The 183526-nt window shown below is 42.3% G+C and carries 181 protein-coding genes and 6 pseudogenes; 21 read left to right on the top strand and 166 right to left on the bottom strand.

Translation table 11 applies throughout. From position 1 onward, the window contains the following. From RYK49_RS03155 to uvrC, 26 genes and pseudogenes are all read right to left on the bottom strand, one after another. The coding region (locus RYK49_RS03155; RefSeq protein ID WP_314864834.1) for a PoNe immunity protein domain-containing protein at positions 1-483 on the bottom strand (483 nt) is incomplete at its 3' end. 8 nt (positions 484-491) lie between these two features. Continuing rightward, entirely contained in the window at positions 492-1160 is a 669-nt protein-coding gene (locus RYK49_RS03150; protein ID WP_314831119.1) for a hypothetical protein, read from the bottom strand. Between the two features lie 78 nt (positions 1161-1238). Beyond that, complete coding sequence (locus RYK49_RS03145) at positions 1239-1943, bottom strand: hypothetical protein (RefSeq protein ID WP_314831120.1); 705 nt, start codon at positions 1941-1943, stop codon at positions 1239-1241. A gap of 4 nt (positions 1944-1947) precedes the next feature. Beyond that, positions 1948-2772, bottom strand: coding sequence for a hypothetical protein (locus tag RYK49_RS03140; protein WP_314831121.1), 825 nt, complete (start codon positions 2770-2772; stop codon positions 1948-1950). A gap of 293 nt (positions 2773-3065) precedes the next feature. Continuing rightward, positions 3066-3758 (bottom strand): PoNe immunity protein domain-containing protein, encoded by a 693-nt coding sequence (locus tag RYK49_RS03135; protein WP_314864832.1) that lies wholly within the window; start codon positions 3756-3758, stop codon positions 3066-3068. 5 nt (positions 3759-3763) lie between these two features. Continuing rightward, entirely contained in the window at positions 3764-5326 is a 1563-nt protein-coding gene (locus tag RYK49_RS03130; protein WP_314864831.1) for a hypothetical protein, read from the bottom strand. 185 nt (positions 5327-5511) lie between these two features. Beyond that, a pseudogene (locus tag RYK49_RS03125) lies at positions 5512-6055 on the bottom strand (T6SS immunity protein Tdi1 domain-containing protein). 12 nt (positions 6056-6067) lie between these two features. Continuing rightward, on the bottom strand, positions 6068-6544 hold the full coding sequence (locus RYK49_RS03120; protein ID WP_314864829.1) for a hypothetical protein: 477 nt from the start codon (positions 6542-6544) through the stop codon (positions 6068-6070). A 4-nt stretch (positions 6545-6548) separates the two neighbouring features. Next, on the bottom strand, positions 6549-7367 hold the full coding sequence (locus RYK49_RS03115) for a hypothetical protein (RefSeq protein WP_314864827.1): 819 nt from the start codon (positions 7365-7367) through the stop codon (positions 6549-6551). Between the two features lie 83 nt (positions 7368-7450). Beyond that, positions 7451-7903, bottom strand: a complete 453-nt coding sequence (locus tag RYK49_RS03110; RefSeq protein ID WP_125337971.1) for a YrhA family protein — start codon at positions 7901-7903, stop codon at positions 7451-7453. A gap of 12 nt (positions 7904-7915) precedes the next feature. After that, a complete protein-coding gene (locus tag RYK49_RS03105; RefSeq protein ID WP_314864825.1) occupies positions 7916-10090 on the bottom strand; it encodes a hypothetical protein in 2175 nt (724 codons plus the stop codon). After that, positions 10083-10802, bottom strand: coding sequence for a DUF4176 domain-containing protein (locus tag RYK49_RS03100; RefSeq protein ID WP_002915060.1), 720 nt, complete (start codon positions 10800-10802; stop codon positions 10083-10085). The genes RYK49_RS03105 and RYK49_RS03100 overlap by 8 nt, the downstream gene beginning before the upstream one ends. Continuing rightward, positions 10802-11101: a hypothetical protein gene (locus tag RYK49_RS03095; protein ID WP_235787735.1), complete on the bottom strand. Its 300-nt coding sequence runs from the start codon at positions 11099-11101 to the stop codon at positions 10802-10804. The genes RYK49_RS03100 and RYK49_RS03095 overlap by 1 nt, the downstream gene beginning before the upstream one ends. An 11-nt stretch (positions 11102-11112) precedes the next feature. Then, the gene (locus tag RYK49_RS03090; protein ID WP_125332683.1) at positions 11113-11541 is read right to left on the bottom strand and encodes a hypothetical protein; all 429 of its coding nucleotides are present in this window, start codon (positions 11539-11541) and stop codon (positions 11113-11115) included. A 73-nt stretch (positions 11542-11614) separates the two neighbouring features. Beyond that, positions 11615-11911, bottom strand: coding sequence for a WXG100 family type VII secretion target (locus tag RYK49_RS03085; protein ID WP_314831129.1), 297 nt, complete (start codon positions 11909-11911; stop codon positions 11615-11617). Between the two features lie 304 nt (positions 11912-12215). Then, positions 12216-14144, bottom strand: a complete 1929-nt coding sequence (locus tag RYK49_RS03080) for a CAP domain-containing protein (protein ID WP_314864823.1) — start codon at positions 14142-14144, stop codon at positions 12216-12218. Positions 14145-14849: 705 nt separating this feature from the next. Then, positions 14850-15140, bottom strand: coding sequence for a cupin domain-containing protein (locus tag RYK49_RS03075; RefSeq protein ID WP_002906439.1), 291 nt, complete (start codon positions 15138-15140; stop codon positions 14850-14852). A gap of 29 nt (positions 15141-15169) precedes the next feature. Further along, entirely contained in the window at positions 15170-15910 is a 741-nt protein-coding gene (ldcB, locus tag RYK49_RS03070; protein ID WP_314831131.1) for an LD-carboxypeptidase LdcB/DacB, read from the bottom strand. Between the two features lie 343 nt (positions 15911-16253). After that, positions 16254-16568 carry a rhodanese-like domain-containing protein gene (locus RYK49_RS03065; protein WP_314831132.1) on the bottom strand — a complete coding sequence of 105 codons (315 nt, stop codon included), beginning with the start codon at positions 16566-16568 and terminating at the stop codon, positions 16254-16256. Further along, positions 16561-17523, bottom strand: coding sequence for a zinc-binding alcohol dehydrogenase family protein (locus RYK49_RS03060; protein ID WP_314831133.1), 963 nt, complete (start codon positions 17521-17523; stop codon positions 16561-16563). The genes RYK49_RS03065 and RYK49_RS03060 overlap by 8 nt, the downstream gene beginning before the upstream one ends. A gap of 275 nt (positions 17524-17798) precedes the next feature. Beyond that, the gene (locus RYK49_RS03055) at positions 17799-18287 is read right to left on the bottom strand and encodes a prolyl-tRNA synthetase associated domain-containing protein (RefSeq protein ID WP_002930655.1); all 489 of its coding nucleotides are present in this window, start codon (positions 18285-18287) and stop codon (positions 17799-17801) included. 12 nt (positions 18288-18299) lie between these two features. Beyond that, a complete protein-coding gene (locus RYK49_RS03050) occupies positions 18300-18884 on the bottom strand; it encodes a uracil-DNA glycosylase family protein (protein ID WP_314831134.1) in 585 nt (194 codons plus the stop codon). A gap of 53 nt (positions 18885-18937) precedes the next feature. Continuing rightward, positions 18938-20344, bottom strand: a complete 1407-nt coding sequence (pepV, locus tag RYK49_RS03045) for a dipeptidase PepV (RefSeq protein WP_314831135.1) — start codon at positions 20342-20344, stop codon at positions 18938-18940. Between the two features lie 70 nt (positions 20345-20414). Further along, the gene (locus RYK49_RS03040; protein WP_314831136.1) at positions 20415-21020 is read right to left on the bottom strand and encodes a nitroreductase family protein; all 606 of its coding nucleotides are present in this window, start codon (positions 21018-21020) and stop codon (positions 20415-20417) included. Positions 21021-21279: 259 nt separating this feature from the next. Further along, complete coding sequence (locus RYK49_RS03035) at positions 21280-21825, bottom strand: hypothetical protein (RefSeq protein ID WP_314831137.1); 546 nt, start codon at positions 21823-21825, stop codon at positions 21280-21282. 56 nt (positions 21826-21881) lie between these two features. Beyond that, complete coding sequence (gene uvrC / locus RYK49_RS03030) at positions 21882-23717, bottom strand: excinuclease ABC subunit UvrC (protein WP_314864821.1); 1836 nt, start codon at positions 23715-23717, stop codon at positions 21882-21884. A 319-nt stretch (positions 23718-24036) separates the two neighbouring features. On the opposite strand from uvrC, the gene RYK49_RS03025 reads away from it, so the two are divergent. From RYK49_RS03025 to RYK49_RS03015, 3 genes are all read left to right on the top strand, one after another. Further along, entirely contained in the window at positions 24037-25293 is a 1257-nt protein-coding gene (locus tag RYK49_RS03025) for an extracellular solute-binding protein (RefSeq protein WP_314830918.1), read from the top strand. 81 nt (positions 25294-25374) lie between these two features. Further along, entirely contained in the window at positions 25375-26733 is a 1359-nt protein-coding gene (locus tag RYK49_RS03020; protein WP_314830919.1) for a sugar ABC transporter permease, read from the top strand. Then, positions 26733-27569 (top strand): sugar ABC transporter permease, encoded by an 837-nt coding sequence (locus RYK49_RS03015; RefSeq protein ID WP_314830920.1) that lies wholly within the window; start codon positions 26733-26735, stop codon positions 27567-27569. Before RYK49_RS03020 ends, RYK49_RS03015 begins: the two co-directional genes overlap by 1 nt. Positions 27570-27716: 147 nt before the next feature. Here the strand turns inward: RYK49_RS03015 and RYK49_RS03010 are convergent, their stop codons facing one another. From RYK49_RS03010 to rimM, 3 genes are all read right to left on the bottom strand, one after another. Beyond that, on the bottom strand, positions 27717-30278 hold the full coding sequence (locus RYK49_RS03010; protein WP_314830921.1) for a CAP domain-containing protein: 2562 nt from the start codon (positions 30276-30278) through the stop codon (positions 27717-27719). 190 nt (positions 30279-30468) lie between these two features. Beyond that, positions 30469-31191, bottom strand: a complete 723-nt coding sequence (gene trmD / locus RYK49_RS03005; protein WP_314830922.1) for a tRNA (guanosine(37)-N1)-methyltransferase TrmD — start codon at positions 31189-31191, stop codon at positions 30469-30471. Then, positions 31181-31699 (bottom strand): ribosome maturation factor RimM, encoded by a 519-nt coding sequence (gene rimM, locus RYK49_RS03000; RefSeq protein WP_314830923.1) that lies wholly within the window; start codon positions 31697-31699, stop codon positions 31181-31183. The genes trmD and rimM overlap by 11 nt, the downstream gene beginning before the upstream one ends. A gap of 153 nt (positions 31700-31852) precedes the next feature. Here rimM and RYK49_RS02995 point away from each other — a divergent pair, with 153 nt between their 5' ends. After that, positions 31853-32461 (top strand): hypothetical protein, encoded by a 609-nt coding sequence (locus tag RYK49_RS02995; protein WP_314830924.1) that lies wholly within the window; start codon positions 31853-31855, stop codon positions 32459-32461. A 5-nt stretch (positions 32462-32466) separates the two neighbouring features. Next, on the top strand, positions 32467-32928 hold the full coding sequence (locus RYK49_RS02990; protein WP_314830925.1) for a hypothetical protein: 462 nt from the start codon (positions 32467-32469) through the stop codon (positions 32926-32928). Positions 32929-33308: 380 nt separating this feature from the next. Here RYK49_RS02990 and RYK49_RS02985 read toward each other — a convergent pair whose 3' ends face one another. The 17 genes and pseudogenes from RYK49_RS02985 to lepA all read right to left on the bottom strand — a co-directional run bounded on the left by RYK49_RS02985 (position 33309) and on the right by lepA (position 47800). Continuing rightward, a complete protein-coding gene (locus RYK49_RS02985) occupies positions 33309-33830 on the bottom strand; it encodes a GNAT family N-acetyltransferase (RefSeq protein WP_002895319.1) in 522 nt (173 codons plus the stop codon). 158 nt (positions 33831-33988) lie between these two features. Then, positions 33989-34660, bottom strand: a complete 672-nt coding sequence (locus RYK49_RS02980) for a TrkA family potassium uptake protein (protein WP_032913402.1) — start codon at positions 34658-34660, stop codon at positions 33989-33991. Between the two features lie 10 nt (positions 34661-34670). Further along, positions 34671-36020: a potassium transporter TrkG gene (locus RYK49_RS02975; protein WP_314864819.1), complete on the bottom strand. Its 1350-nt coding sequence runs from the start codon at positions 36018-36020 to the stop codon at positions 34671-34673. Beyond that, positions 36017-36568: a putative immunity protein gene (locus RYK49_RS02970; RefSeq protein WP_314830929.1), complete on the bottom strand. Its 552-nt coding sequence runs from the start codon at positions 36566-36568 to the stop codon at positions 36017-36019. Before RYK49_RS02970 ends, RYK49_RS02975 begins: the two co-directional genes overlap by 4 nt. A 335-nt stretch (positions 36569-36903) precedes the next feature. Next, a complete protein-coding gene (gene kphA / locus RYK49_RS02965) occupies positions 36904-37143 on the bottom strand; it encodes an RNA-binding protein KphA (RefSeq protein WP_002895313.1) in 240 nt (79 codons plus the stop codon). A 19-nt stretch (positions 37144-37162) separates the two neighbouring features. Then, complete coding sequence (rpsP, locus tag RYK49_RS02960; RefSeq protein ID WP_002895310.1) at positions 37163-37435, bottom strand: 30S ribosomal protein S16; 273 nt, start codon at positions 37433-37435, stop codon at positions 37163-37165. Between the two features lie 128 nt (positions 37436-37563). After that, positions 37564-38202, bottom strand: a pseudogene (locus RYK49_RS02955) (hypothetical protein); the annotation flags it as partial. Positions 38203-38229: 27 nt separating this feature from the next. Next, entirely contained in the window at positions 38230-38478 is a 249-nt protein-coding gene (locus RYK49_RS11345; RefSeq protein WP_399555387.1) for a hypothetical protein, read from the bottom strand. 27 nt (positions 38479-38505) lie between these two features. Then, complete coding sequence (locus RYK49_RS11340) at positions 38506-38607, bottom strand: NUDIX domain-containing protein (protein ID WP_399562851.1); 102 nt, start codon at positions 38605-38607, stop codon at positions 38506-38508. 443 nt (positions 38608-39050) lie between these two features. Beyond that, a complete protein-coding gene (locus tag RYK49_RS02945; RefSeq protein WP_314830930.1) occupies positions 39051-40028 on the bottom strand; it encodes an Abi family protein in 978 nt (325 codons plus the stop codon). 730 nt (positions 40029-40758) lie between these two features. Continuing rightward, complete coding sequence (locus RYK49_RS02940; protein ID WP_314864817.1) at positions 40759-41685, bottom strand: DNA repair protein RadC; 927 nt, start codon at positions 41683-41685, stop codon at positions 40759-40761. A 53-nt stretch (positions 41686-41738) separates the two neighbouring features. After that, a complete protein-coding gene (locus RYK49_RS02935; RefSeq protein WP_314864815.1) occupies positions 41739-42572 on the bottom strand; it encodes an AraC family transcriptional regulator in 834 nt (277 codons plus the stop codon). A 197-nt stretch (positions 42573-42769) separates the two neighbouring features. Then, positions 42770-43264, bottom strand: a complete 495-nt coding sequence (locus RYK49_RS02930) for a YkgJ family cysteine cluster protein (protein WP_002904626.1) — start codon at positions 43262-43264, stop codon at positions 42770-42772. 167 nt (positions 43265-43431) lie between these two features. After that, the gene (locus RYK49_RS02925) at positions 43432-44076 is read right to left on the bottom strand and encodes a hypothetical protein (RefSeq protein ID WP_314830933.1); all 645 of its coding nucleotides are present in this window, start codon (positions 44074-44076) and stop codon (positions 43432-43434) included. 104 nt (positions 44077-44180) lie between these two features. After that, complete coding sequence (gene pnuC, locus RYK49_RS02920; RefSeq protein ID WP_002895303.1) at positions 44181-44972, bottom strand: nicotinamide riboside transporter PnuC; 792 nt, start codon at positions 44970-44972, stop codon at positions 44181-44183. Positions 44973-45301: 329 nt separating this feature from the next. Then, positions 45302-45933: pseudogene (locus RYK49_RS02915) on the bottom strand (hypothetical protein). Positions 45934-45976: 43 nt separating this feature from the next. Further along, positions 45977-47800, bottom strand: coding sequence for a translation elongation factor 4 (lepA, locus tag RYK49_RS02910; RefSeq protein ID WP_032909703.1), 1824 nt, complete (start codon positions 47798-47800; stop codon positions 45977-45979). A 122-nt stretch (positions 47801-47922) separates the two neighbouring features. Here lepA and RYK49_RS02905 point away from each other — a divergent pair, with 122 nt between their 5' ends. Then, positions 47923-48738, top strand: coding sequence for a Cof-type HAD-IIB family hydrolase (locus RYK49_RS02905; protein ID WP_314830934.1), 816 nt, complete (start codon positions 47923-47925; stop codon positions 48736-48738). Positions 48739-48816: 78 nt separating this feature from the next. Here the strand turns inward: RYK49_RS02905 and RYK49_RS02900 are convergent, their stop codons facing one another. From RYK49_RS02900 to RYK49_RS02875, 6 genes are all read right to left on the bottom strand, one after another. Further along, positions 48817-49182, bottom strand: a complete 366-nt coding sequence (locus RYK49_RS02900; RefSeq protein ID WP_314830935.1) for a TIGR02328 family protein — start codon at positions 49180-49182, stop codon at positions 48817-48819. 51 nt (positions 49183-49233) lie between these two features. After that, positions 49234-50328 (bottom strand): ferrochelatase, encoded by a 1095-nt coding sequence (hemH, locus tag RYK49_RS02895; protein WP_314864838.1) that lies wholly within the window; start codon positions 50326-50328, stop codon positions 49234-49236. 195 nt (positions 50329-50523) lie between these two features. Continuing rightward, positions 50524-51807, bottom strand: coding sequence for a glycosyltransferase (locus RYK49_RS02890; RefSeq protein ID WP_314864812.1), 1284 nt, complete (start codon positions 51805-51807; stop codon positions 50524-50526). Beyond that, positions 51776-52423 carry a hypothetical protein gene (locus RYK49_RS02885; protein ID WP_314864810.1) on the bottom strand — a complete coding sequence of 216 codons (648 nt, stop codon included), beginning with the start codon at positions 52421-52423 and terminating at the stop codon, positions 51776-51778. The genes RYK49_RS02890 and RYK49_RS02885 overlap by 32 nt, the downstream gene beginning before the upstream one ends. After that, positions 52416-53558: a glycosyltransferase gene (locus RYK49_RS02880; protein ID WP_314864808.1), complete on the bottom strand. Its 1143-nt coding sequence runs from the start codon at positions 53556-53558 to the stop codon at positions 52416-52418. The genes RYK49_RS02885 and RYK49_RS02880 overlap by 8 nt, the downstream gene beginning before the upstream one ends. A gap of 2 nt (positions 53559-53560) precedes the next feature. Continuing rightward, on the bottom strand, positions 53561-54331 hold the full coding sequence (locus tag RYK49_RS02875; RefSeq protein WP_314830939.1) for an SDR family NAD(P)-dependent oxidoreductase: 771 nt from the start codon (positions 54329-54331) through the stop codon (positions 53561-53563). A 138-nt stretch (positions 54332-54469) separates the two neighbouring features. Here RYK49_RS02875 and pepT point away from each other — a divergent pair, with 138 nt between their 5' ends. Further along, positions 54470-55693, top strand: coding sequence for a peptidase T (gene pepT / locus RYK49_RS02870; protein ID WP_314830940.1), 1224 nt, complete (start codon positions 54470-54472; stop codon positions 55691-55693). 335 nt (positions 55694-56028) lie between these two features. Here the strand turns inward: pepT and RYK49_RS02865 are convergent, their stop codons facing one another. The 10 genes from RYK49_RS02865 to RYK49_RS02820 form a co-directional block, all read right to left on the bottom strand. Then, positions 56029-59589 (bottom strand): pneumococcal-type histidine triad protein, encoded by a 3561-nt coding sequence (locus tag RYK49_RS02865; protein WP_314864806.1) that lies wholly within the window; start codon positions 59587-59589, stop codon positions 56029-56031. Positions 59590-59598: 9 nt separating this feature from the next. Further along, on the bottom strand, positions 59599-60537 hold the full coding sequence (locus RYK49_RS02860) for a metal ABC transporter solute-binding protein, Zn/Mn family (protein ID WP_314830942.1): 939 nt from the start codon (positions 60535-60537) through the stop codon (positions 59599-59601). A gap of 275 nt (positions 60538-60812) precedes the next feature. Further along, a complete protein-coding gene (carB, locus tag RYK49_RS02855) occupies positions 60813-63992 on the bottom strand; it encodes a carbamoyl-phosphate synthase large subunit (protein WP_314864804.1) in 3180 nt (1059 codons plus the stop codon). A gap of 23 nt (positions 63993-64015) precedes the next feature. Beyond that, positions 64016-65092 carry a carbamoyl phosphate synthase small subunit gene (locus RYK49_RS02850; RefSeq protein ID WP_314864802.1) on the bottom strand — a complete coding sequence of 359 codons (1077 nt, stop codon included), beginning with the start codon at positions 65090-65092 and terminating at the stop codon, positions 64016-64018. Positions 65093-65206: 114 nt separating this feature from the next. Next, on the bottom strand, positions 65207-66124 hold the full coding sequence (locus tag RYK49_RS02845; RefSeq protein WP_048772785.1) for an aspartate carbamoyltransferase catalytic subunit: 918 nt from the start codon (positions 66122-66124) through the stop codon (positions 65207-65209). A 110-nt stretch (positions 66125-66234) separates the two neighbouring features. Next, the gene (locus RYK49_RS02840; RefSeq protein ID WP_314864800.1) at positions 66235-67518 is read right to left on the bottom strand and encodes a solute carrier family 23 protein; all 1284 of its coding nucleotides are present in this window, start codon (positions 67516-67518) and stop codon (positions 66235-66237) included. A gap of 8 nt (positions 67519-67526) precedes the next feature. Next, positions 67527-68045, bottom strand: coding sequence for a bifunctional pyr operon transcriptional regulator/uracil phosphoribosyltransferase PyrR (gene pyrR / locus RYK49_RS02835; protein ID WP_048772781.1), 519 nt, complete (start codon positions 68043-68045; stop codon positions 67527-67529). A gap of 233 nt (positions 68046-68278) precedes the next feature. Continuing rightward, positions 68279-70813 carry a pneumococcal-type histidine triad protein gene (locus tag RYK49_RS02830; RefSeq protein ID WP_314830946.1) on the bottom strand — a complete coding sequence of 845 codons (2535 nt, stop codon included), beginning with the start codon at positions 70811-70813 and terminating at the stop codon, positions 68279-68281. Between the two features lie 132 nt (positions 70814-70945). Further along, positions 70946-71581, bottom strand: coding sequence for a Pr6Pr family membrane protein (locus RYK49_RS02825; protein WP_314830947.1), 636 nt, complete (start codon positions 71579-71581; stop codon positions 70946-70948). A 7-nt stretch (positions 71582-71588) separates the two neighbouring features. Beyond that, on the bottom strand, positions 71589-71927 hold the full coding sequence (locus RYK49_RS02820) for a zinc ribbon domain-containing protein YjdM (protein WP_002897401.1): 339 nt from the start codon (positions 71925-71927) through the stop codon (positions 71589-71591). 274 nt (positions 71928-72201) lie between these two features. Between RYK49_RS02820 and RYK49_RS02815 the strand changes: the two genes are divergently transcribed. Together RYK49_RS02815 and RYK49_RS02810 are read left to right on the top strand one after the other, a co-directional pair. Next, complete coding sequence (locus RYK49_RS02815) at positions 72202-72726, top strand: membrane protein (RefSeq protein ID WP_002906384.1); 525 nt, start codon at positions 72202-72204, stop codon at positions 72724-72726. Positions 72727-72746: 20 nt separating this feature from the next. After that, positions 72747-73280, top strand: a complete 534-nt coding sequence (locus RYK49_RS02810) for a transcription repressor NadR (RefSeq protein WP_314830948.1) — start codon at positions 72747-72749, stop codon at positions 73278-73280. A 43-nt stretch (positions 73281-73323) separates the two neighbouring features. On the opposite strand, the gene RYK49_RS02805 is transcribed toward RYK49_RS02810, so the two are convergent. From RYK49_RS02805 to RYK49_RS02765, 9 genes are all read right to left on the bottom strand, one after another. Beyond that, entirely contained in the window at positions 73324-73791 is a 468-nt protein-coding gene (locus tag RYK49_RS02805; RefSeq protein WP_314830949.1) for an 8-oxo-dGTP diphosphatase, read from the bottom strand. Between the two features lie 150 nt (positions 73792-73941). Further along, positions 73942-74238: a hypothetical protein gene (locus RYK49_RS02800; protein ID WP_399555389.1), complete on the bottom strand. Its 297-nt coding sequence runs from the start codon at positions 74236-74238 to the stop codon at positions 73942-73944. Between the two features lie 72 nt (positions 74239-74310). After that, on the bottom strand, positions 74311-74754 hold the full coding sequence (locus RYK49_RS02795; protein WP_314830950.1) for a hypothetical protein: 444 nt from the start codon (positions 74752-74754) through the stop codon (positions 74311-74313). Continuing rightward, on the bottom strand, positions 74732-75268 hold the full coding sequence (locus RYK49_RS02790) for a hypothetical protein (protein ID WP_314830951.1): 537 nt from the start codon (positions 75266-75268) through the stop codon (positions 74732-74734). Before RYK49_RS02790 ends, RYK49_RS02795 begins: the two co-directional genes overlap by 23 nt. Continuing rightward, positions 75258-75803: a DUF1697 domain-containing protein gene (locus RYK49_RS02785; RefSeq protein WP_314830952.1), complete on the bottom strand. Its 546-nt coding sequence runs from the start codon at positions 75801-75803 to the stop codon at positions 75258-75260. The genes RYK49_RS02790 and RYK49_RS02785 overlap by 11 nt, the downstream gene beginning before the upstream one ends. Before the next feature lie 41 nt (positions 75804-75844). Further along, positions 75845-77695: a DUF2971 domain-containing protein gene (locus RYK49_RS02780; protein WP_314830953.1), complete on the bottom strand. Its 1851-nt coding sequence runs from the start codon at positions 77693-77695 to the stop codon at positions 75845-75847. Positions 77696-77713: 18 nt separating this feature from the next. Continuing rightward, on the bottom strand, positions 77714-79702 hold the full coding sequence (uvrB, locus tag RYK49_RS02775) for an excinuclease ABC subunit UvrB (protein ID WP_314864798.1): 1989 nt from the start codon (positions 79700-79702) through the stop codon (positions 77714-77716). 161 nt (positions 79703-79863) lie between these two features. Then, on the bottom strand, positions 79864-80811 hold the full coding sequence (locus RYK49_RS02770) for a type II CAAX endopeptidase family protein (RefSeq protein WP_314864796.1): 948 nt from the start codon (positions 80809-80811) through the stop codon (positions 79864-79866). Positions 80812-80887: 76 nt separating this feature from the next. Then, entirely contained in the window at positions 80888-81823 is a 936-nt protein-coding gene (locus RYK49_RS02765) for a type II CAAX endopeptidase family protein (RefSeq protein WP_314864794.1), read from the bottom strand. A 194-nt stretch (positions 81824-82017) separates the two neighbouring features. Between RYK49_RS02765 and RYK49_RS02760 the strand changes: the two genes are divergently transcribed. Next, positions 82018-84186, top strand: coding sequence for an ABC transporter substrate-binding protein/permease (locus RYK49_RS02760; RefSeq protein ID WP_314864792.1), 2169 nt, complete (start codon positions 82018-82020; stop codon positions 84184-84186). Next, positions 84186-84926: an amino acid ABC transporter ATP-binding protein gene (locus RYK49_RS02755; protein ID WP_002895249.1), complete on the top strand. Its 741-nt coding sequence runs from the start codon at positions 84186-84188 to the stop codon at positions 84924-84926. The genes RYK49_RS02760 and RYK49_RS02755 overlap by 1 nt, the downstream gene beginning before the upstream one ends. Before the next feature lie 57 nt (positions 84927-84983). Here the strand turns inward: RYK49_RS02755 and RYK49_RS02750 are convergent, their stop codons facing one another. From RYK49_RS02750 to RYK49_RS02725, 6 genes and pseudogenes are all read right to left on the bottom strand, one after another. Continuing rightward, positions 84984-86762: a serine hydrolase domain-containing protein gene (locus RYK49_RS02750; protein ID WP_314864790.1), complete on the bottom strand. Its 1779-nt coding sequence runs from the start codon at positions 86760-86762 to the stop codon at positions 84984-84986. Positions 86763-86826: 64 nt separating this feature from the next. Then, positions 86827-88608, bottom strand: coding sequence for a serine hydrolase domain-containing protein (locus RYK49_RS02745; protein ID WP_314864788.1), 1782 nt, complete (start codon positions 88606-88608; stop codon positions 86827-86829). Between the two features lie 102 nt (positions 88609-88710). Continuing rightward, positions 88711-89523 (bottom strand): annotated as a pseudogene (locus tag RYK49_RS02740) (lysostaphin resistance A-like protein). Positions 89524-89625: 102 nt separating this feature from the next. Beyond that, positions 89626-91416, bottom strand: a complete 1791-nt coding sequence (locus tag RYK49_RS02735) for a serine hydrolase domain-containing protein (protein WP_314831253.1) — start codon at positions 91414-91416, stop codon at positions 89626-89628. Between the two features lie 33 nt (positions 91417-91449). Beyond that, the gene (locus RYK49_RS02730; protein WP_314831254.1) at positions 91450-93234 is read right to left on the bottom strand and encodes a serine hydrolase domain-containing protein; all 1785 of its coding nucleotides are present in this window, start codon (positions 93232-93234) and stop codon (positions 91450-91452) included. A gap of 113 nt (positions 93235-93347) precedes the next feature. After that, complete coding sequence (locus RYK49_RS02725) at positions 93348-93539, bottom strand: hypothetical protein (RefSeq protein ID WP_314831255.1); 192 nt, start codon at positions 93537-93539, stop codon at positions 93348-93350. A 617-nt stretch (positions 93540-94156) separates the two neighbouring features. Here RYK49_RS02725 and RYK49_RS02720 point away from each other — a divergent pair. After that, entirely contained in the window at positions 94157-95683 is a 1527-nt protein-coding gene (locus tag RYK49_RS02720) for an ATP-binding cassette domain-containing protein (protein ID WP_314831256.1), read from the top strand. 75 nt (positions 95684-95758) lie between these two features. On the opposite strand, the gene RYK49_RS02715 is transcribed toward RYK49_RS02720, so the two are convergent. The 11 genes from RYK49_RS02715 to RYK49_RS02665 form a co-directional block, all read right to left on the bottom strand. Then, the gene (locus tag RYK49_RS02715) at positions 95759-97495 is read right to left on the bottom strand and encodes an ABC transporter ATP-binding protein (RefSeq protein WP_314831257.1); all 1737 of its coding nucleotides are present in this window, start codon (positions 97493-97495) and stop codon (positions 95759-95761) included. Then, complete coding sequence (locus RYK49_RS02710) at positions 97485-99227, bottom strand: ABC transporter ATP-binding protein (RefSeq protein ID WP_314831258.1); 1743 nt, start codon at positions 99225-99227, stop codon at positions 97485-97487. The genes RYK49_RS02715 and RYK49_RS02710 overlap by 11 nt, the downstream gene beginning before the upstream one ends. 95 nt (positions 99228-99322) lie before the next feature. Then, positions 99323-100510: an MFS transporter gene (locus RYK49_RS02705; protein WP_314831259.1), complete on the bottom strand. Its 1188-nt coding sequence runs from the start codon at positions 100508-100510 to the stop codon at positions 99323-99325. Between the two features lie 309 nt (positions 100511-100819). Next, complete coding sequence (gene asnS / locus RYK49_RS02700) at positions 100820-102166, bottom strand: asparagine--tRNA ligase (RefSeq protein ID WP_314831260.1); 1347 nt, start codon at positions 102164-102166, stop codon at positions 100820-100822. Positions 102167-102187: 21 nt separating this feature from the next. Continuing rightward, on the bottom strand, positions 102188-102553 hold the full coding sequence (locus RYK49_RS02695; RefSeq protein WP_314831261.1) for a VOC family protein: 366 nt from the start codon (positions 102551-102553) through the stop codon (positions 102188-102190). Between the two features lie 179 nt (positions 102554-102732). Further along, positions 102733-103083, bottom strand: a complete 351-nt coding sequence (locus RYK49_RS02690) for a hypothetical protein (protein ID WP_004186537.1) — start codon at positions 103081-103083, stop codon at positions 102733-102735. A gap of 9 nt (positions 103084-103092) precedes the next feature. Beyond that, the gene (locus tag RYK49_RS02685) at positions 103093-103686 is read right to left on the bottom strand and encodes a hypothetical protein (RefSeq protein ID WP_314831262.1); all 594 of its coding nucleotides are present in this window, start codon (positions 103684-103686) and stop codon (positions 103093-103095) included. A 14-nt stretch (positions 103687-103700) separates the two neighbouring features. Beyond that, the gene (locus tag RYK49_RS02680) at positions 103701-104120 is read right to left on the bottom strand and encodes a hypothetical protein (RefSeq protein ID WP_125347317.1); all 420 of its coding nucleotides are present in this window, start codon (positions 104118-104120) and stop codon (positions 103701-103703) included. Positions 104121-104352: 232 nt separating this feature from the next. Then, complete coding sequence (locus RYK49_RS02675) at positions 104353-104826, bottom strand: hypothetical protein (RefSeq protein ID WP_314831263.1); 474 nt, start codon at positions 104824-104826, stop codon at positions 104353-104355. A gap of 263 nt (positions 104827-105089) precedes the next feature. Beyond that, entirely contained in the window at positions 105090-106271 is a 1182-nt protein-coding gene (locus RYK49_RS02670) for a pyridoxal phosphate-dependent aminotransferase (protein ID WP_314831264.1), read from the bottom strand. After that, positions 106268-106756 (bottom strand): DUF5590 domain-containing protein, encoded by a 489-nt coding sequence (locus RYK49_RS02665; RefSeq protein WP_314831265.1) that lies wholly within the window; start codon positions 106754-106756, stop codon positions 106268-106270. Before RYK49_RS02665 ends, RYK49_RS02670 begins: the two co-directional genes overlap by 4 nt. A 114-nt stretch (positions 106757-106870) precedes the next feature. Here RYK49_RS02665 and RYK49_RS02660 point away from each other — a divergent pair, with 114 nt between their 5' ends. Together RYK49_RS02660 and RYK49_RS02655 are read left to right on the top strand one after the other, a co-directional pair. Continuing rightward, the gene (locus RYK49_RS02660) at positions 106871-107317 is read left to right on the top strand and encodes a MarR family winged helix-turn-helix transcriptional regulator (protein WP_002930817.1); all 447 of its coding nucleotides are present in this window, start codon (positions 106871-106873) and stop codon (positions 107315-107317) included. A gap of 85 nt (positions 107318-107402) precedes the next feature. Continuing rightward, on the top strand, positions 107403-107951 hold the full coding sequence (locus RYK49_RS02655; RefSeq protein ID WP_002895223.1) for an NADPH-dependent FMN reductase: 549 nt from the start codon (positions 107403-107405) through the stop codon (positions 107949-107951). Between the two features lie 99 nt (positions 107952-108050). Here RYK49_RS02655 and RYK49_RS02650 read toward each other — a convergent pair whose 3' ends face one another. The 12 genes from RYK49_RS02650 to RYK49_RS02595 all read right to left on the bottom strand — a co-directional run bounded on the left by RYK49_RS02650 (position 108051) and on the right by RYK49_RS02595 (position 114839). Continuing rightward, positions 108051-108350: a DUF4176 domain-containing protein gene (locus tag RYK49_RS02650; RefSeq protein WP_314831266.1), complete on the bottom strand. Its 300-nt coding sequence runs from the start codon at positions 108348-108350 to the stop codon at positions 108051-108053. A gap of 31 nt (positions 108351-108381) precedes the next feature. Next, positions 108382-108927 (bottom strand): hypothetical protein, encoded by a 546-nt coding sequence (locus RYK49_RS02645; RefSeq protein WP_314831267.1) that lies wholly within the window; start codon positions 108925-108927, stop codon positions 108382-108384. Then, a complete protein-coding gene (locus RYK49_RS02640) occupies positions 108924-109466 on the bottom strand; it encodes a hypothetical protein (RefSeq protein ID WP_314831268.1) in 543 nt (180 codons plus the stop codon). The genes RYK49_RS02645 and RYK49_RS02640 overlap by 4 nt, the downstream gene beginning before the upstream one ends. Before the next feature lie 97 nt (positions 109467-109563). Further along, a complete protein-coding gene (locus RYK49_RS02635; RefSeq protein WP_314864785.1) occupies positions 109564-110118 on the bottom strand; it encodes an ABC transporter permease in 555 nt (184 codons plus the stop codon). Between the two features lie 65 nt (positions 110119-110183). Continuing rightward, a complete protein-coding gene (locus tag RYK49_RS02630; RefSeq protein WP_002917083.1) occupies positions 110184-110309 on the bottom strand; it encodes a hypothetical protein in 126 nt (41 codons plus the stop codon). An 11-nt stretch (positions 110310-110320) separates the two neighbouring features. Next, the gene (locus RYK49_RS02625) at positions 110321-110491 is read right to left on the bottom strand and encodes a hypothetical protein (RefSeq protein ID WP_002917082.1); all 171 of its coding nucleotides are present in this window, start codon (positions 110489-110491) and stop codon (positions 110321-110323) included. A 39-nt stretch (positions 110492-110530) separates the two neighbouring features. Continuing rightward, entirely contained in the window at positions 110531-111163 is a 633-nt protein-coding gene (locus RYK49_RS02620; RefSeq protein ID WP_002917081.1) for a hypothetical protein, read from the bottom strand. A 1-nt stretch (position 111164) separates the two neighbouring features. After that, positions 111165-112796, bottom strand: coding sequence for an ATP-binding protein (locus RYK49_RS02615; protein ID WP_314864780.1), 1632 nt, complete (start codon positions 112794-112796; stop codon positions 111165-111167). Then, the gene (locus RYK49_RS02610; protein ID WP_125337125.1) at positions 112787-113146 is read right to left on the bottom strand and encodes a hypothetical protein; all 360 of its coding nucleotides are present in this window, start codon (positions 113144-113146) and stop codon (positions 112787-112789) included. The genes RYK49_RS02615 and RYK49_RS02610 overlap by 10 nt, the downstream gene beginning before the upstream one ends. After that, positions 113146-113445 (bottom strand): TIGR04197 family type VII secretion effector, encoded by a 300-nt coding sequence (locus RYK49_RS02605; protein ID WP_314864777.1) that lies wholly within the window; start codon positions 113443-113445, stop codon positions 113146-113148. Before RYK49_RS02605 ends, RYK49_RS02610 begins: the two co-directional genes overlap by 1 nt. 64 nt (positions 113446-113509) lie before the next feature. Next, positions 113510-114238 (bottom strand): peroxide stress protein YaaA, encoded by a 729-nt coding sequence (yaaA, locus tag RYK49_RS02600; RefSeq protein WP_314864775.1) that lies wholly within the window; start codon positions 114236-114238, stop codon positions 113510-113512. A gap of 16 nt (positions 114239-114254) precedes the next feature. Then, complete coding sequence (locus RYK49_RS02595; RefSeq protein ID WP_314864773.1) at positions 114255-114839, bottom strand: VanZ family protein; 585 nt, start codon at positions 114837-114839, stop codon at positions 114255-114257. Positions 114840-114968: 129 nt separating this feature from the next. Here RYK49_RS02595 and RYK49_RS02590 point away from each other — a divergent pair, with 129 nt between their 5' ends. Both RYK49_RS02590 and RYK49_RS02585 read left to right on the top strand, forming a co-directional pair. Then, positions 114969-115430: a DUF1836 domain-containing protein gene (locus RYK49_RS02590; RefSeq protein ID WP_314864771.1), complete on the top strand. Its 462-nt coding sequence runs from the start codon at positions 114969-114971 to the stop codon at positions 115428-115430. Further along, a complete protein-coding gene (locus tag RYK49_RS02585) occupies positions 115414-116061 on the top strand; it encodes a hemolysin III family protein (RefSeq protein WP_314864768.1) in 648 nt (215 codons plus the stop codon). The genes RYK49_RS02590 and RYK49_RS02585 overlap by 17 nt, the downstream gene beginning before the upstream one ends. A gap of 63 nt (positions 116062-116124) precedes the next feature. On the opposite strand, the gene RYK49_RS02580 is transcribed toward RYK49_RS02585, so the two are convergent. Next, entirely contained in the window at positions 116125-116691 is a 567-nt protein-coding gene (locus RYK49_RS02580) for an ECF transporter S component (protein ID WP_314864766.1), read from the bottom strand. After that, positions 116648-117538, bottom strand: a complete 891-nt coding sequence (locus RYK49_RS02575) for a pyridoxamine kinase (RefSeq protein WP_314831293.1) — start codon at positions 117536-117538, stop codon at positions 116648-116650. The genes RYK49_RS02580 and RYK49_RS02575 overlap by 44 nt, the downstream gene beginning before the upstream one ends. 39 nt (positions 117539-117577) lie before the next feature. Here RYK49_RS02575 and RYK49_RS02570 point away from each other — a divergent pair, with 39 nt between their 5' ends. Next, a complete protein-coding gene (locus RYK49_RS02570; protein WP_314831292.1) occupies positions 117578-118897 on the top strand; it encodes a PLP-dependent aminotransferase family protein in 1320 nt (439 codons plus the stop codon). A gap of 49 nt (positions 118898-118946) precedes the next feature. On the opposite strand, the gene RYK49_RS02565 is transcribed toward RYK49_RS02570, so the two are convergent. From RYK49_RS02565 to miaA, 28 genes and pseudogenes are all read right to left on the bottom strand, one after another. Then, the gene (locus RYK49_RS02565; RefSeq protein ID WP_314831291.1) at positions 118947-120686 is read right to left on the bottom strand and encodes an ABC transporter ATP-binding protein; all 1740 of its coding nucleotides are present in this window, start codon (positions 120684-120686) and stop codon (positions 118947-118949) included. 1 nt (position 120687) lies between these two features. Then, the gene (locus RYK49_RS02560; RefSeq protein ID WP_314864764.1) at positions 120688-122430 is read right to left on the bottom strand and encodes an ABC transporter transmembrane domain-containing protein; all 1743 of its coding nucleotides are present in this window, start codon (positions 122428-122430) and stop codon (positions 120688-120690) included. A gap of 87 nt (positions 122431-122517) precedes the next feature. Beyond that, on the bottom strand, positions 122518-123189 hold the full coding sequence (locus RYK49_RS02555; protein ID WP_111675663.1) for an MmcQ/YjbR family DNA-binding protein: 672 nt from the start codon (positions 123187-123189) through the stop codon (positions 122518-122520). Positions 123190-123221: 32 nt separating this feature from the next. Then, entirely contained in the window at positions 123222-123854 is a 633-nt protein-coding gene (locus tag RYK49_RS02550; RefSeq protein ID WP_172454721.1) for a copper homeostasis protein CutC, read from the bottom strand. Between the two features lie 64 nt (positions 123855-123918). Beyond that, a pseudogene (locus tag RYK49_RS02545) lies at positions 123919-124779 on the bottom strand (GNAT family N-acetyltransferase). Between the two features lie 90 nt (positions 124780-124869). Beyond that, positions 124870-125469: a hypothetical protein gene (locus RYK49_RS02540; RefSeq protein ID WP_314831286.1), complete on the bottom strand. Its 600-nt coding sequence runs from the start codon at positions 125467-125469 to the stop codon at positions 124870-124872. A gap of 203 nt (positions 125470-125672) precedes the next feature. Then, the gene (gene rfbB, locus RYK49_RS02535) at positions 125673-126719 is read right to left on the bottom strand and encodes a dTDP-glucose 4,6-dehydratase (protein WP_002913449.1); all 1047 of its coding nucleotides are present in this window, start codon (positions 126717-126719) and stop codon (positions 125673-125675) included. A gap of 240 nt (positions 126720-126959) precedes the next feature. Then, positions 126960-127553, bottom strand: coding sequence for a dTDP-4-dehydrorhamnose 3,5-epimerase family protein (locus RYK49_RS02530; protein ID WP_125382411.1), 594 nt, complete (start codon positions 127551-127553; stop codon positions 126960-126962). A 4-nt stretch (positions 127554-127557) separates the two neighbouring features. Beyond that, positions 127558-128427 carry a glucose-1-phosphate thymidylyltransferase RfbA gene (rfbA, locus tag RYK49_RS02525; protein ID WP_125401978.1) on the bottom strand — a complete coding sequence of 290 codons (870 nt, stop codon included), beginning with the start codon at positions 128425-128427 and terminating at the stop codon, positions 127558-127560. A gap of 134 nt (positions 128428-128561) precedes the next feature. Beyond that, positions 128562-129356, bottom strand: coding sequence for a ZIP family manganese transporter TmpA (gene tmpA / locus RYK49_RS02520; RefSeq protein WP_314831299.1), 795 nt, complete (start codon positions 129354-129356; stop codon positions 128562-128564). Between the two features lie 52 nt (positions 129357-129408). Beyond that, positions 129409-129762, bottom strand: a pseudogene (locus RYK49_RS02515) (NUDIX domain-containing protein); the annotation flags it as partial. Positions 129763-129940: 178 nt separating this feature from the next. After that, on the bottom strand, positions 129941-131035 hold the full coding sequence (locus tag RYK49_RS02510) for an FAD-dependent oxidoreductase (RefSeq protein ID WP_314864761.1): 1095 nt from the start codon (positions 131033-131035) through the stop codon (positions 129941-129943). 11 nt (positions 131036-131046) lie between these two features. Then, on the bottom strand, positions 131047-131844 hold the full coding sequence (locus RYK49_RS02505) for a Nif3-like dinuclear metal center hexameric protein (protein WP_314864759.1): 798 nt from the start codon (positions 131842-131844) through the stop codon (positions 131047-131049). Continuing rightward, positions 131831-132520: a tRNA (adenine(22)-N(1))-methyltransferase TrmK gene (locus RYK49_RS02500; RefSeq protein ID WP_314831284.1), complete on the bottom strand. Its 690-nt coding sequence runs from the start codon at positions 132518-132520 to the stop codon at positions 131831-131833. Before RYK49_RS02500 ends, RYK49_RS02505 begins: the two co-directional genes overlap by 14 nt. A 141-nt stretch (positions 132521-132661) precedes the next feature. Continuing rightward, complete coding sequence (gene yghU, locus RYK49_RS02495) at positions 132662-133450, bottom strand: glutathione-dependent disulfide-bond oxidoreductase (RefSeq protein ID WP_314831283.1); 789 nt, start codon at positions 133448-133450, stop codon at positions 132662-132664. Positions 133451-133517: 67 nt separating this feature from the next. After that, a complete protein-coding gene (locus RYK49_RS02490; RefSeq protein WP_314578084.1) occupies positions 133518-134198 on the bottom strand; it encodes a DnaD domain-containing protein in 681 nt (226 codons plus the stop codon). An 8-nt stretch (positions 134199-134206) separates the two neighbouring features. Next, positions 134207-135148 (bottom strand): homoserine O-succinyltransferase, encoded by a 942-nt coding sequence (gene metA, locus RYK49_RS02485; protein WP_314831282.1) that lies wholly within the window; start codon positions 135146-135148, stop codon positions 134207-134209. Positions 135149-135295: 147 nt separating this feature from the next. Continuing rightward, positions 135296-135808, bottom strand: coding sequence for an adenine phosphoribosyltransferase (locus RYK49_RS02480; RefSeq protein WP_002917059.1), 513 nt, complete (start codon positions 135806-135808; stop codon positions 135296-135298). A 275-nt stretch (positions 135809-136083) separates the two neighbouring features. Next, on the bottom strand, positions 136084-138306 hold the full coding sequence (gene recJ, locus RYK49_RS02475; RefSeq protein WP_314864756.1) for a single-stranded-DNA-specific exonuclease RecJ: 2223 nt from the start codon (positions 138304-138306) through the stop codon (positions 136084-136086). 105 nt (positions 138307-138411) lie between these two features. Next, on the bottom strand, positions 138412-139002 hold the full coding sequence (locus RYK49_RS02470; protein WP_314831078.1) for an HD domain-containing protein: 591 nt from the start codon (positions 139000-139002) through the stop codon (positions 138412-138414). 96 nt (positions 139003-139098) lie between these two features. After that, positions 139099-140139, bottom strand: a complete 1041-nt coding sequence (locus RYK49_RS02465) for an acyltransferase family protein (RefSeq protein ID WP_314831079.1) — start codon at positions 140137-140139, stop codon at positions 139099-139101. Positions 140140-140597: 458 nt separating this feature from the next. Beyond that, positions 140598-140834 (bottom strand): hypothetical protein, encoded by a 237-nt coding sequence (locus RYK49_RS02460; protein WP_314831080.1) that lies wholly within the window; start codon positions 140832-140834, stop codon positions 140598-140600. 15 nt (positions 140835-140849) lie between these two features. After that, a complete protein-coding gene (locus tag RYK49_RS02455; RefSeq protein ID WP_314831081.1) occupies positions 140850-141569 on the bottom strand; it encodes a methyltransferase domain-containing protein in 720 nt (239 codons plus the stop codon). A 6-nt stretch (positions 141570-141575) separates the two neighbouring features. Beyond that, a complete protein-coding gene (locus RYK49_RS02450; RefSeq protein WP_314831082.1) occupies positions 141576-142331 on the bottom strand; it encodes an SDR family oxidoreductase in 756 nt (251 codons plus the stop codon). Then, positions 142328-143257 (bottom strand): ribonuclease Z, encoded by a 930-nt coding sequence (gene rnz, locus RYK49_RS02445; protein WP_314831083.1) that lies wholly within the window; start codon positions 143255-143257, stop codon positions 142328-142330. The genes RYK49_RS02450 and rnz overlap by 4 nt, the downstream gene beginning before the upstream one ends. A gap of 10 nt (positions 143258-143267) precedes the next feature. Then, positions 143268-143891 carry a cystathionine beta-lyase gene (locus RYK49_RS02440; RefSeq protein WP_314864754.1) on the bottom strand — a complete coding sequence of 208 codons (624 nt, stop codon included), beginning with the start codon at positions 143889-143891 and terminating at the stop codon, positions 143268-143270. After that, positions 143884-145122: a GTPase HflX gene (gene hflX, locus RYK49_RS02435; protein ID WP_314864752.1), complete on the bottom strand. Its 1239-nt coding sequence runs from the start codon at positions 145120-145122 to the stop codon at positions 143884-143886. The genes RYK49_RS02440 and hflX overlap by 8 nt, the downstream gene beginning before the upstream one ends. Positions 145123-145153: 31 nt before the next feature. Continuing rightward, positions 145154-146038, bottom strand: a complete 885-nt coding sequence (miaA, locus tag RYK49_RS02430; RefSeq protein ID WP_314864750.1) for a tRNA (adenosine(37)-N6)-dimethylallyltransferase MiaA — start codon at positions 146036-146038, stop codon at positions 145154-145156. Positions 146039-146120: 82 nt separating this feature from the next. On the opposite strand from miaA, the gene RYK49_RS02425 reads away from it, so the two are divergent. Then, on the top strand, positions 146121-146291 hold the full coding sequence (locus tag RYK49_RS02425; RefSeq protein ID WP_002895160.1) for a DUF3042 family protein: 171 nt from the start codon (positions 146121-146123) through the stop codon (positions 146289-146291). 92 nt (positions 146292-146383) lie between these two features. On the opposite strand, the gene RYK49_RS02420 is transcribed toward RYK49_RS02425, so the two are convergent. From RYK49_RS02420 to RYK49_RS02380, 9 genes are all read right to left on the bottom strand, one after another. Beyond that, entirely contained in the window at positions 146384-146782 is a 399-nt protein-coding gene (locus RYK49_RS02420; protein WP_314864748.1) for a hypothetical protein, read from the bottom strand. 1008 nt (positions 146783-147790) lie between these two features. Next, positions 147791-147916 carry a Blp family class II bacteriocin gene (locus tag RYK49_RS02415; protein ID WP_125337027.1) on the bottom strand — a complete coding sequence of 42 codons (126 nt, stop codon included), beginning with the start codon at positions 147914-147916 and terminating at the stop codon, positions 147791-147793. A gap of 467 nt (positions 147917-148383) precedes the next feature. Continuing rightward, the gene (locus tag RYK49_RS02410) at positions 148384-149031 is read right to left on the bottom strand and encodes a CPBP family intramembrane glutamic endopeptidase (RefSeq protein ID WP_125337024.1); all 648 of its coding nucleotides are present in this window, start codon (positions 149029-149031) and stop codon (positions 148384-148386) included. 24 nt (positions 149032-149055) lie between these two features. Then, complete coding sequence (locus tag RYK49_RS02405; protein ID WP_125337021.1) at positions 149056-149202, bottom strand: ComC/BlpC family leader-containing pheromone/bacteriocin; 147 nt, start codon at positions 149200-149202, stop codon at positions 149056-149058. A 14-nt stretch (positions 149203-149216) separates the two neighbouring features. Then, positions 149217-149384 (bottom strand): bacteriocin class II family protein, encoded by a 168-nt coding sequence (locus RYK49_RS02400; protein WP_185757789.1) that lies wholly within the window; start codon positions 149382-149384, stop codon positions 149217-149219. Positions 149385-149755: 371 nt separating this feature from the next. After that, complete coding sequence (locus RYK49_RS02395; RefSeq protein WP_125337017.1) at positions 149756-150715, bottom strand: LPXTG cell wall anchor domain-containing protein; 960 nt, start codon at positions 150713-150715, stop codon at positions 149756-149758. 168 nt (positions 150716-150883) lie between these two features. Then, positions 150884-152044, bottom strand: coding sequence for an ABC transporter permease subunit (locus RYK49_RS02390; protein ID WP_125337012.1), 1161 nt, complete (start codon positions 152042-152044; stop codon positions 150884-150886). Next, the gene (locus RYK49_RS02385) at positions 152044-152904 is read right to left on the bottom strand and encodes an ABC transporter ATP-binding protein (protein WP_125337008.1); all 861 of its coding nucleotides are present in this window, start codon (positions 152902-152904) and stop codon (positions 152044-152046) included. The genes RYK49_RS02390 and RYK49_RS02385 overlap by 1 nt, the downstream gene beginning before the upstream one ends. A 233-nt stretch (positions 152905-153137) precedes the next feature. Next, a complete protein-coding gene (locus RYK49_RS02380) occupies positions 153138-153338 on the bottom strand; it encodes a bacteriocin class II family protein (protein WP_125337005.1) in 201 nt (66 codons plus the stop codon). Between the two features lie 247 nt (positions 153339-153585). On the opposite strand from RYK49_RS02380, the gene RYK49_RS02375 reads away from it, so the two are divergent. The 3 genes from RYK49_RS02375 (at position 153586) to RYK49_RS02365 (ending at position 157368) form a co-directional block, all read left to right on the top strand. Beyond that, positions 153586-155739, top strand: a complete 2154-nt coding sequence (locus RYK49_RS02375) for a peptide cleavage/export ABC transporter (protein WP_125337002.1) — start codon at positions 153586-153588, stop codon at positions 155737-155739. A 14-nt stretch (positions 155740-155753) separates the two neighbouring features. Further along, complete coding sequence (locus tag RYK49_RS02370) at positions 155754-157115, top strand: bacteriocin secretion accessory protein (protein WP_125336998.1); 1362 nt, start codon at positions 155754-155756, stop codon at positions 157113-157115. Positions 157116-157239: 124 nt separating this feature from the next. Further along, on the top strand, positions 157240-157368 hold the full coding sequence (locus tag RYK49_RS02365) for a ComC/BlpC family leader-containing pheromone/bacteriocin (protein ID WP_125336993.1): 129 nt from the start codon (positions 157240-157242) through the stop codon (positions 157366-157368). An 85-nt stretch (positions 157369-157453) separates the two neighbouring features. On the opposite strand, the gene RYK49_RS02360 is transcribed toward RYK49_RS02365, so the two are convergent. The 27 genes from RYK49_RS02360 to RYK49_RS02230 all read right to left on the bottom strand — a co-directional run. Further along, the gene (locus RYK49_RS02360; protein WP_142999165.1) at positions 157454-158818 is read right to left on the bottom strand and encodes a sensor histidine kinase; all 1365 of its coding nucleotides are present in this window, start codon (positions 158816-158818) and stop codon (positions 157454-157456) included. 25 nt (positions 158819-158843) lie between these two features. Beyond that, the gene (locus RYK49_RS02355; RefSeq protein ID WP_125336990.1) at positions 158844-159584 is read right to left on the bottom strand and encodes a LytTR family DNA-binding domain-containing protein; all 741 of its coding nucleotides are present in this window, start codon (positions 159582-159584) and stop codon (positions 158844-158846) included. A 1-nt stretch (position 159585) separates the two neighbouring features. Next, the gene (locus RYK49_RS02350; protein ID WP_125336986.1) at positions 159586-159927 is read right to left on the bottom strand and encodes a LytTR family DNA-binding domain-containing protein; all 342 of its coding nucleotides are present in this window, start codon (positions 159925-159927) and stop codon (positions 159586-159588) included. Between the two features lie 235 nt (positions 159928-160162). Beyond that, entirely contained in the window at positions 160163-160633 is a 471-nt protein-coding gene (locus RYK49_RS02345) for a GNAT family N-acetyltransferase (RefSeq protein ID WP_125336983.1), read from the bottom strand. Between the two features lie 11 nt (positions 160634-160644). Further along, on the bottom strand, positions 160645-161394 hold the full coding sequence (locus RYK49_RS02340; protein ID WP_268682263.1) for a PHP domain-containing protein: 750 nt from the start codon (positions 161392-161394) through the stop codon (positions 160645-160647). Between the two features lie 33 nt (positions 161395-161427). Next, entirely contained in the window at positions 161428-161742 is a 315-nt protein-coding gene (gene hisE, locus RYK49_RS02335; protein ID WP_314864738.1) for a phosphoribosyl-ATP diphosphatase, read from the bottom strand. 131 nt (positions 161743-161873) lie between these two features. Further along, positions 161874-162218: a phosphoribosyl-AMP cyclohydrolase gene (gene hisI / locus RYK49_RS02330; protein ID WP_314864736.1), complete on the bottom strand. Its 345-nt coding sequence runs from the start codon at positions 162216-162218 to the stop codon at positions 161874-161876. Next, positions 162218-162976, bottom strand: a complete 759-nt coding sequence (hisF, locus tag RYK49_RS02325; RefSeq protein ID WP_314864734.1) for an imidazole glycerol phosphate synthase subunit HisF — start codon at positions 162974-162976, stop codon at positions 162218-162220. Before hisF ends, hisI begins: the two co-directional genes overlap by 1 nt. Positions 162977-162978: 2 nt before the next feature. Continuing rightward, positions 162979-163701 (bottom strand): 1-(5-phosphoribosyl)-5-[(5-phosphoribosylamino)methylideneamino]imidazole-4-carboxamide isomerase, encoded by a 723-nt coding sequence (hisA, locus tag RYK49_RS02320; protein WP_314864732.1) that lies wholly within the window; start codon positions 163699-163701, stop codon positions 162979-162981. Further along, positions 163679-164302, bottom strand: coding sequence for an imidazole glycerol phosphate synthase subunit HisH (gene hisH / locus RYK49_RS02315; RefSeq protein ID WP_314864730.1), 624 nt, complete (start codon positions 164300-164302; stop codon positions 163679-163681). The genes hisA and hisH overlap by 23 nt, the downstream gene beginning before the upstream one ends. Before the next feature lie 33 nt (positions 164303-164335). After that, the gene (hisB, locus tag RYK49_RS02310) at positions 164336-164920 is read right to left on the bottom strand and encodes an imidazoleglycerol-phosphate dehydratase HisB (protein ID WP_002912765.1); all 585 of its coding nucleotides are present in this window, start codon (positions 164918-164920) and stop codon (positions 164336-164338) included. An 11-nt stretch (positions 164921-164931) separates the two neighbouring features. After that, positions 164932-166224, bottom strand: coding sequence for a histidinol dehydrogenase (hisD, locus tag RYK49_RS02305; RefSeq protein ID WP_314831093.1), 1293 nt, complete (start codon positions 166222-166224; stop codon positions 164932-164934). Beyond that, positions 166221-166865: an ATP phosphoribosyltransferase gene (hisG, locus tag RYK49_RS02300; RefSeq protein WP_314831094.1), complete on the bottom strand. Its 645-nt coding sequence runs from the start codon at positions 166863-166865 to the stop codon at positions 166221-166223. The genes hisD and hisG overlap by 4 nt, the downstream gene beginning before the upstream one ends. Continuing rightward, complete coding sequence (locus RYK49_RS02295) at positions 166862-167851, bottom strand: ATP phosphoribosyltransferase regulatory subunit (protein WP_314831095.1); 990 nt, start codon at positions 167849-167851, stop codon at positions 166862-166864. Before RYK49_RS02295 ends, hisG begins: the two co-directional genes overlap by 4 nt. A gap of 55 nt (positions 167852-167906) precedes the next feature. Next, entirely contained in the window at positions 167907-168965 is a 1059-nt protein-coding gene (gene hisC, locus RYK49_RS02290; RefSeq protein ID WP_314831096.1) for a histidinol-phosphate transaminase, read from the bottom strand. Between the two features lie 473 nt (positions 168966-169438). After that, positions 169439-169744: a DUF4298 domain-containing protein gene (locus RYK49_RS02285; protein ID WP_061595127.1), complete on the bottom strand. Its 306-nt coding sequence runs from the start codon at positions 169742-169744 to the stop codon at positions 169439-169441. A 33-nt stretch (positions 169745-169777) separates the two neighbouring features. Further along, positions 169778-173452 (bottom strand): helicase-exonuclease AddAB subunit AddA, encoded by a 3675-nt coding sequence (gene addA / locus RYK49_RS02280; RefSeq protein ID WP_314831097.1) that lies wholly within the window; start codon positions 173450-173452, stop codon positions 169778-169780. Then, a complete protein-coding gene (gene rexB, locus RYK49_RS02275; protein WP_314831098.1) occupies positions 173449-176730 on the bottom strand; it encodes an ATP-dependent nuclease subunit B in 3282 nt (1093 codons plus the stop codon). The genes addA and rexB overlap by 4 nt, the downstream gene beginning before the upstream one ends. Before the next feature lie 201 nt (positions 176731-176931). Continuing rightward, on the bottom strand, positions 176932-177243 hold the full coding sequence (locus tag RYK49_RS02270; RefSeq protein ID WP_314831099.1) for a hypothetical protein: 312 nt from the start codon (positions 177241-177243) through the stop codon (positions 176932-176934). A gap of 46 nt (positions 177244-177289) precedes the next feature. Continuing rightward, on the bottom strand, positions 177290-178135 hold the full coding sequence (locus tag RYK49_RS02265) for a DUF4300 family protein (RefSeq protein WP_314831100.1): 846 nt from the start codon (positions 178133-178135) through the stop codon (positions 177290-177292). A gap of 2 nt (positions 178136-178137) precedes the next feature. Beyond that, positions 178138-178710, bottom strand: a complete 573-nt coding sequence (locus RYK49_RS02260) for a ClbS/DfsB family four-helix bundle protein (protein ID WP_314831101.1) — start codon at positions 178708-178710, stop codon at positions 178138-178140. Positions 178711-178739: 29 nt separating this feature from the next. Continuing rightward, complete coding sequence (locus RYK49_RS02255; RefSeq protein WP_314831102.1) at positions 178740-179150, bottom strand: type II toxin-antitoxin system death-on-curing family toxin; 411 nt, start codon at positions 179148-179150, stop codon at positions 178740-178742. After that, entirely contained in the window at positions 179147-179383 is a 237-nt protein-coding gene (locus tag RYK49_RS02250) for an AbrB family transcriptional regulator (protein WP_314831103.1), read from the bottom strand. The genes RYK49_RS02255 and RYK49_RS02250 overlap by 4 nt, the downstream gene beginning before the upstream one ends. Before the next feature lie 123 nt (positions 179384-179506). After that, the gene (locus tag RYK49_RS02245; RefSeq protein WP_314864729.1) at positions 179507-181264 is read right to left on the bottom strand and encodes a glycoside hydrolase family 13 protein; all 1758 of its coding nucleotides are present in this window, start codon (positions 181262-181264) and stop codon (positions 179507-179509) included. A gap of 307 nt (positions 181265-181571) precedes the next feature. After that, the gene (locus RYK49_RS02240; protein ID WP_314864836.1) at positions 181572-181898 is read right to left on the bottom strand and encodes an isochorismatase family protein; all 327 of its coding nucleotides are present in this window, start codon (positions 181896-181898) and stop codon (positions 181572-181574) included. A gap of 32 nt (positions 181899-181930) precedes the next feature. Further along, entirely contained in the window at positions 181931-182413 is a 483-nt protein-coding gene (locus tag RYK49_RS02235) for a hypothetical protein (RefSeq protein WP_314831105.1), read from the bottom strand. 148 nt (positions 182414-182561) lie between these two features. Then, positions 182562-183526: AAA family ATPase (locus RYK49_RS02230; RefSeq protein ID WP_314864727.1), on the bottom strand; the 965-nt coding region annotated here is incomplete at its 5' end.

The following is a 183526-nucleotide window of genomic DNA, read 5'->3' as shown; positions in this document are numbered from 1 at the left end:
ATCATTTCCAATCATATTGAGATACTCTAGACGGGAACGGAAGTTCTCTACTCGGTCTTCTAATAAATAAAGAGCTAATGTCTCGATATAGCCATCTTGAACACTTTCGTCTTGCTCAGAATATTGTACATATTTATCAAATAAAACTTTTACATCATCTATAAACTCTTCCTTACGGTTTTCAAATAGAACAGCTAATGAGAGGTGGTCAATAATAGTGAAAATACCATCATTTTCGGTATAAGATAAGCTATAATAATGCAAGCCTTCCTTGAAATATTCGAATATACTATTTATGCTATCTCCTAATGAATAACAAGCTTTAAATAATTCAGTATTTGTAACATCCAGATCAATATAATAAACATTCAATTTATTTGGAGTTACTATTGACCTCATCTCTCTTAAATTTTCCAACCAATCTATTCCATCATTCTTGATGCCAATAAAATAATTCTTTGTTTTAATTTTATCTCGTAACATAAAATTCCTCATTTCATCTTTTTAGCTGCATCATCCAGCTGATTAATAATAATATCCCCATTCTTTTTAATATTGAATAAATGATTCTGGATATCACCCATATATTGCGCTTTACGAATAGCAATGTAATGGTCTGAATCAACCGCTTTATTAAGTCGATTCCTAATCCATCGTTCACTCATCTGCTTACCATCAGAAAGTGTATTTCCAAGCTTAGCTTTATTATACTTAGCCTCCGAAATGATATAAGGTGGGTGACCATTTGGATTGTAGTAAACACCATCAATTCCCTGACGACCAGCATCATCTAAGCCCGTTACCATGTCTTTGCTGATGCGCTCATAACCAAACTGACGATAGTACTCATCCTGAACCATTTCACCAAAGTTACCTTTCTTCAAACTTGAAGAAAGCGCCTCTTCGCCATAGCGGACTTTTAAGATCTCAGCTTGTTGTTTAGCTATCTCCTCTACTGTATGTACTTCAGCAGTGACTGGAACATTATCCGCCAACATTTTTTTATGGAGTTCCTCCAAATGGCTTTCCCACTTGTGACCTTCCCAATGGACTTCAGGATGAGCTTGTTCAATAGTCTCTTTGAAAACTTTAGCCACATCATTACTATGCTTAGCTAGTTGTTCGCTGGCATTCCTCAGACCAGCTCCGGTCTTGGTCAAACCTTCATAGTTTTCAAAAACAACCTAACAAGGATAGTCAGGTTGCTTCGTTTGGTCATTCAATTTTAATTCAAAAACTTAAAAATCCAAACCAATGATAATCCATTCATCAATGATATCCCAAAAATTTAAGTTTCCTTTAGGAAGCTCTTTGGTGGACCAAAGATAGGCTCCTGTCTCCATATCTTGGTTTAAATCAAGTACCACATAGGTTCCCATACCATTACTGAAAAAATTATAACAAAATGTCAAATCCATATCCAGCTGGTCTTCATACTCCCACTCAAAATCAGAAACTGGATCAATGACATTCAAAGAATCCAATCCCATACTCTTACTAGTAAAATCATAAAAACCATTATGAATTTTCGTATAGAAGTCAATAATACTATTATCAATTTTTTCTATCGGACACTTTATCTTTTCTTTAAATGCTTGTTCAGTTACTGGATTTTTCCCTTCATAGAAAAATTCCCTTTTAGTTTTGAAACCAAGAATAGTATACAAAACAGAGTATTCATCTCCGATTTTCATTAACTCAATATTGGTTAAATAAGTTTGCAAATAAAGAATGGTATTCCTTAATTCTTGAGCCTCATATTTTTTCCATTCTGAGAGGATAATTGATTTTCTTTCTTTTATATCACTCACTACAAATGCTTTTTTCCAATATTCTGGAATAGGAGCATTCAAAATAGTTGATTCATCGGTTATAAACTCTACTTTCTTTTCAGACGATAGAGTATATTTATTTAAAAATGCAATTTTTTCTGACAGTTCCATGTAATTAGCCTCCTTTTTGATTTACATAAAAATCTATCAATCCCTGAAGTGTTCTACTCAATTTTTGCTCTTTGGCAATCATCCTAGCTCTGAAATCTGGGGCAATTGGAATACCTTCTTTTTTATACATTGTCCATTCTTCATATGTTTTTGAACCTTTAGAGGTGTTGGCTGATTTACTCAAACCCTCAAAATTATCTCTATAATTTAAGAGTTCAAGTTGCTGTTCTCTTGTCAGTTTATCAAAACCTTCCATTTTTGAAATCCTATCCATAGAAACAATATGGTCAGCTTCAAAGCTATCAGCTACTATTTTCCCTGGAATTGCGGGATCATCTATCGGGAACGAAACATCTTCATTTACACTTCTTCTGATTTCTGGTGTTGGAGTTTCCTTACGCAAACTATCATATATATCTTGAGAAACTCTCCTTTCGCCTATTCTAGGCTCAACTTCAGGTATATCAGGCTTTTTAGAACCCTTGCTAGTCTCTTTTAGACTTCTCGCCACATCATCACTATGTTTAGCTAGTTGTTCAGTCGCTTCCTTTCTGAACTCTCGACTGACCTCACGACCACTCTGCTCAGCTGCCTCGCTATAGAGCTTCTGGCTCAAGCGTTGATACTCTGCTCCTTCACTCGTGCTCTGGTATAGTCGAGCTGTGTGCTTACCGATATCATCCCCATAACGGAATTTATCCAAGCCCACAAAAGCGAACTTCTTGTGGCTAAAGTCATCCCATAGATTTCCAAATCGACTAGTAAAGAAGTTCTTAGTCGCCCCATAACTTTCCCGAGCCAACATACCCAGATGACTGTTAGCTAGCATAGTGCGAGCTTTTTTATAATAAGATATTCCCTTCTGAATCTTGGGCATCTGAGCCAAACGGCTGACCAGCTTGCTCCCACCGGCCATCTTAAATAATTTAGCAGGTCCAATCCATGAAACAATTTCACTAACAATTTCACCCGCCGCATAACCACTTTTGTAGCCTGAAAATTGACCAGCTAATTTGATTTTTTCATGAAGATGTTTGATTGGAAACCATGAACAAATTCAATTTATTATATCATACAAACGCAGAATGTAAAAACCACCCAAAAAGGTGGTAAAATTAGGTATTATCTACCTTCCTGAACCAAGAGGTCATACGGGAAGAAATCCAAATCCTTGAAGCGTTCATCGTAGATACCCCTCATCTTGCAAAGGGCAGCGGTATCAAAACTCCAATAGCCGTAATAGGCATCATCTGTCTTATGAGTGTCATACCATGAGGCTTCTGAGTGGGCATAGTACCAGAACTTCTGCGCTTCAATGACACTATCCGCATCATTTCCAATCATATTGAGATACTCTAGACGGGAACGGAAGTTCTCTACTCGGCCTTCTAATAAATAAAGAGCTAATGTCTCGATATAGCCGTCCTCATACTGTTCACCTGCATCTACGAAGGCCTGATACTTACTGAAAATCTTTTCTATATCTTCAATAAATTCTTCTTTACGATCTTCAAATAGAACAGCAAGAGATAAGTAATCCATCAAGTCATAGATACTTTCAAAAGCTCCATAAGAAAGTTGGTAGTATCTCAAACTAATCTTGAACCATTTGAATACTTCATCTAATGAATTTCCAAGAGCATAATTAATTCGTAATAATTTTTCAGAGTACCCAGACTGAACTACATAAAAAGATTTTAGTTTATCTTTTTTTACACTAGATTTCATATCTTCAAATTCATTAAAAGTTTCAATATTAAACACTAATTCTTCATCAAAATATCTTTTATCCTTATATTTATCTCTAAACATCATATTCCTCACTTCATTTTCTTTGCCATATCATCTAACTGATTAACAATAATGTCACCATTCTTCTTGATGTTAAATAAATGACTCTGAACATTTCCGTCAGCGCTAAATAATGATTTACGAATACTTCGAGCATGATTCTTATCAATTGCGCGTTCCAATCGCCTATCAATCCATTTTTCACTCATCTGCCTGCCATCGGCGGTTTTCTTAAGCCTAGACGTATCATACTTCGCCTCCGAAATGATATAAGGTGGGTGCCCATTTGGATTGTAGTAAACTCCATCGATTCCCTGACGACCGGCATCATCTAAGCCTGTCACCATGTCTTTGCTGATGCGCTCATAACCAAACTGACGATAGTACTCATCCTGAACCATTTCACCAAAGTTACCTTTCTTCAAACTTGAAGAAAGCGCCTCTTCGCCATAGCGGACTTTTAAGATCTCAGCTTGTTGTTTAGCTATCTCCTCTACTGTATGTACTTCAGCAGTGACTGGAACATTATCCGCCAACATTTTTTTATGGAGTTCATCCAAATGGCTTTCCCACTTGTGACCTTCCCAATGGACTTCAGGATGAGGTTGTTCAATAGTCTCTTTGAAAACTTTAGCCACATCATCTCCATGCTCAGCTGCCTCGCTATAGAGCTTCTGGCGTATGCGTTGATACTCTGCTCCTTCACTCGTACTCTGGTACAGTCGAGCTGTGTGCTTGCCAATGTCATCCGCATAACGGAAATCGTCTAAGCCTGCAAAGGCGAACTTCGTGCGGCTAAAGTCATCCCATAAATTGCCAAATCGACTAGTAAAGAAGTTCTTGGTCGCCCCATAACTTTCTCGAGCCAACATACCCAAATGACTGTTAGCCAGCGCTGTGCGAGCTTTTCTAAAATAAGATATTCCCTTCTGAATCTTGGGCATCTGAGCCAAGCGGCTGACCAGCTTGCCCCCACCAGCCATCTTAGCTAATTTAGCAGGACCAATCCATGAAACAATTTCACTTACGATTTCACCTGCCGCATAACCACTTTTGTAGCCCGAAAATTGACTAACTAGATTGATTTTATCACGAATCGGTTGCTGCTTCAAATCTTTTGCATGACGCACATCGTGGAGAATCGCTCCCATAATGCTACCATCTCGAGTACTGTCGTCTAGGTCATTAATCAGATTATTCACTTCTGGAATCATTGTGACCAACCCAAACACATTTCCAAGCGTATTTAGAAACACGTCCCCAAAAGTCTCTATCCCACCTTGTAAATCATCCTTCATCCACTGTGGAGTCTCATTTCCCATGAGAGAATTATAGCCTAATATCACACCTTCAGTTGAATATTGAAGAAGATCAACGCCAAACTCCGCAACTCCAAAAACTGCATCCCCTACAGCCCCAAAGGCTGCATCCCCAAAACCTTTTAACCATTTCCAGTGAGGATCATCCTTCATCCAGTTAGTCATACTATCTAAGCCATCGGAAAGCCCCTTACGCCAATCTCGTAGTGTTGCTTGAATCGGGTGATGAAGACGCCAATCTTTTTCTATTCGATCCCTTTCCTTTTCTTCCAATTCCTTGGCTTTTTGTGCCTCTAACTTGGCTTTCTGGAAGCTCTAACGAAAGCCGTTGGAGCTCGGTGATATCTCTGCCAGATTATCACCAAATTTGCTGGCTCTACAATCCTAGTATACCACAAGCTACCATATCACCAATCACCTTCAGCTAAAAAATCACCCCAAAAGGTGATTTTTTACTATCAATCGTCCATTACTCCGCCTGTAAATTGGTACATAAGGTAAATATGCTCCAAGATTTTTACCTTATCCATATGTTCCACATCTTTCACGCCTCCCAAGGCTAGTAAAGGAACAAAACCGAAATATTCATCGTAAGCTAATTGATCATGTTTGGCAACAGCTTTTTTGTAGAGTGGAATATCGAAATAATCGTCTTTGAAATCTTCATCATCAACATACTCTATGAAACGATCCACACGCTTAATCATAATATCTAAATCCTGAATCTTATTATTGGACAATTCCCACATAGGTATTCTTTTCCCAAGTAATAATATCTCCAAATGCTGTCACGAACATAGGAAAAGCGATATCTCCTCTGAAATAGCTATCTCGTAGAAGCTCAAGATAATCCTCTGGATTAATCACCTTCAAATAACCATCTAAAAAGGTTCCCAGACCATCTTCCTGCCAAATTTGTAGCAACTCAGCAGGAACTTGTTCCTTATACTTTTCAATGACTTCTTGTGGCATATCCGCCAATTTAGTAAAATCTTTTAACATCTTCTCAAAAAACTAACCCTCTGTGGCAATCTTCAGAAAAGCCTGTTTGAAGTCTTCGTACATCTCAAAAGCAATTTTCATGACATTTTCAAAATCATCATAATTGGAAATCACTGGATCCATGATTCTATAGTCCGGAGAGATGAGCCTCCTAGAAAACTCTATCAGTGGGGTCCCCAGTATAACTTTGTTTTGAGAGTCCCTAACAATCCATATCAATTCTACTAATCCTTTAAAGATACTAATATGGAATCCAAAAGTATAGCCATTTTCTTCAAAAGGCTCAATATAAAAGAATTTTTCACGTCCATCAAATTTAGCTCTATACCCTAAATCTTCAAAAACGTCAAATACCAACTCGCCTGTAATAATATTTAAGCGTTTGTCTTTAGGCGTTCTATCTAAGCTAAATTTATCTGAAAGCTCCTTATACCGCTCCACAAAATTTATAGCTTGCAAAGCCTGTTCAACTCTGTTATCTAATTTCATCTGTCTACTCCTTTGTAAATCTTAGTTCAACACCGTACTCTTTCGCAATTTCCTTAAACTTTTCAATATCTGGTAAATGTTTATTACTGTCTGGTATTTCCAATATATGTTTACCATCTAGTTTTAAACCATCAATTTCCGGATATTTATTTGAACGAATTGTTTCACCAACCGAGTATTTATCCTGAAGTTCCTGTAAATACCCTCTAAAGGTTTCTTCTTGAATCTTATCCAAAACAGTCGCCTTGCGAGATATAATTTCTCCTGCAGTTGGGTCATATGAATCTAAGCGTTTTCCGTTTTCCAAATTCACTTCGTGATGTGGATATGTCTTTCGCTCTTGAACGGTTTCATCAAAACGGTTACCTCGTGCTATTGGAGAGTTTTGAGTAAAGAAATCACTATCTTGTTTCCAAGTGAGACGATCGCTTACTCGCCTACCACGTTTGGTGTTCCGAACAACATATTCCTGATATCGTTCTTCCAGTTCCGCATTCTTAAAGACACCGTCTCCATCAAGCAATTCTTCCACAGCTTTTTTGCCTTTGCCAGTTTCTTCCAGACCTTTGGCTACGTCGTCGCTATACTTAGCCAATTGCTCGCTGGCTTCTTGGCGGAATTCTTTACTCGCTTTCTTGCCAACTTGTTCTGCCGTTTCCTTCATGCCTCGAGCGACATCATCAGATGCATTGTAGACACGGACACCACTCTTAGTAAAGTCGTCACTAAAGTTTGCTGGCTCTACAATCCCAGCATACCATAAATCATATGGACCAATGTTTGGAAAACCACAAAAGACCACCATTGAGGGGTCTTTTATCAAACATTCTACTTGCCATTATGTTCCTGCTGGAAGGCTTCCATATCTGCTGTTGGGAAATTATTTATCATATTTTACCTATCTTTTTAAGAGGTATATTCAATAGCATCTGAAAGAAAACTTTCAAGTAAATCATCCAAAGAATTAAATTTCTCTACTACCTCCGCAGATGGCATATCTAATTCTAAATATTCATAGTTACTAGGATTATATACAAACCAACTAATATTGTTCTCTCCGATAAAAACAAACCGTTTATTTTCTTCAACTTCATGCCAAATTTTATTATACTCAAAGAAATCATAAACCTCAGCAGAACAACTATCATCTGTTTTTAAACCATAAAGTACACTCCCATTAAAATCAAGACCATTTACTTTTGTTAAAAATCGTGAATATTCTTGTTCCATAAATATTTTAACTTCGTTTATTTCATTTTTGCTAAGAGATTTAATTTTATCTAAATCAATTGGAGAATTTAACTTTTCCCCATAACCAGATTCAATTCTTTCTATTTTTTCTAAAAGTTCAAGCCACATTTATTTACCTCACTAATTATATATGTTTTTTCCAATGATTGGCCACAAAACTTCCTTACTTTCCCCGATTTTCATTGTTCTAGCAATACTGTTTTGATAATTGGTAATAACTTTATGGTAAGGGTCATTCTTTATCAAGACCAAATTGCTAAAGTCGTTGGTTCCACTATCATCGAGTGGCAATTCATGGTGCACTTGATAACCTTTCGGCACCAATCCATCTTTCAACTTTTGAATATCTGTTTCACTAAGCCCATGAGATTTCAAATTTTTAATATCTGATGAAATTGATTTCAAAAAATCTTTTCGAACAGACTTATTAAAATCATTTCTTAATTCTTTTAGAACACTTCTATCACGTTTCACATAATTTATTTTCTTCATTTCTATGTCATATAAAGTAACATCCTCACCTCTAAGATTTCCAACAAAATGGCTTCGAGGCTCACTTATGTCTCTTGAAACGTTTTCAACTGCTTCTTCGCTGAACTCTCGACTGACTTTACGACCACTCTGCTCAGCTGCCTCGCTATAAAGACCTCGACGTATTCGTTGATACTCTGCTCCTTCACTCGTACTCTGGTACAGGCGAGCTGTGTGCTTACCGATATCATCCCCATAACGGAATTTATCCAAGCCCACAAAAGCGAACTTCTTGCGGCTAAAGTCATCCCATAGACTTCCAAATCGACTAGTAAAGAAGTTCTTGGTCGCGCCATAACTTTCTCGAGCCAACATACCCAGATGACTGTTAGCCAGCATAGTGCGAGCTTTTTTATAATAAGATATCCCCTTCTGAATCTTGGGCATCTGAGCCAAGCGGCTGACCAGCTTGCCCCCACCAGCCATCTTAGCTAATTTAGCAGGACCAATCCATGAAACAATTTCACTTACGATTTCACCTGCCGCATAACCACTTTTGTAGCCCGAAAATTGACTAACTAGATTGATTTTATCACGAATCGGTTGCTGCTTCAAATCTTTTGCATGACGCACATCGTGGAGAATCGCTCCCATAATGCTACCATCTCGAGTACTGTCGTCTAGGTCATTAATCAGATTATTCACTTCTGGAATCATTGTGACCAACCCAAACACATTTCCAAGCGTATTTAGAAACACGTCCCCAAAAGTCTCTATCCCACCTTGTAAATCATCCTTCATCCACTGTGGAGTCTCATTTCCCATGAGAGAATTATAGCCTAATATCACACCTTCAGTTGAATATTGAAGAAGATCAACGCCAAACTCCGCAACTCCAAAAACTGCATCCCCTACAGCCCCAAAGGCTGCATCCCCAAAACCTTTTAACCATTTCCAGTGAGGATCATCCTTCATCCAGTTAGTCATACTATCTAAGCCATCGGAAAGCCCCTTACGCCAATCTCGTAGTGTTGCTTGAATCGGGTGATGAAGACGCCAATCTTTTTCTATTCGATCCCTTTCCTTTTCTTCCAATTCCTTGGCTTTTTGTGCCTCTAACTTGGCTTTCTGGACACTCTCATCTATCTGATCATCAATCTCCTTGACCTTATCTGCTATAGGAGAAAGATTATTGACCACTTGGCTAATGATGGGATCGCTATAGTCAAGCCCATCTGTCTGGTGCAGTTGGCCTAGCAATTCTTGCAGATTCTGGAGACTGGTTTCAGTTGTTAGAGCAGTACCCTGGCTATCCCAAGCAGAAACTTTTTCTATTGTATTGGTTACTACATCCTTAGCATTAGAGAGATTGCCACCAAAATATTCATAGTTCTTAGCATCGCTGGTCACAGAGACTAGGTCACTGACGCTATCCGTTGCGCTGTTAATTGTTTTTCTAATTTGATCAATCTCACCTTTTAGGGTATCAAAATATTCGCTTGTAGACTTCAAATAACTATGGCTAATTATCGCTGTACTTGACTTCTCGCCAGTCGCTGATTGAAAACTCTCAACTTCCTTAGAAAAGTCACTTTGCAGACTATAAAGAAGATCCTTTAGTTGCATTAGCAGCATATTATGCGAACTATTAATCTCACCAGCAATAGCCTGTCCTACATCTCCGTACATAGAATTAGAAGTAATCACAGAATTATAAGAACTTTTAGCAGTCTCTAAGCTGGCAATTATTTTTTCTGACTGCGATTGAAGCCCCTCAAAAACATTATATAGTTCTTCTACATCGACGTAAAATCCATCACTCATCTAACCCCTCCTTCTCTACTACTTTCTCATTCAGAAAAGCTAAATAAGCCAACTGATCTACCATAGTCATAAAGGCTGTAGACAACTGGTGATTTTTGATATAAGTTTGGCGAATGACTTCTTCAGATATCCGCTCTTCCCATTCATTTTCATAACCCAAATGAACGACATTCTTAATCATCATGTTGCTAACAAATACAGGCGGAAAAGCAGCAACCTCACCAAATGGCCACACCCGACCAAAATAATCTATCACATATGGATCAAAACCTTCTGCCAAAGGAGCCTTACGTCCAGTCAGCATGACAAGCGCCCCTGGCTCCTCAGAAAACATCTCCTTAAGCTCACTGTTCAGCAAATCTAAATCAATCTCAACAACTGAACCAAGCGGATAAATTTTCCCAAAATAGACATCTAAAATCGCTAAAAATAGAAAAAAAGAATCCTCAGACCACACTTGGTCTTCACCATTAAAAGTAAAGGTTACCTCACCTTTCTGAGTGCGGGTAAAAAGAATAGTTGTACCCAGCAATGAATTGTATTCATACTGAGATTTTTTCAACTTGATTAACTTATATAATTCTCTCATTAAAGGAGGTCGATCTCCCAGAAATTCTCCAAATTTAACAACCGTATCTGTTATTTCAAAATCGGTGTCCGGCCACGTAGACAAGACAGAACGAAAACTCTCTAATTCTTTAGTACCTGCCATTAGTTAAACCTCACATAATTCTTATTCTTATCAATTTGACTAGCATAAACAGCATCATCCTCAACGATTTTCTCACCCATTTTAGTCATCATATCCGTCCTCGCTTCTCCATACGACTTATAAGAAGTTAAAGCTGAGTTCCAACTATCTTGAATAGTATTAAATTTTTTAAAGCGCGAAAGAGTTGTCTTACTAATTTCTTTTTTTGACAAAGTTATAATCCCATGAACGCCTTTCTTAGCATTACTAACAACGCTAGACCATTCTTCTGGTTGTACACCTACTTGATCTTGAGACATATTTTCTCCTTTTACTGAATAGAATTCCACCAAGATTGTGCTTGGTCCCAAAAACTTTGGGCTGCTCCCAATAAATCTATCTGAGACGCCTTCAATTTCACTAATTCACCATTAATGTTTTTCAAGGTATCTTGATAATTGTTTTCCATCTCAGACAGATTTTTAATTCCACGCTCGAAATGAAATTTACATTCGTTTTTTAAATCCCCTTTCCAATTACCCGCAGGAGACATATCTCCTGCAGGTCCATTAAAAAGATTTTCTGCACCATCAATTTTTCCATTTAGAAGAACTAACTGTTCTTCTAAAATTTTCTTCGCAGCGTTTAATCGTTCTATTTTCGCACCTGCATTGTCCGCTTCCTGCTTTTTTTGATCTCCATTTATTTGGCAATTTCTTGCATTTTGAGCATATATTTCATTGTCAACGATTTTTCCCATTAAGTTCCCTTTCTCCTTTAGGTTTTCAAAAAAGGACTAGGACAAGGTCCTAGTCCTTTTATCAAAATGTGCATTAACCTTTGAAACCGAAGCTATTAGCATCTGCTGTATCACGCTCAGATACAGTGTTTGCATAACTTACTAATTGTTGGTTAATAGATGACAAGAGCTCTTGAAATTTCACTACATCGCCATGGAGTTGGGTATATTGATCCAAGTATGACTTAAAAGCGCTACCCTTCCAATGGGCTTCCATCTCACCATTAGCTGCATTTACTGTCTGAATCGCTGTTTCGATTTGATCACGTGCATTTGAATAAACTGCCGCTTGAGCAGTTAGTTCTTCTGGAGATAATGAAATTGTTGACATAGTTGACTCCTTAATTGTTTTAATAATAATATTATATAGTTTAGAAAAATAGATGTCAATAAAAAATAACATAAGTTTAACAACTAAATTTAAAATTTCTTCTATTTACTCTATCTAGTTGGTAAAAATAGAACAGTAAACAATACTTTCTTTGAATGCTTTTTTCTATTCCAAATAATGAAATCCCGATTAAAAAGAGAAGACCTACTTGGTCCTCTCAATTCATAAAGATTGTTCAACTATGAAATAGTTAGTAAAAAACTACAACAAATTGATTAAATTTAAAAAAGTTGAAAATTCCTTATTATTTATAGCTGTAAGCCCAGTAGTAAACACCATTTCCGTCTACAACTGTCGCTACTGCCCCTTCAGTTACGTTAGAATCAAGAAGCAGTTCTCTCAGACCGCTGTTAGCCCATTTCTTAACGACAACAGATGGATCTTCATCACGACGTCCAACAAAGCCTGAGCTATCGTATTGACGTGAGATTTGATTAGCTTTTGGAAGAGCTTGGTTTTGATAAAGTTCATCAGACCAAGTCAGTTCTTTCAAGCCTTGAGCTTTACGCTCTTCATTGATTTTAGCGAAAGCTTCTTTGGCCTTTGAAACATAGTCATAGTTTGTATCGTTTGTTGCTTCAACACGGTAAACAAACTTAACATAACCAAATTCTACATCACTGTATTTCTTATCCTCAACACCACTCTTAAGGTTTGCAATCAAGACATAATCCTTAGCATATGGGTTTTCTTTAGTATTCTCAAAGATTTCTGGATCTTCGATTTCCCATTCAACCTTGGCATCCCATCCTGCGTTATCAAGGAACTTAGGATTCATTTTTTCGATAACGTAGTTCTTGAACTCTTCAACGTTCTTGAATGGCAATGGTTGACCTGCTTTAGCAGTTGTCACTAGATTAGTTGAGTACAATTTCACGCTAGAGTCTTTATCACTGTACATGTATTCATCATCAGCAGTGTTTTCGTGAAGTTTTGGATCAAGAGCTGGATCGTTTGGATCAGTCATACCTTGCAGTTTCCATTTGTCACCAAACCATTTCCAATACGGAGAGTATCCATTAGCTTCTGAGTCAGATGGTATGCGGTAATAATGAGTAGATCCATCAAAGTAATAGTTAGGATCTGACTCAAGAGCCTTGTCACCTGGTTTTCCAGTTGGGTAGATAATTTTTGGAGCTCTTCCATTCGGTGCCCAAGTCAAGTGTTCAAGACCTTCTGCTGGTTTTTCAACATATGGCGGGATTTGATCTTCACTAGGTTTATCAGTTGTTACCAAACCAGGAGTCTCTGGCACAGCAGGTCTTGTCGGAGTTTCTGGTTTTGGTTCCGCTGGTTGCTCTGGTTTCGGAGCAAATGGATCAAGCTCACCTTCTGCACCGTTAATTGGAGGATTTTCTGGCAAATCAACACTTGGCACCTCAGGTTTTGGTTCTGCTGGTGTAGTAGGCTCATCTGGTTTATCAGTAGGAGCTGGCGTTGGTTGTTCTGGTTCCGCTGGAGTCGGAGTTGGAACTTCTGGTTTTGGTTCTTCCGGCTGGCTTGGAGTTGTTGGATTAGTTGAGTTATCAGCAGAATCCTTAACAAAGACCCACTTACCATTTTTATAATAGTAATAATCACCATTATCTAATACATAGTAATGATAACCATTTTCATAACGATAATGCGGATCGTTTTCCAAGTTGTTATTGGATGTGCTGTTATTGTTAGTATTTGTCAATGGTTTCCACTCACCATCACGATAGATACGGTAAGAACCATCTGTCATACGGTAGTAATGGTTACCATTCCAGTAAATGTAGTTTTCATCGTTTGCAAGATTGTTGTAGTTATTCCAACCATTATAGCCGTAGTTGTTGCTATAGTTGTAATTCCAGTTGTTATAGCCTGGATAATAGTTATTATAACCATAGTTGTAATTATAGCCATTGTAACCATAGTTATATCCGTAGTTATAGTTGTTATAGCCATAATTATAGTTATTGTAACCATAGTTGTAATTGTTGTAACGGTAGTTGCGGTTGTTACGGTAATTATAGTTGTTATAACCATAGTTATAATTGCTGTAACCACCATTCCAGTAATTATAACCTGGTTGATAGTAGTTATAACCATAATCTTGAGCCTGAGCATTATTCGCAAGAGCAAATGCTGGAATAATAGCCGCAGCCGCTACAACAGATCTTGATAAGAGTCTGAAACGATTGTTCATATTAATTAAACCTCCAAAGTGACCAACATCACTTTATTTTTTTTGTGGGGGGAATTTATTTTTTGTGCACAACTTCATAAAAAAGAATTTCACGAAAATACTGCCAGCTGACAGTTGACTGCTCCATCATTATCAAACGCAAAAAAAACGAATCACTAGTTAGTGAATCCACCTGACTAAAGGTTGCACATAAATGTTTTTATAACATTTGATTTAGAAACAAAGAAGTCAATATGCTTGAAAATACTTTTTTATGCATATCTCACCCTCAAGACGAATTATAGCACAAGAAATTTTTGAATGCAAGCATTTTAGTTAACAAGGTGTAAATTGTTTTTACAGGTAATTTTTTATAGTTCGTCTTTTTGTTTATTTTTCTGTTTTATGTCTTTGAAAATCTATAAAATCTTCTTTTTAACGAACCAAAATAATAGAAAAATGTTTATAATTTGGTTTACACTGTGTAAATTATTTTTATTACTTATTTATAAAAACTCCTCACCCTATCATTACGATTTTTTATTTAAGTTTATTTTAAGCTTATATTAAGCCTTTTTTAAGCTAAACTTAAGTTTGTTTTAAGAATCAAAGAATCTGATTATAAATTTCTTGATTGTGGGTTTTTATTTACAGAAATGAATAAGTGTTAAAGAGTAGTAAAAAATACTAGAAGCATTTATTGCAGCTTCTAGTATTTTGAGTTTATTAATATTTGAGTTGTTTGATAACCAAGAGGTGACTATCTTCTTCTCCAACCAAGCTGTGTGGCTCATTGGGCTCCATGGTTAAAAAGGAACCTGCCACTAGCCGTACGGTTTGTTCTCCAGCAGAAAAGCTTACATTTCCCGACAAACAAACAACTGTTACCAGTGCATCAGCACTGTGCTCTGGTACTTCTTTTCCTTTGGCAAGATGCAGATGATGGATGATTCTGCCTTCTTCTTGCACAGGTGTTTCTGCAAAATCATTATTGGGATTGGTAACAAAAAATTTCATTTTCTTCCTCCTTCTAATGGATGATGTGACTACTGATCTTCATAGCCTCCACCGGTAATGCCGAAATATTCTTCTAAAGATTTGCCTGATTGAGCAATTTCCTTGGCTTCTTGACCAATATAGCGCAGATGCCAGCTTTCAGGCATATAGCCAGTTGAACCTTCCTTACCCTCTAGATAGCGAACGATAAAACCGTATTTATAGGCGTTATCTAGAAGCCACTGACTTGCTCCAGCTTCTTGTACGAGATTGCCATTTTTATCAATCAAGTCAAAGGCTAAGCCAGTCTGGTGCTCGCTGTAGCCTGGCCGAGCCGAATAGCGGTCTGCAGCAGCTTTACCGTCCTGATTGACATAGTTTTGATAGAGCTCGGTCTGAGTATCATAGCTGCGAAAACCACTGTATTGGTCGCTAATGGCATAGCCTTGTGCCTGCATGTCTGCAATCAGTTTGAGCAATTCTGCTTTAGCAGTCGTATTCTCACCTGGGTTATAGGAAGCTGACAAAGGGTAGTGTTTGTTGACTACGAGAATCTCATCATATTTCCCTTTGACACTGTAGTAGCTGCCGTTATAAGAAACATTTTCGTCAATATTTTTGACTTCTTCTGCCTTGTTTTTTGCTACTTGACTAGAAACCGATTTTTCCTGAGACACAGAAGAATTAGGTTGATTACCGCCAGTACTGCTGTTATTACTCTTGCTGTTCGTAGAACAAGCTGAAAGACTGAAAACAGCTACGCTTAGAAGTAATAATTTCTTGTATTTCATATTGATTATAATCACCTTCCAATTGAAAAAAATTAAGACTGTTCTGAACTCGCGTTACCCAGTCAACGACTTTTAGCCAACATGAATTACCAAGTGTTTTGGCCTGAAAAGTCAGAAATTTGAGACTAGTTTGCTTACTTAATCCAAAATTGTTCTAACCAACTGAGTTTAAACAAACTCTTCTTACTTTAGTTGGGAAGAACTTTGTTTTTTTAGAAATATCTAAGCCAACCTTCTTTTGACATAGATATTCTCCTATCCTTAAATTATTATACTACTATAGTATACAAAAAAAGGGCCGGAAATTCAATCTATTCCGGCATTTGCTCTTCTTAATCGCTTGTCATAACGTCAATTTAGCAGGAAAAGCTTCCACTCCTCCTTCGACATTGATTACTTGGTAACCCTTGGCTTCCAAAAATTCGCAGGCACGCGCTGAGCGGCCGCCTTTTTGGCAGATGATATGGTAGGGGATTTGTTTATCTAATTGCCCATAATTCTCCGGCAAGCTACTGAGAGGCAGATTCAGAGCTCCAGAGACATGTCCAGCTGTAAATTCGTCACCCTCGCGGACATCAATCAACTGCAGTTCTTCTGCCTGCAATTTGTCATATAAATCTTTCGCACTAATTTTTTGCATCATTTTTCTCCTATTCATTCATAATCACAATTTTTCCAAAACCTGCCGTCCCCTCTATAAAAGCATGAGCTTTGGGCACTTGCTCTAGGGAAAAGACACGCCTTGGTGTAACATTGACCTGATAGCGGTCAATGTAATTAAATAATTCATCCATCAAGTCTTGGCTCACATGAGCTGAGTGGAAACTTGTCAGAAAACTGTTGTTTTTGATTTCTTCGATTGGGTTGAAATCATCCAGCTCCCACTGACCACCCAAGAGACCGGTGACACAGATAATCCCCCCCTCTGCGATATGGTCAAAAGAATCCTTGATAGTTGCCGGACCTACCAACTCAAGGATTTTATCAAACTTATCCTTTGTTTCCAGTCGGCCATCCTGGTCTATAATGATATCGTCGTAGGCTTGGTGCTTGAGTAGAAACTGTTTGGAACCACTATTGACCGAGCCGACGATATGTGTGTCTGGAAACTGTGCCTTGACCAGACGAGCAAAGGCCAAACCGACACCGCTAGTGGCAGCCCGAACCAAAATCTTGTCATTGGGTTCAATGTGAAGATTTTTCATAGAGCCTAGAGCAGTATAATAGGTCTCTGGCACTGCTGCCAGCTCTGTCCAGGTCAGGTTGGTCTCGACTGTATAAATTTGCTCGTTCGGCAGGAGGACATACTCAGCATAAGAACCATCAAAAGCTCGCCCCATTTCACCCATGATGGAAACCACTTTCTGGCTGACCTCTAAATCTGCTCGAGTCGTCTCGGCAACATGGCCAACACACTCAATACCTAAAATCCGAGGAAAGGTGACACTAGGCGATAAGCCCTCGCGAGTAAAAATCTCCGAGTGGTTAATCCCAAATCCTCTGACCTTGACCAGAGTCCAGCCTTCTTGAAGTTCTGGAATTGGTCTTTCTTCCAGCAGAAGCTTTTCTGGGCCACCCGCTTCGTAAATAACTATTGCTTTCATCGTTTCCATAGAATCACCTCGCTTTCTACAAAGTTAAGCATTCTAAGCTTAGACTTTTCAAAACATCAGTCAGATACTCCAGCAAGATCTAATAGTTCTTTGACAAAATCATTGGCTGGCTGTTGGAGAATCTCCTGAGAGGAAACAAGTTGCTGGATACGTCCTTCATCCAAGATCAAGATAGAGGTACAGAGGTGCTAGCAAACGAGTGATACCAATCTGCTAGGTTTAATCACTCGAAAGAGAAGCTGGATAGCGTTCCTCTAACTCAGCAAAACGGTTAGTTAAAGCTCAAGAACTTGGTAAGAATAACCTAAATCTTGCAAGAATTTAAATAAATCTCTTGTAGAGACAAAAATAGTTTTTTCATTAGTATTGGGATGGAAAGTCATGATATCCTCTGATACAATGTCCCTATCAAAATAAACTTGAATGTCCTTCTCCTCATTGTTGAGAAGACCAAAGGGAGATACAGTTCCTGCTGGTAGGTTCATTTTCTCTGCCAAGGAGTCCAATGAGGCCATACGAATCCGATCGGCTCCCACTTGAACTTTAAAGTCATCCATATCCAATCGTTTCTTGTCATCCATAATGAGTAGGTAATACTGGGTTTTCTTCTTATTGGTTAAAAACATAGTCTTAGTCCGAACACCCTCCATGCCTTCAATATAGCTATCTGCCTGCTCTGTCGTAAATGCAGGTGGGTGCTCCACCACATCAAAGGTGATCCCCAACTCTTGCAACTTGTTAGCTACTTGTTGATAAGCATCCATAGTTTTTCTCCTTTATTGATGAATAATCTTTTGCACCAACGCTTGCAAGTCTGGCACAACCTGCTCTGCAAACCAAGGATTTTTAGCCATCCAGATTTGGTTGCGAGGCGATGGGTGAACCAAAGGAAAAAAGTCTGGCAGATAGTCTTGATAATGCTGAACCGTCTCGGTCAGCTTGATATTTCCTTTTTGATGCAGATAATATTTCTGTGCATACTGACCAATCAAAATTGTCAGCTCAATATCTGGCAAAAGCTCTAAAATCGGCTGATGCCATTTGTCCGCAAAGCCCTTACGAGGTGGTAAATCTCCAGACTTCCCATGCCCCGGAAAATAAAAATCCATGGGCAAAACCGCAAAGTATCCAGAATTATAAAAAGTCTCTTCATCGACACCCAGCCATTTTCTCAGCCGCTCACCACTCTTGTCCTTCCAGTAAAGCCCTGCCTCTTGAGTTTTCAGCCCCGGCGCTTGTCCAACAATGTTAATCTGTGCATTCCGAGGCGCCGCAAAAAGCGGCTTGATTCCCTGCTTCGTAAATTCTTGATTTTCTGAATCAGCCATGATGGCCTTAGTAATATCATCTAATGTATGCATAGCAGCTCCTTGCAAAGAAACTCATTTGGCAAGACCAAACGAGTTCTTCTTTTTTATTTGATTAATTCGTAGATAGCTTCTGCGTAAATGGCCGCAGCACGGAAAAGGTCTTCTACATCTGTAAATTCATTGGCTTGGTGCATAGTATTGACATAGTCTGGGAACATGGCGCCAAAAGCCACACCACGCTTCAAAAGACGGCCAAAGGTTCCACCACCAATGACTTGCTCGTGTCCTTTGAGACCTGTTTGTTTTTCGTAAACACTCAAAAGAGTTGCTACCAATTCATCATCTACTGGGACATAGTGCGGAGTGTGTCCGTGCTCAGATAGGCTTACTGACACAACACCAGCAACTTTTTCAAGACCGGTCTGAATCGTTTTCGGATCAGTACCTTGAGGGTAACGGATGTTCAGAGCAATGGTATTGTCAGCCTTGGCACTGTCAAAATGGAAAACACCAGCATTCATGCTAAGAGAACCCATTTTAGCATCTGTATAAGCGATTCCTAACTTCTCACCTGTAAAGTCCTCGTGCAGAACTTGAGCTGCCACTTCCAGATAAGCCTTGGCGTCACCAGCAAAGTCAAATTGGTTGAGGAAGAGAGCTAAATAAGTTGCTCCGTTGATACCGTCCTCTGGTGTAGAACCATGAGCAGATTTCCCAATGACTGTCACTTCAAGAGCGTCGCCATTTTCTTTCAGACTAGCTGAAAGCTTGTGGGCAGCAGCAAAGTCTTGTAATTTCTTATCCAATTCCGCTGCATCAACTGCTGCTGTAAAAATAGCTGTCGCTGATTCTGGCACCATATTCTCACGAAGTCCGCCAGTGAAGCTCTTGAGTTTAAAGCTGCCATCATTACTGTTACCAAAGTGGAGATATTCTGTGATATTCCCTTTTTCACCGTTAATGATTGGAAATTCTGCATCTGGTGAGAAACCAAAGTCTGGCTCAGGTAGGCCAACATGCTTGAAATAATAGTCCATGTCTTGCCAACCGGATTCCTCGTCTGTCCCCACCACAAAGCGCACACGCTTAGATACTGGCAAGCCCAAGTCTTTGATGATTTTCAAACCGTAGTAACAAGCCATGGTTGGCCCTTTATCATCAGACGAACCACGCGCATAAAGCTTACCATCAATAATTTCAGGTTTGTAAGGATCTGTATTCCAGCCACTCCCGGCAGGGACTACATCCATGTGGGCAAAAATCCCAAGTTCTTCCGTACCCTCACCAAAAGTAAAGTGGCCAGCATAATTGTCCACATTCTTGGTTTCATAGCCATCACGTTCAGCGATTTCTAAAAACTTATGCAGAGCTTGAACAGGTCCAGGTCCAAAAGGATTCTCCTTGTCTGCCTTAGAATCGTCTCGCTCTGAGTTGATTTCTAAAAGACTGAACAAGTCAGCTAAGAGAGCTTCTCTGCGTTTTTCAACTTCCGCTTTAAAATCAATTGTCATTATTTTACCTCAATCTATAATTCGATTTAAATCATTACATCTTACGAATTAAATCGCAAACGCTATTATATCAACGTTTCTCAATGATTTCATCAACTGGCAAACGATAACTAGGTTCTAGTTTTTCATCAGTATAACCAACAGTAATCAAGAGTTCCGGACGAAAACGCTCATCAATTTCCAAAACCTCATTAACCTTAGATTTATCGAAACCTAAGATGATGTTAGAGCCGATACCTTGGTCAGTCAGAGCCAAAACAAGATTCATGGTTACCAGACCAGCATTGAGAGATAAATAATCGCTCTTTTGCTGTTCACTATAGCGAGCAAACTCAGCTGGCAGATTTTGCATGTAAAATTGGAGCTGCTCATCAGAGAAATTCTTAACTCCAGCTACCCGCGCAATCTTACGAGTCCGCTTGGTCAAATCTGTATCCGTAAAGAGGGCAATGGTCACTGGAGCTTCCTTAATCTGGTCCACATTTCCACCGAAAGCTGTCTCTGCTAGAGCCTGATTATGCTCCCGCACCACAACGAACTTCCATGGCTGGCTATTGTGAGCACTGGGTGCCAAAGTTGCAATTTCAATGGCTGTGCGAACATCCTTTGGATCCACAGGTTTGTCATTGAAATGCTTGGTCGCATGACGCTTTTTATTGAGTTCTAGAAATTTCATAAGTCGCATCCTTTTCTAAATATATTAGCTTCATTTTATCATATTTTGTAAGAGTTTGCAGTTTTTTTTCTTTCATAAATTTCACTAAATCATTATTAGAAATGCTTAAATTCTGCCTATTTTTATTTATAATTGTGTATAAACAATATTTTATTTAAAAATTTTTTGATTCAATCTTATCTTTTAAATCACTTAAATTTCCATCTATTTTACATTTTGCTACAAAAAAAGCAGGTGGTTCTTACCTGCTTTGTTAATATTATTGTCCAGATTTAAGCTGACCAAGAGCTTTATAAGCCCCTTCAATAGCCTTCTTCATAGCATCACGTCCTGTTTTCAATTGCTGAGCAAATAGAGCACGATTTTGTTCTGGAACTTCTGTATCATCTGAACCAGCACTTGAGAGCGTGTCATTAAAAGTTTCTCTTGAAGTTTCCATAGACTGAATTGCCGGTTCTACTTGTTGATTGTATGCTTCTTTCCCAGCCTCAGGTACTTTAGCCCCGATTTCATTTATGTACTTTTTATAATTATCAATCAACTTACTAAAGAGAGCTTTCATGTCACCAATTGTTTTAGCATTGTCGATTTCTTCATCTGTCAAAAGAACAATTTCTGGGATTTCTGCATCTGAACTAGCTGTTTTTGATGAAGTTTCAGAGCTGCTAGATTTATTTTTCGAAGAAGAAGATTTTTCTACAGAACTTGAAGTTTTGGTAGAAGATTCTGATGATGTTTTACCCGAGCATGCTGCTAAAGTTATAACCGATAAAAGCGCTACACTAGTTGTAATAATTTTTTTCATTATTGACTCCTATTAATAAAGAAATTCTGCATACACAGTCCTCATATGAGATTTGTCTATTCTAAATCTGCTTGCGGTTCCGCCACCTCTCGCAACTGTGCTTGTTCTTGCTCCTGAGTTTTCGGATTTAACTTCTCCCGCACCGCTTCTGCCACTGCTCGTGGTACGCCGACTTCGACGATTTGGTCAACACTGGCTTCTTTAATCTTGGTTAGAGATTTGAAGTGTTTCATAAGATTTTGCTTGCGTTTTGGTCCCAAGCCTTCAATGCCATCTAGTTGTGATGAGAAAGAATTCTTAGACCGGAGCTGGCGGTGGAAGGTAATAGCAAAGCGGTGGACTTCATCTTGGATACGCTGGAGTAGGAAAAATTCCTGCGAATTGCGGGATAATTCTACAACCTGCAGAGGGTCACCAAAAAGCAATTCATGAGTCTGGTGCTTGTCATTTTTTTGCAGTCCAGCGATGGGAATATCCAATCCCAACTGGTCCTGAATAACTTCTTTAGCGACATTGACCTGCCCCTGTCCACCGTCAATGACAATCAGATCGGGCGGAGTCAGTCCATCCCGAATCACCCGACTATAGCGCCGCTTGATGACCTCACGCATACTTGCGTAGTCATCCGGGCCTACCACAGTCTTGATCTTATACTTGCGATAGTCCTTCTTACTTGGTTTACCATTGACAAAGACCACCATAGCTGATACAGGACTGGTCCCCATGATGTTGGAGTTATCAAAAGACTCGATGCGAACAGGCGTTGGAATGTTAAGGAGCTGCCCCAAATTTTCAATTGCACCTTGAGTCTTTTCAATAGATTTTTCCAAGAGGTCAAATTTCTGCTGAAGACTGACTCGAGCGTTTTTGATAGCCAGATTGACCAGCTGCTTCTTCTCGCCTCGCTGAGGCTTAAGCACCTTGGTATCCACCATGGCTCGGACAGCTTCTTCGTCAATATCTGCTGGAATCAAAATTTCATTGGGCTTGAGGTGGGATTTTTCCTGGTAGAACTGGCCGATATAGGTCAAGAAATCCTCGTCAGGATCATTGTAATAAGGAAAAAGATTGACATCACGCTCAATTAGCTTGCCCTGGCGGACAAAGAAGACCTGTACGCACATCCAGCCCTTATCCACATAGTAGCCAAAGACATCGCGATTCTGCAAATCCTTGGCCATAACCCGCTGCTTGGTGCGCAGCGTGCCAATGGACTGAATCAAGTCGCGGTACTCAGCTGCCTTTTCAAACTCCATAGCTTGCGCTGCGCCAGCCATTTTCCCCCGTAAATCCTCAATAATCTGGTCATCCTGCCCCTTGAGAAAGGCCGCTACCTCCTGGGCCAGCTCCTTGAAATACTGGCTGTCTACCTGGCAAACAGTGTGGGCCTTGCACTGCCCCAGATGGTAGTAAAAGCAGACCTTTTCAGGCGGATTTGTACACTTGCGGAAAGGAAAGAGTCGATCCAAAAGACGCTTGATTTCATTGGCCGCACCAACATCGGGGTAAGGACCAAAATAAAGTCCGCCGTCTTTTTTGACTTGGCGCGTGATGATTAGGCGCGGATAGGTTTCATTGGTAATCTTAATAAAAGGATAGGACTTATCGTCCTTGAGCATGATATTGTACTTAGGCTTGTTTTCCTTAATTAGATTAATCTCAAGAAGCAAAGCCTCAATGTTGGACTCGGTGACAATAAACTCAAAATCCTCAATCTCAGAAACCAAGGCCTCCGTCTTGGTATCATGACTGCCACGGAAATAAGACCGGACCCGATTGCGAAGATTCTTGGCTTTTCCGACATAGATAATAGTGCCGTTTTTGTCTTTGTGAATGTAACAGCCAGGACTGGTCGGCAACAGTTCCAGCTTTGATTGGATTAGCTTGTTCATAGGTCTATTATAGCAGAAAAGGGAAGTATTCAACAGGTAGACACTAGATTATTAGAAAATCATAAGTTTGATTCTTTTCATAGGTAATGATGAACTATAACTTCTCTTCATCTCTTCATAATAAAGCGTTTTCTAAGTGAAAATCAAGCAAGCGATTGCACAGCCATTTTAATAGGCTTTGATTAAATAAACAGAAATAAAATAGAAAAATTTTAGAAAAATTAATATATTTTTAAAAAAATTTCAAAAAAAGACTTGACAAAAATTGCAAACGGTTGCATAATAGAATTGTAAATAAAAATTCCGGGAGGAAATAGGAATGAAAACATGGAAAAAAGTAGTATTGGGCAGTGTCAGCTTGCTGGCTGCAGGAACGCTCTTAGCAGCTTGTAGCTCGAATAGCAGCAAGGAGAGCTCTTCTTCTAAAGCCGATAGCAAGACCTTGAAACTTTGGGTACCAACTGGTGCTAAAGATTCTTACTCTGATACAGTTAGCAAGTTCGAGAAAGAATCAGGCTACAAGGTTGACGTAGTCGAAATGGAAGATCCAAACGCTCAGGAAAATCTGACAAAAGATGCTAGTACTGCTGCCGATGTTTTCTCTCTGCCACACGACCAACTTGGTAAATTAGTTGAAGCTGGAGCTATCCAAGAAGTTCCTTCTAATATGGCAGAAGAAATCAAGAAGAACGATACAGAACAAGCAGCGATTGGTGCTCAGTATAAAGGTAAAACTTATGCTTTCCCATTCGGTATCGAGTCACAAGTAACCTACTATAACAAGTCAAAACTTTCTGCTGACGATGTTAAATCATACGAAACAATTACATCTAAAGCTAAATTCGGCGGAAACTTGAAAGAAGTTAATGCCTACGCTACTGCTCCACTCTTCCTTTCTGTTGGCGACACTCTCTTTGGTAAAGACGGTGAGCAAGTGGACGGAACAAACTGGGGTAACGAAGCTGGTGTCAACGTTCTGAAGTTCATCGCAGCTCAAAAGAATAACAGCGGTTTTGTAAACGTAGATGCTGCTAACCTTCTTGCTAAATTTGAAGATGGTTCAGTTGACGCTTTCCAATCTGGTCCATGGGACTATGCTGCTGCTGAAAAAGCTGTCGGCAAAGACAACCTTGGAATCTCAGTTTACCCAACTGTGAACATCGGTGGACAAGACGTTCAACAAAAAGCTTTCCTCGGTGTAAAACTTTACGCAGTTAACCAAACACCTTCAAACGGTGACGCTGACCGTATCGCAGCAAGCTACAAACTGGCTCAAGCACTTACTAGCAAAGAAAGCCAAGAAAACCAATTCAAGTTTGAAGGACGTCACATCATCCCAGCTAACAAAGAAGTACAAGAGTCTGAAGATGTGAAGAAAGATGCCTTGGCACAAGCTGTTATCACAATGGGATCTTCTGATACCTACACAACAGTTATGCCTAAACTTAGCCAAATGTCTGTCTTCTGGACTGAAAGTGCCGCAATCCTCAGCGATGCTTACAACGGTAAATTTGGTGAAGATCAATACCTCGCAAAATTACAACAGTTTGATAAAGATTTAGCAGCAGCTAAATAATACTCAAACGAATAAAAATAAGCATTGAAGTGAGGAGGGCAGTCTCCTCACTTCTTTCTTTGTAAATATAAGGAGAATACTATGACTCAGTCATCTTATGACAATGCATCCATGGTTCAGGTCTTTAAAGAGGGAACCTGGGATGTCAAACTCTCTTTTCTGATAATGGGGCTGAGCAACCTCGTAAACAAACAATTTATCAAGGGGCTGCTCTTCCTCTTCTCAGAAATTGCTTTCCTGATTGCTTTTGCAGTCCAAATCGTTCCGGCTATCGGCGGTATGATTACTCTGGGTACTCAGGAGCAAGGAGAGACTATCAAAAAAGTTAATGGCTTGGAAATCACCGTTCAAGTAGCTGGTGACAACTCTATGCTAATGCTAATTTTTGGACTTGCTTCTCTCATCTTCTGTGCTATCTTCGCCTATATCTACTGGTGTAATCTGAAAAGTGCTCGTCACTTGATGGCTCTTAAGCAGTCAGACCAGAAGATCCCTAACTTCGTTGAGGACTTTAAGACACTTGCTGACGGTCGCTTCCACATGGGACTGATGAGCATTCCACTTATCGGAGTACTGCTCTTTACCATCTTGCCTCTGATCTATATGATCTGTTTGGCCTTTACTAACTTTGACCATAAGCATCCAGCTCCTAAGTCACTCTTTGACTGGGTTGGCTTCTCTAGCTTTGGTGATGTTTTCTCAGGTCGTATGGCTAGCACCTTCTTCCCACTTTTAGGCTGGACCTTGATTTGGGCGGTTGCTGCGACAGCTACTACTTTCTTCTTCGGAATCGTTTTAGCTCTCTTGCTCAATACAAAAGGTCTCAAGTACAAGAAAGTTTGGCGGACGCTCTTCGTTATTACTATCGCAGTTCCACAGTTCGTATCCCTGCTTTTGATGCGTAATTTCCTGAATGATAATGGACCTTTGAACGGATTATTGCAAAGCCTCCATCTCATTCAGCATCCAATTCCATTCTTGAGTGACCCTGTTTGGGCTAAGTTCTCAATCATCCTTGTCAATATGTGGATTGGTATTCCATTTACCATGCTGGTAGCGACCGGAATTATCATGAACCTACCTAGCGAGCAAATCGAAGCTGCTGAGATTGATGGAGCTAGCAAGCTTCAAATCTTCAAGAGCATTACTTTCCCTCAAATTCTCTTGATTATGGCGCCATCACTCATCCAACAGTTTATCGGGAACATCAACAACTTCAACGTGATCTACTTCCTAACAGGCGGTGGACCTACTAACTCTTCCTACTATCAGGCAGGTTCAACTGACCTTTTGGTTACCTGGCTCTATAAACTGACCGTTTCTGCCAAGGACTACAATCTGGCATCTGTTATCGGTATCCTGATCTTTGCAATCTCTGCAGCCTTCAGTCTCTTAGCCTATACTAGATCCGCATCATTCAAGGAAGGAACTGCTAAATAATGAAAAATAGAAAAAAACTCAGTTTATTAGGGATTTACGTCTTACTGACTGTTTTAGCACTCATCTGGCTAACGCCGATTATCTGGATTTTTCTGACCAGCTTCCGTGGTGAAGGTTCTAATGCGGTCCCTTACTTCTTCCCTAAGACCTATACTCTTGATAACTATATCAGACTGTTTAATAACAACACATATCCTTTTCTTCAGTGGTTTATGAATACCCTGATTGTTGCCACAGCGACCTGTATCCTGTCTACTTTGATTACTGTGGGTATGGCTTACTCACTCAGCCGTATCAAATTCAAGCATAAAAATCGTTTCCTCAAGCTGGCTCTGGTACTTAACATGTTCCCAGGCTTCATGTCTATGATTGCGGTTTACTACATCTTGAAAGCACTCAATTTGACACAAACCCTTACATCACTGATTCTGGTTTATTCAGCTGGAGCAGCCCTAGGCTTCTATATTGCTAAAGGTTTCTTTGATACTATCCCATATTCTTTGGACGAATCCGCTATGATCGACGGAGCGACCCGCTTCCAAATCTTCCGGACTATTACATTGCCGCTTTCAAAACCGATTATCGTTTATACAGCGCTTATGGCTTTCATGGGACCTTGGGTCGACTTCATCTTTGCCTCTGTCATCCTAGGCGATGTCAAGGAAAAATACACAGTTGCTTTAGGACTTTTCCAAATGCTTAATAAGGACGCCATCAATAAATGGTTCCTACCTTTTACATCTGGAGCGATTATCATCGCTATCCCAATCACTCTTCTCTTCATCTTCATGCAGAAATACTACGTAGAAGGTGTAACAGGCGGCGCAGTCAAATAGAATCCATTATGTATATTGAAAACTTCCGACAGTTAATATCGGAAGTTTTTATCTTTCTTTTTATATTAGATTGTTTAATTGCTGTAGACACAAAAGTAGACACAAAAAATGAGTCTGGAATAATTTCCAGACTCATTTTGTATTTCTTTAATTATAATCTTCGTCTCTGCGACGGCGCTTGTTGGTTCCCAAAAAGGCAGCTGCACCAAGTGCCATACCAAAAATTGCAAGGCGTTCTGCTTCTGAACCAGTATTTGGCAGAATAGCAGGAACTGTTGGAGCCTTATCAGCTGTCGTAGCCACGCTAGCAAGCTGAGCAGCAGGATTTACAACAAAATCAGTGAATACGCCACTACCAGCCGTTTGAACAGCACCTGTAGTTGCTCCTTTGACTTCACGAGTGTTAGCATGAACTTCTGCAGTCTTAGCATCTGAATCTTTCTTAGATTCATCCTCTGTACCTGGACCAGCTGCTCCACCCTTAACAGCAGTTAAAAGCTTCTTATCCTCACCTGAGCGGTAGTTGCTATTCAGAGCATTTCCATAAAGGAGAGATGCTTGGTTCAAGATATTCAAGAGATTTTCATAATTGGCTTGAAGACTGTTGTAAGCCTCTTCAAGGACAGCTAAAGTTGCAGTTTCTTGATTTAAGATTGCTTCTTTAGCTTCAAAATCAAGCTGCGCTTCTGCCAACTCCCGCTCAGCTTCTGCTAGTAATTGAGGAGCATTTTTTAGATCAATAACTTTCTTTTTAGCTGCTGCTAATGTCTTTTGAGCAGCCATGAAGTCCTCTTGAGCAGTTCCCAAATTAGCTTTTGCAGCTTCTTGGGCTGACTGAAGTTCTGCCAACTTATCCTTAGCTGCCGCTAGAACTGCCTGAGCATTGCTCAAGTTAGTCTGATAAGGTGCTAGGTTTGCTGCAATCTTAGCTGTCGCTCTGTCGAGAGCTTCCTGCTTAAGGGCAACATTTTGCTTGGTCAAAGCTAGATTATTTTCAGCAGTTGCTACTTTCTGACGAGCTGCTTCAACTGCTGCAATTTGATCTGCCGCTGCCTTTTGAGCATCAGCTAATTGAACATTGAGGATATTGATAGCTGATTCCTGACCAACTTTTTGAGCCTTGAGTTCAGCTAACTGATTCTTAAGCGCTGTAACATTTGCATTAGAACCTACAGAACGACCACCACCAGCACGTAACAACTGCTCCATAGCCGCAACAGTCAGCAAAGTACCATTATTAACACGTTGGTCAAAGTTGCTAATATGATGGAAACCAACTTCGGATGTACCATGAGGTGTGCCCCATTGGTTTGGATGCTTATCATAAGCTGCTGAGATAGCATTGGCTTTATTATCCATCATCTGAACATAGTGTCCAATCTGAGCAAATACGCCAGCACCAACCCGCATATAGATAGCATTAGCATCAAGCTGAGTTTCATCAGTAGGCAGTCCATATTGCGCTGCAATCTCTTGATACTTTTCTTTTTCTTTGTGCCAGAAATTCACAGCACCTTGCGGGTCAAAGCTAATGGCTACATTTTCATTGCCAATCAGTTTGCCCATGTGCCAGTTATTCCGCTCGAAGTAAATAGTCTGAATCTGGCTGGCTACATTAGCATACGGATCAACCAACAACTCTTGTAAGCCAGCATTACGACGGTAAGCATTAATCGCCTTCACCAACTCCAAAGCTTGAAGATTATTTTCTAGACTAGCTGGACTTGTTGGGTCAGAATTAACTGAAATACCAAATTCATTTTGTCCGCGTTGGTAAACTGCAAGAGCATTGTTAGCTGCATCACGAATCTCCTGATTAGCCGCATTGTTACGGACATTTTCTAAAAATTGAGAATAAGTCGTATTACGAAGGTCAACAGGAGCTGTTGCTGCTGCTTTCTCGGCAGCCAGAATCTGTCCTTCAAGAGAGCTGATAGCTTGATTGGTTTGACCCAAAGATTCCTTTGCCTGATTGATTTTATTCTGGATTTCAGCCTGCACTTGTGGAGCAGAAGACGCTGCTTGTTCTGCCTTTGTCAGTTCAGACTTTGCATTGTCTAAAGCAGTCTGTGCTTGACTTTGCTGACTCTTAGCAGTTGCTACAGCTTGCTCTTCTGAGTTAAGTGGTGTTTTAGCTTGTTTCAATTCAGTCTCTGCAACATCTACCAGAGATTGACTCGCTTTAATAGTATTTGCTTGATCTTTAACAGCTTGGTCAGCCTTGGCAGCTTTAGCCGCTGCTTCTCGAACAGCAACGTCTTTCGTGCTAACCTCTTGCTCTGCTGTTTTTGCTTCTGTCTCCGCTTTAGCAACATTTTCTTCTGTTGCTTCTGCCTGTATTTCTTTAGCATTCTCAACAGCGGCTTCAGCCACTTTCACGCTAGTTTTTGCATCTTCAGCTTCTGTTTTAGCAGTATCTACTATCGATCTTTGCTCATCGAGTTTAGCTTTAGCAGCTTCAGCATTTTCTTGGGCAACTGCTACATCTGCTGCTGTCACTGGTTTCCCAGTTACTTCAGTCGCTTGTGGAGCTGTTATAGTTGATTCAACCAACTCATCCGCGTGCACTTGATGGGTCAGTCCACCAGAAATAATAGTTGTAGCCGCGATACCAGTCGCTACAACAGACTTGCCTATTTTCTTTTCCATAATCAATCTCCTTTTTATAATCTCACATACTATAATTAATCTGGGTATAGCAGCCCGCATAGTAATATACTATCACAAAACGCTAGTATTAACTAGTAGTAAACGTATCCTTTTAATAGTTTTTTTATTACAATTTAGTTACAAAAATGTTGTATTAGAAAAATAAGGTGGTTTTTCCAACAAAAATGAGCATTTTTGTATTGAATAAAGCAAAAACTCCTAGATCCTTTCTAAGAGTTAACTTTGCTTGTCAGTCAGATTGAGCTTGTCGAATTTCTTCTAACATCGCTTCTTCTTCGGACGTCATCTTATAGCCTTCCAGTAAGTCAGGCCGTCTTAGATAGGTCTTTTTCAGACTTTCATAGAGACGCCACTTACGGATATTTTCATGATGGCCACTCATGAGGACTTCAGGAACGACCATGCCGCGATAATCATAGGGGCGAGTGTACTGAGGATATTCCAAGAGTCCAGATGAAAAACTATCATCAGTATGACTGGCTTCCTTGCCAATAACCTCTGGAATCAAGCGAACGGTAGCATCAATAATGGTCATAGCCGCCAATTCTCCTCCAGTAAGGACATAGTCCCCAAGCGAGATCTCATCTGTCACTAAAGTCTTAATCCGCTCATCATAGCCTTCGTAATGGCCACAAATGAAAATGAGTTCCTCTTCCTTAGACAGTTCCTCAGCATAGGCTTGGTCAAAAGTCCGACCAGCAGGATCCAGCAAAATCACGCGCGGTTGCTTCTTTTCAATGGCATCATAGGCATCAAAAATAGGTTGAGCCCGTAGCAGCATACCCTGACCTCCGCCGTATGGCTCGTCGTCTACATGCCGAGATTTTTCAGCATTTTCTCGGAAATTATGATAGTTGATTTCCAAAAGGCCTTTTTCCCGTGCTTTACCAACGATAGAGTGCTCCAAGGGCGCAAACATCTCCGGAAAGAGAGTCAAAATATCAATTTTCATCGTCAAGTCCTTCCGGTATCTCTACATCAACCCGACCTTGCTCAATGTCAATCCCCAGCACCACTGGCGGAATATAAGGCAGCAGCAAGTCGCGCTTGCCCTTACGTTTGACCACCCAGACATCATTGGCTCCTGGCTGCAGAATTTCCTTAATCGTACCAAGAAGAATGTCATTTTCATAGACTTCAAGGCCGATGATTTCATGGTAGTAAAATTCCCCGTCTTCCAAGTCCGTCAAATCTTCCTCTCGGACCTTCAGAGTGAAATCACGGAATTTCTCGATGTCATTGATGTGGTACATCCCCTTAAACTTGATAATATCAAAGTTCTTAACCTTGCGATGGCTGGCAATCTCCACATCCATAACAAACTGCTCCTTCTTGTCAAACAGGGCAAGGGTATTTCCTTTTTTAAAACGCTCTTCTGCAAAATCCGTCACTGACAAAACCCGCATCTCACCTTGCAGACCTTGCGTATTGACGATTTTTCCAACATTAAAATAATTCATCTCGACTCCAACATATTATACTCTGCCTAGTATTTTATCATGATAAAAAAGATGGTGCAAGATGAAAAATTATTTCTTTTACTCTTGACATTTATATATATATTATGTATAATTATACACAGGTAAGCGTTTTCTATTTATTAGGAGGACAAGATGAAAAATACAATTTTAAAAATAAGCATTATTATTTCTACACTTCTTATTACATTCACTTTTTCAAAGGTAAACGCTGATGAAAGTATGTTAAAAATGTATGAGAATCTCAATGAAAATCAATATATCTTGTATCTACCTTCAGGTGATTTTGTTTTAAATATGGATGGTAGTCCAAATTTTGAGCAGGAACAAATTGATGAAACTGGTGGGGAGGTCATCACAGTCAAAGAAGCAAAAGAACGTGTTACTTCATTAGTTCCGGAAAAAAACAGTATTCAAATGGAACAGGGCGTTACCCTATTCAGTTATCCAAGACTCAATCCACCTCGTGGCTACACTGTACGCAACGGACAACGTGCCTTTGAAAAGGTATCAGGTCCTGGTTGGCAACGCTCCAGATTTTTTTACCATCCACAAATAGGTACAGGGGGATATTTATTATGGGAAACTTTTGTTGATAGTGGTGTAGTTGGAGGAACTCCTATATATCCAGGTTCTCCAAGATATATATACAGTGATGTCAATAGAGGTAGCTATACTTATGGTTTGCAATATAGTACATATAATGCGCCTGCTGGTACCTACTTTACTGTAAGTAATTGGTGATGCCTATGGGAAAAAGATTGAAAAGACTATTAGTTTCCTCTGCTATTCTTTCTGCTGCTACTATTGGCAGTCTGATTTTTCTGACACAATCTAAGAAGACCTTAGCTCAGGAAAGTCAGACAAGTGAGACAAGAATCCATAGTCAAGTAGAAGAAAAAATAGCTCAAGTAGAGAATAGAACTGTTAAAGCATTTCTGGAATATTATTCAAAAGAGGGTATGACTTCCTCTTCTTCTCTACCGATGTTAGACGATTTAAAGGCTGATACTCGTATTATAGTTATTGATACTGATGATGTGGATAAAAGTTTGTCACCAGCCTTCGGAACATCTGTGGATGGATCCGAAGGTCCTGTCGGGGGAACTATTAACTCTGATGGTCAATACATCGAGTTCGATACCAGTGACCATAGCAAATCCGCAACCGTTCAGGAGATTCGAGATGCTATTGCTGAAATACTAGGATAATAAATACCTAAAACAACGCTTACTCATTGGCCGAGTTTCTATCTCGGTCATTTTCTATCCCCAAAAAATGTATTATATTACGGTAAATCTTGTTTTTCCTAAAAATCTATGCTAAGGTAAAGACAGAATTCGAAAAGGAGGGGCTACTATGATGAGAAGCGGCCATCTGATTTACAAGGTAAAAACTTACAGGAAGCGGTCAAGGAATGGGAAGCAAAGGGTTTTGTCGTCGAATACGGCAGAAGGGAAAAACCCAACAATGCCTTAATATACTTTAGTCAAGGCCCCTATATTGAGCTACTGGAAAATACGGGCATTCCTGTAATAGCCAAAATCATAGCTAAACTATTTGGCAGACCTAAAAATCTGGAGCGCTTTTTCTACTGGGATGAGTGCGAGGAAGGCTGGCAAGGACTTTGTATCGAAAAAGATTCTTCGTCAAAAGAATCCCCTCGATAAAGAATTTCAAAGCTAAGATCCTCATATTCCAGAAATGCATTCGACGAGCGGAAACCCTTGCTTTTATAAAATTCCCAGCGAGCCTGACGCTGTTCAAGATTATCACACGGCTCATCTAGGCGCTCGATTTCTAAAAGCATGGTTCGCTGATAGAAATTGACCAGCTTTTCGATGATTTCACCGCCATAGCCATGGCTGCGCAAGTGGGGCATAATAGCAAAGAAACTAACATAAAAGGCTTGCGCGTTGGAGATGGCAAAGGCAAAACCAACAAATTCCTTTTCATGATAAAAGGCGAAAAAATTAGCATCCTCCTGTTCCTCATATCGTAAAAATTCACTGAGCGGTATCCTTTCCTCTTCTGGGAAACCTTCATTATTCAAGGCTTCTACCTTATCCAAATCTGGAAAATCTGCTGTAATGATCTGGCTGGTTAAGCTCATAAAATCACTCCTTTTCTAGTGATAGTATAATAAATTTTGCAACTGGTTTCAAAAAAGAGCCCTGAAAGAGCTCCTATGTATCCATTTTTTCTTCATATAATAGAAAGGTGCCGAATGCCTAGATAGAATCGGTTGGCCCCCACCGAAGAGGAATTATCCTAGCTGCTACTCACTATTTCACGTAAATTATCCAAATGCTGGTTATCAGTCACAGCCATAATGCTGACGCCTTCTGGCCAAACAAAGTCTGGAGTAAACTTGCTTTCCAAAGGCTGATTTTTTGTCAGACGGTAGCCGATAATATTAAGATGATAAAGCCTGCGAGCATCTACTTCACGGACCGTTTTCCCGACCCAGCTAGCAGGCAGTTCAAACTCAGCCACTACTACATCGTCATCCAGCTGGAAGACCTCAATCGAATGGTTCAAGAGAATAGTCTTGGCCAATGAAATACCAGCCTCCACTTCAGGCAGAATAACCAGATCAGCTCCCACCTTTTCCAGCACCTGCTGAGTTACTTCATCTTTGACCTTGGCAATGACATTTTTAACGCCCAATGCCTTGCAGTGCATGACCGCTAGGACGCTGGATTCCAGACTTTCTCCCGTCGCTACGATGACCGTATCACAGGACCCAACGTCTGCCGCCTCTAAAAGCTCCATATCAGTAATGTCCCCGATCACACCAACGGCAATCATGTCTTCATACTGATTGATTGTCTCTTCGTGATTATCAATCGCAATGATTTCTACATCTTGAGAAATCAAGGCCTCAATGATACTCTGTCCAAAAATCCCCAAGCCGAGGATTCCAACTGTTTGATTTGCCATTTCTTTTCTCCTATCCAATCATAATGTCCGCCTTGCTGTAATGCAAGGTTGCAGCCTTCTTCGGTTGATAATGGTTGAGACTGACCATAAGAGTCAGCGGCCCCACCCGTCCAATAAACATTAGCAACATAATCACAATCATACCAGCTGTATTGAGGCTGGTAGTGATATTGGCCGTGACACCAACTGTAGCCAATGCCGACACAGTCTCAAATATCAGGTAAATAAAAAGATGACTGCTATCGGTCACTAGCCCAAGAGCCAAAAGACCAAGCAAAAATGTCAGCTGAAAAATCACTGTCACACCAAAAGCCTTCTGCACTAGCTGAGGAGACAGCGTTCTCCGTCCCATATTGGTATGAGGCAAGCCCAGGATTTCCTTTCGAGCAAAAAGAAAAAGAACTAGGAAGGTCGTAATTTTCAGACCGCCCGCTGTACCACCCGGAGCCCCTCCCAGAAACATCTGGAGCAGATAGATAAACAGGGTTACTGGACGAGCAGCTGTATAATCAATGGAAGCAAAGCCAGCTGTCCTCATACTGACTGTCTGAAAAAAGCTGACCAGTAGCTTATCGCCAAAGGAAAGATTGCCAATCGTTCCAGGATTATTATACTCCGTCCAGAGACTCGTGACCGTCCCAAAAACGAGGAGACCAGCAGTCAGCAGCAAGACTACCTTAGTATGAAAGTGCAGCCCCTTCTGTTTTCCTCCCAATTTAGTCGCCAAGTCAAACCAGACCATAAAGCCCAGTCCTCCGGTAATGATGAGGAGAGCCAAGGTGATATTGACCAAAACATCTGTCTGCAAGCCTAGTAGGCTATCATTGCCAAAATTATCAAAGCCCGCATTACAAAATGCAGAAACGGCTAAAAAGATAGAATTAAAAATCCCTTTTCTCAGACCAAACTTGGGAATGAAGCGAATCATGAGAAGGAGCGCACCCAGTCCTTCGATACTAAAAGTCGTGATAAAAATCGAACGGACAAATTGACCTAAGGTACGATTGTGACCATAACTAAAACTATCCCGCAGAATACGGCGATCCTTGAGGCTGAGCTTTTTCCGACTTTCCATGGTGAAAAATCCGATAAAAGTCAGGATTCCCAAGCCACCAATCTGAATCAGCAGCATACAAAGGAGCTGTCCCCAGACATTGTATGTATCCACAACCGATTGAGTAAAAAGCCCTGTCACACAGACCATCGAGACAGCTGTAAAAAGATGATCCAGATAGCTCGCTTGGGAACTTGCCGTCTGCACCCAAGGCAGACTGAGTAGCAAGGAGCCACAGAATATCACCAGAAGAAAAGACAAGATAATCTTTTGCGCTGGTGACAAGCGTGAAAATAAATGCTTCATAAAGTTTCCTTTCCTAATCTGATAAAAGCAGAGGCTAGCTCTATCTGCCCTTCTCTTTCCTTGGTAGCCAGCTGCAAATCATCCGGACTCTGCAAGTTTCTAACTTTGATGGCATAATCCGCTGCGACAATAGCATGGCCCCGCATGTGGCCTGTTGCGACTCCTTGGGCAAAAACACGCGCAGCATACTTACCGATTTGTGATTGGGCTTGCTGCGACAGTTTGTTAGCCAAGAAACCAACCTGCCTTAGTTCATAGGCAGATGCCCTCCCATCAAGTCGATCCTGAAAAACCTCTCTTACCTGAGTCAAAATCTTCTGCTTTTCAACCTCATCTTCCGTATCTATCAGAGCTATAAAGCTTGACGCCATTTTCATAGCCCATCGAGCCAGTTGCCCCTGAGGAAGCTGTTCCAAAACAAGCTCCAATTCCAATCTCTTCTCACCATCATCTAGAATTTTCAGCTTGTAAGGGCTCGGTAAACTCACTTGATCATTCTCATAACACATACGCTCATTAGCGTTCCAAGCATAATCTTCTGACTTCATATGTCCTCCAGTTTATAATTTCTCTAAACTCGCCCCTGCATTTCGTTCCCATCTTAAATGAAGTACCTAGTTCTCGCGAAGCTCGAACTGCATCAATGGTCCTAAACTCAACTGCACCTAATAACCTGTTTCGGCAAGAAAATTAAAGAACGTAGTTCTCGCGGAGCTCGAACTGCATCAACACCCCTAAATGCAACTGCGCCTAACGGCTTGTTTCATTAAGGGTCTTGTACCCACGCTTAGCTGGGCATCAATTTCTCTAAGCTCACTTGAGAGTTGCGCACTCAGTTCGCTAAGAGAAGTAGAAAAAACGGGACACACTGGTCCCGTTCTTCTTATTTCTCATCAATAACGATGCGAACTTTTTTGTATTCAGTTGGGACAGAGTAAACAATCGTCCTTATAGCGGAGATAGTACGACCTTTACGACCGATTACACGTCCAACATCACTCTGATCAAGATCCAGGTGATATTCTAAAAATTCAGGTGTATCCTCAATCTTGATAGTTAAGGCATCTGGCTGTGAAATCAAAGGTTTCACTATCGCAATAATTAGATTTTCAATCGTGTCCATATGTCAACCTACACTTCTATTATTTAGAGTATTTTGAATCGTGGAATTTCTTCAATACGCCTTCTTTTGAAAGGATGTTGCGTACAGTATCAGAAGGTTGTGCACCATTACCCAACCACTCAAGGATACGGTCTTCTTTCAAAGTCACTTGGTTTTCAGCTACAAGTGGGTTGTAAGTACCAACCGTTTCGATGAAACGACCATCACGAGGTGAACGTGAGTCAGCAACATTGATACGGTAGAAAGGTTTTTTCTTAGAACCCATACGAGTTAAACGGATTTTTACTGCCATTATTAAGATCTCTTTTCTTTATTTTTTCTTTTGGTGAAATAGCAGAGCTATTAAGCACATGTTCTATTATAGCAGATTAAAAAAAGCTGTCAAGTTTTTTTCTTGACAGAGTTAAAAATTTTTTTAGATTAGTCTTTTTGGTTTTTTAAAATCACCTGTCCAGAAACATTTTCATATTTTTTAAAATACAATTTGACTGAAGCGTCTTTAGGAAAAGCTCCTAAATCCATATACTTATTAATGGTCTCAGGTGCATAATACTCTGCGCCTCCACTACTATTATAGGGACTACTTTTTACCTCGTCTTCAGATATATTTTTCTCATCCACTACTTGGTCTGAATGAAATTCGAAAGACAATTTTAAAAGACCAGCTTTATCCATTTTTTGGACAATCTCTTTTAGCTTATCATGATTTTCTGGATTCTTCCTGAATTCCACTAAAAACTTACTATATAGCATAAGATATTTATTTAGGCTTTCTGAATCATCAACTTTTTTAGAGGACGAAACGCTTATAGTTTGAAATAGAGCTCTGTCAAATCCCGATTTTTGCTGGTATTCAGCAGTCATGTCATCTTCCATTTCGCCCTCAATCTCATCAATCAAGCTAGTTATTTCTTGGTCTACCAAACAATCCATTAGCTAATCTGCTGTTCTCTCTACGTAAAATATCTCATAAAATTCGATTTTACTGCCCTTTCGATCTAGGTGGTATTTTAGAATAGGGTACTTTTGGATATCTTCCTCAGTGAAATACAAAGGAATTGGATATTATTTTCTGATTCTGAAAAATTACCTTTCTACCGGAGTATCTTTTTCGTAAAAATCCTTAATCATATCTTCATGTTGTTGATTGACAATTATTAGATTTTGTATTTCATCATAATCAAAAAAAGCTAATTCTAGGGTTTCGTCATTGTTAAAGTTATGGTCAACAAAATCATTTACAGCATTAACTAAATACAAAATAGTAATAACTTGTGCTTCATCACCGTTCGGATATGAATCAGTATATTTTGTATAAACATTTTGAAGTTTCACAGGTATAACTTTAATTCCCGTCTCTTCCTAAAATTCTCTCATCAACGCTTCTGCAGCTGATTCTCCTAATTCAATAGCACCTCCAGGTAATCCCCATGTTCCTCTATCTGCTCTTCTTTGTAAAAGTATTTTCCCAGAATTATGCAGTATTCCACTAGTAAAGTTTAAAAAAATTTTATCCTTACCAACCTTTTTTCTTATTTTTTTATATAATCCATTATGCTCTCCTAAAATTATAATCTGTTATTGAAATCTGATCCATGATTCCAAAGTATTCTTTTGGAATTCCTTATTTATTATAGTAATATTCCCAATCAAGAGAATTCATATTTTTGATACTATTGATATTGTTTTTTAAACCAACTTTAATTTTAGCCTAACTTGACCGGTCTAATAGCTTTACTGGATAGAACGCTGTTTTCTCCAAAAAGGCTAACAACTTCGCAATAAAGCAGGGTATTGCCAAATAGATAAAAAATAGGACACCGTCATAACGTTGTCCCGTCAAAAATTGTTTCCAATTTTTAGTTGATACCATATCATAACATTCACTCGATATTTTGTCAACCATTTTATTTCGCATGTTTTATTACAGAATCTGTTACTTGTTTTATAAACTTATATGTATTAGTAATTAAATCATTTTGCTTAAAGAAGCCTATTTTTTCTACCATTCTATTATTGATGAGTAAATCTAGTTCTTCGAGTCTATATTTTTTTACTTTACCAGTTACAATCCTATCATAAACATAAATGAGTGCAATGTACTCTAAAACAGCACGGGATGACAATCTTTTGCGCCTTTTAGACTTTGTAATACCTTCCACACCTTTCACAAATTCTGTAATCTCTTGAGGTGCAACAGTTGTTCCAGGATTTAAATCAAATAAGATACAGTTGTTATGTGCAGCAGCATTTCTTAAACTACGTACCAAATTTAAGATTTTCTTTGGAATATGGGGTAGATTGTTACCACTGTAATAGTCTAAGTAGAAGTTTATAATTGAACCAAAACTAATTAGCTCCATCAATACCCAAACCGGACAATCATTAAAACTTACTATTTTGTGTTGACCATTTTTTTTAGTTTGGATTGTAAAATATTTCCTAAGTAAGTCCCCTGTGTGAGGAGAAGCTATAGTTCCTTGAATCTTTTTGACCTCAGTTTTATTTTGGGTTAGAAATTGTTGAACTAAGTCATATCCATCCGTCCTAGTATCATTTTCAATATCTTTTATCAGTTGAACACATATACTATGTTCTATATCAGAACACATTTTTTGAATTAGGAATCTATAATGCATATCTATGACACTCATCTCTGTTAAGTAGGAAAAGTCAAGATTGATATACTTACCTTGGTTAGTACCTCTTTGATATTTTTGATAATTTTTCCGATATGACGCAGTTCGTAAATAATTATTAACATCAGATAAATAGTCGATTGCTGAAGAATCATTAACATAATTAAATGTTATTCCTCTCACATTTTTCATCTCTAATACTAATTGAGAAACTGATTTCTTGGGTTTACTAACTCTATTTGCCATCAACAACTCCATATTACTGTATTAACAGTAATTATAGCAGAAAAAAGGGATATCTACAATGTTTTCATGTCCTTGGCTTTAGCGAACATCGTCTCAAACAGAAGTTTAGGTAGCTAATAATAGTATTCTGCATCTGATACTTATTAACCGTTACTCGTTGAATGATTCCTTCTGAAATCTTTAATGTTATATGACCTTTATGGTTAAAATCTAGCAAACGTACGATCTTGAAATCTGTCACCACCCAAGTGTCCCTAGTGATTACCATGAGGGAACAAACCACCATAACCCATAGATAGCAACACTAGGCACTCCCTTAATGCACCTTTGAAACCTAATTATACTATTTAACGATTTAACACTTTTTAACGATTACATTTTTACAAGCATGGCAGTACGTACCATCATCATATAAACGCTCCGTTCCACCCTCAAGAAAAGTAAAAAAGCCTTGAAAACAACTGATTTCAAGACTTTCATTATGTTAAATTGTATCAATTAACTTCTCCTTATTTCAAATAGTAGAAATTTGTATGGCAAAATCGAAGTCCTTTCTATAACTGTAGTAGCTTCATTATACCACAAGCCACAAAAACCAGCCGATCGAAAATGAACGGCTGGTTTCTAATCTATTTAACCACTGGTATCCAGAGAGCTTTTTGATAGTCAAGTGCCCCTTCTTTCGATCCTGCTACATTATCAAACAGCATCTTCGTTTTTCTCACTTCTTCTACTCTTCTTTATAGTGAATACACAAATCTCTAAATTTATTATCTAGTGCTGCAATATCATACAAGACTTCTGACAGTTTCTGATAATCTTCCTTGATACAAAATAGATGAGCTTGGCCGAACAACTTTGCTAAATTTTCTTTTAGTTCAGATCTGACCGTATCGTGGTCTTTTAAGAAGTTACTCATGTATAGATTTCTGATAGAAGCTAATTTGAAGCTAAAGTATTGATGAAGATGTTTTTGTTCTTCATTCAAGCCATTGTCCGCTACCGACTTAGCATATCTTGTTATCACATTCTCCTCGCCGTGCTCATATCGTTGCTTCATCAGCATAGATGTTTTCTGATAAATCTCTTTGGAAGTTGGAGATTTGATTTTTTTAAAGTTTCCCCACATGGAGAAAGAACCTCTTTTATAGTCGATATTTTTAGCTTCCCAGGCTTTCGAAAATTCTGAGAAACTCATTTTCATACAAGCAAAACCTGCTGGATCATGGAAATGGATAAACTCATCATCTAGATCATAAACTGAAACAAAATGATCCACCCCATACAAATGGATATGATTGGGATTATAAGTCAGATACCCCATGTCCAAAGGGCCAAGAACAACTGGTCCGCTGAGCAAGAACTTACTTAAGATCTCTCTGATAGAGATATGATTCACAGCATTTGAATCCTTTATATAGTATTCATCGTATGTAAAACCCAGAATGTTTAAAGAATGGCTGATAGAACTATCTGGCATCCCATTATCAAAGAAGACTAAGGGGTGTTTTTCATCTTCTTTTATAATACTAGCGCCATTTCCCATCACCATAATGGCTTCCAAAAACTCAGGGCGAACATCATAACCATACGAATGCAGCGCCATCGCAAGTGAATATGTATAACAAAGAGAAACGTCCCCAAAATACATCTGCATAGCATCATCCTCCTCTGTAATCAACGCCTAAAAAATGGCTTGCAATCGGCATTTTATTTCACCACTGGTATCCAGAGTTCCATTTGGTAGTCTGGGGAGTACATGTCGCCTTCGGTGTAGACTTCAAAATCTGGTGCTCCTGAATGGCGATAGCCTGTTTCTGGGAAAAAGGCTTCCAAGACATATTTCCAAGCATGGTGGATACTTGCGGGGATTGCCCCTTTGACTGGTACGATGGCATATTCAGCTTCCGGGATTTCCTTGATTGACAGACCTAGTTCTTCTGCTTTAGCTTTATCCGTCACATCATAAGCGGCCATATAGTTGATGATTTCGCCTTCTTTGACATCCGAGCAGACACCAAAGGATTGGCCACTGCCCAGACTTTCTAGGCTTTCAAAGCTGTGATTTGCATAGAGCTGCTCCCATGCAGACGGGCACTGACTATTGTCAATAGCTTCCAATAGGACGCCTGCCACGGTAAAAGCAGGTTTCTTTTGAATCTTGATATCCATGTTCTTTCCTCCTGTAATCTTTAAGGATAATTGAAGTCTAGGAAAGACCCGATAAGGTTTTCCATTTCGAACTTCTGAGGGAGTCGCACCATGGAATTTCTTAAAGGCTGCGCTGAAAGCATCCGCAGACTCATAGCCGTATTTCATCGCAATGTCAATGACTTTCTCAGATCTTTCCCGCAAGTCTGTCACTGCTTCTGACAGCCTGCGATTGCGTAGATATTCTGCTAAAGTCATATCTGCTAGGATGGAAAAGAGCCTGCTAAAGAGAGCATAAGAATAGCCTGATAGCTGCTGGAATTTCTGCAAATCCACTTCTGCGTCCAACTTGCTTTCCAGATATTCCATGGTTCGATTGAATTGATGCATCATATTCTTTTTCACCTCACAAAAGATACTAAGGCCGTTAAAAGCAAAGTGAAAATAGGAAAATTGACGGAGGGGCTCCTGCTCCGAGAAAATTTTATCTTTTTCACACAGCTTTTAGGCCGTGTTCAATTCTAACTATAGTCTAACAGATATAAGATACTTCCGCCCTAGAATTTTTGTACAAGATTTAGAGGGGGATTCTACAACCTATCCCGCAACTTCTCCACAAAGAGATAAGCCGCAGGACAGGTCAGGGTATTTTTGATTGTCAGATGATTAATCTGATGAATCTTCTTGCGGTCTGTGTGAGGGAACTCACGGCAGGCCTTGGGACGGACATCGTAGATTGAGCAGAGATTGTCTCCACCTAAAAAAGGACAAGGCATCGCCTTGAAAACCTTGTCACCGTCTTCGTCCACCTGCAGAAACTCCTCTTCAAAAGCCGGCAGCTTCATCTTGAAATACTTGGCAATGCGGACAATGTCGGCTTCCTTAAAGTCTGGTCCCAGCGTCTTACAGCAATTGGCACAGGCTGTACAGTCAATCTCTTCAAAGACCTCATCATGGATTTGCTGGGCAATCTTATCAAGGTTTTTTGGGGGCTTTTTCTTGAGACTGGCTAAAAATTTTCGGTGCTCTTTCTGCTTCTGCAGAGCTAACTGATGGTACTTTTCAAGGTCGATTTCTTGAGTCATATATTTTTCTTTCTGTATTCAAATTGTTTTTATTATATCATAAAATGAGCGCTCTTAAATTTTATCAAACCCCAAAAACATGACATATTCCACCTCACAAAAAAATCTGAGAACGAGTCCCAGATTTGCTTTTTATAAACTTAGAGAGTTATCATCAAATGCGGTCGCTAAATGCTTGTCCCGCCGTCCTTGCTGACGCTCCAAGTTTCTTCGATATAGGGGATAAATTCATACAGAGTATCTTCATCGCCTTCAAAGGACATCATATAGACCTTATCGCCTTGTTTGAAAACCCAAACTGTTAGGTTTTGAGTGGATTTTAAAACAACATTAATCTGAAAGGCTTCATTTCCAGCTACGGTACTCTTTGCTCCCCAAAAATCATCGACTTCCTTATTATCCTTCCAGTGGTAGGCAATCCGTTGGGCAATAGTTTCAGCGTTGAATTCTTCACCTTCTCCAATATTGGCTTTTTCTTTTGTATAAGCATTCATCGTGACAATGTTATAGCCACTTCCATCCGTATACTGGACGCTGTCGCCACCATCTACGTCTGTAAACTTAATCCAATTATCAGGAATGCTGATATAGCCATAATCATCAGAGCCGACACGCATCGTACCAGTGGTCTTTGACGAATCTTTGTCTCTACGACTGCTACTACTTGTATCGCTGTCATCTCTCAGGGAAACCCGACTGGAAGAATCAGATGGTTTCCGACTGCTATAGCTCTTAATAAGGCTACAAGAAGACAGAGAAAGACCAGCTAAGATTGTAAGGGAGAGCAGAAAGTACTTCTTTTTCATGGTCATTCCTTCCTAAATCTAATAAATTTTACTAATACTAGTTTACCATATTTTTAGTACGAAAGGAAAGAGATACATTGTCACGTCCGATTAATGTTCCGTTTATAGGACTATGCTTTTTTAGCAGCCTTATTCCACTGGTACCATCCGACCAAACTGTTGATTAAATAGATCAAATATTTCCCTTGAATTTGAAGACTTTCACCCCACCAGAGGTAGATAGAAAAAATATTGGTTGCTGCCCAGAAAATCCACTGTTCACGATAAACAGCCGTCATCAAGATTTGCCCTACTCCATTTGTCGCATCCGTGATTGAATCACGATAAGGACGATTGGCACCAACAGACTGATAAATCAAGCCAAAGACCAACCACCAAAGCACACTGAGCGATAGATACTTTGTCCATCCTTTAGCATCTAGCTTACGAGCAACAAACTCTTGCTTTTCTTTTTTGAACTGACCTTGGTAAATCCATACCAAGAGTCCAATTGGCTGCATGATTGTAAAGTAAAGAGTCGTCAGGACCTCGCCATAGAAGCCTTTCTGCAAAGCCAAAATCAAGTAAATCACAGAATTAATCAAACCAAAGAGGTAATTGCTAGCCCGTCCTTCAGAAACGAAGATCACACAGATAATCCCAGTCAGACTGCAAATCATCCCTGTCCAATCCACGATGCGATGTTCATATATCAGCTCCAGCCAGAGCGGAAAACTCCCTAGAATCAAGAGGTAAACCCATTGACCTAGACTGCGATGAGCAAACAAATCGTCCCAGATAAGCTTCAAGGTACCAGAAAAGCCGAGCTTCTTCATGCTAGTCACCATGCGTTTGTAGCCACCAGACATTTCAGAAAGCGTCAGCTTCATGTTTGCGATTTTCTTTTGGATATAAGTATTCATTCTTTCTCCTTTTGTTTTTTAAGAGCCGTGTCAAATTGACTTACGGATGCAACGCTCTATTATTTTCGAACACGCACAAGATTTGTCTTATGCAGTGTTCACATTTTATCATATTCCTATTTCAGAAAATGTCAAGTAAAATCAAAAAAAGATTTCCTAACGTTCGGATTTCAAGAAAAGACCTACAAATTTTTGTAAGTCTTTTTACTTGGATTTGATAGTATTCGAACGTTTTTTCTGATTTGTTACTATATTTTTGTGAAACATAATTAGCTTCTACACTGAAAAAATAAGAGACTTACTAAATAAGCCTCTTGTTTTTTAAACTATTATTCGCTGACTGCTCCCTTGCCATCAAGGCTCCAAGTATCTTTCATGTTTGTAATGAAATCATCAAGAGTTTCTTCGTCGCCTTCAAAGGATAGTAATAGACTTTGTCATCTTTTTGGAAAACCAATGTATTAGCAAGTTGCCCCGATTTCAGAATGATGTTTATTTGAAAGGCTTCTATTCCTGAGACAGTACTTTTAGAGCCCCACATCTTCTCAATATTATCTTTTTGACTCCAATTATAGGCTACATGCTGAGCAATTGTTTCTGCATTGAAAGTCTCACCATCTGCTACTTCAGCTTCTGCCTTGGAAACAGCATTCATGGTAACGATATTATAAGCAGAACCGTCGGTATATTGGATAAGTCCCTCAACCTCTGCATCAAAAAATTTAATCCATTTACTTGGGATATCGATATAACCAAACTCTGGAGAACCAACACGTTTTGTTTCTTGATTGGTTTTGTTCTTGCTTTTTTTAGAAGAAGAATTTGAAGACTTCTTTTTCACTTGTGCACTGGAACTGGTTGAAGAACTAGATTGACCAGTCTTTTGTCCAGAATTGGCACACGATGCAAGAGTAAGTGAAGTTAATGCCAGAACTGCTCCAAGCAGATACGATCGTTTCATGATTTTCCTCCTTTTAGGATATATTACCTAGGGCTATAAGACTTTATTCCTCATCCATACTCAGGACACTGAGGAAGGCTTCTTGTGGGACTTCGACAGAACCGATAGCTTTCATCCGTTTTTTACCGGCTTTTTGTTTTTCTAGGAGTTTGCGCTTCCGAGAAACATCACCACCGTAACACTTGGCTAAGACATTCTTACGCAAGGCCTTGATGTCTGTCCGAGCCACGATTTTCTGTCCGATAGCGGCTTGAATAGGTACTTCAAACTGCTGACGAGGAATGATTTTCTTGAGCTTGTCTACAATCAGCTTGCCACGCTCATAGGCAAATTCCTTGTGAACGATAAAGCTGAGAGCATCAACCTTGTCGCCATTGAGGAGAATATCCATCTTCACCAGCTTGGACGAGCGATACTCAGAGATTTCATAGTCAAAGCTCGCATAGCCACGAGTAGAGGACTTGAGCTTGTCAAAGAAGTCAAAGACAATTTCAGCAAGTGGGATTTGATAGATGACATTGACCCGATTATCATCGATATAGTCCATGGTCACAAAATCCCCACGCTTGCGCTGAGCCAACTCCATCACCGCTCCGACAAATTCCTGGGGAACCATAATCTGCGCCTTAACATAAGGCTCCTCGATGGAATCAATCTTGGTCGGGTCTGGAAACTCGCTCGGGTTGGACACATCAATAGACGCCCCATCTGTCATATTGACCTTATAGATAACGGACGGTGCCGTCATAATGAGATCGATATTAAACTCACGCTCCAAACGCTCCTGAATGACATCCATGTGCAGCAAACCCAGGAAACCACAACGGAAACCAAATCCTAATGCCTGTGATGTTTCTGGCTCAAACTGCAGACTGGCATCATTGAGCTGGAGTTTTTCCAAAGCTTCGCGTAGGTCATTGTATTTGTTAGATTCAATCGGATAGAGTCCGGCAAATACCATAGGATTCATCTGCTTGTAGCCAGCTAGTGGCTCTGCAGCTGGATGGTCCGCCAAGGTCACTGTATCTCCGACCCGAGTATCCTGTACCGTCTTGATAGAGGCTGCGATATAACCAACATCCCCTGTTGCTAGGAAATCGCGTCCAATGGCCTTGGGAGTAAAGATGCCGACCTCGGTTACATCAAAGGTCTTGCCATTGCTCATGAGCTGAATGGTATCTCCCGGCTTGACCACACCGTCCATCACCCGCACTTGCAGGATTACCCCACGATAGGCATCATAGACCGAGTCAAAGATTAAGGCCTTGAGTGGTGCTTCTACATTTCCAGTCGGAGCTGGAACTTTCTCCACAATCTGCTCTAAAATTTCTTCAATTCCGATACCAGCCTTGGCAGAAGCCAATACGGCTTCACTAGCATCCAGTCCAATCACATCTTCAATTTCTGCCCGCACCCGCTCTGGATCCGCAGCTGGCAGGTCAATCTTATTGATGACTGGCAGGATTTCCAAGTCATTATCCAGCGCTAGATAAACATTGGCCAAGGTCTGAGCCTCAATCCCCTGAGCCGCATCTACGACCAAAATAGCCCCTTCGCAGGCCGCTAACGACCGCGATACCTCATAGGTAAAGTCCACGTGTCCCGGCGTGTCAATCAAGTGGAAGATATAGGTTTCACCGTCCTTGGCGGTATAATTGAGCTCGATAGCATTGAGCTTAATAGTGATACCGCGCTCCCGCTCCAAGTCCATGCTGTCCAAGAGTTGGGCCTGCATTTCCCGACTGGAAACTGTCTCAGTCGCCTCCAAAATCCGGTCAGCTAAGGTTGATTTCCCGTGGTCGATGTGGGCAATGATGGAGAAATTGCGGATCTTCTCCTGACGTTTTTTCAAATCTTCTAAATTCATTTTTCTCATCCTTTTAGGGTATTCTATTTATTATAACACAAGACCAGTGATTTTTCCTATAGACTCGGACTTTCTCTATAAATTATGCTATACTAGTCAGAGAATAATTTTGGAGACACTTTATGATTAAAATTCTTGCACTTGATATGGACGGCACCTTGCTCAACAGCAAAAAAGAAATTCCCCAGGCTCACATCGAAGCTATTCACCGAGCTATTGAAAAAGGAGTCAAATTGGTTCTTTGCACAGGCCGTCCCTTGGTTGGCGTCAAGCCTTATTATGACAAACTGGGACTGGCACAAGAAAACGAATATGTCATCGTGGACAATGGCTGCGCCACTCATCAGACCAGCGACTGGAGTCTGGTGGACTGGCAAGAGCTGAGCGGTCAGGATATTCGCTATCTATATAGCCTGTCTGAAAATAGCCCTGTTCAGTTAACTCTCTTTGATGAAGAGCATTATTTCGTCGTCGGAGAAAAAGCCAGTTCCCATGTCGTGAATGACGCTAGCTTGGTCTTCACGACTCCAACCGAGATTAGCCTAGAAGAAGCTTGCAGCGGTCAACACAGAATGTTTCAAGCTATGTTTTTAGGCAGCCAAGAGCAAGTAGATGCTTTTGAAGCCGAGTTTGGCCAAGAAATCTGCCAGCGTTTCAGCGGCGTTCGCTCTCAGCCAGTCATTTACGAGGCCATGCCATCTGGTGTAACCAAAGCCTTTGCCCTAGAGCGATTAGCTAAACAATTAGACATCAATCCTCAGGAAATCATGGCAATCGGTGATGCTAACAACGATATCGAAATGCTGGAATATGCAGGCCTCGGTGTAGCCATGGGCAATGCTTCAGACCATGTCAAAAGCCTAGCCAATGCCGTCACAGACAGCTGTGAAGAAAATGGGGTTGCTACTGCTATTGAGAAGTTTATTTTGAATTCGTAAAAGTCAAAAAGGAAGAGCAACGTCTCTTCCTTTTTTGTTCTATAACCTTAATACTATTGCCGTCTTGGCACTTGGAAATCAAAAAATTTCTATTCCTTTCTCCTTAAGATTTTCCATGCATTCTTGCAGATAGGCTGCGTCATGCTCCGGATAAATGGGATGTTCGAGCTCCTTAGCTGGCAAGTCCTGATAAGGTGGGCAGGTCTTGCCACGATAGTCTTTATCCAGCCAAAGGCTGTCTGGCTGATAGCCCCGCTTCTGCATCTCCTCCATAATCAAGAGATGATAAACATACAGGTGATAAGGGCTGTGCTCAAAAACATAGTTGACCGTCGCATGCGGCTTGCCCCACCCTCGTCCACGTAAGGCTGCACACTCTCGGTGCTGGCCTAAAAGCTGCTGGCGCGGAAGTTTTTCAATCAAATCTTGGTGCCAAAGTCTCACGGTTTTCTCCTTCTAGAATAATCTTATAAAATCATCAACGAATATGAACAATCAACTCTTGGGCAGTTTTCCTGCTTTCTCCAGCATTTTCTTGACAAAATACGGCATCTTAACATTCTCGCGCCCTTTTTTCTCAATCAGTTTCTTGACGAAATCTGGCATTTTCAGCTCTTCATCCTCTGCAAGAATCTGGCTGCTCTCCTCCGACGGCTGCAATTCATCGAAGGTTTCTTCTTCTGGAAAACACTCTTTGAAGGGTTCATGCTCATGACGGCGGATAGTTTGAATCAGGGCGTCAATTAAACGGTCGTCTGCATTGGGCATAGGCGGTCTATGATAAGCAACACCCAGTTCATCGCAAAGTTCCTTACACTCCACGTCATTGTCAAAAAGAACCTCTATATGCTCACTGATAAAGCTAATCGGCACAAAAATATAATGCTGCGGATGTGTTTCTTGCTGACGCATGTAGTCCAGCACGTCAGGCTTGATCCAAGGGAGTCCGATGTCACTCTCACTTTGCCAAACATTGAGATAATCCTCCTCTGTCAAACCCAACCTTGCAGCAATCAAGCGGGCATTGTCATAGATCTGATCAATGTAAGGATCTCCGAAATCCAAGGCCAGAATAGGCACACTGTGGGCTGAGAAGAAAATCTTGAAGGTCTCTTCTCTAACCTCTTCTGTAAGAATCTTTCTCAGCTCCTCTGCCCAATAATCAAGAATAGCTTCTTCCTGATACCATTCCTTAATGATATTAAAGCGGATGGAATCACTCTGGATAAACTTCTCATAGCCCATGACAGAATAGTAAGAAAAATGCGGCTCTAGAATCAAACAGATACAATCCTCAATACCATCCTCTTCCATCTGCTCAATCACATCTGGTATAAAAGGACGTGAAAATTTATTGGCAAAATAAACCGCATACTCGCCAGCCAAACGCTGACGAACCTTTTCCACCTCTTCTAGACTGATACGCTGCAGTGGCGTTCCACCGATGAGGACATAGTTATCATAGAGGGTCTGAATTTCATGGTCTTGCGGCCTGACACCGCGGCGAATGTTGGTAAAAAATTCAGCCACTCCCTCAAAGCTAATCTCCTCTGGCGAGCCAAAAGTCATCATTAGAATTGCTTTCTTCATCATCTTTCCTCTTCAGTCACTTCGAGAAAGCCAAGTTGGCTTTCCAACGACTTTCTTGTAATCACTTTCATTTTAACATCTTAAAAAAGACTTGAATAGACCAAAAAACCTATTCCTTGAAAAGAATAGGGAAATTTAATAATTCAGATATTTTAATATTAGAGGTATGCTTTAATGGTTCGTTGAGTTTTCCAGTTATAAATCAACCTTAAGCAGGCGCCCCAGCTCCTGATAGAGAATCTCTGTAGGCTGATATTCTTTACTTTGCTGGGCAAGAGTTTTCAACTGAGACCAGTCTGTGCGATCTGTCAATTCCTTAAAAAGCCGCAGAACTTCTGCATCGGTCTTTCTGCGAGCAACTACCCCCACCTGAGCTAGCTCAGCACGAACAGCATTGTCAAACTGGTCATAATCCTGAGGCAAAATGAGACTGGGAATCTCCTGCTCAATACAAGCCATCATGATACCCGTCCCTGCATGGTGAATGGCAAAATCTATCTTGTCCAAAATATCTGTATAAGGCAAATAGTCAAAGAGCAGCAGGTTTTCAGCAAGTCTCTTCGGAGCATTGCCCAAGCCACTAGCTTCACCCAAGGTAACGTAAAATAGGTAATCTGGGTAGAGCTGACTTAGCTTTTTCGCTCGCTCCACCATGCGCTCCTTCTCCCATTTCAAATGAGTGCCGCAAGTCACTAAAACCCGCTTCTTTTCGGTCTCAAAATAAGACTCATGAGCTGCAGGCAGACGATCAAAGGACAGGCATTTGTAGCCAACCCAGCGAAGATGCTTAGGAAAATCATCTCGAAACTCTAGCTCTTTCATGCCCAAAGCCAAGATAGAGTAAGGCGAGTAAATAGCTTCTGTGCCGTCTTCCCGATAGAGTTTAAAATCTTGATAGTCTCCCAAACTCTTCCGGACTAAAGCAAAGGCCATTTTCTTTCCACAACGAATAGCTTGCCTGCCTAAGGCATCTCTGAATTTGTACAAGACGCCCTGATGAGGTTTCCAGCCTCCCAAATAGGTCGGAGTTGTCGTCTGGCACTCAATCGCAACCGGACTCGGAATCGTAGTTATCCAGGGGATGCCAAAGCGATCAGAAATCAGGCCTGCCGGCGAAGCAACAAAATCCGCTATGACCAAATCCGGTTTACCGCCCTCTCGCCAAATTCGATTTAATTCGTCTATAACTTCTGGAATGAGTCTAGAATTAGCCCGAAACTGCTGATAGGTAATTAGAGGATTGCTTTGCTGCGGAGTATTAGCGATATCCTCCATCACCGTCGGTCTTTCTGGAAAGAGAGCCAGACAGTCAAAACCGATTTCCTCTACTAACTCTTTCTTTTGACATCCAGTGATGACCCGAATCTGAAAACGCGGATCCGTTAGCAGAGGCTTGACTAAGGTCAAAGTAGGCAGCAAATGCCCACTAAATGGCACACTAATCACATCAATCTTTATCACTTTTTCTAATCCAGTCATAAACTAATCCTTTCACATCTTCCCTGTATTCATAATCAAAATGGTTGCTATCCACCATCACATCAGCTGGATGGCCATCTAGAAATCTGCTGTAAATATCCTTCCTGCCCTTGATGACCAGCAAGTCAATATCCTTGCGATTTAGGAGTCTCCGTGAAACAGGCCCCAGTGCAATCACTCTCAGTCTGATCGGCAGATTTTCCTCACCCAAATCCTCCAGCCACTGGGTTAGCATATTGAGTCCCGAGCTTTTGCAGATAATGACAGCCTCCTCAACATCCAGTAAAGGAGACAAGTGACGCTGCAAAGCCTCCTGAAAGCGAGAATTGTAGAGAGTATGCCAATAGTAACGAATATTGGAAATGGAAGCTGTCAACAAGGAAACTTGGGTTTGCCGCTCATGCTCAAATCTCTGGTTAAATGGAAAATTGCTAGCCACCACCGAGAAATCTGATGGACAAATCTGTTCAAGAAACTTAAGCTGTCCTGCAGTCAGACTAGCGCAGTCCATATGACTACTGCCACTGAGAAAAAGCAAGACTTTGCTAGATTCTATCAAGGTTTGGTCTGGCGACAGAGCATCCAACTTATCCAAATACTGCTTCATCTTACTCATAGCGGATTTTCCCATCCGTCACTCGAATCTTCCTTCCTCGCCAGTTAATCACCCGCGGACTGAGCAAGACATAGAGGAAAAGCCAAGGCAAGAGTAAATCATTCAGGACTTCGTAGAACACCTCATCAGGATGCGGCCGACCGGTTAGGATAAGGCGACGATAGGCCAGCATCCAAACCGCCTTGACCAAGAGCAAAAGCAAAGCCAGTAGCACAAAAGGCCAGCCAAGAAAGAAACTAATGAGCAAGGCAGGAAGGGGCAGGAAACTAGGCAGAGCAATTAAAATAATAACCTTCCAGTCCAAGTGTTCCTTCAGATAGATGGAGCTAAAAAGCAGCCAACGCTTCATCTGCAGCAAATATTGCTTGGCATCCTTGATAGTAGTCCGAACATTACATGTCACCCGCGTCTGGATAATCTCCACTCCCTTGCTGCGCAGAAAATCCGCTACAGCCAAATCATCACATAGATAGTCTTTAATAGCACTGAAGAGCTTCTGCCCCCTAGCCAGTTCAAGTGGCAGGATGTAGAACATGCCATTAATCGAGTGATTAGCTTTAACTTCTGCCATGGTAAAATAGGTAATAAAAGAATTCCCATTGACAAAAGCTGCAACTAGCTTGGACCAGAAATTGCTTCGCTCCTGATTATAGGGAATGCCGGTCAAAATAACATTCTCACCTAGATAATCTGTCAACTCCCCCATTTTTGAAAAATCAATGACGCTGTCGTCGTCCAGAACAATCAGATAAGGCCGGGTCAGCTCATCTATAATCTGCTCAATCTTATAACTCTTAGGATTGATCCCCTGAGGTACATCCTCCATGAGAAAAACGCGAATGCGCTGGGCATAAGAAGGATTCTGACAAATCTTATCAGCCACTCGCTGAGCCTCTGGGTCAGACTGATCAATCAGCCAGTAAAACTCAACCGCTTCTGTCTGTTGGAGATTGGCTAATAAGTCATTTTCCAAACGAGGGTCACCAGATAGGATAGGCTGAACCACTGTATAAAGCTCCTCTTGAAAATCTGATGAAGAGCTCTGCCCTTTTTTCAAATAAGTCAAAGACAAGAGCCAACGCAAGATAAAGAGAAGCAGGTAAGCAGATGTCAGCAGGAAAAAAATAAGTTTCATGTTCAAAGCCCCTTTCGTAGATATGCGCCAATCAAACGGATAATCCATCTTTGCGGAAGTAGTCTCATGAGCCAAGCCAATAGTCGATATCTCTTACCCACTATAGCATAGGAACGGTCTTGCTGAAGGAGTCTGATGATGCGTCGTGCTGCTATCTCCGGGCTCATCTGCAACTGACTTCCACCCAAAGCATCCTGCAGCTCTGGAGGAAAGATAGAAGTCCGAACCGGTCCCAGTATATAAAGATAAACTGTCATTTCAGAGCCTTTGAGGCGCAGCTCTTCTTGCAAGGCTAGACAGTAGGTCTGCAAAGCGACCTTACTGGCGCTGTAAGCTGCCAGATAAGGATGGGGACAAAGCGCTGCCAGAGAGGAAAGTTGGACAAGTCTTATCTTGCGATTGCGCTCTGCGACTTGCTTGATCAGCCGAATCGGTGCTTGGTAATTAACCTGCCATAGGGCATTTTCAGCAGCTTCTGAAAGAGATAGAGCTGGACCAAAAGTAGCCAGACCACAGCAATTAATCAGTAGATCCGCCTCTAGCTGCTGAGCAAAATCGTCCACCGCAGCCGCATCTAGCAAATCCAAAACTCTGAAGGAAAGCTTGGCCTCGACTCCAGATAGATCCTCTTGCAGTTGAGTGAGTTTAACTTCATCTCTGCCAACCAAGACCAGCTGGTCTGTCCTTTGAGCCAGTTCTCTAGCCAACTGACGACCTATACCTCCCGAAGCCCCCAAAATCACAGCTTTGCTGATTGTTTTTTCCATTTGCATAGATATAGTTTACCAGATTTTGACAAGATATAAAACTAATTGCTAGATTTTACCTTTGTCCTCAAGAAACGAAAAACATTTCTCACTCTCCCCTGAATATGCTAAAATAGATTTAAATGAAATGAAAAAGGAGCATTTATGAAATATCCTAATCTGTTAGAGCGTTTCCTGACGTATGTCAAGGTCAACACGCGCTCAGACGAGACATCTACTACTACACCCAGCACTCAGAGTCAGGTGGACTTTGCCAAAAATGTCCTCATCCCTGAGATGAAGAGGGTTGGCTTGGAAAATGTCTACTACCTGCCCAACGGCTTTGCGATTGGAACTCTGCCAGCCAACGACCCTAGCTTTACCCGCAAGATTGGCTTTATTTCCCACATGGATACGGCGGACTTCAACGCAGAAAACATCCAGCCACAGGTCATCGAGAATTATGACGGCGGTGTGATTCCGCTGGGGCAATCTGGCTTTAACTTAGATCCTGCGGACTTTGCCAGTCTCCATAAATACAAGGGCCAAACCTTAATTACGACTGACGGAACAACCCTTTTGGGAGCAGACGACAAGTCTGGTATTGCTGAAATCATGACTGCTATCGAATATCTGTCTGCCCATCCAGAAATCAAGCATGGAGAAATCCGAGTTGGCTTTGGACCGGATGAGGAAATCGGTATCGGGGCTGATAAGTTTGACGCTGAAGACTTCGATGTGGACTTTGCCTACACAGTGGATGGCGGACCTCTAGGTGAGCTCCAGTACGAAACCTTTAGCGCTGCTGGAGCAGAACTGACCTTCCAAGGCCGAAATGTCCATCCGGGAACTGCTAAAGACCAGATGGTCAATGCTCTCCAGCTGGCTATTGACTTTCACAACCAGCTGCCAGAAGCCGACCGACCAGAGAAAACTGAGGGCTACCAAGGCTTCTACCACCTGATGAACTTGACCGGTACTGTCGAAGAAGCTCAAGCCAGCTACATTGTTCGTGACTTTGAGACAGAGGCTTTTGAAAATCGCAAAGCTGCTATGCAGGCTATCGCTGATAAGATGAACCAAGAGCTAGGCAGCGAGCGTGTTATTTTGACCCTTAAAGACCAGTATTACAACATGAAGCAGGTCATAGAAAAAGACATGACACCTATCCATATCGCCAAAGCAGTCATGGAAAGTCTGGACATCCAGCCTGTCATCGAGCCTATCCGTGGCGGAACTGATGGCTCTAAAATTTCCTTTATGGGCATTCCGACACCTAACCTCTTTGCCGGCGGCGAAAACATGCACGGCCGCTTCGAATATGTCAGCCTAGAAACCATGGAACGCGCTGTCGATACCATCATCGGAATTGTTTCCTATCAAGATTAAAAACGAAACCACAGAAGTTCACGAGGAATTTCTGTGGTTTTTTGTGATTTGCATAGAACAATATATTCGGATAATTTAAACACTTTACTCCTAAACATTGACTTTCTTCAAATGTATAATTGAATAATCTCATTTTAATATTCCTCTCCAAGCAATGGTCAAATCATTCCAATAATAAGCATACCTTTCCAATCCTTATTATTTTCTCTGTTTATTTTAACACAATATCAATCAAATAAGTATAGGGTTGTAAAAATCAAAAACGAATGATGGTATTAGACTTGGCTTAGTCTTCATCATTCGTTGTATTGTTGTTTTTACATCAAAATGTAAGCTTAGCTAATCTGAACAGTTTTCAGTTGGCCGTCAGTTCCTGTAAAGCTGATGCTTCTGGTTGCTGGATTGTAGCTGAAAGTCTCTGGGCTGACACCGTAGAGCTGAGAAAGCTCCTGCAATTTCTGGTTGAACGCTTCCTCTGCCATGCCAAAACTCGCTGCTAAGCTTGATTGACCAGTTGGGTTTGCAGCTGTCGAAGCTTCTGCTGGTTTGTCAGATTGGTTTTGGGCTGTTTCTGCAGCATTAGAATCGGAAGGTAGATTGCCATTTTGCGCAGTTTCTGGAGCACTGCTGCTGGATGGCTGACCAGAAGCAGGTTGTTCAGCTGATGCTTTGAGGAAGCCTTTTTGCACCGCATAGGCATCTGCTGCTTGGCGCTCAGCTTCTGATAAGTCTTTCTTGTAAATATAATGCTCGTGGTCCAGATGGGCTACCCGATAGCCTTGCTCATCCGCTCCGACCATATCCTGCAGATTAAAGTGATAGCCGTCATCGTCCCTATGCTGAGAATCAGAGTCGCTTGCCCCCTCAGAATGGACGAGTGACTGCTGGAAGGCCAAGATCTCCTTGAGCAGCTCTTTCTTGTCTGTAGCTCTCTGTCCAAGCTTATCAAAAAGCTGGTCCAGCTGCTGGTATTGCTGCTCACTTCCTTGATTCTTTTCCAAATACTGATGGATAGACATGAGCAGATTATAAAGCTGTTGATAAACTTCCTGATTTTCCGTATTAGACGGCTCTTCCTTTTGTCCAGCAATGATTCGGCTCATCTGATCCAAAAGCTTCTGACTTGCTGTCAGTAAAGCTTGCTTATCTGAGCTGCTGCTCTTTAATTCCTTGCCTAGTTCTAAGATTCTAGCTGCATAGTCTGCTCGGCTGTTTTGGTCCTTTATTTCTCCAAGCAGTTCCTGCGCTTTTCCAAGGAAGACAAGTGCTTGAGCGCTCTTTTCGCTATCATCTGTCGTTCCAAAATCATCATAAATACCTTTCAAAAAGTCATAAATCATGGCTTTGTAGGTTGGCTGATCGGGCTCGCCCTGATCTAGTTCTGTCTTTTCAGAGGACGGAGAAGGCTGACCGCTAGCAAGGGCTGCTGCAATTTCTTTCTTAGTCTGATAGAGGGCAGGAAAAAGCTGCTGGAGATTAGTCGCTTCTATAAAGGCTTGAGACTTATAGAGAGTCAAGGTCAGCTCGGCTGCTTTTCTGCGCAGCTCAGGGCTCAAACGTCCATCCTCCAAAGCTTGGTAGAAATAACGAATATACTCAACCGCTGTGACGCCTGTCCGATCATGATAATCTTCTAAAGCAGATAGTAATTGTCCTAGCTCTACCATTTCAGCTTGATTCTGGCCAGCATAAGCATTTTGCAGACGCTGTAGCAAGTCAGCTTTCTTCATTCCATAACTATCCGTGTCAAGTCGGTTCATTCTCTCCAAAAGTCCTTGATAGGTCTTGTCCAGCTCGGTCTCTTGGATTGGCTTGACCGTTTGATCCACATGGATAAACTGCTTATCAAAGTTATCCAGACTGCTCAGGTAGCCAGCTGTTGAGTTGCTAGGCAGCTTCTTCATAGTTTCCACGAACTGTCCCAAAGCTAGCTCAATCCGCCGCTGCATAAGAGGATCATCGGCATAAAGACGCTGACTGTCCGCTTTTAGATTTTCTACTTTTCGCAAAACAGCAGCCTCATCATAATCGCCCTGCTCATACTTAGATTGAATCTGAGGCAGACGATTTTTCAAGGCTTCTGCTGCGCCCTTGGACTGGATTTTGATATAGTGGTTGTGGTCGCCATGAGGAATGACAAACTGACCATCTTCCACTTGCAGACTGTAAGGCGAAAGACCAGAGCGCAAGGCTGTTGTGTAGAGCTCATTCATGAAGTCCAGCTCTGCATTGCCCGTTACCAGAGGAATGCGAACATGCTCCTTGCGGACAGCATAGGGGTGGATATGAGTTGGATCATAAGCCTGGTCAGGGTTATTAAAGACAAAGAAACCATTTGAGATGCGAACTGCTTCCTTGGGAACCCCATAGGTCTGGCAGATATAAGCAATCTTTTCCTCATCGCTGGCATCGCGTGAATAGCGTTCAGCGTCATTGACCGCTGCTGACGGTTTTGCTGGTTGCTGCTTGGTCAAGGCCTGCTCCGCTGCTTGAATCTGTTCAGCAGTCAAGTCTTTCTTGTAAAAGTAATGAGCATGATCTCCATGCGATACCATGTAGCCTTGATCGTCCTTGCCAATGACAGCCTCCGCATGAAAACCATGGTCGTGATTAGGCTGTGACGGTAGCTGAGGCTTCGAAGCTTGCAGTGGATCTCCCAGTGGCTGGTAAGTATAACCAATAGGAATCAAGCGGGCAATCTTTGCCTCCAAGTCTGACAGCTTGTCATAAGGAATGAAATGATGGTGGTCTCCGTGGGGTATAACGACTCCATTTTCTGTCCGACGACTGATTTTCAGCGGGTCAAACACTACACCGTCCCCTTCATGATAGCGCTGAGACTGAGGCAGGGCATAGAGTTGCTGCAGCAGACTTGGCAAGGATGGCTGAGATGGTTGAGATGGTTGAGACGGCTGAAGCGGATTGGACGGACTCGGCTGAGTAACCGCTAAGCCAGGTCTTGGTTGCTCAATCTTTGAATGATTTGGCAGCTGTGGAGACGGATTTGAGACAGCTCCACCCTGATTGTCAGCACTATTCTGATTCCAAGTATTGGAAGAAGCAACCGTCCTGCCGTAGTTAGGCGGATTCACTCGTCCGCCAGCCCGTCTGCTATTCCAGTAGCTCTGAGCTGCTGCCAATTCTGCCGGCGACAAGTCGCTTTTAGGAATGTAGTGAAAATGCCCGCCATGCGGCACGATAAAAGCATCACCTGTATCTTCGATGATGTCTGACGGGCTAAAAGTATAGCCGTCATCCGTTTTATATCCCCCTTGCCCTTGGTGGGAAATTCCTGCAAGGTCTGCCGCCGTCTTTCCCGCAGCTAAGGACTTGCTAGGTTGGCTGAAATCGCGAGTCCTGCTTGATTTTGTAGTGGAAGATTTGCCACTATCGCCTTCTTCCTTGGTCTTATGCAGCTTCTTCTGCCGGGCAATCTCATCTACCGAGCGGACATTACGGGTATGCTTGGCATCCTTGAGGTAGAGATAATACTTCCCCTCCACCTTAATAATATAACCATCCTTGACCTCATTGACAATATCTGCTTCCTGCAAAGTGTAGTTAGGATCTCGGATAATCAGCTCTTCGCTGATAATGGCATCAAAAGGCACCTTTCCATCAAAGTAATGATAATGGTCTCCATGAGAAGTGACGTAGCCCTGATCCGTGATTTTCACGACGATTTGCTCTGCTTCAATACCTTCATCATCATTGATTTGCTCAGGCGTCAAATTTTTATTTTTATCCGTCTTGTCACCCGAAGTCTTGTCCTCAATATAGGCTACTTTGTTATCTTTGGTCTGGGTTCTGGGCTGAGCTTGCCATTGGATAAGCCCGTAAGTTCCGAGGCCGAGAGCTAATACAGCTGCTGAAGCTAGGAAATATTTCTTTTTCATGGTTTTCCTTTATCCTTTCAAATCTTTAGCTAAAACAGCTAGATTTTCTTCTAAATTTTCTAAATAAGATAGTTGGTTGGCTGGGTCTGCTTCCAGAGGATTCAGCTCCTTGATTTGTACACCGGTCGCCTTGACCAAGGTTTGAGCCACTTTGGAAGAAGCATTGCTTTCCACAAAAATGGTCTTGACCTTGTGCTCCTTGACAAAATCTTCTATCTCTGTCAGTTGGCGTGGACTAGGCTCCTGCTCCGGTGAAATACCAGCAATACCCAGCTGGATCAGCCCGAAGCGCTTGGCTAGATAAGAAAAAGATGTATGCTGGGTGACAAAGGTCTTGTTGGGTACTTTGTCGAAAATCTTCTGGTAACGCTCGTTCAGCTCCTTGGCCTCTTCTTGAAATTTTCGAGCATTGGCTTGATAAATATCCCGATGGTCGCTATCCAGATCCGACAGTCTGTCAGCGATAATCTGAGCTTCCTCCGCAGCCTTCTGAGGATCCAACCATGTATGGGGGTCATAGAGCGTCTTCTCATCCACTCCCTCTCCTGCTTGGACATCTTCCAAGCCTGCAACCCGATCCAGCTTCATACCCTGGGAAGCCTCAAGGACTTGAACCTTGGAATTCTTGAGACTAGGATTCAGCTCGCCAGCCCAAGACTCCAAGGTCCGTGAGTGATAGACAAAGACATCTGCATCATAGATGGCTGCCACATCATTGGCTGAAGGCTCAAAATCATGAATGCCGCTACTAGACTGAATCATGCGCACATCATTCAGATCGCCCGATATAGCCTTAACCATGGAGTAGATAGGATAAAAGCTGGTTACGATCTTCAAGCCTTGCGACGAACTGGATGGACTGGATTCCTTTTGAGACTGACAAGCCCAAAGACACAAGGCAAGAGCCAGCAGACTAAGGCAAGCTGAGATTTTTAAAGCTCGTTTCACAATATCTCCTTAACTAATTATTAACCAGTTTATTAACTGGTTAATATCATACACTTTGTCAACTTCTTTGTCAAGTTTTTTAAGAAAATAAAGCAAAAGGAAGTAGGATTCTTTCCCGCTTCCTCTTTGCTTTTAATTTAAATATATTTTGAAAGGTTATTTATTATGACTATTCAAGGACAGAATAAGATTGGAAAAATGCATTTCTCAAGCTTAACTGTATGAGATTACTTTTCAGACTGTCAAATGACAATCTGGAACTGAAAACTCCAGCTCTATATCGCCTCTGTAGTGAAACTACGGCTTTCCAGCACTTTCAGCATGGCATCGGCCGTGTCCAAGGCTGTGAAGAGTGGTACTCCGTGCTCAATAGCTGAGCTACGGATAATTTGACCATGCTTGTCAGCTGTCCGCTTGGTTCCGACTGTGTTGATAATAGCTTGAACCTTGCCCTTGCGGATATAGGCTGGGATATCTTTGTTATCATCACTGCCGATTTTTTCCACCAGACGGACGTGTAGGCCATGATTTTCAAAATAGGAGGCTGTTCCCTTGGTTGCCCAGATACCATAGCCAATATTGGCAAAACGCTGTGCCAGCTGCAGGGCTTCTTCCTTGCTGTCGTCTGCGATAGTAAAGACGACATTTCCAAAGTTTGGCAGATGGAGATAGGAAGCCTCAAAAGCCTTGTAGAGCGCTTTTTCCAAAGTGCGGTCGCTGCCCATAACTTCGCCGGTAGACTTCATTTCAGGTCCCAAGAGACTGTCAACCTTCGCCAGCTTGGTAAAGGAGAAGACCGGTGCCTTGATATGAACCATGGAACTTTCTGGATGAAGGCCGTCTTCATAGCCCAGCTCTGCCAAAGTTTCCCCAAGAATCAAACGAGTCGCTACTTGCGCCATCGGAATATCGGTCACCTTGGACAAGAAAGGAACAGTCCGGCTGGCCCGTGGATTGACCTCGATAACATAGACCTGCTCATCCTTGATGACGAACTGAATATTCATCATACCAATACAGTTGAGTCCCAGAGCCAAACGTTTGGTATAGTCTGCAATGGTATCCTTGACTTTCTGCGATAGGGTTTGCGGCGGATAGGCCGCCATGGAATCCCCTGAGTGAACTCCTGCCCGCTCGATATGCTCCATAATCCCAGGAATCAAGACCTGACGACCATCAGAAATAGCATCAACCTCACACTCATCACCGACAATGTAAGAATCAACCAAAACCGGATGGTCTGGACTGGCCTTAACCGCTGTCCGCATATAAGAGCGTAGATCCGCTTCGTTTTCTACGATTTCCATAGCACGACCACCCAAGACATAGGAAGGTCGCACCAGAACGGGGAAGCCAATCTTACGAGCAGCCTCTACTGCTTCCTCTTCATTAGTGGCTGTCTGACCCGGCGGCTGCGGAATATCCAGTTCCTTCAGCGCTTGCTCAAAGAGATCCCGGTCCTCAGCTCGATCCAAGTCCGCTACTTGGGTACCTAAAATCTTAACACCTGCCTTGGACAGTGGCTCTGCCAGATTAATGGCTGTCTGCCCACCAAACTGTACGATAACTCCTTTAGGCTGCTCCAGCTCAATGACATTCATGACATCTTCAAAGGTCAGCGGCTCAAAGTAGAGCTTGTCAGAGACAGAAAAGTCAGTCGATACAGTCTCTGGATTGCTATTCATGATAATCGCTTCATAGCCAGCTGCCTGAATAGCCTTTACAGAATGAACAGTCGCATAGTCAAACTCGACCCCCTGTCCGATTCGGATAGGACCAGAGCCCAGCACCAGAACTGATTCCTTGCTGGATTTGACAGATTCATTTTCAAAGCCATAGGTAGAATAGAAATAAGGCGTCGCAGACTCGAACTCAGCAGCACAGGTATCCACCATCTTGTAAACCGGCACAATCTTCTGCTCCTGCCGGATGCGACGCACCTGCTCGGCTGTCATGTCCCACAAGGCTGCAATCTTAGTATCCGCAAAGCCATTTTGCTTGGCTTTCTTGAGCACATAGCTATCTCCGATATGACTGGCCAGCTCCTGCTCAATTTCGTAAATATGGAGCAGCTTATCCAGAAAAAAAACATCAATCTTAGTCAACTCAGCAATTTCATCCGGACTGTATCCGCGGCGAATGGCCTCTGAGATATAGAAAAGTCGGTCGTCTTGCGCCTTGACAATCTTCCTCATCAGCTCGTCATCGCTTACTTGACTGAGAGCAGGCAACTCGTTGTGGTCCGCACCAACTTCAAGAGAACGGCAAGCCTTGAGCAGACTCTCCTCAATATTGCGGCCGATAGCCATGACTTCCCCTGTCGCCTTCATCTGGGTTCCCAAACGTCGCTCACCCTGCTCAAATTTATCAAATGGAAAGCGTGGAATCTTAGCGACTACATAGTCCAGAGCCGGCTCAAACATAGCATAGGTAGAGCCTGTCACTGGATTGATGATTTCATCCAATGTAAGTCCGACTGCGATTTTCGCCGCCAACTTGGCAATCGGATAGCCAGTCGCCTTAGAGGCTAGGGCTGATGAGCGGGAAACCCGCGGATTGACCTCAATGACATAGTACTTAAAGCTATGCGGGTCCAGAGCCAGCTGCACATTACAGCCCCCCTCAATCTTCAGCGCACGGATAATCTTGAGGCTGGCGTCCCGCAGCATCTGGTACTCATAGTCTGAGATGGTCTGACTAGGTGCAAAAACGATAGAATCACCTGTGTGGATGCCGACTGGATCAAAGTTTTCCATATTACATACGACCAGCGCATTGTCGGCACCATCCCGCATGACTTCGTATTCAATTTCCTTAAAACCTGCTATAGAGCGCTCAATCAGACATTGAGTAACTGGAGAGAGTTTGAGGCCATTCTCTGCGATTTCCTGCAGCTCTTCTTCATTGCTACAGATACCACCGCCAGTTCCTCCCAGTGTAAATGCCGGACGGACAATGACTGGATAGCCGATGCCAGCCGCAAATTCCAGCGCTTCATCCACTGTATTGACAATTTCTGACTCAGGGATGGGCTGGCCAAGTTCTTCCATCAGCTGCTTGAAGAGATCCCGGTCTTCCGCTTTGTCAATGGCCGATAACTTGGTCCCTAAGAGTTCCACTCCCAGCTCTTCTAAAAGCCCTGACTTGGATAATTCCATAGCCATATTGAGTCCAGTCTGACCGCCCAGAGTAGGCAGAAGAGCATCTGGCCGCTCCTTACGCAATATCCGCGCAACAAACTCCAGCGTGATAGGCTCGATATAAACTCGGTCTGCAATTTCCTTGTCCGTCATGATGGTCGCTGGATTAGAATTAACCAAGACAACACTGTAGCCCTCTTCTTTCAAGGACAGGCAAGCCTGAGTCCCAGCATAGTCAAACTCCGCAGCCTGACCAATAACAATCGGACCAGAACCGATGACCATAATTTTCTGAATATCTTTACGTTTTGGCATAGTGCACCTCTCAATCTTGCTTCCTAGTAAGCCTGATGGGCATCCATCATTTCCATAAACTCATCAAAGAGATAATCTGCATCATGCGGTCCCGGCGCAGCATCCGGGTGGAACTGCACAGAAAAAGCTGGATAGTCCCGATGGCGCACACCTTCGACAGACTTATCATTGATTTCTTCATGAGTCACAATCAGGCATTCTGGCAAATCCTCACGACTGACTGCATAGCCGTGATTTTGACTTGTAAAGTCAACTCGGCCTGTCGCAATCTCACGTACCGCATGGTTGAAGCCACGGTGGCCGAACTTCATCTTATGCGTCTTTGCACCATTAGCCATGGAGAAGAGCTGATGTCCCATGCAGATTCCGAAAATTGGAATCTTGCCCTGAACACCACGAATCATGTCCAGAGCCTCCGGCACATCTTCCGGATTTCCCGGTCCATTTGACAGCATGACGCCGTCAGGATTGAGCTGGAGAATTTCCTCAGCTCTGGTATCATAAGGTACTACTGTCACACTACAGTTGCGTTTGGCTAACTCCCGCAGGATAGAATGCTTGAGACCGAAGTCCACTAATACCACACTGCGACCCGTTCCCGGAGCTGGATAAGACTGCTTGGTAGACACCTGCTTGATGTTATCAGTCGGCAGAACTGTAGCCTGAAGCTGGTCTTGCAAATGCTCAATACTATCATCCGCATTGGCAATGGTCGCCCGCATAGTTCCATGCTGTCGGATAATCTTGGTTAGCGCCCTTGTATCAATTCCCGAAATGCCTGGTATCTTCTTGATTTTGAGGAACTCATCCAAAGACAATTGCTGGCGCCAATTGCTTGCACGACGTGCATACTCATAGACCACCACTCCCTTGCAGGTTGGCAGAATGGATTCATAATCGTCCCGGTTGACACCATAATTTCCCACCAAAGGATAGGTAAAGGTCAAAATCTGGCCGTTATAAGACTGATCTGTAATCGATTCCTGATAGCCAGTCATGCCTGTGTTAAAGACGATTTCGCCTGTCACGAAAAGATCCGCTCCAAAAGCTTCCCCATCGAAAATCATGCCATTTTCTAATATTAAAAGTCTCTTTGCCATTCTTCCCTCCTGTCCAAGATGCAGACCGCCCATGACCATCCACATAAGATATATAATAATAGGGAGTGGGATTGCTTTACATAGCCTCACCCACTCCCGGCCTACTGTCCGAGATTATTGACGGCCTTTCAGAACTGCTTCGATAATAGCCATTCTGACAAAGACGCCGTTGGTCATTTGTTCAACGATACGCGATTTTGGTGCTTCGACCAGATGATCCGCAATTTCTACATCACGGTTAACTGGAGCCGGATGCATGAGAATCGCCGTATCTTTCATGCGATCATAGCGCTCTTGAGTCAGCCCATGCAGTCTGTGGTAATTTTCTTTAGAAAAGATGGACTCGTAGTCATGGCGCTCATGCTGCACGCGCAGGAACATCATGACATCCACTTGATCAATCACCTCATCAATGGTGACAAACTTACCATAGTCCGCAAACTCTTGGCTCCGCCATTCTTCCGGACCAGCAAAGTAGAGCTCTGCACCCAAGCGCTTGAGAATCTGCATATTTGACTTAGCCACGCGCGAATGGTCCAAGTCACCAGCAATCGCAACCTTGAGTCCTTCAAAGCGACCAAACTCTTGATAAATAGTCATCAAATCCAGCAAGCTTTGGCTAGGATGCTGACCAGAACCGTCTCCACCGTTAACAATAGAAGTCGTAATGGTCGGGCTTTCCACTAGTTCTTTGTAATAGTCCACTTCTGGGTGGCGAATGACACAGACATCAACGCCTAGGGCAGACATTGTCAGGATAGTATCATACAAGGTTTCTCCTTTGTTGACTGAGCTGGTCTTGACATCAAAGTCCAGAAGATCGCAACCTAACTTCAACTCTGCTACTTCAAAGGCCTTGTGGGTCCGTGTAGATGACTCAAAGAAAAGGTTAGACACGATATGCTGCTCATCATAATGGACTTTAGCGCCATTTTTAAATTCGATTCCGCGTTTAATCAAGGCCATAACTTCTTCATTTGACAGAGTTTCCATAGAAACAAGGTTCTTAAGAGCGATTTGATTGGATGACATGATGTAATTCTCCTTTATATGAAAGAATGAGGGCTTCCCAGAGTGCTGCAAGTAAAGTCGCTCTGAGAGCAAGCTATTTTTGAACGAAAGTTAATGATTTAGCGCCTAGCTCAATCCTTGGGCTCAGGCAGGACAAGATAGAGGACAATTCCCAGAATAGTTGACAAGGCAACTCCTGAGATTTGCAGACCAGACAGCTGCAAGGTCAGACCACCGATACCGGATACCAAGATGACACTGGCAATCAAGAGATTCTTTTTATTGTCAAAGTTGGTCTGTGCTTCGATCAGAATCTTGAGACCGCTCGAAGCAATTACCCCAAAGAGGGCGATGGAAATACCACCCAGCACAGGACTCGGGATGGATTGGAGCAGGGCTGAGACCTTACCCACAAAGCTCATGACAATAGCCAGCACTGCTGCACCTGCAATGACATAGACGCTGTAGATTTTATTGAGCGCCATAACTCCGATATTCTCTCCGTAGCTAGTCACTGGCGGTGCTCCAAAAAGTCCTGCAATAATCTGAGCCAGACCATCTCCAGTCAAGGTCTTGTCCAGTCCTGGATCCTTGAAGAAGTCCTTACCTATCAAGCTATTCAGCACCATGACATGCCCGAAGTGTTCTGTCATGGTTACAAAGGCGATAGGCGCCATAGTTAAAATCGCACTAGGGTAAAATTTCACATCGTAGTCCAAGAAAGGCAGACTCATAGGCGGAAGGTGGAACCAAGATGCTTCTCCTACCTTGGCAAAAGACACAATTTCCTGCCCAGTCACAGCCCCTAGAATCAAGCTAAAGATGTAGCCGACTATCAAGCCCAGCAAGACTGGAATGATTCCCACAATCTTCTTACCATAGATATTAAAGAGGATGACTGCCAAGAGAGTAACCATACCGATAATGAAGTAGGTCAAATCATAAACCTTTTCGCCATTAGCTACAGTCTTGTTCATCACATCGCTAACAGCTGTCCCAGCCAAGCTCAGACCGATGACCATGATGATGGGGCCAACTACTACTGGCGGCAACACCTTATCAATCCAAGCATTGCCAGCAAACTTAACAATCAGTGCTACAATAAAGTAGACCAAACCACCAGTGATGGCTCCCTGTGCAACCGCTCCGATACCATCTGTCTTCATCAGCATCTGCATGGCTGCAATATAAGCAAAGCTGGATCCCATGTAGGCTGGAATCTTGTATTTGGTAACAGTCAGATGGGCCAGTGTTCCCAGACCGCTGGAAAAAAGAGCTACCGCTGGGTCAATTCCAACCAGAATTGGCACCAAGACTGTCGCCCCAAACATGGCGAACAAGTGCTGAAAGGATAGCCCTAAAAGCAAACCTGGCTTTGGCATATCATGCACATCATACTTAACATCTTGACTCATTTAGCTTATTACTCCCCCATAATCAACACGCGATCTTGACCGTCTGTCTCAGTCACCTCAACAACAATCTCCTCAGTTTGGCTAGTCGGAATATTCTTGCCGACATAGTCTGCCCGTATCGGCAGCTCGCGGTGACCACGGTCAACCAAGACAGCCAGACCAACACGAGACGGCCGCCCATGACTGACCAGATTGTCGATAGCCGCTCGAATGGTTCGTCCTGTGTAAAGAACATCATCAATCAGGATTACTTGACGGTCGGTAATATCCACTGGAATCACTGTCGTATCTTCCTCAACCTTGATATCATCTCGGAAAGGCTTGGTGTCTATTTCTGCGACTGGAATATCGATATTCTCCAACTGAGCCAACCGCTTCTGAATCCGGTAAGCCAAGTGAACCCCGCGGGTCTTAATCCCAGCCAAGACCACTTGGTTTAAGTCCTTGTTGCGCTCAATGATTTCATAGGTAATCCGCGTAATCGCGCGATTCATGGTGATGTCATCGACAACCTCTTTTGTTTTCATTCTTTCCTCCTCAAACAACAGAAAAAGTCTCCTTATACAAGGAGACTTCAGAAAAATCTAGTCAGGCAAGCTAAAACAAGACGCACTTGCTTACACTCCACCCATCTTTTTACTTGCTCCTTGTCTATCTCTCTGGATAGAATTAAAGGATTATTTAATTTTTTATACTATATCACAATTTCAAAACTATTTCAAGAAAAAAATTGTATTTTTTCTGCTTGACTGGGTAAGGATTAGTGACTAGCCTCTTTCTCCGCCTTTTCCTTATCTTTTGGATCCGTTTGATTTTCTTTGTTTTTTGCTTGAGCTGTCGCATCTTTTAATTCAGGATTTTCAGCAGTTGGCACTTCTTCTGATGATGGTTTAGAAGAGTTTTCTGAATCCACCGTTCGCTCATTTAAGTCCTCTTCAGGAGTTCCAGCTGGATACTCATTATCGTTTGAAGCTCCTTGGCCGCTTGCTTCAACTGAGGCTGGCTTATCGGATGCTGGCTTCCCTTGGACATCTGCCTTATTAGGCTCACTTTGCTTAGGCTCTTCCTTCTTTTCGTCCTTTGCATCAGCCGGCTTATTATTATCAATGCTGCCACCCTGAACATCTGGAAAATGCTGCGCCAAAGCTTTCGGAATTTTATTTTCGTTCAATTCAAGCTCTTCTTTAGGGATGTGATTGTCGCTGACATTGATATAAGTCACCGTCTTATTTGGTTCCTGCAGCGCTAAGGTTGTGATTTTATTCTTGTTGACAGCCAGATTGTCTAAAGACCTAAACTGATTAATTCCTTCCAAGTTTTTCAGCTCATTCTCAGCCAAGTTTAAATTCTTCAAGGAAGACTGAGCGGCTGGAATGTTCAAAGATGTAATCTTGTTTTGACTTGCGGATAAGGTAACTAAGTTCTTAGCAGCTTCAACTCCTGCCAGCGAAGTCAGACGATTTCCATTTAGGCTCAGAGTTGTCAGATTTGGATTAGATTTCAGGAAGTTCAAGCTCTCAACATTGGAATTGTCAGCTGTTAATTCTTCCAGATGGGAAGCTTTGAGGGTATTGAGATTTAAGTTTGGATTGTTGGATAAAAAAAGCCTTGTTAAATCTTCTTTTTGGCTCAGAGCAGAAATATCGTGCAGTTGATTGTGCTCTAAACTTACCGCTTTTAATTTTGCAAGCTTGGTCAAAGCAGAAATATCAGAGATATTATTGTAGTCAAGGTTCAATGACTCCAGATTTTTCAACTTCGCAAGCGGTGAGATATCGGTAAGGTCATTTCCCGCTGCTGCCACTGTTTTGAGGTTCGGATAACGCTTCAAGAAAGATAAATCAGTGATGCCATTCTGGGAAATGTCCAAGCCTTCCAAGGTCGGAATTTCTTTTAAGAAATCATAGTTGGTAACGCCTGTCTTTGTCATCCACAGCTGTTTTAAATGTTTAAATTGCAGCACTGGTCTGATGTCCTTTATCGGAGTAAAGCCAATTCCCAGAACTTCAATATTTGGCATCAGTTCTAAGCCTTTTCGCTGCAAAGGGTCTTTGCGCTGGCCGATATTTAGATACTTCACAGTTGCCAGCCAGGCTTTCATCTTTTCCGTATCCGTCTCACCTGATGGGAATGGGGTATCTGCCGTAGCATGTAAAATATCTTCAATGATTTCATCATCAAATCCTAGAGCTTTCAAGGTTGCCATACCAACTGCGTCATGAGCATGCGGATTTCCATGAGGGTCAAAAGGCTTGCTCGGATCAATCTCACTGACCAAAGTCGAATGGCTATGATCACCATGTGGATAGATAAATACCTTTCCTTTATCTGTATCGCTCACCTGAATCAGACTTTCATCGATTCCTAATTGCTGAGCCAAATAGGCCTTTTTCTTGGCAATTTCTTCTTCCTCGTCTGATGGACTTGGCGCAGGCTCAGGTGTAGGAGCTGGCGACGGTTCTGGTGAAGGCTGTGCTTGCCCTTGCCGGCCATAGTAGGCATCTTCAGCAGCTTTCTTATGTTCCGCTGGAATCAATGACTCCCAAGGCGAAGCAATCAGCTGCTCATAGGGGATAAAATGAGTATGACCGTTATGATCTGCCAGCAAGCCAGTAGCCAACTTGCCGGTTACTCCGGTACCTCTAAATAAGAATCCATCACTTGTAGGATAATCAATCCCAGCAAACTGGCGTTTAGTTGTCCCTTGCTGCTGGGGAACAGAAGGTCTAAGCGTTGGCTGATAAACAGGTCCAGTAGTATTGCTAGGCGGCGTTGGACGATAACTCGGTGCTTGAGCAAGATTCCCCACAGACTGCTTCAAAATATAATGAAAATGATCCCCGTGACGCACAACATAGCCGTATTGGTCTTCTGATACAATGTCTCTAGGATTAAAAACATAGCCATCATCAGCAGTGCTCATTTGATTTGCCAGCTGAGGGGAGCCTGCAGGCACTTGTCCATCTTTTGGTATCAGATAGGCCCATTTACTATTCTTTAGATCAGAATAAAAAATAAAGTGCGTATGGCCATCATGCTCTAAAATCAAACCTTCACTAGTTCTAGCTTTAATTTGAGACTCACTTTTGAAGAGAAAACCATCATCCGTCGGCTTATCAACACCAGGAACTTGTCCTTTTTTGGTCGCCTTACTTTTCTTCTTCACTTCTTGCTTGGTCTTCACCTTCTCTTGACTGCTTTCCTGTTGAGATGTCTGAGATTGACAAGCAGCCAAGCAAAGATTACAAGCTAGAATGATCCCTGCTAATCCTAACAGTTTTTTATTCTGTTTCATTCTTTCCTCCTTTTTGTTTAACTGGTTAATCGTTAACTAGTTAACTATATCATACAAATCTGATAATGGCAAGAAAAAATCGAAACAAAATAAAAAACAGAGCAAATCTGTTTTTCATCTAAAATTCACATGTCACTCTGAAGCTTTTTTCTTTGAGAAAGAGATGGACTTTATCCCGTAAAAGACAAAACCAAAAACCAAATAGGCCGCAAAGATAATCAGAGACATCTTGATGACATAGGGCCAGCCTTTCTTAAAGACATTGAGGAAAAAGTAAGGAAATGGATTGTCCTTGGATCTTGGAATATCTATTTTCAAGAAAAAGCCATTAAAGAGAGCAAAGGCCATGTAGACCAAAGGCACACTCGTCCAAGAAATCGGATCAAACCAACGGTACTGACGCGACTTGTCAAAGATTACTGTATCCAGAAGAAAGGCCAAGGGTACTACGTAATGACACAGAAAATTCTCCAGACGGTAAAAATCTGTCGCAATTGGGGCTAGCAAGAGGTGGTAAACGACGCAAGTAATCATGATGGACATGGTTACCCCGCCCTTGATTCTCAAGATTTTCGGCGCTTTCCAAGCATCGCCAGATCTCGTCATCAGATAGACCAGATAGCCCGTAAAGAGCAGGACCAAGAGATTGGACAAAACCGTATAGTACATGAGCATGCCCACGCCATACTTAGTGATTTCCAGATACACCCCTAGAAAGGCCAGGATAAAAAGAATAATTCGATAAATTAAGATAAAACGACGATTCATAGAGACCTCAAATTTTCTTAACAAACTCTGACTTGAGCTTCATCGCACCGAAGCCGTCAATCTTACAGTCGATATTATGGTCGCCTTCTACGATGCGGATATTTTTCACGCGCGTTCCCTGCTTGAGATCCTTGGGTGCTCCTTTGACCTTCAGGTCCTTAATCAAGGTAACTGTGTCACCATCAGCCAGCTTATTGCCATTAGCATCAATTGCAACTGGTCCTTCTTCTGCTTCTTGGACCTCAGCTGGATTCCACTCATAGGCGCACTCTGGGCAGACCAAGAGCGTTCCATCTTCGTAGACATACTCTGAATTACATTTGGGGCAGTTTGGTAAGTTGTTCATTTTTTCTCCATTTCTAGTCAAGGCTGCTAAATTTCCATACCAGCCTTCTATATATGATTAAGCTCTTCTTTCATTTTTCAAGTCCATCAGAACACTAAACGATGTGAAGGCCAACTAAATCCTGAAAATCTAGTTTACTCCTATTTCCACACCTTTCTAGTATAAGCTATTTTAAGCATTTTGACAAATCTCTTTTAGGATTTCCTACAGGTCTTGACCTTTCTGCAAAAACAGTGTACTATACTAGTGTATATACAGATAAAAAGGAGTCACTATGAAACCAAAATCTAAAAATCAGTTTATGACACTGACCGCTTTTTTGACTGCACTAGCTATTGTTATCCCACTAGTTATGCCAATTAAAATTGTCATTCCGCCCGCTTCCTTCACCTTAGCCAGTCATGTCGCTATCTTTTTGGCTATGTTTATCTCCCCTCTCATGACGGTGATTGTTGTGATTGGTTCTGCTATTGGGTTTGGAATGTCCGGACTTCCTTTTATCATCACGCTCAGAGCCCTATCCCACTTGCTCTTTGCTAGCATCGGCGCTCTTTATCTGCAAAAGCACCCGGACACACTGGACAGCCAGAAGAAGACTTGGATATTTAATTTCCTACTAGCCTTGATTCATGCCTTTGGCGAAGTGGTCGTCTGCATCCTCTTTTACACGACTTCTGCCTATCCGGCCAATGCTTTCTATATCTTATTTGGTCTGGTTGGACTTGGTACGGTCATCCATAGCATGGTCGACTTTGTCATTGCTAAGTTCATCTATCAAGCGCTGAAAAAGATTCGCTAGAGCTTGAAGATTCCTGACTTTTGGTTTACAATGAAGCTATGACCAAGCAAAGACGAGAAGAACTATTAAACCTTTTGAAAACATCATCTGCTGCCCTCAATGGCCAGTCACTTGCGGAGCATTTCCATGTGACCAGACAAATTATCGTGCAAGATATTGCCCTCTTGCGGGCAGACGGCGCACCCATCCTCTCAACCAATCGTGGCTATCTTTATAAAGACCGCCAAGACAGCACTGCTGTTCATCAGCTCTTCAAGGTTAAGCATGGGGCTGAGGATATGGAGGACGAGCTGCTGGCTATAGTGGATAATGGCGGACGCGTACAGACTATTTTGATTGAGCATCCAGTTTATGGCGAAATCCAGACTTACCTGAAGCTGACCTGCCGCCGCGATGTTCAACATTTTCTGCAACAAGTCTCATCCTGTGCCTTTCGCCCTTTATCTGAGCTGACAGATGGAGTCCACTATCACCTAGTACAAGCCGACTCCCAGCAGGATTTGGACTATGTAGAAGCCGCCTTGAGAGACCTAGGATTTTTACAGGATAAATAACAAGCAAAAAAAGACTGATTAGGCCTCAACCTAGTCAGTCTTTTTAGTACATACTCTTGCGCCAACCACCTTTTATGCGCTCGTGATAGTAATATTCTGACAGTTCCTCATCTTCCATCATACGCAGAAGTTCTAGCATATCGTAGGCTAAGTCCAGCTGAGGCAAGGTTTCCTTGTCTACCCAAGAGATCTCGCCCTCTTCAGTCGAATGAATCTGACCGGAGAATTCGGTCGCTTTGTAGCAAAAGACGATGTAGCGAATCCCCTCATCCGTATGCCAGTTCTTTACCCCGACCAATTTCGGATGAGAAATAGTCAACCCCGTTTCCTCTAAAATCTCACGGACAACTGAATCATGGAGAGATTCTCCCTTTTCAATATGACCACCCGGAAAAGCATATCCAGACCAACGATAGTGCTCAGGAGAGCGATACTGCATTAGGACTTTACCTCGCGCCTTATCTTCGACAAGGCAGATGTTTGTTAGGATTGTTTTTTGGGAACGTGACATGGATTCACTCGCTTTCTATTTGTTAATATTCATCTCGATATTTTACTTCAGACTTCATCATAAAAGGATTAACTAAATCGTGGTATTCACGATAACCATGAAGCAAAGTTCCTCTAACGATGATAACTTCTCTATCTACTATTCTAAAATCTACTGTAATGGAATGCGTGAATCTTCTATAAAAGAAAAAGCTAAAAGTGAAACACCCCAGATACAAAAAACTACAAAAGCACTAAGGAGCTCTAGGATAAGATGACGCTTTTGATCTATCTTTGATTTATAAAATCGAGCCCATAAATGCAACAACAAGGTTAAACCAAGACAAAGCAACCAGATATTCCACAAAGTTGGAATAAATGCTAAACCAAATGTTAATAAAATAAGATGGAAAATGACAAAGGATAACAAGGCAAGATAAGCCATTCTAAACACATTTAAATATTTCAAAATAATTTTTCCTCTTCTCGAGATTATGACTAGATCTAAAACAGGCTATGGATTTGCTCACTTTCTAAGTTATTAAAACATATCTTCGTTATATTTCACTTCTGACTTCATGATAAAGGGATTGATCAATTCATGATGTTCATAGGTACTATGGACCACAAAACCTCTGACAATGATGATTTCATTATCTTGTATATGATAGTCTATATTGATGGGCATGGCTGGATTCGGAATGATTGACAAAGCAAAGAATGCCGAAAACCAAAGATAAAGTGCCACTAGTGCACTGAATAATTCAAAAATGGGGTGATACCAATGAAAATCTCTTATCCTAAAAAAGACTATCCAAGAATGGATAAAGAAGGTCAAACAAAGAATAAAAAACCAGGCATTCCACAAAACCGGAGTAAAGGATAGACCAAAAGCTAACAAAATCAAATGAAGAATGACAAAGGTTAGCAAGGACAGATAGAGTGTTTTAAATGAAAATAACTTAGAGAGATTTTCTTTGGTCACGTTTTTTCCTCTTTTTTTCATTATATTTCAAAATCAACATCGTTAACGCTGGTATGAAGAAAAAGATTAGATAGGTAGCAATCGGAAACCAAACATAGCGAGGATTCAAGTTCCACAATGGTGGCAGAAATCCCTCTTCGTCTTCTAATTCTATTCCTATAAAATAATGCAAAAGAAAAAGTAGACCATTAAGATAAAGAAAAACTTCTGAAAAACCTTTCAACGTGTTGAAGCCTTCTTCTCTTAGACTTCCAAACCAGGAATAATATGGAAGAGCAATCAAGAAAACCAAATTTATATACAAAGGGCTAACATATTTAAACTCTCGAAGCGGACCCGGAATTGACTTATTTCCAAATGTTAAAAATCCCACTCCAATCGCAACCATAATAAAGAATATATAACCTAAAAGAGCTTCTACTATCCAATGTTTTTCCAACCAAATACTAAATTTATTTCCCTGAGCTTTTACTTTTCTTTTGTTTTTAGTTTTCTTTTTGGTTTTACTTTTCATTCACCAACTCCACAATCTTCTGGAAAGTATTGCCATTTCGGATAGTCAGTTGCTTGTAGAAACTAGACTTGAGCAGTTTCTTATGGTAGTTGGACTTGAGATAGTCCGCTTGGTCAGCATTGCTATAAAAGAAAGCCGTCTGGCCAAAATGCAGCTGCTCCTTGTCATTAGCCCAACTGCCTGCGAGCTCTTGAACACTTTCCCTGTCTACTTCTGGCAGATAAAAGAGAACATCTCGCCGAAAGGCTGTTTCATCCTGCCACCAAGTAGGCAGATTTACTGTTTCTTTTTCAAGCATGGCAGAGCTGACAAGGACAAAAGGCAGAGGGAAATCGTAAGACTGACTGAAATAAGCCGACAAGATCTCCCGAATCCTCTCCTCCTGCTCCTCGCTATCAAAGAAGAGGTTGCCGCTGTTAACGTAGGAAACTGGATTTTCAAACCCCAACCCAGTCAAATCTTTCTTCAAATCAGCCATAACGACCTTGTTTTTCCCGCCGACATTGATGCCGCGGAGTAAAAGTGCATAACGCATATAGTGCTCCTTGTTTGTATGTTTTAAAACAGTTATTTTCTCTAACGATAGGGAATTTTCGAACTCTCTATTACTATATCAGGATTGGCAAGTTTGAGATAAGGAGCAATATAGTCTGCATCTGTAACCTTTGGACCTAGAATGACTTTTGAGTATTTCAAAGGAGCCAGATTAATGTATACAAATAGATCGTATCTGCCATTATCTTTCGGGCTTAATACTATATACTTCCTAAAATCGTTATAGTTAACTTTATCAAAAATTTCTAACCCAATATCTTCTTTCTTCAAGGATTTATCATTTAATAAATCCTTATTTTTATCTAAACTTTTATTATGATTTTCAATAAGTGTTTTTACAGAAGTATCATCTAGATTGATTAGAATACGATACTCCATCTCATATTCGTAATCTTTTACTTTAAAAAGATAAGAAATCTTTTTTAATTTTTCCGCCAAGTCACTTAGTGGAGTTTCACCTTCAAACTCTTGCATTTTTTCAAAAATTTGTTTTAGAATATCTAGGGCTTTACCAACATCTGATTCATCTTTAGCGCCAGAATTCAAATCTAAGTAATGAATTTTAACAAATTCAATGGATTTATGAGCAACAATATGTTCAAGATAACTCATGTCATATTCAAGGAATGCTCCTTGACATGAATCTGCGTATTCTTTCCACATAGGTAGGCTATCAGAAACTACAGTTAAGGAAGATATAAACACATTGGAAGTTTGATAGTTATGGAAAAATGTATTATCAATACCCAAGTAATCGTGTATTGCCCTTCCTTCCATTGGATCGTTTAACTGTTTTAGATTAGTAAGTCGTAAAAATGGAGGTTGAGTTTCAGAATTATTTTGATTTTTCCAGTCTGCTTTTATAAGAAAATTTGTTAAAGTATCAATCTTAGTATAATGTCCAAAAGAGCCGATTGTTTTTAAATCTTTAGAAGCAATAGTCAAATTAGAACGAATATCATCAATAATAACTTCTGCTTGATTCAAAAGTTCCTTGTAATTTTCAGACAGTATAAATCCAGAATCACTCTCTTTTTTTAAAATGGCGCCTTCATCACTACTATGACGCTCATCATACATTTTAACTAATTTAATTGCTTGATCTCGAATTATATCAGAATCATTTTCTTTTGCTATCTTTCGAATCACTTCTATTGAATCTTCAATTATGTCATCAAAATATCTTGATACAAAATCCAAATATTTCCCAACACTATAAGATTGAGGGTTATTAATACAATAGTTACTAATTGTTTCGAGATGTTCAATTTTAAAAATAGACAACAACTCATCTAATTCAAAATACCAATATGCAATGTCTTTAAAATTATTATCTTTAAATATGAAGTTAATGAATGATTCTAATTCCCTCTTAAAATAGTCTCTTCTTTCTTCTGGCAAACTATTTTGTTCAAATAATTTAACAAAAACTGAAAGTATATCTGAAAAAATTATTTCACTATTTTCTATATTATAGTTACATATTAAATCAAGAATTTTAAAGAAATAACTCTCATTTTCAAACAATATACAATAATCTTCATACTCTTTTGTTTGATACAAATAATAATACAAACTTGTTAAAAATTCAAAACTTTCAAACCAATTAAATGACTGGACATTATTTAATAATATTTTATTTAGTGTAACTAATATATTTTTTGCTGTGGTCTTATCTATTTTTTCTATTAAATTCATACAAACATACAAGACACGTTCAGCATATTTTAATTGTTCTTCTTCAGATAACTTTAAATATTGATTAATATAATTTTTAAGTTCATATTTCAGTTTTTCTTCATTTAAGGAATCAAAATAATCTTCTAATTCAGAGCCACTAAATTTATCTGTAAAATAATTTATCCGTTCCATTTCATCTCCTTCCCAAACCTAATCCATTGCCTTTATTTCTAATATCATATCGCGAATCTGCGCGGCCAGCTCGAAGTCGAGGAGTCCGGCAGCTTCTTGCATTTGGCCTTCCAGTTTCTTGATCATGTCCTTGCGCTCTTGCTTGCTGAGGCTTTCGATTTCGACGGTTTCTTCCTTGTCTGGCAAGGCAGCCTTGGTCACACTGATTAGGTCGCGGATTTCTTTCTTAATGGTCTGCGGTACAATGCCATGCTCTTCATTATAAGCCATCTGGATTGCCCGACGGCGGGCAGTTTCATCAATAGCCCGCTGCATGGACTGGGTCATAGTATCTGCATACATAATCACATGCCCCTCACTGTTGCGGGCTGCCCGGCCAATAGTCTGGATAAGACCGCGTTCGTTGCGGAGGAAACCTTCCTTGTCCGCATCAAGAATTGCCACCAGACTAACCTCGGGAACATCGATTCCCTCGCGCAGCAGGTTAATCCCAACCAGAACGTCAAAGACACCCAAGCGCAGGTCTCGGATAATCTCGGTCCGTTCCAAAGTCTTGATGTCTGAGTGCATGTACTTGACCTTGACACCCATTTCCTTGAAGTAGTCTGTCAAATCTTCCGCCATCTTCTTGGTCAGGGTTGTGATAAAGGTCCGCTCATTCTTTTCGACACGAGCATTGATTTCGCCCAAAAGATCATCAATTTGCCCCATGGTTGGACGGACTTCCACTTCTGGATCCAGAAGCCCTGTCGGCCGGATAATCTGCTCAATAACAGTATCCGTCTGTTCATTTTCATAGTCGCCCGGCGTAGCCGATACATAGACAATCTGGTGAACATGGCTCTCAAACTCCTCCCGGCGCAGCGGACGGTTGTCCAAGGCAGATGGCAGGCGGAAACCATAATTAACCAGCATCTCCTTCCGAGAGCGGTCGCCATTGTACATACCCCGAATCTGTCCCATGGTCATGTGACTCTCATCAATCATAATCAAGAAATCATCAGGGAAAAAGTCCAGAAGGGTATAAGGCGGCTCTCCTTCGCTCCGACCATCCATGTGGCGAGAATAGTTCTCAACGCCGTTTGTATAGCCCATCTCGCGCAGCATTTCGATATCGTACTCTGTGCGCTGCTTCAAGCGCTGGGCTTCCAGCAGCTTGCCTTCCTTCTCAAAAATAGCAAGCTGCTCCTCCAGCTCGGCCTGAATCTTGGCAATGGCTACTTCCATGTGGTCTTCATTGGTCACAAAGTGAGTGGCCGGGAAGATGGCCAAATGGTCCACCTCACCCAAGACTCGACCTGTCAAGGCTTCAACCTCACGAATCCGGTCAATTTCATCTCCGAAAAACTCTACCCGAAAGGCATGCTCATCACGAGAAGCTGGAAAAATCTCCACCACATCACCACGAACCCGGAATTTCCCCCGCTGAAAGTCAATGTCATTACGCTCAAACTGGATATCAACCAAATCATTAAGCAGCTTGTCACGGGAAATCTCTAGACCAGGACGCAGGCTAACTACGCTATCGGAGTATTCCTTTGGCGATCCCAGACCATAGATACAAGAGACAGAAGCCACGACAATCACGTCATTGCGCTCCAAGAGGGCAGAAGTCGCTGAGTGACGGAGCTTATCAATCTCGTCATTGACCGAGCTATCCTTTTCGATATAAGTATCGCTGGAGGGCACATAGGCCTCCGGCTGGTAGTAATCATAGTAGGAAACGAAGTATTCCACTGCGTTATTAGGGAAGAATTCCTTGAACTCACCATAAAGCTGGCCGGCCAGCGTTTTATTATGGGCGATAACCAGTGTCGGCTTGTTGACCTGAGCGATAACCTGACTCATGGTATAGGTCTTACCAGTACCAGTCGCCCCCATGAGAATCTGGGCCTTCTCACCCCCCTCAATATTATCCACCAGCTGCTCGATAGCTTGGGGTTGATCACCCGAAGGCTCATACTTGGAAACCAATTCAAATTTATTATCTGTTATTCTGTTAATCATCTTTTATTCCTTAAATTGTGCTTCTATCATTTTACCATATTTGCCCTATTTTCTCTGGATTTGGGTGTAGGTAGAATGGTCACGCTTCTACCATCGTCTGTCCCAGGTCACACATTTCATTTAAAGACATAAAAAAGGCCCAGCTCAACTGGGCGGAATGGTTATTTCTTAAAGATCAGCGCCTGAGGCAGGCGATTTTCTTTTTTGAGTGACCAGTAAAGAAAGGCAATGCAGCCAATCAGGACGATACTGGCAAAAATAGATCCTTCAGCACCAAAAGCCCCACCGGATAGCAAATCCACAGAAGATTGTGAGCTATAGTTCAAGATTGAGGTAGATGCTCCTTGACCACTGACCTGAATACCATAGATATTTCCTTGCACAAAATTCCAAGCGCCGTGCATACCAGCCAGTACCCACATATTGTCATACTTGAGCATAAGGAAACAAGCAAAGATACCGTCTAGTATGATATTGACAATAGAAAGAATACTCACACCAGGGTTAAAGAGGTGCAGAGCCCCAAATAGAGCACTGGAAATCAAGATACCAATGAAGATATTTGACTTAGCGCTAACTGCTGGAAAGAGCCAACCACGCGTCACTAGCTCTTCTGTCCCACCTTGGAGAATCCAGAAAGGAATGATAGCTACAACAAAAATCAAAGACTGCAAGTTAAGCTGACCTAATTTCAGACTGCCTGTCCCCGTTACCAAGAGCAAGACAACAACCAGTGAAAACTGAACGGCTCCGATAAGGAAGCCTTTAAGGAGATTTTTGAACCAGTCTTGTTTATAGAATCCCAGACTAGAAAAAGGACGCTTCTCACGATATCGAACCCAGAGAAAAACTGCTAGGGCGATAAAGAAGAAACCAGCTAGCTGAAAAAAGACCGTATAGTGACTAATGGCTGCCATTGCTTCTGTCCGATTAATCGTCGGATCTGCAAAGCCAAATAAGAGTCCGACAATGATACCAATTGGCAACATTCCGACAAAACTTAAAATTCCTCCTCCATAAACAAAGCCTATAGCAATCAAGATAGCCAACCAAATCGGCGGATTATAACGCGATTGCTTGATAGCATCCAACATACGAGATTTAAACATAAAATTATTCCTTTCCGCATTTTAATTTATTATAGCATATTATTTTAGGGCGAGCAAAAGAGAACCGTTCGCACAGTTATTGTGTCTTCCCTACTAACTCTGTCAAACTGCCATCTTTTTTCATCCTGAAAAGCAAGTAAAGCACGGCTAACAAGAGAATGAGCGAGCTGAAAATAGAGGCTTCAGCACCGAAATCTCCACCAGTCAGCCAGCTCGAGTCCGTCTTAGGTATAAAGTTCAGTACTGCCGCGTCCACACCAGTACCACTAACGCTGAAACCGTAAATATTACCTTGGCTAAAGTTCCAAGCAGTATGAAGTCCTATAATCCCCCAGACATTGTCCGTCCGGAGCAGATAGAGACTTGCAAAGAGGCCAAATAAGGCAATGTTAAGAATGGGAAGAACGCCAATATCTGGATTGCCTAGGTGCAAGAGTGCAAAGAGCAGGCTCGAAGTCAGTAAACCGATGGGGAGATTGGTCTGTTTGACAGCAACTGGCAGCAGCCAAGCACGTGTCACTAGCTCTTCTGCTCCACCCTGAATCATCCAAAGCGGAAGCAAAATCAAGATATAGAGAAAAGGTTCCAGTGTCATCTGTCCCCATTCAAAAGAGCCAGCTCCGCTCAACAGCATAAGCAGAGCGACTAGACTAAAGAGGAGAAAACCTGCTGCCAATCCTTTGACCAGCTCCACCAAGCTTCCTTTTTTGACAAAGCCCAGAGTCGCGAGCGGTCGTCCTTCAGCCCAGCGCACCCAAAGAAAAAGAGCCAGTATCATAAAAACAAAGCCGAACAAAAGAAAAGGCAGCGCAAAATTGAAGAAAATTTCAAAGAATCCGCCTTGACCTAAGAAACCTAGCATAAGACTAAGTACAGCAGAAATCGGCTCCAAAGCCAGATAGGCCAACTGCTCTCCTCCTTGCACGAAAACAACTGCCAGCAAAAGAGACAAAATATAAGGAGGGACAAAGCGAGCTTGATTGATTCCGTCCAAGATACGTGACTTTTTCATAAGAACCTCATTCTATCCTTGCTTTCATTTATTTCCAGTATAGCAGACTTTGCTCTAAGAACAAAGAAAAGTTGCGGCTCAACTTACAAAAACAGAGAGTTTATATGTCAGAAAACCTAACATAAAAATAGGGGAAATTTGCCTAATCAGTGATTTTTTGCTATAATGCTAGAATGCTAAAAAGGAGGAAGAAAATGAAGAAAAAATTCTTAGCAGTCTTGCTAACATTATTTCCATTTTTTGCGTTAGGGGCGACAGCCCAGGCAGATACGGTCAAAATCGTATCCGATACTGCTTACGCACCATTTGAATTTAAAGATTCTGATCAGACTTACAAGGGGATTGACGTTGATATCATCAACAAGGTCGCAGAAATCAAGGGCTGGGACATTGACATGAGCTTCCCAGGCTTCGATGCAGCTGTCAATGCCGTCCAAGCTGGCCAAGCGGACGCTATCATGGCTGGTATGACCAAGACAAGCGAGCGTGAAAAAGTCTTTACCATGTCTGATACCTACTACGACACCAAGGTCGTTATCGCGACGACCAAGGCAAACACCATCAGCAAATATGAACAGCTGAAAGGGAAGAAAGTCGGTGTCAAAACCGGTACAGCTGCCCAACGTTTCCTTGATAAGAACAAGGATAAGTACGGCTTCACTCTCAAAACCTTTGACACAGGTGACTTGATGTATAACAGCCTTTCTGCTGGTGATGTTGATGCAGTGATGGACGATCAGCCTGTCATTGAGTACGCCATCAATCAAGGCCAAAACCTGAAAATTTCTATGAAGGGTGAGGCTGTTGGAAGCTTTGCTTTCGGTGTCAAAAAAGGCAGCAAGCACGAGCACTTAGTTACTGAGTTTAACGAAGCTTTGGCGCAGATGAAGGAAGACGGCAGTCTGGAAGAAATCATCAATAAATGGACTGCTTCTAAAGGCAGCTCTGACTCAGCTGTTCCAGAGACTTCTACTCCTGCCGGTCAAAAAGCTACTCCGACAAAAGACAAATACATCATTGCCAGCGACTCATCTTTTGCTCCTTTTGTCTTCCAAGATGACAGCAACCAATATACTGGTATTGACATGGAGCTGATTAAGGCTATTGCCAAAGACCAAGGCTTTACTGTGGAAGTAACCAACCCTGGCTTTGATGCAGCTATTAATAGCGTTCAGACCGGTCAGGCTGACGGAATTATCGCCGGCATGTCTGTCACTGATGCTCGTAAGAAAACTTTTGACTATTCTGACCCTTACTATACAGCCAACTCTATCTTGGCAGTCAAAGACAGCAGCAATATCAAGTCCTACGAGGAACTCAAGGGCAAAACCGTCGGTGTCAAAACCGGTACCGCTTCTCAGACTTTCCTTGAGGAAAACAAGAGCAAGTACGGCTACTCTATCAAAACATTCTCGGATGCAGCTTCCATGTATGACAGCCTTAATACTGGCTCCGTCGCAGCTGTGATGGATGATGAGCCTGTTGTCAAATACGCTATCAAACAAGGCAAGAAGCTTAAAACACCTATTGAAGGTACACCAAGTGGTCAAGTCGCTTTCGCAGTTAAAAAAGGCAGCAATCCTGAGTTGATTGAGATGTTTAACAATGGACTGGCCAACCTGAAAGAAAGCGGCAAGTACCAAGAAATTTTAGACAAGTATCTGGCTAGCGAGGTAAAAGAATCCACTGTAGATGAGTCCACTATTTGGGGCTTGCTGCAAAACAACTACCAAGAACTTCTTAAAGGTCTTGGAGTGACGATTGCTTTGGCTCTGATTTCATTTGCGATTGCTATGGTCATCGGGATTATCTTTGGTATGTTCAGCGTCAGCCCTTATAAACCGCTGCGCTGGATTGCAGAAATCTTTGTCGATGTCATTCGTGGTATTCCACTGATGATTGTGGCAGCCTTTATCTTCTGGGGTATTCCTAACCTAATCGAATCCATGACTGGTCAACAAAGCCCAATCAACGCTTTCGTTGCAGGCACCATCGCCCTCTCTCTCAATGCCGGCGCCTATATCGCTGAAATTGTCCGCGGGGGTATCCAGGCCGTTCCCGTTGGACAGATGGAAGCCAGCCGCAGCTTGGGGATTTCCTACTCCAAGACCATGCGGAAGATTATCCTGCCACAGGCAACCAAGATTATGCTGCCAAACTTTGTCAATCAGTTTGTCATCGCACTCAAGGATACAACGATTGTCTCAGCTATTGGACTGGCCGAGCTCTTCAAAACGGGTAAGGACATCATCGCCCGCAACTATCAGAGTTTCCGGATGTATGCTATCCTAGCCGTGCTCTATCTCATCATTATCACGCTCTTGACCCGCTTGGCAAAACGCTTAGAAAAGAGGATTAAGTAATGGCAAAATTAAAAATCGATGTGAACGATCTTCATAAATACTACGGGGAAAACGAAGTCCTAAAGGGGATTACTGCTAAATTCTACGAGGGAGATGTGGTCTGCATCATCGGTCCTTCTGGATCTGGTAAGTCAACCTTCCTGCGCAGTCTCAACCTGCTAGAGGAAGTGACCAGCGGGACTATCACGGTTGACGGCTTTGATCTGACGGACAAAAAAACTGATGTGGATCTGGTCCGTGAAAATATCGGTATGGTCTTCCAGCACTTCAACCTCTTCCCGCACATGACTGTTCTGGAAAATATCACCTTTGCTCCTGTTGAGCACAAACGCTTGACCCAAGACGAAGCAAATAAGCTGGGTATGGAGCTTTTGGAAAAGGTCGGCTTAGCTGATAAGGCAGATGCTAGTCCAGACAGCCTGTCCGGCGGTCAAAAGCAGCGGGTAGCTATTGCTCGCGGTCTGGCTATGAATCCAGATATCATGCTCTTTGACGAGCCTACTTCTGCCCTTGACCCTGAAATGGTCGGCGACGTTCTAAACGTTATGAAGGATCTGGCCCAGCAAGGTATGACCATGCTGATTGTGACCCATGAGATGGGCTTTGCCCGTCAGGTAGCCAACCGCGTTATCTTTACCGCTGATGGTGAATTCCTAGAAGACGGCAAGCCTGACCAAATCTTTGACAATCCGCAGCATCCACGTCTTAAAGACTTCTTGGACAAGGTACTGAATGTATAAAACCAAACGAAGAGCCAGCTTATATGCCGGCTCTTTTCTTGTTTCAAAATTTTTAAACTACATCACCCACCATTGGTAAAGTGACCAATAGAGAATATTGGCGACAATAGCCAACGCAGATAGGCTAGTCAGAATCGTCAGGAAGAGGCGGCCTTTCCCGAGACCTTTTCGAGCCTTGCTAAAGAGCGGATAAACCGCACATCCTGCTAAGAACAATCCCAAACCAGCAAAGACCATATAACGCCACTGAGCGATGATACTGAGATCCGTAGTGCTTGAACTAAGCAGGAGCAAGAGTAAATTTCCAGCTGAGACCACTACTCCTGCAGCTGTCAAGATGTGCCACCATTTCCAAGCTCGATTTTGCTTGCTTTTCACCTTGCCAAAGACCAGTCGATAAAGGACTAGCACAAGCCGAACAAGTAGATTACCCAAAGCATAAACGACACTAAGACAAGCCAGAGCGTTCAACCCAAACTTAGTCCAGATTTCCCAGTCAGGGACTTTCTCAAAATCACTGACCATAGTAGCGATTCGCGTTTTGCCATTTCCACTTTTATAAATAGTCCAAAACGAACGATCCATTCGCTCCGAAGACGGCTTCTTCATATGAAGCAAATTACCTGGAAAGAGCTGATACAAAGAAAGCGGACCTTGGTTAAAATTCCGAAGGATTTGATAGTAGCCAGGTTCGAACTTTTTCTGAGTCTCTGCACTGGCTGTCGGACGTTTTCCGAAAATCAATTCTGGCATGCCATCATTATAAATTTCTTCCACGCCTTGATTGGTCATGATCACCTGGCCGATACCATCCTTCAGATCCAGCAGGAGATAGCTGGAAAAACCATTTGTATTTCCTCCGTGCCCTAGCACTGTAACGCCAAATTTACTAGCCCAGAAGCCATGAGCATTACGAACGATGTCTGTATTAGGATAGGTTGCTGTCGTTGAATAAAGAGTCGTCCAAGTCTCCGACCGAGTAAAGAGACTTTTACGACTTAGCAGGGCCTGAGCAAATTTTTGAAAATCACTCAATGTTCCTGTTGCCCGACCAATAGGATACAGTCCGACTTCATAAAGTGCATCGCCTAACAGGCTGCCATCTGTCGCATATCCTTTTACTTCCTTGCGCTTGGCTTGGACATAAGCATTGTCAGACAAGTCTTGAGCTATAGCCGTTCTCTCCATGTCCAGAGGCTGGAAGATATGCTCATGAACATAATCAACAAAGAATTGCCCAGAAATTCGCTCCACAATATAGGCTGCTAACCCCGTACTGTAGTTGGAATAAGCTGTCGTTGTTCCCGGCTCAAAGGACTGAGCGGGCTGATATTGGAGCAGCAAATCCTCTAAACTCTTGCCCCCTTGCATATAGAGAGGGGCTTCATCAAAACCTGACTGATGGTTCATCAAATCTAGCATAGTAATGGGCATGTTATAGCGGAGATTTCTAAGAAAGCCTTCTGGCAGATAGGTGCGAATATCTTCTTCTAGGTTAATCTTCCCTTGCTCCCAGAGCTGCATAACAGAGACCCAGACAGTCAGCTTAGTCACGGAGCCCCATTCAAAAACGCTGTCATCATCGGCTTTGATTCCCTTTTCCTTATCCATATAGCCGAAGTTTCCTTGATAGATAGTGCCGTCTTTGTCAAAGACAGCTGTCGCCATGCCGGCTGTTGTCTTTTCGTGCTCTTTGACATAGTCTTGAATCTTCTGACCAATTTGGCTGCGCTCTGTGCCCGAAGGCAGCTTCTGCTCTTCAGCTAGCGCAGTGACTGGGCGAAAAAGCCCCAATGTTAAAATAGTTAAAAGTGTGAGAATAAATGTTTTTTTCATGCGATTCTCCTTTACAGAATTATGCAGGCCAAGCCCGCCTTCCCAAAGGAAGACAGGCAACTTATCACATCACCCACCACTGGTAAAGCGACCAGTAGAGAATATTGGCTACGATAGCGAGTGCAGATAGACTAGTCAGAACTGTCAGGAAGAGGCGGCCTTTTCCGAGCCCCTTTCGAGTCTTTCTAAAGAGCGGATAAACCGCACATCCTGCTAAGAACAGTCCCAGTCCTGCAAAGACCATATAGCGCCAAGATTGAACAATTGAGTAGTCCTGATTCATGGCAGCCAGTAAAAGCAGAATGAGATTACCAGCAAACAGCAGCATCCCTAGAGAAGTCAGGCAATTCCAGACCTTCCAAGAGCGAGGAGCCGAACTTTTTGCTTTACGCAGAATGAGACGGAAACTGCCAATCAGAAAACTAATCAAGACATTTCCCAGAGCAAACACGAGTGCCAGACCTCCGAGAAACACGACTAGATAATGTCTAAAGAGAACTGAATCGGAAATCCTTTCTGCATTAAGGACACCGAATTCGAGGCGGTCAGCACCTTGGCTTCGGTCAATAGTCCAGAAAGTGCTCAGCAGATCCGGCTGATCTGAGACTTTGTTAATCTTTTGGATGGCCCCGGGAATCATGAGCATGAAGGACAGTGGCCCCCTATTATAGCTTCTCAGATAGTGGTAAGAGCCAGGCTTGAATTGCTTTTTAGTAGCTTCGCTGACAGTCTGCATCTTGCCAAATATCAGCTCCGGCATTTGAACATTGTAAACTTGTTCATATAGTTGGTTGGTTAAGATGACTTGGCCGATGCCATTTTTCAGATCCAAGTAAAGATAGCTAGAAAAGCCATCAGCATTACCACTGTGTCCCAGCAAGGTAACACCGTAGTGACTGGCCCAAAAGCCATGAGCATTACGAACAATATCCGTACCAGGGTGGGTAGAGGTTGTTGAGTAAAGCTCGGCCCAAGTTTCTGGACGATGAAAGAGCGTCTTACGTTCCAGCAAGGCCTGGGCGAATTTCTGTAGGTCTCCTAGAGTCCCCACAGCCCCTCCGACTGGGTACATCCAGAGCTTAAATGGTGTATCACCCAAGAGCTTACCTTGGTCATCATAGCCCTTGTCTTCCTTGCGCTTTTCCTGTACATAAGCGTTGTCCGATAAGTCAGGCAAGATAGCAGTCCGATCCATGTCCAGCGGCTCAAAAACATGCTCATGGACATAGTCTGCATACTTCTGCCCAGATATCCGCTCCACGATATAAGAGGCCAAAGCCGTGCTGAAGTTAGAGTATGATGTCGTCGTACCCGGCTCAAAGGACTGAATAGGCTGGTAATCGCGGAACTGCTCTTCCAAGTCGCTCTTATCTCCCTTTTTGTAGAGTGGCATTTCATCAAAGCCAGCCTGATGGTTCATCAGATCCAGCATGGTGATAGGCTTATCGTAGCGAAGATTGCGGAGAAATCCTTCTGGCAGATAAGTTTTGATGTCTGCTTCCAGGTCGATTTTGCCCTCTTCCCAGAGCTGCATGACCGACACCCAGACCGTCAGCTTAGTGATTGAAGCCCATTCAAAAACACTGTCATCGTCAACTTTGACTTTGTTTTCCTTGTCCACATAGCCAAAATTTCCCTTGTAGATGGTTCCGTTTTTATCAAAGACTGCTGTTGCCATACCGGCCGTTGTCTTTTCATGTTCCTTGACAAAGTCTTGGATTTTTTGACCGATTTTGTCGCGGTCCGTACCAGACGGAAGCTTCTGCGAGTCAGCTAAAGCAGCGCTCGGTCGGAAGATTCCTAGCGTCAAAATGGTTAAAAGAATGATTAGAATAGATTTTTTCATAGCATTTCCTTTCTGTTCAACTCAAAGATTCACATAAGCTAAGTTCAGATAATTGGTGCAGTCTCCTTTTAATTTTAGAATTAGGCTATTCTTATTTTTTAATCATGCGTTTTTCTCTTCCTTATCCGCCCGATACCAGAGATAAATACTGTAAAGGGTCAGAATGCCCAAGCCGCCAAGGTAAAAGAGGGAGTTAACCTGAGAGAAATCAAACTTATCAGCTAGGTTGATGCCGACAAAAGTTTCTATCAGAATATCTAGCAGGGCGTGGAAAATCATACAGGCAAGGACAGATTTCGTCTTCTTATGCAGTGCAGCAAACCAGATGGACTGGACTATACTTACAATGATAAAGACTAGAAAGGGATCCTGACTTCGATCATAAAAGCGGTCATAAAACCAGAGAGGAATATGCCAGCAAGCCCAAGCTAGTCCGGTTATCGAGGAGGCGATAAACATAGAGAACTTCTTTTCCAAAGCCGGCTGCAGAAAGCCTCGTCAGCCAGGCTCTTCCATGCCACCAGCCAAGGTCATAAGGTAGATAAAGGATCCAATAAATGAAAGCAGAGCCCCGTCTACCAGCTTGCCTCCGGAAGCTAATGCAAAAGTCACAGCCAGACCTCCACTGAAGAGTAGGAGATAGAGCCAAGTCCCTTTCTTGCTTGAGAAGATAAAGGAACAAATGGCTTTGAAGCCTTTTATTTTCAGCACTATTAGGCTTGCTATCACCGGTCCGAACATACTGAGACTCGTTAGGAGGCCTTCCAGAGCCAGATAGAGTATAGGTGGATTTTCTGGCCAGAGATTTTTGAGAATGATAGCTAGAAACATAAATCCCCAAGTCCAGCCGAAGTTCCAGGCCAAGAACGGCCAGACTAGTTTTGGTTGTGGTTCTATTCTTGTTTCATTAGTCATAGAATTTTCTCCTTTAAATGGTTTGATTTTTGTACTCTGATAAGGTCATTGATTTTTTCGCCTCCTTATCCGCCAGATACCAGAGATTAAAACTGTAAAGGGTCAAAATGCCCACCACTGGTAGAGCGACCAATAAAGAATGTTAGCTACGATAGCGAGAGCAGATAGACTCGTCATGATTGTCAATAAGAGCCGACCTTTTCCGAGACCCTTTCGAGCCTTACTCAAGAACGGATAGATGGCACATCCTGCTAAGATTAAACCTAGAACTGCAAAGACTATATAAGGCCATATGCTATAGGGGTAACTACGATTACTTGCTAGAAAAGCTGCAACAAGGCCATAGAAATTTAAAACCACTCCTACTGCAGCTAAAGAGGTCAGATAAGTCCAAATCCGAAGTTTCTTAGGTGTTTTAGGCTGGCCTTTTTTGAATACCAAGCGGAAGAGATCTAGTCCGCCCCGTGCCAAAAAGAGAATGATACTGAAAACAATTCCGACTGCCGCTGCAATAAGCATGGTCCAGTCTGCCAAAATTTCGCTATCCTTGACTCTGAAATAACTTTCATAAGGAGTTGTCACCTTGACCTTATCTCCGCTGCCACTGACTACTGAAAAATCCTGACTCAAAAGTGGATTGTCCTCGGATTTCTTGACAAAACGAGTATAAAGGAATAAGCTTCTAGAGATAGACATAGGACCACTGGCAAAGTAGCGAGCAGATCGGTAATTTCCAGACTGGAATTTGTCAAAGGTGGCTGAGTCCGTCTTTTTCTTAGGTCCAAAGACCAAAGCCGGCATCTCATGGTTGTAGACGATTTCGTGTTCTTGATTCGTCATGATAGTCATACCGATGCCATTTTTCAAGTCTAGCAGGATGAAAGAGGAATACCCCAAGGTATTACCGCTATGGCCGACAACAGTCATGCCAAACTCTGTAGCCCAGAAACCGTGCATATTGAGCGGCAGCTCTGTCCCTGGATAGGTCGAGGTCACTGTGTATAGGGTCGCCCAAGTCTCAGCTCGCTGGAAGAGCTTCTCTTTCTTCAAAAGCGCTTGGGCAAACTTCTGAAAGTCAGCCATAGTAGAGGCAGCATTTCCCATTGGATAGAGCGCTGAGTATAAATAGGCAGTCCCCTTCGAAGTCTGACCATCTGCACTATAGGACAAGGCCTCCATTCGCTTCTTATAAACCTTAAGATTATCCTTCAAATCTGAAGACATAGCTGTATCATTCATCTCTAATGGCTGAAAGATATGCTCATGGACATAGGCAGAGAAGTCCTGTCCGGAGATTCGCTCGACGATATAGCTCGCCAAACCGGCAGAGAAGTTTGAGTAGCTAGTCATGGTGCCGGGTTCGTAGGACTGGGTTGGCTGATTAGTGGCTAAGCTTTCCTCAATTGTCAATCCTGTCTCTTCCTTATAGCCCTGAATTGACTCGCTAAATCCCGCCTGATGGTTCATGAGATCAATCATAGTGATCGGCTTGTCATAGCGAAGGTTTTTTAAAAATCCCTCTGGCAGATAGGTGCGGATGTCTTCCTCTAGGTCAATCTTTCCCTCTTCCCAGAGCTGCATGACCGACACCCAGACCGTCAGCTTAGTGATTGAAGCCCATTCAAAAACACTGTCATCGTCAACTTTGACTTTGTTTTCCTTATCCACATATCCAAAGTTTCCCTTGTAGATGGTCCCGTTTTTATCAAAGACAGCGGTCGTCATTCCGACAGTTGTCTTTTCATGTTCCTTGACAAAACTTTCGATTTTTTGACCGATTTGGCTGCGCTCCGTGCCAGAAGGGAGCTTCTGCGAGTCAGCTAAAACAGCGCTCGGTCGGAAGATTCCTAGCGTCAAAATGGTTAAAAGAATGATTAAAATAGATTTTTTCATGAGAGACTCCTTTGTGCAATGGAGCTGCGCTTATTACAGACCCCACCACTGATAAAGTGACCAGTAGAGAATATTGACAACGATAGCTAGAGCTGACAGACTAGTCAAGACAGTCAGGTAGAGTCGGCTCTTACTCAGCCCTTTTCTTGCCTTGGTCAGAAGTGGGAAGACTGCACAGCCAGCCAGAATCAATCCCAGACTGGCAAAGACAATATAGCGCCAGCTAGCTAGAAAGCTCAGATCGTCGGTAGCAAATGTGTTAAAGAGGAGGAGGAAGTTTATAGCCACACCTACTCCAGCTAAAGAAGTTAGGTAAGTCCAGATACGAAGAGGTTTTGGTGTTTTAGATTGAGCTTTTTTGAAGACCAAGCGGAAGAGATCCAGTCCGCCCCGTGCCAAAAAGAGAATGATACTGAAAACAATTCCGACTGCCGCTGAAATAAGCAAGGACCAGTCTTTCAGAATCTCGCTATCCTTGACTCTGAAGTTATCGCCATAGGAAGCTGTTACCTTAGTCTCGTCTCCACTACCGCTGACTACTGAAAAATTCTGGGTCAAAAGCGGATTGTCCTTGGATTTCTTCACAAACTGAGTGTAAAGTAAGATTCTGGAGATAGACATAGGACCACTGGCAAAGGAGCGAGCAGATCGGTAATTGCCAGACTGGAATTTGTCAAAGGTGGCTGAGTCCGTCTTTTTCTTAGGTCCAAAAACCAAGGCTGGCATTTCATAGTTATAAACCAACTCATGATCTTGATTCGTCATAACGGACATACCTATACCATTTTTCAAGTCCAGCAGAATATAAGATGAATAGCCAATCGAGTTTCCGCCATGGCCAACAAGCGTCGTACCGTACTCCCGTGTCCAAAAACCGTGCATATTGAGCGGCATGTCCGTTCCTGGATAATTCGAGGTTGCTGTGTAGAGAGTTGTCCAAGTCTCAGCATGCTTGAAAAGCTTTTCTTTCTTCAAAAGCGCTTGGGCAAACTTCTGGAAGTCAGCCAAAGTGGAAACGGCATTCCCCGCTGGGTAAAGCCCAAGATGGAAATAGCTAGTGCCCATAGATGTCTGACCGTCCGCCCGATAAGAGATTTGCTCCATCCGCTTCTGGTAAATCTTTGGATTTTCCTTAAAGTCGGCTGATAGAGCAGTGTCTTTCATCCCTAGTGGTTGAAAAATATGCTCATGGACATAGGCCGAGAAGTCCTGACCGGAGATTCTCTCAACGATATAGGCTGCCAGACTAGCTGAAAAGTTCGAGTAGGCTGTCATGGTGCCTGGTTCGTAAGACTGTTCTGGCTGATTAACTGCCAGAATCTCCTCAATAGACAAGCCCTTATCTTCCTTGTAGGCGTGGGTAGACTCGCCAAAGCCGGCCTGATGGTTCATGAGGTCTGTCATAGTGACGGGATTGTCGTAGCGCAAAGTCTTCATAAATCCCTCTGGCAGATAGATGCGAATGTCTTCGTTAAGGTCAATCTTGCCCTCTTCCCAGAGCTGCATGACGGAGACCCAGATAGCTAGTTTCCCGACTGACCCCCATTCAAAGACGCTGTTGTCGTCGGCTTTAATGCCTTTTTCCTTGTTCATATATCCAAAACTGCCTTGGTAAATAGTCCCGTCCTTGTCAAAAACGGTTGTTGCCATACCGGCTGTTGTCTTTTCATTTTCCTTGACAAAGTCTTGGATTTTCTGACCGATTTGGCTGCGCTCCGTGCCAGACGGCAACTTCTGATCCTCAGCCAAGGCGGTAACTGGCCGGAAGAGTCCTAGAGTTATAATCGTTAGAAGCGTTAGAATAAATGATTTTTTCATGATATTTCCTTTCTATTTAGCTTCAACAATCGCATAGGCGATACTTCTGTATACCATTCGGATAAAAATTCTTAACATAGCTTTCTCCTTTCTTAATCAATGATTTGCATCATCTAATCAAAGGTCGCTGCTTCTACAGCCACCCTTGTCGCTTCATCTTTATTGACATAATCCTGAATTTTTTGGCTAATCTCAATGGCCGCCGTGTTAGACTTCAAAGATTGCTCTATCGTCTTAGCTTGAGGCGTTTTTACAAGTCCCAAGCTTAGGACTGTCAAAAGCCAGAGAAATAAAGTTTTTGGCATGGTTTCTTACTCCTTAGATACAATTTAAAATGACGACTGGAATCTATCCCATTCCAGCTCTTCTTATCTTTTACAAATTTTAGGCCTATTTGTATAATCATTTTATATATATAATTTTTATATACAAGACGATTATATATAATTTTCTGGTATATGTCAAATTTTTATATAATTAAAAAATTATATATCAAAATCAGCTTAAAAGCCTTGAAATCAATATTCTTAGAGAGTTTATAAAAATTAGCTCCAAAATCTTTTAAAAAATTTTTATTTATTTGAAAGCGCTTGACGTATCTGCTATCTTTTGTTAGACTTAAGACAGAACTATTTCGGAGGTACACGGAGACATGAAAAATTAAGTCTATTTTTTAAAGGAAACTTTATTTAGTAGATTTTGTCATGTTTCTGCATATCCGCGGGATGTTCATTTTTTGTGCTTTCTAGCTTCTATTTGCTTATCTTTAGATTAATCCTGTCGCTCCTATGACAGTGTAAGCTGGAAGCCTATAGACGAATAATCCCACTTTGACACTCCTGTGTCTGCTTTGTGCAACTAAAAACAGCTCTGCTAAATAAAGCAGGGCTGTATTTTGTGTTATAAAACGAAGGAGACATCTATGCTTCAAATAAGAAATCTAACGATCACCCACCTAAAAGACCTGAAGGAGTTAGTCAAAGATTTGTCACTTACTGTCAATCAAGGAGACAAGGTCGCTATTATCGGTGAGGAGGGCAATGGCAAGTCCACCCTACTCAAGCTCCTGCTAGACGAGCGACTGGTCAGCTCCTATGTCAGCTACAGCGGACAGATTGATAAGTCCTATACTGCTGCTGTCTACTTACCCCAGCAGCTACCTTCAGAGGATGCCCAACTGACGCTCAATGACTATTTCTTTGCTGATTTTGAGACAGAGCTGGACTATGCCAAGCTCTACCGCTATGCTGGAGAGCTCAACTTTGACAGCCAGCGTTTTGCCAGTCAGCAGCTGCTCTCTAGCCTATCTGGAGGAGAAAAGCTTAAAGTCCAGCTTATCAAGAAACTAGCCAGCGATTGGGACATTCTCTTTCTTGATGAGCCCTCTAATGACCTTGATCTCGAAACTCTGACATGGCTGGAAAACTTTATCAGCCACAGCCAGAGAACGATCCTTTTCGTCTCTCACGACGAGCACTTTCTCGCTCAAGCTGCGACCAAGATTGTTCATCTGGAGCGAATCAAAAAGAAGCAGGAGGCTAGAACCAGTGTCAAGAGTCTGGACTATGAAAATTACCGCCATCAACGTCAGGAATCCTTTGAAAAACAAGGTCAATTGGCACGGAAAGAGCGGGAAGAACACGCCAAGACCATGGAAAAACACCGACGGGTTAAGCAGAGTGTGGAGCATACTTTACGAAACACCCATGACGCTACTGCAGGTCGACTGGTAGCCAAGAAGATGAAAAACGTCCTCTCGCAGGGCAAACGATTTGAAAAGGCAGGCGCTGAAATGACCGAAATTCCGACACAGGAAGATGTCATCAGCCTTCACTTCTCAGACATAGAAGCTCTGCCATTGACCAAAAGAATCCTGAAATTAGAAGGAATGAAACTGGAAACAAACGAGCGACAACTGGCGGAGAACCTGACTCTGGAGGTCTGCGGCCAGGAAAAAATCGGACTGATTGGTGCTAATGGTGCAGGCAAGTCTACTCTGCTTAAAGAAATATGGAAGATTCTGCGTGAGCGGACAGATATGCAGGTCGGCTACATGCCCCAGCATTATGGCGACTTGCTAAATGATGAGAGCAGTCCTTTGGACTTTCTGGCTCCCTCTGGCGACAAGGCCCATGAAGAGAAAATCCTGACTCATCTAGCCAGTCTCCAGTTCACGCGCGACGAGGCCCGCCACCCGATCGGGCAGCTTTCCGGCGGTCAAAAAGCCAAGTTCCTCCTGCTCAAACTAGTCCTAGACTGTCCCAATGTCCTCCTTCTGGACGAGCCAACCCGCAACTTCTCTCCCACCTCTCAGCCTCAGGTTCGCCAGCTTTTGGCGACCTATCCTGGCGCCATCATCGCTGTCTCCCACGATCGAATCTTTCTCAAAGAAGTCTGCCAGAAGATTTATCGACTTACGGAGGAGGGATTGGAAGAAGTTGAACTATAAGCAAAAAGAGTTGGAAATTCCAACTCTTTTAGTTTCATTTAGCATCAATCTTTGAACTTTAATAAAGCTCCCCTTCTACTCCTGCGCCGTCTGCATTTGGTAATAAACGCCTCTGGCTGCCATGAGCTCCTGATGATTCCCATGTTCGACGATATCACCGTCTACCATGACGAGGATGATGTCAGCATTTTGAATAGTGGACAGACGGTGGGCGATGATAAAGCTAGTACGCCCCACCATGAGCTTGCTGAAAGCCTCCTGAATCAAGACTTCTGTCCGGGTATCGATGGAGGAAGTCGCCTCATCCAAGATTAGGATTTTAGGAACAGCAAGGAAGACACGTGCAATGGTCAAGAGCTGCCGCTGACCTTGAGACAAGGAGTCCCCTGCATCCGCCAGATAGGTGTCATAGCCCTGAGGCAGTTGCTGGATAAAGAAATGAGCATTGGCCGCCTTGGCAGCTGCAATGACCTCTTCTCGGCTGGCATCTGGCCGGCCAAAAGCTATGTTGTCATGAATGGTCGCCGTCTTGAGCCAAGTCTCCTGCAGTACCATGCCAAACTGCTGACGATAAGAAGCTCTGGTGTAATGACTGATGGGAACATCGTCTAGCGAAATAAGACCACTGTCAACATTGTAAAAGCGCATGAGGAGATTGATCAAGGTAGACTTGCCAGCACCAGTTGGCCCGACAATTGCGACCTTGCTAGCTGCTGGAATCCTTATATTCAAATCCTGAATCAGCTCTTTTCCAGGCTCATAGCCAAAAGCCACATGCTCAAAGCTAATCTGTCCTCTGACATCTTCCGACTGGAGGATTTCCTGACCAGACTCTGCTATTTCTTCTTGGTCCAAAACGCTGTAAATTCGCTCCGCACAAGCTAAAGCGCTCTGCAATTCCGACATGACTGACGATATATCGTTGAAAGGCTTGGTGTACTGGTTGACGTAGTTGAGAAAAGTTACCAGCTGCCCAACCGTAAAACCTGTTCCCTGAATGATTCGGACAGCCCCAAAGCATACAATCAAAGCATAAATCAGGGCATTGATAAAACGAGTCGAAGGATTGACCGTCGAAGAATAGAAAATAGCCGCCTGAGAATAATCTGCATAAGTTTGATTACTGCGAGTAAAAGCTTTGTCAAACTGCTCCTGAGCATTAAAAGCCTGTATCAGACTTTCCTGGGTCAGGCTTTCCTCAATCAGTTGGGTCTGTGCCCCCCTCGCCTGCGTCTGACGTTGGAAAAAGCTAAAACTCTTTCTAGCAATAAAGCGAGCTAAGAAGAGAGAAAGAGGCGTCAAAAGCAGAACCAAAAGCAGGAGAAAAAAGTCCAATCTGGCCATACTAATGATAGTCACTAAAATTGTTAGCAAACCCACAAAAAACTGATTAAAAACCATAAGCAAGCCATTGCTGAGCTGCTCCAAGTCCGTCGTCACCCGACTAACCAAGTCGCCAGTTCCCTGCCGATCCAGATAGGCCAAAGGCAGATAGTGCACTTTCTTGATGACGCCTTGACGAAGCTGCTGGCTATAGCGATAGACCAGCTGATTATAGAGTAAGGGATTGAGCCATTGAATCAGCGTATTGGCTAAGATGACCAACAGCATCTGCCCCAAAATCGGCATCAAATGCTGCTCCGCATGAGGGAGAAGAACGCTATCAACCGCATTCCCGATTAAAACTGGAAGAAGAACAGTCAGAGCCACTTGAGCCACCGTTCCCAGACTAGCTAGAAGAAAGAGCCAGCGCGCCTGCAGCAAATCTCGAGTCAAACGCCTCAAGCTGCTAGGTGATGTCTTATGCTTCATGGTTTCCCTCCTCTCCTTGACTATGCTGTGAGTGATGAATTTCTCGGTAAATAGCAGAGCTAGCTAAGAGTTCCTCATGGCGACCAAGAGCCACCTGTTCTCCCTTATCTAGGACTAAAATTTGATCCGCTGAGCGCAAGCTATTGGTCCGCTGAGAAATCAAGACCAGACTGGTCTCTGTCAATTCATTCTTAATAGCCTGCAAGAGTCTAGCCTCTGTCAGATAGTCCAGAGCTGAGGTCGCATCATCTAAAACCAAGAAAGGTGCCCTCCGCAAGACAGCTCTTGCAATGGTTAAACGCTGACGCTGACCGCCAGAAAAATTCCGGCCAAAGGCCTCTACAGTCGCATCCAAGCCCCCTTCCTTCTGAGAGACAAAGTCTGCCGCCTGAGCAATCTCTAAAGCCTGCCACAAGTCTGCGTCTGTTGGATTGGTTGACAGTCCTAAAGTCAGATTGGATCGAACAGTTCCTTGAAAAAGCTCCGCCTTCTGAGGCACCAGACTAATCCAAGACCTCCATTCTCTGAGATTTTTAGGACTGCGTCCTTGAGAAAAGATGGTCAACTGACCAGCAGCAACTGGATAGAGATGAGCCAGCAGCTGAACCAGAGTAGACTTACCTGAACCTGTCCCGCCAATAACACCTAAAGTCTGACCTCTTTTCAAATCAAAAGTCAGACCAGTCAAGGCTGGACTAGCTGCATTTGGATAGGAAAAGCTGACCTGCTGGACTTTAATAGCTTGATTCGGCAGAGATGTTTCCTGCACTAATTCCTGCAAGATATCTTCTTCTGCTTGCTCGAAGACCTGATTGATGCGCCCTGCACTGATATAGCTTTGATTGAGAGAATTGACCAGCATAGCCAGCTTGAGCAATTCCACCAAAATTTGCAATAAATAATTAACCAAGGCCACTAGCATCCCCTGGGTCAACAATCCCTTGCCAATAAAAGCATTCCCCTGCCAAATCACAGCAATCAGAGTACCATTGACCGTAAGAAAGGTCAGAGGACTAATCAGACTAGCCAAAGCTCCTGTTCTGATTTGCCAGGTTTTATAGAGCTCGTTGCGATTGCGAAAGGTCTCAACTTCGCGCTGGGTCTGACCGAAAGCGCGTATAACCCGCATGCCCTGCAGTTGCTCACGCGTCAGATTGACCAACTGGTCTGTCAGTTGACGAATCTTAGCATATAGAGGATTCATCAGACGAGACATGAAAACGATAATAGCCGTTAAAATTGCCACCATGAGCAAGAACCACAAGGTAATGACCGGACTGATAGTAAAGGCCATGATGATGGAGCCAAAAACGATGATAGGCGCCCGCAGAAAGAGACGAAGAAATTGATTGATGCCCGTCTGGATCTGATAGGTGTCGCTCGTCAGCCGAGTCACCAAGCTAGAAGTCGTCAGCTCATCCCGACTAGCCTTGGGCAAACGCAGGATCTTTTGATAGAGGTCGCTTGTCATCTGACGAGTAAAGCCCACTGCCGCCTTTGACGAATAATACTGGGCCACCACTGCTACTACCACGCCCAGCGCAGCCAAGCCCATCAAAAGAAAAACCATCCAGTAGAGATGGGAGCTGTCGTGTCTAGGAATGGTCTCGTCCACAATTCCCGCAATCAAAAGCGGAACTAAGAGTTCAAAACTGGCCTCCAAGAGCTTGAACAAGGGTCCCAGCAAAGACTCTCTGATATAGCCCTTGAAATATTTCAATAAATCTTTCATACTGCCTACTTCTCCATTAAACTGTATATATTTTACCATAATTTTCAAATGGTAAAAAATATTCTCCTTCTGACCAGCAGAAAGAGAATATTATATTAGATTTCTTGTAAGTTCTGGCTTATTTTCTTTAGACTCATATACAAAAGTGGCGTTACGGCTAATAAGAAGCCGCCCAAAGCTATAAAAGTCCAGTCAAAGCCAAAGTGATCGATCAACCAGCCTGTCACAGGGAAAATGACAATCATACTCAGGCTGAACATCATAGAATAGACACTAAGCATGGTCGCCCGTACTTCACTTGGCAGCTGCTTTTGCAAATCATTGTCAAAAATCGGCTGAAAGAGTGCATACAAGGCGTTGCTGATTAGATAAATCAAAATATAGATGATCGGCGTGCCAAAATAGGACATCAAGTAAGTCACTCCAGTTAGAAGGACCACTGAAGGAAAGAGTTTTAGGGCAGAATACTTCTTTCCAATCACACTCGCCAGATAGACCGCCAAGATATTCAAAGCACTGCCAATCAGCATGACTACCGAAATCTGCCAATCCTTTAAGTCAGGCAATTGATTTTGATAATAAAAATAAAACATACACATCAGTGTTCCGATGATTTGGGAAAGAATCATCCAGGTAAATAGACTGGGATTTCTTTGCAATTCCTCTTTGACAGCCCAGATAATCTTTTTCATGGTCAGACGTTCTGCTTTCTCTGCTTTGACACTTGGCTCCTTCAACATCCAAGTCAAGAAAAGAACGATGATAGAGGTCCCAATCATGATATAGTAGGTCAGATGCAATTGTCCATGGACAAAAAATCCAGCCCAGACCGTTCCCAAAGACCGGGTCGCTTCAGCCACTCCAGACATAAAACTGGAGATGGATAGGTAACGTTCCTTGAGTCCGGCTTCCACAGATGAATCATAGACCATGGCTGCACTTGTCCCTGAATCAAAATTATAGGACCAAGCACTAATCACCATAGCCAGTGCATAAACCCAAAAGTTCCCCTGCCCCGCCAACATGAGAACAGAAGACACAATCCCAGCTATCCGGCTCAGATAAAGATTGGTCTTGTAGGAAAAGCGATCCGCCAACATCCCAGAAGGAATCTCACAAATAACGCTAGTCGCATGAAAAATACTTTCCAAAAGCCCAATCTGCCAGAGGGACATACCGTTTTGACTTAGAAATAAAATCCAAAAACTAGTAATTCCCAGAAAGGCAAAAAATTCTACTCCAGCCATCAGGCCGATATTTTTCCGATAACTTCTTTTAAACATATTTTCTCCTTTAACAAGTGTTTTTTAATTTCTATCCTTTATCACTTGTTAATCTGCTGTTTACATGACTCCTACCTCTTCTTTCTCTAAAATTCTATATTTGGATTATTCATAGTTCGATGTTGAAGAGGCTGGGACAAAAGTCCTAGCCTCTCAATTGTCTTTGGATTGTCAAGCAAGACGCAGTGGTTGAGTGGGCTCTACTACGCTGATTTCATCAGCTTTTACAGCCCTACTCAACTGTGCGGAGGTGGGACGACGAAATCGAATTCTAACGAATTACCGATTTCTGTCCCACTCTCATTCGTTTTACGGTTTAATACGGTGTAGCATACGTGGGAATGGAATGGCTTCACGGATATGCTTGGTCCCTGCTACAAAGGTTACCATACGCTCGATACCGATACCAAAGCCTCCATGTGGAACAGATCCATACTTACGAAGATCCAAGTAGAATTCATATTCTGATGTATCCATACCAAGCTCTTCCATCTTAGCAACCAAAGCGTCATAATCCTCTTCACGCATAGAACCACCGATGATTTCACCGTAGCCTTCAGGTGCCAGTAGATCTGCACAAAGGACACGGTCTGGATTTCCTTCCACAGGTTTCATGTAGAAAGCCTTGATAGCTGCTGGATAGTTCACGACAAAGGTTGGTACACCAAAGTGGTTTGAAATCCATGTTTCATGTGGTGAACCGAAGTCATCACCATGTTCCAGATGCTCATAGTCCGCATCCTCATCATTTTCATGGGCTTGCAAGAGGTCAATCGCTTCATCATAGCTAACACGCTTGAAAGGCTCTGCAATATAGCGTTTCAAAAGTTCTACATCACGTTCCAGTGTTTCCAAAGCTTGAGGAGCACGGTCAAGAACACCTTGAATCAAGGCTTTAACATAAGCTTCTTGCAAGTCGAGTGACTCATCATGTGTCAAGTATGAATACTCTGCATCCATCATCCAGAACTCAGTCAAATGACGACGGGTTTTTGATTTTTCGGCACGGAATACAGGACCAAAGTCAAAGACACGACCAAGAGCCATAGCACCTGCTTCCAGATAAAGCTGACCAGATTGGCTCAAGTAAGCTGGAGTTCCGAAGTAGTCTGTTTCAAAGAGCTCAGTTGAGTCTTCTGCTGCATTTCCTGACAAGATTGGGCTGTCAAACTTCATAAAGCCATTCTTGTCAAAGAATTCATAGGTAGCATAGATTATGGCATTGCGGATTTGCATCATTGCCACTTGCTTACGAGAACGCAGCCACAAGTGACGGTTGTCCATGAGGAAGTCCGTCCCATGTTCTTTGGGAGTGATTGGATAGTCATTTGACTCACCGATGATTTCGATATCGGTGATGTCCAGCTCATAGCCAAATTTTGAGCGCTCGTCTTCCTTGACAATCCCTGTCACATAGACAGAAGTTTCTTGGCTAAGCTTTTTAATCGTATCAAACTTCGCCAATCCTTCTTCTTCGCCAAATTTCTCGATGAAGTTAGGCTTAAAAGCTACCCCTTGGAAAAAGGCAGAACCATCACGCAGCTGCAAGAAAGCAATCTTACCCTTACCTGACTTATTGGCAACCCAAGCACCGATGGTCACTTCTTGACCAACATAATTTTTCACATCAATAATTGTTACGATTTTCTTTGACACGTTTTTTCTCTTTTCTATTTTTTATTCTTTATGACAGACTGCCTCGACATTATTACCATCTGGATCCAAGACAAAGGCTGCATAATAAGGCTGGTGATATTGGGGACGAATGCCTGGGGCGCCATTATCTTTGCCACCCGCTGCAAGGCCAGCTTGATAAAAAGCATCCACCTGCTCCCTAGTCTCTGCACGAAAGGCAAAATGAGACGCATCTGATTGCCCCTGACTTAACCAAAAATCTCCAGCTGGAACTGTCCGAGGTTCTGCAAAACTTACTGCCTGAGGAATTTCAAAGGCAATCTTGTAGCCCAATGGCTCTAAAGCTTGCTGATAAAAGAGCTTGCTGGCTTCCAAATCCTTGACTTTAATACCAAAATGATCAATCATATCTGCCTCCTAGATTGGTTGCTAAATGTCACTTTATTTCAAGACAAATCTTTTGGACATCTGTTCTATATTTTACCATAAAGCGATTGCAATAGCTATCCTTGAAGAGTCTAAATCTCAGAAAAATTAAAAAACCAGCCTCATAAAGGCTGGCGGATAACTCTCTCTGAATAAGAGGACTAATTTTTTGTTCCATATAACAGTCGATCAACCATGTCATCATCATAGTTCAAGACTTTTTTCAAAGCCATCTTAAAACGCTGATCGCTGAGAATCTGACCTCCTGGACTCTGGTCAATCGTCGCATAATTCCCCTCCCCATCCTGAGTAAAGGCTACAGTCAGCTCTTGGTCAGGGTCTTCACAAACATCTCTCTGTGGATCTTTTGAACTGGTAGACGGTCGAAAGTCCATTCTTTGAAGACGAAACGACAGTTCTTTATGAAAAGCCGCAATGTCTTTCTGACGATTGGCCACTGGCTCATGTTTGTCCAACCAAGTCAAAACATCTTCTCTTGTAATATATATCATCTTCCCCTCCTAAACCAAATCAAAGTTCGCCCTGTAAATGACCGTATCATAGCTTGGGCTAGCTGCTGACAGAGCTGCTTGAATGATATGGAGCACGCGCTGCTGTTGACCTTCGAAAGCCACAGGCAGAAGCATATTGGAGACATTTTTGACAATCACTCCCTTAGTGAATTCCCCATCTTCATAAGAAAAATCCTGCTGATGAAAAATGGTCTTAGTCTTAAATTCAATCACTTGTCCTTGCAAGATTAGCTTATAAGTCTTCTTCCAGTTGGTTCTGCCACCAAAGCGATAAAGGACTAAATAAATCCCCAAATCATGGTCTGCGACCCAATCGCCCGTCTCAAAGACTAGCTCATCATCAATCCCAGCCTTCTTTAAAAGCTCAATCCCTTCTTCAGAAATCATCTCGTGCACGAACTTCCAACTTCCTTCCTGGGGAAGAGACGCTGTTCCCTCAGTCTCCTTCTGAGGGCTACTACTGACTTCTTTATGATGAACTCTTTTAGGGGTAAATTCCTCCTCCCAAGTCATCTCTTCTTCTATGTCACTGACAGCCCGCCTAGTCGGTAAAAAATCCAGACACTTTTCTAATAATCCCATATCCTATCTCCTCTTTATCTGTACTCCACGTGGTTTACTTCCCTTATCTTCGTATCATAATAAGGGTTAATCTGCGACAGGGCATGTTGAATCACTGTTACGATCTTGTCCTCTCGTCCTTTTAAAACCTTGGGAATCACAAGCTGGGAGATTGTTTCTGTTGATAGACCTTTTACACTTTGATCTTCCTCATTGCGAGCTGGATATCTATCGGCTCGCTCTTCTTCTAGGCGAAATTCAAGCAAGTGCCCACCGAGAATCATGGCTAAGACTTGATATTTCCCTTCACCAATACGAAATTGCTTGACGCAGAGAAAAATTCCTCTCTTCTCATCCTCTAGTAAAAATGGCAGAGCCAGTTCTTTTTCTTCAATAGAAAAATCCTCGAGAAGCTTCTTCTCTCTTTCCCCTATTTCCTTTCTGATAAAACCCATTTTATCTCCTTTTGTACAAAATAATCTTCATTCCTATTATTACTTAAGTAAAAAGACCATGAGGAACACACTGCAAGTCAATAGAATGCAGGGCTAGACCAAATGGACTTCTTTTATTATACACCGAAACACCGTCGTCTTCAACTAAATACTCCTCAAATTTTTAAGTCGTCTGGTGATTCCTATCGGAAAGTGACTTATACATAGTTAATCTAGCATTTATAGCTGCTATTTAATCAATAGGCGGATCATTCTTTACCTCTTCTTCTGTCTTCCAGTAGGTCATACTGCTCTTCTCAGTATCTACCTCCATCTTTTTATTAAGTCTAATATCAACCTTATAATAGGCACGTTTAATTAAAAACTTTTGACTGTTCTCTGCAGAACCCCAAGTTCTACAAACCATCAAAAAGCGTGCAGAGCCCTGTCCGGATATCTCCTCCTTAGTGTAAGAACCGGGGGCAGTTGGGCGTTCTAAGATTCTCATATTTAATCTCAGTTCTGGCTGATAATTGCTCAAATACCAGTCTATTCGGGCCGAGTCATTCTCATAATATTGGATACGATAGCGATGACCTTTTGCTTGCAAACTATAGCCATTGGATTCGGAAATAGTGGTCCAACCCACCTCTGAATTAAAGAAAACATAAGCTCCTAGCAAGACTAGACCGCCTAGCAAGAATAAGAAAATCAAACGACCTTTCATATTGTTCTCCTTCCACTATTGTTTAAATTCGTTAACAGCTGAATTCTAAGCGAAGCAAATTCACATTTATCCATGCTAAAGCTTACTAATTTTGACTAAAGTAAAAACGCTTCCATATCTTTCTATATTATTTTACCATTTTGTCAAACTATTTGCCAGTGCAGTTTAGGGGAACTAAAAAGGACGAACTCTGAGTCCGTCCTTATCTATTGTTTATAAATCTTTGTAGGTTATCTTTAGCAAGCAATGCCATACTGAGAGCTTTATTTAGTCTCCATAAAATGCTGCAGGCGTTGAACGGCTTCTTTGAGCGTGTCCAAGTCCGTCGCATAGCTAAGACGGACATTTTCTGGAGCACCGAAGCCTGCTCCGGTCACCAGAGCCACGCCAACTTCTTCTAAAATAGCTGTCGTAAACTCGGTCACATCTGTATAACCCTTCATCTCCATGGCTTTCTTGACATTTGGGAAGAGATAGAAGGCGCCTTGCGGCTTGACCACTTCAAATCCTGGCACTTGAGCCAAGAGAGGATAGATGGTATTGAGACGCTCTTCAAAGGCTTGACGCATAGTCTCGACCGTTTCCTGACTGCCAGTCAGAGCTTCGATAGCTGCATATTGAGCCGCTGCTGTCGGGTTAGAAGTCGTCTGACCTGCAATCTTACTCATAGCTGCTATAATCTCTGGCTCACCAACTGCATAGCCAATCCGCCAGCCTGTCATGGAGTAGCTCTTAGAGACACCATTGATGACCACTGTCTGCTTGCGAATCTCCTCTGATAGACTGGAAATTGGCGTAAATTTATTTCCGTTATAAACCAGACGTCCATAAATGTCATCTGCCAAAATCAGAATGTCATGCTCTACAGCCCAGTTCCCAATCGCCAGCAGCTCCTCTGCTGTATAAATCATACCCGTCGGATTGGACGGCGAGTTCAAAACCAAGACCTTAGTCTTGTCAGTACGAGCAGCTTCTAACTGTTCCACCGTCACCTTGAAACTATTTTCCTCAGTAGCTTGGACAAAGACAGGAGTCCCCTCGGCCATCTTAATCTGGTCCCCGTAGCTGACCCAGTAAGGCGTCGGAATGATAGCTTCATCACCTGGGTCAAGCACACTCATAAAGAAGGTGTAGAGGGAGAACTTAGCTCCGGTTGCCACCGTCACTTGATTAGGCTGGATTGTGTAGCCGTAATAGTTAGCAAAATACTCTACTACAGCTTCTTTTAGATCTGGCAGACCGCTAGTCACCGTATAAAAGCTAGCACGCCCATCCTCAATAGCTGCTACAGCCGCATCTCGGATATTCTTAGGCGTTGGAAAATCCGGCTCTCCCAGAGTCAGAGACAGAATATCCCGCCCCTGCGCTTTCAAACCTTTAGCACGCGCTGCTGTTGCCAATGTCACGCTTTCTTCCATCTTTAAGACACGATTTGATAATTTCATAGTCCCTCCTTGCTGACTAACTGTCCGCTTTCAAAACCAATCAGGTAGTAGGTGCCTCCCGACTTGACTTCCCAGATGGGCTGATCCTGAAAGTAGCCCATGGTTACCTTATCAATAGTTCCTGCTCCATTTTCCTTGGCAATGCTCTTCGCCTCAGCCTGACTGACACCTTGGTCCAATCGATAGACCCGAATCTCATTGGAATCTTTTGCAATCAATACAGCTTTTTCGACACCCTTACTTGTCTTGCCAAGCAGACTGTAGTAAGATTCCTGCCCATTGTAGATGGCAAATGAGTCAACTTTTTCAAGATCTGCGTATTCCTTGGCCAAGCGGCTGTTTGCTTCTTTAGCCGACTGCCTCGGCTGCACAGATACTTGCAAAACTGCAAAAAATGAAAAGACAAGAACGCTGAGAACGATAAAAATACCGATAAGGTACTGCCAAATTGGAAAACTGGCTTTATTTCTATTTTTATATTTCACTCCGTCATTATACTACAAATACTCCTATTTTTCTATCTTTTTTTGATGAGAATATTCGTAAAATTCTAAAGCAATATCCTTGCATATGATACTATTTGTTGGTAAAATATTGTTATGAAGATTACAGACGATTTAAGCAAAGAAACTCTGCTTGATTTGAAAACCATGATTGTCTTTCACAAGGCAGCAAGAACCATACGTGCCATTGAAGCCCAGATTTTTAAAAAGCATGATTTGACTCCTACTCAGTTTTCCGTCTTAGAAACCTTGTACAGCAAAGGGGAACTGCGTATTCAGGATCTGATTGACCGCATATTGGCAACTTCTGGCAACATGACTGTTGTCATCAAAAATATGGAACGCGACGGCTGGATTGTCCGCACCTGCGACCCAAATGACCGCCGGGCTTTTTTGATTGGTTTGACAGAACAAGGCAGAGCTAAAATTGAAGCCGCCCTGCCTGATCATATTAAAAATATTCAGCAAGCTCTTTCCATTCTCGAAGAAGACGATAAGCAAGACTTGATTCGAATTTTAAAAAATTTCAAAAAAATGAGCTAAATAATTGCTAACTAGTGATTAATGTTGTAACATATATTGTAACAAGAGAAATTTCTCTTTATTTTATAAAAAAGGAGACAATGCAATGTCTAAAGTATTATTCATCGTCGGCTCGCTTCGTCAAGGTTCTTTCAACCACCAATTGGCTGAGCAAGCTGAAAAAGCTTTGGCTGGCAAGGCAGAAGTTTCATATCTTGATTACAAAGATGTACCATTCTTCAACCAAGACATCGAAAGTCCTGCTCCAGCTGCTGTTGCTAAGGTTCGTGAAGAAATCTTGGCCGCTGATGCCATCTGGATTTTCTCACCTGTCTACAACTGGGCTATTCCAGGAGTAGTGAAAAACCTCTTGGACTGGGCTTCACGCGCTTTGGATCTGTCAGACCCAACTGGTCCATCTGCTCTGAATGCTAAGGTTGTTACTGTTTCATCTGTAGCTAACGGCACATCACCAGATGAAGTATTCAAGCACTACCGCAGCCTGCTGCCATTCATCCGTATGAACGTGGTAGAACCATTCACAGGTGTTGGTATCAACCCAGAAGCATGGGGAACTGGTCAACTGACTGTCGCAGAAGACAAACTTGCTGAACTCTCAGCACAGGCTGATGCTCTTTTAGCAGCCCTTAACTAAAAAGAGAAGATTATAAAAAGAAAAGAAAACTTATAAGACACTAACCCCCCGCAAATAATTGCGAGGGGTTTTAGAATACTTTACTGACAGGAACAGGTATTATAAATCAGCTAAAGAATATTTAGGATAAGGAATTTGAGATAATTTATCTTCTATTTTTGCTAGCATTTTCTCTTCTGATTCATCTATATACCCCTCAAACCAAATTTTTTCAATATCTTCTTGGTTAAAAAAGCAAGCTTGATTATCCGTCATACCAAAAGGATATACACAACCGGAATAGTCTAAATAACCAATTTCACCCTTATTATCATAAAGAGGATAACGGTTAATAATCATAATTTTTACCTGTCCATTTTTAAGTTGGACAACACTCCCTATCGGTAGTAACTTGGACATTAGAAACCTCCTTTAATAATTCTCTAGAATTCTAAGTATTTTTCTTTTTTAAACTTTTCAGAACTTTTATCTGTTTGAATAAATGGGACCTTATGAGACCAAAATAAGCAATAAAGAAGCCCATGTCACTTAGCAAATAAGACAAATAGCTGCCTTTGCTTAAATACTCAACAGATTGATAGATGGCAAAAACAGCAAAAATCAAGCCAATTCCAAACTTCCCATATATATTTCGACTAAAAATATATAAAAACTCATCTTTTATAGGTAGTGTTTCAAAGTGAAACTCTTTAAATGACGGCTCTCTCCTTGTCCTTGCAAGCAATTCTACTAGATACCCAACAATAACATAACCCAAAATTAACAAGATTATTTTCCATAGGAAGGACAAGTGGCTATTCGAAACAGAAGTAAATCCATGTAGCAGCAGAATGCTAGCTGCGGGAACATATTTCGTTAGATCTAGATGGACTTGTGGACTATGAACATTTGCATAAATTTTATTAGTTTTTGGGTCCAAATAATAGTTTCTCCCCTGATAAGTCAAGAGATAGGTTAAATATTCTTTCTTCCTCATTTTAATTGCTTTTCCAACCTTTTAAGAATAATCAATTTTCCTATTGGCTTATTTCCAAATAATATGAGTCCTGATACTGGGAGAAAACCAATGATGCCCATAAAAGAAAGAAAGCTTCCTGAAAAATAATAATCAATTATAAATTTAATTGACGTAAAAAATAGTATAGAACCAAAAAACAATATTCCTTTACATTGTGTTTGTTGGTTATAAAGAAAATTAGGCCAGTCAAAATAAAGTTTCTGATTAAAATTTTTCATAGTTCCTTTTCTAATATTTCTTAGAACAAATATTATCAAAACTAGAACGCAGAGAACAGTCGAACACAAAATAAATATTCTGATAGGCACACTGGCAACCTGAGGTGCTGTTGCTTCTGAATAAATGTTTCGTAAAAGAAAGGAAGCAGGCAGAATAGCCCAAGTGAGATTAGGAGCTTTCTCTTCTTTCTTATCTATAGAGTATAGTTCTCCAGTTTTTCTATCATAAAAAATATTCTTATCTTTGAAATTACCCAACCAAAATACATTCTTATTCATTGATTTACTCCAAGTAGCAACGGTTCATAATCATAGCACTTCCATTCAATAATTGTTCATACATTACCTTGATTCATAGATTATAAGCTAAAGCTCTTTATTTATTTTTTATCAATTGCTTTATTGCCGCCATTCTTTTCATAAAATTGCTTTTGGCTATTGCCATATAAAATATAAAATAAAAGATAAAAACTTTTACTAAGTTTATCATAGTAGGATCGTTCAAGTATTCTCTAATTTGAAAAGCAGCTAATAAAGCACTTACTACAAATGTAACAAGTAGAATATTTACTCGCTTTCTTTCTTCTTCTAAAAAATTCTTCCAACCTACATGTTCATATAATTTCGGATTAAATGCTTCAACGTTTTGACCTAAATACTCATCTTTAAATCCAAATTGACAAACCAAAGATATAAGAATAAGAGTCGCACACAAAACAATTACTCTTAAAATAGGGGATTCAAATTTTATATTGTTTACTTGAATGAGAAAAGCATTTCCTAGAATTCCAAAGGATATTACTAACCATCTGAGATTAGGAAAAATTCTCTCATTCACTTTATTAGAATATAGTTTTCTACTCTTAACGTCAAAAAAAATATTTCTGCCTTGAAAGCCACCTATAATAATCATAAATTTCGTTTTCTTCATTTTTCAATACCATCATATTAATTAAAAAAAACTAGGACTGAGAGGAAGCAAATCCTTCCTAAACTTTACCTATCCACCACTTGAGCTTCAAATTTAGCCGGTTTATTGTCTACATTGGTGATGGTGATAGTGTAGGGTTTGTTATAAGATTCAGCCAACTCTCCCAACTCATCTCTGACCCATTTGAACACAGTTTGATTACTTAGATCATAATGTAACTAACTACCACTTGCAGACTAATAGACTGTTCAGGTTGTAGGGTATACTTCCCAAGATTTTGTGCCCATAAATAAAAGAGAAAAGCAGATGCCAGAACTCCAACAAGCAATAAACTACAACCTAAATTCCAATTCCATTGTTTTTTCAAGGTCATTTGTGAATCTCCTTATAGTCGTCATACCATCTTGGAGCTCTATCCATTCTGTAAGATTTCGTTTTCTTTCCGTTTTCTCTGCTGACCCGACCACCTGATACATAGCAACAACACTATCATACGAAGAATCAAATAGACCAAACGAAGGATTCTCATCTTACCAAGAGCAGACAAAAACTCCTCCCTTGCATGACCCACTTCTTGACCTAACTGTTCAACCGTTTTGCCTGTTTCCTCTTTAATAACAGCTGCATTCTTTGAAATCAAATAATAATTTTGCTCTAAACTAGTGGTATAGGCTCTGGATATTGGTTCATCTAAGAAAAAATATACTCTATCAGCATACTTATCTTCAGACAAAGTATAGTATATTTCAGCTTCACTCTCCCATTTTTTAGGAAAACTAGTTATTCTAATATTTTCATAGTCCAGATGCATAATTCCATCTAATACATCACTAGTCCATTCTTCCGCATAGTGATAAAGAGTTGCCTTCTTATCTACCATTGGCCAAACCATAACATACCGACTATGCATGAATTCCTTGGTCAGAGCCGAGTTGCTAGCCAGACTGGTCGCACCAATCTCGTATACTGACCAAACAAGCACAATGAGCATTAAGAAAGCTTGAGTAGGTTTGTTTTTAAAATAGTTTTTCATTTTTTTTAACATTTTACTCTCCGATAGAGGGATTGGGTTTATCTAAATCTTTTTGGAAATGTTGGATAGCATTCATGAAATTTTCGAAGGTTGATGATTGTTCACTAGAATGAGAAGAAACGTATAATTTATAAGTTTCTTCTAATTTCTTCATTCCTTTCGTGTAATCTCCTTCTCCAATATTTTGAACAAATTCATAAGTTCTATAGCCAGATGTTCTCTCAACGCTATCGTAGTACGAGTTTGTAACATCAACCACGCTATCCCCATCCTTAATTTTGTGATAAACATTAACAGCATCTAAATCTGAACGATAGTCATCGTTACCAAGACTCGGCGGAAGTCCCATAGTACCTGCTACATCACCTTGCCATCCCGCTAAATCGTCTTCATTTTCAATAAAATGATTACCTGTATAATGTGCAGAAATAGTTGCAGCCATATGAGAATAGTCTATGGTTCCTCCAAATTGAGACAGTAACTCTCTAACTCTTGCTTTCTGCTTCTCGTCTAATTTATTATAATTTCCTTGACCATATGCTTTCTCAGAAGCTAAATTCAGTTTCCCTTTTATCTCATCATTTGTATCTCCCTCTTCAATCTTTTCCAATCCCGTAAAATTATGCTGATTCTGAATAGCTTTCTGAATCGTATCAATTTCATCATCTTTTAAGCCATATTTTCTCAAAACAGATTTCATTCTATAATTAATACCAACATTTATACCGTTTACCACATTCGGGCTATATAATCCACCGACCACTTGCCAAGCTCCATAAGATTTATCACCATAAGAGTAAGATGCAACTATTTTAAAGAATTCTATATTTGCTTTCTTGGATCCATATTCCTTTTCTAGCTTTTGATATAAATTTAGTAATATCTCTGATTCAGTTCGACTAAATCCATACTGTTGTCTAATAGTTTGAATAAATTTCTCTTTTTTAGTTATTGGTATGTATGTCTCAATCTTCTGCTCTTTCATCTTCTTGACCCAGCTCATATCCACTCCGTCAACATAGTGATTACCGTTGCTGTCTACTAGGACTTGGCTTAGCTGGCTGGCACCTTGGATAGCTAGACGGAGGACTTCTAGACTATCGCTGAAATATTGAGAAACCTGAGCGACAAAGAATTCCAGCTTTTCAATCTTCTCTTCCAATTCTTTGATTTGTGATTCAATTTGCGACTCTGCACTAGAGAGAATCACCAGAGACTGCATGTGAGAAACGATATTAAATGTAGCAATAGACTTCATGCGCTCTAAGAATGATTCTTTTGCTTCAATAGCCTTTTTGACAGAGGCTAGCTGCTGCTCTCTCAATTCTTTTGTCTTCTTCAGCTGATCCAGGTCGAGGTTTCCGTACTCAGCTACCTGAGCATCTGCAGCTCTGTATGAATTTAACTCCGTTTGAATGTCATCCACTGCAGCCTGTAGCTTCTTAATGGCAGGAATGATAATCTCTGAAAAAAGGCCTTTTCCTGCTGTATAGGCAGCTCCCATGAGTTCTCCTGAGTCTAGAGTAGCTATCAGGTGGTCACATCCCTGAGACAATCGGTCTGTCACCTCATTAGCCACTTGAATATTACTAGACATAGCCTCCATCAGCTGTGAAGACTCTGACGCACTGTACTTTACTCCCATGGTAAAGAGTTCCTTTCTTTCGTCAATTTTTCTCGGTTTTCATCTAATTTTTGCTGAACTTTCCTTGTTTGTTTGGAAACATTGTCCAACTCTTGTTCTACGTAGCTGTCAATTGTTTGCTGCAAGGCTTGGTTTTCTTCCCATATTTTACGATTGGTAGAACTAGTCTCTGATACGGGATCTATCAAATTTTCTATTTGGGCATTCATCGTCCAAATATCTGTACGAAAATCCATTACCTTCTCTTCATAACGCCTTTTGAGAACTAAAAGATCTTCTTCTTGATTCTCAAGCTGAATGATTTGCTTATGTAATTGCTCACGTTTTTCTTGATTTTTATCTTTTATCATCAGTTGCTCCAACGTTGCGCTTGCTCTACATCACGCTTTTCAATTTTATAAGCTATATCAGGAAATTTATTAGCCTGAGTCAGGACTGCTGCGCAAAAGTCACTGACAGCCTGCAGCATTTGATTGCATGCCTGACGGCCTGCTTCCATTCCAGCAATCTCAGTAGTATAGCTAAACTCTACCTGCTGATTTTGCTTGTCACTTGTATCTACCCCAACCAATTCACTGATAGCATTCTGAGCGGAAATAGTATTCGACTTGATTTTTCCCATAATTCTGAAACTCCTTAGAAACTTCATTTGTTTTATAACAATTTTATCACGAGAATATTACGTAGATATTACAAAAGTCGATTTTTCCTTTTCACACTTCCTTCACATAAACCAGCTCTTGGTCACTGGACAGATCAGGTCGGTAAGTGAAGCCAGCAAAGCTTAATTTTTTCATCTGTTCGATTTCTGTCACTTGGTTAGTTATTAGAGCTGTTAAAAACTCGCCACGTGCTTTTTTAGAAATGGTCGAATGGACTTTCAGCTTGCCACCACGGTCTTCCAGAAACTTGAAGCCTATCATGCGCTGACGGATTTCCTTAGAAAAGACGGTTTCAAACTCGCTGGACAGGAGGGAGAAAATCATCTCATCTTCTGCCAGTGCTTGGTCATAAGCTTCTTTCCAAAAAGCCTTGAGACTCTTCCCATCTAACTTAAGCGGCATCATAAAGTCCAAGCGATGGGGCGCTATGGGCTCCAGGGCCGGGATGACACCGTAAAGGGCTGATGTGATAGCAAGATGCTTCTCGATATACCGACTCTCTTCTTCAGTATAACCCTCTCTCTTGATATGGCGGTACATGAGGCCGTCAAAAAGATAAAGTGCTGGAGCATGCTGCGCAGTTCCTTCTCGCAGAGCCTGAATGGCTTGCCACTCTACCTCTGCTCTTTTTGGGGAGATTTTATAAAATGATGCCAAGTCAGCTACTGACATGGCTGTCAACTCATCCAACACAGCTTGAGTTTGTGCTGAAAGTGGATTAGGGATTGTAGATGGCGCAGTTAGATTCAGCTCTTTAGCAGTTGGGATAAGAATTTTCATAGTTTCCTTCTTTCATTTAGTGAATATGATGGACAACCCATTTTCCCAAGGCTGTCTCTAGTAGATAGCTGCCGATGATGAAGCCTAGCAGATTGGTCAAGATATCACCCAAGTCAAAAATGCCAAGATGAAAGAGATACTGGCTCCCCTCAACCAGACTGATAGCCAAAGTAAAATAAGCCACATGTTTCCATGACAGCTTGCAGAGAAAGCCCAGCGGAATGAACATAATGATATTCATGGTGGGTACCAGCTTATCTCCATAAATCCAATTATAGGTAAAAGACTGCAGGTCTAGACTGAAGCCCTGCCTGCCGATATTTTTCAAAAAGAGGGCATAGAATAGAATGAGAAAATAGAGGGTGTAACTAGCTAGCACCAGCCAACGGGGAATGTGCCGACTGTAGAGGCCACGAATAAAAAGCGAGGTAATGGCTGTCAGAGTCAGGATGATAGAAGCTGGTATCAACAGATTCCACTCTGGCTGATTCTTGTAAAAGACGACGGCTACGTAGGCATAAAAAAAGCGCATATAGAGCCAAGACCAAAAAATCAGACTGCCTAGGAAGGCTGCCATATCAAAGATTGTTTGTTTTTTCATCTGAAACCTCCCTTTCTTCTTTTTAAAATTATATCAAATTTCAATGGGACATTCTATTTTTTGCTTGACTTTGTTTTACAGAGATGTTATCATCTAGTTATAAAGACTAGATAAGAAAGTGATAAAGATTTGAACTCTCAACAAGTTTTTCCCAAGTGGGACGAAATACCAGAACTAGATCTATATTTAGACCAAGTTCTGCTCTATGTAAACAATGTCTGTGGCTCTTCTATTTCAGCTGCTGACAAGGGACTAACCGCTTCTATGATTAACAACTATGTCAAGCACGGCTATATTGCCAAGCCGGTCAAGAAAAAATATCAACGCCGCCAGGTAGCCCGCTTGATTGCCATTACAACCTTAAAAACGGTCTTTTCTATCCAGGAAATCTCGGCTACTTTAAATATGCTGCATAAAGAAGCAGATTCGCGAGAACTCTATGATGACTTCGTTGACTACATGAATGGCAATAAGCTAGAGGTGGCGCCCATCATTTCCACAGCCTGCCAGACGGTCAAACTCTATCAAAAGACCTTATCCCTAATCCAAGTACCAAATGAGGAGGAAGAAAATCTTGAACTACGCGCTTAAACTCAGTAAAAAACTATCTTTCGGTGAAGAAATTGCCAACGCTGTTACCCATGCGGTAGGGGCTGTTCTGATGCTGATTCTGCTGCCTATCTCAGCCATTTATAGCTATGAAGGGCACGGATTGGTGGCTGCTGTCGGAACTTCTATCTTTGTCATCAGCCTCTTTCTCATGTTCCTCTCTTCAACTGTCTACCATTCAATGTCCTATGGCTCGACCCACAAGTATATCTTGCGCATTATCGACCACTCCATGATTTACATCGCCATCGCTGGCAGCTATACGCCAGTCGTGCTGTCGCTGATGAATAACTGGTTTGGCTATCTCATCATTGCTATCCAGTGGGGAACGACCATCTTTGGCATTCTCTACAAGATTTTCGCTAAGAAGGTCAATGAAAAATTCAGCTTAGCTCTCTATTTGATTATGGGCTGGCTGGTTGTCTTTATCATTCCGCAGATTATCGGTCAAACTGGACCTGTATTCTGGGGACTCATGCTGGCTGGTGGCCTCTGCTATACTGTAGGAGCCGGCTTCTATTCTCAAAAGAAGCCCTACTTCCACATGATTTGGCACCTTTTCATTCTAGCGGCCTCTGCCCTGCAATACCTTGCTATCGTTTACTTTATGTAAGAGAAAAATACAAAACCGTCTGAGGATTCTCAGACGGTTTCTTTGTTTCTGATAATTATTGATTCATCCTTGCTTTTCAACAGTCCTTCTTTGCTTGTGCACTTTTCTGACTTGCTGAAAGATTGGATATAAGATTGGGACGGCGATGACTGTCGCTAGACTGGAGCCAAATGTACCAGTAATCTTAGCTACTGCCAGCAAAAAGGCAGCTGGTAAACTACTCCCGCCAAACAGTGTTCCTGTCAGAGTGTACTTGAAGATATTGAGCACAACTTTCACCAAAGCTGCGGCTACCGCTGTCACAAGAATATTTCTTAGTTTATCCTTTCTCTGAAAGAGTCCTTCATACAGAAAATGAATCACCACTGCTACTGCAAGTGCTTCTAACAAGATGACTGGGATTTCCGCGGCGTAACCATTCAGCAAGTCAAATATTCCCAGTCCAATAGCAGCCGCTAAAAAACCAAGTTTACTGCCAAAAATCAGACAGCCCACTACCACTAGTGCATTTCCAAAATGAATAAACTGAGCTCCGACAGGAATTTTGAAAAACTGAATGCTCAAAAAAATCAAAGCAGCAAATAAACTAATCATGGTTAAGGTTTGCAAATCGAGTGTTTGTTTCTTCATCTTTTTCCTCCATCAAGGCTTGAAAATCAGCGAAAAGCTCTCCTAGATAGGGCTGGTAAAAAACGCCCTTCTTTGGATCTATTTGCTCTTTAAAGCTAAGTGCCAAGCTCTTTTCAATAAACTTCAAAATCACAGACAGGGCTTGCTTGATATCAATTCCCTGAACAAAAGCCGCAGCTACAAGTGTCGTCAATATATCACCCGTTCCAAAAAATTGCTGGGGCAGAGCTGGACTAGAAAAGAGGTTAAACTCCTCTGTTGCCGCATCAAAATAGGCCACACCAATCTGATTCTCTTTCATGGGCAAGCCAGTCAACAAGACCTTGCTCGGTCCTAACTCAGCCAAACGTTTGCAGTACTCCTCCCATCTATCTTCTGATAAACTATCTTCGTAGGGTTCCTCCAACAACAAACAGGCTTCCGTCAAATTGGGCAGAACCAAATCAGCATGCTGGCAGAGGCGACGCATATGGTCTAGATGGGCATCTGAAAATCCCTGATAAAAAGTTCCCTTATCCCCCATGATAGGATCCACGATAAGGGGCAAGCTTTTTTCCTCTTTAAAGCGCAGCAAATTTTCCACCTGAATATCAGACTTCAAATATCCTGTTATCAGAGCTGAAAAGTTGAACTCTAGGCTCTGCCATTGTTTCAAAAAAGCAAGCATCCCATGCGTGTAATCATCTATATAGATGTTTGAAAAACCACCTGTATGGGATGATAGAATCATAGTTGGCAAAAGAGCGACTTCTAGCTGGCAAATTGCAAAAAGCGGCAGGGCAGCTGTTGCGGCAACCTTACCTAAGCCAGAAATATCTGTGGCCAGAATGACTGTTTTTGTTTTCATGACTCCTCCTACTTGTTCTCTATTGTAAAATATCTGAAAATGAGTTACAATATGAAAAAATCAAATCTGTATGGGGACAGTTTTATGGTTAAAGCAAAATACCAACGCATCGTTGATAAGATTACTAAGGATATTAAAGAGGGAAAATTGGCTACTGGTCAGAAAATCCCTTCTGTCCGCAAGCTGGCAGAGCGTTATCACTGCAGTAAGGATACTGCGCAAAAGGCTCTGATTGAGCTCAAATATCAGAAGTACATCTATGCCGTTCCAAAAAGCGGCTACTATGTGCTGGAAAATGCTCAGGAAGAAAAGCAGGATTTGGAGCTGCCTGTGAGGGATGACCGCCACCAAGCCTACGAGGATTTCCGCCTCTGTGTGAATGAAACTCTGATCGGCCGGGAAAATTATCTCTTCAACTATTACCCTCAGCAGGAAGGACTGGAGGATCTGCGCCGCTCTGTGCAAAAGCTAATGTTGGACTCTGCTGTCTATGCTTCTAGGGAGCAGCTGGTACTGACTTCTGGCACCCAGCAGGCCCTTTATATCCTTTCACAGATTGAATTTCCCAATCAAAAAGAGCGTATCTTGGTGGAGCAGCCGACTTACCATCGGATTAATGATCTTCTGCTAGCGCAAAAACTTCCTTATGAAACCATTGAAAGGACACCGCAGGGGATTAATCTGCAAGAGCTGGAGAGGATTTTTCAAAGCGGAAAGATCAAGTTCTTCTACACTATTCCGCGCTTTCACTATCCCTTGGGTCACTCCTACAGTCGGCAGGACAAGGAAGAGATTCTTCGGCTGGCCCAGCTCTATAATGTCTATATTGTAGAAGATGACTACCTATCAGACTTTGATGGCCGACGGGAGCTGACCTTTCACTATTTAGACAATAGCCAGCGGGTCATCTACATCAAGTCCTTTTCAACCAGCCTTTTCCCAGCCCTAAGGATCACTGCCCTGCTCCTTCCACCCCAGATTCAAACGACCTTCATCGCTTACAAAAGCGCCGTAGACTACGACAGCAACCTCATCATGCAGAAGGCCCTATCGCTCTACATCGACAGTCTCATGTTTGAAAAAAATAGGCTGGCGCTGCTGCAGCTTCAAGAAGAGGAAGCAAGAAAAGCCCAGATACTACTGGAGCAAGCTCAGCTGCCGCTAGCCAGCTATTTGACCAAGGACGGCATTCTACTAGACTTAAGGTCACTTCCTTCCGTCAGTGCTCTCAAACACAGCAGCCTGCCGCTTGACTTCTTTGAACAGAGCTACCTTGCTAGCTGCCCTTACCAGTATGCCAAGCTGCCTTACGATAACTTAGAAGAAAATATAGAGAAACTAAAAGACTATGTAAAATAGGTGTAGAATTCATTCGGAATTCTACACCTTTCATTTATAATCAGGCTTTTCAAGATTCCATCATCCCAGCCTGCAGTTGATACATTTTCTTATAGGTTCCATCTTGGGCTAACAATTCTTCGTGGCTGCCGAATTCGATAATGCGCCCCTTATCTAAGACATAGATGCAGTCGGCATCCTGAATGGTAGACAGACGGTGGGCGATGGCAATGGTTGTCCGTCCCCGCCGCATTTTTCTCAGTGAGGCTTGAATCAACTCTTCTGTTTCCGAATCAATATTGGCTGTCGCCTCATCCAAAATTAAGATTTTAGGCTTGGTGGCGATGGTTCTGGCAAAGGCTAGAAGCTGACGCTGACCGCTGGAAAAAGTCGCTCCCCGCTCAGTCACAGGAGCATCATAGCCTTGAGGCAGCTGACTGATAAAGCCATGAGCATCTACAAACTTAGCCGCTTCTATAATGTCTTCTCGCGTCAGCTGCTCTTGGTAAAGCTGGATATTGGAGGCAACGGTACCGTGATAAAGGAAGGGCTCCTGCAAAACAAGACCAATCTTTCGCCGCAGCTCCTCCTGACTAAAGTCTTTAATGTCACGGCCATCAATCAAAATTTGCCCTCGTTCAAACTCATAAAAACGCAGGAAAAGATTGATAATAGAGGACTTGCCAGAGCCAGTCGATCCTACAAAGGCAATTGTCTGGCCTTTTTTGACTGAAAAGGAGATATCCTGCAAAACATCACGCTTCCCATCATAAGAAAAGGAAACATGCTTGAATTCGATACTGCCATCTTGGATTTGCAGATCTTGATTAGCCTGCTCAGGCTCATAGTCAGTGCGGTCTATAATTTCAAAAACCCGCTCCGCAGCAACCATAGATGTCTGTAAAACAGAGTAATTCTGCATGACATCAATCAAAGGATTAAAAAGCTGATTAACATACTGGATAAAGGCATACATAATACCAGCCGTAATTCCCACCACTTGCCAAGTCAAGCCAAAGTAAGTCAGAATCACTCCATAAGCCAAGATTTTCAGTAGGGACATGGCTGGCCTCAGAAAGAGACTGTTGATATTGAGATAGCGATTGGTGAAACCTAAATGTTGGCCGTTAATTTCTTCAAATTCCCGCAGCAAGCGCTTCTCTTGTCCAAATGCCTGAATAATCCGCATTCCCTCGATACTCTCAGATAGCTTGACATTCAAATCGCTGAGTTTATTCCGGACCTGCTTGAGCTGACGATTGGATAAATGCTGATAGAGCAAGATAGAGGCTGCCATCAGAGGCAAAAAGAGAGCGATCATCAGGGTCAATTGCCAGTTGAGGGCAAACATAGCGCTCAAAGTAACAACTAAAATCAGCAAAGAGCTCAAAAAATTAGAAAAAATCTCACTGAACATATCTGCTACTGCCTGAGTATCATTGGTCAGGCGGGAAACGATAGCACCAGCTGGCGTTTTATCAAAATAAGCCATTTGCAGACGCTGGATATTGGCAAAGCTTTCCTGTCGCAAGTCCCGAACCACACTTTGAGCCACACGCGCAAAGAAATACTTTCCCAAGAAGGTAAAAAGTACCCGCAAGAGGAAAAGACCATAGTAAAGAGCCAGCAAAGGCAGGCCAGCCCAGGCCTGATTGCGGCCGATAAACTGATCAATAAAATAGCGGGCCAGAAGCGGCAATGCCGTTGTGACCAGAGTCGTCAGCAGGATGAAGGTCAAGGCCATACTGCTCACTATCCTGTAGCGCCACATATAGCCTAGGAGGCGATGAAAAGTTGCTTTCTTTTTCATGTTAATCTTCCTCCTTTAAGCTTTCTGCCAGCTGCTGATTATGGTATGTCTGAGCATACCAGCCCTTTTGCTCCAATAGCTCTTGGTGAGTGCCCCGCTCCTTGATTCGTCCCTCTTCCATGACCAAAATCAGGTCTGCATGCACCAAGGCCGACAGCCGATGAGCTGTGATGATGGTTGTCTTGCCAGCACGCTCTGACTTTAGATTTTCTAAAATCAGATGCTCCGTCTTGGCATCAACAGCCGACAGGGAATCATCCAAAATCAGAATTTCAGGATTTGTAATAATAGCCCGACTCATCGCCAAGCGCTGCTTCTGTCCACCCGATAGAGACAAGCCCCGCTCACCGACAACCGTATCCAACCCCTCTGGCATAGCCTGAATATCCTCATAAACACCGCAGAGTTGAGCGGCAGCTAAAACTTGACTATCTGTCAGCTGGGGACAAGCAAAGCGGATATTATCCCGAATCGACAGAGCAAAGAGCATCTGTTCCTGTGGTACATAGCCGATAAGACGGCGCAAGTCTTTGAGGCGGTACTCCCGGATATCATGGCCATTCAGATAGATAGCCCCCTCCTGAATATCCTGCTCCCGCAGTAGCAAGCGCAGAAGAGTGGTCTTCCCTGAGCCCGTCTGTCCGACAATTCCCAGTGTCTGTCCCTGCTCAATGGAAAAATGAATATCCGATAAACTAGTCTCCTCTGCATAAGCAAACTTCTGAATGTCATAATCCAATCGACCATTTTCCGCATGAGAAAGAGGCTGTTCAGCTTCCTTGACATCTGACTCCTGAGCCAGCAGTTTCTCAATCCGTTCATAGGAAACAGCACCTCGCTGGCCGATGTTAAAAAGATAGCCTGTAGCCTGAAGCGGCCAAACCAGCATATCCAGATAAGTGATAAAGGTAACCAACTCTCCTATGGTAAACTGCCCTTGGGAGATAAAAATTCCACCGAAAATCAAGGTCAAAACATAAGAAAGACCGATAAAAAGCAAAACCAAGGGGTCAAAAAGAGCATCGTACTTTGCAGCCAAAACGTTTTTTTCGTAGACCTCCTGATTGGTCTTAGCAAAAGACTGAGTCTCCGCCTCCTGATAGCCAAAGGACTTGGTCACTCGAATCCCTGAAACACTCTCCTGAACCTTATTGTTCAAATCCGAAAATGCCTCTTGAGCAGCCTTAAAACTTTCATGATTTTTTCGGCCAATCAAGCCCGTACCCCACGACAAGAAGGGCATGGGCACAATGGCAATCAAGGTTAGCCGCCAGTCCAAAACGAAAAACATAGTTAGCAGGGTCACCAGGGCTGTAATAGAAGCATCCACAGCTGACATGACTCCACCCCCAGCCAGACTGACAATTGCATTGATATCGTTGGTCGCATGAGCCATCAAGTCCCCTGTACGGTATTTCTGATAAAAAGAGGGAGACATGTGAGTAAAGTGCTCGAACAATCTAGAGCGCAGAATCCGTCCCAGATTATTGGACGTCCCTAAGATATAAAGGCGCCAGACATAACGCAGGCCGTACATGATAAAAGCTGAAGCAATCAGCAACAGCAAATTAAAGAACAGCTCTTGAGAAGTCAGATGTTTGTTAGCAATTCGGTCAATAACCTGACCGATGATTCTAGGCGGTATCAGATTGAAGACACTGACCAAGGACAAGGCCAAGATACCGATGATATAGCGCCGCTTTTCCAACTTAAAAAACCAGGCTAATTTTCTAATGAGGTTCATAATTTCTCCTATTCTTACTAGTCTTTTTATTATACTGTTTTTTGAGGAAAAATGAAACACAGCGGATTGGAACGCTGTGCTTCGATTCTATTTTTTACTGGTCAGCTGGTAACTAACAGCCAGTAAATCAAAGATTTCCTGATCGCTCAGTCTATCATCCAAGGGCAGACTGAGCCAATATTTCTTATTCATGTGAAAGGCCGGGTAAATCCCCTTTTTCTGAATCAGTTCTGCTACATGATCATTCTTAACATTTAGCACCTCAATAGCGCCGCTTCGCTCTGCTTCAAACTTAGACCAGTCTGTGGTCAGAAAAGCCCCATACCATTTTTTACTGTCCTGGTGGCGGAAAACTCCAGCCTTGGTCGAGCTCTTTCTGGACGACTTCTCCCAGAGGTACTCTATTTGCCCCTGATAAACCTCAGCCGCATGATCCCGCAGTCGCTTACTCTGCTCATAGAGAAAGCCAACCTCGTCAAAACAGTGCTGACGGATAGCCAGCAGTACTGCCTGACAAGCTTCACGGACCTGACCGACAAACTCCCCCGTCACCTGCTCCATCTTGACCTGCAGATAAACATCATCAGTATCGCAGTCAAAGACCTGATAGTCCAACTCCCCATCTCTGATAGTTACTTCCAAGCGAAAGTCACCCTTCATAATCTTCTGCGAGAAATGGTAAACTCCATCAGACTCCTTAAAACCGTAAGTCTGAAGCTTATTTGGATTAGACTTGTATTTTTCAAATAGTTCCAACATTTTATTAGGAGCCGCTAGAGCCCTTCTCCTCCTTAAAATACAATTTTAGTCCCATGCAGCTGGTCAACTGCCAGACTGTCTATAATTTGCTGACGATTGCCCAGATGAATGCCACCGCCCGGCATGATATCAATCCGATCAGCGGCATGCTCGATTAATTCGTCCAGCCAAGCAAAATGCTCCTCAATCGGCTCATTAGCAGGTCCTCCGTGGGTCAAAATTCGCTGGACACCGTTCTCAATCAGCCAATCCATTTCGCCAAACTGGTATTCAGCCGGTATCGCATCAAAAGCCATGTGGAAGACTACTTCCAGTCCCTTGCATGCCTCCAGCAGCCGCTGCATCTTCGAAACATCTATTTCGTTCTTCTCCGTCAAGACACCAAAAACCACTCCCTGACTGCCGACTTCCTTGGCTTTTTGGATATCTGCCAGCATAATCTCAATTTCAAGTTCCGAGTAAACAAAATCACCGCCTCGGGGCCGAATCATGGTCATCACAGTCGCACCGTAAGGCTTGGCTAAGTCAACTGCTGCTTGAATTACGCCGTAACTGGGTGTCGTGCCTCCGACAGCCAGATTATCACAGAGCTCAATCCGCTGGGCTCCAGCCTTCATAGCCTTTTTTAACAAGGTTACATTTTCCGCACAAAATTCATAAAGCATTATCTTACCTCTGATTTAATATATTGATTTCCTTTATCTATTATAACACAAGAGCTTCGTGATATCAGCTCTTATCAAATTTTCCAGCTTCTCTCTTACACCAATCAAGCCAATGGATCTGATAGTCTTCCTTGGACTAAATGCGGTTCTGTAAATCAGCTATAGAGAATATGCCTCTTTCTTGACAAGCCTGAACACAGTATTGATAAAAGTCCCAGTTAAGCTCGTCCCTATCATAATAGATGGGGATATGAGAGAGGCCAGCCTGATAAGCCTTAAAGGCTCTGCTATGTCCATCAGTAAAGAAAATTTTGCCATCCATGCGCTTGACAGGTAAAGCTTCAAGTTCTTGTTGGTCAAAATCAATACAAATCCTGTCCAGCTTTTCCCGTGAAAGGTAGAACTGACTGGGCTGGATCTGCGCTATGGGCAATGTCAAATCAAGTGTATAGGACCGGCCTTTCTCCCTAGCAAGAGTTGGATAGAAACCAAGCGACTCAAACAAAATGCGAGAGGGGTGATTGAAATCATAAATTTCTTGAACTGCTAGTTTCTGATAGCCTAGATTGCGTGCGCGCTGTATCAAAGCAGAAAGAACTTTCTTGCCAATGCCTTTCCTGCGGTAGTCCGCTTTTCCAATGACAATGGGCAAATCATCTTGCCATAAGGTCACATCCCCAATGGGTAGCCAGCACTCCTGCTCCCATACTTCAATAAAATACACTTCACCTTGCCTGGCAAGATATTCATGCATCCTTTGAACTCGCTCTGGCGGATAGGGGTCTCTTCTGCCATCAATCATATAAATCATATCTGGATCTTGGTACCAGTCCATGGCCAACTCAAACTGGCCATCATAGGCACGCAAACGTAGATTTTCATCAATAACAATCAACTCCTCTTGCTGGATATTAGGAATAGGCATCTTTTCTCCCTCACAATGATATTGCTCAAATAATAGTATAAAAACTCCATTTGATTCGGAAGACTTCTTCCTCAAATGAAGTTTTCTTTTTTAGATTCCATAACCCATGCTGAACTGGATTTTAGCAGCTCCATTCTGGAAGCTGATTTTGTTAATGCTGTATTGACTCTGCGGCAGAGCTAGAAGGAAACTATCTCCCTCCGTCGTGATAGATGAATTAGAGGCCTGCATTTGTTGCTTCAGCATGCCTGTCACCCAAGATTTAGGGATAGGAAGAGAGCCTAACTTGGCACTATCGATTGTGATGTGCAAGACATTATCCCTCACCGTCACATCCACCTCTAGGTCCAGCTTACTGTCAATGAAGAGCAGCTTGACTGGATACTGGATGCGCAGCTTATTGCCTTCAATGCTGTAAACACTGTTCAGCAACTCCTGATTCTCAGAGTCAGTCAGAGAAGACTTGAGCACCTGATTAAGCTGGACGCTATTGAGAGAAACTTCCGTGCTGACTCCCTGAGCCGTCACATTGGCATTGCTCAAAGCTGGCTCAATAATACTCATCCAGGAAGCACTGCCTTGAACATTCTTTAATTGTTCACTTTGATTAACAGATGCAGGAACCAGAAATAGCACCGCTGCAAGCAACAGCACCAAAGCAATTCCCACTACTCTTTTTACCATTTTCATGTTTGTATTCCTTTAATTTGAGAAAATCCCTCTAGCTAAAAACACAGAAAGGATTTATCTTATTTTACAATATTTTTGCATAATTTTCTGTAACAAACATATTAAAAAGCTAACAATCCTGTGAGAAAAGGCTGGGACAGATAATCCCAGCCTCTCAATCACATAGCGCTAGTTTTACAAGGCTCATCATAGATAGCCTATTCTTATTTAATCACTTCCTGAGTCTTAGCATAGTTGGCTTCGACTGCTTCTTTTTCAGATTTCCACCATTCTTGGTTGTCCGTGTACCACTTGATTGTCTCTTTGAGACCTGCTTCAAAGTTGGTAAACTCTGGCTTCCATCCTAGCTCATCGCGGAGCTTGCTAGCATCAATGGCATAGCGGAGGTCGTGGCCGGCACGATCTGTCACATGGTCATAAGCATCAGCTGGCTGTCCCATTTCCTTGAGAATCAGCTCCAGAACTTCCTTATTGTTCTTCTCACCGTCAGCACCAATCAAGTAAGTTTCACCGATTTGACCCTTGGTCAAAATCGTCCAAACGCCTGATGAATGGTCATTAGTATGAATCCAGTCACGGACGTTTTTACCTTCACCGTAGAGTTTTGGCTTGATACCGCTCAGGATATTGGTGATTTGGCGCGGAATGAACTTCTCGATGTGCTGGTAAGGTCCGTAGTTGTTTGAACAGTTAGAAATAGTCGCTTTAACGCCAAATGAGCGCACCCAAGCTTTAACGATTAAGTCTGAAGCTGCCTTGGTTGATGAGTAAGGCGAGCTTGGATTGTACTTGGTTTCGGCCGTAAATTTCTCGCCTGGTCCTTCTCCATGACCTGGTAAATCTTCACGCAGAGGCAGGTCCCCATAGACTTCGTCAGTTGACACATGGTGGAAACGAATGTCATATTTACGAGCTGCTTCCAAAAGCGTGTAGGTCCCGATGAAGTTGGTGTGGATAAATGGACTCGGGTCATTGAGCGAGTTGTCATTATGGCTTTCTGCCGCATAGTGAACGATAGCATCTGCTTCAGCTGCCAGCTTATCTACCAAGGCCGCATCAGCAATATCTCCAACAACCAACTCAACACGGTCGCCTAAAATTTCTTCAATATTGGCACGATTACCCGCGTAAGTCAGCTTGTCCAGCACTGTCACATGAACATCTGGAAAGTTATTGTAAACATAGTGGACAAAGTTAGAACCGATAAAACCAGCTCCACCTGTCACGATAATTTTTTTGTATTCAGTCATTTTTATTCCTTAACTTTTTTATAATTGCCTTAAGTGGTGGGGACGCAAGCAAACCTCCGGTTTCATTACTTGTTTTTGAGCCTAATGTCTCAAAAATCCTCTGGCATATAACAAACTAAACAATTTGTTACATGACTTACACCACAGCGGCAATCATTTCTTCCACTCGCTTCGCTCGGATAGGAGCTGAGCTAAATCATATATTTCAATATAAATTAATGAATCAGAAAAGAATTCTTCTTACAAATCTTCTTTTCTTAGTGGTTTTACATCCTTGAGTAATGGATGGTTCTTGTCTGCTTCTGATACTTCTGCTTCTTCTAGGTTTTCCCACTGGATGCCTAAAGCTGGGTCTGCATAGTTGACAAAGGCATACTTAGGTTTGAGTTCCAAAGCCCAATAGTCATTCACCAGATAGCTATAGGAAACCGTGTCAGAAAGGACTTGGAAACCGTTAGCGACGCCACGCGGCACAAAAATCCCCTTGCTGGCATCGATTACTGTCTGGTAGGTATTGCCAAAGGTCTCGCCCTCACGCAGGTCTACCCAAGAACCCAGCACCTTGCCGTCATCAGCAACTGAGATGTACTTGTCCCAGGGCTCTGCATGAAGACCACGCAGGACATTTTTACGAGAAAAGCTGACATTATTTTGCAGTTTTCCTTCTGCAAAGAAGCTTTCAGGAAAGCCTAGCGGCAGCATTTTTTCCTTTTGGAAATTCTCCTTAAACCAGCCTCGGTTGTCCCCACGAACAGGGATATCAAACTCCAGCATTCCAGGAATTCCAGGAACCTCACGCGCTGCTAATTCCTTATCAAAAAATTGTTCCGTCATCTTCTTATTCTTCTCCAATCAAGCGCAAGAGATAGTGGCCATACTCATTCTTTTTCAATGGCTGCGCCAATTCATGCACTTGCTCTTTAGTGATATAGCCCATACGATAGGCAATTTCTTCTAGATTTGCCACCTGAACGTTCTGCATCCGCTGAACTGTTTCGATATATTGAGCGGCTTCTAAGAGACTTTCGTGAGTTCCTGTATCCAACCAGGCAAAACCACGTCCCATAAGCTCAACAGACAAATCGCCACGTTCCAAGTAAGCCTTGTTAACGTCAGTGATTTCCAGTTCTCCGCGAGGACTTGGCTTAATATTCTTGGCAATTTCTACAACATCGTTATCATAGAAATACAGTCCTGTTACTGCATAGTTAGAGCGCGGTTGTTCCGGTTTTTCTTCAATGGAGATAGCATTCATATTCTCATCAAATTCTACAACACCAAAGCGTTCTGGGTCCTTGACATGGTAGCCAAAAACTGTTGCCCCTTTTTCCTTAGCAGCAGCATTTTGGAGCATTTTACTCAGACCTGGTCCATGGTAAATATTATCCCCCAGAATCAGCGCTACATTATCATCTCCAATAAAATCATCCCCAATGATAAAGGCTTGTGCCAGCCCGTCCGGACTTGGCTGCTCTGCATAAGAGAGCTTGATACCAAACTCAGAGCCATCACCCAGCAGATCCTCAAAACGAGGCAGATCCGTCGGAGTGGAGATAATCAAAATGTCCTTGATACCAGCCAGCATAAGAGTTGACAATGGATAATAAATCATGGGTTTGTCATAAACCGGCATGAGCTGTTTTGACGCAGCGCGGGTCAATGGATACAAACGTGTACCAGAACCACCTGCAAGAATAATACCTTTCATATGAGTTTCCTCTCTTAATGTATTCTCCTTATTCTACCATTTTTGAAAGCGGATGTCATCCTTTTCACTACCCTTAAATAAAAGAAAAAGAGCGGAAATTCCGCTTTCTTCGGTTCTTTGATTTTAAGTTGGTATCAACCCAAAGCCACATCCAAGACCATCATGAGAACAAAGCCCACCATGAGACCTAAAGTCGCCACATCGGTATTGCCATTGGTCTGCGAATCCGGTATCAGCTCCTCTACCACCACGAAAATCATAGCGCCTGCTGCAAAGGAGAGGGCATAGGGCAGAATAACCGTCATGGCCATAACAGCAACTGCACCTAGAACAGCACCAATTGGCTCTACAATAGCAGACATGGAGCCCCAGTAAAAGGCTTTAAGTCGAGACTTACCGTTCGTCCGAATCGGAATGGACAGAGCCGCTCCTTCTGGGACGTTCTGCAGGCCAATTCCCAAAGCTAGGCCAATCGCGCCGACAAAGGCTTCCGGACTAGGATTGGCCGCTAAAGCACCAAAGACTACTCCGACTGCCAAACCTTCTGGGAAATTGTGAATGGTAATGGCTAAAAAGAGTAGGGCTGTCTTGGACAGCTTCTTTCGGCTATGCTCAGGAACACTCTCTGCCTCCGAAATATCCTTGCTCAAGTGCAAGTGAGGCACCACTGCATCAATTAGCCGCAGGAAAAAACCTCCCACTAAAAAGCCAATTGCTGCAGGCAGCCAGGATAGCTTGCCATAAGAAACTTCTGCATACTCAATCGACGGCGCCAAAAGCGACCAAAAGGAAGCCGCAATCATGACGCCTGCCGCAAAGCCCATCATAATATCCAGCAGCTTGCGACTGACTTGTTTAAAGAAAAATACAACAGCAGAGCCTACAATGGTACACCCCCATGTAAAAAGCCCCGCCAAGAGTGCCTGCATAACCACAGGCTGCGATCGTAACCAGTCAAAAATTTCTCCTTATCCTCTAAAATCAATCATACAAAATCGTCTTGGTTTCCCCGATACAGTGTTCTTCCTCATTCCAGTAATGAATCCGCTCGAAAGAGCCTTTCCGCCAGTAGAGAGGCAAACGTTCACGTATGTCATCCTGCATGTCTATTTGATTAAGTTCAGAAATCTTCCACCATTTGGGCTCCCCTTCATGATCGTTTCCCCTGACTTGCCCCTCAAAGGCAGTACAAAGAAAATCATAATACACATAACGTTCTTCTTTACTCGGATTAGTGAAACCTGAAACCCCTTTTAATTCCAAGTTTAGAGCAGTCAGCCCCGTTTCTTCTTTTAATTCGCGCTTTGCAGCTTCGAAGAAAGATTCTGGAAACTTTTACGAAGGTAAAAAGCTAAGCTTTTCACATCCCCAACCTTCAGCAGTCTATCCCCAGACTGGTGAAGCCACCTGGTTGTATCCACTCTTTAAAGTTATCATGCTAGCGATTAAGCAGTAAAATTTCATCATCTTTTTAACACAAATATTGACCCAATTCAAAATAGTTTCTGTCATATCAAACCTTCTTCACATACCGCTCAATAGGATAGTTAGCTGGATTCAGCAGCCCCACTTCTCCTAGAACCATCTGAGCTAATTGGCGTCCGATGAGTGGGCCAGTTGTCAGACCAGAAGAGCCTAATCCGCTGGCAGCGTAGACATTTAGCAAATCTGGAACAGCTCCAAAGAAAGGAGCAAAGTCGCTGGTATAAGCCCGTGTTCCCACGCGCTCGCCTAAAATCTCTGCAGTAGCCAACCTCGACAAGTAAATTTCCGCTTCTCGCTGCAACTGATTTAATACCGTCTTATCTACCGTTAAATCAAAGCCCTGATCATTTTCATGGCTAGCACCGACGCTGACCTTGCCTGCCAGAAAGGGAATAATATCCAGCTCACCCTCAGGCATAACAACAGGGTAGTCATCTGTCATTTCAGCCAGCCTAAAATCACGTAGCTGTCCTTTTTGCGGCCGAACATCTGTCTCATAGCCCAGTGGATGCAAGATTTCTCCTAGCCAAGCACCCACAGCTAAGATGACACAGTCAAAGCTGCGTCCGTCCACAAGAAGTTGCTCTCCATCTACTGTCAAGTTTGCCTTTTTCTCAACCAACTCTGCCTTGCTTGCTTTCACAAGCGTCTCCGTCAAGAGTGCTCCCTCCACACGGGCACCACCGGAAGCATAAAGAAGCTGCTCAAAGCCTTGCAAGTCTGGAAATTTCTCATGGGCTTCCTGAATGCTGAGAAGACTCAAGTCCCCTATTAAGGGCGACTCTTCACGACGATTAGCAGCCAAATCATAAAGCTCCTGCAGCTTGCTCTCATCCTTTTTCAGCAGATAAACACCTGTCTGTTGGTAAAAGTCTGTCTGGATTCCAGCCTCTTTCAGTTCCGTAATCAAGTCCTGATAAAAATCAGCGCCCAAACGCGCCATCCTATACCAAGCCTTGTTGCGACGCTTGGAAAACCAAGGACTGATAATGCCAGCGGCTGCCTTGGTTGCCTGCCCCTTGCCGTCATCAAAGACAGTCACTTCCACATCTGGTGATTTGGACAGATAGTAAGCTGCTGTTGAGCCGACAATCCCAGCACCAATTACTGCTACTTTTTTCATGTCGATTCCTCTCAAATATGTCGGAAAGGATTGGTCGAAGCCTGACTAGCTAGAATCTCAATCTCCCATCCCTCTTCTGCCTTCCAAGTATCAAGCTTTTCTTTTAATTTTTCCGTAAAAAGAACCTCGATATGATGTCCAGGATCCAGCGCCAAAAGCCCCTCTGTCAGCATTTCCTGGGCAGTGTGATAGTAAATATCACCTGTAATGTAGACCTGCGCTCCCTTGGCAATGGCCTCCGGATAAAAGGACTGACCGCTGCCACCACAAATAGCAACTCGCTCAATCACACGATTGAGATCCGCTTCTTCATAAGTGACCAGACGCAAACTATCCAGTCCAAAACTTGCCTTGACCTTAGCCGCAAAGTCCCCAAAGGTCTGAGGAGCAATCCTCCCCACGCGACCAATACCGTTTTCTGGCCCCGTCTGACTAAGAAAACTTGTCTCCTCAATCTCCAACCGTTGACAGAACCAATCATTGAGCCCGTCCGCCACAACATCAATATTAGTATGGCTGACATAGACAGCAATATCATGCTTGATGAGGTCTAAAATCATCTGATTTTGCGCCTTATCCGCAACTAGGTCCTTGAGGGGGCGAAAAATAGGCGCATGTTTAACGATAATCAGTCCAACATCAGCCTCAATGGCTTCCGCCACCGTCTGCTCACGAATATCCAATGCCACTAGAACCTTGGCCACTTCTTTGTCCAATCTCCCGATTTGCAGTCCTGAAATGTCGCCCTCCATGGATAGTTCTTGTGGGCAATAGGCTTCATAACGGGCGATGATTTCACTTGCTAGCATGGAGTACCTCCTTGATACTTTCGATTTTTTGGGACATAGCAGAGCGTTCCAGCTCATTCTTTTCTGGGATATGGGCTAGAGCTCCTTCGAGTTTTTTCAGTTCTTTCTGCCATCTTAGCTGAAAAGCAGGTGGCTGTTGCTTCATCAGAAAAAGTCCGAAACGCTTTTCTTGCTCTGTCAAAGTTTGCTGGCCTGCTTCTGCCACTAGGATTTCGTAAAACTTCCCTGCCTCTTCTAAGATATCCTCAGCCAGCAAGCGAAAACCGTTAGATATCAGCCAGCTGCGGAGTTCATCCTCTCGGTTATTGGGCTGCAAAATCAAGCGGAAAATAGACCCAAGCTTAGCTCTGCCATTTTCCAAAATCTCTGAAATCAAGCGACCACCCATGCCAGCAATAACGATGGTGTCAATCTGATCTTCCGCTTCAAAAGCCTCTAGACCATTGGCAAAACGAACTTCAATCTGCTCCGTCAGCCCATGCTCAGCCACATTTTTCTGAGCAGACTGAAAAGGCCCCTCTACCACTTCTCCAGCCAGAGCCTTCTCAATCCGTCCCTGCTGCATCAGGTAAATAGGTAGATAGGCGTGATCGCTCCCAACATCCAACACCTTTGCCCCATCCGGCACAAAAGCAGCGACTCGCTCCAAGCGTTGGGAAATAGTCTTTTTTTGCATTGCTCACTCTTTTCTAAACATTCTTCTATTCAGTATATCATTTTTAAGGGTATAAAAAAAGCAGCGGAGGAAAAATCAGCCTGTTGATAAACTGATTTTGTCTCGCCACTTGATGATGGGAAGTTCCTACCCATCACATGTTTATTTGATTTCCTGATACTCGGCAGCTAAACCGCGCTGAACCGCCGGACGAGCTGCAATCTTCTCCGCCCAAGCAGATAGATGTTTGTAGGAGGTAGCATCCAAGAACTCAGCTGCGCCTGGATAGAGCTTATCCTGTACTAACTGCCCATACCAAGACCAGATAGCAATATCAGCAATACTGTAGTCATCTCCAGCGATATAAGCTTTCTTGGCCAATTCTTTATCTAATAAATCCAGCTGCCGCTTGGCCTCCATCGTAAAGCGGTTGATGGGATATTCTAGCTTTTCTGGAGCATAGTTAAAGAAATGACCGAATCCGCCTCCCAAGAAGGGCGCCGCTCCTGTCTGCCAGAAGAGCCAGTTGAGCACCTCAGTCCGACCAGTCAAATCTGACGGAATGAGCTTTCCAAACTTCTCAGCTAGATAGAGAAGAATATTCGCTGATTCAAATACAGGAATCGGCTTATGACCTGACTGGTCCAACAAGGCCGGAATCTTGGAGTTGGGATTGATTTTTACAAAATCTGAGCCAAACTGGTCGCCATCCATGATGCTGATCTTATAGAGGTCATAGGTAGCCTCTGTCACACCTGCTGCCAGTAGTTCCTCCAGCATAATCGTCACCTTGACTCCATTAGGAGTCCCAAGTGAATAAAGCTGAAAAGGCTCTTTACCGACAGGAAGCTTCTGCTCAAAGCGCGCGCCTGCAGTAGGATGATTGATACCTGAAAATTTTCCTTGGTCGCTGTCCGCAGCAGACCAGACTTTTGGCAATTGATAGGTCATACTTTTCTCCTTTTTTATAAAATCAAGGGCCTGTCAAATCTAACAGGCCGCTGTAAATCAAATAAAGTCAGTCCTTCCACAAATTCATAGCATTGAGGAAATCATCTGAAACTGTCACATTTTGAGGATTAGCTGCTTCACGTTCTTCCCGCTTGGCTTCTACCTGAGCAAGCGTAGTGATGCCTTCCTTACGCCAATTGCGCAAGATAGCCTGAATATACTTCCAGTTGGCCTTGCCATTAAACACAGCCTCACGAAGGGCAGCCTTGACCAAGTCAGGATTGGTTTTATCGTCTTGAACAGTCTTAGTCAAGTCCTCAATTTCAAAAGGTGTCAAGAGACGGCCCAGCTCCTGCTGGAAGGTCTCCACCAAGTCTTTCAAAACATTCTGTGGTGCCTTTACCACAGTCTGCGGACCGCTTTTAGCTGCCAGCAGTTCATCCAGCTTTTCCAAAGCCGGTGAAGCATCAAAGATAACCTCTGTCTCTCCATTCAGTTCAATGGTTTTATACTGCAAGAGACCTTTCTCCGTCAGATGGGACATAGAGCGATTGACTTCTGACAGGGTCTTGCCAATGTGCTCCGCAATCTGACTAGGCGCCAGCTCTTCCAGAGAAGTCGTATTTTGCAGATAGAAAAACTGCCAGACCAAAAAATCATCGCTGGAATCAAAGATGTCCTTAAAATGTAAAAGAAGGGCACTCGGGATTACTAGATTGCCCGATTTAAAAGCTGATAAATAAGTCATGTCACCTCTTATAGATAAGCAAAAAACGATACATCATTTTCAGGACTCTCCCAGTCGAAAGGCGTCTCCTGATAGACAGCGTAATTGACCCAATTACTGAAAAAGAGTGCTGCGGCCGAACTCCAACGCAAGGCCGGTGTCGCATGGACATCATCGTTTTTGAAATAATTCTCTGGAATATGTGGATTCTTCCCTGCCTTCAAATCGCGGAAATACTCCTTGGATAGAGTATCGCGGTCGTATTCCATGTGACCGAAGCTATACACCTCTCGCAAGTCTCGGCTAGCCAGCACAGAGAGACCCGTATCCTCTCCATACGAGAGAATTTCCAGATTGGTCAAATTGACAATATCTTCCTTCAGAACTTCGGTATGACGGGAATGCGGCGCATAAAACTCATCGTCAAAGCCACGAAAAAGCAGATTGCTGCTGTCAGCTGACTGGCTATAAACACCCGATAATTTGCGTGTCATCTGGTGCTTGTCAACGCCGTAGCGAGCATAAAGTCCAGCCTGAGCTCCCCAACAGATATGCAGAGTCGAAAAGACATGGGTCTTGGACCATTCAATCACCTGCTGGAACTCTTCCCAGTAGTCCACCGTTTCAAAAGGCAGATGCTCCACCGGCGCACCAGTAATAATCAAGCCATCAAAATAGCGATTTTTAACCTCATCAAAAGTCTTATAGAAAGTCTCCATATGCTCTGCACGTGTCGTTTTAGACTGATGAGAGCTCATGTAGAGGAAGTCAATAGTCAACTGCAGCGGAGTATTAGCCAAGTGGCGCAGTATCTGAGTCTCCGTTACCATTTTCTGGGGCATGAGATTAAGTACCAGAATATTCAGAGGGCGGATATCCTGATGATCCGCCCTGTCGTCATCCATGACAAAGATATTCTCAGAACTTAAAATGTCAACAGCTGGCAGTTTCTTATCAATCTTAATTGGCATGAAAATATCTCCTTCAATCGTTAGAAAGGCTTGGAAATACTTTTCCAGCCTATTCTTTGTTTATCCAATGTACTTTCATTATACTGAAAGGAGATATAGTTTTCAATTATACTTTTTCTCTAACTAGATATAGCTAGAAACTATGTATTAATAGTGCATCAGAACCTTGTAGTCGTATTCACCGATAGCTTCGCGACCCTTGAGCTCATCCAGCTCAATAAGAAAGGCGCAGCCAGCCACTACACCGCCAAGACGCTCAATCATCTCAATCGTTGCCTTCACTGTTCCACCAGTCGCAAGGAGATCATCTACGATTAGAACGCGCTGACCTGGCTTGATAGCATCGGCATGCATGGTTAGGGTATCAACACCGTACTCTTTTTCATAGTCAGCTGAGATAACCTCACGAGGAAGCTTACCAGGCTTGCGGACTGGAGCAAAGCCGATTCCTAACTCAAAGGCAACTGGACAGCCCACAATAAAGCCACGAGCTTCCGGTCCAACGATCATGTCAATCTTCTTGTCTGTAGCATATTGCACAATCTCACGAACAGCGTAGCTATAAGCATTTCCGTCTGCCATCAGCGGGCTGATATCACGGAATGTCACGCCTTCCTTTGGATAATTTTCGATTGTTGCAATGTAGTCTTTTAAATTCATGATATACTTTCTTTCAAAAAAATTTTTTACTCTCTATTATATCACTTTTTTATCCAAATGGTAACAGAAAACTTACTTTTTATTGGTATCTATTATTTAATCTAAAAAATCATGTCTGAGCCACTCATAAATCATCATATTGAGGCCTGGATTGAGTTGGTTGTTCTTTATAATCACGTCTTCTACTAGCTCCAAGAACGAAACTTATTTTTCCCTAACAGCCTGAGCCATAGGTCCAAGCCATTCACTTTTTAACGGGATTACCTGCACAATTTTCAGTCCGATGACATCAAATAATCATAAATCTCCTGCACGGTGCCCAGTGCCATGAGTTCTTGTTCCTTGACCAGGCGCTTAAGGTCTTGGTAAATGTGACTGCTATCAATTTCTTTCTTTTCAGCTTCCTTATTGACCGTCATGACTCCTTCTTTGATGCTGACAAAGCCCAGCTCTTCAAAAATTTGAATCATTTTGACCAAGAGAATAGGATCAATTTTCAGGTAAGCTGCTAGGTCCTTGAGCTTATAGCGTACATCAAACTCGGGGAACTGATAGATAGTCTTGTAGAGTTTGGCAAACTGCTCACGGTTGCCATAACCAGTCAGATAGTATGGCTTGGCAATCTCATTCTTAAAGTAAATCGCTTCGAAATCCTGTGATTGAAGAATCTTCTTCAAGACCTGCAAATCATCAGGAAAGTCGTAAACTACAACTGCTCTGCTATTTGTCAAATCTGGCAATTCCTCTGTGAAACGCAAGACTGGAACCTTGTCAGGCAGCATCGCATTTTTGCTGCGGATATTGAAAAGCTGCACGCCATCCACACGGGCATCTACTAGCATGAGCTGGAGACTGGTCTGTCCATTCCATTTATTGACAGAGAGGCTGACAGCCAGCTCCAGATTCTTGGTTTGGGCAAACTCTGTCGCCAGGTTTCCTTGCCCAAAAGCTACTACTTCAAAAGATGCATCTTCCTGAGAAATTTTCAGCTTGAGATGGCTATTGCCAGCCCCCATAGTCCGAGCATTGTCCACTTTAAAGTCCTTAAGGTAAAAAAGCGGCTTCTTATTGTCCATACCAAAAGGCGCAAGTTTTTCAAAGCTTTTGAGCGTATCCAGGGTCAGTTCTGGCAGGTGCAGCTCCTCATCTAAATACAGGGCTGTTTTGCCAGCCAAATCCAAATCATTGTCTAAGATGTATGCTGTCAGGATATCAGCAAGCTCCGCCAACTTGTCTGCTTCAAGAGTCATTCCAGCTGCTCCAGCATGGCCACCAAAAGCTACAAAAAGGTCACGATGACTGTCCAAGGCCTCAAAAATATTGACCGCTTCAATACTGCGGGCGCTGCCCTTAGCGATGTCATCCTCGATATTAAGCACTATGACTGGCTGGTGCAGCTCTTCCAGCAAGAGCCCAGCGACAATCCCTAGCACACCAGGATTCCAACCTTCCTTGGCTAGTACCTGGACTGGTCTCTTAGCGTCCAGCATACTTTTTGCTTCTTCATAAATCTGCTGGACGATTTCCTTGCGCTCGTCATTTTTCTGGTTAATCATGAGCGCAATGTCACGCGCTTCTTCATCGTCAAAGCCTGTTAAAAGCTCAACTGCTGGATTGGGATCATCCAGCCGTCCCAAGGCATTGAGTCTGGGGGCAAGCTGGAAACCAACCGTTTCTTCATCCAGTTCATCTGGCTGAATACCAGCGATTTTGAAGAGTTCCTGAAGTCCTACTCGCTGGGTATTTTTGAGGACGGAAAGGCCGTATTTGACTAGGATCCGATTTTCCCCCGTCAGACTGACCATATCGGCAATAGTGCCAATGGCAACTAAGTCCAAAAGTTCGACTTGGACTTCTTCCAGCAAGGCTGTTGCCAGCTTAAAAGCCACCCCACAACCGGCTAAATGCTTGAAAGGATAATCTGCTCCGCTATGTTCCGGATGGACGATTGCATAAGCGTTTGGTAGCTCCTCAGGCATGGAGTGGTGATCCGTCACGATGACATCCACGCCCAGAGACTGAGCTAGCTCGATAGCTTCAAGGCCAGCCACTCCATTATCCACTGTAATAATGAGCGAGATGGCTTGATTTTCAATAAAATATTTGTAAACACTGCTATTAGGGCCATAGCCATCCGTAAAGCGATTGGGCAGATAAACCTGACACTCAGCCCCCAGCTGCTCCAAGGCTTCCTTGACAATAGATGCCGAGGTCATCCCATCAGCATCATAATCGCCATAGATCAAAATCTGTTCGTAATTTTCAATCGCTGCGCGAATGCGAACCACTGCCCGCTCCATATCATGCAGATCATAAGGGTCGTGAAGCTGGTCTAAACTAGGCTCCAAAAATTCCTGTAAAGCCTCCTCAGTCTGCACACCTCTTTGGTAAAGAAGACTGGCAGCGGCGGGTTCTAATCCAGCTTTCTTAGCCTTTTTTAAAAATTTTTCGTCTGTAAAATTTGTGGCAAACTGCCAGTCGTATTTTGAGCTAATCATGATGAGTGAAACACTTTCTCCGTTCAATCTTGTCTGAATATTATAACATGAAAAGACTGGTTAAACCAGTCTCAAACTTCTTATCTACGAGCGAGACCATCAGGCTCACTCATCTAGGTAAAGCCCCTTAGCAACACTTTGATCAATAACTTCCTGAGCCAATTCCCAAAGAGTTTCAGAGGTTTCTTGGATAAAGGATTTCTTAGCGATGACCTGCGACTTGGTCAGGCCATAAGGATTGTCATGAGGCTGAGCGACTTCTAAGTGATTGAGCAGAGGAACCAGAGCGTCCAACACTCGGGCATATTTAGCCTCTATGCTAATGCCGGTCTCAAATTCCTGCCAAAGCTCTAAAAAGGAATCCTGCTGATCTGACGGCAACTTGTCTAAACTAATTTTCAAGGACTCCAGCTCTCTATCATAAGAATCACTCTTTCCTACATCGTCAAAGATAAAGGTATCGCCAGCATATATTTCGCCCAAATCATGAATCAGTAACATAGACATGACCTTTTCCAGATTAACTTCTTCGGGAATATATTCTCGAAAAACTAGCGCCATGAGCGCACCCTGCCAACTATGCTCTGCAGAATTTTCGAAACGATAGGCATCCAAGGTTCGATTGTTACGATGAGTGGCTTTCAGCTTTTCAAGTTCATTGGTAAAAGCCAGTTGCTGTTGTAGACGTTCAAGCATGTAGAACTCCTTTGAAATGTTTTTATAGCTAATCCTATTCAAAATTGATAGTTGCTCTTAACGCTCTATATGATCTTCTTCAAAAAAACTAAGCTTTCATTTCTTTTCTGTTTTTTTCCCTCGCCATCGAATCACTAATTCTGACGTCAGATGGGTCAGGATAATCGTCAGAAGGAAGGCCCAACGGCCATTTTCCCACTTTGTCAGCTGCTGGGATTTGAGCAGAAAAAAAGATAACTCAATAAAGATAGGATGGAGGAAGAAGTAAAGGATACTTAGATCCTTTAAATGTCGCCAGTTTTTTTCGCGCTTCCACTCTGCTTTTAGTAGCCAGTTAAATAAGAAAAGTGTAAAGGGAATGAGAGCAAAGAAAAAGTTTTTATCCAGTCCCTGCCTGATGTAAACCAGAACTCCTTCACCTACTAGGAAAAGACTTGCCAGCAGAAGAGACAGCCAGCGTTTCTTCTGAAATAATGCTACCTGCCCGTAATCAGCTAGAAAGTAGCCTAAATAGATAAAAATGGGCGTATAGAAGAGGCCATTCCTGCTAGTGAAAAAGAGCTTGGCATAGGCATCATACCAGTCAGTTAGCAGACTAGGAGCCAGGTAGGCGTGATAAGTCTCAATAGCACCTAAGGCAAAGAGAACCAGTAAAAGAACAAATGTTTTCTTGGGACCCAACTTCCTATACAAAAAATGGACCAGCAGTAAACCTAAGAGAAAGGCAGGAATATACCAAAGCTGGTAGCTCATTCCGATGTAGAAGAGCGCTGCTAGAATAGCCAGCGGAGCTAGGTAGAGAGGCAAGTGCAGAGATTGGAAGTAAGTCAAAGCATAGGGGAGATAGACCAAGCTCCAAAAGCCATAGACCTTTAAAATGCCTTTGATATACAGAGTTAGTTTCGTAGAACCGTGCTCTCGCTTCCAGCGTAATCGGAAAAAATAAGCTGAAGAAATTAAAAAGAAAGGGACCGCCATGCGGCCAAACATACTCTTCTGAATAAAATGTAGAGCTTCATGTTCAAAAAGCCTCTGGCAGTGAACCAGAATTACCAAAATGGAAGCAATATATTGAAAAAGGCTGAGCAGGGCATAATTGACCGGCTGACCTTGCCCTACGACTTCTCTCCTTTGCATCAAGCTTTCTCCTTACGAGGTTTGTTTAAGATGTAAATGAGCACTTCTTCCCTTTAACCTAGGACTTGACTAGCCAAACATGCTGAAAGGCAGCGATCTACCTGTCTTACTACTTTCTATTAAACATTTAAATTTGCAAACTATATTATTTAAAAAATATGGGAAAGTAAACATGATAAGCTAGAAGAAAAACTAGTAATAAATTAATAATTTGGGAAAGATATAGAATTTTTTTGCTTTTATTTCCTTTTCTCCCATATTGGCAATAGAGATAAAGAGAAAATGTCAACACAGAGTATAGTTGACCTAGAAAAATTTCTGATTTTTACTGACTAAGTAAGTAAAAACCCTTGCAGATAAGAATAAAAACAGGCAGCTGACATATCATCGTCATTATTAAACTAATTGGAGCTGCAAAAAAAGACGATTTCCCCGTTTTCAACGAGTTTCTTAGTGATTTAAACCACATTACAAGGTAAAAAATCCCATAAATACCAATCAAAACTAAAAAAAAGAAAACCTAATAGTATACCCGACTCTAAAGAAGAAGTTTGGCCTGTACTAAATGCTTGGCCAAAACCGAAAGCAAGTAGAATTAAGGCAAAAAAACTCAAGGGAGAACCTATTAGTAAAACCAACCAATTATAAATGTAACATAAAGAAAAATAATCCTTTTGTTTCTTTAAAAATTTCATGTAAATCCTCTTATTTTAAATCTCTCGATCCTTCCTTAGCCAAACATGCTGAAAGGTAGCAATGTCTCGATAAGGTGATTGGTTGCAGACAGCCAGCTCCATCTCAAGCATCTTTTCAGCCCAGTCAGGGGCAGTTTTATAGTCATTGGATTGCAGCCCATAAAAAATCCGTACTCCTTGATAATCCTCAACTTCTAACGGAAGACCTGAAATCACTTCCTGAACCTGATAGACCTTAGCAGCTCCCATGCTGTGGGTTTGATATTTCTGACCAGTCAACAGTTGTTGGGCTTTTTCTGGGTCATTTTCAAAAACCACTGTATGCATAATACGCCCAACCTCGTGATGCTTAACCAGAGAAATTTTGCCGTCCTTTTTTAAGAGGCGGGAAAATTCTGCTAAATAAAGAGCAGGGGCAGATACATACTCTAAGACATTATGACAAACGATGACATCAAAAGACTGGTCTGGTAATGTTTGCAGAAGGTTCAAGCTGCCTTGCAATTGCTCATAGGAAAAGTTCTGCTTGCGCTCGGCAATCATTTCTGGGTTAGGCTCGATGGCGGTCACTTGGTTCTTTTCCGCTAGAAAATCAGCCACAATTCCAAAACCACTGCCGAAATCAAGAATTTTCTGGCCCCTCAGCGACTCTAGAAAGGCAAAAACAATATCATACTGAAGCTTGCCCCAAGGCGCCTGCAGATGAGCTTTGTAGGCTTGTAGATTAGCTGTCATAAAACCTCACTTATAGTTAAACATATTGGCTGCCATCTTGTCGGCAATTCTTGGAAAAAGGGTATAAAGCTTGTGGGCCAGATTGAGAATGCCAGGCAGGTTGATTTCCCGCTTCTTTTTGCCAAAGGAACTGACAATTTTGCCTGCTACAAAGTCAGGCTCAAGAATATACTTGTCCACTGCTTTTACATAGGAACCGTCAGGATTTGCCTGATCGAAAAAGGCTGTTTTAATAGGACCTGGATTCACCGTCGTGACATAGACGCCAAAAGGCAGGAGATCCAAACGCAGAGCATTTGAAAAACCAATAGCAGCAAACTTGGTTGCCGAATAAAGACTGGACTTGCTACTTGCAATGAGGCCGGCCATACTAACGATATTTACGATATGTCCTCGACCTGCCTGCTTCATGCGAGATCCAAAGATACGGGACAGGTTCATGAGGGCAAAGGTATTAACCTCAAACATGGCCTCGATATCGTTTGAGCTAATTTTGTCAAATTCTTCAAAAATCCCATAGCCAGCGTTATTGACTAGGACATCTACGTGGCCATACTGGCTGTCAATCCGCTCAGCAAATCTTTCCAAAGCTGAGCTATCTGTGATATCTAGCTCCACTAGGTCAAGATTTTCCCTTTCTCCATATAGTTTTTCCAGCTTAGCCTTGCTCCGTCCGACCAAAATCAGTCGGTCATGGGGCAAGAGCTTAACCATTTCCTGGGCCAGTCCACCGCTAGCCCCTGTGATGATGATGGTTCTCATATCTCCACCTCTTCCAAGTCCTTGACTACATGGACCTTTTCAAAGATAGCGCTGGCATCGCGGCGCATTTGGCTAATGTCCTTGGCTAGAAAGCGAGCACTGATATGATTGAGGAGGAGGCGCTTGGCACCAGCTTCCTTGGCTACTTCTGCTGCCTGCATATTGGTCGAATGACCATGATTTCGGGCAAGTTTTTCGTCTCCCTTGCCATAGGTCGCTTCATGGACCAGTACATCTGCGGCCACAGCTAAGCGGACACTGGCAGCATTCTTCCGAGTATCACCCAGAATAGCAATGGTCTTGCCCGGACGAGGGGCTGATATATAGTCAGCTGCAATGATTTTGGTTCCATCATCTAGTACGATATCCTGACCATTCTTGACTTTACCAAAGAGGGGACCAAAGGGAACGCCCGCTGCTCGTAATTTGTCCGCATCCAGCGTTCCTTCCAAATCTTTCTGCATCACCCGATAACCCACGCAGAAAATCGTGTGATCCAGCTTATCTGCATAAACAGTGAACTTGTCCGTTTCCAGAATCTTGCCCAGACTGTTTTCATCAAACTCATGAAAATCAATCCGATAAGGCAGACGAGATCCAGACACGCGCAGGCTAGACAGGACAAAATTCTTAATACCTTTGGGACCAAAAATCTCTAGGTCCGTCTGCTCTTCATTAGCCTGAAAAGAACGACTGGATAAAAAGCCCGGCAAGCCAAAAATATGGTCGCCATGCAGATGCGTAATGAAAATCTTGCTGATTTTGCGCGGTTTAATCGTCGTCTCCAAAATCTGGTGCTGGGTCCCCTCGCCGCAGTCGAACATCCAGACCTCATTGATTTCCTCCAAAAGCTTGAGGACGAGACTGGACACATTGCGAGCCTTGGAGGGCTGACCGGCTCCGGTTCCTAAAAATTGTAATTGCATATTGTTCTTTCTAAATGATATAAATCATGGCAGAGCGATTCTGCGAGTGATAGTATTTTTTGCCAGCATAAGACTGTGCCAGCTGACTGACTTCATCTTGATTGTAGCCCAGCACTCTCTGGCTGCCATCCGCTAGCTGCTGCCAATCGGTCAAAGCAGTCAGAGCCTGACTGTCCACGACTTGAGTTTCAGCTTTGAGAGGCACCATTTTTATGCTCCCAGCTTCTTCGAAAACCAAGTACTGTGGAAAGACTTGAGCGATTTCAAAGAGCAAGTCAGCTGTTACTGGCTCTGGCTTTTCAGGGAAGACCAAGCCGACTTTCTCGCTCTCATAGCAAAATCCATAGGACTTGCCAGAAAGATTGAGTCGGACAAAAGGTTTACTTTCTACAAAGCTAGGCTCCGGATTCCACAAGTCCAGCGCCTTGCTAATCTCTAAAAAATAGGCTGTCGCGGCTTCCGGACTTTTCTTTTGATAAAGCTCAGCAAAGTAAGCATTGATAACGCTGGGCAGCGGTGTGATGAAGCTAAGCTTCTGCTTCTCTGTCAGACCAGCCAATACTTGCTCTAAGTAGACCTTATCTAGGCTAGTAAAACCGCCGTATTTTAGGGCCAAGTCAATATAATCAGTCATAAAATTCTTCCAGTTTCCATTTGTTTTTTTCGGCAATCCAGCCCGAAATGACTTCGAAATCGTCTGTATATTCTCGATTCCCCATAATCACGACTTTCTCTAAATCATGAATCTTGTAAGCTTTAGCCGGTGCTACCTTGATGGTAAAAGGCAAAAATAACTCTTTCATCCGCTCCAGCAGGATTTGCTGCAAAAAAGCTCTGCTATTGTCCACCTTAGCCGAAATCAAAGAATAAGGAGTCAGGGTCGGAGTAAAATCCTCCGCCTTGTCTGCTTTGTTATAGAGAGTCAGCCGAGGAATATCCAGCATGTCTAGCTCTTTCATGATGTCGAGGACGGTCTTTTCATGCTCCTCATGATGAGGGTCGCTGGCATCAATGACATGAACCAGCAAATCGACATTTTTGCTCTCCTCTAGAGTAGACTTAAAGCTTGATACCAGCTCCGTCGGCAAATCCTGAATGAAGCCAACTGTGTCTGTCAGAGTGACATTGAGCTGACCACTGAGATTGATGTTCTTGGTCGTGGCATCTAGCGTCGCAAAAAGCTCGTCTGCCTCATACTGGCTCTTACTGGTCAAGCAGTTCATGATTGTAGACTTTCCAGCATTGGTATAGCCGATGAGGCCGATTTTGAAAATACTGGATTCCAACCGCTTTTCACGAACGGTAGCCCGATTTTTCTCCACAGCCTTGAGCTGGCGCTCAATATCATGAATCTGATTGCGGACGCTGCGTCGATTGAGCTCCAGCTGGCTTTCACCGGGACCACGGGAGCCAATGCCACCTGCCTGACGGCTGAGCATGATGCCCTGCCCAACCAAGCGAGGCAGCAGGTACTTGAGCTGGGCCAGATGCACCTGAAGTTTCCCCTCATGACTCCTAGCTCTCATGGCAAAAATATCCAAAATCAGCTGCATACGGTCAATAACCTTGACACCCAAATTTTCCTCCAGATTGACATTCTGGCGAGGTGTCAAGCGGTTATTGACAATAACGGTCGAAATCTCTTCTGCATCAACCATTTGTCGGATTTCTTCTAACTTGCCAGAACCGACAAAGGTCTTGCTGTCATACTTTTCCCGTTTCTGGCTATAGGAGCCAACTACTTCAGCTCCTGCCGTCTTAGCTAAACTTTGCAGCTCCTCCATGGATAAGTCAAAATTCTCCGTGTCTGCCAGCTCCACACCGACCAGAAAGACACGCTCTGTTTTTTTCTCTGTTTCTATCATCTCATATCCTTACTAAGACTTGGTCAGCCAGTTACTTGTCCAAAAAATTCTTGATGTCTTCCATGACCTGATTTTTATAGTCTGGATTTCCCACCTGATAAAAGATTACAGACATCCGGTTGCGAAACCAAGTCAGCTGGCGCTTGGCAAAACGGCGAGTATTCTGCTTGAGCTTGTCCACGGCCTCTTCAAGGATCATCTGCCCTTCAAAGTAGGGGAAAAGTTCCTTGTAGCCGATACCCTTGCTGGCTTGACTGGTCGGAGCTTTCTCAAACAGCCAGCAAGCTTCTTCTAAAAGCCCGGCTTCTAGCATCAGATCTACTCGCTGATTGATTCGATCATAAAGTCGCTCTCGCTCATCATCTAGGCAAATCAGCAGGGCTTCATAGTCTGGTTGATTGTTTTCTAGTTGACCGCCCAGATGGGCAATCTCTAGCGCCCTCATAGCCCTGCGTCTATTTATCTGTGGAATCTCGATACCCAGCTCTGCTATTTTTTCAAACAAATCCTCATCTGACCAACTGTCCAGCTGCGCCCGATAGGCCAGAATCTCCTCGTGAGGGACGGTTCCGCCCAGATGGTAGCCCTCAAGCAAGCTCTGGATATAGAGCCCTGTGCCGCCGCAAATGATGGGCAGCTGACCTTGAGCCGCAATCTCGCGAATAGCCTGAGCCGCCTCAGTCACAAAATCATAGGCCGAGTAGCTTTCTCCAACCTCCCGCACATCCAGCAGATGATGGGGAATGCCCTCTTTCTCTTCAGGACGAATCTTGGCCGTGCCAATATCCAAGCCACGATAGACCTGCTGACTGTCACCGCTGATGATTTGGCCATTGAAGCGCTTGGCTACCTCGATACTCAGAGCCGTTTTTCCGACCGCCGTAGGCCCTACTATCACAATTATCTTGGTTTTCATCTTTTTTCCTTGAAAAAATTTTGATTTTTCGTTACTATTAATTATAACATAAATAATAAAAGTTCAGAAAAGGAGAAATCACATGGCTAAAGGATTTGGAAAAGGCGTTCTTACAGGAGTTGCAGCTACTGTTGCTGCTGTGGCAGGCGCAGTATATGCAGTCAAGAAAAAAGTCATCGAACCTGAAGAACAAAAAGCGGCTTTCATCGAAGAAAACCGTAAAAAAGCAGCTCGCAAACGTGTAGCGCACTAAGCCTGCACATTTCACTAAAAAGCCTGGAAAAATCCAGGCTTTTTTCTTTTTTGAAAAAACAGCAGTCAAATCGACTGCTGCAAACAAAGCAATTAGACTCTAAGAGCCCTCTCTTTCTTGGGCGGTTGAATACCATGAGAGCTAAATATATAATTGCTTAAGAGCAAGAATACTAACAACTCAAGCACAAAAAACAAATCGAAAGCAGGATTGGAAGACAGAGAAACGAAAGGAATCGCAAGACACACAATTGTGACATAAAAGATTTTCAAGCGTTTGATATAAAGCCAGAAGAGGTCAAGGCTTTGCCTGCAATTAATCTGCGACTTAGACTTACTTCCAGAGTACCAGATGATAAATACTTCCGCAAAAAAGAATAGACCTAGCAAAATGATCACTCTCCAAAAATGAACCTGCAGTAGAACTCCCGCTGCTAGCAATAACAAAACACCCAAGCTCAGCGCTAGCACTGCTCGCCTAGTATTAGTCATAAAATCAACTCCTTTAAAAGATAAATTCAAAGAATTTCTTTTGCAGTTTTTTTCTTTTTATTCTCAAGTAATTCAAAAAATCAATTCCTATTTCTATGATGAGAACTAAAAAAAATAAGCGAAACAATTAAAAACGAGACAATTAAACCTACCGTAGTTTGGTTTAAAAACGGATAATTAAAAAAGAAATAATTATAGAGTGTTAATAATAGACCTCCTACCGTTAGCACAAAAGATATAAGCATAGAAATCTTAAAAAACAAATTTTTTCCATGTTAGTGACCTCTTTTTTCCTTGTATAATTGTCATAAGATAATCAAATTTATTTTTTCTAGAGAATAATGTAAAGTTAGAATGTTACTAATAACCTTAGCTAGGGTTCATTAAGTCTCATAGCTCTTTTATTATCACTCACTGAGTTCTATATAGGGAATACTATGCTCAATTAGTAACAGTAGTTTAGATTCTATCATCCATCATATCAAACTGCGACCTTACATTTATATCCATAATAAATACCGGCTACTTTTTCTTTGATTTTGATATCATACCTACAGTATAGCACATGTAAAGAATCTAAGCATAAAAATCATAAACAGTCTTTATTTTGTCGTAAATGGTTATTTTAATAAAATACAGCACCTGATAAAATCAAATGCTGTATTATTTCTGTATCTCTTAATAGTGCAAGTCTAGAACATTTTTAGTTCCGGCCTCATTTAATAAATATATTATTTTAATGCACTTATCCCTTAAATCTGATTTGACATAATAAAAGCAAAAAGTCATTTATCCTTTCTAAAATATAACAAAAAATTAGCTATCATAAGAAGCATAAAATAAGCAATAGCTACTATTTTAGAAAACTCCCATAAATGAACGGAAAATATAAATGCAAACACAGTCATTGTTAGCGCTATTAATTTATTATATTTCATACGAAAAATCCTTTTAAACTTGTATTCATGCCATGATTTTAACTGACAAAAGTTTTCTTTCCTATCAGTATCAAATCTCAGCAGCAAACGACACTGCCCCATAACCTAAGCAAGCATAGCCAAATCCGCCGCCTTCAACTGCAGCTAACATGTTTTCGTCCATCACATCAAATTGTGAAATTGTTTGTGTAGTCATTACATGACTCCTTTTGTGAAATGCGAGGGATTAAAGAAAATATCCCTTGGAGCTTTTCTTTAGTCCAAGTTTAAGTGAATATTTTTGTCCTGTTGCAACTCGACACCTAGAGTATAACACTTTCTTCCAGGTATGTGGGGCAAAATTCATAGATGGAAGCTATTTACTCCTGAATAGTCATTTTTAATCAAAAACAGCACTTGATAGAATCAAATGCTGTATGCAATTTTGTATTGTTATAATGTCTTTATTCAGCCATCCCAATAATATCAAGAGGTTATTGCTATTTTACAGTTATAAGTTTGAAATCTCAATCTAAAATAGACCAAAATATTAGCTAAAATGACAGATATAAAGTAAATAACAGCTATGATTTTAAAAAGGATTCATAAGTTGGAAGCAGAAGACAAAGTCAAATATAGTCATCTCGCTGGCGATTAATTATCTTTGTCATGTTTCATGACTCCTCAATGGCTCAATCGAACTAATATTATGATGGTATTTAAAAATATATGCAAGGCTAATGAACAGTAAACTGTTTTACTCATCCTAAATAGGAGAACATAGACCAAACCCATGCCAAAGTATGCTAAAAAATCCGTCCATACCCAGCTGTAAAGATGCAACGAAGAAAAAAAGGCTGCAGCTAAAAGGATATCCATACCGTATTTTTTGAACCTTTTCCAGCAATTCAGAGCAAATACACGAGTAATTATTTCCTCATTTATCGGTCCCCCAAGGCTCACGGAAAAAACCAGAAATGCTCTTGTAATTCCTTGAACTGAGGTAAGATTGTGATTCAGGCCTGCTTGATTATGAGTGACTGGAAAATTGTCACGAACATAACTAAGCCAGAAGTAAAGAAGGAGAAATCCTAAAACAGTTAATCCTATCAACTTAAGCTTAGGCCGTCCCAATCGAAACACAGACAACTGATCAAAATGCTTCAAATATAGAACACAGACTATTGCCAATAGGAGATTGACAAAAAACCATATTACCAAATTTGTCCCCTCATTAAAATGCAGCAGTCTTAGCAAAATCCGAGCAGCATTAAAATATAGAAAAACTAAAGCTGGAAGCAACCAATCAATCTTGCGAATTCTTTCAAACATATACCCCACCTCTTATTATAAATACTAATTGCCAAGCCAGCCGTTAATAAACCCTCCTATACTATCTCCAATATTTTTGAAGCTTTTTTGGATATCACGAAGCCAATCACCGCCTCCTATGATATTTTCCAAATGTTCTTGTGATATTTCTTCAAATTGTTGATCTTTCATTTTCTTTTTCCTTTCTATTTACAAATGAAATCGCTCGGTAAAACGGGCTGATGGTAGAGAGCTTTGCGCAACAGCCGCCCTGCAATTAATCCGTTACAGTAACTATTGCGATCCCCACCTTCAATAGCAGCAAGCATATTTTCGTCTATCACATCAAACTGTGACATTGTTTTTGTATACATAAGAATAGCTCCTATTATTTTTTCTTTTGTGTCGCGAACACACCAATACTATAGCACTTTTAAAGATTGATAGATACAAAAATCATAAATAGCTTTTATTTCGTCCTAAATAGTCATTTAAATAAAATACACTCTCTATTAAATAGAGAATGTATTTTATATCATTTATAAATCGGTCTTTTAGGAATTCTTGTAGAAAACGGATTCATTTCTTCTTAGATTCTATTTGTTTAGGAGATAAGCAAATATATGCCAAATCTTAATTGAAAAAGCAAGCACCATTTATTTAAGGCAAATCATTTTTGCTCATCACTTTGTAAAACATGACTTATGCTCCTTTTCTGCTTTTTAAATTAATTAGTGGAACTAAATTAAGCCTTTTTATCTTTTTGAGAAAAAGCCATAAGAGTTGCTGCTAGTGAAATAAAGCCTAGAAGTGCGAAGAATTCAGTTGTCTTTTCACCTGTCTGCGGCAATGTCCTTAACATTGATTGTTTCGCCACATCCTCCCTCTTTTGATTTTTAAAATCACTATCAATTAAAATAGGACATTGGCCACTCTTAACTTCTCTCTTGTCCTGCAGATCTGACTTAGAAAATCTTATTTGACTTTCATCGGAAGTTGACGTAGTCGCTTGATAAACAGCAGTAGGATCATTTTCACCACTTGTTACGTTCGATTGTTCCCTTGCTTTCTCTTGTTTATCTGTTGTACTGGTGTACAAGTGTTCATATAATTGTTGAGCTGTTGCTCCTCCTCCGGCCCAACCAGAAATAAGTTTTCCATTTTTTAGATACAGGACTGTAGGAGTTCCTGGGATTCCAACGGTTTCAAATAAAAATTTCTTTGCCTTGCCATCAAGGTCTTTTCCATCAATATCATAATATTCAAGATGATTATCAATTAATCGATTAAACTCTTTCAGCACGGGAGAAAACTGCCGACAATAATAGCAAGTTGGACGACCAACATAGATTGTATGCTCCTGACCATCTTCTGTAAAAGATTGGTACACTTGATCAATCGAAACTTTTTGAAAATCAGCTACATTTTCTAAATAACTGTCTTGAGTCACTTCTGCCTGAGTAGCCTCAGTATGTTCGGAGCGATCCGAATTCTGCTCTGTAGGCTGGCTTGCTTCTGCCCTCCCATTAGATTCAGGCACAGCATCTGATACAGTAGACAAAGCTATATCGGTACTTCTACTGACTTCTGCTTCTTCTTGACCACCTTGCACATCTATACTACCCGTATCAGCTGAAACCGATACAGCACCTAGGCCAAGCAAAAGCGGACAAAGCAATATCGAAATAACCATTTTATTTTTCATAATAAGCTCCTTCTTTTTTTATAAATCTAGTTTAACTTATTCTGATAGCAATAAAACAAGAAAATCCTAAATAGACTTTATTTACTCTTTAATGGTTGTTTTAAAAAATCAGCCTGTTTCTGAATCTTTATGAAGCAGTAACAGGCTTTTAGATTATTTCATAACCAACTAGACTCCTCTTTTGCGGATTATCCGATAAGAAATCAGACAGCATAGTAGCATGAGGATCAAGCGTATAATAATAATGGTAATACCATTTGCAGTAAAATCGTTAAAGAAGAAACCTTTGCTACTAGAGAGCTTTAACAAAAGTCCTTCTGTTTCACCAGTTGAAACAGAAAAAATAGTCAGTATTTTATTTATCACACCATCTCTAAAAATATTCATCAAAAAATCTGGAGCCAAGAAGAATCCTACAGAAGTTGCGAACGTAGCCAAGGGTGACTTTGTCAAACTGGATATGAGAATCGTCGTTCCCATGATAAAGAGCATACCTACAAACTGGAATAAGATAAGGCGAATTAACAATTCTAATAAGTTCATCCTTACAGGAAATTGCAAAATGTTATGAGCTATATTAATCCAATACAAGTTCATTTGAACGCTGGTATCTGCTCCACTCCATCCAAAATACCAAGTAAAGACAGACAAAATAATTGTATGAACTATTAAAAATATAAGTATACCTATCCCAAAAACAGCGAAGATTTTTGAAACTGTCAATTTGCTTCTACCATATTTTGTTGTTAGGAGCAGAGAATTCATCTTTTTTGCAGTATCTCCCGAAAATACTGAGGAACAGATATACATAAATAAAACAAGTATCAATGAAAAAGCATTACTTAACATTGTATATAATTGATTCCATGAAGCATAATTACCTAATTTTAAACTATTCAATGGCAGCGCCGAATCTAACTCATCTTGTGATTTGAGTTTGGCATTTTCATAATGTAATACCTCATCTGACTGATAAGTTTGAAGTAAGATTTCTTTCCCATTTGATACAAGTCGATCAATACTATCCCATGAAAATATATCATATATATCAGTACTTTTGAGATAAGGCATCCTTTCTGCATAATCATTGACAATTTTACCTATCAAATTATCAGATAAATAACCAGTGTGTTCTTCTGCTATCTTTTCTTGTATGCGAACCGCCTCTATACCATGAATACGATCAGTGGAAATACCGCTTAGCTGACCATCGTAAAAAAAAGTAGGATAAAATAATCCAGATAAAACTAGAATACTAGCCAAAACTGCACCTAAAACAGACTTCTTTTTTATTAGTTTTTTCAACTCAAAAGTAACTAACGCTTTCATCAAACAGTCTCCTCTCTAAAGTGATAAATATAAAGGTCTTCCAAACTAGGCACTACCTGGTTTGCCCTTTCGACCGGTCTTGACATACTAATAACCCTCAAGATTATACCGTCAGGCTCTATCCGCTCATTAACAATCACATAATCCCTTGCAAAATATTGCCAATCACTCTCTGAAACTTGAAACTCCCAAACTTGTCCTTCAATAAGCGAAAGAAGCTCCTTAGCACTACCTCTCTCAATAAAATTTCCATCTTTTAGGATTAAGATTTCCTTGGCAATCGCTTCTATATCGGATACGATATGGGTTGATAAAAGGATAATTTTTTCGGCCGATAGCTCACTGATAATATTTCTGAATTTCACCCTTTCTTTGGGATCTAGTCCCACAGTTGGTTCATCTAAAATCAAAATCTGGGGATCATTTAGAAGAGCTTGCGCAATTCCTAATCTTTGCTTCATTCCACCCGAATAGGAAGCAATTTTCTTTTCCCGGACATCAGATAAACCAGTAAGTTTTAGAACTTTATCACTCTCTGCTCTGGCTTGTTTTTTAGTCATTCCCTTAAGAGTAGCCATATATAAGAGAAAATCTATCCCTGAAAAATTAGGGTAGTAAGAAAAATTTTGAGGTAAGAACCCAATATATTGGATATAATCCTCTGCAGGCGAGGAACTATCAAATCTAATTCTTCCTTGGCTTGGCTTAATAAGATCACAAATAATATTCATTAAGGTTGTCTTACCTGTACCATTTGCTCCAAGCAAGCCATAAACTCCTTCTGTAAATTTACAGGAAATATTACTGAGCACAGTCTTAGAACCGTAACTCTTGCTAATGCCTATCATTTCTAATTTCATAAAGGCCCTCCATTCCAAAAAACAATACAGGGGACAGAAAATCGTCATTTTCTTCCCCCAACTATATATAAGACTAACAAACTAATCAGCCAACTAATCATGTTATGATATAAAAGATAATGCTGGAATAAACGCCTACAATTGCTATATAAGACTTCATAGATGAGAGTATCTTTTGGAAATTTATATGTAAGCTACCCAGATCTCTTCTTCGAACTTATGTAATTGATATGTTAGGCATTAAATACTGCACAAACTACTCCACGATGGATTCTCATATATGCATTAGCATTTTCTTGAGCTGTCCGACGTTGAGCATGCCACGCGCTTTTATATTTATTTGAACATTGCCATACATAGCCCCAACCACCTTCGACAGTAGCAAGCGTATTTTCATCCAGCACATCAAACTGTGACATTACTTTTGTATCCATAATAGATACCTCCTATTATTTTTCTTGTGCATCGCGACCACACCTAAAGTATAACATTTTTCCTAAAAATTGTAAGGTCAAAATCATGAATAGCTATTATTTACTCCTAAACGGTAATTGATAAAATTTTTTTAAAATTTTACCATTTAGGATAACATAACAACCATTTGAGATTTTTGAGACCGTTTTACTCTAAATCGTGCGATAATATGAATGCATATATAGTAGGAGAAAGGAAGATTATTTTATGTTCAAATATCGTAAAAGTTTTGTCCCTCAGATAGATGCTAGAGACTGCGGCATTGCTGCCTTAGCTTCTATTGCAAAATATTATGGTTCCAACTACTCCTTAGCACATCTGCGAGAGCTTGCCAAAACTGACAAGGAAGGCACTACAGCTCTGGGAATTGTCAAGGCCGCAAAGGAGATGGGGTTCGAGACACGAGCGATTAAAGCGGATATGTCGCTCTTTGAACTATCTGATATGCCCTATCCATTTATTGCTCATGTCAATAAAAATGGTAAACTTCAACACTACTATGTCGTCTACAAAAAAGAAAAGAAGCACCTTATCATCGGAGATCCAGATCCAACGGTCAAAATAACGAGGATGGGCCTAAAACGTTTTGCATCTGAGTGGACTGGAGTGTCAATCTTTCTAGCTCCTGAACCCAGTTACCAGATTCACCGAGACAAAAAAATTGGATTAATGAGTTTTATACCGCTCATTCTAAGACAGAAGTTTTTGATATTCTATATTATTTTATCCAGCCTTCTTGTAACATTGATGAATATAGTGGGTTCTTACTACCTTCAGGGAATTCTAGATGAGTACATTCCCAATCAGATGAAAACAACTCTAGGCATTATTTCTATAGGCCTAATTATCACCTATGTCTTACAGCAATTCATGTCTTTTTCTAGAGACTACCTATTGACTATCCTTAGCCAACGATTGAGTATTGATGTAATTTTATCCTATATCCGCCATATTTTCGAGCTCCCTATGTCCTTCTTTGCAACTAGGCGGACTGGCGAGGTTATTTCCCGATTTACGGATGCTAACTCTATCATTGACGCTCTAGCATCCACTATATTATCTCTCTTTTTAGATTTATCTATCTTAATCATTGTCGGTTGCACTTTATTCCTACAAAATGCTAATTTATTTCTAATGACCTTGCTGGCAATTCCTATTTATATCATCATTATTTTTAGTTTTATGAAATTCTTCGAAAAAATGAATAACGAAGTGATGCAAGCGAACTCCATGGTCAGCTCTGCTATTATTGAAGATATTAATGGTATTGAAACGATTAAATCTTTAACTAGCGAAGAGGTCCGTTACCAAAAAATTGATGGAGAATTTGTAGATTATCTTGATAAGTCCTTTCGGCTCAATAAGTTTTCGATTATACAAAGTTCTTTAAAACAAGGAGCACATCTGATTTTAAATGTATCAATTCTTTGGTTAGGAGCTCAGCTCGTTATGAACAATCATATTTCTATCGGTCAGCTAATTACTTTCAATACCTTGCTTTCCTATTTTACAAATCCGTTAGAAAATATTATCAACCTTCAAACTAAACTCCAATCAGCTAGAGTTGCTAATAATCGACTAAACGAAGTATATCTAGTAGAATCTGAATTCGCAAAAAACCAGCCCATTACAAATACAAGTGCTTTAGCAGGTGACCTTAGTTTTGATAATGTATCCTACAAGTATGGTTTTGGACGAGATACTTTATCTGATATCCAGCTAACTATCAAAGAAGGGAGCAAGGTTAGCTTAGTCGGCATTAGCGGTTCAGGCAAGACAACTCTCGCTAAACTAATCGTCAACTTTTACGAACCCTATCAAGGTGAAGTTCGCATCAACGGCCATAACCTTAAGACTATTGATAAAAAAATCCTGCGTCAGTATATCAATTACCTTCCTCAACAACCCTATATCTTTAGTGGTTCTATTCTAGAAAATCTAACCCTCGGAGCCAATGAAACTATCAATCAATCTGACATTATTCAGGCTTGTGAGATTGCAGAAATTCGCTCCGATATAGAACAAATGCCTATGGGCTATCAGACAGAGCTATCAGATGGAGCTGGATTATCTGGCGGTCAAAAACAACGAATTGCTCTGGCACGCGCACTTTTAACTAAATCTCCTGTTCTTATCCTTGATGAAGCAACTAGCGGACTTGATGTCCTAACTGAGAAGAAAGTTATTGACAATCTAATGGCCATGAAAGAAAAAACTATCATCTTTGTAGCTCACCGGCTTAGTATTTCTGAGCGAACCGATCAAGTGATTGTCCTTGACCGCGGCAAAATCATTGAAATCGGCTCTCATAAAGATTTAATGGAACAGGGCGGATTCTATCAACATTTATTTAATAAATAAAAAGGAGGTACACTATGAATCCTAATCTCTTTAAAAGTACTGAGTTTTACAAGAGACGGTACCATAATTTTGCAACGGTTCTGACAATTCCGTTAACCTTATTAATCATATTCCTAGTTCTATTTTCTTTATTTGCTACAAAAGAGGTGACTGTAACTTCTGTTGGTCAGATTACCCCTACCAATATTGTCGCTTCCATCCAATCAACCAGTGATCACACTGTTAAAGTCAACAATCTCACCGAAAACCAAACTGTAAAAAAGGGAGAACTTCTGATTAGCTACACTGAAACCTTAGAGGCTTCTCAAAAACAAGCCATTGAAACACAGCTCGAACGCTATAAACACCAGAAAGAAGGCTTGGAAACTCTAAAAACTAGCCTGAAGCAGGGAAATAATCTCTTTGGCGATAATGATGAGTTTGGTTATGGTAATATCTATAACAACTTTGTCAACCAAGTCAATGATATCAACCTTGGAATCTCTAAAGCAAATACAGAGGTAAGCAATCAAACCGCTATTGCTAGCAATGTTGCCACTGCCATTGATAATCAAATATCTAAACTACAAGCCCAAATAAAAGATTATAATGACCTTTACAACGCTATTTCCAATAACTCGTCCAGCTTACCTGAAGGAAACTCTTATCAGGATATGTTTAATTCTTATCTTAATCAGTATAAAGCAAACCAAGATACCAGCATCACCAGCCAATATCTAACACAAATAGGCTCAAACATATCAAGTTTAGAATCCTCTATTTCAAATCTAGAGATACAAAAGGCAGGTACAGGCAGTCCAAGTGTATATGATGGTAGTGCAACAACTAAGATAGAAGTTTTGCGAACTCAGTTTATTCAAAATGCAGATCAACAACTAGTAACTACTCAGGCACAAATTACCGATTTAGAGAATCAGCTTAACCAAACAGATGACCAACTTCAAAATAATCAACTAATATCTCCTGAAAATGGTGTTATTCATCTAAATGAATCTTATAAAGGGAAGAACTTATTACCTAAAGGAACCGAAATAGCCCAACTCTATCCACAAATCAAGGAAAATCAAGAAGTCTTTATCAGCTACTATGTAACTTCAGCCTACTTACCTAATCTGAAAAAAGGACAAACTGTCCGCCTCAGTCTGGAAAAAATAGGAAACCAACCCCTAGTTATCACTGGAAAAATCAAGAGCATTGACCAAACAGCCACCGAAACCAAGGAAGGTAGCGTATTCAAAGTAATAGCGAAAGCTAAGCTCTCCAAGGAAAATAGCAAACTAGTCCGATATGGACTTCAAGGACGCGTAACCAGTGTCATAGCAAAAAAAAGTTATTTTAACTACTATAAAGACAAAATTCTTGACCATAACGAATAAAATTAAATTGATATAATAAATAACCTACCACTCAGGAATAAATAAAAACTGATTAGGATTTTCTCTGCAAAAACATCAATATTTTTGTTACACTAATTTTATTAAAATCAAGGAGGTTCATATTATGAACAAAAAGAGATTATTTGAGCAATTCAATGCACTATCGCCTGAAGAATTAGAAAATATTTCAGGAGGGGGACAAAATTGGTCAAGAGTTATTTCCAACTGGTTTGAAGCTGTTTTTGGTAGATAATAAAAAATCCAGCCATCTAATCTAATTATAAATAATAAAAGCCAATTTCATTAACAAATTGAAATTGGCTTTTTATTAGATAGAGCTATAAAAAAACATTTAACAGTTTTACTTCTATCTCCTGTTTAAATTTGTTATCATGACTAATGGTACGAAGAGAAACATTGGGATAACGACTGATGATATTTTGAACGTTATAAAGGCCAATCCCTCTATTTTCTCCTTTGCTACTAAAGCCCTTTTTAAAAATATTATTGGAATTCACTGAGAAATCTTTTATTGAGTTTTCTACGATAAAAACCTGTTTACCTTCTTGCTCAAGAAAGGCAAAAGAAACTACTGGATGACTAGTTTCAATAGCTGCTTCTATAGCGTTATCAGCCAGTATGGAAACAATGGTAACGAAATCAAGCAATTCAATTCCTCTAAGCTCAATTTCCTGCGGAACTTCTAATCCGGTCTCTATGTGCTTACTCTGAGCTTCGAGAAATTTTGCGGATAAGACACTTTTGAGAGCATCGTTATGGATATTAGACAAACGTCCCAAATCGTACTTAGATTGGTTGAGCGATTGACCAGAGTTCTTTAGGACTTGATTATAGATCTTTTCAATTGCTGGTAAATCCTTAGTATCAATTCCTAATTTTATACTCTTTAAAATATTGACATAATCATGACGAAAACTTCTTAACTCACTATAAAGCTCCTCAATGTGCTTACTGTAGTCGGACATGTTCCTCAATTGTAATTCTCTTTGCTCACTTAATTGCTGTTGAATTCGTTCCCGCAAATTCCGGTCTAAAATATTAACTGAACTTAGAAAGAGAATAATGTAAATAACTACTATCAGTTCACGATTATACAAGTTAGAAGACTGGTGATACTTTTCTAAATAAGTAAAATATTGAACAAATGTATAATAGAAAATCATGGAAATATTTAGAAAAAAAATTAATTTTATATCTTTTTTATTTAATTTATATTCCCTCAATCGTTTAAAATTATAGTGCAATAACTGAGGCAGGAATAAGGATAGTAAACTAGCTAAAATTGCTGAAATATATAGAATATATTTATCAGGATTTAACTGGGCCTGGGCATGGGAATGCATTATATTTTTTAAAAAAAAAGAAAAAAGACGGTGTAAAAGATTCCAAAGAACAACTGGAAAGAAACCATAAAATATAGCTAGAACTTTTGGTGTATATTTGTTTATTAGCAATGAAAAAATTAAAAAATATATAGGAATGGTTAAAAAATTAACATATGAAAAAATATTATTCTCAGTAACCAACCCTATTATTGCAAGTAAAATCCCTATAAAATTCAATCCTAAAGTTGCTAATATATATTTTTTCCAATCCATTTTAGCGCCACTGATATTCGAAAAAAGAATAAATAAAGCTAAAGACTGAAATATCAATGCTACAATTTGCAATCCTATGAACATAAATCCCTCTCCTACTTCTAGTATACTACTTCCCTTCTGCTTTTAAGGCTGCCCGCAATCCTTTCATCTTAAGTCGAGAAATATAGCAGCTAGCGCCATTGGGGAAATAAGCTATGTTTTCCAATTTATCTATTTGAACGATATTGGCTGGATTAACCACATAAGATCGGTGGCAACGATAGAAGCGCTTGTCCTGCTTGACAATCTCAGAAAGCTGTCCATAAAATTCAATGCGCTCTTTCTTCGTATAGAGGATAAGTCTATGTGGAACATCCGATGTTTCAAAAAAATAAATTTCATTAAAAGGAACTTGAATTTCAGATTTGGAATTTTCAAATAGAAAGGTTTCCTCAGCTTGGAAACTATCCTTTCTCTCGTATAGATAGGCTAGATCCTTTTCAACCTGCTTAATAAAGGCTTCTTCAGACTGCCCTTTATCAATAAAATCAAAAGCTGATACCTGATATCGAAAAGTCAAAGGCATAAACTCTGAGTGAGTTGTCACAAAAACAATCAAAGCATAGGGATCTAACTTACGAATTCGACCAGCTACTTCCAAGCCCTTCTGTGTCTCTTTTTTTATCTCAATATCCAAAAAGAAAATCTGGTGGCTTCCGCGTTCCCGAACAGCATCAAGTAACTTTTGGGGATTGCTGTAGATTTCTAAAAACTGACATTGCCAGCTGTTTTTTTTCAAAATATTCAGAATGGTTGACTCCATATAGAATTGTTGATTGATATCATCTTCTAACACAAAGATTTTCATCTTATTTTCCTCCTTCCTGAGACCAATGCTTAATAAGACTGGCAAAACTTCGTCTAGAGCAGACAAGTTCTCCTAAGCTAGATTGCTCAAAGAACAAGGTTTTATGCTCCCTGTCAAAACCCTTAACTTTAGCTAGATTAACAAGAGTTTGACGATTGCAACGAAACAGATCTTTAGGATAGCTTTCTGCTAGTTCAGTCAGAGAAGCCCTGAGATTGTAATTTCTTTTTCCGGTCACAATAAGGACAAAATGCGGCTTTTGAGGATGGGACTGGATATAGAAAATTGATGAGAGATCCAACTTCCGAAGAGTGCTGCCGTCTTTAATAACGATTGTAGCCATTTGTCTACCTCCTTTGCTCTAGCATACCACAAGCAAGATTCCAAAAAGATATAAAATCCTCAATGGTACCTGGAAAGTCTTAAACGGTAGACAGAAAAGATTCTGATGATAGGAATGGAGCACCAAAGGGTCCATCATTCCTTCTTTTATTTTATCACAAATAAAGGAAAAATTACATTAATATCATAAGTTTAAAAGAGGAAAAAAGACAGTCAAGAGACTGCTCTTCTTCTTATTACAATCGGCACAGCATCAAATAATCATCTTCCCTCTCTTCAACCGTTACAAAGCCCAGTCTTTGATAAAAGGCAACGGCGGGATTGTCTTTGGAAACGGATAGGGAGACACTTGGGTAGCCTTTGGCCTTGAGCAAGTCCAGCATGGCCGTCATCAACTGCTGCCCTAGACCCTGGCTTCTGAACTCAGGCAGGAATGAAATGGATAGAGAGGGAGTCTGGTCGTCATAATAGCCGTAATCTTTCATGATCCGAACCCAGACTACTCCGACCAGCCGGCCGTCCACTTCTGCTGCTAAAGCCCAATCATCGGGCTGTTGACCAAAATCCTTGATATACATCTCTAGTTCTGGCTCCTTCAAGATACTTCTGGGTAGCTGCTCTAGACCTTGAGGGATAAAAATAGCTTGGTAAAGAAATTCCTCTAAGAGCGGGATTTCTTCTGGTTTTAAGGGCCTAATCTCGGTCATGATTTCTCCTTCTAGATCAACTGTTCCTCACCTATGCCAGCCTCCTCTAATATTTTGGCAACTCGGTCAAACTGCAAGCGGAAATGCTCCAGCTTGTGGCCATCTGATCCCACTGAAAAGCGCTGGCCGCCCAGCTCCTTGACTAGAGAGAGAGCGTAGATATAAAGTTCCTCGTGACCATATAGATACATGGACTTGCAGTTGAGCTCAAAAGCCAGACCATGGTCAATCATCTTTTGAAAAAGCTGTCGCAGCTCTGGTTCAAAAGTTTTTAACTCCTCTACGGTAAGCGCAAATTTTCGGAAACCATAGTCAAAGTGAGCTAGTACATCTGCTGGCACAGCCTCGATAGCCTCTTCCAATTCTCTCAGGTAGCGGGGAATTAACTCAATCTTATCCAGCTGCAAGACTGGATCTTCCAGATAGTCAAAATTGCCATTGTGGTGGACAGACAGGAGCATGAGATCATAATCCTTGTCCGCTAGGAAAGCTAGGATATCGTCCTTACGCGGAGCGTAATAGCCAATTTCAATGCCCTTTTTGATGCGGTTGCCATATTGCTGGTTCAGCTCTGCTATTTTTGCTGAATAGGCCTCATAGTCAGGCACATCATCGTGGGGCCAGGCAGCTTCGTAAGGGTAGGGATTGGACAAATCATAGTGCTCAGTGGTGACAATCTCGCCCTCGTAATGGTCCAGATAGTCACAGAAATCCGCCTCAGAATCATAGGAAAAATAGGTATGAAGATGGTTGTCGCGCATGCTGGACCGCCTTTCTGCAAATCTTATATCCGTTTAGTATTGGTCAATTTCAGGTCGGTCATGAATCCGGCTCTGCTTGCCCTGACGGGCTTGGAGGACGGCCTCTACCTGATCCAGACTGACGCCAGTCTCGACGAGAGCGACCGCGAGATGGTAGAGCAGATCAGCTGTCTCATTGGCCATCTCGTCCTTGTCAGCATTTTTAGCCGCAATGACCACTTCAGTCGCTTCTTCACCGACTTTTTTGAGAATCTTGTCCAGCCCCTTGTCATAGAGATAGCTGGTATAGGAGCCTTCCTTAGGCTCTTTTTTGCGTTTGAGGGCTTCTTGATAGAGGTTTTCTAACATAGTATCTCCTTTTTGCTGTCCTTATTTTACTATAAAATACAATTCTTTCCAATGGCAGGCTGATGTCTTGATACTAACTTCTTAGTTTTATTCTTGCATTAACCAAGTACTAAAGTAAAGCAAGGGAGCTTTTAGTCAGTTTTGCCGTCTTGTTCATCCCAGATTGTATGGAAAAAGCAGGAACTAGCACCGGTATGACAGGCTGCTCCCAGCTGGTCTACCTCGATCAGCAGGGTATCTAGGTCGCAGTCAGCTGTGATTTTTTTGACAGTCTGGTAGTGGCCGCTGGTGGCTCCCTTATGCCAAAGCTCCTGACGTGACCGGCTCCAGTACCACATCTGACCGCTGGTGCGGGTCAGATGGTAGGCTTCTTCATTGAGATAGGCCAACATGAGAACTTCTTTGCTGGTGTGGTCTAGGATAATGGCAGGTATAAGACCGCCTTGCTTTTGAAAATCTAACTTTACTTCTGTCATTAGAGGCGCACCTCCAATCCAGCTTCCAGCATGGCTTTTTTGGTCTCTGTGATGGAGACCTGACCATAATGGAAAATCGAAGCTGCTAAAGCACCTGTCGCTGCAGTCTTTTCAAAAACTTCTAGGATATGCTGGCTACTGCCAGCACCACCAGAGGCGATAATAGGAACGGAAACCACTTGAGAGACAGCTTCCAGCATTGGCAAGTCAAAACCAGATTTGGTCCCATCCTTGTCCATACTGGTCAAAAGAATTTCCCCCGCTCCAAGACTGACAGCTTCTTGAACCCAGTCTAACAGATCACGACCGCTGTCCTTGCGGCCACCAGCCAGATAGACATGCCAGCTGCCATCCGCTTCTTTCTTAGCATCCACGGCCAGCACCACACATTGACTGCCGAATTTCTCAGCGCAGTCAGCTAAAAGCTGAGGATTTGCCAATGCTGAGGAATTAACCGCAACCTTATCCGCCCCAGCCTGCAGCATCCGCTTCATATCCTCAACCGTGCGAATGCCACCCCCGACGGTAAAGGGAATGAAAACCTGCTTCGCCACGCGCCGGACCATCTCGACCGTCGTGTCCCGCTCCTCATGGGTGGCGGTGATGTCCAGAAAGACCAACTCATCGCAGCCAGCTTCATAGTAAGCCTTGGCTGCATCAACTGGATCTCCCACATCAGTCAGATTGACAAAGTTGATGCCCTTGACCACCCGGCCGTCCTTGACATCCAGACAGGGAATGATTCGTTTTTTCAGCATGGCTAGCCCCTTTCTGCTTCCTTGATCTGATCCAGGCTAATTCGTCCACTGTAATAGGCCTTACCTACAATGGCTCCAGCCAAGCCCAGCTTTTTCAGCTCTTCCAAATCCTCTGCTGACTGAATGCCACCAGAGGCAATGACTTGAGCATCCTTGAGCTCTGCCAGCAATTTTTGATAATGCTGGATATTAGGGCCAGTCAGAGTCCCGTCTCGATCCACATCTGTATAGACGAAGAGGCGGATGCCGATTTTTTCCATGACCAACGCCAGGCTGATATAGTCCTGACTGCTGGTTTTCAGCCAGCCCTCAGTCGCAACTAGACCGTCTTTCGCATCAATGCCAATCACGATTTTGCTGCTTCCAAAGCGCTCCAGTGCAGCCTCAACAAATTCAGGATTTTTAACAGCCATAGAGCCAATAATGACACGGTCAATGCCAACCTCCAGGTAATCTTCAATCTGCTCCAGACTGCGGATACCACCCCCGACTTGGATAGCTAGACCAGTTTCCGCTTTAATCTGGGCAATCAAATCTCGATTGGCTGCCCGACCTTCTAAGGCTCCGTCCAAGTCAACCACATGAATCATAGTAACCCCGGCTTCTTTGAAAAGTCGAGCTTGCTCCAAAACATCGGGATTGACTACCGTCTTCTGACTAAAATCCCCTTTAAAAAGGCGGACGGCCTGGCCGTCTTTGATATCAATAGCGGGCAGTATTTTCATAGACATACTCCTTAAACTTCTCTAGGATACCGAGGCCAACAGCACCAGACTTTTCTGGGTGAAACTGGCAGCCAAAGACCGAGCCTCTATGAATCATGGCTGGGATAGGCAGCCCATAATCAGCCGTCACATCCAAGTACTCCTCCGGAACATCCGTATAGTAGCTATGGACAAAATAGACTGACTGGCCCTCAAGATCAGCTGTCAAAGCAGACTTCTGCTGTAACTCTAAGTCATTCCAGCCCATGTGAGGCACAGGCAGACCAGCCTGATCCGGAATCCGGCGGCAAACACCAGGAATCAAGCCCAGTCCAGAACTTTGACCATTCTCCAATCCAGACTCCAGCAGGAGCTGCATGCCTAAGCAAATGCCCAAGAGAGGCTTGCCATCAGCCACAGCCTGCTGGATAAAGAAGACCAGCCCTCGCCTTTCCAATTCCTGCATAGCCGCAGGAAAAGCACCGACACCTGGTAAAATCAAACCATCAGCATCCAAAATTTCCTGCGGATCAGCTGACAGGCGCGCTGCTACTCCTACCTGAGCCAAAGCACGGAGAACATTGGCAGTATTTCCCGCGTCATAATCAATAACAATCATCATTGTGTATCAACTCCTTTCACTCAGAAGGACAAGCTAGAGCAAGCCCTTGGTGGAGTTGACTCCATGAATCTCTGGATTTATCGTAATAGCCTCCCGCAGAGCTCGGCCAGTCGCTTTAAAGAGGCTTTCCGCCTTGTGGTGGCTGTTCTTGCCATGAAGGATTTTCAGGTGCAAATTCATCTGCAGATTAAAGGCTAGGGCTTGGAAAAATTCCTCTACCAGCTCGGTGTCAAAATTCCCAAGCTTGGGATTATCAAAATCCGCCTCAAAGACCAGATAAGAGCGACCGGATAAGTCCAGACTAGCCATGCCTAGGGTTTCGTCCATGGGCACAAAGCTAGTGCCGTAGCGGTTGATACCTGCCTTGTCTCCCAAAGCCTGACGAAGAGCCTGCCCCAGCACGATGCCCACATCCTCAACCGTATGGTGGCTGTCCACCCATAGGTCGCCTTCAGCCTTAACCGTCAGAGAAATCCGACTGTGGCGGGCAAAAAGGGTCAGCATATGGTCAAAGAATCCGACACCGGTCTCGATGGCTACCGGCTCCTGTTGGTCGAGATTGACTGCCAGTTCAATATCGGTCTCCTGTGTTTTACGCTTGATTTCAGCTTGTCTCATGGCAACTCCTTTTATTTTTCCTGTCTGCGGGCTTCGATGGCCTTAGCATGTCCCTGCAGGCCTTCTGCATAGGCCAGACTGGTAATATCCTTGTCAGCCGCCCCTACAGCAGCGCGGCTGTACTGGGTGTACTGGATGCGCTTGATGAAGTCATAGACACCTAGAGCTGATGAAAAACGGCTAGTGCTGGTTGTCGGCAAAACGTGATTAGCTCCCGCATAGTAGTCACCGATCGGCTCACTGGTATAGTGTCCCAGAAAGACAGAGCCAGCATTTTCAACCTGATCTAGATAGCTGTAAGCATCATCCATGGCAATTTCCAAATGCTCAGGTGCCACCTGATTCATAAGCTCAAACATGGCTTCCTTAGAAGGCGCAAGGATAATGCGGCCGTTGTTCTCAATCGAAGCACGCGCGATTTCCTCTCGCGGCAGCTCTTTGAGCTGTCTGTCCAGCTCTGCTTCGACTTGATCCGCCAGCTCCTCTGAGTCGGTCACCAGAATAGCCCGAGCCAGCTTGTCGTGCTCAGCTTGAGATAGGAGGTCAGCTGCCACATAGACTGGACTGGCTGAACGATCCGCAATGACTCCAATCTCCGAAGGTCCGGCAATCATGTCAATTCCCACGACACCATAAACCATCTTCTTTGCCGTAGCCACAAAGATATTGCCCGGCCCAGTTATCTTATCCACCTTGGGAATGCTCTCAGTACCGTAGGCTAAAGCTGCTACACCTTGGGCTCCGCCAATTTGGAAAATCCTATCCACGCCAGCCAGCTTGGCTGCCACCAAAATCGCTGGCGTAAAATGCTCTTGGGGCGGTGTAATCATGATGATTTCTTTGACACCAGCAATCTTGGCTGGAATAACATTCATGAGAACGGAGGAAGGATAGGCTGCGGTGCCGCCGGGTACATAGGTGCCGACCCGCTCAATCGGCCGAATCAACTGACCACGAACAACGCCCTCACTGGGACTATCCTCAAAACCAGTCTCCAACTGCTGGCGGTGGTAGGATTCGATATTGGCTTGGGCATTTTTCAGGGCGGCCAAGACCTCTGGATCAATCTCCTCAAAGGCCTGGTCAATCAGCTCCTGCCCAATCTCAAAATCTGTCACCTCAACCTTATCAAAGAGCATGGTATAGTCTCTTAAAGCTTGGTCACCGTCTTGTTTGACCGTTTCTATAATCTCAGCCACCGCTTCTTCCACATCTAAGTTTTGCTGGCTGAGCTGCAGCTGCTCTTCGTATAAAATCTGTGAAATTTCTTCGTTACTTCCGCTTAAACGTTTGATAATTGTCATTTAAAAGCCACCTCTCTTCTTCCTACTAGAGATTCAATCTTTGCCACAAAAGGCATGATATCTGGGTTATTTTTCAGGGAAGCCTGATTGGCAATGAGCCGGGCTGACACCCGACAAATGTCTTCAAAAACCAGCAGGCCGTTAGCTGACAAGGTATGCCCCGTCTCCACAATGTCGACAATGGCATCCGCCAAGCCCAGCACCGGTGAAATCTCCACGCTGCCTTGAATGGAGATAATTTCCACATCTTCCCCCTTTTGATTAAAATAATCAGTTGCCACAGTCGGGTACTTGGTCGCAATCCGCTTGCGCTTGTGATCATGAGGGTCATAGCTGGGTACCGAGGCCAGTGAGAATTTACAAAGGCCAAAGTTCAGATCCAGCAGCTCCAGATAGCCGGTCGGATGCTCAAAGAGAATATCCTTGCCGACAATGCCCAAATCGGCGACTCCATGGCGCACATAGGTCGTCACGTCAGGCCCTTTGACCAAAAGAAAGCGAAAGCGACTGTCTGGACTTTCAAAAATCAAGCTGCGCCCCTTGTTTGCCATGAAGGACATATCAAAGCCAGCCTGGGTCAGGAGCTTGACCGTATCTTCCTCAATCCGCCCCTTGGTCAGGGCAATGGTAATCTGACTCATCTGCTGTCACCTTCCTTTCCGCCCTCGTCAGGCAGGTCATCATGAATGGCCTGATAGACACTGTCAATGTCCAGGGACCAGCCGATAGCTGTCAGTTCTGCTGCCCCGAAGCGCTTGAAAAGCTGATCATAGCGACCACCAGATAGAAAGGCATCTGGTACTCGGTCGCCAAAGACCTTGAAGGTCAGGCCGGTATAGTAAGGCATGGCCGCCACCTGTCCCAAGTCCATAGTTGTCTGCTCCAGCAAGCCTGATAGACTCTGCAAAACTTGCTCCACATCATCTAAAGCCGTCAATATCCGCTCGTTATCAACTATCTCTCTAGCCCTAGCTAAAACCTGTTGGCTAGGTCCGAACAGATAAGGCAGCTCCTGTAAAAAATCATCAAACTCACTTGATCTGGTCTGGGTAAATTCAAAGAGTCCCGTCCTGTTTTTCTTGCGAATATAATCTAGCAGCTGGGCCTCCTCCTGCGAATCCAAAGCCAGACTCTCTAGAATTGTCTGCAGGATTGCTGCATGGGAAAACTCGAACTGATAAGACTTAACCTGCGCCAAATCCAGCGACTGCTTGGCTGTCTTGATAGCTTCAAGCACCGCCTCGCGAGCTGGATAGCCGATAATCTCAATACCAGCTTGGCTGAGCTCGTTGGCAAGACCACGCAGCTCTTCTTGATAGTGAAAGACCTTGCCCGAATAGGAAAACTTGGTCGGCGTATGAACCCTGGTCGAAGCAATAACCCGACCAATCTGGCTGGTCACATCTGGCCTCAGCACCAATAGCTCGCCTTTTTTATCGAAAAGATGATAATGATGAAGCTCCACATGGTCACTGAAGACCTCGAAGTGCTCCAAAGTCGGTGTGTCAATCCGATTGAAGCCCTGATCCATCAGGAAATCACTGATGTCCCGCTCAATCTCGTAAATCACACGCGCCCTTTTGAAAAGCTTGTCATGCATGCCAATCGGAAGGGTGATTTTATTCATAGGCCACTTTCCTTTCTTGCTCTATTCTTACACTGGCTGGCTTTGAGTCAAACTCTCAGCTGCTGCAAATTTCCTTGATAGCTGCCAGGACAGTCTCCATCTCCTCTCGCTGTCCGATAGAGATGCGTAAAAAGTCTTTGATTCGTTCTGCTTTTGGAAAATACCGCACATAAATCCGACGCTCCTCTAGCTGCTGGAAAAGCTCTGCTGCAGAAATTCTAGTAGGCTGGGCTAGGACAAAGTTGGTCTGACTATGCAGGACTTGGAAATCCAGCGCAGCCAATTGCCCGGCAAACCAATCTCGGGTCTCTTGAATGGCTCTACCGGTCTCCCGATAATAATCCCAATCCTCTACTGCCGCAAGGGCTAAGCGCTCTGCTAACATATCCACTGAGTAAGGATTAATGGAGTCCTTAACGGCTTTCATGACAGCTATTAAGTCTGGATGACCAATACCATAGCCTACCCGCAGACCAGCCAAGGCCGCATCCTTGGAAAAGGTCCGTGTGATAAAGAGGTTGGGATAGGTCTCTAGCAAAGACAGGGCAGATTGACCGCCAAAGTGAATATAGGCCTCATCCACTACCACAACCACATCCTGATTGGACGCCAAAATTTCCTCCAGCTGATCCAGCGGCAGATAAATCCCCGTCGGAGCATTAGGATTGGCTAGGATAATGCCGCCATTGTCTCCAAAATAGTCGGAGGGATGGACCTCAAAATCAGCTGTCAGAGGGATTTCTCGAAAAGGCACGTGGTAGAGGTCCGCCCAGACCTTGTAAAAACCATAGGTCAAATCCGGAAATAAGACCGACTCGCCGCTGTTAAAGAAGGCCAGGAAAGCCATGGACAAGATGTCGTCACTGCCGTTACCAATAATGAGCTGGTCAGACGATACACCCAAGTTTGCCGCCAAAGCCTGACAGAGCTCCGCCTGATCCAAACTGGAATACTTGCGCAACTCCTGGGCATCAAAGTTCTGCAGGGCCTCTGCCACCTTAGGACTCGGCCCATAAGCATTTTCATTGGTATTGAGCTTAATCATGTCTGGCTCATTGGGCTGCTGCCCCGCTACATAGGGATTGATCTGCCTGAGACCTTTTAGCTTAACCATCTTGCCACCTCTCTTTCACACACTAGCCATTATCTGACTCTGATTATCTTTTAGAACTTCTAATAAATGAAAGACGAAATTTACCGCTTTAGTAAAGGAAAATAGGGGAATCTTCTAGTTTAAATATAATAAAAAGCCCTCGCAAAAAAACTTTGCAAGGACGTTGACACGCGGTTCCACCTTTATTCAGCCCTCAGTCGCCTGAGGACCCTCTGGGAGTACGGGACTCCAGATTGATAACGGCAATCAGCCGTCGGACACTAGTCTCAGACTGCTGACTGATTTCGCATCCGCACTCAAGAATGTGTCGTCTAAGGATTGCATGCCGTCTCACCATTAGGCACTCTCTGTTTCTTGTCTTAGACTTTTTCTCTCATCGCTTTCAATTTATTGTTGATTATTCTACATGAATTTTTATTAAAAAGCAAGAGGAAAATTGAAAAAAATTAATTATTTTTTTCTTTCTAAATGAATTAACGTTCTTTCAGCATAGAGCTAGACAAATCCAACAGATTAATTGCTGTTTCAAAATGCTCCCCCATCAGGTCATAGACAGCATCTTCGCTTAAGACGCCGCAAGCTATATTTTCAGGGAAATCTGGTCCATTCGAGAATTCTAAATCATCAAAAAACTCCTGATCAGTATAGTAGTCCCTCAGCTGGATATAATCTGACTGGCAGCGCTCCAGCTCAGCTAAAGCTTCCTGGGCTCTTGCCAATACCTGAGAATATTTATTCAGGTGCTTTTCCATTTTTTGAATGCGTTCTAACTGTTCCACAGCTTTCCTTCCTTTCTGGACATGACAAACTAATCAATCCACCCTAACCACCTGCAGCTGCTCACCGCCTAGCAAAATCAAATATTTTTCAATCTGAGAAATACCATAAGAACGGCTGAGAGCTTGAGCATATAAGTCTAGCTGGCCATGGTAGAGAGCAATCAACTCAGATGAATCCTTATATTTATCCGTCTTGTAATCAAAGAGAATTATCCGATCCTCAAAAAGCAGGTAACCATCCAAAATCCCCCGCAAAACAAATTCCTGACCGCTAGCGCCATCCCTCTTGAGCATGGCAAATGGTGCTTCTCGACGCACTCTATCACTATTCTCAATCAAGAGACGTCCCAAATCCGTCTCGAAAAACGATGCAATCTTAGACAGCTGAATCTGCTTTTTGACCGCTTCATCGGCCTGAACCTGAGCCAAAGCAGAACGAAGTACAGCCATGCTGGGACGGCTATCCAAAGGAATCCGCTGCATGAGCTCATGAACGGCACTGCCGACTTGCGCCCCAGTCACTTTGGCTTTCTTGCCAAAATCAGGCAACTCAAAGCTATGCTGCGGCCGAAAAGCTGCTCGCTCATCCATAATATCCAGACCATCCGTATCCATGATTGGCTCATAAAACTTCTTAATCTGACTAGGTGTCCGCACACTAGGCAGCTCAATAGCAGATCGGTACTGGCTATTCAGCTGGTCCACGCTTTCTAAAATATCCAGAGCCCGACGGATGTCATCCGACTGACGATTATCTGCCAAATCATCCGCTGGAAAGAGCATAGGCTCATTAATCTGCCCTATCTCTTCAGCAGTTAGCTCCTCATCAGTGACAAAACGGGTCACGTAGGCAAGATTCTCATCGGAAAAAACAGCCTGAATGGCATAGAGCCATTCTTGGAAATTACTGAGCTGGCTGCGCAGACTGGCAGACAAACGCCCTTGTTGGCTCTTGCCCCACTGACGCTTATCCAAAACCTCTTGACTGCCCTTTCCGACCAGATAGAGCTTGGTTTCAGCCCGCGTCATGGCCACATAAAGCAAGCGCATCTGCTCAGACAGACTAGCCAACTGCAGCTCCGCTAGATTCTGCTGATAAGGCAGCGTATCCATGGAAATTCGCAGCTGATTCGGTGCATAGGGATCTTCCACAAACACCGATACATCCGCCACATACTTGATGCCAACTCCCTTGGTCCGGCTAAGGATAATAGCAGAGCTGCTATCCTGACGGTTGAAGGCCTTGTCCATATTAAGTAGAAAGACATACTTGAACTCCAGTCCCTTACTCTTATGAATGGTCATGAGGCGAACAGCGTCCTTAGGCGCCGCCACTGGCACACTGGCTAGATCATGCTGATTTTCCAAGATACGGTCTATCATCCCGATAAAGCGAGAGAGACCTTTAAAGCTAGACTTTTCATACTCATTAGCCCGCAAAGATAGGGCATAGAGATTGGCCTGTCTCTGGGCACCATTGGCCAGAGTTCCCACCATGTCATAGTAGAAACGGTCCTGGTAGATCTTCCAAATCAAATCATACAGGGAATGCGTCTTGGAGTAGGCCCGCCAGCTTTGTAGGGTCTCATGGAAATGCTGCAATTTTTTCTGCAGTTCCTGGGTGACTAAAGCAGGGTGCAAACCTCTACCTTCAAGGGCATTGAGCAATTTTTCATAGAGATTTTCCTGAGAACGCTCTTGACTGGCCTGCAGGGACAGCCGAGCCAGCTCGTCCTCACCAAAGTCAAACATAGGAGACTTAAGAAGGGCGGTCAAGGCATAGTCATTCAGCGGATTATTGATAGTCCGAAGGGTATCCAGCATGACTAAGACCTCAACCGACTGCAGATAGTTTGCTGAACCATCATCTGGTACCAGCGGAATCTGGTGCTGCTCAAAGGCAGCTAAAATCAAATCATTTCGGGTTCTGGATGCCGTCAGCAGCGTGATATCTTTAAAAGCCACTCCTTCTTCATTGTGCAGGCGAATGATTTCATTGATGACTAGGTCCACTTCCCCAGCTGATACTGCCTGTGGCAAGCCCTCATCAGCCTCCTCTTCCGGACTCTCCTTAGAGCCTTCATAGATTAAGAAAGAAGCGCGGTTAGCTGGATTAGGCTCACGTTTGGCTGGATTTCCCGCCACCAAATAGTGGGTTTCATTGTAGTCAATTTCCCCAACTTCTTCATCCATCAGGCGTTTAAAAACATCGTTGGTCGCTTCCAGCACCTCAAGATGACTGCGGAAATTTTCCTTAAGGACGATTAGCTTGCCCTGGCTGCTATCCTCTTGATAGGCCTTAAATTTATCGCTAAAAATCTGTGGGTCAGCTTGACGGAAACGGTAGATAGACTGCTTGATATCGCCCACCATAAAGCGATTTTGCCCTCTTGACAGCAAGTCCAGCATGCGCTCCTGCGTGTGGTTGGTATCCTGATACTCATCCACCATGACCTCGTGGTAGCGTTCCTGATAAAAGCGACGCACCTCTGGGAATGTCTCTAAAATCTCAATAGCAAAATGGCTGATGTCACCAAATTCAAAGGCATTTTCTGCTTTCTTACGCTCCAAGTAAGCCTGTGCAAAGTCCGCCACAAAGTCCCGCAGAAACTCAACCAGAGGCAGACACTCATCCTGATGCTGCTCAATAAAGTCCAGTTGATAAAGCTGCTGGTCAAAGCTTCGCAGCCGCTCAATCATAGGCTTCCTGGCCTCATTGTAGTCCTTGGCCATCTCTTTTTTGAGCTCATCTGCATTCTTGCCAACCCGAGCTGTAAAGGCCTGGCCATTGGACAGTTGGGAAAGTGCCACAATCTGTTTGAGAACCTGAGCTGTTTCTTCTATCGAGGACAGCTCATTCAAGCCTGATAAAAGGGTCAGAGCATTTTGGACATTTTCCTGATATTTAGCACCCGCAAATTCTCTTCCTTCATGCTCCAAATGGGCGGAAAAGAAAGCTTCCAGCTCCCAAAGGGCTGATTTGATTTGGTCAAATATCCTTTCTCTCTCTGCTGCAAAGTCACTGTGCTCATAACCATAGAGGAAGGTCTCCTCCAGCCAGCGCTGAGGACTGCTAGTTGACTGCAGAAAACTGTAAATCCGATAAACTTGCTCCCGAAAGCCTGATAAATCCTTGCGCTTACCAGTAAAGTTCTTTACCAAACGGCTAAACAAAGCCTGACGCTCGCTGTCATAGTAACGGTCAAATAGTTGGCTAAAGACTTCATTTTGCAGAATCAGCTGCTCACTGGCAGATTGGAGAATCCGAAAATTCGGTGCTAAACCAAGCAGGTAACCATAACGACTAAGCACTTTCTGGGTAAAGGCGTCCATGGTACCGATATCCGCATTGGGCAGGTCAGCTAATTGCTGGGCCAAATGTTGCTTGAGTTCAGGACTCTCGGCCTCCTTCAAGGCCTGCCCCAGTTCCTTCTCCAGCCTCTCTTTTAGCTCGCCTGCCGCCTTAACAGTGAAGGTCGAGATAAAGAGCTGGCTGACAGCAACACCTCTAAGAATCTGGTCTATAATCCGCTGGACCATGACAAAGGTCTTACCCGATCCGGCCGAAGCGGAGACCAGAATATTCTGGCCAGAGGAATAGATGGCCTCAATCTGCTCTGCCGTCTTTTTCTGCGGCTTGTCCGAAGCAGCTTCTTGGGCTTGCTTAAGAGCAATTTCTTCTGTAGTTAAAAAAGGAATTCTCTTCATTTTTCCATCTCCTCCCTCATCTTTTCTAGCCAGGCCTGGCGCAACTTCTCACCAGTCGGCCGCCTATCAAACTTGCTTGTATCAAGCTTTTCCAGCTGACGTGCCTGTCCTAGATGGAGATTGGCTTCAAAGCCCGTAATGGACTTAAACTGCTCTACATAAGGAGCAATGCTGCGCCCATTCTCTGTATAAGGATTGACCGCAAAATGGCCTGATAGAATGCCTTCTGCAGCTTTTTTATAAAGATAAGCATTGTAGGTCAGTAGCAAGTCCAAGTCTTCCTGACTCAGCAAGTTTGTCTTATTTTTTTCATAGAGCGGACCAAGCTCCTTGACAGCATCAGCCACAAAAAGTCCCTTGTACTGGAGTGGCTTCATAGACTGATTGACTGCATCCGCCAAGGTCTTGGTATCTTTAAGCGCCACAATCGGATCGGTCATCTGCAAATACATGGCGCCAAAAGTGCCCTTTTCCTCTTGATAGTCTGCCAACTCCTCAATCGCCGCCAGATAGGTCGGCAGCTGAGAATTCAGTCCGTTAAAGAACTTTTCAAAGCTGAACTTAATATCGCCGGACTTATAGTCCACCACTCCCAGACTCTCGGTCTTGGTCAAACGGTCAATCCGGTCCACCTTTCCGCTCACGGTCACTGCTCTGCCATTTTCCAAGGTCAGGAAAGGCTTAGAAGCAGAACCAAAGCCAGTCTCCTCACCAATGGTCTCAATCCCAGTTGGATGAGCCAGCACACGGCCAGTCGCCCGCGCCGTATCTAGCAAGAGCTGTCGGGCAAAACGGGTTTGGCCTGACTCACTGTAGATGCTCTCAAACTCAGCCTCTCGGCTAGTCTCTTCCATAGCCTGCGCTAAACGTCGGTCAAAATCAGCAGACGAATCATCCTGCAGGACCTTTTCAAAGATCCGATGGAGGAAAATCCCATGACTGCGAGCATCAGGATGAATGGTCCACTCTTCCTGCAGACGCAGAACATACTTGAGAAAATAAGCATACTGATGCCGGAAATATTCGTTGAGGGCAGACGCCGACAGTCGGAGAGGTTGCTCCTGAGGGTAGAGGGCTTGCAAAGTTTCCGACTGCAGAGGCTCCGTTTTCAGTTCCTTGCTGATGTGCGGAATGCTGATGCCTTCTGCAGCCAATTTCTTGCGCAGAACCCGAACAGCTACCGCCCAAAAAGTCTGCTCCTCTTCTGTCCACTCTCGATCAATCTCCTCTTGGTGGAGCTCGATGATTTGAGACAAGAGAGCTCGGTAGCTGCCGATGTCGTCACTGGAAGCTTGAGGCTTTTTGACAATGATGGGCAAGGAAAGCGGAGCTGCAGTCAATTCCAGCAGATAAGTCGACATACTGTCCTCTACTTCATTGACCAAGGCTGGTGCAGACAAAACCAGCTCTTTAGTAGAAGAATTAATCAACGAAAGCGCTGTATAGCGATTCTTCTTGAGATTCTCAGAGCTGGCAATCTGGAGTTCCGCCTGAGAATCCGTCGCATCATTGAGCCGAGCCCGATCTTCATCACTAAGAAGACTCTTGTTTTGCGCGATTTTAGGAAAACGCTCCTGTGTCAGTCCAATCGCGTAGACATAAGGTGCTGCTAAAGGCTCTATCAGGTCATAAGACTGGACCTTGACTACATCTACCGTCGCTGGCACTGTCCGATAGTTGGACAAAAGCATACCAGATAAGACCAAGGCTAGAAAATCATCCAGTTTGACCTTGCTATCTACAAAGACTTGAGCAAATTGCTCTAAGACATGGCTGAAAGCCTTCCAGACTTCCTCATGACGCTCCTGCTCCTGCTGACTTGCTCCCTGTAGCAGAGCTGTCAAATTGTCAGACAAACGAGCTGCTTGGACGAACTCCGTAAACTTAGCTAAGAGCCCTGACGCCGTCTGACTGCGGGATTTGAAAAAGTTTTGCAGTGGAGCCATGACCCGGCGACGAATGTGATTGAGACGCTCTAGGTCAAATTTCCCTTGGCTATTGGCCGTGAAATCCTTGGCTAGCTTGCCGGCTCCCTTGATGTCCGCAAAGCGCAGATATTGCTCAAAATGATCCAGCTCCTCCTGAGTCAAATCTCCGTAGAGAGCTGTCTTTAAGAGATTGAGCAGGTCTTCCAGTTGGAAATTATAGCGCTTGAGCCGCTCCAAGGACTCAACAAACTGGACCAGCGGATGCTGGGCCATCGACTCACTCCGCCCCAGATAGTAGGGAATCTGGTATTGGTCAAAAATAGTCTTGAGTTGAAGCTGGTAGGCTTCTACATCTCCCAAAAGCAGACGAATATCCTTATAGCGCACACCATCATGAACCCGCTGCCGGATGGACTTAGCCACATACTCCAACTCTTCTTTCTGGTTCATAGTAGCCCAAATTTGAAGCTGTGAGCGGTCTGTCTCACTAACTTCAACAGCCGGCTCTGAAAAGTCATAACGACTCTCCAAGACCTTGGAAATCCGTCCAAAGGCATCTTCTGCTTCTGCATGAGGGATATAGTCAGGCTTGACCTGATAATCCTCGGCCAGTTTTCTCAAAAAATCCACGCTGGCCTGATAGAGATTGCCCTCACGAAAGGCTGCTCGATAGGCTTTTTGGCTGGCATAGGTCCCGATAACAATCTCCACACCTTTTCGATGCAGAAGACCGACCAGGTATTCCTCTTCAGCAGAAAAACGAGTAAAACCATCGATGACCAGGGCTAAATTCTCCAATTCCTCATCTGTATCACCTGACAGAATATGCTGGGCAAAAGCAGCAATCTGAGAGGATGAATCAAAATCACCCTTATTCAGAGCAGCAGTCACCGCTGTAAAAATCTTGACCAGATCCTCCCGCTTCTCAGGCTCCTCAAGAAATTCCAAATCCGCAAAGGACATCTGAGCGGTCTGCAGTTCATGATAAAGGTCCATCAGCTGCTGGATAAACTGGGGATCCTTCTTAATCCGGCCATAGACCTTAAGATCTCCATCATCTAACTCTGTCAAGGTCCGATAAATCAGCATTCCCAGACCAATATCGTCCAAACTCTGCCCTTGCCGAACATCATTGAGGACAAAATACCGAGCCATCTGGGCAAAGCGCGTCACTGTAATGGCAAAAGAAGCCTTGTTCTTCAGGCACTCCAAAACCGCCCGCTCCTTCTCAAAAGAAAGCGAATTTGGCGCAATATAAAAGACTCGCTTACCGGTCGCCACCAAGCTCTCGGCCTCCGCCACCAAGACCTTGGTTAAGGAATGGCGAATATCTGTATAAAGTAATTTCATAGCCTGCCTTTTCCTCTAGAAAATATAGGAACATTATACCATTTTTGCCAATAATTCTCATGGAGAATAGTCCCAAAGCCCGATTAGAACTCAACGTCCAAATAGAGCTTTAATAACTAGCCTCTTCATGTCCATAAACAAATGAAAAAGCCACTGCTTCCAGTGACTTCCTAAGGCTCTTACTTCTTTCAAAGTAAGAACTCATTTAATCTTATGCTTATTCATCTTTTCTTCAAAAATCTCTGTCATAATCACGCGCAATTCTTCTCTTTCCTTGTCCGGAAGTTCGCCTTGCCGCTTAGCAACAGCGAATAGTTCAGGATATTGCTTAGCAACTCTCTCAACCGTCTTGGTCGTTGCATGCCCTCTCACGAAGAAAGGAATCCTCTTAATCCACTCTTGGGGCACAAGTGCTAAAATCTTTTTAGCAGTTTCCTTATCGGAAATTTCTGCAGTGCTGAGCCCTTGATTGATCTGCTCCTGTTCCTTTTCTGTAAAATCATTTAATTCCATACCCTAAATCTCCCAGTTCTATTTTCTTAATGCTAACTAAAGCACACTACTTACCCTCTACCCACTTATCATTGTCCATGATAAAGGGCTTGGCCAAACCTTCCCCTGTGTAGTCCTTATATTTGGTCTGCAAGTATTTGTAGACATCTTCCTTGGTCGCAAATTTGATTGCCTGATAAGGCTCTTCAAATGTCAGCTTTTCGATAAATAAGTAGCCATCTTTATCTGGAACCAAGACACCGACATGACCTACAAAGAGAGAATCACCGTCAAGATTGTCATGAACAATGACAGAGAGCATTCGAGCCTTTTCATTAAACTTGAACTGTTTGAAGTATTCCTCCATCTTCTTAGCGTGGACTTTTACATCTTGAGTCGCTTCAGTCTTGACTCTTGAAAACAGAATATTAAATTCTTCCTTATCCTTGGCATCAAAGAGCTTGCCCTTGTCAATCGAATCATTATCTATGAACAAGAGTTCGTCATCTTTTTCTATTTGAGGGATGTCGATGCTATTTTTCAGCAAAGTGTAAGTATTAATCCGACAATTTGTCCCGATAAAATCGCCCTTCTTGGCCTGCCACAAAGGATTGATTTTTTCTACGTCATATTCGGTTTTGGTAAACTTAGTGAAATCGCCCCTTAATCCAGTAGAGCCGACAAGGCCATTGTAGTCATTGACTAGATTGAGAAAGTTATCGACACTGTCTTTATCCAAGTTGGCAGCCAACAAATTCTTGACTTCTTCGACGCTCTTTTTACTGTTTAGATTTGAATAAGTCGATGTAGTTTGACTTGTTTGATTATTTTTCTGGGAACTATTGCATGCTGCCAGTCCAAAAGCCAAAGCCAGGCAGGCGCAGGACATGATTATTTTGCTGTATTTCTTCATTCTTATTTCTCTCCACTATTTGTATTCAATTGACTATTTTGCTTTACATTTTTTTGATGAGCCTTCAACTTTTTCATGGCCCAGTCATAATGACTGGAGGTAGCACTTACAAAATAGGAACCTAGTACAGTCCCTCCAACCCATTTATAGACATTTTTTGAAAATAATTCTTCATTTGTAAATGTGTCTGCCAAGTGCAAAACATCTTGATGGGACTGATGAAAGATCTCAGTTGCCTCTTTTAGAGAAGTATTCTGATGTTTCTTCCAAAATTCCAGATTCAGCTCTCCATAAGTCTTCCAGTTATAGGGCGCAGGAAGAAAGGACTGCTCTTGCCCCTTTTGATTGGAATGCACCCAATTCAACAAGAGCTGATGCCATTCATAGAGGTGAATCAAAACATCTCTTAGATTTTTATCTCGTCTCCAATGGGCCTCTTTCTTCTTTTCATCCCGAGAAAAATCAAAGGGCGTATTTAGCTCTTGATCAGACAATTTGGAAATGAGAGTTTGTAACTTCTCAAAGTTTTCCTTAGCAGCTAGCATCAAATCTTCTTTAGTTTTCGGTCTAGGCATAAGATTGCACTCCTTTGCATAGTTAAGGCTTAATCGTTATCATTACGAAACGAATGTTCAGAAACCCATTTTGAGTAGCTTTTTAAATTTTGCTCAGACAGTGATGCAACCTCTATTCTTACACACATTTCAACTGCTTCCTCAAGCGTAACAGCAAAATGATAACCGTTTAATCGTAAAAATTTTACTAAAACATAAAAAGCCGTTTGTTTATTAGCACTAGCAAAAACATGTTTTTTTATCAATTGAACAAATAAAATTGTTGCCTTATCAAAAATCGATGGATAAAGAGGTTTCCCAAAAACAAATTGTTCAGGTAAGTTCACAATCATATTTAGTGCTGATGGACTAATCGTCTTGATTTGTTCTTTTGGAGAATAGCGCTGAATAACTAAAGTATTAATCTTTGCAATTTGCTTTTCTGTTAAATAGACTGTCATTTTTCCACCAAAGCTTTAAAAATATCATCGTATTCATCAAAAATATTATCTAAATCCAATTCAAAAGATTCGTCAGAAATATAAGTAACCTGATTTTCAGTTTTTTCTGGAGTAAAGACAATTTCGCCACTCGGTAACAATTTAGAATCGTAATGCACGCCACTCGGAATATTAAATTCACTTGGAATCGTTATTGTTATAGAATTCCCTTGTTTTCTAGTTTTTACTGCCATCTTGCTTCCTCCTTAGGGATATTATAACAGATAATTACAGTAATTACAAAATAGAATAATCTTTCGACTTCTCTTATCTTATTTAGAATACATCATAGGATTAAGATATTCGCTAAACACATCTCAAATGCAAGACTCATCACAGTAAACTACAAACCCCTTTGGTAAGATGACAAGTTGCTGGTCATCAGTTTGGCAATGACTCACCAAATCAGCTGAATCTCTGTCTAATAGATAATTCTCTTTGGACTGATTAAAAACAGCTCGGATTACTTGATGATTGTGTTCCCACTCTAAAGCCAGCACATCAGGAGCGATTTCTTCTAGGGTAAATTTCCCATGCTGAATAATGTCCGCAGTTTCCTTGCGAAGCTGAATCAAGTTCTTCATAAAATTAAACATATCATTGTCATTGGAAACCTGGTCCCAAGGCATGACCCGTCTACAATCCGGGTCCATACCTCCGCCCAATTCTAGCTCAGTCCCATAATAAATACAAGGCGTCCCCCTTTGTAAAAAAAGAAAGGCGAGTGCGGATTTGACAAGCTGGATATCACCCTTGGCAGTCGCCAAAATCCGCTCTGTATCATGCGAATCCAAGAGATTGAACATGACCTCAGAAATCTGCTGCTTGTAGTACATGGACTGGCAGTTAATCTCAGATATGAATTGACTGATCTTCTTGCTCCTGCTCAAAAAGTAGTACTTGATACTATCGGATAGAGGATAGTTCATGACCGCGTGAAACTCATCTCCATTTAACCAAGGCTGAGAGGTATGCCAAACTTCTCCAAGAATATAAAGGTCAGGCTTTTTGGCCAAAACTGCCTTCCGAAAATCACGCCAAAATTGGTGATCGACCTCATTGGCCACGTCCAGCCGCCAAGCATCAATATCAAAATGTTCAATCCAATAGGTCGCAACGCTTAAGAGATAGTCTTTCACCTCAGGATTTGCCGTATTTAACTTAGGCATATAGCTGGCAAAGGCAAAGGTATGATAAGGCAGTTCTTTGGGATTCACAAGTTTGTCATTCGTCACTGGGAACTCCTGAATGTGGAACCAGTCTTGGTAAGCTGAATTTTCACCATGCTTGAGAACATCCTGCCATTGAGTGGATTGATCGCCAATATGATTGAAAACTGCATCCAGCATGACCTTCATGCCACGCAGATGAGCTTGCTCCACCAGTTGACGGAAAGTCTCCTTGTCCCCAAAGTGTTGATCAATTTCAAAGTAATCTGTCGTATTGTACTTGTGATTACTTGGAGATTCAAAGATAGGGCAAAGATAAAGTCCTGTAATCCCTAAGCCTTGCAAATAATCCAGATGGTCAATAATCCCCTGTAAATCTCCACCAAAGAAATCCGTAGTTTTAGGCGTGATAGACGAATCCCAATCTAGAGCTCCTTCTGGTGTAAGTTCAGCATTTCCATTAGCAAATCGTTCTGGAAAAATCTGATACCAGACCGTTTTTGAAACCCATTCAGGAATCTGGCAACCATCAATCTCATGAATATAAGGAAGTTTAAAACCATTGCCCTCCAAAGTAAGGTTTTCTGGACTATTGTCAGTGAAACCTTTATCTCCATACAAGATGCTTTGACCTTCTTTATCCTCAAGCTCAAAAAGATACTGGAGCCTAGCAAAGCGCACAGAGACAGCTACTTGCCAATAATCAAATAAGGCATCAGAGGTCACCTTGACCATCTCTTTCACATCTTCATAAGAATCCTCAAGAAAAATAAAGGGATCGCCATAGTGCAAAACGATTTTCTCTACATCATCTTTCTTAGTCCTAATTCTGATATGCACTTGACCTTCTTTATAAAGGTAGGCATACTCCGACTCCGGTCTATGATAAATGGCTGTTAATTCCATACTTTTCATCTCCTAGATTTCTCTTTTAACTTTAAAGCAAACGTTTTCATAACGTGACTCTAGTATACTATTTTAAAAAAATGATTGCAAGCTATTGTTCAATTTTAGGAATAGGAGATATATCAGGGAATATTAAAAAGAGACCAGTCTATTACATTGCTTAACTAAATCTAAATCCTTTAATTTTAAGATCAATTCAATAATTTCATACGCATCGTTTGAAATCTCTACATAACGATTTAAGCTTTTCCTACCAATTATGTAAGAAGCAGTTCCTTCTTTTTTGTAAACAAAGTCTGAGAAAAATTTAATTTCTGTTTTTGAACTCTTCAAAATATAAAACCTCAACCTGTCCTGACCAATCCAATATGTACTCTACAAAGTCAACAATATCTAATACTGGCATTTTATATGTGTCTCCATTATTAACACTAGCAGTTGGATCTTCAATATATGTAACTTTATACCCTCTATCTATAGCAACTACTGCAATAAACAGACAACAATACTCAGCATTAAAGCCAGTAATAATTACTTCGTCTACCTGATGTTTTGTTAAAATATTGTTTAGATCTTGACTTTGAAAAACTTTAGGGGAAGCCTTGATAATAATGTAATCAGATAATTCTGGTATTGTATCTCCCTTTGTATCAATTTAAAGAACAATTAATCTTTTATTACTGATACGGAACCATTTGAGCTAATTGCTCGACAACAATCTGTATAAACTTCGATAAAATCATATCCTCCATGTATAGCTATGCTTTTGGCTTTATCTAGTCCGTTAGGTAATGTCTCTCCTCGTTTATAATGCTCAATGATTTCTCCGACTAAGTCGAGGGTATGAGCTTCATAAGGTGCTCCTAAATAACATTTTGCCACAAAACCTAGGAGAATTCCATTAATATCCACATCTGGGAATTCCGACTTAATTGTATTAATGATTTCATTTACTTCCTTTTGATTATGAACATGTCCTCCTGCATCTAGTTGATGAATAGCATACATATATTCTTTAGACCTTGATTTTCTTAGAAGCCTATCTAAACTCAATTTATCTATCTGTGGTTGTTTTAAGTTAGAAGTCATAATATGGCTTACTTGTGTTTGTTTTTGGGATTGAGATGGATTTAACATTGGTTTAGGCATCTATTTTTCTCCTTATTGTGTTATAAATTATATTTTGCAATTTAAAATTCCTTTTAATAGTACTCTAAAAAATAATCTTTATTTTAGGGAATTATAAAAATAGACACGAAACTGAGACTACAGTTACCGTGTCCAAATAATGAACTTATTAAACAAGCACCTTTCTTGTTTTAGGTCCACTTTGTTTATGAACAAGTCCCTCTCCACCGATTGGTTTCCCAGATGCAGGAACAGCTCTTTCTTTCCCCCAATCTCTAATAGACTCAATTTTTTCTGGGCTAGTTTGAGAGAGTGGGACTACATTATTGAAAGCAGTCATGATATTCTCTTCATTGAGAATAAAATTATTATTAGCGATAGCTCGGTAAGCTAAATCTCTAACTGTCGATTCTAAATCCGCACCAGTGAAACCATCACTTATTTGAATGATATTATCAGCAAAATCTCCTTCAAATTCTAGACTTAAGTATTTTTTAAAATACAAAGCAAGTATTTCTTTGCGCTCATCTGTGGTAGGTAAATCAACAAAGAATAGCTCATCAAATCTTCCTCGGCGGAGAAGTTCTGATGGGAGCATAGATACATCATTAGCTGTTGCAACTACAAAAACTTGTTTTTTGCATTCTTGCATCCAGAATAAGAATTGACCAACCATACGAGTAGATACACCGCCATCATTAGCCCCACCAGTAGCCCCTGATAGTCCTTTCTCTATTTCATCAATCCATAAAATACACGGAGATACATTCTCAGCAGTAGTTAGAGCATCTTTGAGTTGTTGTTCAGACTGACCTACATAACTTCCCTGAACCGTTGCGAAATCTAAACGATATAATGGAAGTTTCCAGTTAGCAGAAATTGATTTAGCAGATAAAGATTTTCCACATCCAGGAACACCTACTAGGAGTATTCCTCTAGGGGGGTGCAAACCTTTCTCACGTAACATATCTTTCTTTTCGGGAGTCAGCAGTTCTTTCTTTTCATTAAGCCACTTCCTTAATCCCTCAAGTCCTCCGACATCCTTTACAGAGTCATCCACAACAATTTTTTCTAGACCGGAGATATCAGAGAATAGGCGATCTTTTGCAAATCTTATCTCATCTAAATCAGATT

Origin of the sequence: uncultured Streptococcus sp. (genome assembly GCF_963525625.1) — a bacterium.
In the GTDB taxonomy this organism is placed as follows: domain Bacteria; phylum Bacillota; class Bacilli; order Lactobacillales; family Streptococcaceae; genus Streptococcus.
The sequence above is the reverse complement of the archived record's forward strand: the minus strand, read 5'-3'. Positions and strand labels throughout refer to the sequence as shown.

Coding starts and splice junctions, on each gene's coding strand:
- RYK49_RS02415 (WP_125337027.1), bottom strand. CDS start 147,916: ATGACTACACAAACAATTTCACAATTTGATGTGATGGACGAAAACATG.
- RYK49_RS02450 (WP_314831082.1), bottom strand. CDS start 142,331: ATGAGAACCATCATCATCACAGGGGCTAGCGGTGGACTGGCCCAGGAA.
- RYK49_RS02935 (WP_314864815.1), bottom strand. CDS start 42,572: ATGATGCATCAATTCAATCGAACCATGGAATATCTGGAAAGCAAGTTG.
- hisD (WP_314831093.1), bottom strand. CDS start 166,224: ATGACAATTATCAAACGTTTAAGCGGAAGTAACGAAGAAATTTCACAG.
- RYK49_RS03075 (WP_002906439.1), bottom strand. CDS start 15,140: ATGAAATTTTTTGTTACCAATCCCAATAATGATTTTGCAGAAACACCT.
- RYK49_RS03015 (WP_314830920.1), top strand. CDS start 26,733: ATGAAAAATAGAAAAAAACTCAGTTTATTAGGGATTTACGTCTTACTG.
- ldcB (WP_314831131.1), bottom strand. CDS start 15,910: ATGAAATACAAGAAATTATTACTTCTAAGCGTAGCTGTTTTCAGTCTT.
- RYK49_RS03120 (WP_314864829.1), bottom strand. CDS start 6,544: ATGAAATTAGATAACAGAGTTGAACAGGCTTTGCAAGCTATAAATTTT.
- RYK49_RS02370 (WP_125336998.1), top strand. CDS start 155,754: ATGAATCCTAATCTCTTTAAAAGTACTGAGTTTTACAAGAGACGGTAC.
- RYK49_RS02645 (WP_314831267.1), bottom strand. CDS start 108,927: ATGAGGAAGAAAGAATATTTAACCTATCTCTTGACTTATCAGGGGAGA.
- RYK49_RS02940 (WP_314864817.1), bottom strand. CDS start 41,685: ATGCAGATGTATTTTGGGGACGTTTCTCTTTGTTATACATATTCACTT.
- RYK49_RS02360 (WP_142999165.1), bottom strand. CDS start 158,818: ATGTTCATAGGATTGCAAATTGTAGCATTGATATTTCAGTCTTTAGCT.
- RYK49_RS03035 (WP_314831137.1), bottom strand. CDS start 21,825: ATGAAAAAAATTATTACAACTAGTGTAGCGCTTTTATCGGTTATAACT.
- RYK49_RS03090 (WP_125332683.1), bottom strand. CDS start 11,541: ATGGGAAAAATCGTTGACAATGAAATATATGCTCAAAATGCAAGAAAT.
- RYK49_RS02340 (WP_268682263.1), bottom strand. CDS start 161,394: ATGCGCGACAACCATCTTCATACCTATTTTTCCTATGATTCTGAGGCG.
- RYK49_RS02455 (WP_314831081.1), bottom strand. CDS start 141,569: ATGACAGCTAATCTACAAGCCTACAAAGCTCATCTGCAGGCGCCTTGG.
- RYK49_RS02550 (WP_172454721.1), bottom strand. CDS start 123,854: ATGCTTTATGAATTTTGTGCGGAAAATGTAACCTTGTTAAAAAAGGCT.
- RYK49_RS02825 (WP_314830947.1), bottom strand. CDS start 71,581: ATGAATCGTCGTTTTATCTTAATTTATCGAATTATTCTTTTTATCCTG.
- rfbB (WP_002913449.1), bottom strand. CDS start 126,719: ATGACTGAATACAAAAAAATTATCGTGACAGGTGGAGCTGGTTTTATC.
- RYK49_RS02885 (WP_314864810.1), bottom strand. CDS start 52,423: ATGAGTAAGATGAAGCAGTATTTGGATAAGTTGGATGCTCTGTCGCCA.
- RYK49_RS03140 (WP_314831121.1), bottom strand. CDS start 2,772: ATGCTAGCTAACAGTCATCTGGGTATGTTGGCTCGGGAAAGTTATGGG.
- RYK49_RS02250 (WP_314831103.1), bottom strand. CDS start 179,383: ATGGCAGTAAAAACTAGAAAACAAGGGAATTCTATAACAATAACGATT.
- miaA (WP_314864750.1), bottom strand. CDS start 146,038: ATGAAAACCAAGATAATTGTGATAGTAGGGCCTACGGCGGTCGGAAAA.
- RYK49_RS02650 (WP_314831266.1), bottom strand. CDS start 108,350: ATGTCCAAGTTACTACCGATAGGGAGTGTTGTCCAACTTAAAAATGGA.
- hisH (WP_314864730.1), bottom strand. CDS start 164,302: ATGATGATTGTTATTGATTATGACGCGGGAAATACTGCCAATGTTCTC.
- RYK49_RS02690 (WP_004186537.1), bottom strand. CDS start 103,083: ATGATATATATTACAAGAGAAGATGTTTTGACTTGGTTGGACAAACAT.
- RYK49_RS02410 (WP_125337024.1), bottom strand. CDS start 149,031: ATGTTTGAAAGAATTCGCAAGATTGATTGGTTGCTTCCAGCTTTAGTT.
- RYK49_RS02540 (WP_314831286.1), bottom strand. CDS start 125,469: ATGAAAATGGTAAAAAGAGTAGTGGGAATTGCTTTGGTGCTGTTGCTT.
- RYK49_RS02345 (WP_125336983.1), bottom strand. CDS start 160,633: ATGACCGAGATTAGGCCCTTAAAACCAGAAGAAATCCCGCTCTTAGAG.
- RYK49_RS02355 (WP_125336990.1), bottom strand. CDS start 159,584: ATGAAAATCTTTGTGTTAGAAGATGATATCAATCAACAATTCTATATG.
- yaaA (WP_314864775.1), bottom strand. CDS start 114,238: ATGAAAATTCTTATCCCAACTGCTAAAGAGCTGAATCTAACTGCGCCA.
- RYK49_RS03085 (WP_314831129.1), bottom strand. CDS start 11,911: ATGTCAACAATTTCATTATCTCCAGAAGAACTAACTGCTCAAGCGGCA.
- RYK49_RS03080 (WP_314864823.1), bottom strand. CDS start 14,144: ATGAACAATCGTTTCAGACTCTTATCAAGATCTGTTGTAGCGGCTGCG.
- RYK49_RS02635 (WP_314864785.1), bottom strand. CDS start 110,118: ATGAAGAAAACGAAATTTATGATTATTATAGGTGGCTTTCAAGGCAGA.
- RYK49_RS03040 (WP_314831136.1), bottom strand. CDS start 21,020: ATGAAATTTCTAGAACTCAATAAAAAGCGTCATGCGACCAAGCATTTC.
- pepT (WP_314830940.1), top strand. CDS start 54,470: ATGAAATATCCTAATCTGTTAGAGCGTTTCCTGACGTATGTCAAGGTC.
- RYK49_RS03135 (WP_314864832.1), bottom strand. CDS start 3,758: ATGATGTTTAGAGATAAATATAAGGATAAAAGATATTTTGATGAAGAA.
- RYK49_RS02905 (WP_314830934.1), top strand. CDS start 47,923: ATGATTAAAATTCTTGCACTTGATATGGACGGCACCTTGCTCAACAGC.
- RYK49_RS02385 (WP_125337008.1), bottom strand. CDS start 152,904: ATGAAATTAGAAATGATAGGCATTAGCAAGAGTTACGGTTCTAAGACT.
- RYK49_RS02995 (WP_314830924.1), top strand. CDS start 31,853: ATGAAAAATACAATTTTAAAAATAAGCATTATTATTTCTACACTTCTT.
- RYK49_RS02730 (WP_314831254.1), bottom strand. CDS start 93,234: ATGAAAAAATCATTTATTCTAACGCTTCTAACGATTATAACTCTAGGA.
- RYK49_RS02420 (WP_314864748.1), bottom strand. CDS start 146,782: ATGACTAATACTAGGCGAGCAGTGCTAGCGCTGAGCTTGGGTGTTTTG.
- RYK49_RS02350 (WP_125336986.1), bottom strand. CDS start 159,927: ATGGCTACAATCGTTATTAAAGACGGCAGCACTCTTCGGAAGTTGGAT.
- RYK49_RS02625 (WP_002917082.1), bottom strand. CDS start 110,491: ATGACCTTGAAAAAACAATGGAATTGGAATTTAGGTTGTAGTTTATTG.
- RYK49_RS02760 (WP_314864792.1), top strand. CDS start 82,018: ATGAAGAAAAAATTCTTAGCAGTCTTGCTAACATTATTTCCATTTTTT.
- RYK49_RS02720 (WP_314831256.1), top strand. CDS start 94,157: ATGCTTCAAATAAGAAATCTAACGATCACCCACCTAAAAGACCTGAAG.
- RYK49_RS02620 (WP_002917081.1), bottom strand. CDS start 111,163: ATGTTAAAAAAAATGAAAAACTATTTTAAAAACAAACCTACTCAAGCT.
- RYK49_RS02755 (WP_002895249.1), top strand. CDS start 84,186: ATGGCAAAATTAAAAATCGATGTGAACGATCTTCATAAATACTACGGG.
- rimM (WP_314830923.1), bottom strand. CDS start 31,699: ATGAATTATTTTAATGTTGGAAAAATCGTCAATACGCAAGGTCTGCAA.
- RYK49_RS02670 (WP_314831264.1), bottom strand. CDS start 106,271: ATGAAATTATCAAATCGTGTCTTAAAGATGGAAGAAAGCGTGACATTG.
- RYK49_RS03105 (WP_314864825.1), bottom strand. CDS start 10,090: ATGAGTGATGGATTTTACGTCGATGTAGAAGAACTATATAATGTTTTT.
- hisG (WP_314831094.1), bottom strand. CDS start 166,865: ATGAGTCAGATTACCATTGCCCTGACCAAGGGGCGGATTGAGGAAGAT.
- RYK49_RS02640 (WP_314831268.1), bottom strand. CDS start 109,466: ATGAATAAGAATGTATTTTGGTTGGGTAATTTCAAAGATAAGAATATT.
- RYK49_RS02875 (WP_314830939.1), bottom strand. CDS start 54,331: ATGCAAATGGAAAAAACAATCAGCAAAGCTGTGATTTTGGGGGCTTCG.
- RYK49_RS02390 (WP_125337012.1), bottom strand. CDS start 152,044: ATGAAAGCGTTAGTTACTTTTGAGTTGAAAAAACTAATAAAAAAGAAG.
- RYK49_RS03050 (WP_314831134.1), bottom strand. CDS start 18,884: ATGCATACATTAGATGATATTACTAAGGCCATCATGGCTGATTCAGAA.
- RYK49_RS02270 (WP_314831099.1), bottom strand. CDS start 177,243: ATGGAATTAAATGATTTTACAGAAAAGGAACAGGAGCAGATCAATCAA.
- RYK49_RS02505 (WP_314864759.1), bottom strand. CDS start 131,844: ATGCTAGCAAGTGAAATCATCGCCCGTTATGAAGCCTATTGCCCACAA.
- RYK49_RS02970 (WP_314830929.1), bottom strand. CDS start 36,568: ATGAAGTCAGAAGATTATGCTTGGAACGCTAATGAGCGTATGTGTTAT.
- RYK49_RS02975 (WP_314864819.1), bottom strand. CDS start 36,020: ATGAAGCATTTATTTTCACGCTTGTCACCAGCGCAAAAGATTATCTTG.
- RYK49_RS02470 (WP_314831078.1), bottom strand. CDS start 139,002: ATGCTTGAACGTCTACAACAGCAACTGGCTTTTACCAATGAACTTGAA.
- RYK49_RS02785 (WP_314830952.1), bottom strand. CDS start 75,803: ATGCGTTATGCACTTTTACTCCGCGGCATCAATGTCGGCGGGAAAAAC.
- RYK49_RS02765 (WP_314864794.1), bottom strand. CDS start 81,823: ATGAAAAAGTCACGTATCTTGGACGGAATCAATCAAGCTCGCTTTGTC.
- RYK49_RS02605 (WP_314864777.1), bottom strand. CDS start 113,445: ATGAAGTTTCTAAGGAGTTTCAGAATTATGGGAAAAATCAAGTCGAAT.
- RYK49_RS02850 (WP_314864802.1), bottom strand. CDS start 65,092: ATGGCAAAGAGACTTTTAATATTAGAAAATGGCATGATTTTCGATGGG.
- RYK49_RS02615 (WP_314864780.1), bottom strand. CDS start 112,796: ATGGGAGTAAAGTACAGTGCGTCAGAGTCTTCACAGCTGATGGAGGCT.
- RYK49_RS02655 (WP_002895223.1), top strand. CDS start 107,403: ATGTCTAAAGTATTATTCATCGTCGGCTCGCTTCGTCAAGGTTCTTTC.
- rpsP (WP_002895310.1), bottom strand. CDS start 37,435: ATGGCAGTAAAAATCCGTTTAACTCGTATGGGTTCTAAGAAAAAACCT.
- kphA (WP_002895313.1), bottom strand. CDS start 37,143: ATGGACACGATTGAAAATCTAATTATTGCGATAGTGAAACCTTTGATT.
- RYK49_RS02580 (WP_314864766.1), bottom strand. CDS start 116,691: ATGAAGAAACAAACACTCGATTTGCAAACCTTAACCATGATTAGTTTA.
- RYK49_RS02865 (WP_314864806.1), bottom strand. CDS start 59,589: ATGAAAAAGAAATATTTCCTAGCTTCAGCAGCTGTATTAGCTCTCGGC.
- RYK49_RS02255 (WP_314831102.1), bottom strand. CDS start 179,150: ATGACAGTCTATTTAACAGAAAAGCAAATTGCAAAGATTAATACTTTA.
- RYK49_RS02510 (WP_314864761.1), bottom strand. CDS start 131,035: ATGAAAAAAGTAGCAGTAATTGGTGCTGGGATTGTCGGCTCAACAGCA.
- carB (WP_314864804.1), bottom strand. CDS start 63,992: ATGCCAAAACGTAAAGATATTCAGAAAATTATGGTCATCGGTTCTGGT.
- RYK49_RS02725 (WP_314831255.1), bottom strand. CDS start 93,539: ATGCCAAAAACTTTATTTCTCTGGCTTTTGACAGTCCTAAGCTTGGGA.
- RYK49_RS02790 (WP_314830951.1), bottom strand. CDS start 75,268: ATGAAAAGTAAAACCAAAAAGAAAACTAAAAACAAAAGAAAAGTAAAA.
- RYK49_RS02985 (WP_002895319.1), bottom strand. CDS start 33,830: ATGAGCTTAACCAGCCAGATCATTACAGCAGATTTTCCAGATTTGGAT.
- RYK49_RS02820 (WP_002897401.1), bottom strand. CDS start 71,927: ATGAACAACTTACCAAACTGCCCCAAATGTAATTCAGAGTATGTCTAC.
- RYK49_RS02490 (WP_314578084.1), bottom strand. CDS start 134,198: ATGACTTATTTATCAGCTTTTAAATCGGGCAATCTAGTAATCCCGAGT.
- uvrB (WP_314864798.1), bottom strand. CDS start 79,702: ATGATTAACAGAATAACAGATAATAAATTTGAATTGGTTTCCAAGTAT.
- RYK49_RS02815 (WP_002906384.1), top strand. CDS start 72,202: ATGAAACCAAAATCTAAAAATCAGTTTATGACACTGACCGCTTTTTTG.
- RYK49_RS02680 (WP_125347317.1), bottom strand. CDS start 104,120: ATGGGTTTTATCAGAAAGGAAATAGGGGAAAGAGAGAAGAAGCTTCTC.
- RYK49_RS02685 (WP_314831262.1), bottom strand. CDS start 103,686: ATGGGATTATTAGAAAAGTGTCTGGATTTTTTACCGACTAGGCGGGCT.
- RYK49_RS02880 (WP_314864808.1), bottom strand. CDS start 53,558: ATGAAACTTATTTTTTTCCTGCTGACATCTGCTTACCTGCTTCTCTTT.
- RYK49_RS02295 (WP_314831095.1), bottom strand. CDS start 167,851: ATGAATAAAATCACCCTTCCGATTGGCATGCATGACAAGCTTTTCAAA.
- rfbA (WP_125401978.1), bottom strand. CDS start 128,427: ATGAAAGGTATTATTCTTGCAGGTGGTTCTGGTACACGTTTGTATCCA.
- RYK49_RS02400 (WP_185757789.1), bottom strand. CDS start 149,384: ATGTATACAAAAACAATGTCACAGTTTGATGTGATAGACGAAAATATG.
- addA (WP_314831097.1), bottom strand. CDS start 173,452: ATGAAGAGAATTCCTTTTTTAACTACAGAAGAAATTGCTCTTAAGCAA.
- RYK49_RS02365 (WP_125336993.1), top strand. CDS start 157,240: ATGAACAAAAAGAGATTATTTGAGCAATTCAATGCACTATCGCCTGAA.
- recJ (WP_314864756.1), bottom strand. CDS start 138,306: ATGATTAGCTCAAAATACGACTGGCAGTTTGCCACAAATTTTACAGAC.
- RYK49_RS02465 (WP_314831079.1), bottom strand. CDS start 140,139: ATGCAAAGGAGAGAAGTCGTAGGGCAAGGTCAGCCGGTCAATTATGCC.
- RYK49_RS02560 (WP_314864764.1), bottom strand. CDS start 122,430: ATGAACCTCATTAGAAAATTAGCCTGGTTTTTTAAGTTGGAAAAGCGG.
- RYK49_RS03110 (WP_125337971.1), bottom strand. CDS start 7,903: ATGTGGCTTGAACTTTTAGAAAAAATAGAAAGAATTGAATCTGGTTAT.
- pnuC (WP_002895303.1), bottom strand. CDS start 44,972: ATGAATACTTATATCCAAAAGAAAATCGCAAACATGAAGCTGACGCTT.
- RYK49_RS02565 (WP_314831291.1), bottom strand. CDS start 120,686: ATGAAAAAGAAAGCAACTTTTCATCGCCTCCTAGGCTATATGTGGCGC.
- RYK49_RS02735 (WP_314831253.1), bottom strand. CDS start 91,416: ATGAAAAAATCTATTTTAATCATTCTTTTAACCATTTTGACGCTAGGA.
- RYK49_RS02575 (WP_314831293.1), bottom strand. CDS start 117,538: ATGAAAACAAAAACAGTCATTCTGGCCACAGATATTTCTGGCTTAGGT.
- RYK49_RS02805 (WP_314830949.1), bottom strand. CDS start 73,791: ATGTCACGTTCCCAAAAAACAATCCTAACAAACATCTGCCTTGTCGAA.
- RYK49_RS02890 (WP_314864812.1), bottom strand. CDS start 51,807: ATGACTGGATTAGAAAAAGTGATAAAGATTGATGTGATTAGTGTGCCA.
- RYK49_RS02705 (WP_314831259.1), bottom strand. CDS start 100,510: ATGTTTAAAAGAAGTTATCGGAAAAATATCGGCCTGATGGCTGGAGTA.
- metA (WP_314831282.1), bottom strand. CDS start 135,148: ATGCCAATTAAGATTGATAAGAAACTGCCAGCTGTTGACATTTTAAGT.
- RYK49_RS02710 (WP_314831258.1), bottom strand. CDS start 99,227: ATGAAAGATTTATTGAAATATTTCAAGGGCTATATCAGAGAGTCTTTG.
- RYK49_RS02245 (WP_314864729.1), bottom strand. CDS start 181,264: ATGGAATTAACAGCCATTTATCATAGACCGGAGTCGGAGTATGCCTAC.
- RYK49_RS02715 (WP_314831257.1), bottom strand. CDS start 97,495: ATGAAGCATAAGACATCACCTAGCAGCTTGAGGCGTTTGACTCGAGAT.
- RYK49_RS02925 (WP_314830933.1), bottom strand. CDS start 44,076: ATGACCATGAAAAAGAAGTACTTTCTGCTCTCCCTTACAATCTTAGCT.
- RYK49_RS02375 (WP_125337002.1), top strand. CDS start 153,586: ATGTTCAAATATCGTAAAAGTTTTGTCCCTCAGATAGATGCTAGAGAC.
- RYK49_RS02845 (WP_048772785.1), bottom strand. CDS start 66,124: ATGTCATCCAATCAAATCGCTCTTAAGAACCTTGTTTCTATGGAAACT.
- trmD (WP_314830922.1), bottom strand. CDS start 31,191: ATGAAAATTGATATTTTGACTCTCTTTCCGGAGATGTTTGCGCCCTTG.
- RYK49_RS03060 (WP_314831133.1), bottom strand. CDS start 17,523: ATGGAAACGATGAAAGCAATAGTTATTTACGAAGCGGGTGGCCCAGAA.
- RYK49_RS02780 (WP_314830953.1), bottom strand. CDS start 77,695: ATGGAACGGATAAATTATTTTACAGATAAATTTAGTGGCTCTGAATTA.
- hisF (WP_314864734.1), bottom strand. CDS start 162,976: ATGCTGAAAAAACGAATCATTCCCTGTCTGGATGTCAAGGACGGCCGG.
- RYK49_RS02770 (WP_314864796.1), bottom strand. CDS start 80,811: ATGTTTAAATCTCGTATGTTGGATGCTATCAAGCAATCGCGTTATAAT.
- rexB (WP_314831098.1), bottom strand. CDS start 176,730: ATGAAATTACTTTATACAGATATTCGCCATTCCTTAACCAAGGTCTTG.
- hisB (WP_002912765.1), bottom strand. CDS start 164,920: ATGAGACAAGCTGAAATCAAGCGTAAAACACAGGAGACCGATATTGAA.
- RYK49_RS02260 (WP_314831101.1), bottom strand. CDS start 178,710: ATGCCTAGACCGAAAACTAAAGAAGATTTGATGCTAGCTGCTAAGGAA.
- RYK49_RS02235 (WP_314831105.1), bottom strand. CDS start 182,413: ATGCCTAAACCAATGTTAAATCCATCTCAATCCCAAAAACAAACACAA.
- pyrR (WP_048772781.1), bottom strand. CDS start 68,045: ATGAAAACAAAAGAGGTTGTCGATGACATCACCATGAATCGCGCGATT.
- RYK49_RS02440 (WP_314864754.1), bottom strand. CDS start 143,891: ATGACTGATTATATTGACTTGGCCCTAAAATACGGCGGTTTTACTAGC.
- RYK49_RS03145 (WP_314831120.1), bottom strand. CDS start 1,943: ATGGAACTGTCAGAAAAAATTGCATTTTTAAATAAATATACTCTATCG.
- hisI (WP_314864736.1), bottom strand. CDS start 162,218: ATGACAGAAGTAAAGTTAGATTTTCAAAAGCAAGGCGGTCTTATACCT.
- RYK49_RS03055 (WP_002930655.1), bottom strand. CDS start 18,287: ATGGATGCTTATCAACAAGTAGCTAACAAGTTGCAAGAGTTGGGGATC.
- RYK49_RS02750 (WP_314864790.1), bottom strand. CDS start 86,762: ATGAAAAAAACATTTATTCTCACACTTTTAACTATTTTAACATTGGGG.
- hemH (WP_314864838.1), bottom strand. CDS start 50,328: ATGAAGAAAGCAATTCTAATGATGACTTTTGGCTCGCCAGAGGAGATT.
- yghU (WP_314831283.1), bottom strand. CDS start 133,450: ATGACCTATCAATTGCCAAAAGTCTGGTCTGCTGCGGACAGCGACCAA.
- hisE (WP_314864738.1), bottom strand. CDS start 161,742: ATGTTAGAAAACCTCTATCAAGAAGCCCTCAAACGCAAAAAAGAGCCT.
- RYK49_RS03095 (WP_235787735.1), bottom strand. CDS start 11,101: ATGTCTCAAGATCAAGTAGGTGTACAACCAGAAGAATGGTCTAGCGTT.
- hisA (WP_314864732.1), bottom strand. CDS start 163,701: ATGAAAATACTGCCCGCTATTGATATCAAAGACGGCCAGGCCGTCCGC.
- RYK49_RS02460 (WP_314831080.1), bottom strand. CDS start 140,834: ATGAAATTTTTAAAGAAACAAAAGGATTATTTTTCTTTATGTTACATT.
- RYK49_RS02530 (WP_125382411.1), bottom strand. CDS start 127,553: ATGACGGAACAATTTTTTGATAAGGAATTAGCAGCGCGTGAGGTTCCT.
- RYK49_RS02405 (WP_125337021.1), bottom strand. CDS start 149,202: ATGAAAGATCAACAATTTGAAGAAATATCACAAGAACATTTGGAAAAT.
- RYK49_RS02945 (WP_314830930.1), bottom strand. CDS start 40,028: ATGGCAAATAGAGTTAGTAAACCCAAGAAATCAGTTTCTCAATTAGTA.
- RYK49_RS03065 (WP_314831132.1), bottom strand. CDS start 16,568: ATGAATAGGAGAAAAATGATGCAAAAAATTAGTGCGAAAGATTTATAT.
- RYK49_RS03100 (WP_002915060.1), bottom strand. CDS start 10,802: ATGGCAGGTACTAAAGAATTAGAGAGTTTTCGTTCTGTCTTGTCTACG.
- RYK49_RS02570 (WP_314831292.1), top strand. CDS start 117,578: ATGAGTTACAATATGAAAAAATCAAATCTGTATGGGGACAGTTTTATG.
- RYK49_RS02990 (WP_314830925.1), top strand. CDS start 32,467: ATGGGAAAAAGATTGAAAAGACTATTAGTTTCCTCTGCTATTCTTTCT.
- tmpA (WP_314831299.1), bottom strand. CDS start 129,356: ATGCAGGCACTCTTGGCGGGGCTTTTTACATGGGGGTGTACCATTGTA.
- RYK49_RS02980 (WP_032913402.1), bottom strand. CDS start 34,660: ATGGCAAATCAAACAGTTGGAATCCTCGGCTTGGGGATTTTTGGACAG.
- RYK49_RS03020 (WP_314830919.1), top strand. CDS start 25,375: ATGACTCAGTCATCTTATGACAATGCATCCATGGTTCAGGTCTTTAAA.
- lepA (WP_032909703.1), bottom strand. CDS start 47,800: ATGAATTTAGAAGATTTGAAAAAACGTCAGGAGAAGATCCGCAATTTC.
- RYK49_RS02395 (WP_125337017.1), bottom strand. CDS start 150,715: ATGAAAAATAAAATGGTTATTTCGATATTGCTTTGTCCGCTTTTGCTT.
- RYK49_RS02610 (WP_125337125.1), bottom strand. CDS start 113,146: ATGATAAAAGATAAAAATCAAGAAAAACGTGAGCAATTACATAAGCAA.
- RYK49_RS02675 (WP_314831263.1), bottom strand. CDS start 104,826: ATGAAAGGTCGTTTGATTTTCTTATTCTTGCTAGGCGGTCTAGTCTTG.
- RYK49_RS02265 (WP_314831100.1), bottom strand. CDS start 178,135: ATGAAGAAATACAGCAAAATAATCATGTCCTGCGCCTGCCTGGCTTTG.
- pepV (WP_314831135.1), bottom strand. CDS start 20,344: ATGACAATTGATTTTAAAGCGGAAGTTGAAAAACGCAGAGAAGCTCTC.
- RYK49_RS02595 (WP_314864773.1), bottom strand. CDS start 114,839: ATGAAAAAACAAACAATCTTTGATATGGCAGCCTTCCTAGGCAGTCTG.
- uvrC (WP_314864821.1), bottom strand. CDS start 23,717: ATGAACAAGCTAATCCAATCAAAGCTGGAACTGTTGCCGACCAGTCCT.
- RYK49_RS02930 (WP_002904626.1), bottom strand. CDS start 43,264: ATGACTCAAGAAATCGACCTTGAAAAGTACCATCAGTTAGCTCTGCAG.
- RYK49_RS02425 (WP_002895160.1), top strand. CDS start 146,121: ATGGCTAAAGGATTTGGAAAAGGCGTTCTTACAGGAGTTGCAGCTACT.
- hisC (WP_314831096.1), bottom strand. CDS start 168,965: ATGGTTAAGCTAAAAGGTCTCAGGCAGATCAATCCCTATGTAGCGGGG.
- rnz (WP_314831083.1), bottom strand. CDS start 143,257: ATGCAATTACAATTTTTAGGAACCGGAGCCGGTCAGCCCTCCAAGGCT.
- RYK49_RS02745 (WP_314864788.1), bottom strand. CDS start 88,608: ATGAAAAAATCTATTCTAATCATTCTTTTAACCATTTTGACGCTAGGA.
- RYK49_RS02695 (WP_314831261.1), bottom strand. CDS start 102,553: ATGATTGATCATTTTGGTATTAAAGTCAAGGATTTGGAAGCCAGCAAG.
- hflX (WP_314864752.1), bottom strand. CDS start 145,122: ATGATAGAAACAGAGAAAAAAACAGAGCGTGTCTTTCTGGTCGGTGTG.
- RYK49_RS02380 (WP_125337005.1), bottom strand. CDS start 153,338: ATGGATACAAAAGTAATGTCACAGTTTGATGTGCTGGATGAAAATACG.
- RYK49_RS02500 (WP_314831284.1), bottom strand. CDS start 132,520: ATGCAAAAAAAGACTATTTCCCAACGCTTGGAGCGAGTCGCTGCTTTT.
- RYK49_RS02555 (WP_111675663.1), bottom strand. CDS start 123,189: ATGTTGGAACTATTTGAAAAATACAAGTCTAATCCAAATAAGCTTCAG.
- RYK49_RS03010 (WP_314830921.1), bottom strand. CDS start 30,278: ATGCGGGCTGCTATACCCAGATTAATTATAGTATGTGAGATTATAAAA.
- RYK49_RS02660 (WP_002930817.1), top strand. CDS start 106,871: ATGAAGATTACAGACGATTTAAGCAAAGAAACTCTGCTTGATTTGAAA.
- RYK49_RS02830 (WP_314830946.1), bottom strand. CDS start 70,813: ATGAAACAGAATAAAAAACTGTTAGGATTAGCAGGGATCATTCTAGCT.
- RYK49_RS02840 (WP_314864800.1), bottom strand. CDS start 67,518: ATGAGTCAAGATGTTAAGTATGATGTGCATGATATGCCAAAGCCAGGT.
- RYK49_RS02480 (WP_002917059.1), bottom strand. CDS start 135,808: ATGAATTTAAAAGACTACATTGCAACAATCGAAAATTATCCAAAGGAA.
- RYK49_RS03025 (WP_314830918.1), top strand. CDS start 24,037: ATGAAAACATGGAAAAAAGTAGTATTGGGCAGTGTCAGCTTGCTGGCT.